Raw genomic sequence first — 229,791 nt, 5'->3', positions numbered from 1 at the left:
AAAAGCCTCGCTGGGGCCGTTCATGGTGCTGCCCGGGCGCCCTGCTTATCAGCATGGCTTTTATTGGACAAACAGTCAGGAAATGGATTCCAGAATATCTGCGACTTATGTTCGAACAGCCGCCAAAGTTATTGAACGGTATCGACGAAAGTATGGGGTAATCCCTGTAAAGCCCGCCCTAGACGTGCCGCACGTCGGTTTTGGTTGCAGGCTTTTAACGGCGGACTAATATGAAAACGGAGGCTGCTTATTACAAGAAAAACGGGGAGTCAAACGTATGAATAACAATGCCGAACAACAAGTAGTTGCACTTGAACTGTGTCGTTTCCTGGCCCATTGCGTCGCTGCGATCGTTGTCGTGGGGATGCTTTTCGTGGGTCTGATCGGATCCTGGCACGCTGCCCTCAGTGTTGGCGTCGTTCCACTGCTGGCCATTCTGGCCTGCGATTACATGGCAAGACGCAAGGAAACTGCTGTGCAAACAGCGGACGCCTGATACGCCCAGGCGCTAACCAGCCGAAGAACCTACCTATGCCCATCGAGCGATCGACACCCTGACGGTGACCACTGTCGGGGTGTCCTGCGTTGAGCGCCCGATGCGGAGCTGCAGCTGTTACTGGAAACCTGTCCGAAGGTGTTACTCCTTTCGTACGGCGTAACGGTCTCCTGGAGTGGGCGGTAACGAAAGGGCTGGCGCGGCAGCCTCCCGTGACAGGTGAAGAAGGCTAACTCATTGAAAATAAAGGAATCTCAAAAGCTGGCACGGCGAATGCTTTCTAATGGGCACAACAAGAACAAGAAAGCACACCCAATAACAAGAACAACACGTAGCGACTCCGACACAATAAAAACAAGCAGGTGGGAGACGTAGCAAACTGATTCTTTTGGAGAGGAATTGCCCGACAGGTTCCTGTCGACCGGACCGAGAACAATAAAACTGCCTTGAGGCAGCTCCAGAACCGGTTGAACCCGCGAGGGCAGTGGCAACTTCAGCGACCAAAATAATCCGTTTGTTCTTTCTGTCCCGAATGGGACTGCTATGCGGACGATGGTCCGATCGGGCTGCGAACAAAAACAACAAGCCCGTCAGCAGAAGAAGAACAAAGCAACACGCCCTGAAGGGGAGCCTAGCGGCTCCCCTTTTTATTTGGCTGTGGTTATGGGCTTCGAGCGGGTGGTGGGCTGAAGCCCAGCCTGCAGACCATCGGGCAGTCAGGTGGAGCGGGGACGTCACATCCCGTGAGGTATTTGCCCTAGGATGGGCGTTGGCCCGCCAATGAAAGCTGAAAATTCAGCCCCGGCTGTCCGGATTTGCCATCAGGAAGCACTGCGGCATCGGCGGCGCCTTTTCCAAGGGTTCATCGCTAAAGCGGATAGTTCGCCAGCTCCCGCGCGATCAGCAGGCGCTGGATTTCGCTGGAACCCTCGTAGATCTGCGTGATACGCGCATCGCGGTAGTAGCGCTCCACCGGGTAGTCCTCGAGATAGCCGTAGCCACCGTGGATCTGCACTGCCTGCGAACAGACCTTCTCCGCCATTTCCGAGGCGAACAGCTTGGCCTGGGAGGCTTCGGACAGGCACGGCAGGCCGGCGCTCTTCAGCCGCGCGGCATGCAGAATCAGCAGACGCGCCGCATTCAGTTGGGTCTGCATGTCGGCAAGCATGTTGGCGATGCTCTGGTGCTCTGCAATCGGTTTGCCGAACTGCACGCGCTCGCGTGCGTAGAGCAGGGCGGCCTCGAAGGCCGCACGGGCGATGCCCAGCGCTTGCGCGCCGATGCCGATGCGTCCGCCTTCGAGGTTCGACAGCGCAATCGCCAGGCCCTTGCCACGCTCGCCAAGCAGGTTGGCCTGCGGGATTCGGCAGTCGCTGAGCGAGACCGCGCAGGTGTCCGAGGCACGGATGCCCATCTTGTGTTCGCTGCGCTCCACCGCAAAACCAGGGGTGTCGGTGGGCACCAGAAACGCGGAAAGACCCTTCTTGCCGAGGTCCGGATCGGTCACCGCGAAGACGATGGCCAACTTCGCCCGCTTGGCATTGCTGCAGAACTGCTTGCTGCCGTTGAGCACCCACTGGCTGTCCACCAGTTCGGCGCGGGTGCGCAGGTTGTGCGCCTCGGAGCCGGCCTGCGGTTCGGTGAGGGCGAAGCAGCCGATGGCGCGGCCGCTGGCCAGTTCAGCCAGCCACTCGTCCTTCTGCGCCTGCGAGCCGTAATTCAGCACCGGGCCGCAGCCCACCGAATTGTGGATGCTCATCAGCGCGCCGGTGGCGCCGTCGCCGGCGGAGATTTCCTCCACGGCCAGGGCGTAGGCTACGTAGTCGATATAGCTGCCGCCCCATTCTTCCGGGACGACCATGCCGAGCAGGCCAAGCTCGCCCATCTGGGCGACCAGGGCGTCGTCGATCCAGCCGGCCTTTTCCCAGGCCTGTGCATGGGGGGCGATCTCGCGGCGGGCGAAGTCGCGCGCCATGTCGCGGATCATGCGTTGGTCTTCGCTGAGTTCGAGGTCATGCATTGCGCGGTCTCTTCTTGTTGTTGTGCTGCAAAGAGGTTCAGGCCGTGGCGCTGCGGCGTGTCTTGCCGGTGGTGGCCTTGAAGCCGTCGAAGAACGCCTGGACGCGCTCCGGCGTGACCTCTGCCAGCGTCGGCGGATTCCAGCGCGGTGACTTGTCCTTGTCGATGATCAGCGCGCGCACGCCTTCCATGATGTCGCCCTTGGCGAACCATTGACGGTCCAGATGCAGCTCCAGGGCGAAGCAGTCGGCCAGCGGCAAATTGCGGCCGCGCCGCAGCATCTCCAGGGTGACGCACATCGCCAGGGGTGAGCGGCTGTCGAGCACCTTGAGGGTCTCGGCGGCCCAGTCGCTGAATTCGGGACGGTTCTCGGCTGCCAGCGAGGCACGAACCGATGCCACGTCCTGCTTGGCGAAATGCTCGTCGATGGCTTGGTGCAGCGCTTTGAGTTCGGAACCGGGCAGCCTGTTGGTGCCTAGTGTGGCCACCAGGGTGCGCAGCGCCTCCTGGGGATGGACCGACCAGCTCATGCGGTCCAGGCAGCGATCCAGCTCGGCAATCTGGTCGTGGCTGACGCACCAGTCCGCCAGGCCCACGTGTAGCGCATCGGCGGCGCGGATCTGCAGGCCGGTGACGCCCATGTAGGTGCCAAGCTCACCCGGCAGGCGCGAGAGGAAATAGCTGCCGCCCACATCCGGGAAATAGCCGATGCCGACTTCCGGCATACCCATGCGCACGCGCTCGGTAACCACCCGCAGCGACGCGCCCTGGACCAGGCCCATGCCGCCGCCGAGGACGAAACCGTCCATCAGTGCCAGCAGTGGTTTCGGGTAGGCATGGATGTACTGGTCGAGGGCGTATTCCTCCTCGAAGAAGGTTTCGTGCTCGGTGTCGCCGCGCTGGAAGCTGTCGTACAGCGAACGGATGTCACCGCCGGCGCAGAAGGCTTTTTCGCCATTGGCACGCAGTACCACGGCATGAATCTGCGGATCGGCAGCCCAGGCGCTGAGCTGCTGGTGCAGCAGGCGGACCATTTCCAGGGTCACCGCATTCAGCCCGGCCGGGCGGTTGAGGGTGAGGTGGCCGACGTGGTTGCGTACGGCGGCCAGCACGGGGCGTTCGGTTGCAGTCATGGTCAGGTGTCCTTGCGGTACTGATTGATGATCGCCGAGAAGTCCAGGCCGCCATGACCCTGGGCGCTGAAGCTCTGGTAGAGCTGCTGGGCGAGGGCGCCGAGGATCACCGGCTGGCGCACCTGCTTGGCGGCCTCGGTGGCCAGGCCCAGGTCCTTGAGCATCAGGTCGCTGCCGAAGCCGCCGCTGTAGCCGCGGGAGGCCGGTACGTTGTCCAGCACGCCCGGGAAGGGGTTGTAGGTATCCGAGCTCCAGCAGCGACCGCTGGAGGTGTTGATCACGCCAGCCAGGGTCTTGGCATCCATGCCCAGCGCGACGCCCAGGGCCATCGCCTCGGCTACGCCGATCATGGAGATGCCCAGCAGCATGTTGTTGGCGACCTTGGCCACCTGGCCGTTACCGGCTGCACCGCAGCGCACGATGTTCTTGCCCATGGCCGCGAGAATCGGCTGTGCGCGATCAAAGTCCGCATCGCTGCCACCTACCATGAAGGTCAGGGTGCCGGCCGCGGCGCCGCCGGTGCCGCCGGAAACCGGTGCATCGAGCATCGGGTTGCCATGCTCGGCGGCAGCCTTGGCCACTTCACGGGCACTGTGCGGATCGATGGTCGAACAGTCGATCAGCATCACACCGGCACGGGCGCTGGCGATCAGGCCGTTCTCGCCCAGGTACACGCTCTTCACGTGAGGCGCCGCTGGCAGCATGGTGATGATCAGCTCGGCATTGCCCTGGGCGATGGCGGTCGGGGAGTCGACCGGCAGCGCGCCGGCGCCGACCAGGTTTTCAACGGCCGCGGCGTTGAGGTCGAATACGCTGAGCTGGTGGCCTGCCTTGAGCAGGTTGTGGGCCATGGGTGCGCCCATGTTGCCCAGGCCGATGAATCCGATATGCATGGCGTGTTTCCTCTTGTTGTTATGGCCAGATGCGGCTTAGCGATTGGTGAACTCAGGCTTGCGCTTCTCGCTGAACGCGGCCATGCCTTCCTTCTGATCCGCGGTCGCGAACACCGCATGGAACACGCGACGCTCGAAGCGGATGCCTTCGGCCAGCGTGGTCTCGAAGGCGCGGTTGACGCTTTCCTTGATCATCATGGTGGCCGGCAGGGATTTCTCGGCGATCACCCGGGCGGCCTTGAGGGTTTCCTCCAGCAGGCTTTCGGCCGGGAATACGCGCGCGACGAGGCCGGCGCGCTCGGCTTCGGCGGCGTCCATCTGGCGACCGGTCAGGCACATGTCCATCGCCTTGGCCTTGCCCACTGCGCGGGTCAGGCGCTGGGTGCCGCCAATGCCCGGCAGCACGCCGAGGTTGACTTCCGGCTGGCCGAAGCGCGCATTGTCGGCGGCGAAGATCATGTCGCAGAGCAATGCCAGCTCGCAGCCGCCACCCAGCGCGTAACCGGCGACGGCGGCAATCAGCGGCTTGCGGCGCGTGGCGATGCGGTCAGCTTCGGCAAAGAGGTCATCGAGATAGACCTGCGGGTAGGACAGCTCGGCCATTTCCTTGATGTCGGCGCCGGCGGCGAACGCCTTGGCCGAGCCGGTGAGCACGATGCAGCCGATCCGCGGATCGGCCTCGAGCTGGCCCAGGGCCTGGTTCAGCTCGCTGATCAGCTGCGCATTGAGCGCATTGAGCGCCTGCGGCCGGTTGAGGGTGATCAGCGCGACGCGCTCCTGGATGTCGACGAGCAGGGTTTCGAATGTCATTTCAGCGTCCTTGAGGGCCGGCGCGTCCGCCGGCCCGGTGGGTGATGTCACTTCAGGTTGATGGTGGTGTTGACCGGGCCGCCGACCTCGTTTTCGTCGAACCAGCGCTCGGTGATGGTCTTGGTCTGGGTGTAGAACTGCACCACCTGCTTGCCGTAGGGGCCGAGGTCGCCGAGCTTGGAAGCGCGGGAGCCGGTGAAGGAGAACATCGGCACCGGCACCGGGATCGGTACGTTGATGCCGACCTGGCCCACGTCGATCTCTTCCTGGAAGTGCCGCGCCGCCGCGCCGGAGCGGGTAAAGATGGCGGTGCCGTTGCCATTCGGGTTGGCGTTGATCAGCTCGATGGCTTCGTCCATGGTCGCTGCCGCCATGACACAGAGGACCGGGCCGAAGATTTCTTCGCGGTAGATGCTCATCGAGGGGGTGACGCCGGAAAACAGGGTCGGGCCGACGAAGTTGCCGTTCTCGTAACCGCTGACGCTCGGGTTACGGCCATCCAGTTCGAGCCTGGCTCCTTCCTGCACACCACGTTCGATCAGCCCGCTGACGCGATCCAGCGCCGCGCAGGAAACCAGCGGGCCGACATCGGTGCCAGCCTCGACACCGGCGTTGACCTTGAGGGTCTGCGCCTTGGCTACCAGATCGGGAATCCAGGCCTGCGCCTCACCCACCAGCACCACCACCGACAGCGCCATGCAGCGCTGGCCGGCCGCGCCGAAGGCGGCACCGGCGATGGCGTTGAGGGTCTGCTCCTTGTGCGCATCGGGCAGCACGATGGCGTGGTTCTTCGCGCCCATCATGCACTGCACGCGCTTGCCGGCCTGGCTGGCACGGTTGTAGACGTGGGTGCCGACCCTGGTCGAACCTACGAAGGACACCGCCTTGATATCCGGGTGGTCGCAGATCGCATTCACCGCATCGGCGCCGCCATGCACCACGTTGAGCACGCCCGGCGGCACGCCGGCTTCCAACGCCAGTTCGCACAGGCGCATGGTGACCATCGGGTCCTGTTCGGACGGTTTGAGGACGAAGGTATTGCCGGTGGCGATGGCCATCGGGAACATCCACAGCGGAATCATCGCCGGGAAGTTGAATGGGGTAATACCAGCGCAGACGCCCAGCGGCTGCAGCAGGGTATAGGTATCGACGCCGGCGGCGACGTTGTTCGCCAGCTCGCCGAGCTGCAGGTTGCCAATACCGGCGGCGTGCTCGACCACTTCCAGGCCGCGGAACACGTCGCCCTCGGCATCGGCCAGGGTCTTGCCCTGTTCGGCAGTGAGGATCGCCGCCAGCTCCTTCATATTCTCGCGGATCAGCTGCTGGTACTTGAGGAAGATGCGCGCACGCGCACCGATCGGCGTCTTGCGCCAGGTCTTGAAGGCTTTCTGGCCGCTGGCGACGGCGCGGTCGATTTCCTCGGCGGTCGCAAACGGCACGCGCGCCAGGACTTCCTGGGTCGCCGGGTTGACGACGTCGCGCCAGTCCTGGGTGGTCGATTCGATAAATTCACCGTCGATCAGCAGTTTGACGGTAGGAATGGCGTTGGACGTTGTCATATGGCTCTCCGCCTGAAAAGGCACTGTTGTTGTTATTGGCTCGCGGACGGCTGCGAGGGCTGCATTGAATGTAGCAATGCAAAAAATCACATTACAATGCGATCGACTGCAGAGTCGCTCTGCATAAATGCACAGGAACCTGCTGGAGGCGGCAACCATGGACTGGGACAATCTGCGCTATTTCCTCGAAGTCGCCCGAGCGGGGCGGCTGACCACTGCGGCGCGTCGGCTCGCGGTCGACCACACCACGGTCTCGCGCCGGCTGCAGGCGCTGGAAAAAAGCATCGGCCTGCAGCTATTCCTGCGCGAGCCGGGTGGCTACAAGCTCACCGAAGCCGGGCGCAACCTGTTGCCGCGGGTCGAGGCCATGGAAAGTGCCAGCGTGGCCATCGAACATTCACTGCCCAGCATGGGCGATGGCCTTTCCGGGCAAGTGCGCATCGGCGCCACCGAGGGTTACGGCACGGTGATGCTCGCCGGCCAGCTCACCGGGCTCAGCCGGCGCTATCCGCACCTGAACATCGACCTGCTGGCGCTGCCGCGCGCGGTGCGCCTGTCGCGTCACGAGGCGGACATCGTCATCACCCTGGAACGCCCGGAGCGCGGGCCGTTCATCATCACCCGGCTGACCGACTACGTGCTGCGGCTGTATGCGTCGCCGGCGTATCTCGACGAACACCCGCCGATCCGCAGCCGCGAGGATCTGGCAGAGCACCGCTTCGTCAGCTACGTGGATGACCTGCTGTTCAGCAAGGAGCTGCTGTTTCTCGATGGGATCGCCGATCCCCGCTCGGTCGGGCTGCGCAGCACCAGCCTGCTGGCGCAGCAGGAAGCGGTAGCGATGGGGGCGGGGATCGCGATCCTGCCGGCGTTTTCCGCCGATGCCGATCCACGGTTGCGACTGCTGCTGCCAGAGAAGGTCAGCTTTACCCGCACCTTCTGGATGCTGATGCCCATCGAGTTCAAGGACCTGGCGCGCATGCGCACCACTTGGGACTACCTCAAGGAGATGGCACAGCAGAATCAGGGGCGGTTGCTGGGGCAGGCTTGATCGGGCGTCGGTACGGCGAGGCAGGCGCCGACTCCCGGCGCGCAAAGGGTGGGCTTCAGCCCACCTTGCAGTGGTTCAGACCTGCGGCGTGCCGCGCGTCTCGTGACCCATCGGCGTGCTGTCGGGCAATGTCACGTTGTCACCCTTGAAGTCCGGGCTGTGGACTTCCGAATCCAGCGGCATATGACTGTAGCGCTGGCTCGGCAGGGCTGGCTTGCTCTCCATTTCAGTCAACATGCGCTTGGCTTCGCAGCGCCCGCTGATGCCGCGCGCCAGCGCCATACCGCCCATGGCGAGCTCCGCCAGCCCGATCAGCCCGCCCCGACGCAGCCCCTTGCCCATCATCACCAGCCCACCCGCCAGCGAGGCGGCGCGTTCCCAGCCGTGGACGTTCTGCGGGGCGGATTTGTCGAACAGTTGCTTCATCATCTGCGTCTTCCTCAAAAGGCAAGTGGTTAATAGAGGACTGCGCCGCTGCGCTGGCGTTCCAACAGCCGCGGACAAGCGGAGCGTTCAAAAAATACGGTTTCTTTACGCGGCCCGCGCCTCGCTGCAATCGAATCTTTACGCCGCCAGCCCGGACACTTCCGGTACACGCATCGACGCGTTACAGGGAGTACACCATTCATGACCATTCTTGACGGGCTCGCGCTGGGCCTGGCCATCGTTCTGTTCTTCTACCTGTTGGTCGCGCTGATGCGCGCCGACCGCGGTTAGGAGGTCGCATGCAGACCCATGACTACTGGCTGATCGCGGCCTTTTTCGTACTCGTACTGGTTCCTGCCCCATGGCTCGGCCGCTATCTGTACCGAGCCATGGAAGGCGAGCGTACCTGGCTGACTCCACTGCTCGGGCCGCTGGAACGATTGTGCTATCGCGCGGCCGGTGTCGATCCGGAAGGCGAGCAGACGTGGAAGGGCTACAGCCTGGCGCTGCTCAGCCTGACTGCGATCAGCCTGGCGGCGCTGTTCGCGATCCTCGTGCTGCAGGGCCAGTTGCCATTGAATCCGCAGCAGCTGCCGGGGCTCGAGTGGCATCTGGCGCTCAACACCGCGGTCAGTTTCGTCACCAACACCAACTGGCAGGCCTACAGCGGTGAGGCCCAGCTCAGCTACTTCAGCCAGATGCTCGGGCTAGGCGTGCAGAATTTCGTCAGCCCCGCCGTCGGCCTGGCGGTGCTGGTGGTTTTCTGCCGTGCTTTGGCGCGTCGCTGTGCCAGCGGCATCGGCAATTTCTGGGTCGATATGACCCGTGCCGTCCTCTACTGTTTGCTGCCGCTCAGCCTGGTACTGGCATTGTTGCTGGTGTGGCAGGGCGTTCCGCAGAGCCTGACCGACTATGTTCAGGCATCGACGCTACAGGGCGCCGAACAGACGATCCCGCTCGGGCCGGCGGCCAGCCAGATCGCAATCAAGCAGCTGGGGACCAACGGCGGCGGGTTCTTCGGCGTCAATTCGGCTCACCCCTTCGAGAACCCGACGGCCTGGAGCAATCTGCTGGAAGTTGCTGCGATCCTGCTGATCCCGGCTGCGTTGGTGTTCATGTTCGGTCACTACGTGCGGGACCTGCGTCAGAGCCGGGCGATCCTGGCCTGCATGCTGTTGCTGTTCGTGCTCGGGCTGGGGACCGTTCTCGTGGCCGAGCATCAGCCCAATCCTGCGTTTGCGGGCCTGGCGGTGGAACAGCAAGGCTCGCTCGAGGGCAAGGAAAGTCGTCTTGGCATCGCTGCCTCTGCGCTATGGGCGGTGACCACGACGGCGGCATCGAACGGCTCGGTCAACGCGATGCACGACAGCTTCAGCCCGCTCGGCGGCATGGTGGCGATGTTCAACATGATGCTTGGCGAAATCGTCTTTGGCGGTGTCGGTGCGGGCTTGTATGGAATGTTGTTGTTCGTGCTGGTCACGGTCTTTCTGGCCGGGCTAATGATCGGCCGAACGCCTGAATACCTGGGCAAGAAGCTCGACGCGCGGGAGGTCCGTCTGCTGGTCGCGACGCTGCTGGTGATGCCAGTTGGCGTGCTCGTGCTGGCGGCGCTGGGCGTTAGCCTGCCAGGCCCCGCCGCGTCGATCAGCAACCCCGGACCGCACGGTCTGAGCCAGATCCTCTATGCGTATACGTCCGGCACTGGCAACAACGGTTCGGCATTCGCGGGCTTCGGGGGCGGCACCCTCTACCACAACCTGATGATCGCGTTCGCCATGCTGCTGGGCCGCTTCGGTTTCATCCTGCCCGTGCTGGCCATCGCCGGCAGCCTCGCGGCCAAGAATCGTGCGGTGACAGACCTCAACAGCTTTCCCACCCACGGCCCTCTGTTCGTGACGCTGTTGACCCTGGTGATCCTGATGGTCGGCGGGCTGACGTTCCTGCCGGCTCTTGCCCTCGGCCCTATCGCCGAACACTTCGCCCAACTGCAGGGCTACTGAGGAAGGTTTCGATGAACGTTCGTCAAACGGCATTTGGCGGTGCCGAGCCTCAATCCGCCTCCAACTCGTTCGCTACGCTCTGCAAGCCCGCCATGCGGCAGGCTTTGCTCAAACTCGATCCGCGTCAGCTGATTCGTTCGCCGGTCATGCTGGTGGTGGAAATAGCCGCCATCTTCACCACGCTGCTGTGCTTTGCACCGGATGCGGCGGTGAGCCGCTCGGTGGCGGCGCAGATTGCCATCTGGCTGTGGTTCACCGTGCTGTTCGCCAACTTTGCCGAAGCGCTGGCCGAAGGGCGCGGCAAGGCGAGGGCGGACAGCCTCAAGGCGGGCGCACAGGGGCTGGAAGCCCGCCTGCGGTCCGGCGACGGTTATCGGGTCGTACCGGCAAGCAGCTTGCGCCGCGGTGATGTGGTGAAGGTGGAGGCCGGCGAGCTCATACCGGGTGACGGTGAAGTCATCGAAGGAATCGCGGCGGTCAATGAAGCAGCCATCACCGGCGAGTCGGCTCCGGTCATCCGCGAGTCGGGTGGGGACCGTTCGGCGGTCACCGGCAATACGCGCGTGGTATCTGACTGGTTGCTGGTGCGTATCAGCAGCGACCCGGGGGAGTCGACACTGGACCGGATGATCGCCCTGGTCGAGGGCGCCAGACGGCAGAAAACGCCCAACGAGATCGCCCTGGATGTCCTGTTGATAGGGCTGACACTGATCTTTCTGGTGGTGGTCGCCACGCTGCAGCCATTGGCGCGCTTCGCCGGCGGCGATCTGCCGTTGGTGTACCTGGTCGCGTTGCTGGTGACACTGATTCCCACGACGATCGGCGGCTTGCTGTCCGCCATCGGAATTGCCGGCATGGATCGTCTGGTGCGACTCAACGTCATCGCCAAGTCCGGCCGTGCGGTCGAAGCGGCAGGGGATGTGCAGGTGCTGCTGCTGGACAAGACCGGCACCATCACCTTCGGCAATCGACGCTGCAGCGCGATGGTGAAGGCGCCCGGCGTTTCGGCGACCGAGCTGTCGCATGCTGCGCTGCTGGCATCGCTGGCCGACGATACGGCCGAGGGCAAATCCATCGTCGAGTACCTGCGCGCCCTTGCCCCGATGGCCGAGCCATCCGCGCAGGGCATTCAGCCGATCCCGTTCAGTGCGGAAACTCGCCTGTCCGGCGCCGACTATCAGGGGCGGCGGTATCGCAAGGGTGCCGTAGACGCCGTGCTCGGACATCTGGCCATGACGCCCGCGCAGGTGCCGCCAGTGCTGACGCGTGAAGTCGAGAAGATCGCTCAGAGCGGCGGCACGCCGCTGCTGGTGTGCGTCGATGATCGTCTGCTGGGCGCCATTCACCTGAAGGACGTGGTCAAGCCCGGCATACGTGAACGTTTCGCCGAACTGCGCCAGCTGGGCATCCGCACGGTGATGGTTACCGGCGACAACCCGTTGACCGCCGCCGCGATTGCAGCGGAAGCCGGCGTCGACGACGTGATCGCCGAGGCGACGCCGCAGAAGAAGCTGCAGCGCATACGCCAGGAGCAGGCTGAGGGAAAGATGGTCGCGATGTGCGGTGATGGGGCCAACGACGCACCCGCGCTGGCACAGGCCGATGTCGGCATGGCGATGAACGACGGCACCCAGGCGGCCCGCGAGGCGGCGAACCTGGTGGACCTGGATTCCGACCCGACCAAGCTGCTCGACGTGGTGCAGGTGGGCAAGCAGTTGCTGGTCACGCGAGGCGCGCTGACGACCTTCTCGGTGGCCAATGATGTGGCGAAGTATTTCGCCATCCTTCCGGCCTTGTTCATCGGCATCTATCCGCAGCTGGCCGCGTTGAACCTGATGCAGTTGCACAGCCCGCAGAGCGCCATCCTGTCGGCCATTGTCTTCAACGCGCTGATCATCGTCGGGTTGATCCCCCTGGCGTTGCGGGGCGTGCAGATAAAGGCGGTCGATGCGGCCGGCCTGCTGCGGCGCAACCTGCTGATCTACGGTCTGGGCGGTCTGATCGCGCCCTTCGTCGGCATCAAACTGATCGACCTGTTACTCACGGCGATCGGCCTGGTTTGAGAACTGTCGCGCCATCGTGGCGCTGTTAGGGAGATGACAAGCATGTTCGAACACATTCGCCCCGCCATTGCCTCACTGGCCCTGATGACACTGGTCACGGGGGCAGCCTATCCGCTGACCGTCACGGCCGTTGCGCAGCTGGCCATGGCCGAGGCGGCTAACGGCAGCCTGCTGCGCGATGGCAGTGGCCAGGTTCGCGGCAGCGCCTTGCTGGCTCAGCCGTTCCAGGGCGCCGAGTGGTTCCTGCCGCGGCCTTCGGCTGCGGACTACGCCACCGTCGCCAGTGGTGCAAGCAACCTGGCGCCAAGCAACCCCGAGCTGCTTGCGCAGGTTCGCCAGCGAATACAGGCCTGGAATGGCGGCACCGGGCAGCCGGTGCCCATGGAGCTGGTGACGACCTCTGCCAGTGGACTGGACCCCCACCTGACGTTGGCCGCGGCGCGCTACCAGATCGCCCGCGTCGCCCAGGCGCGAGGCATGCCGGCCGAGTCGTTGGAGCGTCTGCTACAGGCACACCTGAGCTCGCCGATGGTGGGCCCCGCCGTGGTGAACGTACTGGCCCTGAACCTTGCATTGGCTGACAATCGCTCGCCTGATTCCAGCGAGTGATGTGAATGAGCGATGCCATGCGCGCGGATGCGCTGCTCGACGAGGCTCCCAGGGAGGGGCGCGGGCAACTCAAGGTGTTTCTCGGTGCGGCGCCTGGTGTAGGCAAGACATACGCCATGCTCCAGGCCGCGCAACGCCAGCGCCGTCTTGGCCGCGACGTACGCGTGGGGGTGGTGGAGACTCATGGTCGGGCGGAAACCGCAGCCATGCTGGTCGGGCTTGCCGACCAGCCGCTGCGCCGCAGCGAGTACCGTGGCATAACCCTGTTCGAGCTGGACCTGGACGGCCTGCTCGCGGTGCGCCCCGACATCGCACTGGTCGATGAGCTGGCGCATAGCAACGCCCCCGGCAGCCGACATAGCAAGCGTTGGCAGGACGTCCTGGAGCTGCTCGAAGCCGGGATCGATGTCTACACGACGGTGAACGTCCAGCATCTCGAGAGCCTCAATGACCAGGTTCGCGCCATCACCGGCGTCCAGGTCCGGGAAACGGTGCCGGATTGGATCCTGCATGAGGCCGACGACATCCTGCTGGTGGACCTGCCGCCCCGCGAGCTGCTCGAGCGCCTGCGTGAGGGCAAGGTGTATGTGCCCGAACAGGCGCGGGCGGCCATCGACGCCTTTTTCACCCAGACCAACCTCACGGCCCTGCGTGAACTGGCGATGCAAACCGCCGCCGCACGAGTCGACGCCGATCTGCATCGCCGTTACCGGTTACAGGGGCAGCGAGCGCCGGCGGTACGTGGCCGCCTTTTGGTCGGCATCGACGCTGACGAGTCAGCCGAGGGGCTGGTGCGCCATGCCGCTCGGGTGGCCGAGCGCCGCCACCTGCCTTGGTCGGTAGTCCACGTGACCCTTGGTGCGGCGCGCGAGGAAACCGAGCTGGGTTATCTGCAGGCGGCCCAGCAACTGGCTGAACGCTTGGGCGGAGAGGTAGTGGAGCTGAGTGGGGCGCGGGTGTCCCGGACACTGATCGATCATGCCCGTGAGCGCCGCGCCTCGCTGTTGCTGGTCGGCCGGAGCAAACGACCACGGCGACGCTGGCCCGGGCGGTTCGGGCAGTCCATCGCCGAGCAGCTGATCGCGGCGGGCGATGGGCTCGAGGTCAGCGTGCTCGATCAGACGAAACCCACGCAGCGCAAAGCGGCGCGCCAGCGAACTGGACGATGGGACTGGCGCAACTACTTGCTCGCCGGGCTCGCCACCCTCAGTGCCACTGCGATCGCGCTGGTGCTGGCGCGCTACCTGGCACTGCCGAACATATCCCTGGTATTCCTCGCGGCCGTGCTGGTGGTTGCGGTCCGCAGCAGCCTCGGGCCGGCGTTGGCGTGTGCGGGGCTGTCGTTCCTGTTTTACGACTTCCTGTTCATCCCGCCCACGTTCACTTTTATCGTGGCTCGTCAGGAAGACGTCCTGACATTGCTTTTCTTCCTGTTGATGGCAATCCTGGCCGGCAACCTTGCCAGTCGCCAGAAGCGGCAGCTGGAAGCGTTGCGTCAGACCCAGGCGCAAACCACGGCTTTGCTCGAGCTCTCGCGCCGGTTGGGTGCTGCCACCGATGTGCAGGCGGTCTGCAGCGTCGCGGTCCACCAGTTGCAACTGCTGGCTGACATCGAGGCGCTGGTGGCCATGCGTGACAAACAGGCCGCGTGGATATTCAAGGGAGACCTTTTGCCGTCACTCACCGAGCAGGAGCAGGCTGCTGCGCAGTGGGCCTGGAAGCATGGTCAGCAGGCAGGGCAGGGCACGGATACCCTGCCGGAGGGGCACTGGTGGTGGCTGCCCTTGAGCGGTGACGGACAGCCTCTCGGCCTGCTGGGTATTCGAACGTTCGCCCAGGGACGGTTGCCGCCGGACAGACGCCGTCTCGTCTGCGCCCTGGCCCAGCCGCTGGCCCAGGCATTGGGGCGCGCGATGCTCGCCGATGAACTCGAAGCGGCTCGTCTGCATGGGCAGACCGAAGAGCTGCGCAGCGCATTGCTGGCCTCTGTCTCGCATGACCTGCGCACGCCGCTGACGGCCATGCGCGGCTCCATCGACTGCCTGGCGAGCCTGGGACACAGCATGAGCGAGGACGACCAGCGGGAGCTGCTGGAGACTACGCGTGACGAGGCTGAACGCCTGGATCGCTACATCCAGAATCTGCTGGACATGACCCGTCTGGGGCATGGTGGTCTCAAGCTTATCCGCGACTGGGTCGCACCAGGCGATATCGTCGCCAGCGCGTTGCAACGCCTGCAGCGCGTGCTGGCCGAGCTTCGAGTCGAGGTCCTGCTGCCCGATCCGCTGCCGTTGCTGTATGTGCATCCGGCACTGATCGAACAGGCGCTGGTCAATGTGCTGGAAAATGCCGCGCGGTTCTCGCCCCCAGCTGGCCGGCTGCAGGTGGCTGTAGACGCCGGGTCGAACGCCCTGCGCTTCGTCGTCAGCGATGAAGGGCCCGGTATCCCCGAGGCGGAGCGGGAGAAGATCTTCGACATGTTCTATACAGCGGCGCGTGGCGATCGTGGCGGACCCGGGACTGGACTGGGGCTCGCCATCTGCCAGGGAATGATCGGTGCCCATGGGGGGCGCGTGGCCGTGGGCGAAGGGCTCGACGGGCGAGGTGCCAGCGTGACGCTGGAGCTGCCATTGCAGCCTCAGCCGGCAATGGACATGGAGAGCGACCTGACGTGAGTGGCGATTCGGCATCCGTACTGATCATCGACGATGAGCCGCAGATTCGGAAATTCCTGCGCATCAGCCTCGCTTCCCAGGGCTATCGGGTGCTGGAAAGCACGGACGGGCGCGATGGATTGGCGCGCGCCGCATTGGAGCAGCCCGACCTGGTGGTACTGGACCTCGGCTTGCCGGATATGGACGGCAAGGAGGTACTTGGCGAGCTGCGCAGCTGGACCCGGGTACCGGTGATCGTGCTTTCGGTTCGTTCCAGCGAGGCGGAAAAGGTCAGGGCGCTCGATGCCGGCGCCAATGACTACGTCACCAAGCCGTTCGGCATTCAGGAATTTCTTGCGCGGGTACGCGCGCTGTTGCGCCTGCCCCAGTCGACCACGAACAGCCCCGGTCAGGTGCTCTGCGGGGCACTGTGCATCGACCTGGCATTCAGGCGGGTCAGCCTGGGCGAGCGAGTGGTGAGCTTGACGAAGAAGGAGTACGCCTTGCTCGCCGAACTTGCCCGCCACGCCGGGCGGGTAGTCACCCAGCAGCATCTGCTGAAGATCGTCTGGGGCCCCAGCCATGCTGGAGACAGTCACTATCTGCGCGTCGTGATCGGCCACCTGCGCCAGAAGCTCGGCGATGATCCCGCCGCACCGCGTTTCATCGTCACAGAGGCCGGGGTCGGCTACCGGCTGATCAGCGATGCCTGAGCCACAGGCAGTCATCGCTGCCAGTGAATCAGCCCAAGCTCCAGCGGTACGGTCAGGCCCAGCGTGCTGCCGGGGATGATCCGCGCGGTGTAGTCCGTCTCCGGACGGTCGGCGGGGAAGTGGCCGCGGAAGGTGGCGAACGTAGCCTCATGCTGCGCAAGGTTGAGCGGATGGATCTCGGCGGGCGCTGCGTTCCGACCCTCCGCGTAGAGTTGCACGGCGATATGCTGCGGATCGATGTGGCCCAGGTTCAAACGTGCTTCGACCTGATACCGGCCGTTCTCGCGGGCCCATTGCACACCGGTGAAGGCCAGTTCATGCCAGTAGCTGCGCAGACGGCTGAGCTGGTGCGACAGTGTGCTGGCCATCGCCGAACCATCGGCGCAGCGCCGGCGGTAGGCCGTCGCCATGGGCAGGTAATACTGTTCGGTGTATTCGCGCACGGTTCGATCGGCGGAAAAGCGCTCGACCAGCGCGCTCATGCTGCGCCGCATGCGTTGCACCCAGGCGGTGGGCACCCCTTCATCGTCACGGGCGTAGAAAGTGGGGACTACCTGGGTTTCCAGCAGCTGATAGAGCTGCTCGGCATCCACTTCATCGTGCTCCGGGCCGTATTCGAGGCCATCGCCAACGGCCCAGCCGAGGTCGGTGGCGTAGGCTTCGGCCCACCAGCCGTCGAGTTGCGACAGGTTCAGGCCGCCATTGGCCAGCACCTTCATGCCGCTGGTGCCGCTGGCCTCCCAGGGCCGCCTCGGCGTGTTCAGCCAGACGTCCACGCCTTGCACCAGGTGTCTGGCGATTCGCATGTCGTAGTCCTCGAGAAAGACCACGCGGCCGGCGATGTCGGGCCTGGCGGCGAAACGTTGCCACTCGGTCAGCAACGCCTGCCCGGCGCGGTCGGCCGGATGCGCCTTGCCAGCCACCAGCAACTGCACCGGGCAGCTGCGGTGGTTGAGGATGCGCGCCAGCCGTTCGGGGTCCTGCAGCAGCAGGTTGGGGCGCTTGTAACTGGCGAAGCGACGGGCGAAGCCAAGCGTCAGCCGTTCCGGATGCAGGCGTGAACCGGCCACTTCGATGTCCGCTGGCGAGGCGCCATGCACGGCCAGGCTGCGGGCCAGATGGCTGCGCACGAAGCCGAGCAGTTCGTTACGCGCATGCTGGCGGATCTGCCACAGCCAGCGGTCGTCGACCTGGGCCAGCAGTTCGTCCACCGAAGCGTGGTCGATGCCGCGCCAAGGAATCTCGTCGCCGTGCAGCTCGTACCAGTGGGCTTCGGCATTCGGCGACACCCAGGTCGGCAGGTGGATGCCGTTGGTGACATGCCCGACCGGTACCGCCGCCAGCGGCCAGCGCGGATACAGTTCGCGGAAGATGTAGCGGCTGGTGTGCCCGTGCAGCTGGCTGACTGCATTGACTGCGCCCGCCCCGCGGGTGGCCAGGTAGGCCATGTTGAACGGCTCGTGGGAGTCCTGCGGCTGCTTGCGCCCCATGGCCAGCAGCGTCTGCATGGAAATGCCCAGCTCGTATTCGGCATAGCGCTCCAGATACTGGCTCACCAGCTCGGGCGGAAAGCGATCGAAGCCGGCTTCGACCGGTGTATGGGTGGTGAACAGATTGCCGGCGCGCGTCGCATTGAGGGCCACGGCGAAGGAGACCCGCTCCCGGGCCATATGGCTGCGCGCCCGCTCCAGCACGGCGAATGCGGCATGGCCATCGTTCAGGTGGAGCACATCGGGCTGCAGGCCGGCGGCTTCCAGCAAGCGCCAGCCGCCGATGCCCAGCACCAGTTCCTGGCGCAGGCGCATCTCGTTGTCGCCGCCATAGAGTTCGCTGGCGATCAGCCGCGCGATGGGTGGATTGGCGGGGTCATTGGTATCGAGCAGCAGCAGGCGATTGAGGCCGACCCGGGCCTGCCAGCCGCGCAGCCAGATCTGCAACCCCGGCAGCTGTATGGCCAGCCTCAGAGGCGCGCCGCTGGCGTCATGCAGCGGCTCGATGGGCATCTGCCGGGTGTCGTTGACCGGGTACAGCGCCTGCTGTCGGCCGTCCGGGCCGATGCTCTGGCGGAAGTAGCCGTGCTGCCAGAGCATGCCCACCGCGGTGACCGGCACGCCGAGGTCGCTGGCGGCCTTGAGCTGGTCCCCGGCGACGTTGCCGAGACCGCCGGAATAGATCGGCAAGGCTTCGCTGAGCATGTATTCCATGGAAAAGTAGGCGACTCGCGCGAGGCGTTCGCCGTACTGCTGGCTGGCGAACCAGGTCGGCTGCTCCAGCCGTGCCTGGCGCGCCTTGACGATGCCGTCCACCAGGCGGTGGCAGTCGACGCGGCGCAGCAGCGCCTCCAGCTTCTGCTCCGGCACGGTACTGAGGATCAGGCTGGGATTGCGGGTCAGCGCCCAGAGGTCGTTGTCGATCAGCTGCCAGAGGTCATCGTTCTGGCTGGTCCAGCGAATCGACTGGTCGAAAGCCAGTTCGCGCAGGGTGTCGGGTGTGAGGGCGGGGCGATCGGATGCAGGTGCCAAAGGAACCTCTCTTCTGAACCGGTGAGCGCTGTCTCGTCCAGTATAGGCCTTGCGCGTAGCGGGGATAACCCTCAGCGGCGCGGCCCGGCCTCGGGTTGTGGCACATCCTGCGATGTTGCCGGTTCTTCGGCTATGGTCTCGGCGGCCTGCCGCTGGTCATCACGATCAGCCTCGAGCCCTTGCTGCTCTTCAGTGTGCTTCGGGTCGTACTGCAGCTCGATGAACACCGGGAAATGATCGGAGCCGATGTCCGGCAGGCGCAGCAGGCGGACGAAACGGAAGTGCGCACTGTGAAAGAAGTGGTCCAGCGGCCAGCGCAGGAACCAGTGATGGGCATGGAAGGTGTTGTACATGCCGCGGCCCACGCGTGGGTCCAGCAGCCCGCTGATCTTGCGGAACAGCCGGGTGGTCGGCGACCAGGCCACATCGTTGAGGTCGCCGGTCACGATGATCGGGTCATCGCTGTGCTGGATGCTTCTGGCCACCACCAGCAGTTCCACGTCGCGCTCGGTGGACTCGTCGTTCTCCGTGGGGCTGGGAGGCGCCGGATGCAGGAAATGCATGCGCACCGAAAGGCTGTCATCGACACGCACCCGTGCATGCATGGAGGGTACGTCGTCTTCCACCAGGAACTTGAGTTCCGGCTCCTCCAGCGGCAGGCGCGAATACACGTGCATGCCGTAGAGGTTGTCCTGCGGGCAGTGAATACTGTGGGGATAGTCGTCGCTCAGCTGGTCCAGGTGTGCTTCCCACCAAGAGTCGGTTTCCAGCGTCACCAGCACGTCGGGTCGGTACTCGTGCACCAGCGCCAGCAGGCACTCGGCCTGGCGATTGGGCCCCAGCACGTTGGTGGCCATCACGCGGATGCGTGGCCCCAGGGCGTCTGGCTCGGCACGCAACACCTCGTTGCGCCACAGGCGGGTGTAGGGCGCGATCCACCAGAGCTGATAGATCAGGCAGGCGGCGCTGGTCAGCGAGGCGAGCAGATGCCAGGGCTGGCCATAGTCCAGCAGCGGCGCCTGCGCGACCAGCAGTACCGCCAGCAGTGTGGCGAGCTGCAGGCGTGGAAACTCCCATACGCGCACCCACCAGGCGCGATGCCGCCAGAGAGGCAGCAGTGTGACGAATGCGAAAAGGCCTGTGCTGGCCAGCAATATCCCTTCGAGCATGACGTTTCCCATTGTCGGCCGATCGTTACGGCGGCGGCCTTGCACATCGACGGGCAAGGGCCGAGGCATTCGACAGGCAAACAGGCGAAGCGTCGCAAGAAAAAACAGGCCCCGAGTGGACGGGGACTGTCTGGGCGGTCAGTTCTCCGCTGACAGCATGCCGCTGGTCAGTGCCGGCAGGTGCTCGGGCTGGCACAGGCTGTTCGCGCCTTGCAGGTACGGCTGCAGGATCGGCGCCATGCCCTTGAGGGTCTGTACCGGCAGCGCCGAGGTGAAGCGGAAGCTGTCGGCGGCCCGGCCCGGCACATAGGCCGTCAGCGTGCCGAAGTGATTCGGCCCCAGATAGAAGACGAAGGTGGCGGTGCGGTTCAGCGCCAGCGAACTGATCAGCCGGCCGCCGGCGCCGACGCTCTGGATGCGGTTGTCGCCGGTCCCGGTCTTGCCACCGATGCGCAGCGCGCTGCCATCCTCCTGCTTGAAGGCACCTTGCAAACGCCGCGCCGTGCCACCTTCGACCACATTGGCCAGCGCATCCTGCAGCGCCCGTGCGACTTCCACCGGCATCACGCGCTTGCCGGATCCGGCCACGAAGCCCAAGCGCGTCTCGTATGGCGTGCCCTCGGCGAAGTGCAGGTTGTCGATACGCACGCTGGGCAGGCGGACACCGTCGTTGAGGATGATGCCCATCAGCTCGGCCAGCGCGGCCGGCCGGTCTCCGGAACTGCCAAGCGCGGTAGCCAGCGACGGCACCAGGTTGTCGAACGGATAGCCCAGGCGCTGCCAGCGCCGATGGATATCGGTGAATGCTTCCACCTCCAGCATGATGCGGATGCGACTGTCGCGCGCGCTCTTGTGGCGGCTGCGGAACAGCCAGCCATAGACTTCCTGGCGCTCGGCGCGGCTGTCGGCGACCACTTCGGAGAGCGTTGCCTGCGGGTTGGCGATCAGATAGCCGAGCAGCCACAGGTCCAGCGGATGGGTGCGGGCGATATAGGCCTGATCGGGCAGGCTGTAGGCGCCCGGACCGTAACGGGTGTATAGCGAATCGAGTTCCTTCTCGCTTAGGGCCGCATCCGGCAGGTGCTGCTTGAGGAAGCGGTCGAACACTGCGCGTTCGGCATCCGGCATCAGGTAGCGATGCACGGCAGCCAGGCGTACGGGCGTCGGGCGCATGCCCTGAAGGAAGGTCTCGATACGCTCGTCGGCGCTCTTGTTGCGGTATTTCTTCCAGAACCGCTGCAGAAACACCGAGCCCTCGCGGTCGGCGAAGCGGGTCAGGTATTCCTGGCGGCGCGGGTCCTTGTCGTCTCTCAGCAACTCGGCGCTGTTGATGGTTTCGTAGGTGCTGTAGCTGACCAGGTCGCGCATCAGGCGCACGAAGGGCAGGTTGATCGACTCGCGCAGCGACTCGCGCACCGTGGGAATGCGCCCGTCGTCTTCGCGGCGGAAGTTGCCGAAGCGGTGCATGCCGGCGCCGGTGAAGAAGCGCTCGGCCGGGCTCGCCGAGTAGCGGCGCTCCAATGCGGCATCGAGCATGCGCTCCAGGCTGCGATCGTTATTGGTTGCCAGATAGTCGATGGCCCAGCGGCTGAGGTTGGCTCGCGCGTCGATCTTGCGCAGTTCGCTCGCGCTGAGTTCGGAATAGCGCTGGTGCAGCTCGGCGATGACTTCCAGGTAGGTAGTCAGCACCCGCAGCTTGGCCGTCGAGCCCAGTTCCAGCTTGCTGCCTTCGTTGATGTCGAACGGCTGGTTGGTGTTGTCGGTCTGCACCCGCACACGGAAGCCTTCTTCGCCGCGCTCGAACAACGTGAAGCTGTAGCGCACGTCGCCGGTCTTCTCCGGCGAGAGCATGCGGTCGCCGAACAGACCGACCGACTCGGCGAAGGCCGGATCGGCCAGGCGCACCAGGTATTCGCTGATCTGGCTCTGCAGATCACCCTGCAACGACGTACTGGCGGTGAGGTCCAGCCGGTCCAGGTCATACAGCGGCAGGCCGAGCAGACCGGCCAGGCGCATGCGCGCCACGGTGATGCCCTTGGTGGCTTCCACGGGCTGGATCGCCGCGTCGCGATTGGGGTTCTGCGCCACGACGCGCTGGCTCAGCGCGGCATCGCGCAGGGCCGTGTCGATGATGCCGCCGTTGGCCAGCAGGCGAATATGGCTGTCGGTCAGGGCCGCCATTTCCTCGCGGCCCGCGCCCAGGTAATAGGAGGGCCGGCGCTGAGCGATCAGCAGCGACAGCACCTGACGCAGCGCCAGGCCACGGGCCTGCTGGTCGACCGCTTCCGGGCTGCGCGGATCGAGCAGGCGGTTGACCTCGCGGAAGTCGGCACCGAACCAGAGCCGCAGGCCGTCGGCGATACCGTGCACTTCGCCGTGACCCGGTGCGGCGGAAAGCGGCACGCTGTTGAGGTAGTCACGCACGATGCGCTGGCGGGTGGCGAGCGTCTGCGGGCCTTCGCGGTAGGTCCGTACGCTGGCGGAGACCATCTGCCGGATCTTTTCCTGCGGATCACCGGTGCGCCCCTCGGGGGAGTGACGATACTTTTCCACCTGAGTGGCCAGGGTGCTGCCGCCAGCGGCCTGGCCGCCGAGGCCCAGACGCTTTTCCAATTGGCTGATGGCAGCCTTGGTGAACCGCGGCCAGTCCACCGCCGGGTTGGCGTTCGGCCGGCTGGCGTCGAGCAGGCCACGATCCTCGATGAACAGCAGGCTCATCACCACGAGCGGGGGGATGTCCTCGAAACGTTCGTAATACTGGCGTGGATAGCTGTTGGTATAGAGCGGCAGCCCACGGCAGTCGTTGATCGTCAGCCCGGCCTGAGACTCTTCCGGGAGTGCAGTGTTGCTGTATCTGGCCGTGTCGCAGCTCAGGAGCCGGATCGGTTCGTTGCAGCACGATCGGCAGGTCGCGTTGATGCGGATCGCGTTCGTTGTCGCAGGGGCGAGCGGGCTGATCCTGCTGCTCGGGCCGGTGTATTTCTGGGTCCCCGGCGTGCTGCTGGCGACCTGGCTGCTGGGCAGGCGTCGGTCATGAACGATGCAGCGCTGGTCGCCATGGCTGCCCTTTCGACCACCAGCGTGCTGGTGCGCATAGTGCCCGCATTCGTTCGCCTCTCGCTGGGCGAACGGGGGCTGCACCTGGTCGGACAGGTGATGCCGATGGCCGTGTTCGTCAATCTCGCCGTGTATGTCGTCTACAGCGAAATCGGCAGCTCACCCGTGGCCGGCGGGCTGGCGCTGATGGCTGTCGCGGTGCTGGCCGTGCAGGGGCGCATCGGGTTGATGGGCAGCACGCTGCTGGCGGCTGCCATCTACTATCTGCTGGCCAGCCATCTGGCCTGAGCGGCTCAGAACCAGCGATCGTTGCGTTTGCGGCCACGGGTCAACGACGGCAGGATCAGGCCCACCAGCAACCCGGCACCGGCAATGCTGCCGCCGTAGACCATGTACTGCATGAGGACCTGCTTGTTCTCGTCACCGAGGCGGGCCTGGGTGGCGCGCAGTTCCGACTGTGCTTCGGTCAGTGCCGTCTCGAGGGTCATGCGCCGGGCTTCGAGCTCGTCGATCAGCGCCTTGCGCGAATCCAGGGTTTCCTGCATGCCCTGCACGCGGACCTTCCAGCTGTCGTCGATGGTCTTGAGCTGCTCGCTGAGTTCGGCGACCTGCTGCTCCAGTTGCGGCAGACGCTCGGCCTGGCCGGGCACTTTCTGCAGCTCCCTGCTGGGAATCCACACGGTGCTGCCCGATTCGGAGCGTACCTGGCTGTAGTCACCCTGGGTGCTGATCAACTCGACCTTCTGGCCAGAGGTCAGGGTGCCGACGATGCGATAGCCATCGGTGGGACCACTGCGAACGAAAGTATTCAGACTGTCACTGACCCAGCGAGCGTTGCTGTCATTGTTTTCCTGGCCATGGATCGGCGTTGTGGCCAGCAGCGCGCCAAACAGGCCGGCGCCGATGAAATGGCGCGAAGTGAAGCGGGAAAGCAAGGCAGAAAGATGAAGAGATATGGACATGAAAGATTCGCGATATTGGAAGAAGAATAAGTCCCCGGGGCGGGGCAGTGGGGTTGGCTGCACCTGGCCCCGCTGGGGCGCTGTCGAATACCGGACGACAGGCGCATCGGAAACAGCCGGGCGGGTCGGTTGACCGCAGCCGGGCGCGCGAAGCACAGCGCGCCTTCAACGGAGCGCGCAGCTGCCGCTCCGTATGGTGCATCAGCTGAATGACAGCCCGCCGCGGGGAAAGTTCAGGCATGCGAGCGCAGCCGATAGGCGGCAGGACATGGAGGGCAGGCGAGGCAACAGGCGCACTGGCCGACTCGACGTCATGCCTCGTGGTTGCGACTGCCGGTGTGCAAAACCCGGTCGTTTCTGGTCTGATGCCGGCATTACATGACGGGTAGTGGTCCGCCCCTGGTCAAGGCTATGGAAGAGGGGGAGCAGCTCTGGAAAATCTTACCCGCGAGGAGCTCGTGGCCGAGGTGGTGCGCTTGCGCGCAGCGCTGGAGGAGCGCGCCATCGGCGACACCGAGGTGCGCTATCGCCTGGCGGCCAAGGCAACCAACGATGCCGTCTGGGATTGGGACCTGGACAGCGATCATGTGCTCTGGAACGACGCGCTGGAGCAGGCCTACGGCCATCCGCTGGCCAGCATCGAGTGCACCGGCGACTGGTGGCTGGCGCATATCCACCCGGACGACCGCGGCCGCATCGACGCTTCGATTCATGCCGTACTCGATGGCGGCCAGACTGCCTGGAACGACGAATATCGCTTCCGCCGTGTGGATGGCTCCTATGCGGAGATTCTCGATCGAGGCCATGTGATCCGTGACGAGCACGGGCGCGCCGTACGCATGATCGGTGCGATGCTCGACCTGACCCGCGTTCGCGCCGCCGAAGCGGCATTGCGCCAGAGCGAGGAGCGCTTCAGCGCTATCCTGCAGACCATCGAAGCCGCCTTCGCCATCGTCCAGGTCAAGTTCGACGCCGATGATCGGCCGGTGGACTACCAGTTCGTCGAGGTCAATCCGGCGTTCGAGCGGCAGACCGGCGTCGACCTGCACGGCAAATGGGTGACCGAATTCGCGCCGGAGCTGGAACGGTTCTGGTTCGATGCCTATGGCCACGTCGCCAAGACCGGCGAGCCGGCCAGCTTCGAAAGTTACGCGCAAGCGTTCGGTCGCTGGTTCGATGTGCGGGCGGTCCGGGTAGGTGCGCCGGCAGACCGCCGCATCGCCATTCTCTTCAACGACGTCACCCAGCGGCACGATGCCGAGGATCGCCTGCGCGTCAGCGAGTCCCTGGCGCGCGAGAACGTCCAGCGCGTCCAGTTGGCGCTGGCGGCCGGGGCCATCATCGGCACTTGGAACTGGGATCTGCGGACCGACCGGTTCACCGTCGACGAGGGTTTCGCCCGTGGGTTCGGCCTGGACCCGGCGCTGGGGCGCGAGAGGCTGAGCCTGGAGCAGATCATCACTAGCGTGCACCCGGAGGATCGCCCCGGACTGATCGCTGCCATCGACGAAGTCATTGCCCGTGGCGGAGCCTACGCCCATCAGTATCGGGTCCGCCGTGCCGACGGTCGTTACTACTGGATCGAAGCCAACGGCCGCGTCGACCACTCGCCGGAAGGCATCGCGCTGAGCTTTCCGGGCGTGCTGATCGATGTGGAAGACCGACGCTCCATCGAGGCCGAACGCGACCGTGCCACCGCGGCGCTGCGCGCTCTGAACGATACCCTGGAGCTGCGCGTCGCCGAGCGCACGGCCGAGCTGATCCATGCCGAGGAAAAACTGCGTCAGTCGCAGAAAATGGAGGCGGTCGGTCAGCTCACCGGCGGGCTGGCACATGACTTCAACAACCTGCTGGCCGGCATCAGCGGTGCGCTGGATCTGATGGGCATGCGGATCGCCCAGGGGCGGCTCAACGATATCGACAAGTACATGCTGGCTGCACAGAGCGCGGCCAAGCGCGCCGCCGCGCTGACCCATCGGCTGCTGGCGTTTTCACGCCGGCAGACGCTCGATCCGCGGCCGTTGGACGTGAACCTGCTGGTCGAAGGCATGACCGAGCTGATCCAGCGCACGGTAGGGCCGAGTATTCTGGTCGAGACCGTCAGTGCTCCCGACCTCTGGTCGGCATCGGTGGATGCCAGCCAGCTGGAGAACGCCATCCTCAATCTGTGCATCAATTCGCGCGATGCCATGCCGGACGGCGGTCGTATCATCATCGAGACGGCAAACCAGTGGCTGGACGCGGAGGCGGCGCTGGCCAACGACTTGCCGGCCGGTGAATACCTGTCGTTGACGGTGACCGACACCGGTACCGGGATGGCGCCTGGCGTGATCGCCAAGGCGTTCGACCCCTTCTTCACCACCAAGCCGATCGGCGAGGGCACCGGCCTCGGCCTTTCGATGATCTACGGGTTCGCCAAGCAGTCCGGCGGGCAGGTGCGTATCAGTTCGGAACTCGGCAAAGGCACGTCGATGTGTATTCATCTACCGCGCTATCACGGCGAGGCGGGTGCCAGCACTGCGGCCCCGGCGCAGTCGGCCGCAGCGCTCACCGGCTCCTGCGGGACGATCCTCATCGTCGATGATGAGCCGACGGTACGCCTGCTGCTGACCGACGTGCTGGGTGATCTGGGCTACACCCTGATCGAGGCGGCTGACAGCCTCACCGGGTTGAAGCTGCTGCAGTCGGATGTCGGTATCGACCTGCTGATCACCGATGTCGGCCTGCCAGGGGGCATGAACGGGCGGCAGATGGCCGATGCCGGGCGGGAGGTGCGCCCCGGCCTGAAGACCCTGTTCATCACCGGCTATGCGGAAAGCGCGGCGCTGGGCAACAGCTCTCTCGGTGCCGGAATGCAGGTGCTGACCAAGCCGTTCTCCATCGACATCCTTGCCACCCGGGTGCTCGAGCTTTTACGCGGCTAGCGCTTGCTGCCTTGCCACTGCCAGTTGAACAAACGGATCAATGGGCATAGCCTCTCGCTCTGCTCACGGGCCGCCGGTCGGACGGCCCGTTCTCCTTTCCCGGATCTGTTGGCGCGGGTCGAATGAAATCATTGCTGCACCCAGGCAGGACCGTTGCTCTCGTTTTTCTGTTCGCCATCCTCTGCGGCACAGCGCTGCTCTCGTTACCCATAGCCCATGCCAGCGGCGAGACCGGCCCGTTGCTCACGGCCTTCTTCACCGCTGTCTCGGCGGTCTGCGTCACCGGTCTGGTGGTGGTCGATACGGGCACCTACTGGTCGACCTTCGGCCAGGTCGTGATCATGGCGCTGTTCCAGCTCGGTGGCTTCGGCATGATGACCCTGGCGACCCTGCTGGGCTTGCTGGTCAACCGATCGTTCCGCTTGCGCGCTAAGCTGATCGCACAGGCCGAGTCCCATGTACTGGGGCTGGGCGACATCAGCAGCGTGGCGAAACTGGTGCTGGTCGTCACGCTGGTGATGGAGCTGGCGGTCATGCTGCTGCTGACCCTGCGCCTGCATCTGTCGTACGGGCTTGGCTGGGGCGAGGCCGCCTGGAGCGGTCTGTTCCATGCCGTATCGGCGTTCAACAATGCCGGCTTCTCCATCCACGTCGACGGCCTTGTGCGCTACGCCACCGATGGATTCATCCTGCTGCCGGTGATGAGCGCGATCATCATTGGCGGTATCGGCTTCCCCGTTCTCAACGACCTGCGCCGCAGGTGGTCGGACCCGCGGCACTGGTCGTTGCACACCAAGCTGACGCTGTCGGGGACCGTAGTGCTGCTGGTGGGCGGTTTCATGGCAGTGCTGCTGTTCGAGTGGTCCAATCCGGGTACGCTCGGTCCAATGGCCTGGGCCGACAAGCTTCTTTCGGCAGCCTTCGTTTCAGTCTCGGCGCGTACGGCCGGTTTCAATGCGCTCGATATCGGCGCGCTGACCCATGAGAGCTGGGCGCTGCACTATTTCCTGATGTTCATCGGTGGCGGCAGTGCCGGTACTGCCGGTGGGGTGAAGGTCGGAACCGTGGCCATCCTGGCGCTGCTGGTGATCGCCGAGATCCGCGGCAGGGCCGACACCGAAGCGTTCGGCCGCCGGGTCGGCAGTTCGGCCCAGCGCCAGGCGATCACCGTGCTGGTGCTGGGGAGCGCCATGGTCGTGCTCGGTACGCTGGTCATCCTGCGTGACACCGACATTCCCACCGATCAGGTGATCTTCGAAGTCATTTCCGCATTCGGCACCGTCGGCCTGTCCACCGGTATCACCGCCGATCTGCCGGAGACCAGCCAGCTGATGCTGACGCTGCTCATGTACGTCGGCCGGGTCGGCACCATCACCCTGGCCGCCTCGCTCGCGCTGGGCGAGCACCGCATGCCTTACCGCTATCCGGAGGAACACCCAATTGTTGGCTAAATTGTTGTTTTCAGAGCAATTTTCGTTCTCCAAAGGCGACAGTGTGGTGGTCATCGGGCTTGGGCGCTTTGGCAGCTCGGTGGCGCGCTCGCTGACACGCCTTGGCCATGACGTGATGGGTATCGATCAGGCCGCCGAGCCCGTTCATGCATGGGCCGATCTGCTGACCCATGCGGTACAGGCCGACTCCACCAATGTCATGGCCTTGCGTCAGCTTGGCGTTGCCGATTTCCCCCACGCCATTGTCGGCATCGGCAGTGACCTGGCGGCGAGCCTGATGACCATCATGGCGCTGACCGAACTGGGCATCAAAGACATCTGGGTCAAGGCGCTGACCACCGAGCATGGGCAGATCGCAACGCGGATCGGCGCGCATCATGTGGTCTACCCCGAGGCGGACATGGGCGAGCGGGTTGCCCACCTGATCTCCGGACGGATGATGGACTTCATCGAGTTCGACGACGGCTTCGCCATCGCCAAGATCCATGCACCCGAGCGCATCCACAACAGCACCCTGGCCGCAGCGGCGGTGCGCGAGAAATTCGGCGTGACCGTCGTCGGCCTCAAGCGGGCCAACCAGGATTTCCAGCACGCGACGCCCAGCACTCAGGTGCTGCCGGGCGATCTGCTGATCGTCTCGGGGCCGACCCATGACATCCAGCGTTTCGCTGGCCAGGGGCGCAAGGGAAGCTGAAGCTGGTCTTCGTTAGTGCGGTGGTCCAGAGGCGACTACGCTTCTCGGGCGGCCGAGCCACGACCGTGCGCCCGCGACCCCTGGCGCGGCGCTCTCGGCACTGACGGAGGAGACACAAAGTGAATTCATTAAGCGGTGGCTGCCTGTGCGGCGACGTGCGCATCGTGACGGCGGGGCAGCCCTATCGAGTCGGCATCTGTCATTGCCTGGACTGCCGTAAGCATCACGGCGCGCTGTTCTACGCCGCTGCGGTGTTCCCGCAGGATGCGGTGACCGTCGAGGGCGAGACGGCCGAATACGCCGGACGGTATTTCTGCCCCCGCTGTGGCTCATCGGTTTTTTCCCGCTTCGCCGATGAGATCGAGGTGCACCTTGGCGCACTGGATGCGCCCGACCAGCTGACGCCGACCTACGAATGCTGGACCGTGCGCCGTGAAGCCTGGCTGCCAGCGTTTCCGCTCAGCCGGCGCTACCCCCACGACCGCGACGATTCCAGTCGCTTCGAATGAGTGTCATTGCCCGCTGGCGATCAGCTGCTGCTCGGTCGTCCGCGTGTCCGGCAGCACGCGGATCGCGATGAACTTGGAGGTGGGCGTATGGCTGCGCGCGCCAAAGCTTTCCAGCGGCACCAGCGGGTTGGTTTCCGGGTAGTAGGCGGCAGCCTGACCCTGCGGGGTGTCGTAGGCGAGCAGGGTGAAGCCGCTAACGCGCCGTTCGATACCGTCGTCCCATAGCGAAACCAGATCGACCTGCTGGCCGGCTTCAAGGCCCAGGCGCTGGATGTCGGCGGGGTTGACGAACACCACCTCGCGCATCCCCCTGACGCCGCGGTAGCGGTCGTCCAGGCCGTACAGCGTGGTGTTGTACTGGTCGTGGGAGCGCAGCGTCTGCAGGATCAGATCGGCACCGATGCCCGCCTGGCGCGCCTGCTCTGGCAACAGGTCGGCCGGCAGCGCATGCGCCTTGAACTCGGCGCGGCCGCTGGCGGTGCTCCATTCCCGACGCGCGGCCGCGTTGCCCAGATAGAAACCGCCAGGGCGATGCAGGCGGTGGTCGAAGCCGGCGAAACCCGGGATGGTCGCCGCGATCAGCTCGCGGATTCGTGCGTAGTCCTCCACCAGCCAGAGCCAGTCCACCGGGCGCTTGCCCAGCGTGGCGGCGGCGATACCGGCGACGATGGCGGGTTCCGAACGCATCTGCGTCGACAGGGGCTCCAGCTGGCCCCGGGAGGCGTGGATCATGCTGAACGAATCTTCCACGGTCACCGCCTGCGGGCCGCAGGCCTGGCGGTCGATGTCGGTGCGGCCGAGGCAGGGCAGGATCAGCGCATCGCGACCCATGGTCAGGTGGCTGCGGTTGAGCTTGGTGCTGATTTGCACGGTCAGCGCGCAGTTGCGCAACGCCTGGCGGGTGCGCGGGCTGTCCGGCGTGGCCTGGGCGAAGTTGCCGCCCAGGCCGATGAATACCTGCACCTCGCCGGCCAGCATGGCCTGGATGCATTCCACGGTGTTGTGCCCGGGCTGGCGGGGCATCGGCAGGGCGAAATGGCGCTCCAGCGCATCCAGTAGTGCGGCCGGCGGGCGTTCGTTGATGCCCATGGTGCGATCACCCTGCACGTTGCTGTGGCCGCGCACCGGGCAGGCACCGGCCCCAGGCTTGCCGAGGTTGCCGCGCAGCATCAGCAGGTTGGCGATCTCCTGGATGGTCGCCACCGAATGATGGTGCTGGGTGATACCCATGGCCCAGCAGACGATGGTCCGCCCGGCGTCGCGGTAGATCGCGGCGGCCTGGCCGATCGCGTCGCGTTCGAGCCCGGACTGCTGCTCGATCTGCGCCCACGGCGTGGCATCGATCGCCTCCAGATAGGCATCGACGGCATGGGTGTGCTCGGCGATGAAGTCGCGATCGAACACCGCCGGTCCGCCGCTCCCCAGCGCTTCGCGTTCCCATTGCAGCAGGTACTTGGCGATGCCGCGCAGTACGGCCAGATCGCCGCCAAGGTTGGGGCGCAGGTAAAGGCTGTGGGTTGGCGCGTCCTGGTTGGCGAGCATCTCGATGGGCTTCTGCGGATGCTGGAATCGTTCCAGGCCGCGTTCGCGCAGTGGATTGAAACAGACCACCTGGGCACCGCGCTCCAGCGCCTGGCGCAGCGGTTCGAGCATGCGCGGGTGGTTGGTGCCGGGGTTCTGGCCAAGTACGAAGATCGCATCGGCGTGGTCGAAATCTTCCAGCGTTACCGTGCCCTTGCCGACACCGATGGATTCGGTGAGGGCGACGCCGCTGGCCTCGTGGCACATGTTCGAGCAGTCGGGAAAGTTGTTGGTGCCGAAGCTGCGGCCGAACAGCTGGTAGAGGTAGGCCGCTTCGTTGCTGGCCCGGCCGGATGTGTAGAAGGCTGCCTGGTGCGGGCTGGCCAGGCCGTTCAGGTGTCGCGCGATCAGCGCGAACGCATCATCCCAGGTGATCGGCCGATAGCGGTCGCTGGCCGCGTCATAACGCACCGGTTCGGTGAGGCGCCCTTGGTATTCGAGCCAGTAATCGCTCTGCTCACGCAGCTGGCTGACGCTGTGGCGGGCGAAGAAGGCGGCATCCACGCGGCGGCGCGTGGCTTCCCAGTTCACCGCCTTGGCGCCGTTCTCGCAGAACTTCACCGCACCGGCCTCCGGCGAATCGCCCCAGGCGCAACCGGGGCAGTCGAAGCCGCCGTTCTGGTTGGTCTTGAGCATGGCGCGGATGTTCTTCAGCGCATTGCCGCTGCCGAGCCAGGCGCTGGCCACGCTGCGCAGGGCGCCCCAGCCGCCAGCCGGGCCGGCGTAGGGCTGGAAGCGGGTGGCGGGATGGAAGCGGGACATGCGGCTCATGGGTGACATCCGTTCTGGTCGGGCAGCGCAGGCGCAGGGCTGTAGACCCGCGGAGCGCTATGGTGGGGCAGATGAATGAGGTTGAGGTGGTGCTGACGCGCCCACTGCACGGTGAGCTGAGTCGGTGCCGAGAGGCTGACCAGCGTGCCGATGCCGGCGCGCACGGCCTTGTGGATCAATTCCAGGCTGCAGCGGCTGGTGACCACGACGAAGCCTTCGCTCGGCTTGCGGCGTTGCAGCGTCAGCGCGCCGATCAGCTTGTCCAGCGCGTTATGCCGGCCGATGTCCTCACGGCAGAGGGCGATCTTTCCGTTGCCGTCGACATACAGCGCCGCGTGCAGCGCACCGCTGTCGCGAGCCATCAGCTGGGCGCTCGCAATGCGCTGGCGCAGCTCATGGAAATGCCCTTCGGGTGGCAGTGCTGTCGGCTGCAGCGGCACCAGCTGAGGCAGTGCCTGATCCAGCGCATCCACCCCGCAGAGTCCGCAGCCGCTGGTGCCGGCGAGCTGGCGACGCTGCTGCTTGAGTGTCCAGAACGCCCGCGGGCTGACCTGCACGTCCGCGCGGCGAGCGCTGCCGTCGCCGAGCAGGCGCAGGTCACGCAGGTCATCGAGTCGCTCGATCAGCCCGCCAGCGAGGCTGAAGCCGATGACGAACTCCTCCAGATCCTGCGGCGTCACCATCATCACGGCATGGTTCAGACCGTTGTAGCTGATGGCCAGCGCGCATTCCTCGGCCAACAGCGCAGCGCGTGCATCGTGCGGTTCGGCGGAGTTCAGAGTGGCGTAGAGCATGGCGGCTGCCTGCGACAGGTCGACGCAGGCAGCCTAGGAGCGACGGTGCCGGCCGTCCAATCGCTATGTCCGATGGTGTGATCGATGGCGTCGATCACCAGCCCCTTTCATCGCTGTTGTAGCAGTTCGCTGGCCTCGTTGAAACAGGCCTCGCCCAGTGCGGATCGCGGAGAGTCGCGCCGCAGGATCAGCCCCAGCGGCGCCAGAGTGCTGGCATTGTCGATAGGCGTCAGCGTCAGCCGGCTGTCCAGGGCCTCGAGTCCGCTATCGAGCGGCATGATGGCGCAGCACAGACCGGCGCCCACGGCCTGCAGCAGGTGATGTACGGCATCGGTCTGCAGCCGCGGCGCAAGGCTCAGGCCACGGCTGCGCAGCGCGTGGTCGATGGACTGGCGAAAGTGCATGCCGCCGGTCAGCAGGCCCAGGGGCAGGCCAGCCAGGGCCTCCCAGCTCAGCGAAGGGGCATCGAAGCGGAAATGGCGCTCGTCATGCAGCAGGCCCATGCGCGTTTCGCCCAGGGGCAGGCTGGCGAAGTGCGCGTCGTCGAGGCGCTCCAGATAGGACAGGCCGAGATCCAGCAGATTACGGCTGAGTCGCTCGAGAATCTGCTCGCTGCTGAGTGCGAACAGCTCGAAACGCAGGCTCGGATGGCGTTCGCCGAACGCCCGTACCAGCTGCATCGGGTCGAACCCGGCCAGCGGCACTACACCCAGGCGCAGCGTGCCGACCAGCTGGCCGCGGCAGGAGGCGGCCTCGGCCAGCAGTCCGTCCTGAGCGGCCAGCAGGCTACGCGCCCAGGCCAGGATGCGCTCACCTTCGGGCGTGAAGCCTTCGAAGCGCTGGCCGCGAATCACCAGCTGCAGACCGAGCTCGTCTTCCAGTGTGCGCAGGCGCATCGACAGCGTCGGCTGGGTGACGTGACAGCGCGCCGCCGCCTGGCTGAAATGCCGCGTTTCGTCGAGCGCCACGAGAAACTTCAGCTGCTTGATGTCCATGCCCGGTCCGTTTGCATCGAAGGTAGTGCGGGCCGAACCTTAGCATTTCCTCAGGGCGCGTCGAACAGTGGCTGCAGCCCGCTGGGCACCACGCCTGTCCAGCGCTTGAAAGCGCGGCGGAAATTGGTGGTGTCGTTGAAGCCCAGGTGCCGCGCCACAGCCTCGTTACCCAAGCCACAGGCCTGGTAGAGGTAGAGCGCGACGTGCTTGCGAACCAGGTCCAGTTGTTCCTGGAAATGCGTACCGTGCTTGGCCAGCTTGCGCTTGAGCGTCGCCGGGCTCATGGCGAACGCGACGGCGACGCGCTCGAGATTCAGCGGCTCGCGGATGTGCGCCTCCAGGTACTGGTAGAACGCATCGAGAAAGGCGCACGGCCCGTCCAGCGCATCGATCTGTTGCTGGCTGGCCTGCACCGCGACCTGGCCCACGGTGGTCGACGCCTCCGGCCAGGGCTGATGCAGGTATTCGCGCGGCAGGCTGAGCAGGGTCAGCTGGCGGTCGAACTGCAGCGCATCGCCCAGATGCACCCAGTACTGCTCGATGTGCCGCGGCTGCGCATAGGCGAACTGGAAGCGCCAGGGCAACCGCAGACCGGAGCCGCGTTTGCACAGCGCGACGATGGCGGTCAGGTGCGCCTCCGCGAGGAACCGCTGGTGCCGCCCACTGGCGCCGCCATCCAGCCAGTACAGGTGAATCTGGCGTTCATCCAGCAGCAGCCTTGGAGCCAGCAACGGGCAGAGCAGGGCGCGGAACTGACAGAGGCGCTCCAGCGCCTGCTCGAGATTGCCGGCATTGGCCAGCGCCAGGCTGACTTCGCCGTAATGGCCGGGCAGCAGGCGCTGGCCGAAGAGGAAGCTGCTGTCCGCTGCGCCGAGCAGGCGTTCCGCGTTGCCGATCAGGGTCAGCAACTGCGCCGGGCTGACCCGCGCCCGGCCACTGGCGATGTCTTCGTAGAACAGCCCGCTGCCGCGCAGCAGCGCGTGGCTGTCGATGCCGCGCGACAACGCCAGGTCCAGCAGGACCGCCGGCTGGTGATGCGCGGCGATGAAGCGGCTGTCCCACTCGTACCAGCGTAAGGGGCTGCTCATGGTCGTCTCAGGCGCAGCGCGGCAGTGACTGCTTGGCCTTGGCCAGCGCGAGGTTGAGGCGCTGGAGCAGCTGCTCGGCATCGTCGTCGAAGGCCATCACCACCGCGGTACTGGCGCTCAGATGCAGGCGTTCGCCATGCTGGCGCGTCTTGTGGGCGAGGCTGGCCACGGCGGTCTGCAACTCCTCGGCAAGCTGCCGCGCCTGCTGTTCGGCAGTATCCGGCAGGAGCACGACGAAGCGATCGCCGGCCAGGCGGCAGAGCAGGTCCTGATGACGAAGGTTGAGCACCAGCAGCTGCGCCACGGCCTGCAGCACCAGATCGCCCTCGGCCTGGCCGTAGCGCTGATTGACCCGGCTGAAGTCGTCCAGGTCGATCGCCAGCAGAGACAGCGGGCGCTGCTCCTCGTCGGCCTGGCGCAGGGTCTGATCGAGCTGCCGCCGCAGGTATTCGGCGGTGCTCAGCGGGGTGAGGTTGTCGAACAGCCGATGTTCGCGGAACAGCCGCTCGCGCTTGTGCATCTGCGCGTTGATGGCGCGTTGTTCCTGGTTCAGGTGGTAGATGCCGAAGGTCAGCAGCAACAGACCCACAGGCATTGGCGCGGTTTCCAGCCAGTTGTCCCAGGCGATGCTGGCGGGGATCTGGATGAATTCGTCGAGCAGGTCCATCCACCAGGAAAAGCAGATGCAGGCCAGGCCCAGTGCGAGCAACCGCGTCACCCGGCCGGCCGGGCGGCTGTGCAGCAACATGACCAGCCAGGCGAGGGCGAGGGCGGCGCAACCTCCTTCGCCGACGACGTCCATCCAGTCGATCTCGCCCCAGGATTTGACCGTGCCGACTGCGAGCAGCAGCTGCAGGCCGACGTTGGCGGCCAGGGCGAGGCCGAGGAGGGTGAGGGTGTGGAGTTTGAGGAGGGATTTCATCGAGTCTCCGTGGCGAGGGTTCGCGCCAGTGCGTGAGGGCACGGAAACAGATGGATGTGACGGTTGGATGAATGGGGTGGGGGTTGAATTGGCTCAGGGTTTTTTGGTTTGGTTGATTTGCTGGGTGGGATTGGGGACGTGGTTTGCCCTGATGGATTTGGATCAGTTCTGGACGAGGGGCTTGCTGGCATCGAGTCGATGCCGATTGCCGAGTTGCCTGGCGATTCAGGTTTCGCCCTGCTGGGCGAGTCACTTTTTCCAGACGCGGAAAAAGTAACCAAAAACGCTTTGCCCCTGCATCCGGCCCCGCGCTCCGCGCGGGGTTCGTTCGCTCCATCGCCGCTTCAGGGGTCGGCTTACAAGGGCCTTCCATGGCCCTTTAAGCCTTTCGCCGCATCCATGCGGCTCACCCCCTTACGCAACGATTCCGCTCTCCCTACTGAAGGGGCGAGGCTGGGGCCTGCGACGATTTTCAACAGACGGATGATGACGATCAGCCGACCCGTGTCGTTCGTTGGAAACGTCCTTTACGGTTTTCCCTCATATTGGATCCTAGCAATCACGGACTTACAGGCGACATCGATCGCCCCTTTCAGGAGGCCGAATGTAGTCGCTACGTAGCGGGGCGAGCGGCATGGATGCCGCGAGAGAACTAGGCGTCCCCCCGTAAAGGGCCATGGATGGCCCTTGCACGGTGACCCTCGGAGAAGCGATGGAATGAGGGAAGTCTCGCGCAGCGAGACCCGGATGTAGGGGCAAGACTTTTTGGTTCCTTTTGGCGGGGCCGGCCATCCGGCGACTGCCAAAAGGAACTCGCGCAGCAGCGCGAAACAGAAGTACCGGAACACCCGGAAATGGGTTGCTCCCCCAACTTGATCCCAGCGTGTCTGCGATAGGCATTTCCATATCCATACCGCTAAAAACAGGTCATATCAGCTCAACCCCACCCCCAAAACCCCGCAAAACCCTCTCTTCCAAACCCTCCCCAAAGTTCCTGTCACAGAACCGCCATATCCCCCACCTACCGTCCGCTGCAGTTCCGGGATGGACCCGGCAAACACCATTCGGGGGAATCGTTCATGAACACATACCGCAGCGGCATCCGCCATGCAGGATTCCGCATCAGCCTGCTGGCCCTGGCTGTCAGCGCCGGTTCGGCCTGGGCTGAGGAGCCGCTGGTCATGGAGCACGTCGAGGTCATCGGCCAGGCCGTCAGCATCCACGAGGCACTGAAGGACCAGCGCAGTTCCGACAGCGTCAAGAGCGTGGTCCATGCCGATGGCATCGGCCAGCTGCCGGATGACAACGCCGCCGAAGCGCTGCAGCGCATTCCGGGGATCTCGGTGGAGCGCGACCAGGGTGAAGGGCGCTTCGTCAGCGTGCGTGGCATCGCGCCCGACCTGAACAGCGTCACCATCAACGGCACCCTGGTGCCCTCACCGGAAAGCAAGCGCCGCGCGGTGGCGCTGGATGTACTGCCATCCGAGCTGGTGCAGTCGCTGTCGGTGGTCAAGACGCTCACCCCGGACATGGACGCCAACTCCCTGGGGGGCACCATCGAGGTGGAAAGCCTCTCGGCGTTCGATCATGACGGCCTGTTCTACAGCATCAGCGGCGAGGGCAGCTACGACGAGAATGTCGAGAAGACCAGCCCGAAGTTCTCCGGTGCGATCAGCAACCGCTTCAGCCTTGGCGATGGCGTCGACAACTTCGGTGTGGCCGCAGCCCTCAGCTGGCAGGAGCGCAAGTTCGGTTCGGACAACGTCGAAACCGGCGGCAAGTGGGACTTTGCCGACGATGGCGCACGCCTGGAAGAGTTCGAGCAGCGCGACTACGAGATCACCCGCGAGCGCACCGGTTTCGGGCTGAACTTCGACTACAAGCCGGATGACGTCAGCAGCTATTACCTGCGTACGCTGTACAGCCGCTTCAAGGACACCGAAACGCGCAACGCCGCCGGCGTGGAGTTCGAGGACGCCCAGTTGCCCGGCGAAACCGGCGATGCCGAAGGCTGGCGCGAGCTGAAATCGCGCGAGGAAACCCAGACCATCCAGTCCTACGTGTTCGGCGGCGAACGCATGATGGGCCTCTGGACCCTGAGCGGACAGGTCGGCTACAGCCAGTCCCGCGAGCGCAATCCGGGTGGCATCTCCGGCGCGACCTTCGAAGGCGACTTCGCCGACGCCGGTTTCTCCAGCAGCCGCAAGCCGCGACTGACAGTGGATTCGGCCTTCTACGATCCGGCTTCCTTCGAACTGGATGAAGTGGAGTGGGAGAAGAGCGATACCCGCGACCGGGAGAAGAACATCCGCCTGGACCTGGCCCGCGACTACGACATCCAGGGCTACGCGGCGCAGGCCAAGTTCGGCGGCAAGCTCAGCCGCCGGCACAAGGACAACGACAGCGAGGTCTGGGTCTATGACGACTTCGACGACCTGACTCTGGCCGATTTCCAGGGTGGCAACGTCGACTACGCGCTCGGCCGCTTCGGCCGCGGCATCAGCGCCTCGGCGATCAAGGGCGCCATCGCCGGGCTGGACGCCAGCGAGTTCTACGACGAGGAGGAGTCGCGCATCAATGACTTCGACATGCACGAGGACATCAATGCCGCGTACCTGATGAACACGGTGGACGTTGACCGCTGGCGTGTCATCGCCGGCCTGCGCTACGAAGGCACGCGCTTTCGCGCCAAGGGCACCGGCATGCGCGACGACCAGTTCGAGTCCATTTCCAGCAGCAACGACTACCACCACTGGCTGCCCGGCCTGCACGTGCGCTACCAGCTGACCGATGACACGTTGATCCGCGCCGCATGGACCAACAGCGTGGTACGCCCGACCTTCGGCCAGCTGGCGCCCGGTTTCGTCATCGATGGCGACGACGCCGAGTTCGGTAACCCCGATCTCAAGCCGCTGGAGTCCGTCAACTACGACCTCGGCATCGAGCACTACATGGGCCGCGCCGGCGTGGTGTCCGCCTACCTGTTCTACAAGGACATCGACAACTTCATCTACAACACCGACCTGGCCGGCACCGGCCAGTGGGCGGCGTTCGACGAAGCACTCAGCTTCCAGAACGGCAGCAGCGCCAAGCTCTACGGGCTTGAGCTGGCCTACTCGCAGAAGCTCGACTGGCTGCCGGCGCCGTGGAACGGTTTGTTGCTGGGCGCCAATGCCACCTTCAGCAAGTCCGACGCGGACATCGAGGGTCAGGGCATGCGCCGCAGCATCGACCTGCCGAACCATTCCGATACGGTCGGCAACCTGATGGTCGGTTGGGAAAACGACCGGCTCAATCTGCGCCTGGCCGCCAACTACAAGTCCGACTACCTGTACGAGGTGGCCGGTATCGACGACAAGGCCCACGACCTCTACGTCGACGACCAGCTGTTCGTCGACTTCAAGGCCGGCTACTTCATCACGCCGAGCCTGCAGCTGACCTTCGAGGCGCTGAACCTGACGGACGAGTCCTATTACGTCTACACCGGCCGCGGTTCCTACAACGCCCAGTACGAAGAGTACGGGCCGACCTACAAGCTCGGCCTGACCCTGACTCACTTCTGACCCCTTGCCGCTCCGGTGCCCGCCGTTCCCCTTTACGGCCGGGCACCGGCCTGCGGCACCTGAATGGATATCGCATGAACGCATTACCCAAAACCCTGCTGCTCGGCCTGTGCATCACCCTGGCCGCCTGCCAGTCCGCCGGTCAGGACGAGGCGCCACAGAGTACGCAGCTGAGCATCACCACGCCGGCGCAGACCGGCCTCGAATACGCGCAGCTGCTGGCCGGCAATGGCCCCTGGGCGCATGCCGAGCGCGTCCAGCTGGACAAGCAGGGCCTGCACCTGCTGGACAAGGCCGGCAACACACTGGCCGAGCACAGCGGGCGGTTCGAGGGCCTCGACCATCGCCTCGACCGTCGGGGGCTGCTGCTGGCCACCGTGGAGCGCAAGCGCCAGCAGGCGATGCTGATCGGCCTGGATGACAACCGGACCTGGAGCCAGCCGCTGTATCTGCCGCGCACCGCGTTTGCCATCGAGGGGCTGTGCCTGTACCGCGACAGCGCGCGCAACGACTTCGTATTCCTGCTCGGCGAGGAAGGTGTCGGCGAGCAATGGCTGGTGGGCAGCCAGGGCCGCCTGCTCGGTGAAGCACGGCGCGTGCGCGGGCTCAGCCTGCCGCCGCAGAGCACCTTCTGCCAGACCGATGACATGGCCGGGCAGCTCTACGTCAACGAGGAGAACGTCGGCTTCTGGCGCTACCCGGCGGATGCCGAGGCGCCGCTGCAGCGTGAGCCGGTCGATCTGGTCAAGCCGTTCGGCGCGCTGACAAAGGTGGCGGCTGGCATGGCGTTGGTGCCGGGTGGTCTGTTGGCCCTGGATGCCGAGGCGCCGGCGCTGCACCTCTATCGTCAGAGCGAATCGGGTTGGCAGGCGGACGGCGTGCTGCCGCTGGACGGCCTCGATGAGCCGGAACGCATCAGCGCGCGTCGCACCTCCGAAGGAGTCGAACTGCTGCTGGCGGACGAGCACGGCCTGCATCGCGCCCAGCTGGCGTGGCAGCCACAGGCACTGCCGCATCCCGAACCCATCGTCAGTCTGGCGGCAGCGGTGGAGACCGGCCCGGTGCCCAGTCTGGGGGACGCCGCCGATGACCCGGCGATCTGGGTCAATCCGCGCGATCCTGCGCAGAGTCGCGTGCTCGGCACCGACAAGAAGGGCGGGCTGGTGGTGTACGACCTGGAAGGCCGCCAGCTGCAAAGCCTGACCGTCGGCCGGCTGAACAACGTCGATGTGCGCAGCGGTTTCCGCCTCGGCAGCAAGCGCGTGGACCTGGCCGTGGCCAGCAACCGGGATCACAACAGCCTGCACCTGTTCGCCATCGACCGCGCGAGCGGGGTGCTCCGCGATATCGGCCAGATCGCCACGCCGCTGAGCGATATCTACGGCCTGTGCATGTTCCAGAACCGCCAAGGTGTCACCTACGCGATCGCCAACGACAAGGACGGCACCTTCGTCCAGTACCGCCTCGATGGCCAGTCCGGCCAGCCGCACGGTGAACTGGTGCGGCGTTTCAAGCTGGACAGCCAGCCCGAGGGCTGCGTCGCCGATGACCGTGGCGAGCGGCTGTTCGTCGGCGAGGAGGACGTCGCGGTCTGGGTGGTCGATGCCCGTGCTGAGGTGCCGGCAGCGCCCCAGAAGGTGATCGGCGTCGGCGGGCCGGTGTACGACGACATCGAAGGCCTGGCGCTCTACCACGGCGAGGGTGGCGATTACTTGGTGATCTCCAGCCAGGGCAACGACAGCTACGTCGTGCTCGATGCCCAGGCGCCGTATGCCGTGCGCGGCGCGTTCCGCATCGGCCTGAATGCCGAGCGCGGTATCGACGGCGCTTCGGAAACCGACGGGCTGGAGGTCACCTCGGCGAATCTCGGCGGCATCTGGAGCCGCGGCATGCTGGTGGTGCAGGACGGCCGCAAGCGCATGCCCGAAGGCACGCAGAACTACAAATACCTGCCCTGGTCAGCCATCGCCGATGCGCTGGGTCTGGATTGATGTCATCGCCCGGTAACCGACCCGCCATCCAATAGCAGCTGCCCATGCGGGCAGGAGGAAAGATTCATGCAAACGACTCTCGAGCACATGTCCGTCTGGGGGCTGATCAGCGAGGCCAGCCTGGTGGTGCAGGCGGTGATGGTGATCCTGGTGCTGGCCTCGGTATCGAGCTGGTATCTGATCATCCGCCGCAGTGCCGTGCTGCGGCGCAGCGAGCGGCTGCTGCGCAGCTTCCAGCAGCGCTTTCGCCAGGGCGGTGATCTCGCCCAGCTCTACCGCGAGGGGCAACAGCAGCCGCTTCCGGAGGAGGCCGCGCTGCAGCGAATTTTCCTGGCCGGTTACGGTGAATTCGCCCAACTCCAGCGTGAAGCGGGCATTGCTCCAGATGCCGTGGCCGAGGGTGTGGAACGTAGCTTGTACGTTGCCATTGCCGAGCAGGAAGAACGCCTTGAGAAGGGCCTGCAATTCCTCGCCACGGTGGGCTCGGTCAGCCCCTACATCGGCCTGTTCGGCACCGTGTGGGGGATCATGAACTCCTTCCTCGGCCTGTCGCAGGTCCAGCAGGCGACCCTTTCCACCGTCGCCCCGGGCATCGCCGAAGCGCTGATCGCCACGGCCATCGGCCTGTTCGCGGCGATTCCCGCGGTGATGGCCTACAACCGCTTCGCCGCCCACGGGCAGACGCTGGTCGGCCGTTACTACGCCTTCGGCAACGAGCTGCAGGCGCGCCTGCATCGGCGCCTGCACGCTGCTTCGCCCAGCGTCGCCGCAGCCGCCTGAGGAGGTCAGCGATGCTAGTCAGGCCACAGCGCAAACACGGGCCCAAGGCGGAAATGAATGTGGTGCCCTATATCGACGTGATGCTGGTGCTGCTGGTGATCTTCATGGTCACCGCGCCGATGCTGGTGCAGGGCGTCAAGATCGAGCTGCCGAAGGTGGCGGCCGAGGCGCTGCCGGTGGAGAACGAGCGGCAGATCCTGACGCTTTCGGTGAAGGCCGACGGCGGCTTCTACTGGAACCTCGGCAGCGAGCTGGACGTCGAGAACCAGACCGACAGCGCCGTCGACCTGGCCGAGCTGCAGGCCAAGGTCGGCGCGGTCATTGCCGCGCGGGGCGACACCCAGGTCTATATCCGTGCCGACGAGGCGGCGGACTACGGTCGTGTGGTCGCCGGTATCGCCGAGCTGCAGCGCGGCGGGGTGGTCAACCTGGGCCTGATCACCGAGGCGCCGGCCGCTGCGGAGCAGGAGCGATGATGGCGCTCGGCTTGTCGGCGCCGCCCGCGCCCGTGCTCACACAGCGGCGATGGACCGGTGCCGCTGGCGCGGCGCTAACCACGCTGGGCTTGCATGCCGGGCTGTTCGTCCTGCTACTGACCAGCTGGACGCCGACGATGGACGCACCGGTTGCCACCCAGGTGATGCAGACCCAGCTGATCAGCCTGCCGCCGCCGGTGCCAGTACTGCCCGAACCGCCGGTTGCGAAACCGGTCGAAGCGCCGCCGCCCCCCGTTCAGGTCGAAGCGCCACCACAGGTGGAGCAGGCCGACCTGGCCTTCAAGCGCGCCGAACGGGAGCGCGAAGCCGAGCAGCAGCGCAAGCAGCAGCTGGAACGTCGCCGCGAGGAGCAACGCCGCCGTGACGAACAGCAGCGTCGGGAGCAAGAGCGTCTGGCCGAGCAGGCACGGCTGGACGCGCAGCGCCGCCAGGCCGAGGCAACGGCCCGTGCCGAAGCGGCCGAGCGTGCCCGGCAGGCGGCTGTCGCGGAGGCAGCCAGCCGCCAGTACCAGCCGATCGCCAAGAAGCCGCCGGTCTATCCGCAGCGGGCGCTGGACGCCGGGCTGCAGGGCGCCTGCACGGTGAGCTACACGGTGGACGTCCAGGGACGGGTGCGTTCGCCCAAGGTGGTTGGTGACTGCCATCCGCTGTTCATCCGTCCATCGCTGATCGCGGCCCAGAGCTTCCGCTACCAGCCGCGCATCGTCGATGGGCGGGCGGTGGAGGTGCCCAACGTGCAGAACACCTTTCATTACCGCATCGAGTGATGCGGTTCAGCCATTCAGGATTCGTTTCGATGAAACAGGATTTCAGCGATTTTCACGCCAGCATCGCCGCCCATGATGACCAGGCGATCAACCCCAGCCGCAACTCGCCGCTGCGGGATGTCATCGACCGGCGCCGCCGCGGCCTGCTCAAGGGCGGCCTGGGCCTGGCCGGCATCGCCTTTCTCGGCGGCGCAATGGCCGGCGCCCGGGCTGCTGCCGGACCTGCGCGACTGATCGGTTTCCAGGGCATTCCGGCGCAGCTCGACCCGCAGTTCGACCGGGTCGAGGTGGCCTCGGGGTACAGCGCGCGGGTGTTCTTTTCCTGGGGCGACCCGGTACTGGCCGATGCGCCTCAGTGGCAAGCCGATGCCAGCGACGACTGGCAGGCGCAGCTCAAGCAGGCCGGCGACAACCACGACGGCATGCATTTTTTCCCGTTCCCCGATGCGCCGGACAGCCACGGCCTGCTGGTGATCAATCACGAGTACGTCAACCCGACGCTGCACACCGACGGCATGCGTCTGGAGGAAGGCCGGCGCCCGCTGGAACAGGTGCGCAAGGAGCAGGCGGCCCACGGACTGAGCGTCATTGAAGTGCGCAAGGATGCCCGTGGCCAGTGGCAGCGGGTGTTGCCGTCGCGCTACAACCGGCGCCTCAGCGCGTTGACGGAGATGGCCATTTCCGGGCCGCTGGCCGGCCATCCGAGCATGAAGACCGTCACCGACCCGGATGGCAGGACCGTTCTGGGCACGCTGAACAATTGCTCCAGCGGCTTCACCCCCTGGGGCACCTATCTGATCTGCGAGGAGAACTGGCACAACTACTTCGTCAACCACGATCCGCAGGACCTGGCGGCGCGGGTTTCGCACCAGCGTTACGGCATCGCCTGCAGCGGCTTGAGCAAGCTCTACGGCTGGGAAACCGCCGATCCGCGCTTCGATGCCACGCCGCAGGCCGACCAGCCCCACGGTGGCTACGTCAACGAGCCGCACCGCTTCGGCTGGGTGGTGGAAGTCGATCCGTTCGCCCCTGACAGCGTACCGGTCAAGCGCACCGCGTTCGGCCGTTATTGCCGCGAATGCTCGGTGCTGTCGCTGGGCGAGGATGGGCGCATGGCCTTCTACTCGGGCGACGACACCAAGGGCGAATACGTCTACAAGTTCGTCCCCAACGGCCGCTTCGTGGCCGGGGCGGACGCCGACAACCGCCGCCTGCTGGATGAGGGCACGCTGTACGTTGCCCGCTTCGACGCCGACGGCGGCGGTGAGTGGCTGGCGCTGGTGCATGGCGAGCACGGGCTGACCGCAGAGAACGGCTTTCCCGCTCAGGCCGAGGTGCTGCTCAATGCCCGCGCTGCCGCTGACCGCGCCGGGGCGACGCCGATGGACCGACCCGAATGGGTGGCGGTGCACCCGCACAGTCGCGAGGTCTACGTGACCCTGACCAACAACGACGGCCGCGGTGCGAAACAACCGCTGGACCGGGCCAACCCGCGCCCCAACAACCTGCACGGGCAAATCCTGCGCTGGCAGGAAGAGGGCGGTGATCCGACCGCCACGCGCTTTGAGTGGGAGGTCTTTCTGCTCGCCGGCGAGCGCAGCGGGGCGCGGGACGCCCAGGGCAACCCGGTGGCGGCCAATCTGGTCGGTACCATCGACGGCGACTGCTTCTCTTCGCCGGATGGTCTGGCATTCGATGCTGCTGGCCGGCTGTGGATCGAGACCGATTTCGACGACGACCAGCCAGCCATGCAGACCATGGGCACCAACCAGCTGCTCTGTGCCGATCCGGTCACCCGGGAGGTTCGGCGCTTTCTGGTGGGCCCGCGTGGTTGCGAGATCACCGGCATCACCTGGAGCCCGGACTACCGCGCCATGTGGGTGAACGTGCAGCACCCGGGGCTGAGCTTTCCGGCCAGCGACGGCCAATCACGCCCGCGCTCGTCCACCGTGCTGATCACCAAGGACGATGGCGGCGTGATCGGCAGCTGAGGCGCTCGTCAGCACAGCTGCTCGATGGCATCGAGCAGCTCGTCCTGACTGAACGGCTTGGCCAGCCGGTGCAGCGGAAGCGCCGGCGCGGTGGAGGGCAGTTCGGCGTAACCGGAAACCAGCAGGATCGGCAATTGCGGGCGGGTCTCCCGCACCACGGCTGCCAGCTGCGCACCGCTCATCAGCGGCATGGCGTGGTCGGTGATCAGGATGTCGACCTGGTTGACCTGCAGCAGATCCAGCGCTTCCCCGGCCGACCGCGCGGTGAGCACTCGATGTCCGGCCGCTTCCAGGATGCCGGCGGTGCTGAACAGCACCAGCTCGTCGTCGTCCACCGCCAGCAGGGTCAGCGGCTTTGTCGTGCGCCGGGGGCTTTCATCGGGTGCCGGCGTGGAGACAGGCGCCGATGCAGGCGCGTTTTCCGCCGCCAGGGCCGGTAGCCAGATCTCGGCGGTGGTGCCCGCACCCGGCGAGCTGCGCAGCACCAGCCGACCGCCGGATTGCTCGGCCAGCCCATGGACCATGGACAACCCGAGCCCGGTGCCCTTGCCGACCCCCTTGGTGGTGAAGAAGGGCTCGGCCGCGCGCTTGAGGGTCGCTTCATCCATGCCACTGCCGTTGTCGCTGAGATCCAGGCGCACATAGCGGCCGGCGGGCAGGCCGTTCTGCTCCTCGGGTAGCGTCAGCTCTTCGGCGGCGATGCGGATACGGCCGACGCCGGACATGGCGTCACGCGCATTGGCGGCGAGGTTGAGCAGAGCGGTTTCCAGCTGGTTGGGATCGGTCTTCACCTGCGCCAGCCGGGCCGGCAGCTCGACCTGCAGCTGGATGGTCGGGCCAAGCGAGCTGAGCAGCAGCTCCTTCATGCCCGCGATCAGCTGCGGCAGGTCGATCGGTTTCTTGTGCAGTTCCTGCTTGCGGGCGAAGGTGAGCATGCGCGCGGTGAGCGAAGCGCCGCGTTCGGCACCGGCTCTGGCATTGTCCACCAGGCGCAGCAGCGCGGGGTCGGCGGGCATGCGCCGACGCAACAGGTCGAGGCTGCCGAGCACGGCCATCAGCAGGTTGTTGAAGTCGTGGGCGATACCGCCGGTGAGGTTGCCCAGCGCCTCCATCTTGTGCAGCTGCTGCAGCGCCTGTTCGGCGTTCACCCGTTCGCTGATGTCCAGCGCCTCGGGTACCAGGGCCACGATGCTGCCGTCCTCGCCCGGTACCGGGCGCATGGAGAAATCGAAGACGCGCACGCCCTGCGGCATGTTCAGGGTCATGGTCACATGCTCGGTGGCGCCGGCCGCTACCCGCCGTGTCATCTCTCGCATCACCTCGGGCATACCCGGTGTCGCGGCGAACCAGGGCGATTCCCAGAACGGCATATAGGCCAGTTCGTTGAAGCGGGCGCCGATGCCGGCCAGGGCCGTGGCGTTCACGTAGAGAATCGCGCCATCCGGCGCGAGCATCGCCATGTACAGGTGCGAGGTCTCCAGCACCGCGCGGATGTTGGCCTCGCTGCGGGCCAGCGCCGCGGTGCGCTCGAGCACCTTGGCTTCCAGCTGTTCGAGGAAGCTCTGCTCGCGCTGGCGCACCGCAGCGGCGGAACGCACCCGTTCGATGTGGGCCCAGGAACGGTCGGTGACCTCGGTGAGCAGAGCCAGCTCGCAGGCTCTCCAGGCCCGCGGTACGCGGCTGTGAATGGCCATCAGTGCGGTCAGCCGACCCTCCTTGACCAGCGGCATGCAGATGGTGGCGGCGATGTCGAGTTGCTGGAAGGTCGCCGCGTCGGCGGAGGGCAGGCGGGCGAGGTGATCGTCGACGATGAAGGGTTCGCCGGCGCGCAGCTTCTGGACCGCCAGACTGCCGAACGCGGCGAGGCGGTAGTGGCCGACGATGCTCATGCAGCCCGGCGCCGACCAGTCGCCACGGATGGTGAAGCTGTCCTGGTCGGGCTCCATGTCGGCGTAGGCGCAACTGGACAGTCCCAGGTGTTCGCCGAGCATGCGCGTGGTGGTGGCCAGGATGGCATCGGCATCGACACTGCGCGCCGTCTCCTTGGACAACGCATCGAGGAAGCGCAGGCGCTGCTCGTTTTCACGCAGCGCCAGGTCGGCCCGGGCACGCTCGGTGACATCGTGGCCCTCGACGAAGATGCCGCCGACGTTGCCATCGATATCGGTGACCGGCTGGAAGACGAAATCCAGCACGCGGTCTTCTTCCGCGGCGCCGCGGGTGCGCTGCAGACCGATGTGAATGCCGGAACCGACGAAGGCCTCGCCGCTGCGGTAGACCCGGTCGAGGATTTCGATGAAGCCCTGGCGCTCCACTTCCGGCAACGCATCGCGCACCGGCTTGCCGATGATCTCGCGCTCGCCGACGAGCCGGCAGTAGGCCGGGTTGACCATTTCGAATACGTGCTCGGGGCCGCGCAGCATCGCCATCATTCCCGGCGCCTGCTCGAACATCTGCTGCAGTCGGGCCTGCTGGCCCTGCAGTTCACGCTCGGCCAGCACGCGTTCGGTGGTTTCCACGACCATGGCAATCACGCCGGCCGGCTGCGCCTGCTCGTCGAACACCGGCGAATAGTCCAGGTTCATCCAGGCGCGGGCCGGGCGGCCGTTGCGGTACAACGCCAGCTCCTGATCCTTGTAGGAGAGCGTGCCGCCGGCCAGGCCGACCTTCATCACGTGGTCGTTGAAGTCGGCCACTTCCGGCCAGCCCAGGCGCACTTCCGAGCCCAGCAGCTGCGGATGACGGCTGCCGGCGAATCCGGAATAGGCGTCGTTGTAGATCATGATGCCGCGCTCGCCCCAGAGCAGGACGATGGGTGTTGGCGAGAGCAGCAGCATCGCCGTGACGGTCTTCAGGCTCTGCGGCCAGTCCCGCAATGGCCCCAGCGGAGTGCTGGACCAATCGAAGCGTCGGATCAACATGCCCAGTTCGCCACCGTCCGGGAGGAAGCTGTGGCTCGCATCATCAGGCGTGGGGTTGGCTGCTGGTTCCATCAGAAGCGTTCCGTCATCCGGTAGAGGGGCATTCGGCTCGGCCGAAAGATAGGCTGTTCAGCTCGGACAGCCATTTGCGCGCGAAATCCTGCAGGCGAAGCTGCCCGGCGCCTCATCTCAGCGAGTTTGCCTGCCGTTCGTTCCCGCGGCAGCCAGAGTACAGGGAAAAACCCTTACCATATCAATGATATGTGAATGGTCACGGTGAATTTCCGATGCTTTCTGCCGTCAAGCGCTACAGGTCCCTGGTCGCCGGGGTGCTGAAGCGCTGCTTTCCACGCACCTCGGCCCATCTGCGCGACGAGGACGAGCTGCTGTTCCGTCGCTGGGGGCATGGGCCGGACAAGGCGCAACCGCAGTCCACGGGCAAGCGCAGTGGCAAGGCCCAGGGCAAGCCCAGGGGCGCCAAGGGCAAGGCCAAGCCGAAGTCGGCAGCCAAGGCGGACGCCAAGGAAGGCGGCCCCGCCAAACCCCGGCGAGCGGCTGCGCAGGGCATCTACCCGGCGGCCGCGCTGAAGGTGGACGAGGGCCAGGTTCGTGCCATGCGCGAGCGTGTCGAGCAGGCGGTGGCAGCCGGTATCGTCAGCGCGCCGTCGGAGGAACAGTGGGCGATGATCCTGGGGCGCAGCCCGCTGACGCGCATCTTTGCCGGCGCCGGTTCAGGCAAGTCGACCACCTTGCTGCTGCGCGTGGTATTCATGCTCTGCCACCTGGGCATCGAGCCGGGACGGCTGACGGTGATCTCCTTCACCAATGCCTCCTGTGGGCAGCTGCGCGAGCAGCTGCTGCGGGTCCTGGCGTTCTGGCAGTTCCCGTTCGACGAGCGCCAGGCGCGCCAGTGCGTGCGCACCTTCCACTCGGCCATGGCACAGCTGGCGCGCGAAGTGCTCGGCACGGCGCGGTGGTTCGAGCAGCTGGACGACAAGGCTGCCGCGGGCGACGAGCCGGACAACCCGCTGGCGAATGCACGGTTGCGTCCGGCACAACAGCGCCTGCTCAAGCAGGCCTACCAGCGTTGCTATGCCGAGCAGCCGGATTTTCGCGAGCAGGTGCACCGGCTGCTCGATCTGCCCGGGCCGGCGGTCGAGCCTGCCAAGGGCAGGCGTGCCGCGCCAAAGGCGCCGGAGAAGCCCTTCAGCCTGGCCGGCGAGTTCGCGGCATTGCCGTTGTACGAGGCGTTTCACGTGCAGGCCGGATTCATCGAGAGCATCGGCCTGCGCATCGATCGCCTGCAGCCGTCCGGACTCGAATGCACATCCCGCGAGCGCCAGTTCATCGAGGCACTGATCGCGTTCCACGGCTGTTTCCAGGCGGTGCTGCGCGAGCAAGGTCTGCAGACCTTCAACGCCGCGTTCCAGCAGCTCGGCGAGCGCCTGACCGCCGCTGACGGCGTACCGCCGGCGAGCCTCGCACCGTTCCAGCACCTGCTGATCGACGAGTTTCAGGACATCTCGCCGCAGATCGTCAAGTGGTTGCAGGCGCTGCATCGGCAGCTGGCCCGCCAGGGTTCGAGCCCGAGCCTGATGGCCATCGGTGACGACTGGCAGTCGATCTACGGCTGGCGCGGCAGTTCGCCGGAGCTGTTCATGGAGTTCGACCGGCACTTCCCGCGGCGTGGCGCCAAGGGCAGCGAAACGCTGCTGCTGGAAACCAACTACCGTTCCATCGAACCGGTGATTCGCGATGGCGAGGCGGTGCTGGCTGGTGTGCGCTTCAAACAGGCCAAGACCAGTCGGCCGAACCGGCCCATGCAACCGGGTGACCACGGCGTCCGGCTGGTCACCGGTTTCGAGCTGAACGGTGGGCTGGCACAACTGGTCGCCGAGATAAAGGCGCAATGCGCCCACGTCGTCGAGCGTGGCAGCCGCGAGCGCACCGCGGTGCTGCTGCTTGGCCGACGCAACGACACGCTGCGCGCCATCCAGGCCGAGCTGGATCGCAAGCTGCCGGTCAAGGCCTATACCATCCATCGCGCCAAGGGCCTGCAGGCGGAGGTCGCCATCGTCGTCGACGACTGCCTGCCACCGCAGCCGCACCCGCTGCGCAATGCGCTGTATGCGTACTGCGGGTTCTTTCGCAACAGCTATGACCAGGCGATGGCCGACGAGAGTCTGCGCCTGGCCTATGTGGCGATCACCCGCGGCGTCAGTCGGGTGCTCTGGTACACGCGCAAGGCGCAGGGCGCGACGGCACTGTTGCGACCGCGCGGCTAGCGCAGCAGCAGGGCAACGACCGTCAACCCCAGCAGCAGCGACAGGCCTTTCCAGAACAGCAGCGGGTTGCGTTCCAGCAAGGGTGGGCGAGTGCGGTTGAGCAGCGCCGGGTTGGGCTGGCGCAACTCGAAGACGAACTCGGACAGATCGGCGTAGCGCCGCCGTGGATCGGGATGCAGCGCCTTGGCCAGTACCTCGTCGACCCAAGCCGGGATCTCGCGCTGGGCGTCGCGTACCGAGCGGTAGTGCAGGCGCTTCTGCGCGGCCAGGGTGCGTGCCTTGCAGACATCGGTGCCATAGGGCAGGCGACCGCTGAGCAGCTGGTAGGCGATCACCGCGAGGGAGAACTGATCCGAACGCGGCGAGCCCGCCTCCCCAAGGAAATACTCCGGCGCGGTGTAGGCGGCGGTGCCGAGCAGCGCCTCCTGCGGATCCGGGGCCTGTTGGTCGGCGAGCCCGGCAACCCGTGTCGAGCCGAAGTCGATGATCTTCAGCGTGCCGGTGGCATCGATCAGCAGGTTCTGCGGGCGCAGGTCCTGATGCAGCATTTCCAGGCGGTGAAAGGCGCGCAGGCCGCGGGCGATCTGTTCGACGAAGCCGCGTACGGTGGTCAGGTCCGGCGTCGGGTGGTCGAGCATCCACTGCGCGAGCGTCTGCCCTTCGATGAATTCGCTGACCGTGTACAGGTAGTGCCGCCGGCGTGGCGGCGGGCAGGCCTTGACCACGTGAGGGTTGTCGATGCGCCGGGCGATCCATTCCTCGAGAAGGAAGCGCTCGAGATAGGCCGGGTCGCCACGCAGATCGAGCGACGGCGTCTTCAGCACCACCTGCGCGCCGCTCTTTTCGTCGACAGCCAGATGCACATGGCTGCGGCTGCTGGCATGCAGCTGGCGAACGATGCGGTAGCCGTCGAACTGCATGCGCGGCTCCAGCAGCGGCGGCAGGGCCAGTTCGCCGAGCTGGCGCTGCACGTCGTCGGCCGCTTGCTCGGGCAGGCTGTCGATGCGCACCAGCTGCACGGTGAGGTTGTCATCGCTGCCGTTGACCAGCGCCTGCTCGACCAGCTGCCTCGCTGCAGCGTCCAGGTCGTCGGCATGGGTCGCGATGATATCGGCCATCGCGCGCGGATCGAGGTGCTCGTACACGCCGTCGGTGGCGAGCAGGAACAGGTCGCCCAGTGCCAGCGGGAGGTTGCGGTAGTCGATTTCCAGATGCGGGTTGATGCCCAGGGCGCGGCCGAGATAGCTGGTTTCGGCGCTGACACGCACGCGGTGATCCTCGCTCAGCTGTTCGAGGGCGCCTTCACGCAAGCGATGGATGCGCGCATCGCCGATGTGGAACAGGTGCGCGCTGCCGCCCTTGAGCACCAGCGCACTGAAGGTGCAGACATAGCCGCGGTCGCGGTCATAGCGGTAAGGGCCTTGGCGGGTCTGCGCATGCAACCAGGAGTTGACTGCCACCAGCACGCGCTGCGCCGACTGTTTCACCGACCAGGCGTCGGAGGTGCAGAAGTAGTCGGAGAGAAAGCTCGCCACCGCGGTTTCGCTGGCGATATGGCTGACCTCGCTGCTGCTGATGCCATCGGCCAGTGCGATGGCGATGCCCTTGCTGGCGAGCTGCGCGTCGGTGGGAATGCAGGCGCCGTGAAAGTCCTGATTGAGCGGCTTGCGTCCGGCATCCGAATGCTGGCCGAGGGAGATGACGAGTTGGCTGGGCATCTTCGATCTGCACGAAAGCCCCGGACGCCAATGCGCAACCGGGGCTCTCGGCCGCACTCCCGATCAGTAGACGCTGCGCTTGGGCGCGGTGCGTACGTGGGTGGTGTAGAGCGTGAGGCCGGTGAAGGCCAGGCCGCCCACCAGGTTACCCAGCGCGGTGGGGATCTCGTTCCAGACCATGTAGTCCATGACCGAGAAGTCGCCGCCCATGATCATCGCCGAGGGGAACAGGAACATGTTCACCACCGAATGCTCGAAGCCCATGAAGAAGAACAGCATGATCGGCATCCACATGGCGATGACCTTGCCGCTGACCGAGGTGGAGATCATCGCGCCGACCACGCCCATCGAAACCATCCAGTTGCACAGCATGCCGCGCAGGAAGATGGTCGCCCAGCCCGCCGCGCCGAACTCGGCGTAGCCCAGCGTGCGATCCTCTCCGATGTGCGAGATCTTCTCGCCGATAGGTCCGGGTTCGGTGGAAAAGCCCATGGTGAAGACGAAGGCCATCATGAAGGCCACCACCAGCGCGCCGCCGAAGTTGCCGAGAAACACCCAGCCCCAGTTGCGCAGGATGCCGCCCACGGTCACGCCCGGGCGGCGGTCCAGCAGCGCCAGCGGCGTCAGCATGAAGACCCCGGTGAGCAGGTCGAAACCCATCAGGTAGAGCATTACGAAGCCCACCGGAAACAGCATGGCACCCACCAGCGGCGAGCCGGTCTGCACGGTCACCGCGACCGCGAACACCGCGGCAAGAGCCAGGATCGCGCCGGCCATGAAGCCGCGGATCAGGGTGTCGCGGGTGGACATGAAGATCTTCGATTCGCCGGCGTCCACCATCTTGGTGACGAACTCGGAAGGGATGATGTAGGACATGTCGGTCTCTCTGAATGGCAGTAGGGGGCCAGGCCCGCGACGGCGGCCGCGGGGCGCTGGCTGAGCGATGTGGGTGGCTGGCGAGTCGGGTCAGCTTCGCGGTCAAGGCCGCTCCCGCAGGATCGCTGCGGTGTGCAAGGGACGTTGCCCGGGCAACGGGCGGCGATCAGCCCGCGGCGATCTGTACCTCGTCGCCGATCAGGCGCACCGGCCAGACCTGCAGGCGCTGCTCCGGGTACTCCAGGCAGCTGCCATCGGCCAGGCGGAAGTGCTGCTTGTACAGCGGCGAGGCGATCACCAGTTCGCCCTTGAGACTGCCGACGATGCCGCGGCCGATGACGTTGGCGCCAGACTTGGGGTCGCGGTTCTCGATGGCGAACAGCTGCTCGCCGTCGGCGTTGTCAGGCAGGTGGAACAGCGCCACCTGGGCGCCATCGTGCCAGGCCACCACACCGGAATTGGCGACCAGATCGGCACGGCTGCACAGCGTCTGCCAGGCCGCCTGCGCGTTGGAGCGGGAGTCAAGACGAACGATGTTGGACTGGCTCATCAGAGCACCTCCTGGGTAAGTGGGATCAGGTGAAGTTCGCTGGCGCGCACCGGCCGACGCTGGCCACGCTCCTTGACGAAGTGGATGTCCGGGTCGGCGCGCCCGTCGTTGACGAAGGTGCGGAAGCGCTTGAGCTTCTCCGGATCGGAGATGGCGTTGGCCCATTCGCACTGGTAGCTGTCGACCACGTGCTGCATCTGGCTCTCCAGCTCGGCGGCGAGGTTCAGGCTGTCGTCGAGGATGACGTCCTTCAGGTAGTCCAGGCCGCCTTCCAGGCTTTCGCGCCAGACCGAGGTACGCTGCAGCTTGTCGGCGGTGCGCACGTAGAACATCAAGACGCGGTCGATGATGCGGATCAGCGTTTCGTCATCGAGATCGGTGGCGAACAATTCGGCATGCCGCGGGCGCATGCCGCCGTTGCCGCAGATGTAGAGGTTCCAGCCTTTGTCGGTGGCGATCACACCGATGTCCTTGCTCTGCGCCTCGGCGCATTCGCGGGTACAACCCGATACGGCGAACTTGATCTTGTGCGGCGCACGCAGGCCCTTGTAGCGGTCCTCCAGGCGCAGCGCCATGCCGACGCTGTCCTGCACACCGTAGCGGCACCAGGTGCTGCCGACGCAGGACTTCACTGTGCGCAGGCTCTTGCCGTAGGCGTGGCCGGTTTCGAAGCCGGCGGCGATCAGCTCGCCCCAGATGTCCGGCAGTTCGTGCAACTGAGCGCCGAACAGGTCGATGCGCTGGCCGCCAGTGATCTTGGTGTAGAGGTCGTATTTCTTCGCCACCTGGCCGATGGCGATCAGCCCCTCGGGGGTGATCTCACCACCCGGGATGCGCGGCACCACCGAGTAGGTGCCGTTCTTCTGCATGTTGGCCATGAAGGTGTCGTTGGTGTCCTGCAGCGGAATCAGCGCCGGATCGGTGATCGGCTGGTTCCAGCACGAGGCCAGGATCGAACCCACCGTCGGCTTGCAGATGTCGCAACCGACATGGCCGCGGCCGTGCTTGGCCAGCAGTTCGGCGAAGCTCTGGATGCCCTCGACGCGGACGATGCCGTAGAGCTCCTGGCGGGTGTAGGCGAAGTGTTCGCAGAGGCTCTTGTCCACCGCCACGCCGCGCGCCGCCAGTTCGGCGTCGAACACCAGCTTGAGCAGGGCATTGCAACCGCCGCAGCCGGTGGCCGCCTTGGTTGCGGCCTTGAGCTCGCCGAGGTCGGTGACGCCAGCGTCGACCTGGCAGCACACCGCGCCCTTGCTGACGTTGTGGCAGGAACAGATGGTCGCGCTGGCCGGCAGGGCGTCCGGACCAAGCGTCGGCGCGCCCTCGGTCTGCGGCAGGATCAGGCCGGACGGATCGGCCGGCAGCTTGATGCCGTTCTGCGCGTACTGCAGCAGGGTGTCGTAGTAGCTGTTGTCGCCTACCAGCACGGCGCCCAGCACGCGCTTGCCATCGGCGGAGACGATCAGGCGACGGTAGCTGGCGCTGGCCTCGTCGATGAAACGGTAGCTCCGGCTGCCCGGGGTCGCGCCATGGGCGTCACCGATGGAGCCGACATCCACGCCGAGCAGCTTGAGCTTGGTCGACATGTCGGCACCGAGGAAGGGCGTGTGCGCTGCGTCGGCCAGTTGCGCGGCAACGCAGCGGGCCATGCTGTAGCCCGGGGCGACCAGGCCGAACACGCTGCCGTTCCAGCTGGCGCATTCGCCGATGGCGAAGATCACCGGGTCCGAGGTACGGCATTCACTGTCGACTACCACGCCGCCGCGTGCCGCCAGTTCCAGGTCGCAGTCACGGGCCAGGGCGTCCTGCGGGCGAATGCCCGCGGAGAAGACGATCAGGTCGGTTTCAAGAAATTCGCCGTCCTGGAAGACCATGCGGTAGGCGTATTGCTCGCCGACGATGATTTCCTGGGTGGCACGCGACAGGTGCACGCCGACACCCAGCGCCTCGATGCGCGCCTTCAGCGCTGCGCCGCCGGCATCGTCCAGCTGCACCGGCATCAGCCGCGGGGCGAATTCCACCACATGGGCTTCCAGCCCCAGCGACTTCAGCGCATTGGCTGCTTCCAGGCCGAGCAGGCCTCCGCCGACCACCACACCGCGGCGTGCGCCGGTTGCGGCCGCGCGAATGCCGTCGAGATCCTCGAGGGTGCGGTAGACCAGCCGCGAGTTGCCTTCGGCACCGGGAATCGGCGGCACGAAGGGGTAGGAGCCGGTGGCCAGGATCAGCTTGTCGTAGGGCTGGCGGCCGTTGCCGGTGACCACTTCCTTGCGCTCGCGGTCGATCTCCAGCACCTGCTCGCCCAGGTGGGCCTGTACGCCGTGGCGGCTGTAGTAGTCGGCTTCGCACATCGCCAACGACTCGGCATCGCGGCCGCCGAAGTACTCGGACAGGTGTACGCGATCGTAGGCGCGCTGGCGCTCCTCGCCGAACACGTGCACGTCGTAGCGGGCGAGGGCGTCCTGTTCGATCAGCTGTTCGATGCAGTGATGCCCGACCATGCCGTTGCCGACGATGACCAATGTCTCGTGCTTGAGCGGGGTGACGGTTGAACTCATAGCCTTTCCTCTCGAGCGGCTGCGGCACGCGGCCGGCAAAACGCAAAAAGGCGCCTGGAGCTGGGGTCAGCTCCAGGCGCCTTTGCCTGGTTTCAAAAATGTTGTGGGGGTGATTGGCCTGGCGTCGTTGCCTGGTTCACCCGGTCCCGTGCCTGCTGGCGGGCGGTCGTCGCTGACCGCCTGGGACGTGCTGCCGTGCTGGCAGCTGTTGCAAGGGAATTAGCAGGTTGCGTGCCAGCTATGCCGGGGCACCGCTGCAGCCCCCGGCCGGCGGGCCTGCGCGGGCTTGTCCGCCGCCGGCCGCGCGAGGCGGTTGAACCACTTCGGTGCGAAAAGGGCTGTGCGCTCACTGCTTTGGGGCGATTCGCGCGACGGTCAGCCGCCGAAAGCCTCGCGAACCAGCTGCGGCAAGGCCTGGCCGGCGGGCAGCGCGAGCAGGTGTTCGTGCGCACTCTGCGGCGCCTCGCCCTGTGGGTTGATATGCACCAGCGTGGCGCCGGCGGCCCGCGCCAGATGTGGCACTTCAGCGGCGGGATAGACAACCCCTGAGGTACCGACCGACAGCAGCAGGTCGCACGCCTGGGCAGCGGCGAACGCGGCGCGCAACGCATCGCCCGGCAGGCTCTCGCCGAACCAGACCACGCCGGGCCGCAGGCGTCCGCCGCAGTGGTGGCAGCGCGGCGGTTCGAGACGACGTCCGGCTTCGGGTTCGTCCGGTGCGGGCAGCGGCTCGGCCGGCTCACGGGCGCAGGCGAAGCAGCGTGGCCGGTGCAGGCTGCCGTGCAGATGGATCACCTCGCGGCTGCCGGCACGTTCGTGCAGGTCGTCGACGTTCTGCGTGATCAGCGTCAGCTGCGGCACATGGCCGGCGAGCTCGGCGATGGCCATGTGCGCGGGGTTCGGCCGGGCCTGGAGAACCTTCATCCGGCGCCACTCGTACCAGCCCCAGACCAGAGCCGGGTCGTGACGAAAGGCGTCGGCAGTGGCCAGTTCGCCCGGATCGAAACGCTCCCACAAGCCGGTGAGCGCATCGCGAAAGGTCGGGATGCCGCTCTCGGCGGAGACACCGGCACCGGTGAACACCACGACATGGCGCGCCGAACGCAGGGCGCTGAGCAGGGAAGAGGGGATCACGGGCGGCTCCGGTGGCTGGCTGGTCGGACATCAATAGCACCGTGTGACGGGCTTGCCAAAGGTTGCGCTGCACCGATTGCGGGGCGGGTGGCTACCGTCCGGCTGCTCGCTGGGCCCATCTGTCACCTACTTGACGGGCGTCAAAGCCGCCTGGCTCCGCTCCCGGATGATGCCGAGTACGCGAGATTCGGGGGTGGGAGGCGCTTATGCTTGGCTCAGTGACCTGGGACGAGGCCTTGGTACAACGTTACGGACAGTTCGGGCAGCTGCACTGCAGCTATCCGGCTGCGGTCGATTTCAGCGACCGTGTCGCACCGCTGGACCTGTTGCGCGCCCTGCGCGAAAGTCGCCGCGGCGGACGGCCGCTCTCCCTCTCCATTCATCAGCCGGACGGCGCCGGCCTGCAGCCCGACGCCGCGGCGGCTTACCTGCAGCGGCTCGAACGCGAGATCGAGCAGCTCGGCTGTCACGCCGGGCCACTGCAGGCGGTCGAACAGCTGCGCCTGAGCGTCGGCACCCTCGGTATCGAGGCGCTGCGCCGCCTGCTCAGCCAGCTCAAGCGCCGCTTCGCCTTCGTCGAACCCCATGCCGGCAGTTTCCTGGCCGAGGTGGAGCTGGCCCATGTCGACTGGCCGCTGATCGGTGCGCTGCACGAGCTGGGCTTCAATCAGCTCAGCGTCGCGGTACCGGACCTGCGCGCCGACGATGGCGGCACGGTGGAGTACTTCCGCAGCTCGGCCCGCATCCGCGCGGTGATCGAGGCGGCACATGCGCTGCACTATCGCTCGGTGAACCTGGACCTCGGCTACGGTCGCTCCTGGCAGACCCCGTCGAGCTTCGCCCGGAAGCTGGCTTCGATCATCGAGCTCGCGCCCGATCAGGTCACCATGTTCGATTACCGTGACGCCGTGCCGGCCGGTGTCGGCCGCCCCGGCCTCGCGTCGCCGACCGACACCCTGGCGATGTACCGGCACGGGGTGGAGCAGTTGAGCGCTGCGGGCTACCGCTACATCGGCCTGGGCAAGTTCGTGCTGCCGCATGACGACCTGGCCATGGCCCAGGAGATCGGCGCGCTGCACCATGACTTCTGCGGCTACAGCCTGCATGGCGACTGCGACCACCTGGGCTTCGGCGTCGGCGCCGTCAGCCGGGTGGGCGGCCTGTTCTGCCAGAACGCCGATCGCGTGCCGGCCTACCAGCGGGCGCTCGATCAGGGCCAGCTGCCCTGCGTTCGCGGCCTGCATGCCAATCACATCGATCCGTTGCACCGCCTGCTGCTCGAGCGCCTGCTCTGCACCTTCGCGCTGGATTTCGACGTCCTGAGCCTGCAAAGCGGCGTCGATGTGCGTCAGCGCTATGCGCAGCACTGGCCGGCGCTGCGCCAGCTGCACGCCGATGGTGTGATCGTGCTGGACGACAGCGGGCTGCGGGTTCCAGCGCAGGCGCGGTTGCTGGTCGCGGCAGTCTGCGCGGCCTTCGAGCAGCCTGGCGCGGTGACCATCGGCCACTCGGCCGGTAACACCGCGCGGCGCTGAGGGCCGTTACAGGGCGAAGCGACCACCCAGGCTGCCGAGGCGGCCGGCCAGCTCGTGCAGCTGGCGACCGCCGCTGTCCAGCGCGCTGGCATCCCCGGCGTTGCGCTCGGCCACTTGCTGCACGCTCTGCAGGTGACGGCCCATGTCCGCCGAAACGGCAGTCTGCTCGTGAGTGGCCGCGGCGATCATCTCGTTCATCTGACTGATGGCTTCGATCTCATTGGCGATGGCGTCGAGCAGGGCGGTGGTGTCCTGGCTGCTGCTGACGCAACGGGCAACGCTGGCGCGGCTGTCGTGCATCGCTTCGGTGGCCTGGCGACTGCCCTGCTGCAGTCGGCTGATGATGCCCTGGATTTCGCTGGTGGAGGCGGCAGTCTTGCGCGCCAGGCTGCGCACCTCGTCGGCCACCACGGCGAACCCGCGCCCCTGTTCGCCGGCGCGCGCCGCCTCGATGGCAGCGTTGAGGGCCAGCAGGTTGGTCTGTTCGGCGATGTTGCGGATCACTTCCAGCACGCGATCGATCTGCTCCGCTTGTGCCGCCAGATCCTGCACCACGCGGTCGGTACCCTCGACATGTTCGGCCAGGGTGCCGATCTCGTTGCGCACGCCGCTGACCGCCAGGCGACCGTCACCGGCCTTGCGACTCGCACCCTGTGCGGCCTGGGCGGCGCGATCGGCATGGCCGGCGACGTCGTCGATGGCCACCGTCATCTGTTGCATCGCCTCGACCATATAGGCGGTTTCGTCCAGTTGGCGGCTGGCGCCCTCGCGCAGCTGGCGTGTCGCCGTGCTCAGGTTGGCCGCGGTGCCGTCCAGGCCTGCAGTGTCGCGCACCACCGCGCCGACCAGTTCGCCGAGCTGGTCCAGCATATGATTGAAGCGCTGGGTGACCGGGCCACTGGCGCGGCTGCGGCAGCTCAGGTCGATGCGCTCGGGATGCGCGGTGATGGCGGCAGCGGCGCCGAGCAGGGCTTCGCCTTCGCGGGCTTCGGCATTGGCGCGGATCGCCAGGTAGATGAGGATGGCGCTTTCCAGTACCACGTAGAAGGCATGCAGGAACACCACGCCCCAGGTTCCGTCCGGCACCAGATAGACGCCCGCGCCCTGTTGCTGCAGGGCGAAGAAGCTCAGGTGATGCACCGCGATGGTGGCGGCCGCGACGACGATCGGTAGCCAGTCGCGGTAGTACACCAGGAATGCCAGCAGGGCGAAGATGCCGAAATGCATTTCCAGCAGACCATGGGCCTGGTTGATCTGCAGTGCGGCCAGCACCATGAACGCGGCACCGATCAGGCAGCGCAACAGACGCTGGCCAGGAATCAGCAGGTACAGCGCGGTCATCGAGATGGCGGTCAGCCCGCCGATGACCAGCGCCTGTGCCCAGTTGCCATAGAACGCCGCGATCCCGCAGGAATAGGCCAGCAGAAACCAGATCACGCCGAGCATGATGCGGTCGGCCTTGAGGTAGTGCGCTTGCAGCGTGACGCTATCGGTGCTCATGGGTGACTCCGGATGATGTGCAGTCTGGTTATCGGCAGCCGAGGCGCCGAATTACCCGACATAGAGGGGTTTCCGACGAGTGCCCGGTTTACCCAGCAGCAGCTGTGCGGTGCCGATGGCGCGCTCGAGAAAGCCGCCTTCGCAGTAGCACAGGTAGAACTCCCACAGGCGGTAGAACTGCTCGTCGTAACCGTGGCGCTCCAGCTCGCCGCGCGCCTGGCGGAAGTTCTCGTGCCACAGGCGCAGGGTGCGCGCGTAGTGCTCGCCGAAGTCCTCCATGTGCAGCAGGTTCAGATCGGTGTGCTGCGTGGCGACATCGAGCATGCGCTGCAGCGAGGGCAGGGCGCCGCCGGGAAAGATGTAGCGCTGGATAAAATCGACATTGCGCCGCGCCTGCTCGTAACGCTGGTCGCGGATGGTGATCGCCTGCAGCAGCATCAGGCCGTCGTCCTTGAGCAGCCGCGCGCACTGGCGGAAGTAGCCTGGCAGAAAGTCATGCCCCACGGCCTCGACCATCTCGATGGAAACCAGCTTGTCGAATCGTCCTTCGAGATCGCGGTAGTCCTTGAGCAGCAGCGTGATGCGGTCCTGCAGACCCTCTTCCTCGATGCGCCTTTGGGTATAGGCGAACTGCTCGTGCGACAGCGTCGAGGTGGTCACCCGGCAGCCATGGTGGATCGCGGCATACAGCGCCATGCTGCCCCAGCCGGTACCGATCTCCAGCAAATGATCGTCGGCTTGCAGATCGAGCTGCGCGCAGATGCGCTCCAGCTTGTGCAGCTGGGCCTGCTCCAGGCTCTGCTCGGGCGTGGCGAACATGGCCGCCGAGTACATCATGGTCGGATCGAGGAAGCGCTCGAACAGCTCGTTGCCCAGGTCGTAATGCGCGGCGATATTGCGCTGCGAACTGGCGCGGGTGTTGCGGTTGAGCCAGTGCAGCGCCTTGATCACCGGCTGGCCGAACAGCGCCAGCGCGCCGCGCTCGATGCTGTCCAGCACATCCAGGTTGGCAACGAACAGGCGGATCACGGCGGTCAGGTCAGGGCTGGTCCAGTAACCATGGATGTACGCCTCGCCCGCGCCGATGGAGCCGCGTGCGGCCACCAATCCCCAGAGACCGGCGTCGAGCACATGGATCTCGGCCTTCAGCGGGCTTGCCAGGTCACCGAACAGCTGCTGCTGATCCCCGTGGTGCAGCGTCAGTTGACCGTGACGCAGCTTGTACAGCTGATGCAGCACGGTGCGGCGCAGCAGGCCGGCGGCCAGTCCCATCCCGGCCAGCGGGTGGGCTTTGACGGTCAGGCTAGGGCTCTTCATGGCGGCCTCCTGTGGAGTGGGTAACGGCCAACCCGAACGGCTTCGTCGGGGGCCGATGGTTGAAGATCGGCGTGCGCTTGAGCAGCAGGCGCAGCGCCTGCCAATAGATGGCGAGCAGGGTCTTGGCGGTCATCCAGGGGAAACCGAACAGATAGCGATGCACGGCGCCGCGGCCAAGCGGCTGGCGTTCCAGGCCGAGGGTGGCGTCGAACAGCTTCTGTTCGCCCTGCCAGTCCTCCATGTGCACGCCGATGCGCCGGCCCGGCGGGTTGAAGCGCATGCGGTACTCCAGGGCCTCCGGCAGGAACGGCGAGACGTGGAAGGTCTTGGCCACGCTGCAGCGCAGACTGCGGTTGCCGTTGGCCGGCAGTACGTAGTGATAACGCTCTCGCCAGGGCGTGTTGCTCACCTCGCAGAGCACCGCGGCGAGCTGCTCCTGTTCATCGAAGCAATAGAAGAAACTGACCGGGTTGAAGCACAAGCCCCAGCTGCGCGGCTGGGTCAGCAGGCGCACCGCGCCGGTGACCGGTCGACCCAGCGCTTCGCTCACGCGTTTGCGCACGGCATCGGCCAGTGCGATGCCCTGTCCGGTGTACTCCGGCAGGTAGTCGCGCTCGCGGAAGGAGAAGGGGGCGAAGCGCCCACGGCCACTTAGCGGTGAAAGGCCGAGCACCGCATCCTGCTCGGCCAGGTCCAGATAGAGCAGCCCCATGCGGTAGCTGAACGCATGGGCGCGCGGCGCGAAACGCCGGTGCTGCACCCAGCCGCGGTACAGCGCGCTGTGTACGATGGCGCCGTTCACAGCGCGGCTCCGAAGGCTGCGGCGACGCGCAGGGCACTGACCACGCCGTCCTCATGGAAGCCGTTGCCCCAGTAGGCGCCGCAGAAGTAGCTGTGGTTGGCACCCTGCAGCTCTTCGGCGCGGGCCTGGGCGGCGACGCCGGCAAGGCTGTACTGCGGATGGGCGTAGGTGAAGCGCGCGAGAATCTGCTCCGGATCGATGGCGTCGGTCTGGTTGAGGCTGACGCAGAAAGTCTGTGGCGCGTCGATACCCTGCAGGATGTTCATGTTGTAGGTGACGGCTGCCGGCTGCTGGCTCGGTCCGCCGAGACGGTAGTTCCAGCTGGCCCAGGCACGCGGGCGCCTGGGCAGCAGGCGGATATCGGTGTGCAGCACCACGTCGTTACCGGCGTAGCCGATGGCGCCGAGGATGTCGCGTTCCGCCTGGCTCGGCTGTGCCAGCAGGCGCAGCGCCTGGTCGCTGTGGCAGGCGAAGATCACCTTGTCGAAACGCTCGGCACCGGCCGGGCTCTGGATCGTCACGCCATGCTCGTCGCGCAGCACCTCGAACACCGGACAGTTGAGGCGGATATGCTGGCTGAAGCCCTTGGTCAGCGGTGACACGTATGCGCTCGATCCGCCCTCGACCACGTACCACTGCGGGCGGTCGTTCACCGACAGCAGCCCGTGGTTCTTGCAGAAGCGGATGAAGAACTCCAGCGGAAACTCCAGCATGTCGGCCGGCGACATCGACCAGATCGCCGCACCCATGGGCACGATGTAGTGATCGATGAAGCGCTGGTTGTAGCGACCGAGTCGGAGGTAGCTGCCAAGGGTGACCTGAGGGGTGATGCGACCGTTGTGGTAGTCGTCCAGCGCCTCGCGATTGAAGCGCAGGATGTCGCGCAGCATGCCCCAGAAGGGGGGCGAGAGCAGGTTGCTGCGCTGAGCGAACAGGGTGTTGAGGCTGTGCCCGTTGTATTCCAGGTCCCGCTGGGGGTCGCAGACCGAGAAGCTCATCTCGGTGGGCTTGTAGCGGACTCCGAGCTGGCCCAGCAGCTTGATGAAGTTGGGGTAGGTCCAGTCGTTGAAGACGATGAAGCCGGTGTCCACCGCGTAGTCGCGTCCGTGCAGGCGCACGTCCACCGTATGAGTGTGGCCGCCGATCCAGCTGGCCGACTCGAACACGGTGACGGCGTGCTGGCGGGCCAGCAGATGCGCACAGGTGAGACCGGCAATACCGCTGCCGATGATGGCGATCTTCATGGTTATCCTTCCTTGAGAGGCGTGCGCGCCAGTCGCCGACCGAGGGCGAACTGCAGGCGCGCGGGCAGGTGCGAGAACAGGCGCAGCACGGCGATGAACGGTGCGGGAAAGGCGATGTGCAGCGGGCGGCGTTCCAGGCGCCGGGCGATCTGTCGTGCAGCCTTGTCCACCGGCCAGCGCATGGGCATGGGAAAGTCGTTGCGACGGGTCAGCGGTGTATCTACGACCCCTGGGCTGACCAGCGTGACGTCGATGCCTTCGCCAGCCAGGTCCAGACGCAGCGATTCGAGCAGGTAGCGCAGCGCGGCCTTCGAGGCGCCGTAGGCTCCGGCGCGCGGCAGCGGCAGCCAGGTCACCGAGCTGCCGATGCCGACCAGATGCGGGCGCACCCCCTGCCGCAGCAGGGGCAGTGCAGCCTCGATGCAATGGCCGGCGGACAACAGGTTGGTCTGCACGACCCGCTGCAGCAGGGCCGCCTCGAAATGCCGGGCGTCGATGTACTCGCAGCTGCCGGCATTGAGGATCACGCTGTCCAGCGCGCCCCAGTGCGACTCGATCGCCGCGCCGATGGCACGTACCTGTTCGCTGTCGGTGAGGTCGCCAGGCAGTGCCAGTACCCGCCCCGGATAGCGTCGGGCAAACGCCAGCAGCGGCTCGGCGCGACGTGCCGATAGCGCCAGACAATGCCCCTCGGCCAGCAGCAGACGTGTCAGTTCGAGGCCGATGCCGCTGCTGGCACCGGTCAGCCAGATCCGTCGCGAGAGATTCATGCCAGTCTCCGCTGCAGCCAGCGGATCGCCGAGCCGAGCAGCGGCACGTGCTGGTAGAGCAGCGCGCCGGCATCGAAATAGTCGCGATGTCGCTCCACCTTGCCGTCGGCGTTCCAGCGCAACAGCGAGCACCCTTCCAGGCTGATCAGCTGGCCGCGATTGAGGCGCGGGTGGCGAAAGCTCATCAGCCAGCGCAGGTAGCCCTGTCCCTCGCACACCTGGTCGTGGCTGATGAACTCGAAATTCAGCTGCTCGACGTTGGCGTACAGTTCGGCGAAATAACGCTGCAGTTCAATCAGGCCGACCACCTCGTGCAGCGGGTCGGTGAAATGCACGTCATCGCTGTAGAGCTCGCCCAGGCGCTCCAGCTTGTCGGCATCCAGACTGGCGAACTCGGCCGCGAAGCGATGCAGAAAGCTGCTCATGGCCGGACGTCCGGCAGGTTGCGGAAGGCGTCCAGGGCTCGCGCGCGGCTTTCCCCGAGGTCGATGATCGGTGCCGGGTAATCGGCCTTGCCGAACAGGCTGCGCTGCGCGGACGGGTTGTGTATCTCGCGCTTGCCCAGTCCCTGCAGTTCCGGCAGCCAGCGGCGCAGGAACTGGCCGTCCGGGTCGAAGCGCTGTGACTGACTGATGGGGTTGAACAGGCGGAAGTAGGGCACCGAGTCGGTTCCGGTGGACGCGCTCCACTGCCAGCCGCCGTTGTTGGCGGCCAGATCGCCGTCGATCAGGTGGCGCATGAACCAGCGCTCGCCCTCGCGCCAGTCGATCAGCAGGTTCTTGCTGAGGAACATGGCCGTGACCATGCGCAGGCGGTTGTGCATCCAGCCGGTTTCCCGCAGCTGCCGCATCGCCGCATCGATGATCGGAAAACCGGTGCGGCCCTCTTGCCAGGCCTGCAGCTCGTCGGTCGCGCGGCGCCACGGCAGCGCTTCGGTCTCGGCGCGGAAGGCGCGGTGCATCGAGACCCGCGGATAGCCGACCAGGATGTGCTTGTAGAACTCACGCCAGAGCAGCTCGTTGATCCAGGTGGTGGCGCCGGCGCTCCCGCTGTCCAGCTCGCCGCGGTTGCTTGCCACGGCCGCGTGCAGACACTGGCGGATGGAGATGACACCAGCCGCGAGATAAGCCGACAGCTGACTGGTGCCGGGTTCGGCCGGCAGATCGCGGCGTTGGTGGTACTGCTGCAGATCGTCTTCGATGAATGCCGCCAGGCGGTGCTGGGCGAAGGTTTCGCCGGCGGGCCACAGCGTGCGCAGGTAGTTGCTCGGCCGATCGAAGCCGCGCACCTCGTCCGGCGGCACGTCGCTGGCGACGGTCATGGGTTGCTGCGGGGCCGGTGGCGCGACGCACGCCGGCAGCGACATCGCCAGGCGTGCAAGGCAGGCGCGGCGGAACTGACCGAACACCTTGAAGTAGCCACCCGACTGGGTGAGCACGCTACCCGGCGCGAACAGCAGCTGGTCGAGATAGCCGCGCACGTCGATGCCGGCGGCCCGCAGCCGGGCGGCAACGGCATGGTCACGGCGCTGCTCGTTGACGCCGTATTCGTCGTTGTAGTGCAGGCGCTGCACGGCCAGCTCCTGGCAGAGCTTGAGCAAAGCGTCGGGTGCGGCCTGCCATTCCTCTACGTCGCGAATCAGCAGCGGCACATTGAGCGCCTGCAGCCGGCCCGCCAGCTCGACGAGGTTGCGTAGCCAGAAGTCCACCTTGCAGGCGGCATCGTCATGGGCGAGCCACTGGCCGGGCGTGATCAGGTAGACCGCGACGGTAGGGCCGGCGGCCATGGCAGACGCCAGGGCGGTGTTGTCGCTCGTGCGCAGATCGCTGCGCAGCCAGATCAGCTGCGTCATGCGGCACCTCCCTCGCTGCCGGGCAACAGGCCGGCGTGCTGCAGGCACTGCAGGGCGCTCAGCGGATCGTGGGCCAGTGTCAGGCCACGCTGGCCCTGCAGCACCGGCGCGTGGATGTGCACGGCCGGGCCGGTCATGAACAGCGGTGCGCCGCTCTGTTCGAGCAGGCGCGGCAGGTCTCGCTGCAGGCAAAGGCCCGGCAGGCTGTTGCTGGCATACAGCAGGACGGCGCGCGGCCGAATGCGTTCGCCGGCCAGACTCAGCTCGTTGAGCGGTACCGGCCATTCGATGACTTCCACCGGGCAGTCGGTGCTGGAGACCAGCCAGGCGCTCAGCCAGAGGCCGGGCGTGAAGCTGTCCTGGTCGAGATTGACCAGCAGCAACGGGCGGCCTGCCTGCTGGCGATTGTTGAAATAGATGCGGCTGCCCAGCTTGCTGCGCAGCCAGGAGTGGAACAGCACGCGCTCCAGCGATGCGCCGTACTGGCCCTGCCAGCGACGCTCCAGGGCTTCGAGCAGCGGCTGCAGCAGGTGCTGGAAAAGCGTGCGCGGCGGGTAAAGGGCGACCGCGCGGTTGAAGGTGTCATCCAGCTGCCGTTCGCTGAAGCGATCGATCGCCTGCAAGAGCTCGTCGAGCAGTGCAGACCACTGATTCTGCTGCGGCAGCTCCGGCGGCGTGCTGGTGCCGAGCAGTGTCCTGATCTGGCTGACCGCCACGCCGCGATTGAGCCAGGTGACGATGTCACGGATGCGCTCGATGTGGGTGTCGTCGTACAGCCGGTGCCCCTTGGCCGTGCGCAGCGGCACGATAAGCCCGTAGCGGCGCTCCCAGGCGCGCAGGGTCACGGCGTTTACGCCGGTGATGCGGGCCACTTCGCGGATGGGCAGCAGGCCGTCGGCGGTCAGCTGCGCCAGGTCCGTTGGTTCGATCATGGTCAGATTCCGTTACGCAGACTGAGTGTTTCGGGGTGCGGCTGCAGGTAGGCCTGGCGCGCGATGTAGTGGTCCGGGTGACGGCGGAAGTGGTGCTTGAGCAAGGTCAGCGGCACTACCAGCGGAATCACGCCTTCGCGGTACTGGTCGATCAGCCGGCGCAGTTCACGGCGGTCGTCCGATCCGAGGGCATCCTTCAGGTAGCCGCTCAGGTGCAGCAGCACGTTGCAATGCGTGCCGCGAGTGGCGGGCTTCTTCAGCGCCCGCATCAGCTGGCTGAAGTAGCCTGGGGCGAAATCTTCCAGCGCGTGCTCGGCCAGGGCCGCGACCCGTCGGCCGAGCGCCTTGTATTCCAGCGGATTGCTGGCCATGAGCTGGTACTTGTAGCGCGAGTGGAAATCGACGATGGCGCGACGGCTCAGACCGGTCTGCAGCAGGCGCTGCCAGTCGGCGTAGGCGTAGACGCGGGTGAGGAAGTTCTCGCGCAGCACGGCATCGTTCAGTCGTCCATCCTCCTCGATCGGCAGATCGGGGCGTGCCTGCATCAAGGCCTGGGCGAACACGCCGGTGCCACCGCCGGGCAGGGTGTGGCCGTTGGCGGCATAGACCTTGACCCGCTCCATGCCGCAGGACGGCGACTTCTGCATCAGGATGTAGCCGCTGATGTCGTGCAGCTGCTCGGCGATCTGCCGACCGTAGGCGGACAGCGCGTCAGTCACGTCCAGCTCCGGGCGCACCGTACCGACCGCACGCGGCGCATCGGCATCGCCCACCAGGCGGATCGGTTCACGCGGCGTGCCGAGACCGATGGCCACTTCCGGGCAGACCGGCACGAATTCGAAATGCTGTGCCAGTGTCTCGCTGCACAGGCGCGATTCCTTGTGGCCGCCATTGAACCGCACCGGGTTGCCGAGCAGGCAGGCGCTGATTCCGATTCGGGGGGTGGGGAGCGTGGTGTGCATGATGACAACCTCTTGTACAAGATGAATTTCTGTACAACTTGATGCCATCATATTCTTCGGCTTGTACAAGTCAATATGTGGTGTACAAGATCTTGCGACTTTTCTTGTACAAGAAGGCGGCTGCCGGCAGAATAACGCTCAGCAACGCGGTGTCGCATCCTTGGCGGGCCGTCAATACGCGCTTCAGGCTCCCTGCGGTACCGACGGTGGCGGCTCTTTCTGCAACGAACGGGGCGCCATCAGCTGTACATTCGAATCATCGTGTATAGGTGTATGCTGTAGTTGAGGCGGGTCGACCAGCACAGCGCGCAGCGCAACAGGAGCTCACCATGAACATCTTGCTCACCGGCGGTACCGGGTTGATCGGGCGGGCGCTGTGTCGTCGCTGGCAGGCCGACGGGCATCGACTCTGGGTCTGGAGCCGCTCACCGCAGCGTGTGGCGCAGCTGTGCGGCGCCGAGGTAAAGGGCGTCGGCAGCCTGCAGCAGCTCGATGCGGTAGCGCTGGATGCCGTGGTGAACCTGGCCGGTGCGCCCATAGCCGACCGACCTTGGACTAAGGCACGCAAGAGCCTGCTCTGGGACAGCCGAGTGAGGCTGACCGAGGAACTGGTGGAGTGGTTGGGCCGGCGCGAGCAGAAGCCGGCGCTGCTGATCTCTGGCTCGGCAGTCGGCTGGTACGGCGACGGCGGCGAGCACCGCCTGACCGAAGCTGATCAGCCGGTCACCGCCGACTTCGCCAGCCAGCTGTGCAACGCCTGGGAAGAGCGCGCCAGCGAGGCCGCGGTGTTGGGTATTCGCGTGGTGCTGATACGCACCGGGCTGGTGCTGGCGCGTGATGGCGGCTTCCTGCAGCGCTTGCTGCCACCGTTTCGCCTGGGGCTGGGTGGCCGGCTGGGCAATGGCCGGCAGTGGATGCCCTGGATTCATATCGAAGACCAAATCGGTCTGATTGATTTTCTTCTGCGGCAGCCGGCGGCCAGCGGCCCGTACAATGCCTGCGCACCGACGCCGGTACGCAACCTGGAGTTCACTCGCAGCCTTTCCCGCTGCCTGCATCGACCGGCGTTGCTGCCGGTTCCGGCAGCGCTGCTCAAGCCTTTGCTCGGCGAACTTGCCGGGTTGCTGCTCGGTGGCCAGCACGCCCAGCCGCAGCGGCTGCAGGAGGAGGGCTACAGCTTTCGCTTCACCGATCTGGACTCGGCGCTGGCCGACTTATTGACGCACCCCTGAGCGGTGCACCCTGTGTGAAAATAGCGCGCCTGCCTGGAGCAAGGCGCCATCCTTTAACGTAGTCAGGAAGTTTGCATGACAGAGCAGGCGTTGTTGTTGGTCAATCTGGGTTCGCCAGCCTCCACGGACGTCGCCGATGTGCGCCGCTACCTCAACCAGTTCCTGATGGACCCGTACGTGGTCGATCTGCCGTGGCCGCTGCGCCGCCTGCTGGTCTCGATGATCCTGATCAAGCGGCCCGAGCAGTCCGCACATGCCTATGCCTCGATCTGGTGGCCGGAAGGGTCGCCGCTGGTGGTGCTCAGCCGCCGACTCCAGGAGGCGGTGAAACCGCATTGGACAAAGGGCCCGGTGGAACTGGCGATGCGCTATGGCGAGCCGTCGATCGAAGGGGCGCTGAAGCGCCTGGCCGGACAGGGCATCACCCAGGTGGCCCTCGCACCGCTCTATCCGCAGTTTGCCGACAGCACCACGACGACCGTCATCCAGGAAGCGCGCCGGGTCATCCGCGAGCACGGGCTGGATCTCAAGCTGTCGATCCTGCAGCCCTTCTACGATCAGCCGGAATACCTCGACGCGCTGGTGGCCAGCGCCATGCCGCACCTGCAGCAGGGCTTCGATCATCTGCTGCTGAGCTTCCATGGGCTGCCGGAGCGGCACCTGCACAAGTCCGATCCTACCGGTGCGCATTGCCTGAAGGGTGACGACTGCTGCCAGCGTGCCGAAGGTGCCGTGCTCGCCACTTGCTACCGCGCCCAGTGCATCCGCACTGCCGAGGGCTTCGCTACGCGTGCCGGGCTGCGCAGGGATCAGTGGTCGGTGTCGTTCCAGTCGCGACTGGGGCGTGCCAAGTGGATCGAACCCTACACCGAGACGCGCCTGGACGAACTGGCCGAGCAGGGCGTGAAGAAGCTGCTGGTGATGTGCCCGGCGTTCGTCTCCGACTGTATCGAGACGCTGGAGGAGATCGGTGATCGCGGACGCGAGCAGTTCATCGAGGCGGGTGGCCAGGAGCTGGTGTTGGTGCCGTGCCTGAATACCCACGAGGATTGGGTGCAGGCGCTGGTCCAGCTCTGCAGCCGAGCGCCGCAGGCGCTGTAAGCCTCGCCTGCGGTGATGTCGCCACGGGCGACGCCCTGGCCGTCATGCGCGGCCGTGGGCGACGCCGTGCGCTGTGGCTGAAACCATCTCCTCCAGTTCCATCGCCGGCATCGGCTTGCCGAACAGATAGCCCTGGAACCGATGGCAGCCATTGCCGAGCAGCACGCTTCGTTGGGCTCCGCTCTCGACGCCTTCTGCAATCACCTCCAGCCCGAGCCCACTGGCCAGCGCACAGATGGCCCGCACGATGGTCAGGCTGCTGGCGTCGTCCGGCAGACGGCGGATGAAGGTCTGGTCGATCTTCAGCTCATCCAGCGGCAGCTGCTGCAGGTAGCTCATGGACGAATAGCCGGTACCGAAGTCATCGATGGAGAAACGGATACCGTGCTGCTTCAGGCGCGTCATGCGGGCGATGGCTTCGGGCATGTTGTCCAGCAGCAGGGTTTCGGTCAGTTCCAGCTTGAGCCTGGCCGGATTGGCGCCGCTGCGCTCCAGCAGGTCGAGCAGTTTCTCGACGAAATGATCCTGATACAACAGATGAGCGCTGAGGTTGACCGAGAGCGTCAGGTCGGCGAATGCCGGTGTCGCCGCCCAGCGCGCCAGCTGGCCGCAGGCCTGCTGCAGCACCTGCAGGTCGAGGGCATGGATCAATCCGGCGTGTTCCGCCTGGGCGATGAAGGCGGCCGGGCTCAGCAGCCCGCGTTGCGGATGCTGCCAGCGCACCAGGGCTTCGGCCCCGATGACCCCTGCGTTCTGTTCCAGCTGCGGCTGGAAGCTGAGCACGAACTCGCCATTCTTCAGGCCTTGGCGAATCTCCGCTTCCAGGCGCAGACGTTCCTGTACCGCCAGTTGCATGCGCGGGTCGAAGAAGCGCAGGGCGTTCTTGCCGGAAATCTTGGCCTCGTACATCGACATGTCGGCGCGCTTCATCAGCTCGTCGCTGCTGCAGGCCTCGCCGCCGAACAGCACCACGCCGATGCTGGCGCTGCTGTACAGGCCGAGTTCGTTGAGGCGGTACGAACGATCCAGCGAGTTCAGCAGCTTCATGCCGATGTGTTCGGCCTGGGCCGCGGCGCGTAGTGGGTCGTCGCCGAGGTTCTCCAGCATCACCACGAATTCGTCACCGCCGAGGCGCGCGACCGTGTCGCTGGCGCGCACCTCGGCATGCAGTCGCTCGGCGGCGACGCGCAGGACCTGGTCGCCGGTTTGGTGGCCATGCAGATCGTTGATGTTCTTGAAGTTGTCCAGATCGATGAACATCAGCGCGCCCAACTGGTTGCTGCGCCGGCTGGCGGCCATGGCCTGGTGCAGGCGATCGAGCAGCAGCCGGCGATTGGGCAGACCGGTCAGAGGATCGTAGAAGGCCAGGTTGTGGATCCGCTCCTCGGCCGCCTTGCGATCGGTGATGTCGGTAAAGGCGGCGACATAATGGGTGACCTCGCCGTGGACGTTGCGTACGGCACTGATGGTCAGCCACTCGGGAAATATCTCGCCGCTCTTGCGCCGGTTCCAGATCTCGCCTTCCCACACGCCGGTGGCTTCGATGCTCGACCACATGGAACGGTAGAAGTCCGGCCCGTGTCTCCCCGACGCGAGCAGCGCGGTGGTCTGGCCGATGGCTTCGGCGGCACTGTACCCACTGATGCGGCTGAAGGCGCCGTTGACGCGCAGGATGCGGTTCTGCGCGTCGGTGATCAGCATGCCTTGCTGGGATTCGAAGGCGATGGCCGCGATGCGGCGCTCCAGTTCGGTATTGACGCGATCGGTGATGTCGCGGCTCAGCCAGACCACGGCGCGCTTCTGCCCCGGAGGCTGTTCCAGAGGCAACGCACGGCCTTCGAAGACCTTCGGGCCGCCGAGCGTCGGCAGGCTGTATTCGATCAGCTGCGGTGAGTCGCTGTTGAGGGTCTGCTGGATGAAACCGAGAAATCGCCGCTCCTCGGCCTCGGGCATGACGTCATGCAGGCGGCGGCCGAGCAGCTTGGACGGCTCGTCGTACAGCAGGCTGCGCTCGGCGCAGAGGATTTCCAGGTAGCGGCCATCCTCGTCGAGCACCAAGAGCAGGTCGGGAATGGCCTGGGTTATGGCGCGCAACCGTGCCTCGCTGAAGCGCAGCGCCTGTTCGATCCGATCCCGCTCCAGCAGATCGTTGAGCAACACGCCGAGGGTGGCGGTGGCCAGAGGAAGGATCAGCAGCGTCGGCAAGGCGATTTCCCGCACCGCCTCCGCGCCCAGCGGGCTTGGCAACAACAGGGCGATCAAGCCGAGCACGCCCAGGTGCAGAAGCACGCCGAACCCGAGCAGCTGCCAGAAGGCGATGCCGATCAGCCGCCTGCGCGAAGCGCAGCGGTAGGCCAGGCCGAGCGCGATGGGCAGCAGTACATTGGCCAGCCCCGGCACCACGCCGGGCCCGCCCATCCACAGGCGAAAACCACCCGCCAGCGCGCCCGCTATGCCCGCCACCAGTGGTCCGCCGAACAGCCCGGCCATGCTCAGTACCGCGGTACGTGCATCGAGGATGATGCCGGTCTGGCCGATGCTGGTGTTGAGCATGCCGAAAATGCAGGCGCTGCCGAACCAGAGGCCGGCGAGCAGTTTCGCGGAGCGTTGTCCGCTGCGGTTCCAGCTGCGGGTGGTAAAGGCCAGCAGCCAGCACAACGCGAGCAGCATGACCGCGTTTTCTACGACGGCATCGAGGGTCAAGACAGCATCCTAGGGCAAGAATGCCCACTGCAGGATTGTGGAAAATAGCAAATCGCCATTATTCCACGTCGAATGCGCTCGGCGGAACGAAACTTAGGTAGGGGTTCGCGGGAGGAGGTGCATGGCTGGCAGGCGGACCTCGTTCCGGCCCGCCGTCTGGCAGCGTGACTGGGCTTTCAGTGCTCGGCGAGCTTCGCCTTGAGTTCGCGGATTTCCGCTTCCAGCGCTTCGACTCGCTGCAAGGCGTCGACCTCGGCGGTGACGTTCTTCTGGATACCGATGAAGTAGGTCAGCTGGTCCGCTTCGTTGAATACCGGGGTGATGGACAGTTCGTTCCAGAACGGCGTGCCGTCCTTGCGATAGTTGCGGATGATCTGCCGGCAGGGCTTGTTGTTCTTCACCGCATCGCGGATGGCCTGTAGGCCTGGCTGGTCGCGGTCCTCCCCCTGCAGGAAGCGGCAGTCGCGATAGAGGATGTCGTCGACCGCGTAACCGGTCAGCCGCTCGAATGCCGGGTTGGCGTAGATCAGAATGTTGTCGTCGCCTTCCTGCTCGGCGACCACGATTCCGTCGTTGGAGGCTTCGATAACCAGTTGCAACAGCTTGGCATTGATCATGTCACGACATCCTGAAAGGGCATGCGGCGCATTCTAGAACAACTTGCCCCGATCGGTGCCTGGCCATGATGGTCCTCGCACAGCTCAATCGGCTCGTTTGCGGAAGAAGAGGGTGACCTGTCCCAGTTCGATGCCGAGCTTGCTCATGAAAGAGCGGTTCGCCAGGGTCTGTTCGTCGATGAGGTACATCCAGTCGTCGAAGTCGACACGGTAGACCTCGTCATCCACCGGCAGGCTGAGCACATAGCGCCAGCGCAGCGCATTGCCGGACACTTCGCCGCGCGCCTCGCCGATCACGTCGGCGGCAGTACCGCGCCAGCGACCCGGTGTGTCTTCGGTCAGCGTCCAGACCCGTCGCTGGGTGGTTCCGTCGCTGTAGCGGAAGTGCTCGTCCAGGATCAGCTTGTCGCCATCGAGGCTGCCGTCGATTTCCACCCGAAAGCGCTTCACCACTTCGCCGGAGCGCTTCTGGAACATGCCCCAGGCGTCGACCTTGCCAACGAAATAGTCCCTCAGGTCCAGACGGGGTTCCTCATTGCGGTAATGCTCGACATCGACTGCAGTGCAGCTCATCAGCAGCAGGCATAGCGTCAGGGTCATCATTTTCTTCACGGCGTGGGTTCTCCGCTTGGCGTGGATGTGAGCAGCCGCGCCGCCAGCAGTTTCAGCAGGCAGGGCAGGCCGGCATAGATCAGCGCGAGGTTCCAGCCGGCGGGTGTGCCGGGCTGGTAGCCGGTGAGCGCCAGCAGCGGCAAGGCCAGGCCGGCGATGGCCAGGGCCAGCTTGGCAAGCAGGCTCCACAGGCCGAAGTAGCCGGCGGTGGCGTCGCGTTCGGCTGCCGGGATGACGTCCGCCAGCAGCGCCGGCGGCAGTGCGAGGTCTGCGCCCAGAGCAAGCCCCGAAAGCACGCATACCGCGGCATAGGCCCACGCCGAACCGGGGTCCAGCAGCAGGGCCCAGACGAAGGCGGCACAAGCGCTGAGCATGCCGATCCGCCAGCTGCGGCGCTTGCCGAGCCGGTCCGCCAGCCGTGTCCAGAGCGGCAGGCCGGCCGCCCCGCTCAGGAAGTAGAGCGCCAGAAACAAGCCGGTCAGCTGCGCCAGCTGCAGGCGATCGGCGATGAAGAACAGCGCCAGTGTGGCTGGAATCGCCACCGCCACGGCGTTGATGAAGAAGATTCCCGCCAGCCGGCGGAATGCGCCATTGCGCAGCGGCTGGCGCCAGCTGGCGGGCACGCGTTGTGCGCTGCGCCGCGGCTGCGGCGCAGCGCACAGCAGGATGACCATCGCGGCGCAGAGCAGCACGGCGAAGGTGGCGGCAAAGACACTCAGCGCCGCAGCCATGCCGTACCGTGTCGCCAGCGCGCTGGGCAGGACGCTGGCGAGGACAACGCCGAACAAACCGGCACCTTCGCGCCAAGCCGCCACCCGGGTGCGTACATCAAGCTGATCGGAGAGCCGCGCGCCCCAGGCCAGGTAGGTGATGTTGACCAGGCTGTGCAGGGTGTAGGCGAGGGCCAGCGATGCCCCCAGCCAGACTGCGAGGGCGAGGCTGTCGAGGGCAGGGGGCGCCAGCAGCGCCGCCATCGCCAGGCTCAAAAGGAGGGCGGAGCTCGCCAGCAGACGCGTCCAGCCGCGCGGCGAGCGACGGTCTATCAGCCGGCCGAGCCAGGGGTCCTGCACGGTGTCCAGCAGGCGCGCCAGGAACAGCACGCTGCCGGTCAGGGCCAGACCGAGGCCGAGGTCGGCAGCATAGAAGTTCGGTACCAGCACATAGATCGGCAGCATGGCCATTGCCAGCGGCAGGCCGAGCACGCCGTAGGCGGCAAGGGCGGATTGCTTCATCGCTCACCCAGCAGACTGCGTCGCAGGCCTGGGTCGCGGCTGCGCGGGTCGAACCAGATGGCGAAGAAGGCCTCGGCAAACTGCGGGTCGGTCACCTCGTGGTGCAGCCGCTCGTTGACATAGAAGCGGCAGCCGCGCTCAGGCAGGTACACGCCGGTGATGCGCTCGCCGGGCCGAACATCGACGAAGGCCTGCTGCATGTGCTCACGCCAGCGTGCCGGCACAGATGCATCGAGGTCCGGACCGGAGAGCCGCTTCATCTCGTCGAGGCTAGTGCGCACGAAGTCGTCGCGACTGATGGAGCGGTGATAGGTCAGCTCCAGCGCGAAGGGCGTCCGGGCCTGTAGCGGCGCCGTCGGGCTCCACAATCGGGCGTCATAGATGCGAAAGCCGAATATCCGCAGCGTGCCCTCGCCAACCAGGCGCGCGGCCGGCATGGCCTCGCGCCAGCTGCCGCTGGCGAGGCCCGGCAGCAGGCAAAGCAGGCTGACCAGCGCGACGACACCCCGAGCGTTCATGGAGTCGCCTCAACGCTGGCCCGCAAGCGTGATGGACACCGAGTCGGCGAAGCGCAATGCGTGAGGCTTGTCGACTTCCACTTCGGCGTAGCGCACCGCCGGATGGGCCATGACCAGATCGAGCAGTTCCTGGGTCAGGCGCTCGAGCAGGGCGAAGCGATTCTGCTCGACGTGGCGGATGATCGCCTTGGTGATGGTGCGATAGTTGAGGGCCTGCTCGATGTCGTTGTCGCGAACCGCGTCGAGCGCCGGGTAGAGGATGAGCAGATTGATCAGCACATCCTGGCGGTTGAGAATTTCGTCCTCATTGATGCCGATGTAGGTGCGCAGGCGCAGGTCCTTCACGCGGATGCGCGCCATCCCAGGTTCCAGGCGCGGCATCACTGGCCCCTGCCGATCAGCTGGAGAAACTCCATGCGCGTGTTGCAGGAGTTGCGGAAGGCGCCGAGCATCACCGACGTGTTCATCACCGAGTTCTGCTTCTCCACGCCGCGCATCATCATGCACATGTGCTTGGCCTCGATGACCACCGCGACTCCGGCGGCGCCGGTCACTTCCTGGATCGCTTCGGCGATCTGACGGGTGAGGTTTTCCTGGATCTGCAGGCGCCGCGCATACATGTCGACGATGCGCGCCACCTTGGACAGACCCAGCACACGCCCGGTGGGGATGTAGGCGACATGCGCCTTGCCGATGAAGGGCAGCAGGTGGTGTTCGCACAGCGAGTACAGCTCGATGTCCTTGACGATCACCATTTCATCGTTGTCGGAGGCGAACAGGGCGCCGTTGACGATTTCCTCCAGGCTGCGCTGGTAACCGCCGCACAGGTACTGCATGGTCTTGGCGGCGCGCGTTGGCGTATCCCGCAGCCCCTCGCGCTCGGGGTCTTCGCCGAGGCCGGTGAGTATGTCGCGATAATGACCGGGCAGATCGTTCATGGTGGAGTCCCTTTCATGAAGGAAGTGAGCGGTCCTGTGCCCCAGTCCCGCAGCAAAAAACTATACTTGTACATGTTATGTACAAGTATATGTACAGCTTTTTGCCCGCTGCAACTGCAATGATTCGTCATCACGCTGCTTCGAGCGAAAAACGCCAATCACTCGCCAGCGCTACGGTTGGCGCGCTCGTTGCGTTGGCGGCAGGCCGGGGGAGGTGCCGGTGGGAGCGGTCTGGTCCGCGAACGCCACTGCGGGATACTCGTTAGGGACGAGACCTGATGCTTCGGATAGCCATTGCCGCTCAGCGCTCGTCCCTAGCCCCCGCTCTGGGCTTGGACGACGGAGCAGCACATCTTTCCGCACAACGCTGTGCGCCGTCTGGGTGAGGCAGCCAGTCCAGATGCGGGCGCAGCAGGCTGAAGGCCTGGTAGGCGAGCCGCAGCATCGGGCGCAGCGGCCGCCAGCCCAGCGGTGCTGCCCAGCGGCCATGGCCGGCCAGGCGCCAACTCCAGTAGGTGGCGTCGACCCCGGTCAGCCAGATGCCGCTGGCACTGCGAGCATGCAGACGGCGGCGCAGCTGCGGCAGATCGACGCCCAGGCCGGCGGGGTCGAAGCCCGCCGCGCTGATGTCGACCAGCCGCAGCCGCGTCGGATCGGCTTGCCGTTCCAGCCAGCGCACCTCGCGCGCGCAGAGCGGGCAGGAGCGGTCCACATAGAGCGTCAGCGGCAGGTCCGGCGTCATTTCATCGCATCTCGCCTTTGTACAACGTTTGTAGAGGGTATGCGGCGAAACGCTGGGTTACAATCTCGGCATTTCCATCAGCGAGCCGCCCCATGACCGAGCCTTCCGGCGCTTCGACCCTCGCCTCGAATGCCTTCGAGCAGCAGGAGCTGTTTCCCATCCGCGAAGTTTCCCGCCTGACCGGTGTCAACCCGGTCACCCTGCGTGCGTGGGAGCGCCGTTACGGCCTGATCCGGCCGACGCGCACGGACAGCGGGCACCGCCTGTACTCCATGGCCGACGTTGAGGCTGTTCGCAGCATCCTCGCCTGGACTGAACGTGGCGTCGCGGTCAGCAAGGTCGGCAGCATTCTGGCGCGCAGCGCGGCTACTCGCGAGGCGGAGGAGCCGACGGTCACCGCTACCGGCGAATGGAGCGAATGGCAGGCGCAGCTTCGCGAAGCAGTGCGCAGCTTCGACGAGGTGCGCCTGGAGCAGCTCTACGGGCAGGTGTTTTCCACCTATCCGCTGGCCGTGGTGTTCCAGGACGTGCTGCTACCGGTCTGGCAGGCGTTGTTGCTGCGCCAGGACGAATTCGGTGGAAGCAGCGAGTGGTTGTTTCTCGACGCTTTCCTGCGCGCGCGGGCGCTGCAGCGCTTGCAACTGGCCCGTGTGCCGGGCGCCCAGCGTGTCCTGCTGAGCGCGCTGCCGGGGCAGTGCCGTGAACTGGAATTGCTGGTGGCCGGCCTCTTGCTCAGCGGTGACAGCCTGGCCGTCACGGTATTGCCGCTCGGTCAGCCACTCGAGGAGCTGGCGCTGGTGTGCGACAAGATGCGTCCTCAGGGGCTGGTAATGTTCTCCAACGTACCGCCGAACGAGGTTCAGCTGCGCCAGTTGAACAAGCTGTCGCTGAGCCTGGATTGCCCATTGGCGCTGGCCGGCGAGGCCGCCGAGCTCGGGCGCGAGGCCCTTGCGGGCTCGCCGATCGCCTGCCTCGGCAGTTCCGGCAAGCTGATGCAACGCCGCCTGCGGCAGTTTCTCGCCGGCCAGCTGGACACCTGAGCGAATCCCTGCGCGGCGTAAAGGAGTACCAGCCATGAAACCCAGCGTTCCATCTGCCGTGCCGCCATCGCGCCATCGATTGCCCGGCGGCATGCGGCTGGGCTTCATCGCGTTGCCGCCTGGCAGCCAGGCCGCGGCGCTGGTGCGTGTGCATGCCGGTGCGCACGATGCTCCGCTCGATTATCCCGGCCTGGCGCACTTTCTCGAACACCTTCTGTTTCTTGGCAGTCACGGCTATCCCCAGGCGCAGTCGCTGATGCCCTTCGTGCAGGGCTGTGGCGGTCAGCTCAACGCGTCGACCCGCGAACGCCACACTGATTTTTTCTTCCAGGTACCGAGCGACGCGTTCGACGATGCGCTCAAGCGTCTGCTCGACATGCTGGCCCGACCACTGCTCGACCCAGCGGCGCAATTGCGCGAGCGGGAAGTGCTGCAGGCAGAATTCCTGGCGCGCGGCCGCGACCGCGAAACCCTCTGCGATGCCGCCATCGGCACAGCGCTTGGCGAAGCGCATCCGTTCGCGGCGTTTCACGCCGGCAACCGCGAGACGCTGCCGGTGGAAGACGAGGCATTTCAGCGGGCGCTGCACGGCTATCACCGGCGCTTCTACCAGACGGGCCAGCTCGAACTGCTGATCGCGGCGCCCTTTGCCCTTCAGCAGGTTCTGCAGACGCTCGATTGCCCGGAATGTCAGTTGCCGGGCGGTGAGCCCGTCACCCGTTCGATCCCACCGCTGCGAATGGCCGAAGGTCCCGCGTTGCGCCTGCAGGTCGCCGGCGCGCGGCCCTGTCTGAATCTGGCATTTGCCCTGGATGGTCTGCCGGGCGAAGCCGCAGTAGCGCTCGATCTGCTCGGGGCATGGTTGGCTTCCCAGGCGCCGGACAGTCTGCTGGCCCGGCTGCGCGAGCCGGACTGGTGCGATCGGGTCACGTTGCGCGTGCCGTATTGGCATCGCAGACAGGGTGTGGCGGTCGTCGAGCTGCAGCTGACCGACCAGGGCATCGCCGCGCGTACCCAGGTCGTCGCCGCCGTGCAGCAGTGGCTGCGCTTCATGACATCCGAGGCTCCGTGGGCGGCTGCCTGGGACGAATACGTGCAGATCCGCCAGCGCGGGCTGTTGGGCCGCGAGCCGCTTTCCCTGCTGCGCTACTGGGTGGACCCGGCGGCCTGGACGCCGACCCTCGATGCGCAACGCGTGCGTCAAGGGCTCGAGGCGCTGGGCGAGCAGCTGCACCGCAATCAGCCGCTGATCCTAACTGTCGATGACGAGGGCGGAGATCTGTCTGAGCCTATCGAGCCGTCGCCGCAGGGTTTCGCTTTGCGGCTGTCCATGGAACGCCTGGTGGCGCATGCAGCACCGGATTGGCAGTGGCGCCTGCCTTCACATAATCGCTGGTTGAGCGAACGGCTGTCGCCTCGCCGGGTGACTGCGGAGAAAGCCGGGCTGCGCTGGCTTGCACATGGCGACGGCGAGGCCTCCGGAGGGCTGGGCGCGCTCTACCTGCGCTGGCGTTTCGCTGCGCAGCAGCCGGCACCGGGACTCTGGTACGTGCTCCAGGCTGCCCTGCAGCCTTATACCCTGGCGGCCGAGCAGGCCGGCGTCGAGCTGCGCTTCGAGAACTACGGACGCAGCTGGTGCCTCGCGCTGTTCGGTTATGCCGAAGCGCTTCCCGTGATTCTGCGCGACCTGGTGGGGATCCTGGAGCAGCCGCCGGCGGCCGTGTTCGACCAGGGCCGCCGTTTGCAGGCCGACGCCGTGCGGCCCGGTGCGGACGAAATCCTCATTCGCCAGCTACTACGTCGCTTGCCCGTTCTGCTCGAGCCACCGGTGGCCGATGGGGGCGGGGAGCTGGATCAGTCGACCCTCGCGCAGGCATGGCTTCTGTCACAGTGGGACGCACTGGCAGTCGGGTTGCCGATGCACCTGAGCGGCCCGCTGCATGATGTGCTGGATGAGCTGCCCGGCGTTGCCACGCCGCTCGTGCAGCGAGATGAGGCCAGTCCCGCTCGCTATCGCTGGTGCCGCTTCGGCGACCCCGGAACGGAGACTGCACTGGTGCTGTTTTGCCCGCTGCCGTCTCGCACCCCTGCGGTCGAAGCCGCCTGGCGTCAGCTGGCGCGGCTAATGGAGGGCGCGTTCTTCCGCCGCCTGCGCAGCGAATTGCAGCTCGGTTATGCGGTGTTCTGCGGCTTCCGCCAGTTCGGCGGGCAGGGCGGGCTGGTCTTTGCGGTGCAATCACCCAGCGCGACGGCTGGCGAGCTCCTTGGCCATATCGAAGCCTTCCTCGAGTCCTTTGCCGGTCAGCTGGACGACCAGCCCACCCGCGCTTCCCAAGCCAGCGGTGCGCCGCCAGGTGGCAGCGATATGCGCCGTCATGCCGAGGCCAACTGGCAGGCGCTACTGGCAGGCTGCGATGCCGGCCATCCGGTTGCGGTCGCCGCGGCGATGGCGCAACTCGACTCCGAGGCGCTACGCCTGCAACTGCGGGCTCTAAGGGCGGCCGATGGCGGCTGGATCGTGGTCGCCAATGCCGACGCTGCGGATACGCGCTGGCACAGTCGCTGACCTCGTAACCGTCGCCCACTCCTTTCCGCTGCATTCACCCCAGTCATCGCAGGCGCGACGGCTGGGCTGTGCGCTGCTTTGGGTGTACGACCTAAGCCTGGTCGATCAGCCGCAGGGAGGAGATGCTTTGCGGGCAAGACGGTCTGCGTGCCGAAAGTAGTAGCGTTTCGCCGCTATCGCAGCGTATGTGCGCCAGGAGGGCCTTTCGATAATCGCTCCCGACACGACTGCGAGTCGTCAATACAGCGGAGAGCGCCATGCACAACAACAAGAAAGCCGTATCAACCCTGCTGCCACTGGCCTTGGCCAGTGCTGTTGCCATGACCGTGAGCCAGTCGGCTATGGCTGAGATCGTGCTCTATGACGAGAACGACACCACTTTCTCCACCGATGGTTATTTCAACACCTTCTACGTTCACAGCGACGTGGAGCGGGACGGCGAGCAGTTCGATCGCAAGCAGTCTCGGGTGAAGATGGGCTTCCTGCCCAACTGGATCGGCTTCAACTTCGGCAAGCAGGTCGGCGACCTCAAGCTGGGCGGCCGCTCCTCGTTCTGGGTGACCATCAACGACAGCGATACCAACGGTACCGAAACCGGCATCGACGTACGTCAGTTCTACGCCACCGCGGCCAACGAGCAATGGGGTGAAGTGCTGTTCGGTAAGGACTTCGGTCTGTTCGGTCGTTCCAACATCCTGCTCGACGAGATGCTCAGCGGCTACGGCCAGGTCAGCGACACTCTGGGGCTGGTCGATGGCGGCGGCGTCTCCTTCGGCAACATCGGTACCGGCTACCCGTACCCGTTCCCGACTTCGCAGATCACCTATCGCTCGCCGAAGATGAATGGTCTGCGTATCGCCGCGGGCATCATGGACCCGGTGGACACCACCGAGGACACCGATTCCGATCTGGACAAGGCCTACCAGGAAGCGCCACGTTTCGAAGCCGAGGTGACCTACGAGTTCGAACTGGGCGGTACCCAGTTCTACACCTGGATCAACGGCATGCAGCAGAGCTCGGACAATACCGACAGCAGCATCGACAAGGTTGACTCCAAGGGCCTGGGTTACGGTGTGCAGGCCAAGATGGGCAACCTGTCGCTGACCGCTTCGGGCTTCCAGGCCGAGGGCATCAACCCGTTCTTCACCAACAATGCCGGCGAGGCGCTGCTGCGTGAAGTGGACAGCGACGGCTACCTGCTGCAGGGCTCCTACCGTTTCGGCAAGAACCGCGTGGCGCTGTCCTACGGCAAGACCAAGGACGACGGCAACGGTCTGGGCAGTGCAGCCGACTACGAAACCCGCGGCATCGCGCTGTTCCACAGCATCAACGACAACCTGACCCTGGTCGCCGAGCTGAACCAGTTCGAGATCGAAGGGCGCGACACTGCAGCGCTGGATGAAGAAACCCGTACCTTCGCAGTGGGTGCGGCACTCAGCTTCTAAGCCGAATACAGGGCGCGGATGGCAGCCGAACCGTAGGTCGCGCCATCCGTTGCGATGCAGTGGTGCGTACGTCGAGCGTCCCCACGCCCTGAACACAGCGCTCTGCGCTGTAACCGCAAAGGCCGGCCCCTCAGGGGCCGGCCTTTTCGCCATCAGCGCCGCCGGCGTCGGTTCCGCACGCTAGGCACCGCCTGCGTTGTTTCGTCGCGATGCTACCTAGGCAGGCCTTTTCCGGTACTCAAGTAGCATTTTCGTGCCATATGCCCTGCCCAAGAATGGGGTCATCCGATTCAGGCTGTGCGGGGTGCGTGCGTGACCGAACATCAAGGCGAAGTGATCCGCACGGCGATGTCCGATGCACGGCTGGCCGAAACGGTGGCCCAGGATCTGGCCCGACAGCTGATGCATCCGCATCTGGGTTTCGTGCTGTTCTTCTGCTCGGCCGAATACGACCTGCCCGCGCTGGGTGATGCGCTGCGCCAGTACTTCGGCGGCGTGCGCCTGGTGGGCTGCACCTCGGCTGGCGAGATCACGTCCCAGGGTTACGGACGCAGCTGCGTGACAGCGGTCGGCTTCGACCACCGCAGTTTTTCCATCGCCTGCGAGCTGATCGACGAGATGGACCGCTTCAGCCTGATCGAAGCGCAGCAGCTGGTCGAGCGCCTGGGCAGTGACTGTCGCAGCAACTCGCTGGCGCCGATCAAGGATCACAGCTTCGCGCTGACACTGCTCGACGGCTTATCCAGCCGCGAGGAGCTGGTGCTGTCGGCCCTCAGCGCCGCCTTCGGCAGCATCCCGCACTTCGGCGGGTCGGCCGGTGACGACAATCATCTGAGCGACACCTACGTCTATTACGACGGTCGCTTCTACAGCGGCGCGGCAATCGTGGTGCTGATCAACACCTGGCTGGATTTCGAGGTGTTCACCACTCATCACATCCTGCCGCGCGAGGAGAAGCTGGTGGTAACCCGCGCCGACAGTACCAGCCGTCGGGTCTACGAACTGAACGCCGAGCCGGCCGCCGAGGAGTATGCGCGGCTGATCGGTGTGCCTGTCAGTGACCTCGACCATCGACTGTTCGCCGCCCACCCCCTGGCGGTGCGTATCAACGAACACTACTACGTGCGCTCGATCCAGAAGGTCAACGACGACCTGAGCCTGACCTTCTATTGCGCGGTGGAGAACGGCATCGTCCTCACCGCCATGCAGCCCGGTCCCTTGATGCCCAACCTGGAGGCGCTGTTCCAGCGACTGGAGCAGCGCCTCGGCCCGCCGCTGCTGACCATCGGCTGCGACTGCTTCCTGCGCCGGCTGGAAATCGAGGCCGATGGCAGCAGCGAGCAGACATCGGCCTTTCTCCGACGCCAGCAGGTGATCGGCTTCAACACCTACGGAGAGCAGTTCAATGGCATGCACATCAACCAGACCTTCACCGGTGTCGCCATTGGCCGACCGGGAGGACGGGCGAGTCGCTGAGCTGCTGGCGCGGCAGGCCGAACTCGAACGGGAGAACCACAAGCTCAAGCGCATCAATGCGGCACTGATCGAGCGCGTGGAATCCAGCGGTGCCGGCCGCGATGCCTCCTACGCGGCCTTCCAGCACTCGGTGGAACTGGCCGAGCAGGTGCGCGAGCGCACCGATGCCCTGAATCAGGCGATGGCTGAACTCAAGGGCAGCAACCAGCTGCTCAGCGATGCCCGCTTGCGCGCGGAAACCGCTCACCAGCATCTGGTGGACGCCATCGAGAGCATCTCCGACGCCTTCGTGCTGTTCGACCGCGATCAGCGCATCGTGCTGTTCAACCGCCGCTTCAAATCGCTCTGGACACGCACCCGCGCGCGCATCAATGCCGGCACGCGCCTGGCCGAGGTGCGGCGCATGGCCGAAAGCACCGGCCTAATCGTGGAGGAGCACCGTGGCAAGGGCGACGAACCCACGGTGTACCGGCTGAACAACGGTCGCTGGGTGCAGGTCAGCGAGCGGCCAACCCGCGAAGGCGGGCTGGTGATTCTCTACACCGATATCACCGAGGTGAAGGTCAGCGAGACCATGCGCCGCGAGCAAGCGCTGGCGCAGAAGTCGCGGCTGCTGCAGCGGGCGGTGGACAACCTGTCCCAAGGCGTGGCGATGGTCAGCGCCGAAGGCGCGCTGGAGCTGTGGAACCGACGCTTCCTCGAGCTCTGCGGGCTGGCGCCTATCGAGGCGCATCGACCGTTCGAGGAAGTCATGGCCGACAGCGAGCTGACCCTGCTCACGCCCAACAGCCGTGACGCCCGCGGCCGGCCGATTCGCGAACTGGAACAGCGGCTGTTCGACGGTCGGGTGCTGGAGATTCGTACGCACCCACTGCCCACCGGCGGTTTCGTCAATACCTTTACCGATATCACCGAGCGCTACCGTCATGCCGAGGCGCTGCGCGATAGCGAGCGCTGGATCCGCCTGATCACCGACCATGTGCCGGCGCTGATCGCCTACGTGTCGGCCGATCTCACCTACGAGTTCACCAACAAGGTCTACGAGGAGTGGTACCGCTGGCCCAGCGACGGCATGCTCGGCCAGTCCCTGCGCGAGGTGCACAGCGGCGAGCACTGGCGGCAACTGGAGCCCTACATCGATCGCGCGCTGTCCGGCGAAAGCGTCAGCTTCGAGATGGCCGAGCGCAACCATGCCGGCCAGCAGCGCTACATGCTGCGATCCTACGTGCCGAACCGGCAGGCCAACGGCGAAGTGGCCGGCATCTTCGTGCTGATCCAGGACATCACCGACCGCCGGCGCACCGCCGAGGCGCTGCATCAGGCCTACCAGAACCTTGAACAGCGGGTTCGCGAGCGCACCGCCGAACTCACCAGCCTCAACGACCAGCTATTGCGCGAGATCGACGAACGCAGCCATGCCGAGGCGCGGTTGCGCGAAGCCAAGCGCGAAGCTGAATTGGCCAACCTGTCGAAGACCAAGTTCCTCGCGGCGGTCAGCCACGACCTGCTGCAGCCGCTCAATGCCGCGCGGCTGTTCACCAGCGCTCTGCTGGAGCAGCCGGGCGCCTCCAGCGGCGGGCTGATCCGCAATATCAGCAATTCACTGGAGGACGTGGAAAATCTGCTCGGCACTCTGGTCGACATTTCCAAGCTGGATGCCGGCGTGATCAAGCCGGATATCGCCCCATTCGCCGTCAGCGAACTGCTGGAAAACCTGGCCATGGAGTTTCGCCAGATCGCCGGGGCTGAGCAGTTGCAGCTGGACTTCATTCCCTGTTCGGCGCTGGTGCGCAGTGATATCCAGTTGCTGGCGCGCATCCTGCGTAACCTGCTGACCAACGCCATTCGCTACACGCCCAAGGGACGCGTGCTTCTGGGGTGCCGCCGGCGTCGGCAGAGCCTTTCCATCGAGGTCTGGGATACCGGCGTGGGCATCCCCGCGGACAAGCTCGAGGAAATCTTTCAGGAGTTCAAGCGCGGCGAGGGCGTGCGACCGAATCAGGATCGCGGCCTCGGTCTGGGTCTGGCCATCGTCGACAAGATCGCCCGCATGCTCGGCCATCGCATCCGGGTCAGCTCGCATCCGGGCCGCGGTTCCTGCTTCGCCATCGACGTGCCGCTGGCCAAACGCGCGCCCAAGGCGCGGCCGGAGCCGAGCACCACCGAACTGGTGCTGCAGCGACTACAGGGCGCTCGGGTGTGGGTGCTGGACAACGACACGGCGATCTGCGCCGGCATGCGTACGTTGCTCGAAGGCTGGGGCTGCAAGGTGATCACGGCACTGTCCGAAGAAGACCTGGCGCGGCAGGTGGACAACTTCCACGCCGAGGCCGATCTGATGATCGCCGACTACCACCTGGACAACGGCCACACCGGCATCGATGTGGTGGCCACCGTCAATGCGCGGCGCGCCAGCCCGCTCCCGGCCCTGATGATCACCGCCAACTACAGCAACGAGCTTAAGCAGCAGGTCCGCGAGCTCGGCCATATGCTGATGCACAAGCCGGTGCGGCCGATGAAACTGAAGACTGCCATGTGCCATATGCTCGAGCACGGCAGCGCGGGCTAGAGGCCTGCGCTGCCTTCGCGGCTGGAGTGGTCAGCGCTGCGGCCGCGTCCAGATTCCACGCCCCGGCAGCCGCTCGCGGTCATGCGTGCGCTCCAGGCCCAGCGCGGGGCCCTTGGGGACGATTCCAGTGCCGTTGATCTGCCGATGGCTGGCGTAGTAGTGGTGCTTGATGTGGGTGAAGTCCACGGTCTCGGCGATTCCCGGCCACTGGTACAGCTCGCGCAGCCAGTTCGACAGGTTCGGATAGTCCTCGATGCGGCGCAGGTTGCACTTGAAATGCCCGTGATACACCGCATCGAAGCGAATGGCAGTGGTGAACAGGCGCCAGTCGGCCTCGGTCAGGTACTCGCCGGTCAGGTAGCGCTGCTTGCCCAGTCGCCGCTCCACCCAGTCGAGTTCGCGAAACAGCTCGTCGAAGGCTTCCTCGTAGGCGTCCTGGGTGGTGGCGAACCCGGCGCGGTAGACCCCGTTGTTGATCGCCGGATAGATCCGTGCGTTGAGCGCATCGATCTCGCCGCGTAGCGGCTCCGGATAGAAATCCAGCCGCGAGCCGGTGATGACATCGAAGGCGGTATTGAGGATGCGGATGATCTCGGCGGACTCGTTGTTGACGATGCACTGGCGCTCGCGGTCCCACAGCACCGGCACGGTGACGCGGCCGGAATAGTCCGGATCGTCGCGGGTGTAGCGCTGGTGCAGAAATTCCAGATCGTCCAGCGCGTCGCCGCTGGAGCCGGTGGCCTTGTCGAAGGTCCAGCCGTTCTCGGCCATCAGCCAGCTGACCACCGAAACGTCGATGAGCGATTCCAGCTCCTTGAGCTTGCGGTAGATCAGCGTGCGGTGAGCCCAGGGGCAGGCAAGTGACACGTATAGGTGATAACGACCGGCTTCGGCCGGATAGCCGGTCTTGCCCTTGGGGCCCGGTGAACCGTCCGGCGTGATCCAGTCATGGCGCTTGGATTGTTCGCGCTCGAATCTTCCGTCGCGGTTTGCATACCAGCGGTCATGCCACTGGCCATCGATCAGTAATCCCATGATGCCCTCCTGTTACGGAATAGGAGGGCAGTCTAGGAAGCATCGTTCGATCGATGTGACCGAACGGCCGCTTAATCCTATCGCTTAAATCGATGAGTGCCGGCTCTGCCAGTAGTCATGCGCCTGCCCGAAAGCCGCGTCCCGCGTGGCGCCAAGGCCGCGCAGGGCCAGGGCCATGGTGGCGATCACGGCGAGTTCGCCGTAGGCATCTTCTTCCCGACCTTCCCAGACCGCCAGCAGATGCCGAGGGTCTAGCTGGGCCGGTTTCACATGGCGGCGCTCGGACAATGCCGGCCATTCTTCATCCCAGGGCAGCCCGCCAGTGGTGCCGTAGAGGTGGGAAATATTGTCCGGATTCATCTCGACCTCGCCGCCTTCGCCCTTGATGACGATGGCGTGGTCGCCGAGCAGGGTGCTGGCCTGGCGATGGGTGTCCTGATAGCCGGGATGGAAGATGCTCTGCAGCCCGCAACGCGCACCCAGCGGGTTGAGCAGGCGCGCCAGCGAGTGGATTGGCGAGCGCAGGCCGAGCAGGTTGCGCATGTCGATCATGCGTTGCAGCACCGGCATCCAGGCACCCAGTGGAATGAAGGCAAGGCGGTTCTCATCCAGCGCAGCACCGACCTCGGCCCAGTCGTCGCAGCGGCGGATACCGAGCAATTGCAGCTGCTGTTCGGTATAGATGCGCCCGGCGGTGTGGGCGCCGCCGCCGTGCATGACGATGCGCACGCCGTTGGCTGCCAGGCACTTGGCTGCGAGCAGGTACCAGGGCAGGTGGCGTTTCTTGCCTGCGTAGCTTGGCCAGTCCAGGTCGACAGCCGTCTTCGGCGCTTGCACCCGCTCGCGTACCGCTTCGGTGAATCCGGCCAGCTCTGCGGCGCTTTCTTCCTTGTGCCGCAACAGCATGAGGAAGGCGCCGAGCTGGGCCTCCTCGACCTTGCCGTCGAGCAGCATGCCCATGGCTTCGCGGGCTTCTTCACGCGTCAGGTCGCGGGCGCCACGTTTGCCCTTGCCGAGGATGCGCACATACACGGCGAAGGGGTGTTCGGCAGGAGTCTCGAGGATCATAGGCAATTGCTCGGTTTCGGCAGCCCCGCCAGCTTGGCGGCCAGTTTGGCTGGGGTGCCCTTGAACAGACGGTTGAGGTGCAGGCTGTTGCCTTTTTCCGCGCCGAGTTTGAGCGCGGCATACTTGATCAGCGGTCGCGTCGCCGGGGAGAGCTGGAACTCGGCATAGAAGGCGCGCAGCAGATGAATGATCTCCCAGTGCTCGGCTTCGAGGGCCAGCTCCTCCCGCGCCGCCAGGGCCTCGGCCACGGCTTCGCTCCAGTCCGCCAGATCGACGAGAAAACCGTCCTGGTCCAGCGCGATCTCGCGCCCTTCGACGATCAGGCTCATAGCCAGCTGTTGACCCGCGGATAGCGACAGGTCAGCTCGACGAAGCCGGGATAGTCCAGCAGCTGGACGCGCGGCGGCACGACGGTGATCGAGCGTGCCTGAACGTCCTCTTGCAGGGCGAACAGCGCGACCTGCTCGGGAAGCTGTTGCAGCGCCAGGCACGGTTGGCTGCCGGGCTGTAGCGCGTAGGTGGCGTCACCGGTCAACAGCAGGGCGTCGGCGTCGCCCAGCAGCGGCAGGCAACTGGCGAAGCGGCTGTCGCTGAACGGCGAATGAGAAAGCAGGTGCAGAGTGGCCATCAGAGGGTGATCACGTGGTCGTAGCGGTTGATCAGGGCGCGCAGGTCTGCATCGTCGAGGACCTCGACCGGCAGCGCCAGCGTCGATTCGGCGAGCTGGCGCTCGCTGAGGCTGCGTCGCGCAGCGAACAGGGCATCGATACCGAACAGCGGCAGTGCCTGCAGATTCGCGGTCAGATCCTTCTGTTCGACGGATGCCGCCAGCTGCGTGGGGGCGAGCTGGAATACGCCATCGTCGAGGAACAGCAGCCCCAGCGGTAGCTCGAAGGCGCCGCCAGCCAGCACGATGTCCAGCGCTTCGCGGGCGGATGGGCCGGACCAGGGCGCCTGGCGGCTGATGATGAGCAGGGAGCGCGCCATCAGTGACCTCCGAAGCAGACGAGGCGATCGGCTTGCTGTGCCGCCTCGTGCAGTTGGCCCAGCCCGGATAGCTCCCAGCCGGCGGCGAGGTTTGCCGCGGGTCGCCGATAGCGCTGCGCCTCGCCGGCATCCAGCACACCGCGACGCAAGCCGGCCGCGATGCAGACCACGCCATCCAGTTGGTTGGCGGTGACGAAGCGGCTCCATTGCGCCGCGACATCCAGTTCGTCCTGGGCCGCGACGATGTTCGCCGAGGCGCTGTGTACGCCGTCCTGGTAGAAAAACAGGCGACTGATCTCGTGGCCGCCAGCCAGCGTGGCTTCGGCGAAGCGCAGCGCGCGACGCGTGGCCGGTGAGTGGGGCGGGGCGAACAGGGCGATTACGAATTTCATCGGGGCACCATTGCGAAACAGCCGACATGATACGCCAGCCGGGCGTATGAAGAATCCGTCGTCGGCCATTCCGGTGCTCGTCCGTCGACGACGGTGCCGCGAGAATGCCCGAGTCTGCGAGCGGGCGGGGAGGGGCGGTCGGGCGGGCCAGCATTGCTCGGGTCTTCGCCCCTCCGGTAGATTGGCCGGCTTTCTGCCCGGTACCGGGCCTGGCTGTCTGGATATCCCATGTCTGTTGCCGACGCTTCCGCTTTGCCTGATTCCGTTTACCGTCAGCCTGGCTTTGTGCCATTTCTGATCAGTCGCGTGCTGGCCATGTTCGCCGTGCAGATCCTCGCCGTCGTGGTGGCCTGGCAGGTGTACGGCATGACTCGCGATCCGCTGTCGCTGGCCTATGTCGGCCTGGCGCAGTTCGTCCCGATGTTCCTGCTGCTGATGCCTGCCGGCGACCTGATCGATCGCTACGATCGCAAGCGCATCCTCGCCCTGAGCTGGGCGCTCGAGGCAATCTGCGCGGCGGCTCTGCTGTGGCTCTCGCTGAGCGGCGGGGCGGTGCTCAGCTTCTATATCGTGTTGGTGTTCTACGGCTGTGCCCGTGCTTTCACCGGACCGGCGTTGTCCAGCCTGTTGCCGCAGATCGTGCCGCGCGAGCGCCTGGCTGCAGCCATCGCCGCCAACAGCATGATCGTGCGCGGCTCCACTATCGCCGGCCCGGTGTTCGGCGGAGGCCTCTACGCAATGGGTGGCGGTGGGCTGACCTATGCGGCTTGCCTGCTGTTCTTCCTCGCGGCAATCGTGCTGTTGCAACGGGTACCGGTGCGCTACGGCGAGGCCATGCGGGCGCTGGAGGCTACCGCATGGCAGCGCTTCACCGCAGGCATCCGCTTCATTCGCTCGCGGCCGATCATCCTCGGCACCATCTCGCTGGACCTGTTTGCCGTGCTGCTCGGCGGCGTGGTCGCGCTGTTGCCGATCTACGCCCAGGAGGTGCTGGAAGTCGGCCCGACCGGCCTTGGTGCACTGCGCAGCGCCATGGCGGCGGGCGAGGTGATGGTGGGCTTCTACCTGAGCACGCGGCCGTTCAACCGCCATGTCGGCATGACCATGTTCATTGCCGTGGCGGTGTTCGGTCTCGCCAACATGGTCTTCGCGCTGTCCAGCCTGTTCTGGCTGTCGTTCGCCGCGTTGTTCGTCGCCGGAGGTGCGGACATGGTGAGCATGTACATCCGCTCGTCGCTGATCCAGTTCTCCACGCCGGACGCCATGCGTGGACGCGTCAATGCCGTGAACATGCTGTTCATCGGTTCGTCCAACGAGCTCGGTGAGTTCCGCGCCGGCACCAGTGCCGCCTGGCTCGGTGCGGTACCGGCGGCGCTGCTGGGCAGCTTCTGCACGCTGGCGGTGACCGGCGGCTGGATGCTCGGCTTCAGGAGTCTGCGCCAGGTGAACCGCTTCGAGGATGCCTCGCCCGAGGCTCAGGCCTCGCGCGCCGGCTGAAACGCGACGTATTGACCGCCCAAACGAAAACACCCTGCGAAAGCGCGGGCCTTCGCAGGGTGTCGGATTGCTCGCCGAGGCGGGCGGGTTCAGCCGTGAATCAGTCGTCGCCGCCGAAGATGCCCAGCAGCTGCAGGAGGCTGATGAACAGGTTGTACAGCGAGACGAACAGGCCGATGGTGGCCATGATGTAGTTGCGCTCGCCACCGTGGATGATCGCGCTGGTCTGGAACAGGATGCAGGCCGAGGAGAACAGCACGAAACCTGCGCTGATCGCCAGCTGCAGCCCGGTGATCTGGAAGAAGAAGCCCGCCAGCATCGCACCGATCAACACGAAGAAGCCCGCGGTGATGAAGCCGCTGAGGAAGCTCATGTCCTTGCGGGTGATCAGCACGTAGGCAGACAGTCCGAAGAACACCAGAGCGGTCATCGACAGCGCCGAGCTGATCAGCTCACCACCGTTGGCCAACCCCAGGTACATGTTGAGGATCGGACCCAGCGTGTAGCCCATGAAACCTGTCAGGGCGAAGGTGGAGACCAGGCCCCATGCCGAGTTGCGCAGCTTGGCGGTGAGGAAGAACAGGCCATAAAAGCCGATCAGTACCACGAAGATGTTCGGGTAGGCCGCGTTGGCCTGCATGGCCAGGTAAGCCACCAGGCCGCTGAACGCGAGGGTCATGGCCAGTAGCCCGTAGGTGTTGCGCAGGACCTTGCTGACCTCACGCTGTTCGACCTGCGTGTGGCTAAGCGCGTATTCGTGTTCGTGCATGGCGACACTCCTTGGATGAAATCAAGCCTGGGACGATTTGTCCCGGATCATAACAGAGGCAGTCCAGCTGCCTAGCATCAGTGTTTGACAGTGTATTTCTATCCGGTACTATTGCGCCCGCTTTATCCGGAAGTGTGGCCGAGTGGTTGAAGGCAGCGGTCTTGAAAACCGCCGAAGGGGAGACCCTTCCCAGAGTTCGAATCTCTGCGCTTCCGCCATCTGCAATCCTGAAGGCCCCGTACTCCGGGGCCTTCAGCGTTTATGAGGTGCGGAAAATTGGGTGAGAATGTTCCCATATTGTTCCCATCCGCATCTGACTTTTCCTGGCCCCCAGCGTCGAGCCCGACGTTCCGTTTGGTGCCTGTCCCACCGCGTACCCGTGATATCTCCATCCGGCTTGTGGTGCTGTTGGCAATCGGGCCGCCTGCGAGGCGGCCGCTGCTGCTAGAATCCGCGCCCCGACAAAAGGAGTTGTCGCCATGAAACGATTCAGACAGCCGGAGGCCTTCGCTCTGGTCCAGCAACACTACGAACCGCTGGTGTTCAACGCACGGATGGACTCGCCAACCACGGTGCGCGTAATGTTGCTCGATGAGGCCACCGGCGAATCCCTGCTGCTGACCGGACTGCCGTGCCGCATCTCGCTGTCGCGCGCTGAAATCGCTGGCTTGATCGCCTCCATCGATGCCGATGCCGCCGCGCTTCGGCCCGCTCTGCTGAACAAGCTCAAGCGTCCACGGCTACTCGGCTGATCGACCCGTTCCGCTTGTCCCGCCTGCCATCTCCAAGCCCGGCGCCAGCGAGCTCAACAGACGTCTGGTGAGAAACGGTGCCTGTTCCCTCAGCGAAAAGAGCTTGGGCGACAGCAGCCAGGTATGGGTGATGCCCATCAGGCTCGAATAGAGCAGCAAGGCCAGTGATCGCGCCGATCCTTCATCCGCGTGCGCCTTGGCAATCAGCTCTTCCAGCAGCTGCACCATGGCACGGGTGAGCTTGCGTTCGCGCTTGAGCGTGCTCGCCATCTGCGCGGTGAGTTCGGTCTTGTTCAGCAGGATCTCGAAGGACTGCCGATACCAGCGCTCGTCCAGCAGCAGGCGAAACCATTCGCCGACGAAGTGCTCCAGCGCAGCCTGCGGGCTGCCGGCCAGCTGGCGACTCTGCTCGATCAGCTGCTCCAGCGGCTCCTGGGAATAGGCCAGCACCGCTTCGTACAGCTCATCCTTGCTCTTGAAGTGCCAGTAGATCGGGCCACGGCTGAAGCCGGCGGCCTCGGCGATCATCGCCAGGGTGGTGTTCGAATAGCCGTTGCGGCTGAACAGCTCCAGCGCCGCAGCGATGATCTTGAGGCGGGTCTGTTCGGCGTCTTCTTTGGTACGGCGCATGAGGCTCCTCGAAATGCGCGGCGGCCACGCAGCGTGCCGGCAAGGCCCGCTGCGTGGCAAGCCCTCACAGGGCGCCGTCGGCGGCCATCTGCATGTAGGTGGTGTCGAAGCGCAGCTTGAGATTGCCCTGATCACCGAGCGCGCCGGCCGGCATGGCGATACCGACAAAGTCCGCCGAATCGGCACCGTCGCCCAGCAGGCCGTGGTCGAAGGAGAACTTGCGCACGCTGTCCATCGCTTCGTGGGCCGGTTCGCCGGAGATGAAGGCGACCGCTTCGGCTGGCTGATAGAACATGTGGGTGCCCTTGAGTTGCGCCTCGTAGCCGGCCTGGTCGGTGCCGGAAGCTGCGCCCAGTTGGGCGCGTAGCTCGGCGCCTTGCGGCGTGTCGCTGGCCATGATTGCCATCACCTCGTACCAGGCGCCGGTGACTGCCTTGCCGAACGCGGGGTTGTCGGCCAGCGTCTCGCTGTTGACGATCAGCAGGTCCTTGACGTGGCCCGGCACGCTGGCAGAGTCGAAGACCTGATGTGCATCCGGTGTGGCGGCGACTTCCTGCAGCAGCGGACTCCAGGTCGCCACGTTGCGTACATCGGCCGTGCTGAAGGCAGCGACGATGTCGGCGTCCGAGGTGTTGACCACCTGCACGTCCTTCTCCGACAGGCCTACGCTGTCCAGCGCCTTGGCCAGGATGTAATGCGACACCGACAGTTCCACTAGGTGCACCTGCTGGCCCTTGATCTGTTTGAGATCGCTGGTGCCCTTCATCACCAGGCCGTCGTTGCCGTTGGAGTAGCTGCCGACGATCAGCGCGGTGGTGTCGACGCCACCGGCCGCCGGAATCGACAGCGCATCCATGCTGGTGGCGACCACGCCGTCGAACTGGCCGGCGCTGTACTGGTTGATGGACTCGACGTAGTCGTTGATCTGGCTGATGTTCACCTCGATCCCGTACTTGTCGGCCCACTTCTTCATGATTCCTGACTCGTCGGCGTACTTCCAGGGCATCCAGCCGACGTAAATGGTCCAGGCCAGGTTGAAGGTCTTTTTCTCCTCCGCCTGGGCCAGCGGGGAGAGGGCGGCGAGGGCAATGACCCCGGCGCAGAGCAGCTTTTTCATCATGGTGCCGTGCATGGCGGTACTCCCGGTTCAGAAGAACTTCAGATAGCGCTGGATTTCCCAGTCGGAAACATGGGTGTGGTAGGCATTCCATTCGTCGCGCTTGAACTCGACAAAGGCCTGGTACATGGCATCGCCGAACACCTGGCGCGACAGCGGGTCGGCCTCGAAGGCGTCGATGGCTTCGCTGAGGGTGCGCGGCAGGGTCTCGATGCCCATCTGCGCGACCTCCCGTTCGCTGTAGTGATACATGTTCTCGCGGTGCGGCTGGCCGGGATCGAGCTTGTCGCGGATGCCCTCCAGGCCGGCGGCGAGGATCATCGCGGCACCGAGGTAGGGGTTGCAGCCGATGTCGGCGGCGCGGCATTCGACCCGCGCGCCCTGGGATGGAATGCGCAGCATGTTGGTGCGGTTGTTGTTGCCGTAGCAGCAGAACACCGGCGCCCAGGTCGAGCCGGACATGGCGCCCTTGCGGATCAGCCGCTTGTAGCTGTTGACCGTAGGCGCGATGACCGCGCAGATGGCCTTGGCGTGTTTCAGCACCCCGGCGATGAAGTGATAGGCCAGCGGGGTCACGCCGCAGCCGTAGGGGTCTTCGCCATCGACTTCGAACAGGTTCTTGCCGGTCTCGATGTCGGCGAGCGACATGTTGTAGTGCGCGCCGCTGCCGGTGCGGTTGGCCGAGGGCTTGGGCATGAAGGTGGCGAAGGCGCCGTGCTTGCGGGCGATCTCGTTGGCCATCATGCGGAAGAACACGAAGCGGTCGGCCATGCCGAGGGCGTCGGTGTACTTGAAATCGGTTTCGAACTGGCCGTTGGCGTCCTCGTGGTCGAAGGAGTAGACGCCCCAGCCCATCTCGTTCATCGCCTGCACCAGTTCGTCGACGATGGGCAGGTTGTCCATCAGCAGGCGCGGGTCGTAGCAGGGCTTGGCCATGTCGTCGCGCTCGGAAATGGGCGCGAAGCCGCCATCCGGGGTGTCCTTGAACAGGAAGAACTCGGTCTCGATGCCGAGGTTGAAGGTATAGCCCAGCGCTGCAGCGGCTTCGGTCTGGCGCTTGAGGATGCCGCGCGAGCAGGCGTCGAAGGGCTTGCCGTCCAGGTAGAGGTCGCTGGCGAACCAGGCGAGATCGCGGTTCCAGCTGCACTGGGTGGCGGTCGCCGGGTCTGGCATCGCGGCCACCTCGTTGTCGCTGATCTCCTGCGGGACGCCGTCCAGCGCCGCACCGGTGTAGAGCTCGGAGCCGCGGAGCATCTGGCCGAGATGGGCGATGGGGACGAACTTGCCCTTGATCACGCCGTGGATGTCGACGTAGCTGGCCATCGCGTACTTCACACCCTTGTCCTGCAACTGCTGTTTCAACTCCTCGACGGAGGAGAGGGGAAAGCTGGTCATCGGCTTGCGCTCCTTGGAGTCATGAATGGCGGCCGGGGCCGCTGGCACGATTCCTTCATCCAATATACATGCCAGCGTGTATAGAAACGGGCCGACGCTGGTGCCGCCTGGCGCCCTCCGCGCCACTGCAGGAGTCACGCAGATGATTGAAATAAAAAGGGAAAAGAAATTTTTCGCGCTGGGCGAAATGCGCCTCGAAAACGGCGAACGCCTGCGCAATGCGCGGCTCTGCTATCAGGTAGTGGGCACGCCGAACCGCGCGCGGGACAACCTGGTGCTGATTCCTAGCTACTACGGCGGCACACATTGGGGCAGCCTGCCCCTGCTTGGTGCGGATGGCCCGCTGGCAGGTGGCGATTACTGCGTGGTGCTGACCAACCTGTTCGGCGCAGGCTGGTCGACTTCGCCGAGCAACGCTGCGCCCGGTCAGAGCGCAGCGGACTTCCCGCGGGTCGGCCTGCTGGACAACGTGAGGGCGCAGAAGGCGTTGCTCGATCGGTTGTATGGCGACGACTGGCAGCTCGCCCTGGTCAGCGGCTGGTCCATGGGCGGCATGCAGACGCTGTTCTGGGCAATGGCCTATCCGGAACGGATGCGTGCCATCCTGCCGTTCTGCTGTACGGCACGCTGCTGGCCGCACAATCGGGTGTTTCTCGAAGGGGTGAAGGCGGCGCTGTGCGCCGACGCCGCCTGGCTGGGTGGGCGCTACAGCGTGCCGCCGGAACGAGGTCTGCGGGCTTTCGGCCGTGCCTATGCCGGCTGGGCCTATTCGCAGGCGTTCTATCGTCATGAGCTGTGGCGCGAGCTGGGTTTCGAGAGCCTCGAGGCGCTGCTCGACTACTGGGAACAGGATCATCTGGAGCAGGACGCCAACGACCTGCTCTGCGTGCTGCATACCTGGCAATCGGCCGACCCGGCCCGCAGTTTCGCTGCGGGCTCGCTGGCCGAAGCGCTGGGTCGCATCCGTGCGCGGTCCATCCTGATGCCCGGCAGCAGCGATCTGTATTTCACCGTCGAGGATGCCCGCCACGAGGCCGCGCTGATTCCGGGTGCCGAGCTACGGGTGCTCGAATCGGACTGGGGCCATTGTGCCGGTGGGCCGGGCCGTAGCGCGGCGGCCATGCGCCAGGTGTTCGCGGCAATGGCCGAACTGCTTGGCCGCTAGCCTTCAGCCGGCCACGGCGCTGAGTTTGGCCAGTTGCTCGAGGTCGGTCTGCATGCCCGAGGTTTCGCGGATCCGCGCGAGGATCTCGCGCTTGAGCTCAGTGAATTCCGGCGCGAGCTTCATATCCTGGTGGCGCTGGGCCGGCAGCGGCACCTCGTAGATGGAATCGATGCGCCCGGGGCGTGGCGCCATCAGCACGATGCGGCTGCCCAGATAGATGGCTTCTTCGACATCGTGGGTGACGAACAGGATGGTGCTCTTCTCCAGCCGGTGCACGTGACGGATCAGGTCGTGCATGACTTCGCGGGTTTGCGCATCCAGCGCGCCGAAGGGCTCGTCCATCAGCAGTGTCGCGGGTTTGGGCAGCAGGGCGCGGGCAATGGCAACGCGTTGCTGCATGCCGCCGGAGAGCTGGCTGGGGTAGGCATCGGCGAAGCGCGTCAGACCCATCAGGTTGAGCAGGGCATCGGCGCGGCCGGCGGCGGACTCCACGTCTCCATCGTGGCGCACGGTATCGCCGATCACCTTGAGCTGGCGGCAGAACTTGATGTTCTGCATCACCGTCAGCCAGGGGTAGAGGCTGTAGTGCTGGAAGACCATGGCGCGGTCGACGCCGGGGCCGTCGATGGGCCTGCCGTCGAGCAGGATCTCGCCGCGACTCAGCGTCTCCAGGCCGGCGATGATGCGTAGCAGGGTGGACTTGCCGCAGCCCGAGGCGCCGACGAAGGTGACGAACTCGTTGGGCTGGATGTCCAGGTCGATCGACTGCAGCGCCTGCACCTCACGGCGCTCGCTGACGAAGGTCTTGCCGACCTGGCGTACACGAATCTTGGCATCGGACATGGTCATTTCCTCATCCAGGGAAAGGCGCGGCGGTGCAACCAGCGGAAGGCCTGATCGGTGATCAGGCCGATGAGACCGATGAGCAGGATGCCGGCGAAGATCTTGTCGGTGTGCATGTAACGCTGCGCCTTGAGGATGGCGTAGCCCAGGCCGGAGTTGGCCGCGACCAGTTCGGCCACCACCAGGTAGGTCCAGGCCCAGCCGCAGGTGATGCGCAGGGTGTCGAGCAGCGCAGGCTTGGCCGACGGCAGGATCACCAGCTTGACGATCTCGCTGCGGTTGGCGCCCATGGTCTGCGCCGCCTCGATCTGCGCCATGGGTACGCGGCGCACATCCTCGGCGACCATCAGCACCATCTGGAAAAAGGTGCCGATGAAGATGATCAGCACCTTGGAGCCTTCGTCGATGCCGACCCAGAGCATCACCAGCGGAATGAAGGCCACGGCCGGCATATAGCGGATGAAGTCGGTGAGCGGTTCGAGAAAGGCCTGCACCGGCCGGTACGTGCCGATGTACAGCCCCAGCGGCAGGGCGATCAGTGCCGAGGCGCCGAAGCCGGCCATGACCCGCCAGACGCTGATGCCGATGTCTCCCAGCAGACCCTCGCTGGTCCACCAGCGGCCGATGCGCTCGAGCACCGCGCCGGGGCTGGGCATGAACATCGGGTCGGCCAGACCGAGGGCGGTCCACAGCCACCAGACGACGAAGGGCAGGCTCAGCCCGGCGCCGGTGAGCAGCCAGGCGCTGCGCCGCGAGAGTTCGCCGCGAATGCGCCAGAAACTGCCTCTGCGCACCACCGGTTCGGCCCGCGCGACGGGTGCTGTGGTGTGTCGTTGTTGAGCGGCGGGGGCAGCGGAGGGAATGCTGATCTGTGCGGTCATGCGGGGACCTCCTCTGTAGCGGTAGGCACATCCAGTTCGACGCGTTGCCAGCCGCCGGCCGCCGGATAACGGCCGAGCGCGGCGAGGTCCGCGGCGGGCAGACTGGCGGGGTCGGCGAAGTTCCAGTAGCTCGACAGCAGCGCGTCGCCGACGCGGCCGGGCAGCGTCGAATGGGTGATCTGCCAGGGTGTGGCGCCGTTGCGGTGGCGGCCGAAGGACAGCTCGCAGGCCAGCAGCTGCGGCCGCAACGCGGGGCCGATGGCGGCCAGCTGGTAACGCAGATGCCCCGAGCTGGCCGGCAGCAGAATTGGCCGCTCGGCGGCGAACAGGAAGTAGTCGCCCGCTACCAGCAGGCAGGCCTGGCGGGCTGGCTGCTCCGACGCGCGCAGCCAGATCCCCCAGTTGCGCCCCTGCGATTCCGGCAGGCGCTGCCAGATTTCGTGATAGCTGCCGTCCAGCCCGTCTTCCAGCAGCCGTTCCGGGGTCTCGAAGCGCATCAGGCCGATATCCGCAGGCCCGCCCGGCGGCTGGAAGTCGATCAGCCGATGCCACTGGCAGATATCGCCGTTGACCTCGGTGATGCCGGCAAAGCCGGCCTGTTCACTCAGCGCCAACTGCTGGGCATGGCTGCAGGTTTCAAGCGAAGCTGCCGGTGCCACGGGTTGACCCCCCGGCAGACGCAGGTCGGCGTGCAGGCTGGCGGTCTGCAGCCAGTAGACTTCGCTGGTTTCGTCGCGCAGGCCGGCCGTGGTGGTCAGCAGGCGGCGGCGCCAGACGCCGAGATAGGCATCGGGAACGGTTTTCATGGGTAATGCTCCGCAAATGACGTGCTTCGGACGCGATCAGGCAGGGGGGTCATGGCGATCCCTCCAGCTGGCTCAGCAGCCGATGGCTGTCGATCACGCTGCCGAACAGGCCGCCTTCCACCTCGATCATCGCCAGCGCAGCCGCATGCAGTTGCGGGTCGGCCGAGGCGCAGGCGTCACGGACGGTCAGGCAGTCGAAGCCAAGGTCGATGGCCTGGCGCAGCGTCGAGGCCACGAAGACCTCGGTGGTCACGCCGGTCAGGATCAGCCGCTCGATACCGCGGCGGCGCAGGATCAGTTCGAGATCGGTATGGGCGAAGGCGCTGTAGCCCGGCTTGTCGATCACCGGCTCGCCGGCGCGCGGTTGCAGCTCGTCGATCAGGTCATGACCGAATTCGCCGCGCACCAGCAGGCGGCCGAGGGGGCCGGGGCTGCTGCCGATGGCAGCGCCGGTGGCCTGGGCGCGGCGGCGTTTGGGCTCGGGCAGGTCGGAAAGATCCGGTCGATGGCCTTCACGGGTGTGCACCACCAGCATGCCCACGCCGCGGGCGCGATCCAGCAGCGCCTGGATCGCCGGGATCGGTGCGCGCAGGCGGCTGACGTCCATGCCGGCCTGGTCGGCGTATCCGCCCAGCGCGCAGAAGTCGCGCTGCATGTCGATCACCAGCAGCGCCGTATGCTCGGGGACCAGCGGGTTCGTCGTCAGGCTCACAGGGCGAACTCCTTACACACCGCGGCGGCGATGCCTTCGACGATGTCGTGGGCCAGCCGCTGGCCTTTCGCCGCGCTGGAGCCTCTGGCCGAGGACAGCACCCCGGAGGGCGGCACCCATTCGGTACGGGTGGGGTACATGTCGTAGGGCGGAAAGTCGGCCGGGGCGTCGTCGGGAATCTTCTCCAGCGCGACCAGTTGCGGATGGAAATGCAGCATCAGCGAGGTCTCGATCACCGCGGCATGCTCCAGGGCGAAACCGGGGAAGCCGTCGGGGAAGACGTCAGTGAGAGTCTGCTCGCGGCAGAAGTCCCAGTGCTCCAGGCGCATCACCTCCAGCCCGGCGTCCGGCCCGAGGTCGCGCAGCGCCAGCTGGATGCCCTCGGCGACGAACCACTGGTTCTCGTAATGGCCGAGCACCAGCACCAGGCGGCGCACACCGTGGCGATGGAACTCACGCACGGCGTCGCGCACCAGGGCGCTCAAGGTTGCGCCATCCAGGCTGGTGGTACCGCAGAAGTGCTGGCCGCCGCCGCATTTCGGCTGTGACTTGTAGCCGTATGACAGCGCCGGTGCCACCAGCCCACCAACTCGTGCCGCCACGTCCGCGCTGATGGCACTGGCCAGCAACGCGTCGGTGCCCAGCGGCAGGTGCGGGCCATGTTGCTCGGTGGCGCCGCAGGGCAGAAAGACCACGGCGCCTTCGCGCACGCGGCGTTCGTAATCGACCCAGCTCAGTTGATCCATGTGCACGGTCATGCGCAGGTGCTCCTTGTCGCGATTGAAAGGGGACGTTCCGGCCAGCCGGCGATCAGCGCGGCGGTGGTGATCAGGGCGGCGCCGAGCCATTCGTTCGGGCCGATGGCGTGGGCGCCGAACCAGGCGGACGACAGCACCGCGGCGATCAGCTCGAACACCACCAGCACCGCGGCGCGGCCGGCTTCCAGATGAGTCAGGCCGTACTGCACGGCGGCCATGCTGACCAGCCAGCCGAGGGCGAGCAGGGCGATCTGCCAGCTCAGGGTCAGATCCAGGGGCGGAAGTGGCTGGCGCAGCAGCAGGCAGAACAGCCCACCGAGCAGCGCGCTGCCGGCGAAACTGACCAGCGCCTTGCTCGCCAGCGGCACCCGGTCGGCGGCGCGAGTGGCGAGGTTGTTGAGGCTGAAGGCGAGGCCGGCGGAAAGCGCCAGCCAGTCGTTCGCGCCGGGCGCGGCCAGCGCTTCGCTCGTGACGCCGAGGGTCAGGCCGATGCCGAGCATCGCCAGCCCCAGGGCGAACAGCCGTGTGCCGCTGAGGCGTTCGCCCAGCAGCAGCCAGCCGCCGACCATCGCCCAGACTGGCGCCAGGTAGAACAGCAGCATCACCCGTACCACGTTGCCCTCGGCCAGGGCGGTAACCAGGGCGGCGGTGGCCCAGCCACCGCACAGGCCCATGGTGAGCACCTGGCGATACTGGCTCGCCCACTGGCGGCGCTGCTGCCAGAGCACCGGCAACGCCAACAGGCTGAGCAGCGAATAGGTCAGCAGCACCAGCGGCATCCCTGCCAGGCCGCGGGCCGCGAAGAACTGCAGCGGCAGCCAGCCCAGCCCCCACATGATGGCGCCGCCGATCAGCATGCCCTGTGGCATCAGGCTGTTCATGCGCCCATCCAGGAGCCGCCGTTGGGCCCGAGCAGCTGTCCGGTGAAATAGCTCGCCTGCGGCGAAAGCAGGAAGACGATGGCCGCCGCGACTTCCTCCGGCGTGCCCAGGCGCGCCATGGGGATCGCCAGCTCCTTGGCCATCCACTCGTCGCTCATGTGCTCCGGGCTGACCATCGCCGTGGCGATGGGGCCGGGTGCGACGCCATTGATGCGGATGCCGTCTGCAGCGAACTCGCGGGCCAGTGAGCGGGTCAGGCCGATCACCCCGGCCTTGGCCGTGCAGTAGGCGGCGTACTGTTCGCGGCCGAGAAATCCGAGGTCCGAGGCGATATTGACGATGGCGCCGCTGCGCCGCGGCTGCATCTGTGCCAGTGCATGGCGGCAGCAGCGGTAGACGCCGGCGAGATCGACGCCCAGCACCCTTGCCCAGTCCGCCTCGCTGGTTTCGAGAAAGGGCTTTTCCAGGATCACCCCGGCGTTATTGACCAGCAGATCCAGCGGTCCCTGTGCCTCGATGGTCTCGAACATTGCCGCGACCGCAGCCGGATCGCTGACATCGGCCTCGATGGCCCAGGCGCAGCCGCCGCTGGCGATGATCTGCTCGACCACTCGTTCCGCCAGGTCGTGTTGATCGCGATGATTGATCCAGACCCGCGCGCCTTCGGCGGCCAGCGCGAGTGCGGTGGCACGGCCGATGCCGGTCGCTGCGCCGGTGACCAGAGCGGTCAGCCCGGTAAGGATGGCAGCCATCAGTGCATCACCTCGCCGTGGCTGACCGACAGCGCCTGGCCGGTCAGGGCGGCGGCCAGCGGTGAGCCGAGGAACAGGAAGGTGCCACCCAGATCGGCCGGTGTCAGCAGCTCCGGAATGGCCTGGTTGGCGAGTATCGCCGCGAGCTCGGCGCTGTCGCTGCGGCCGTTGGCGTCCGCCATCACCTGCAGCGAGCGCATGGCCGCATCGGTGCCGATCCAGCCGGGGCACACCGCGTTCACCCGGATGCGCCGCGGGCCCAGCTCCCAGGCCAGCGAACGGGTCAGGCCGACCACCGCGTGCTTGCTGGCGACATAGGCGGAAAAGCCCGGCACGCCTTTCAGACCCCAGATGGAGGCCTGGTTGATCACGCTGGCGCCGGCGCGCAGGCGTGGCAGCAATGCGCGGGTCAGGCGCTGCATGGAACCGACGTTGTTCTCCAGTAGGGCCGACCAGCGCTGATCGGCCTCGAAGCTGCACTCGCCCAGCGGCGTGGCGTACTCGACACCGGCGTTGTTGATCAGCACATCGGTGTTGAGGCCGCGGCAGGCGAGGTCATCGGCGTACTGCTGCACCGCCTGGCGATCACCCAGGTCCAGTGCGGTGCAGTGCAGCGGCGTCTCGCCAGCGAGTTCGTCGGCGAGCCGGGCGAGGGCGTCGGCGTCACGGTCCAGCAGCTCCAGGGTGGCGCCGGCAGCGGCGAAGCTCTGCGCCAGGCCCCGGCCGATGCCCCCGGCGGCGCCGGTGATGACCACGCAACGGCCTCGGTAATCCAGTGCCTTGTGCATGTCACACCGCCGTCAGGAACGAGACGCCCACGGCGCCGTAGAAGTTGTCGGCCTTGTTCGGCCCTTCGCTGACCACCCCGTAGTCATCGTCCAGCACGCGGCGTACGCGGTAGCGGTGGAAGCTGCCGAGCAGCTTGCGCATCGGGATGACCTGGTTGTAGGTGCTGCCGTACAGCTCGGCGTGCAGCTTGGGCAGGCGATACCAGGGCGCCACCGGCTTCTCGTGGTGGGCGTTGTGGAAGGAAAAGTTGAGCAGCAGCAGGTTCAGCGCCGGCCAGCGCTCGGAAACCACGTTGCTGTAGGTGTTCTGCTGCTCGTAGCTGCGGTCGCGGCGCTTGTCCTCCGGCAGCTTGCCACCGTCCTCCAGCACGGCGAAGGCCTCGTAGGTGTGCTGATAGGCATCGGCGAAACGCAGCACGCTGAGCATGATCATCCAGGCCACGGCGTAGAGCAGCACGACCTTCGGCGAGAGCACCGCGAGCCCGGCAAAGAGCAGTGCGCGAATGGCCAGCACCGCGGCGACCTTGCCGCGCCGGGCGTGGTGCTTGTCGTTGTCGGTGATGAAGGGCAGGGCGATCACATAGAAATGCATGATCAGCTCCACCGCCGGCACATAGGCCCATTCCAGCGCCAGCACCAGCTTCTGGAACCACAGCGGGCGTGCCTTGAGGAAGGCCTTGCTGTCGAAGGTGATCACGTCGGCGCGGTCGACGTGGTGGCGCATGTGCTTCTTGCGCAGGTCCTGGAACTCGGCGTAGCAGCTGCCGCACAGCCAGCTGCAAACATTGCCGGCCCATTCGTTGTGCTTGGGCACGCTGAAGATGGCGCCGTGGGCAAATTCGTGGATCAGGTAGGCGGCGATGATCATGCCATGGGCCAGCAGCAGCGTGCCCAGCGCGTTCAGCCAGCCGTTACCGGCGAACAGCAGAGCCAGGCCGCCGCCGTAGGCGAGCGCGGTATAGAGGATCGCCAGCGTGTTGGGCAGGCGGCCATCGGCGTAACGGTACAGAGGTTTGGCAGTCATGGTTTTTCTCCAGCACAGGCGGGCGACGGCCCGCCCGGCGTCGGCTTACTGGGCGAGCGCTTCGGTGAATTGGGCGTCGTAGGTCTGGCTGAAATCCGGGACGGTCGGGATCTGCCCGTTGTCCTTGAGCAGCTTGGCGATGATCGCGCCGCTGCCATGGAAGGAATGGGTGTCGTCGCCTGGAGTGAAGCTCTTGCCCATCTCCGCAAGGGGGATGTTGTAGGCGCCGGCCATCTGCTCGACGGCTTCTTCGGCGCTGACGCCGAGTACCTCGCCGATGATCTTCGCCGACTCCTCGGGGTGCGCTTGCATGTAGGTCAGGCCGTCGAGATAGCCCTGGATCATCGCCTTGATGGCGGCGGGCTTCTTGGCGATCACCGCCTCGTCGAAGACCAGCACGTCGGTGATCAGCCCTGGTGCGTCCTTGGACGAATAGACCACCTTGAATTTGTCGCCGCCGCCCATGGAGAGGATCTGCGAGACGTTGGGCTCGTAGGTCACGCCGACCGGCAGGTTGCCCGAGGCCATGGCGCCGGGGATGCCTTCCGGAGTCATGTTGACGGCGTCGATGTCCTTGTCGCTCATGCCGTTCTGCTGCAGCGCGTAGGCCAGCAGGAAGTCGGAGGGTGACAGCGGGTTGAAGCCGACCTTCTTGCCCTTGAAGTCGGCGATGGACTGGATCGACGCGTCGGCGACGATGGCGTCACCGCCGTTGGAGAAGTCGATGGGCATCACCACCCGGTGCTTCAAGCCCTTGGCGACCGAGGCCACTACCTGGTCGTAGGTGAGCATGCCACCGTCCAGCGCGCGGCTCACCATGGCGGTGGGAATCAGCGCCGGGTCGTTGAAGAACTGCAGGTCCACGTCCAGGCCGTGGGGCTTGAACAGGTCGAGCTTGTCGGCGACATAGAAGGGGCCATAGCCGGCCCAGACCACGGTGCCGATCTTCAGCTTCTCGGCAGCCTGGCTGGCCAGCGGTGAAAACAACGTCGCGACGGCCAGGCCGGCGGCGAGGAGGGTCTTGTTCAGCGAGCGCAGTGTGGACATGGCGTGATTTCCCTACACATTGGAATGACAGGCACGGGATGACATCGCGTCTCCCGGGCTTTTATCCCTCCGTGTAGTCCCGTCCCTGGGACCGGAGAACTCTCGGACCAGCGCCCACTCCCTGTGAGCCGGAACCCTAGTTCTCCTTGAAGTTGCTCCTGATTGTGCCAAGCGTCATGAGTGCCGGAGGCGACTCATCCCGTGCAAGGCTGATAGAGCAGGTTGCGTGCCAGATGCGGTGGCTGGCAGCGAACCCGTGGAGTTTCAATGAGTTGCAGCCAGCGTCGGAGCCACCACAGGCGGCGCGCCGGCACGGCGCTGCTCACTAATGGGGAGGCTTGCTCCGCGATAGTGCGGATGGCGCAGCTGACGACACCGTTCCGGCCCGACCGCCGCCACGGGCCAGGCGGCGCATGGGGGCGGTCAGCCCGTTACGGCTTGGCAGAAGTCAGATCGGCACCGGCGCATCCTCGCGCAGCAGGCCGTCGCGCTTGAGGGTCTGCCAGAACTCGCGGGGCACCTGGGTGTTGAAGTATTCCATGTACTGCCGGGGACGCTCGGGATTGGCCGTGCCCGGGATGACCGAGGCGACCACCGGGTTGGCCAGGCAGAAATGCAGGGCGGCGGCCCGCAGATCGACGCGGCAGCGCTCGGCAGCGGCCTTGAGCTGCTCCCTGCGCTGGGCGACCTGTGGTGGGATCTGGTCGTACTCATAGTGATCGCCACCGGCCAGGACGCCGGAGTTGAACGGCCCGCCAACGACGACGCCAACGTCGCGTGCCAGGCAGGTCGGGAACAGGGTGTCCAGCGCCTCGTCGTGCTCCAGCAGCGAGTAGCGGCCGGCCAGCAGGAACACGTTCGGGTCGCTCTGCTCCAGAGCCAGGCGGCATGGCTCGACCAGGTTGACCCCCAGGCCCCAGCCGCGAATCACGGCTTCATCGCGCAGCTGGGTCAGCGCCTTCGCCGCGCCGTTCATGGCCTGCTGGAAGTACTCGCGCCATTGCGGGCCCCATTGGTCTTCGGAAACGTCGTGGATGAACACCACATCGAGGCGATCGACGCCCATGCGCTCCAGGCTGTCCTCGATGGAGCGGCGTGCGCCGTCGGCCGAATAATCCGGCACACGCTTGTTGGGCAGCTCGTCGACGAAGGGCTTGGCGTTCTCCGGTTGGCCGGCCGGCTGCAGCAGGCGTCCGACCTTGGTGCTCAGGACGTACTCGTCACGCGGCTTGCCACTCAGCAGGCGCCCGAAGCGCTGCTCGGCCAGGCCTGCGCCGTAGTGCGGCGACACGTCGTAATAGCGAAAGCCGGCGTCCCAGGCGGCATTGAGGGTGGCGTCGGCGGTTTCTTCGCTGAGCGGATGGAACATGTTGCCCAGCGGTGCGCCGCCGAGACCGATGCGTGGCAGGGTGATACGCATGGAGTCCTCCTTCGGATGCAGATGGTGCCGACCGGAGTCGGCGTGGCTCTGCATCGGAGGTCGGCCCGGCGCTGGATGTTCCGACAATGCGACGGGATGGCCGCAGTGCAATCCCGTCGCCCCTCGTCTGCCTCAGCAGCGACGCTTCAGATAGGTGCGCCAGCCGCCAAGTTCGGTGATGTCCCGGGCGGCGTCCAGGCCGTAGGGCTCGCAGATGAAGCCTGTTTCCCTGCGGCCGTCGGCGAGCTGCACCTTGCCCAGGCCGAGCGGTGCCGGAATGCCGGTGAGAAAGGAGCCGAGTTCCTGGCTCGGCAGCTCCCAGACTTCAACCTCGACGGCCGCTCCGCCTTCGGCGACGCGAACCATGCCCGGGCGCAGCGGTGGCCCGCCGGCCAGCGCGTAGAGCTTGTAGTCCGGCGAGCTGCGGGTGGTTTCCAGCAGCCGTCCGCCACGCTGCCTGAGTTGCCAGTTCAGCGGCAGGCCGTCCAGGTGCGCTCCGCAGACCACCAGGCGGGCGCGGTCGTTGCGGGCCGGATTCCGGGGCGGCGGGGTAATGAGCGCGTTGCCGCCGATCAACTTCAGCCCTGTCTGATGCTGCAGCGCATCGGCCAGGCTCAGCAGGTACTGGTCGGTGAACACCCGGCCGAACAGCGTCACGCCCCAGGGCAGGCCGTTGTGCATGGTGGCGGCCGGCACCGCGACAGCGGCGTAGTCGAGCATGTTCATGAAGTTGGTGTAGTAGCCCAGGTCCGAATTGCGCTTGACCGGCTCGGCGTGAAGTTCGGCGAGCGTCACTGGGCGCGGGTAGGCGGGCGTCAGCACACAATCGACCTCGGCCATGGTGCGGTCGCAGACGGCCTTGAGTTGCTGCAGGCGGTATTGCGCCTGGAACAGCTGCACGGCGGTTGTACCGGGGGCTTTCTCCAGAACGGCTTTTATTACCGGCAGCACGGCGTCGGGCTGCTGCTCGATCAGCGCTCCCGCCACGCTGTAGCGTTCGGCCACCCAGGGGCCTTCGTAGAGCAGGCGTGCAGCTTCGAGGAAGGGGGCGAAGTCCACTTCCACCGGCTCGCCGCCGAGGGCTTTCAGATGCTCGATTGTGGCGGCGAACAACGCCGGGCTTTCCGCGCAGCCGAGAAATTCCAGGTGCTGGGGTATGCCGAAGCGGAAGGTCTTGATCTGGCCGAAGGCTGAGCCGTCATTCCACAGCGGGTTGCTGCGGCTGTACTCGTCGCGCGGATCGAGCCTGGCGGTGAGCGCCAGCAGCTGACTGGCTTCGGCCGCAGTCGCGGTAAAGAAGGTCACGCAGTCCAGCGTACGGCAGGCCGGGACAACGCCGGAGGTGGAGATCAGCCCCTTGCTGGCTTTCAGGCCCACCAGGTTGTTCAGTGCCGCCGGCACCCGACCGGAACCGGCGGTGTCGGTGCCCAGCGCAAAGGAACAGAGCCCGAGCGCCACGGCCAGCGAGGAGCCGGCGCTGGAGCCGCCGGAGGGGTAGTCCGGGTGCACCGAGTTGCGGCATTCGCCATAGGGCGAGCGGGTGCCGTTGAGGCCGGTGGCGAACTGGTCGAGGTTGGTCTTGCCCAGCGGCACCGCGCCGAGGGCGAGCAGCTGCTCGACGATCGTCGCGCTGGTTTCGGGCGTGTAGGCGAACGCCGGGCAGGCGGAGGTGGTGGGCACGCCTGCGAGATCGATGTTGTCCTTGATGGCGAAGGGCACGCCGTAGAGCGGCAGCTCGGCGGGCGTCTTGCTCTCCAGCGTGGCCAGGTAGGGCTCAAGTTCCTCGGCGCTCAGCAGGTGGATAAAGGCGTTGAACTCGCCGTTGAGCGCGGCGGCCTTGTCACGCAGGCCGAGGATCAGCTGGCGCGGGGTGGTGGTGCCTTCGGCATAGGCGGTGCGCAGGGTGGCCAGGCGCAGGTCGAATGTTGTGGTCATCTCATGTCCCTCGTAGGGTGGAAAACGGCGAAGCCTTTTCCACCGCGATGTTCGTTGCCGGCCCGCTGGGCCGGTGGGTGGACAGGCAAGGCGCTGTCCACCCTACGGTTGCTCGGCCTCAGGCCTCCTCGATCACCACCACCCGCTGGCCTGCGCGCACCGGCGAGCCGGGCTGGGCGCGTACTTCCTTGACCACGCCGGCGACCGGCGCGGTGAGCGGAATTTCCATCTTCATGCTCTCGAGGATCACCAGCACGTCGCCGGCCTCGACCCGCGTGCCCTCGGCCACCGACACCTGCCAGAGGTTGCCGGCAATGTGGCTCTCGATGCCGTGCTGGCCGGCGCCGAGCGGGGCGTCCTCGCCGAGGTCGGCGGCGACTTCCTCGCTCTCGAAGTGGGCCTGGCCCGATTCGATCCAGCGCTGGCGCTCGGCATCGAAGGCGCCGCGCTGCTGGCGACGGAAGGCGTCGATGCTGTCGGCCTCGGCGGCAAGAAAGTCCTGGTAGTCGGACAGGCGCAGCTCGGTGTGCTGGATCTTCAGCGGGTAGCGGCCCAGCGGGAAGTCGCGGCGGATCTTCAGCAGTTCCTCGGCCGAGACCGGGTAGAAGCGGATCTGGTCGAAGAAGCGCAATAGCCACGGCTGGCCGCCGAAGGCCTCGACCGCGCGGTAGCGGTTCCACATCTGCAGGGTGCGGCCGACGAACTGGTAGCCGCCCGGGCCTTCCATGCCGTAGACGCACATGTAGGCGCCGCCGATGCCGACCGAGTTCTCGGCGGTCCAGGTGCGCGCCGGGTTGTACTTGGTGGTGACCAGGCGGTGACGCGGGTCCAGCGGGGTGGCCACCGGCGCGCCGAGGTACACGTCACCCAGGCCCATCACCAGGTAGCTGGCCTCGAACACCGTGCGGTAGACGGCGTCGAGGTTTTCCAGGTCGTTGATGCGGCGGATGAACTCCAGGTTGCTCGGGCACCAGGGCGCGTCCTTGCGCACCGTGGTCATGTATTTCTCGATGGCCAGCTGGCAGGCCGGGTCGTCCCAGGACAGCGGCAGGTGGACGATGCGCGAGGGCACCTTCAGGTCCTGCGCGGCGCACACGGCATCCCACAGGCCGGCGACGATCTCCAAGAGGTCCTCCAGCGCCAGGGTCTCGGGCTGGTAGTGGACCTGCAGGGAGCGGATACCGGGCGTGAGGTCGATGACACCATCGAGTCTCTTGGCTTCCAGCGCCTGCATCAGCGCATGGCCGCGGAAGCGCAGCACCAAGTCCAGCTCTGGTTGGCCGATCTCCAGCAACAGGTGGGTGTCGCCGGAGAGGCGGGCGACCAGGCGGCTGTCCGCTTCACCGATATCGAGCACGATGGGCGACTGCAGCGCCACCGGCGTGGCGACCACTGCCGCCGGCGCGAGGCTGGCGCACTCGGCATCGGCGGCCTTGGCCAGCTGGCGTGCGGTCAGCACGTCCACCGGGACGAAGCGCACCTTGTCGCCGGCCTTGAGCTGGCCGAGCTGCCAAAGATCCGCCTCGATGATGGTCACCGGGCAGACGAAGCCGCCCAGGCTCGGGCCGTCCGGGCCGAGGATCACCGGCATGTCGCCGGTGAAGTCCACCGCGCCGATGGCGTAGGGGTTGTCGTGGATGTTCGATGGGTGCAGGCCGGCCTCGCCGCCGCTCTCGCGCACCCACTCGGGTTTCGGGCCGATCAGGCGCACCCCGGTGCGGCTGGAGTTGAAGTGCACTTCCCAGTCGGTGGCGAAGAACTTGTCGATATAGCCTTCGGTGAAGTATTCCGGCGCGCCGTGCGGGCCGTAGATCACCCGCAGCTCGCGCACCGCCGGCAGGGCGCTGCACAGCTCGGCGGCGAGCCTGGCGCCGGCCGACGAGTCGCTCAGCGGTGCCAGGTGCAGCACGTCGCCGGCGCGCAGGGCGCGGCCACCGTGGCCGCCGAACTGGCCGAGGGTGAAGGTGCTCTTGCTGCCCAGATACTCCGGCACCTGCACCCCGCCGCGCACGGCCAGGTAGGAGCGCGCACCGGCGCCGGCAATAGTGCCGATGGTCAGGGTGCGGCCGGCCGGGACGAAAATGGCGGTGCACATCGGCTGTTCGACGTCATCGAGCTTCACGGGGATCGCGGCGCCGGTCAGCGCCACCACCGCGTCGGTGTTGAAGCGCAGGATCGGCCCGCTCATGGTGATTTCCAGCCCGGCAGCGTCCTCGGGGTTGCCGAGCAGGGCGTTGCCCAGGCGCAGCGCGCGGCTGTCCATCGGGCCGGACGGCGGCACGCCCACCGCCCAGTAGCCGAGGCGGCCGGGGAAGTCCTGCACGGTGGTCTGGGTGCCGGCGCTGATGACCTCGAAGGTGTTGGCTTTGTAGCTGAGGCCCTCCAGACAGCGGGTCCAGGGGTTGCCGCTGGCGAATGGGGTGAAGGCAAGAATCTGGCGCAGGTAGTCGCGGTTGGTTTCCACGCCGTAGAGCAGGGTGTCGCCGAGGGCGGCGTCCAGCGCGGCGCGGGCATCCTCGCGGCTCGGGGACCAGGTGATGACCTTGGCGATCATCGGGTCGAAATATGGCGGGATCTCGCAGCCAGCCTCGACCCAGGTGTCGATACGCAGGGCTTTGCCGTTGGCTGAAGGGAAGCTCGCGGCGGTGAGCAAACCGGGGCTCGGCTGGAAATCCCGGCCCGGGTCTTCGGCGTAGACGCGCGCCTGGATCGAGTGGCCGCTGGGCTTGAGACTCTTCACCAGCTCGGCCAACGGCGGCAGGTCGCCGGCGGCCAGCTCGATCATCCAGCGCACCAGATCGACGCCCCAGACCTGCTCGGTGACGCCGTGCTCGACCTGCAGGCGGGTGTTCACCTCGAGGAAGTAGAAGCGCTGGGCTTCGGCGTCGTAGACGAACTCCACGGTGCCGGCGCTGCGATAGCTGACCGCCTTGGCCAGGGTGATTGCCGCCTCGCACAGGGCCTCGGCCATGCCGGTCGGCAGGTTCGGCGCCGGGGTTTCCTCCAGCACCTTCTGGTTGCGCCGCTGTACCGAGCAGTCGCGCACGCCCAAGGCGATGACTTCGCCGGCGCCGTCGCCGAACACCTGCACCTCCAGGTGGCGGGCGCGCTCGATGTATTTCTCGATGAACACGCCCGAATCGCTGAAGTTGTTCTGCCCCAGACGCTTGACCGCGTCGAAGGCATCAGTGAGCTCCGCCGCCGAGCGGCACACGCGCATCCCGATACCACCACCACCGGCGGTGCTTTTCAGCATCACCGGGTAGCCGACCTGCTCGGCTGCGCCGAGGGCATCGGCGAGGCTGTCGAGCAGCTCGGTGCCCTCCAGCATTGGTACGCCGCGTTGTTTGGCCAAGGCGCGGGCGGTGTGCTTGAGGCCAAACACCCGCAGCTGTTCCGGCGTCGGGCCGACGAAGGCGATCCCGGCGGCCTCGCAGGCTTCGGCAAACGCCGCGTTCTCGGAGAGGAATCCGTAGCCGGGGTGGATGGCTTTCGCGCCGGTTTCACGGGCGATGCGGAGAATCTTCTCCACGTCCAGATAAGTCTGTGTGGCCGGGCCTTCGCCCAGGCTGTGGGCCTCGTCGGCCTGCTGCAGATGCAGGCTGGCGGCGTCGGCCTCGGAGTAGACGGCCACGCCGTTCACATTCAGGTTGCGCAGCGTACGCAGGATGCGGCAGGCAATGGCGCCGCGGTTGGCGATCAGCAGTTTGTCGAACATGGTCAGTAACCCTCGAAGGGCTGGCGGGCCGTCCCGCCTTTATTCATCAGTGCCACGGCCGTCCGTGGTTGGGGAGGGTTTCTTCGTTGCCGGCCGCTGGGGTCGCTGCCCGGCGCGTGCCTGCAGCAGCGGCAGCAGGTAGCGACGCAACAGCGGCATCAGTTCCACACCAACACCTCGGCGGGCGTCGGGTTCCAGCCGTTGCAGGGGTTGTTCAGCTGCGGGCAGTTGGAGATCAGCACGATCACGTCCTGCTCGGCCTTCAGCTCCACATACTTGCCTGGCGCGGAGATGCCGTCGGCGAACGTCAGGCCGCCTTCGGGGCTCACCGGCACGTTCATGAAGAAGTTGATGTTGGCGCCAATGTCGCGCTTGGTCAGGCGACCGTCGTTGAGGCTCGCGCGCAGGAAGTTGTCACGGCAGCTGTGCATGTAGCGCTTGTCTAGCGCGTAGCGCACCACGTTGCTCTCCTGGGCGCAGGCCCCGCCGAGGGTGTCATGGCGGCCGCAGGTGTCGGCGGTGATGGTCAGAAGCGGATTGCCGAGGTTCGAATAGAGCACCGTGCCGATGGTGAGGTAGACGCGGTTCTGCCGGCGCAGGGTGCGCTGCGGGTCGTAGCGCTCGCGCGGGTTTTTCGCGCTGAAGAACAGCGTGTCCACCGCCTGGTTGCCTTCGAGATCGAGCAGGCGCAGGGTCTGTCCGGCCTTGACTTCGAACAGGTACGGTTCGCCGGCCGGGATCACATGGCGGAAGGCGGCGGTTTCGGGGTGCAGGCTGCTTTCGGTAAGGCTCATCGCGGCCACCTCCTCAGATGTACAGACGTTCGGTGTTGTGAAAGGCACGGCCGTTTTCCGGGCGCGAGGTGCGGCAGAGCACGCTGATGCCATCGCTCTCGACCTTGTGCCAGCTCAGCTGCACCGGTTTGGGTGCGTACAGCGGATTGGGGTCCAGCGGATGCTGCAGGGCGGTAAGGATCACCAGGGTGTCCATCGGTGCGTACAGTTCTATGTAATCGCCGGCCTTGGAGTGGCCCTGGTGGAAGGCGAAGGCACCGTCGGCGGTGACGTCCACGCGACTGAACAGATTGAGCACCATGAGCAGGTCCTGCAGGTTCAGGTTCCACTTGCCCATTTCCACCAGCAGGTTGTCGGTGCCATTGCGGAAGAAGCCGTTACGCAGTTCCTGATAGCGGCCCTGGCCGTACTTCTCGGCGACTTCATCAGCGTTCAGCACGCCGCCGAAGCTGTCGTGCCAGCCGCAGGTGTCGGCCGTGATGGCGGCGAGTACGCGCCCCATGTCCGAGTACAGGCAATGCCCGGCGGTGAGCTTGGCGGTGTGCTGGCCCTTGAGGGTATCCGGCAGGTTCAGCCGCTCGCTCTTCTCTTGGGCGTTGAGCAGCATCAGGCTGACGTTGGCGCCGCCTTCGAGATCGCTCAGACGCAGCAGTTGGCCCCGCTTGAGGACGAAGGAGGTGTGGCCGCCGCCAGGAACGGTTTCCTCGTACAGCGTGGGACGGATCGCGAGTGAAGCACTCATGTCAGGCTCCTTGATAGGCAGTGCGAAAAGAGTCGGCGAGGGCGGTCGGCAGGCCTGCGGACGCGCCGGGAGCATGGCGGCCCTCGTGCAATGGAATGTCGTAGGTCACCCGTGCGCCATAGGCACCCGGGGCGTGGGGATCGATGCGCGGTTTGTCGAAGACCAGGATGCGGCTGCCGAGGGTGAAGCCTTCCGAGAGGTCATGGGTGACCATGAACACCGTCAGCCGGGTTTCCCGCCACAGCTCCAGCAGCAGCTCATGCATGTCCTTGCGAATGCCGGGGTCGAGGGCGCCGAAGGGCTCGTCGAGCAGCAGCACGCGGGGCTTCATCACCAGCGCCTGGGCGATGGCAAGGCGCTGCTGCATGCCGCCGGAGAGCTGCGCCGGGTACTTGTCCAGCGCATGGCCGAGGCCGACCTTGTGCAGCATCTGCGCAGCCTGCTCACGGGCATCGCGCTTGCGGCGTCCGAGCAGACGACCCAGCAGCGGGGCGCGCGGCAGTTCCAGGCCGAGGGCGACGTTGTCCAGCACCGTCAGGTGCGGAAATACCGAGTAGCGCTGAAAAACCACGCCGCGGCTGGCGTCCGGTTCGTCTGCCAATGGCTGGCCATCCAGCAGGATCTCGCCACGGCTGGGCGCTTCCTGGCCGAGCAGCAGCCGCAGGAAGGTCGACTTGCCGCAACCGGAGGCACCGACCAGGGTGCAGAACTCACCTTCGGCAATCTTCAGGTTCAGGCGCTCCAGCACCACCTGGTCGCCATACTGCTGCCAGACATTCCTGACCTGGATGAACGGTCTGGCATCGCCTGCGCTGCGGCTTATAGGTGCGTCGTGCTCCAGGTGGGCGACGGATCCGCCCGCAACGGCTGCGCTCTTTCTGTCGCTCATGCCTTGGCTCCTTCATACCAGGGGAACAGCAGCTGGGTCAGGCGCCGCAGCGAGAAATCCATGGCCCACGCCAGCAGGGTGATCCAGGCGACGTAGGGCAGGATCACGTCCATGGCCATGTAGCGGCGTACGAGGAAGATGCGGTAGCCGAGCCCGTCCGTGGAGGCGATGGCTTCGGCGGCGATGAGGAACAGCCAGGCCGAGCCGAGCACCAGGCGCAGGCTGATGAGCAGGCGCGGCAGCAGCTGCGGCAACACCAGGCGCAGGATCAGCGTCCAGGTGTTGGCGCCGAGGGTCTGCGCCTTGATCAGCAGTTCGCGGGGTATCTCGCGAGCACGCTGCTCGAGGTCGCGGGCGAGGATCGGGGTGATGCCGATGACGATCAGCATCACCTTGGACAGCTCGCCCAGCCCGAACACGATGAACAGGATCGGCAGGATCGCCAGCGGTGGCACCATCGACAGCACGGTAAGCAGGGGCGACAGCGGCGCACCGAACAGCGGCAGGGTGCCGGCGGCGACGCCCAGGCAGAGGCCGGCCACGGCGGCGATGGCCAGTCCGCTACCGAGGCGCTTGAGACTCGAGGCGGTGTCCTGCCAGAACAGGTAGTCGCCCGAGCGCTTGTCCGGGGTGAAGGCGAGGCGTTCGACAGCCGCGCTCATCTGGCCGAAGCTGGGCAGCAGCTTGTCGTTGGGATTGATCTCCAGGCGCTGGGTAGAGCTGGTCAGGTACAGCGCCAGCAACAGGGCGAAGGGCAGTATGGCCAGAGCAAGCCAGCCGCTGCGGCTCGGCGTTCGATTGATCAGGCGCATGGGCAGGTGCCCCGGTTTGCGACAGCTGCTAGAACGGGCAGGGCGGTGAACGGCAGAGCCGATACGAGCGGGCACATGGCAAACCCTCCAGTGTTTGGGGATGGCGCAGGAGCTGCGTGCGGATCACGCTGTTCTCCCGGGCTTTTATCCCGCCGTGTAACCTCACTGGAGGTCGCCAACTCTCGGACCAGCCACTCGCGAGCGAGTCGGAACCCTAGTCGGCTATTTCGAATTGTCGCAGCAGCTTCGCCTGCAGGATCGACAAAGCAAGAGCGGTGCCAAGGCGCGATGGACAGGTGTCAGCGGCTTTTGCGCTGAACCAAGGCTGGCGAGACGCCCCTTCATGGGGCATGAGACGGGGTGCTGCCTGTTTATCGGGCAGGCCGCGCCGCGTTGTGGTGCACGCGGCGCGAAGCGTACCTCAGAGCCTGAGCTGGCCGATGGCACGACTGAGGTCGGTGGAGAGCGCGGCGAGTTCGGCGCTGGTGCTGGCGGAGCTGACGGTTTGCTCCACGGTGCGCTCGGTGACGTCGCGAATGCCGGTAACCGAGCGGTTGAGCTCCTCGGCGACCTGGCTCTGCTGCTCGGCGGCCACGGCGATCTGCGTGTTGCTTTCGCGCATCTGCGCCACGGCTTCGGCGATGGCTTCCAGGGCCTGGGCGGCCTCGTGGGCCTCACGCACGCAATCGTCGGCCTTGAGCGAGCTCTCCTGCATGAATTCCACGGCATCGCGGGTCATCGATTGCAGTCCGGTGATCATCTGGGTGATCTCGTCGGTGGAGTCCTGAACGCGTTTGGCCAGGTTGCGTACCTCGTCGGCCACCACGGCGAAACCGCGACCCTGCTCACCGGCGCGGGCGGCTTCGATCGCAGCGTTGAGCGCCAGCAGGTTGGTCTGCTCGGCGATGCTGTGAATCACGCTGACCACACCGTTGATCTTCTGGCTGTCGGCAGCGAGCTGCTCGATCATCTCGCCGGTCTGCTGCACACCCTGGGACAGGCTGGAAATGGACTTCTCCACCCGCCCGACCACCCGATGGCCGTCGCCTGCGAGGCGATCGGCATTCTGCGACAGGTCGCGGGTTTCGCGGGCATGTTCGGCAATCTGATGCACCGTGGCGCTCATCTCGTTGATCGCCGTGGCTGCCTGGTCGGTTTCGCCTTGCTGGCCGCGCATGCCGCTATGCACATCGTTCATGCTCGAGGCCAGCCGGCTTGCGCCCTGATCCAGGCGCGCGGCGGCCTGGGCGACGGTGCTGACGACGCGCTGATAGCCGCCCTGCATCGCATTGAATGCGCCGGCCATCTGACCGACTTCGTCACGGCTGTCCAGCGGCACGCGGGCCTGCAGGTCGCCGCTGCGCTCGACGTGCAGCATGACGTCCTTGAGCGTGTTCAGGTGGCTGAGCAGGAAACGGATCAGCATCTGCGAGGCGGCGAGCAGACCGAGCATCAGCACGGCGACGGCGGCGGCATAGCTGAAAAAATGTTGCCCCAGTACCTGGATCACGCTGGGAGCGCGAGCCATAACCGCGAGCTTCTGACCGTCGGGCCGGGACAGCATTTCCACACCGATCAGCGGATGGGTGGAAAACAGGCGGTCGTGGTCCAGTGCTGTCCAGCCGGAGTCGGCCAGTGACTGACGTCCGATCACGGCGCGCTGCCCCGCGGGATAGAGGGTCAGATCAGCGGCCTGCGGCAATGCCGCGTCATTCGGCCAGGCTGCCAGCACGCTTGCGCGCGCCTGGGCGGCACTGCGTGCATCGGCACTGCGTGCGCTCTGCTCCAACTGCACGGCGTAAAGCACCAGCAACAGGGCGATGACGAAGCTCACCATGTTGAGCGCCCAGAACTTGTACTTGAGCGACAGATCGCGAATCCAAACGGCCATGGCTGCTCTTCTTCTATTTGAGGGTTCCCGGAGCGCGGCTTGGCGCTTTCGGCACGACGGGATAATTAACGGCCGCCAGGCGCGGAGCTTGAGTGCAATCTGCGAATCAATCGATGTCCGGCAGGCCGAAGAACTGGCGCGCCGTCAGGGTTGTATGCGCGGCCAGCTGAGCTTCGCTTTCGCCACGATGGCGGGCCACCTCGCGCAGCACTTCCGGCAGGTACGCCGGTTCGTTATGTCCGCTTTTCGGCTTTGGTCGCAGGCTGCGAGGCAGCAGGTAGGGGGCGTCGCTTTCCAGCATCAGCCGGTCCGCACGGATGTCCCGCACCAGAGGATGCAGATGGGTGCCTCGCCGCTCATCGCAGATCCAGCCGGTGATACCGATGTGCAGATCGAGGTCGAGATAGGCATACAGCGCCCGCTTGTCGCCGGTGAAGCAATGCACGACCGCTGCACTGAGCCGATCACGGAATGGTTTCAGGATCGCCACCAATCGTTCGCTGGCGTCCCGTTCGTGGAGGAACACCGGCATTGCGCTTTCCACTGCGAGTTGCAGCTGCTCTTCCAGGGCGCGTTCCTGTTGCGGTCGGGGCGAGAAGTCGCGGTTGAAGTCCAGCCCGCACTCACCGACGGCACGCACCTCGGGCTCGGCCAGCAGGGCGCGCAGCTGGCTGGCGCTGTCTCCGGTCCACTGGCTGGCGTCATGCGGGTGCACGCCGGCGGTGCTGAACAGGTGCTGGCGGGATTCATCGAGTTCACGGCACAAGGACAGGGCGGCTTCGCTTTCCGCGAGGCTCGTGCCAGTCAGCACCATCTGCGTCACACCGGCGGCTCTGGCGCGCTCCACCACCGCGGAGGGGGCGGAGGCGAACGAGCGGTGAGTCAGGTTGACCCCGATATCCACGAGTTGCATGAGAACCTCTAAAAATTAAATGTTATTTAAATCATATAGATAGGAAATATAGCTAAACCAGTTTTTTAGGCGAAACTGGCGCATTCGTTCGAGCTGTGCGAATCTTTGCCACCTTTTGCGGGCAGGGAGCACCGCATCAGCGTTCTTCGTGTCCCAAACCGGTACATCTTCGATGTCACGATTGCTGCCACTTCTGCTCTGTCTGTTGCTGGGTTCGCTGCCGCTCACGGCAAGCGCCCGCATGGCCGGACCGGAGGCCTGGCAATCGAGCGACAAGGTACGTGATCTCGCCGAAATCCGCCGCAGCGGCGTGTTGCGGGTGTTGGTCAACCAGAGCCGCAACAGCTCCGGTGAGATCAAGGGCGAGGCGATCGGCGTGGAGTACGCCCGCTTGCGCGCCTTCGAACAGTACCTGAACCGCAACGCCGCATCCGGAAAGGCCATCACCCTCAAGATCGTTCCCAAGGCTAAGGACCAGTTGCTCGGAGCGCTGCAGCGCGGCGAAGGGGATCTGGTTGCACCCGGGGAGCTGCTTCCACTGACCGGTATGAAGGGCATCAGCCGCAGCCGACCGGTGGTCAGCGACGTTGCCCTGGTGCTGGTCAGCCGCCAGGGTGGGCCGCGCTACCAGCGCCTCGAACAGCTCTCCGGCCGCAGCCTGGCGCTGCCGCCGGGCAGCGCGGCCGGGCCCGCACTGACGCAGCTGAACAAGCAGCTGATGGAGCGCAAGCTGGCCCCCATTGTCGCCGAGTGGGTCGACCCGACGCTGGCGGTGGAGGATGTGCTGGAGATGGTGCAGGCCGGGGTCTACCCGGCGACAGTCGTCGAGCAGACCATCGCCCAGCGCTGGGCCAAGGTCATGCCGAAGCTGCGCATCGAGCAGCACCTGAGTCTTGGCGAGAAGACCAGCATGCACTGGTTCGTGCGCAAGGAGGCCAGCATGCTCCGGGCCAGTGCCGATCGGTTCCTGAAGGACTATGACCTCCCCGACAATCAGGATGCAGCCTTCGAACGGGTCTACCGGCGACTGTACAAGGTGCAGTATCCGCTGGATCGGGTTGGCCGCCAGCGCCTGGAAAAGGTCCGCCCGACCCTGCAGCGCTACGCCGAGCAGATCGAGCTGGACTGGCTGAATCTGGCCGCGCTGGCGTTCAAGGAGTCGACGCTCAACCCCGCCGCACGAGGCGCAGGCGGTGCCACCGGCCTGATGCAGGTGACGCCGGCGACCGCGCGCGCAATGGGCGTGAGCAACGTCCAGCAGCTGGACAACAATGTGCAGGCCAGCGCCAGGTACCTGGCCAATATCCGTCGCAACCATTTCGCCAGCCCGCGGTTGAACGAGCGCGAGCGCATGGCGTTCATCCTCGCTGCCTACAACCTGGGGCCGCAGCGCGTGCAGAGCATGCGCGCCGAAGCCAGGCGGCGCGGCCTCAACCCGGACCAGTGGTTCTTCCAGGTCGAGCGCATCGCCATGGAAACGGTCGGCATGGGAGTCGTGGCCTACGTCAACAGCGTCAACAAGTACTACCTGGCCTACCAGCGCGAACGCTATCTGCTGGAGGCGGACCGCAAGACCGCCGCCAACTGACTCGCTCAGCGAGTCCGATCCTCCTGCACAACCGCGAGCAGACGCAGGCGCTCACCGTCGCTGAAGCGCTGTGCTTCAAGCCGTTCGACGGCGGCACGGCGTTCGACCTCATCCAGCCCGCGGGCGGTTTCGATACGGGTACGCTCCTGCTGGTAGCTGGCGATGCGCTGCTGCCACTGCCGTCGTTGCAGATCCAGTGCCTCCAACCGATCCGCTGCCTCGCTGCCGACCGTTTGTTGGCGCAGCTGCCGCAGCTGCTGTGGACCCGCTCCGTTCGCCAGCAGGGCGGTGGTCTGCTCACGCAGTTCGGTCTGCAGCTGGGGCATCAGCAGGTCCTGCAGTTCAGCGGGCAGCCCGGCTCGCAGCTGGTCGATCGCGCGACCCTTGGCATCGCTGTCCAGCGCGGGATCGAAGCGAATGGCCAACCGCTCCAGACTGAAATGGTCATAGGCTTCTTCCAGGCCGAAGAACGCCTGGTGAGTCGCCGGATCGAGCGCGTGCGCGCGCAGCGCTCGTACGGCGCTCAACCGGCCCCGCATCGAGGCGAGGTCCGCAACCCGAGGATGCTGCGCTTCTAAATCAACGAGTTGGCGCTTGTAGTTGAGATATTGGTTGAGTACGGCAAGTGCCTGCGCCTGGGCAGGCTCCGGCAATTGCGCAGCGATATGGCGCCGCAGGCGCTCGATGCTCTGTTTGAGCGGCTCCTCGCCAATGGCGCTGAGGAAGTAGTCGAACAGCTGACGCAGCTCTGGACTGATGATCAGGTTGCCGGCGGCGTCCAGCTGGAACTGGCCGTCGACCTCGGTGCCCTTGAAGGAGGCGGGCAGCTTCGCCATGACCTGCGGTGCCGCGCCGGTCGCTGTGCGCTGGGCAGGACGAGCGGCAGTGAGGTTGGCGGCGGGAGACGATGCGGGTGCTTCTGCCACCGGCGTCACGGTGGATTCGGGCCGGGCGATAAAGAAGCCCAGGCCCAGCGCGATGGCCAGCGGCAACAGAAGGATGGATCTGCTCATGGACTCGCCTTTCGGTAGCGGCCGGGATCGATGATCCCGGCCTGGTTCAAGGAAACGGCTGCGTCAGAGCCCCGCGTTCTTCAATCGGTTCGCGTGCTGGCGGTAGACGCTGACCGGATCGGTCTCGAACAGGCTGGTCAGCCCCATGAACTGGTTGACCTCGTCCAGATGGTTCATGCGGTAGTTGTCGCGGATCACCATCCCCAGGTGCGAGCTGCAGCGTCCGACCAGCCCGTCATTGGGTCCGCTGAAGGCCAGCGAGCCGGCGCCCATCATGGCGTCGCTCACGTCCAGCGGATTGGTCAGCGGACTGGTGCCGCTCCAGGAGTAGTAGTGCACGCCATTGACCTTGTAAGCGCCTTCGCCGCATGCGGTGGTGGGTATGCCCTGGGGGAACTTGGCATTGAAGCGGGCCGCGCCCTCGCTGTTGAGCGATTCCAGCGAACCCAGGGAGTTCTGCGGAGCGGTGCTGGAACTGCCGGAGACGAAGTTGATGAACGCGCCCATGGCGTTCACCAAGCCGGCGATTATGGCCTCACCGGATGAACCCTCTGGAACCTTGCGGATCAGATCCGCCACGTCGGAGCCCTTGTGGGGTGCGCCGACACTGGTGACCGAGGCGATCAGGTCCGGCCGTACGCCTGCCACGTACCGGATGGTCGGTCCGCCGTGGCTGTGGCCGATCAGGTTGACCTTCGGCTTGCCGCTGATAGCAACGATTTCCTCGACCTGGGCCAGCAGTTCCTCGCCACGCAGTTCCGATGTGTTGAGCTGGCTGACTTCGGTGACATAGACCTGCGCGCCGTCTCGGCGCAGCGCACTGGGGATGCCATACCAATAGTCGATGCCCAGCAGACTGTCGAAACCCAGCATGCCGTGGGCGAGCACGATCGGGTACTTCGTGGCGGTGTAGCCGCTGCCGGTGGCAGCGAATGCCTGACCGGAAAGCGCCAGGGCGCTTCCGAGACAGAGGGCGAGCAAGGTTTTGTTCTTGTTCATGGACGCACTCTTCGAATGTGAATCGGGCTATGGGGCAGTCCCTTGCCGTTCACCGCGCATGGCGCGTACTGCGCCCTTGCCAGCGCAGCATTCGTGCCAGAGCCGACCCACTCGGCAGCGTCCGCTCTAACTGGCGGATCGCAGCGATGCGGCTAGCGTTGCGCTATCAGGCATGTTGGGTGTGCCTGTTACGAAGCGAAACGCCGGAGTGGGTGATTAGGTGATGATCAGGCTTTTTCGCAGAACATGAGCGTTTAAAGCCTGCATGATCGACGATTATCGTGACTAAATATTCTGTATCTGACTGCCTGGTCATGGGTAATCGATGGCGACGACGTACCAGAGCTTTGTTCCGGTTGGCGTCTGCACCTGCACCTCAGCGTCCAGCGCCTTGCCGACCAGTGCGCGGGCGAGGGGTGAATCGATGCTGATCATGCCCTGGCGCAGGTCCAGCTCATCGGGACCGACGATGCGGTAGCGCGCCTGCTCACCGTCTTCATCCTCGAGCGTCACCCAGGCACCGAAGTACACCTTTTTGGGGTCGCTGGGTCGTTCGCTGACGACTTTCAGCTTTTCCAGACGCTTGGTCAGAAAGCGAACACGGCTGTCGATCTCGCGCAGCATCTTCTTGCCGTAGGTGTACTCGGCGTTCTCCGAACGGTCGCCCTGGGCGGCGGCTTCGCTGACCGACTGGGTAACCTGTGGTCGCCTGACATGCCACAGTTCGTGCAATTCGGCGCGCAGCCGGGCCTCGCCTTCTGGTGTGATCAGCGGCGTGCCGGCCGGGCGGGGTGGGCGATAACGGCTCATTGAATTCCGACCTCGCTGCAAAAGCGCCGATTGTAGCGCTTCAGTTCTCGCGCAGTACGCTCAACGGGCTCGCGTTGAGGGCGCGACGCGTGCCGATCAGCCCGGCGCTGCCGATCAGCAGCGCGCCGATCAGCGGCAACAACAACAGCCAGGGATGCGGCTGCCAGCGCAGGTCGAACGCATAGTGATAGAGCAGGGCGCTCACCAGTTCGCAGCCAAGCGCGGCGAGCAGGCCGCTGGCAGCACCGAGCAATCCGAACTCGGCCCGGCGCGCCCTCAGCAGCAGACGCCGTTCGGCCCCTAGCGCGCGCAGTAGCGCACCCTGGCGGATGCGTTCGTCCAGTGTCGCTTGCAGACCGGCGAAGAGCACGGCCAGCCCCGCCGCCAGCACGAACAGCAGTACGTACTCCACCGCCAGCGAGACCTGCGCGAGGATGCTGCGCAGCTGGGCCAGCAGCGCCTCCACCTGGAGCAGGGTCACCGACGGGAACGCCCGCGCCAGCTCCACCAGTTCGCGCTCGTTGCCTGGTGGCAGGTGAAAGCTGGTCATGTAGGTGGCCGGCATGCCCTGCAGGGTGTCGGGCTCGAAGATCATGTAGAAGTTGGGCTGGAAGCTGTCCCAGTTGACCTCGCGCAGGCTGGTGACGCGAGCGTCACGCGTCAGCCCGCCTATGGTGAAACTCAGCTGGTCGCCCAGCTTCAGCTGCAGGCTTTCGGCCAGTTCGGCCTCGACGGACACGCCTGGCAGCTCCGCCTCGGCCCGCTCATGCCACCACTGGCCAGCCACCAGATGATTGTCCTTGGGCAGGTCGGCCGACCAGGTCAGGCTGAGATCGCGACGAATCGCGCGTTCGCCCTGGGACTCCTTGCTGACCAGCTGGCGGACCGGCTCGCCATTGATCGCCACGAGTCGGCCCGGCACCACCGGATACAGCGGCGCGGCATGGCTGGAGAGTGCGTCGATTCGCTCGGCGAAGGCATCCTTTTCTGCAGGCAAGACGTTGAGTACGAAATGGTTGGGTGCGTCGTCCGGCAACTGGTCCTGCCAGGTGTCGAGCAGCTCGCCGCGCAACAGGGCGATCAATGCCATGGCCAACAGGATCAGTCCGAAGGCAAGTGCCTGGCCGGCGGCTGCAAGCGGATGCCGCAGCAGCTGACCCAGACCCAGCCGCCAGCTCAGCGAGGCGCCGGCAAGCAGGCGACGCATACCCTTCAGGCCGAGCAGCAGCAGGCCTCCCAGCACCAGCGTGGCAAGCAGGCCGCCGCCCAGCAGAGCCAGGGTGATCTTCAGGTCCAGGCTCAGCCGCCACATGATCAGGCCGAGGGCCAGGATCGCCGTGCCGTACACCAGCCAGGCGCTGGGTGGCACCGGCAGCAGGTCGCGGCGCAGTACTCGCAATGGTGGTACGCGACCCAGTCCTGCCAATGGCGGGAGGGCAAAGCCCGCCAGCGCCACCAGACCCGTGGCCACACCGGCTGCGGCGGGCCAGATGCCGCCGGGGGGAATCTCCTGCGCCAGCAGATCGCGCAGGAGATAGAACAGCCCGTGCTGTGCGGCCCAGCCGAGCAGGGCGCCGACGAGGCTGGCCAGCAGGCCAAGCATGCCCAGTTGCAAGGCATAGAGCAGCAGCGCGTCATGGCGGGAAAGGCCCAGGCATCGGAGCAGCGCACTGGCATCGAAGCGGCGTGTGGCGAAGCGGGCAGCCGACAGTGCGACGGCAACGCCTGCCAACAGAATGGCGGCCAGGCTCGCGAGGTTCAGATAGCGTTCCGCACGGCCCAGTGCGCCCCCTATCTGCCGGTTGCTATCGCCGGCGGTTTCGATGCGTTGATGGGCTTGCAGACCGGGCTGCAGCGCCTGCTGGTAAGCCGCCAGTGCAGTGCTTTCGCCGCGCCAGAGCTCCCGGTAGCGAACTCGGCTGCCGGGCTGGACGACACCGGTCGCCGCAAGATCGTCCAGGTGCATCAGCACGCGTGGCGTCAGGCTGTAGAAATCACCGACCCGATCGGGCTCGTAGGTCAACACGCGAGTCAGGCGCAGCAGCTTGTTGCCGACTTCGATGTCGTCACCGATTGCCAGGTCCAGGGCGGCGAACAGCCTGGCCTCGGCCCAGGCTTCACCCGGGGCCGGACCGGCGCCGGCTTCTTCGGTGCCGTAGGGCTGCGCCGCACTGCGCAAGGCGCCGCGCAGGGGATAGCTGCTGCTGGCCGCTTTGACACTGGCGAGCTGCAAGTCCTGGTCGGTGGCGATGACGCTGGAGAATTCGACCAGCTGGGCATGTTCCAGCCCCTGTGCCTTGCCGGCGTCGATCTGTTGCGCCGAGGCGGGTGCGCTGCCGCCCAGCACCAGGTCGGCGCCAAGGAACTCGCTGGCCCGCAGCAGCATGGCGTCGTTCAGGCGTGCACCGAAATAGCCGATGGCGGTACTGGCAGCGACGGCGATCAACAGAGCGAAGAACAGCACGCGCAACTCGCCGGCGCGAGCGTCACGCAGCAACTGCCGGTAAGCCATAGCGAACAGGCGCGCCTTGGGTAGGCCCATCATTCGCTCGTCTCGCTGGCGATCTGGCGCCCGCCCTCGAGGCGAAGCACGCGATGGCAGCGTCTGGCCAGGCGCTCGTCGTGGGTGACCAGCACCAGGGTCGTGCCGCGCTCGCGGTTAAGCTCGAACAACAGTTCGGTGATATGCGCGCCAGTATGGGTGTCGAGGTTGCCGGTGGGTTCGTCGGCAAACAGCACCTCGGGCTCGGCGGCGAAGGCGCGGGCCAGTGCGACGCGTTGCTGCTCGCCACCGGATAGCTGGCGGGGATAATGCTGCAGGCGCTCGCCCAGGCCGACGCGGGAGAGCAGCTCGGTGGCGCGCTCGCGAGCATCGTGGCGCCCGTCCAGCTCCAGCGGCAACATGACGTTCTCCAGAGCATTGAGGCTGTCGAGCAGCTGGAACGATTGAAAGACGAAACCGACGTGTTCGGCACGCACCCGCGCCCGCTGGTCTTCGTCGAGCGCCGCCAGTGCATGGCCGGCCAGATGAACTTCGCCCGAACTTGGCAGATCGAGCCCGGCCAGCAGGCCGAGCAATGTCGACTTGCCCGACCCTGAGGTGCCGACGATGGCCAGGCTGTCGCCCTTGGCCAGTTGCAATGAGAGGTCGGCCAGGATGCTCAGCTCGCCTTCCGCGCTGGGTACCACTTTGTTAAGGTTCCGGGCGTCGAGAATGTTGCCGCTCATGAGGGGGATCCGATGCGAAGATGGCTGAAATGCGGGGCCCTGGCGCTGCTGTGCTGGGCTCAGGGAGCCCTGGCCGGAACCGTACTGGTGGTCGGCGATAGTATCAGCGCCGCTTTCGGGCTGGAAACCAGCCAGGGCTGGGTGCATCTGCTGCAGGAACGCCTCGTCGAGGGCGATGAATCCTGGCGTGTGGTGAACGCCTCTATCAGTGGCGACACCACGGCTGGCGGGCTCGCCAGGCTGGATCCGCTGCTCGAGGCGCACACCCCTGCGGTGGTCATTCTCGAGCTGGGCGGCAATGACGGATTGCGTGGGCAGTCGCCTGTGCAATTGAAACAGAATCTTGCCGAGATGATCGATCGCAGCCGCGAAGCGGGTGCCGAGGTTCTGTTGCTCGGGATGCGCATGCCGCCGAATCTGGGGCAGCGCTACACCCGCGCATTTGCCGATGCATTCGACTCGCTTGCAGCGGAGAAAAGCGTTGCTTACGTGCCGTTCTTGCTGGATGGCGTCGGCGGCGTCAGCGGCATGATGCAGGCCGATGGCATTCACCCGACGGCCGAGGCGCAGAGTCAGCTGCTGGAGACGGTCTGGCCGGCACTCGAACCCTTGCTTTGATGCGTGGGCGCAGCTACTGTCGCGCCCTCGATTGGAGCCTCAGATGTCGCGCTCAGCCAGGACCCTTTACGCTTATCGACTCATCGTGCCGGACGAGCAGTACGACATGTTCGCCTGCCGCGAGAATCGACTGCACCTGGCGTTGCGGCAGCTGGAACTGAACGGCAATGCCGACCGCACCCTGTGTGGCGGTTTGCTGCCGGCTCAGCCGCGCTGGAGGGAGCTCGAGCGGGCTACGCTGAAGGACCGCCAGTTGTGTCCCAGCTGCCGTCAGCTGCTCGAGGCGCGCCGCAAGGGCCTTCCGTCTGCCACTGCGGCCTGGTAGCTCACGTTTCGGTCGGTTCAAGTACAATCGCATCTATCCTTCTACTCTGGATTCTCAAGGACTCTTCAATGGTCTCGCGCGCGTTTGCGGTCGCCTCCTGTTTGTCATTCGCTGCTTTGCTTTCGGCGGGCCCCAGCGCGGCGCTCGAACTGCCGCTGCCGCCGGAAGGCGAAGACATCGTCGGCCAGATTCAGGTCATCAAGGCGAAGTACGAAGATACCTTCGCTGCCATCGGTGAAGCCCACGATCTTGGCTATCTGGAGTTGGTCGCGGCCAACCCGGGTGTCGACCCGTGGCTGCCGGGCGAGGGCACCGACATCATTCTGCCGACCCGTTTCATCCTCCCGCCGGGCCCGCGCGAGGGCATTGTGATCAACATTGCCGAGTACCGGATGTACTACTACCCGGAAGGCAAGAACGTAGTGCATACCTTCCCGTTGGGTATCGGCCGAGAGGGCTGGGGTTCTCCGGTTGGAACAGCCCGGATCACGGCCATGACCAGCAACCCGGCCTGGTATCCGCCGAAGTCGATTCGCGAAGAGCACGCCGCCGATGGCGATCCGTTGCCGACGGTGGTTCCGCCAGGCCCGGACAATCCTCTCGGCCCATACAAGATGAGCCTTTCGCTTCCGGGCTACCTGATTCATGGCTCGAACAAGAAGTTCGGTATAGGCATGCGGGTGAGCCACGGTTGCTTCCGTATGCTCAACCACAACGTGCTCGAACTGGCGAAGATGGTGAAAGTCGGAACGCCGGTGCGTATCGTCGACGAGCCCTACAAGTTCGGCGTCAGCGAGGGCAAGGTCTATCTAGAAGCCCATGCGCCGCTGGAAGACGGTGATCAAAAGACGCTGACACTGATGGACAAGCACGCCGTCGTCATCAATACCCTGCTCAAGCGTGACGAGGCCGCGGGCAAGTTGCACCTGGACTGGGAAATGGTGCGCGAGATCATTGCTGGCGAAGACGGCTTGCCGATCCAGATCGCCGAGCAGCGGACCGAAGTCGCCGTCCATGAAGAGCAGTTGTTCTGACTGCTTTTCCGCGGGCATAAAAAAGGGTTCATCGCGGAGTCTGGGGGAAGAGCGCGTTGACAGTCAGGGAAGTGGGTAAATTGGCAGTCGCCAAACGAACCAACCCCCCACGCCCTGCTGCCGCCATGCATCCTATTGATCTTGCTGCTTTCTGGCCAGGCTATGAAGCCGTTGCCTGTCGCTCATCCGCCAACAACTCCCTTCTGATTGAGCTTGAGCCTCAAGCTGGCTCGGTTCCCAAATGCGGGCGTTGTGGCCAGCTCAGCCCTTTGATTCATGAGCGCCGGATTCGTCTGGTGCGCGATCGTGATTTGTTCGATCAGCGCGTCCTGCTTCAACTACCAGTGCGCCGAGTCGACTGCCTGAACTGTGGTCGGGTGACCGAGCGGGTCGACTGGCTGGAGCCTGCATCTCGCCTGACGCGGCGCTTGCAGGCCTGGCTCGAGGCTTTGCTGCAACTGCTGCCGATCAGCCACGTCAGCCGCCTCACCGGCTTACACTGGCACACGCTCAAGCAACTCGACAAACGTCGGCTGGATGCCGCCGTCGGCACCTTCGAGCCGGGTGATGTGCGTCGCCTGGTGATGGACGAGTTCGCCCTGCACAAAGGCCATCGCTACGCCACGGTGATCATGGATGCCGAGCGCACGCGGGTGCTATGGGTCGGTCATGGCAACAGCCGCGAGGCGATCCGCCCATTCTTTGAGTTACTGGGCGAGCGCTGCCAACGGATCGAAGCGGTGGCGATGGACATGAACACCGCCTTCGATTTGGAGGTGAAGCGGCACTGCCCTCAAGCCGAAGTGGTGTACGACCTGTTCCATGTGGTGGCGCGCTACGGGCGTGAGGTGATCGACCGTATCCGCGTCGACCAGGCCAATCTCCTGCGCGATGACAAACCGGTACGCAAGGTGGTCAAGCAGAGCCGCTGGCTGTTGCTGCGCAATCGCGAAAACCTGAAGGACGGCCAAGCCGTGCAGTTGCAAGAGTTGCTCGCCGCCAACCAGCCATTGGCCACGGTCTACGTGCTCAAGGATGCGTTAAAGGACGTCTGGTACGCCCCCACTGTGCGGGAGGGCTGGCGGCGCTGGCGAAGTTGGCTGCGGCATGCTCGGGACAGCGGTCTGGCGCCGCTCCAACGCTTTGCCCGGAATCTGCGCAAATACGCCCGTGGCATCCTCGCAAGCGCCCGCTTCCCCCTGCACACCAGCGTCCTGGAAGGCGTGAACAACCGCATCAAGGTGATCAAGCGGATGGCCTATGGCTTCCGGGACTCTGACTACTTCTTCCTGAAAATCAAGGCCGCCTTCCCCGGGAAAGCGCGATGAACCTAAAAAAGCCGACCTTGAGGGTCGGCTTTTTTGCTTTTACAAGCTTACTTGCGGCTGGCGCGTTCCAGCATACGCAGAGCACGCTCGTTGGCTTCGTCAGCAGTCTGCTGAGCCTTCTGAGCGGCGGCCAGAGCTTCGTCGGCCTTGCTGTACGCTTCGTCAGCGCGAGCCTGGGCGCGAGCAGCGGCGTCTTCGGTCGCGGTCAGGCGAGCTTCGCTTTCTTTGGTCATGCTGTTGCTGCAACCGGTAGCCAGAACTGCGGCCAGAGCCAGAGCAGAGAATTTCAGAACGTTGTTCATCTTGTTCCCCTTAAGGTGGAAATCCATAAAGCAACTTCCGTTATGGAAAGTTTGCGCGCACATACTACCTATAACTTAGCTTAAGTAAACTGAGTGGGCGCAGGCGCTACAGGTTTTTTTTCAAACTGCCTTTGCTTTGTCTCTCATCCCGGCAAGTTGGATAAAAAACATCCAGCGCTGGTTCCCCAAAGACCCATCATAGTTGCCTGATTGCATCACGCATCGAAAGTTCCGGTGCAGGGCGTGCAAATAATGATCAACGCAAGGCTGGTCGAACGACTTCGAAAGAGGTAGAAAAGACGTCTGTGAATGTATGCGGCTGCCGACGACACGTCCCTGGTGCAGCCACCCGAAAACAAGAAGACAGGACAATCCTGCTGAAGGAGTCACGATGAGCGACACGGTGCGCGTCCATCACGACCAGGCTGGCCATCGCTTCGAGGCGATGATCGAAGGTCACTGCGCCTACCTTGCCTACATGGATCTTGGCAAGCAGACACTGGATATGTATCGCACCTTCGTTCCGGACGCATTGCGTGGGCGAGGCATCGCAGCGGCCCTGGCGCAGCATGCGCTCGATTACGCCGAGCGCGAGGGCTATCAGGTCATCCCTTCATGCTCATATGTGGAACGCTACATCGAACGCAATCGAACGGGCTCTGGCCAGGCCACGCCAGAGCCATAAAAAAACGCCGGGAGACCGGCGTTTTTTCTTCCTAGCCGCGCTGCCTTTTGGGCAGCACGTCCTTGAGCTTGTCATGCATGCTCAGCACGGCTTTCTCGGTGGTGTCCCAGTCGATACAGGCGTCGGTAATGGACACTCCGTACTTGAGATCGCACAGGTTCTTCGGAATGGCCTGATTGCCCCAGCCAAGGTGGCTTTCGACCATGAGGCCGACAATGGAATTGTTGCCTTCGAGGATCTGGTTGGCGACATTGTCCATCACCAGCGGCTGCAGGGCAGGGTCCTTGTTGGAGTTTGCATGGCTGCAGTCGATCATGATGTTCGGGCGAATGCCCGCCTTGTGCAGCTCCTGCTCGCAGAGCGCGACGCTGACCGAGTCGTAGTTGGGCTTGCCGTTACCACCGCGCAGCACCACATGGCCGTAGTTGTTGCCCTTGGTGGTGACGATGGACACGCCGCCAGACTGGTTGATGCCAAGGAAACGGTGCGGGCTGGAAACCGACTGCAGCGCGTTGATGGCCACGGTCAGGCTGCCGTCGGTGCCGTTCTTGAAGCCGACAGCCGAGGACAGCCCGGACGCCATCTCGCGGTGCGTCTGCGATTCGGTGGTGCGCGCGCCGATCGCCGACCAGCTGATCAGATCCTGCAGATACTGCGGAGAGATGGGGTCGAGTGCCTCGGTGGCGGTGGGCAGGCCCATCTCCGCCAGATCGAGCAGCAGCTTGCGGCCGATGTGCAGACCGTCCTGGATCTTGAACGAGTCGTCCATGTAGGGATCGTTGATCAGGCCTTTCCAGCCGACAGTGGTACGGGGCTTCTCGAAATACACGCGCATGACGAGGAACAGGCTGTCGGACACCTTTTCCGCCAGGACCTTGAGGCGCTCGGCGTACTCGTGGGCGGCTTTCAGGTCATGGATGGAGCAGGGGCCGATCACCAGGAACAGGCGGTGATCCTTGCCGTCGAGAATGTCGCGTACGACCTGACGACCATGGGAGACGGTCTGCAATGCCGAGGCGGTCAGCGGGATTTCACGCTTCAGTTGCTCCGGCGTGATCAGGGTCACGTTGGACGCAACGTTGAGGTCGTCGATTGGTAAATCAGCCATTTGTCACTCGTCAGGAATCACGGGAGCCGTCCGCCAGCGATCCCGGTGCGGCGGAACTGGACTTGAGGGCGCAGCGGGGAAACGGAACCTTAGCGCTAAAGGGCTTAATCGACAACGAGATTGATGGCGTATTGAGTCGATCCGCCTGTCGATCTTCGCAACGCCAAGCGGGACGCTGTGATGCGCATCGTCGGGCTGCTATCGTTCTGCTTTTTCAATCGGTTGGCGCAGGTATCCCGCCGGCCACATGACCTGGAGTGCTTATGTCTGCAGCCAATCCACGTATAGGCATCATCGGCACGGGTGCCATCGGAGGCTTCTACGGCTTGATGCTGGCGCGCGCCGGCTTCGATGTGCATTTCCTGTTGCGCAGCGAATACGACGCCGTCCTCGCCCGTGGCCTGCAGGTCAATAGCGCGGTGCATGGGCCATTATTGCTGGAGCAGCCGCAGATTTACCGCGCTGCGGCCCAGATGCCTCCCTGCGACTGGCTACTGGTGGGGGCTAAAAGCACCAGCAACCGGGAGCTGGCGCCGCTCATCGCTCAGGTCGCAGCACCCGATTGCAAGGTGGTGGTACTGCAGAACGGGCTGGGTGTGGAGGATGTGCTCAGGCCATTTCTGCCGGCCAGCGTGCACCTGCTGGGCGGCCTGTGTGCGATCTGTGCACATCGTTCCGCGCCCGGCGTGGTCGAGCATCAGGCCCTTGGCGGGGTCAACCTTGGCTACCATTCCGGGCCAGCCGGGCATGACCCGCAGGCACAACAGGTATTACTGGGCGAGATGGTCGAGATGTTCCGTCGGGCCGGGGTGGATTCTTCACCGATGCCCAGCCTGGCACAGGCGCGCTGGATGAAGCTGGTGTGGAACGTGCCGTTCAACGGCCTCTCGGCTCTGCTCGACGCTGGTACCGAGTCGCTGCTCGCCAGCGACGACACGCGGGCGCAGATCAAGGCCATCATGCAGGAGGTCTGCGCTGCGGCGCAGGCGCTGGGTTGTGCGCTGCCAGAGGATTTCCCGGAGAAGTTGCTGATGGGAACGGCACGCATGCCCGACTACCTGCCCAGCATGTATCACGACAGGTTACACAACCGGCCGATGGAGCTGGAGGCGATCTATGCCGCACCGCTTGCCGCAGCTGCGCAGCAGGGCATATCGATGCCCCGTACCGAAATGATCTATCGCCTGTTGCGCTTCCTGGAGCAGCGTAACGGCGCCTGACACAAACGCCGGCCCGGTTTTCGCCGCACTGCTAAGCTCAACGGCAGTCGCGGCGAGTCAGACCAAAGGTCGCACAGCAAAAGCCAGGCGGAACATCTATCATCCGTTGGCGCACCGTTCATAAGGTTATAAGTGTTGCGGCAGGCGCAGTGGTGCCTTTGCCTTGAGGGATTTCTATGAAGCTTCAACAACTGCGTTACATCTGGGAAGTGGCGCACCATGACCTCAACGTTTCGGCAACTGCCCAGAGTCTGTTCACCTCGCAACCCGGCATCAGCAAGCAGATTCGCCTGTTGGAGGATGAACTCGGCGTCGAAGTGTTCGCCCGCAGTGGCAAGCATCTGACGCGGGTGACACCTGCTGGAGAGCGCATCATCACCACGGCTGGCGAGATTCTGCGCAAGTGCGAGAGCATCAAGCAGATTGCCCAGGAGTTCTCCAACGAAAAGAAGGGCACCCTGAGCATCGCGACCACCCACACCCAGGCACGTTATGCGTTGCCTCAGGTGATCAGCAGCTTCATCAAGCAGTACCCGGACGTGTCGCTGCACATGCACCAGGGTACGCCGATGCAGATCGCCGAAATGGCCGCCGACGGGACGGTCGATTTCGCCATCGCAACCGAGGGGCTGGAACTGTTCGGCGACCTGGTGATGATGCCTTGCTATCGGTGGAACCGCTGCGTGATCGTGCCTCGCGGCCATCCGCTGGCGAAGCTGGACAAGCTCACCCTCGAGGCGCTGGCCGAGCACCCGATCGTGACTTACGTGTTCGGTTTCACCGGGCGCTCCAAGCTCGACGAAGCCTTCGGCCATCGTGGGCTTTCGCCGAAGGTGGTTTTCACCGCAGCCGACGCTGACGTGATCAAGACCTATGTCCGGCTCGGGTTGGGCGTTGGTATCGTGGCGCGCATGGCGGTGGACCCGAACCTGGATTCGGATCTGGTGGTGCTGGATGCCAGTGAGCTGTTCGAGTCCAGCGTGACCAAGATCGGCTTCCGCCGCGGCACTTTCCTGCGCGGCTTCATGTGCGACTTCATCCAGCAGTTCGCCCCGCATCTGAACCGGGACATGCTGGAAAAGGCCATCCAGTGCCGCAACAAGGCGGAACTGGATGAGCTGTTCGACGGCATGCAGCTGCCGACCTACTGATCATTCGAGACACGGGTTCGGCGCTGGCGCCAACCTGTCTACCGCATGAGTGTGCGGTCAGCTCTTGGCGATCAGATTGCCGGCGTGCAGCCCGCATTCCTTGTGGGTGGCTTCCTCCCACCACCAGCGACCTTCACGCTCGTGCTGGTTCGGTAGCACCGGCCGAGTGCAGGGCTCACAGCCGATACTGATGAACCCGCGCTCGTGCAGGCTGTTGTAGGGAATTTCCAGCATGCGGATGTAGCCCCAGACTTCCTCGCTGGTCATCTGTGCCAGCGGGTTGAACTTGTACAGCGGGTGGTCCGGTGTCGAGAACGCGGTATCCAGTTCCAGTACTGCAACCTGGCTACGGGTGCCAGGGCTCTGGTCACGCCGCTGGCCGGTGGCCCAGGCGCGCACTGTCGACAGTTTGCGGCGCAGCGGCTCGATCTTGCGGATACCGCAGCATTCGCCATGACCGTCGCGGTAGAAACTGAACAGGCCCTTTTCGTTGACCAGCGGCTGCAGCAACGCCGGGTCCGGGGTCATGATCTCGATGGCGATGCCGTAGTGATCACGGACCTGCTCGATGAAGCGATAGGTCTCGCTGTGCAGGCGTCCGGTATCGAGGGTGAACACCTTGACGCTCTTGTTCAGCTTCCAGGCCATATCCAGCAGTACCACGTCTTCGGCGCCACTGAATGAGATCCACAGGTCATCGCCGAACAGATCGAAGGCGAGCTTAAGAACGTCTTGCGGCGATTTCTCGGCGTAGGCTGTAGCCAACGCGGCGACGTCGATGGAGGTGCTCATCAGGCGGCTTCCTTATAAATGTCCACGGCGCTTCGGCGCTCTGAGGCGGCGGATGGTAGCAAAAGGGGTTTATGCCGCTAAATAACGTTTAGATACGTTTATCAGCCTTTTCGGGTATAAGCGCTGCGTTGCTTCGGCTGCGAGCTGCCGTTAGAGTGCCGCCTTCAATTTTCTGCATTGAGGAGTGGCCCGTGGAAATAGCCTGTCTCGACCTGGAAGGTGTGCTGGTTCCGGAAATCTGGATCGCCTTTGCCGAGGCCACCGGAATCGAATCGCTCCGGGCGACCACACGGGACATTCCCGACTATGACGTACTGATGAAGCAGCGCCTGCGCATCCTCGACGAGCACGGCCTGAAGCTCGCCGATATCCAGAAGGTCATCGCAACGCTGAAGCCGCTGGAAGGCGCGCCGGAGTTCATCGACTGGCTGCGCGAGCGTTTCCAGGTGGTGATCCTGTCCGACACCTTCTACGAGTTCTCCCAGCCGCTGATGCGCCAGTTGGGCTTCCCGACGCTGCTCTGCCATCGCCTGATCACCGACGAGACCGACCGCGTGGTGGACTATCAGCTGCGCCAGAAGGACCCCAAGCGCCAGTCGGTCATCGCGCTGAAGAGCCTGTACTACCGTGTCATCGCTGCGGGTGACTCTTACAACGACACCACCATGCTCAGCGAAGCCCATGCCGGCATCCTGTTCCATGCGCCGGACAATGTCATCGCCGAGTTCCCGCAATTCCCGGCAGTGCATACCTTCGATGCGCTCAAGCAGGAGTTCCTCAAGGCGTCGAACCGCAAGCTGACGCTCTGATCTGTCCGGATCGAGGCGGCCGTTCCGTTGATCGGTCGCCTCAGCCTGATAGCTGCTCCAGCGTTTCCAGCAGCACCTTCACTTTGTCGATCGACTCCTGGTATTCCGCCTGCCAGTCCGAGTCGGCGACGATGCCGCCACCGCCCCAGCAGCTGGCTTGTCCGCCACGGACGAGCAGGGTACGGATGGCGATGGAGCTGTCCATTTCCCCCCTGACATCGACATACAGCAGCGACCCGCAGTAAATCGAGCGGCGGGTAGGTTCCAGCTCGTCGATGATCTGCATGGCGCGGATCTTCGGCGCTCCGGTAATGGACCCGCCAGGAAAGCTGCCGGCCAGCAGATCGAATGCGTCCAGCCGGTCGGCGAGCTCGCCGGTGACACAGCTCACCAGGTGATGGACATTGGGGTAGCTTTCCAGCGCGAACAGCTGCGGGACGCGCACGCTGCCGATGCGACAGCTGCGGCCGAGATCGTTGCGCAGCAAATCGACAATCATCAGGTTCTCGGCACGATCCTTCTCGCTGGCCAGTAGTGCCTGCGCCTGTGCGGCATCGCTCTGCTCGTCATGCCCGCGGGGCCGCGTACCCTTGATCGGCCGCGTCTCCACCCGGCCGCCCTGCAGCCGCAGGAAGCGTTCCGGCGAAAGGCTGACGATGGCGCCATCGCCAAGCCCGACGAACCCGGCGAATGGTGTCGGGCAAGCCTTGCGCAGGGCGCTATAGGCACTCCATGCATCACCCGAACAGGCGGCGCGAAAACGCTGGGTGAAGTTCACCTGGTAGCAGTCGCCCGCCTGGATATAGGCCTGGATGCGCCCGATGCCGCGGCGATAATCATCCCGCGAGATATCCGGAGTGAACCGCCCATGCAGCCTGAATGGCGCGGCTGCGGCAGGGGATGCCGTTTCGAACAGACGGACCAGGCGCTCACGTTCGGGCCGGGCGGTGGCCGGATGGAACAGCAGCTGACTGGTCCGACGCTGGTGATCCGTGATCAACGCCCAGCCATACAGCCCCAGGCGCGCCAGCGGCAAACCACTGTCATCGCGTGCGCGCTGTGGAAGTCGTTCCAGCCGCGTGCCGAAGTCATAATTCAGCAGGCCGATCAGTCCGCCCGCGAAGGGCAGCTCGCAACCGTCGGGCAGCGTGGCCGGCCCCAGGTCGCGCAATGCCTGGCGCAAACGCTGGAAAAAATCACGCCCTGATTCGCTCTGGGCAGGCTCGAAGATCGCCGATGGCCAGGCGCTGAGGATGTCGAAGCGGCCGCGCTCGGCTACCGGCCGGCCGGAATCCAGCAGAACGGCGCCGGGCGCATGACGAATGCGTTCGAACCAGTGAGCAGGATCGGCCTTATAGGGCAGGGGGTGCAGCGTGCAGAGGGGCATGGTCGGATCGATATGGGCCGGCCCGCGAGATGCACGGGCCGGCCAATGGGTCAGTCGTGCGGCGGAACGTGGCCGAAGAGCTCCTGGGAGAACTTCACGCGTTCCTCGACGGTTTCCTGGATGCCCTTTGCCTTGAGCTCTTCCAGACGGTTCTCCACGGCATGGGCGCGGTGGGTCAGCCCGCAGTCGTTGGCGATCTGGATGTTCAGGCCCGGGCGTGCATTCAACTCCAGGATCAGCGGTCCCTTGTCCTGATCGAGCACCATGTCGACACCGATATAGCCGAGCCCGCAGAGCTCGTAACAGCCGGCGGCCAGCTTCATGAAGCCGTCCCAGTTCGGCAGCTGTACGCCGTCCACGGCGTTGGTGGTGTCGGGGTGCTTGGTGATCTTGTTGTTCAGCCAGGTGCCGCGAAGGGTGATACCGGTCGCCAGATCCACGCCGACGCCGATTGCACCCTGGTGCAGGTTGGCCTTGCCGCCGGACTGGCGGGTGGGCAGGCGCAGCATGGCCATGATCGGATAACCCATCAGCACGATGATGCGGATGTCCGGCACGCCTTCGTAACTGATGCTCTTGAAGATCGGATCAGGCGTGACGCGGTACTCGATCAGCGCACGGTCGCGGTGACCGCCGAGAGAATACAGACCAGTGAGGATGTTGGAGATCTGATGCTCGATCTCCTCATGGGTCATGATCTTTCCGGATACGGTCTTGTAGCGACCCTCGAAACGGTCCGCGATCACCAGAATGCCGTCGCCGCCAGCACCCTGGGCCGGTTTGACGACGAAGTCGGTGTGGTCCTTGACGATGTCCTTGAGCTTGTCGATGTCCTTCTCGGTCTCGATGATCCCGTACATCTCCGGCACATGAATGCCGGCCTCGATCGCGCGCTGCTTGGTGATGATCTTGTCATCGACGATCGGGTACAGGCTGCGCTTGTTGTACTTGAGCACGTAGTCCGCGTTGCGGCGGTTGATGCCCATGATGCCCTTGGCTTCCAGGGCCTTCCACGTCTTGATCAGACCGAACATGGCTCAATCCTTCAGAAAGGCTTTGAAGCGGAACAGCTCGGTCAGGCGGTAGCCGCGGTAGCGACCCATCGCCAGCATGAAGCCCACCATGATCAGCAGCACGGCCGGGAAGGTGAAGATGAAGTAAGTCAGCTCCCGGATGTTCATCAGCATGAAGGCCAGGCTTGCGGCGATCAGCGTGCCGACCGCGACCTTGAAGGCATGGCCGCCGCCGCGCTCTTCCCAGGTGATGGACAGGCGTTCGATGGTCATGGTCAGGATCACCATCGGGAACAGCGATACCGACAACCCGCGCTCGAGGCCGAGCTTGTGGCTGAGCAGGCTGATCACTGCAATCAGCACAACGACGAAGGTCAGCACGACCGACAGGCGCGGCAGCATCTGGAGTTTCAGATGTTCCAGGTACGAGCGCAGCGACAGGCCGAGCGCGGTGATCAGGGTGAACAGGATGATGCCGAAACCGATCTGGGTTTCGCGGAACGCCAGGGCGATCAGCACCGGGGTGAAGGTGCCGAGGGTCTGCAGGCCGCCGAGGTTACGCAGGATCAGGATCACCAGCACGCCGATCGGTATCATGATCATGATCTGGTAGGTCTGCTGAGTCTTCAGGGGCAGGCCGTACAGCGAATACTCCAGGAATCCGGCCTCGGTGTTCTCGTCTGTCAGCTTGGCGAGGCGGATGGCGTTCATCTCGCTGTTGTTCAGGGTAAAGGTCACCTGCGGGTTGCGGCCACCTTCCAGGTTGATCAGCGGCTCGTCACCGGTCCACCAGACCAGCCGGTCACCCGGCAGGCCCTGTTCGCCAGTGCCGGGGTTGAAGAACAGCCACTTGTCGCCATTGAAGCTGCGCAGCCAGAGTTCGGGCGTTTGCGGCTGATCGGCATTCAGGCGGATGGTATGCACACGCTCCATCGGCACGTGGGCGATGGACAGCAGCAGCTCGATGACGCGTGCCTTGTTCGGGATGGAGGTATCGCCCCCGAGCAGCAACTTGACATTGTCATCGTTGGGATTGTTGACGCGCTTGATCGCTTCGCTGATGAAGGTCTCGACGTCGGCCGAATGCTGGCGAATGGGAGAGAGCAGGGCCTCGGCGGCAATCTTCTCCGGGCCTTCGACCGGGATGCTGTCGCGGAAGATCGGGCCGGTGGGCTTGCTCTGCTCGCCGCTGTAGCGCTTGGTCAGCACCAGGCGGTAATAGAGTGTCTGGTTGCCGCTGGCGCGACGCGCGGACCAGGTGACGCGGCGGTTGCCATCGACGCGGTTGACGCTGACACCGTAGTTGTTGGAGATGAAGCTCTCGTTGAGGCTGACGAACTCCTGATTCAGTGGCGGCACGTACATCTGCAGCTTCACTGGCTCGCGCGGATTGGCCTGGAACTCGACCTTGGCGTCGATATTCCACAGGTCATCGGTTTCGTCTTCGGTAACCGGAATGCCGAGGATGAAGATCTGGTAGGCAGTAATCGAAATTCCCAGTGCGACGAGCAGGAAGATCAGGACTTTCAGATGCAGAGTGAGAGCGCGCATGGGTATTACTCGTCAGCGTCAGATTCGTTGAGGCAACCGGGCTTGCCGGCAATAAAGGTGCGACTTGGGTCCACCAGGGCACCGAAGCGGGTGAGCGCATCGGAACCGATCAAAAGTGGGTATTGGAAAGCCGTACGGTCGGTGAGGTTCACTTCGATGGTGCGTTTGACCTTGCCCATGCACAGATCGAGCTCGATGACCGGTCGTGCGGTATAGGTCTTTTCCTCTTCCGGATCGAAGTCGCCGGCGCGACGTTTGATCTTGCTGATCCGCGCCAGGGGGCGTTCGATGGGGTGCGCATGGGCGCTGTCGACGGCCAGGTAGAAGCGCACCCAGGATTCGCCCTTGCGCTTGAAGCGAGTGATGTCGCGCGCGCTGAGCGATGCCGTCTGCGCGCCGGTGTCGAGTTTCGCTTCCACTTCCAGATTGAAGTCGGGAATGCCGACGTGTTCGTTCAGACCGTAGATCGCCTTTTCGGCAGCCACGCCGATGGCGGGCAGGATCAGTACGCAGAGCAGCAGAAGGTGGGCTTTAACTCTCATGGAACCTGAAATCTAAGGGAAGGGAAGAATGGCCGGCTGGCCTGCGCCGAAAGGTCCGGCGAGCGGCCTGGACGCGAAAGGCTGGCATTCTAGCATGCTGATTTCTTGGCGCTACAACGGCCACCAGCGCTTTGACACCCCATGATACAGACCATGCCGAGCGTACGACTTTAGTAAAGGTGTCGACAATCGGCGGACTGCGTCAGTTGACTGTTAGGTTATGCAGGCGTAATTTCGCCGTACTGTCTTTCGGATTGTCGACAATCATGCTGGATACCGTTGAGCCACCCCCATCAGTACAGCAGCTTGATAGCGGCACACTTGCCGAGAACGTGTTCCGTCTGATCCAGGCTGCGATCGTCAAGGGTGAGATTGCGCCGGGCAGCAAGATCTCCGAGCCCGAACTGGCGCGTACCTACGGCATCAGCCGCGGGCCGCTGCGCGAGGCTATCCACCGGCTGGAGGGCCAGAAACTGCTTGTCCGCGTTCCCCATGTGGGCGCGCGCGTGGTTTCGCTGAGCCATGCCGAGCTGATCGAACTCTACGAAATCCGTGAGTCCCTGGAAGGCATGGCCTGTCGCCTGGCCGCCGAACGCATGAGCGAGGCGGAAATCGATGAACTGCGTCGGGTGCTCAGCACTCACGAACGCGATGAGGCGTTTCAGGCTGGCGTCGGTTACTACCAGCAGGAAGGCGACTTCGACTTCCACTACCGGATCATCCAGGGCAGCGGCAACCGCACGCTGGCCAAGCTGCTGTGCGACGAGCTCTACCAGCTGGTGCGCATGTACCGCATCCAGTTCTCCACCACGCCGAATCGGCCGCATCAGGCCTTCGCCGAACACCACCGAATCCTGGACGCCATCGCCGAGCGCGATGGCGAACTGGCGGAGCTGCTGATGCGCCGCCATATCGCCGCTTCCAAGCGCAATGTCGAGCGCCATTTCAAAGGTGCTCTTGAGCAAACACCACAACCAAGAGGTGAGGCATGACACTCCCAACCCCCGGTCAGCGTTTTCGCGACGCGGTCGCCAGCGAACATCCCCTGCAGGTGGTCGGTGCGATCAACGCCAATCATGCGCTGCTGGCCAAGCGCGCCGGCTTCAAGGCGATCTACCTGTCCGGCGGTGGTGTCGCCGCCGGTTCGCTGGGTCTGCCTGACCTGGGAATCACCGGGCTCGACGATGTGCTGACCGACGTCCGTCGCATCACCGACGTCTGCGACCTGCCGCTGCTGGTGGATGTCGACACCGGCTTCGGCTCCTCGGCGTTCAACGTGGCCCGCACCGTGAAGTCGATGATCAAGTTCGGCGCTGCCGCGATCCATATCGAGGACCAGGTCGGCGCCAAGCGTTGCGGCCATCGTCCAAACAAGGAAATCGTTTCCCAGCAGGAAATGGTCGATCGCATCAAGGCGGCGGTGGACGCGCGCACCGACGACAGTTTCGTGATCATGGCGCGTACCGATGCGCTGGCGGTGGAAGGTCTGAACTCCGCGCTGGATCGTGCTGCAGCGTGCATCGAGGCCGGTGCTGACATGATCTTCCCGGAGGCGATCACCGAGCTGGCCATGTACAAGACTTTCGCCGACCGCGTGAAGGCGCCGATCCTGGCCAACATCACCGAGTTCGGCGCCACGCCGCTGTACACCACCGAGGAGCTGGCCAGCGTCGACGTTTCCCTGGTGCTCTATCCGCTGTCGGCGTTCCGCGCCATGAACAAGGCTGCCGAGAACGTTTACACCGCGCTGCGCCGTGACGGCACCCAGGCGAACGTGATCGACACCATGCAGACCCGCATGGAGCTCTACGATCGCATCAACTACCACGCGTTCGAACAGCACCTCGACGCGCTGTTCGCCCAGAAGAAGAGCTGACGAGTAGCGCCCGACCAATTTGCCAGCGGGCGCTTTGCGATCCATTTTTCAACGTGATTTGCGGTATCCAGAACAAATCCAATAAGGAGATAGCAATGGCTGAAGCAAAAGTATTGAGCGGTGCGGGTCTGCGCGGACAGATCGCCGGGCAGACCGCCCTGTGCACCGTCGGCAAGACCGGCGCCGGGCTGACCTACCGTGGCTATGACGTACGCGACCTGGCGGCTGAGTGCGACTTCGAAGAAGTGGCCTATCTGCTGTTCTACGGCGAGCTGCCCACCGCTGCGCAACTGGCCGACTACAAGAAGCGCCTGAAGACCATGCGCGACCTGCCGCAGCCGCTGAAGGAAGTGCTCGAGCGCATCCCGGCCAGCGCGCATCCGATGGATGTGATGCGCACCGGTTCGTCAGTGCTCGGCACCCTTGAGCCCGAACTCAGCTTCGATCAGCAGCGCGACGTGGCCGAGCGCCTGATGGCGGCCTTCCCGGCCATCATGTGTTACTGGTACCGCTTCACCCATGACGGTGTGCGCATCGACTGCACCAGCGACGAAGACACCCTGGGTGGTCATTTCCTCGCGCTGCTGCACGGCAAGAAGCCGAGCGACCTGCACGTCAAGGTGATGAACGTCTCGCTGATCCTCTACGCCGAGCACGAGTTCAACGCCTCGACCTTCACCGCCCGTGTCTGCGCTTCGACGCTGTCCGACCTCTATTCCTGCGTGACCGGTGCCATCGGTTCGCTGCGCGGCCCGCTGCATGGCGGCGCCAACGAAGCGGCGATGGACATGATCGAGCAGTGGAAGAGTCCGGAAGAAGCCCGCGAAGCCATCCTCGGCATGCTCGAGCGCAAGGACAAGATCATGGGCTTCGGTCACGCGATCTACAGCGTCTCCGACCCGCGCAACGAGGTGATCAAGGTCTGGGCCAAGAAGCTCGCTGATGAAGTGGGCGATACCGTGCTCTACCCGGTCTCGGTGGCCGTCGACGAAACCATGTGGGAGCAGAAGAAGCTCTTCCCCAACGCCGACTTCTACCACGCATCCGCGTATCACTTCATGGGCATCCCCACCAAGCTGTTCACACCGATCTTCGTCTGCTCGCGTGTCACCGGCTGGGCATCCCATGTGTTCGAACAACGCAGCAACAACCGGATCATTCGGCCGAGTGCCGAGTACATCGGTCCGGAACAGCGCAAGGTAGTACCGATCGCTCAGCGCTGATCGGGATGGGGAGCCCGCCGTGCGGGTTCCTCCAGGCCTTGCCCCTCGGAACATTACTGGATTGAGTTCTTCCGGCATGAATACAGAACACCGCAAACCGCTGCCAGGCACCGGGCTTGACTACTTCGACACCCGCGAGGCGATTGAAGCCATTCAGCCGGGCGCCTATGACAAGCTGCCCTATACCTCCCGCGTGCTGGCCGAGCAGCTGGTGCGCCGCTGCGAACCGGCAGCGCTGACCGATTCGCTCAAGCAGATCATTGAGCGCAAGCGCGATCTGGACTTTCCCTGGTATCCGGCGCGCGTGGTCTGCCATGACATCCTCGGCCAGACCGCGCTGGTCGATCTCGCCGGCCTGCGTGACGCGATCGCGGAGCAGGGCGGCGACCCGGCCAAGGTCAACCCGGTGGTGCCGACCCAACTGATCGTCGACCATTCGCTGGCCGTCGAGTACGCCGGCTTCGATCAGGACGCCTTCGAGAAGAACCGTGCCGTCGAGGAGCGCCGCAACGAGGATCGTTTCCACTTCATCGAGTGGACCAAGACGGCGTTCAAGAACGTCGACGTGATCCCCGCCGGCAACGGCATCATGCACCAGATCAACCTGGAGAAGATGTCCCCGGTGATCCAGGCCCGCGGCGGCGTAGCCTTCCCGGACACCTGCGTGGGCACCGATTCACACACGCCGCACGTCGATGCACTGGGCGTCATCGCCATCGGCGTCGGCGGCCTGGAGGCAGAGACCGTGATGCTCGGCCTGCCTTCGATGATGCGCCTGCCCGACATCGTCGGGGTCAAGCTCACCGGCAAGCGTCAGCCAGGCATCACCGCCACCGATATCGTTCTCGCGCTGACCGAGTTCCTGCGCAAGGAACGTGTCGTCGGAGCCTGGGTGGAGTTCTTCGGCGAGGGCGCCGACAGTCTGTCCATCGGTGACCGCGCCACCATTTCCAACATGTGCCCGGAGTACGGCGCCACCGCGGCGATGTTCTACATCGACCAGCAGACCATCGAGTACCTCAAACTGACCGGCCGCGAACCGGAGCAGGTTGCCCTGGTCGAGCAGTACGCCAAGGAAACCGGCCTGTGGGCGACAGCTCTGGAAGGCGCCGAGTACGAGCGCGTGCTCGAATTCGACCTGTCCAGCGTGGTGCGCAACATGGCCGGCCCGAGCAACCCGCACAAGCGTCTGCCGACGTCGGCACTGCACGAGCGTGGCATCGCCGACGAGGCCAAGCTGGCCGCCGCACGTGCCGAGGAGGCCGAAGGCCTGTTGCCGGATGGCGCGGTGATCATCGCCGCCATCACCAGCTGCACCAATACCTCCAACCCGCGCAACGTGGTCGCGGCGGGCCTGCTGGCCAAAAAGGCCAACGAACTGGGGCTGGTACGCAAGCCCTGGGTGAAGACGTCTTTCGCCCCAGGCTCGAAGGTGGCCAAGCTGTACCTGGAAGAGGCGGGCCTGCTGCCGGAACTGGAGAAGCTTGGCTTCGGCATCGTCGCCTATGCATGCACGACCTGTAACGGCATGTCCGGTGCGCTGGACCCGAAGATCCAGCAGGAAATCATCGACCGTGACCTGTATGCCACTGCAGTGCTGTCCGGCAACCGCAACTTTGACGGACGCATCCACCCTTACGCCAAGCAGGCCTTCCTGGCCTCGCCGCCGTTGGTGGTGGCCTACGCCATCGCCGGCACCGTGCGCTTCGACATCGAACAGGACGTGCTGGGCACCGACAAGAACGGCCATCCGGTCACTCTGAAGGACCTCTGGCCATCCGACGAGGAGATCGACGCCATCGTCGCCGCCTCGGTCAAGCCGGAGCAGTTCAAGCAGGTCTACATCCCGATGTTCGACCTGGGCAGCATCGAGGAGGCCAAGAGTCCGTTGTACGACTGGCGCCCGATGTCTACCTACATTCGCCGGCCGCCGTACTGGGAAGGCGCGCTGGCTGGCGAGCGTACCCTCAAGGGCATGCGCCCGCTGGCGATCCTGCCGGACAACATCACCACCGATCACCTGTCGCCATCCAATGCCATCCTGCCGGATTCGGCGGCGGGCGAGTACCTGGCCAAAATGGGCCTGCCGGAGGAGGACTTCAATTCCTACGCAACCCATCGCGGCGATCACTTGACCGCACAGCGCGCCACCTTCGCCAACCCGCAGCTGGTCAACGAAATGGCCGTGGTCGATGGCAAGGTGCAGAAGGGCTCGCTGGCCCGTGTCGAGCCGGAAGGCCAGGTCATGCGCATGTGGGAAGCCATCGAAACCTACATGAATCGCAAGCAGAACCTGATCATCGTCGCCGGTGCCGACTATGGCCAGGGCAGCTCGCGTGACTGGGCGGCCAAGGGCGTGCGTCTGGCCGGCGTGGAAGTGATCGTCGCCGAAGGCTTCGAGCGCATCCACCGTACCAACCTGGTGGGTATGGGCGTGCTGCCGGTCGAGTTCAAGCCGGGCACCACCCGCCTGACCCTCGGCCTTGACGGCACCGAAACCTACGACATCGAAGGCGAACTGTCGCCGCGTTGCGATCTGACCTTGGTCGTGCATCGCAAGAATGGGGAAGAGACCCGCGTGCCGGTCACGTGCCGCCTCGACACCGCGGCCGAGGTCAGCGTCTACCAGGCCGGTGGCGTACTGCAGCGCTTCGCCAAGGATTTCCTCGGCCAGGCCTGAGGCACGCCAGTTCCGCACATGCTCTGTGGTTCGTTCGCAGAGCGTGTGCGCAGCGGCGACATTTCATTCCTGCGCGACCGTCCGGTGGCGCAGCTTCATGAGGACCAGATTCCCATGGCTCATTTTCCCCAGATCAGGATTCCTGCCACCTACATGCGTGGCGGCACCAGCAAGGGCGTGTTCTTCCGTCTGCAGGATCTCCCGCAGAGCTGCCAGGTGCCGGGTGCTGCGCGCGACAAGCTGTTCATGCGCGTGATCGGCAGCCCTGACCCGTACTCGGCGCACATCGATGGCATGGGCGGCGCCACATCGAGCACCAGCAAATGCGTCATTCTGTCGAAGAGCAGTCGCCCCGATCACGACGTCGAGTACCTCTATGGCCAGGTGTCGATCGACAAGCCCTTCGTCGACTGGAGCGGTAACTGCGGCAACCTCTCTACCGGCGCCGGTGCCTTCGCGCTGCACGCAGGGCTGGTGGACGCCTCGCGTATCCCGGACAACGGCACCTGCGTAGTGCGGATCTGGCAGGCCAATATCGGCAAGACCATCATTGCCCATGTGCCGGTAGCCAACGGGCAGGTACAGGAAACCGGCGACTTCGAGCTGGACGGTGTGACCTTTCCGGCTGCGGAAATCGTGCTGGAATTCCTCGATCCGTCCGATGATGGCGAGGAGGGCGGCTCGATGTTTCCTACCGGCAGCCTGGTCGACGACCTGGAGGTGCCCGGTATCGGCACGCTCAAGGCGACCATGATCAGTGCGGGCATCCCGACAGTATTCGTCAATGCCGAGGACATCGGCTATCAGGGCACGGAGTTGCGTGAGGACATCAACGGCAATCCGGAGGCGCTGGCTCGTCTGGAGTCGATTCGCGTAGCCGGAGCGCTGCGGATGGGCTTGATCAAGACCGCGGAGGAGGCGTTGACCCGCCAGCACACGCCGAAGGTTGCGTTCGTTTCCCGGCCTAAAAGCTATCGTGCGTCGTCCGGCAAGAACATCGAGGCGGGCGAGGTCGATCTGCTCGTCCGCGCACTGTCCATGGGCAAGCTGCACCACGCCATGATGGGTACCTGTGCGGTGGCCATCGGCACGGCGGCGGCGGTGCCCGGTACGCTGGTCAATCTCGCCGCGGGTGGTGGTGAGCGTCAGGCCGTGCGCTTCGGGCATCCGTCCGGCACGTTGCGCGTCGGTGCCGAGGCGAAGCAGATAGACGGCCAGTGGACCGTGACCAAAGCCATCATGAGCCGCAGCGCGCGGGTGCTGATGGAAGGCTGGGTGCGGGTCCCCGGTGATGCCTTCTAAGGCTGGTACACGACCAGGTCGAGTGGGTCCTGCGCAGATTTTTCTTGCGCCTTGAACGCAAAAAGTCCGCACCAAGCGGACTTTTTGTTGTCTAGCGAAGCGGCGGTTATTTGAGTCGACGCTCGACGCCTTTCTCCACCAGGATCTTGGCCGAGATTTCCTCGACCGAAAAATGCGTGGAGTTGATGAAGTTGATGTTCTCGCGGCGGAACAGGTTTTCCACTTCGCGCACTTCGAATTCGCATTGGGCGAAACTGGCGTAGCGGCTGTTGGGCTTGCGTTCGTTGCGGATGGCAGCCAGGCGGTCCGGGTCGATGGTGAGACCGAACAGCTTGTCCTTGTACTCCTTGAGGGCACTGGGCAGCTGCAGGCGCTCCATGTCGTCCTCGGTGAGCGGGTAGTTGGCGGCGCGGATGCCGTACTGCATCGCCATGTACAGGCAGGTTGGCGTCTTGCCGCAGCGGGAAACGCCAACCAGGATCAGGTCCGCCTTGTCGTAGTAGCGGGTGCGCGCACCATCGTCGTTGTCGAGGGCGAAATTGACTGCCTCGATACGCTCCATGTAGTTGGTGTTGTGGCTGATCGAGTGGGATTTGCCCACGGAATAGGAGGAACGTGACATCAGCTCATGTTCCAACGGAGCAAGGAACGAAGAGAAGATATCGATCATGAAGCCATTGGATTCGGCCAGAATGTCACGGATTTCCTGGTTAACCAGCGTGTCGAAGATGATCGGCCGGCCACCGTCCTTTTCCGCGGCATTATTGATTTGCTGTACCATGGCCCGCGCTTTTTCCGCGGTGTCGATGTACGGGCGCGTCAGTTTCGTGAAAGTGATGTTCTCGAACTGTGCCAGAAGACTCTGGCCCAGGGTTTCCGCGGTGATGCCTGTGCCGTCCGAAATGAAGAAAGCAGTTCGTTTCATGTGCCTTGGGCCTTAAGTCGAGAACGGTTCCCAGCTATAGTAGGCCCTTCGCCGAGCCCGGTTGGCGGGCATTGTTACTTATTTTGCAGGGTCGGGCCACAGTCGTGCGGCCCGGCTCCGGTTGAGTTTCCAACACTAATGTGGAGAGATCACCTTGGTAGAGTACGTAGTTTCCCTCGATAAGCTCGGCAATCATGACGTTGAGCGTGTAGGGGGCAAGAACGCCTCCCTGGGCGAGATGATCAGCAACCTCGCCGGTGCCGGCGTTTCCGTACCGGGCGGTTTCGCCACGACGGCTCAGGCCTATCGCGACTTCCTCGAACTCAGCGGTCTGAACGATCAGATCCACGCTCTGCTCGATGCCCTCGACGTGGATGACGTCAACGCCCTGGCCAAGGCCGGCGCGCAAATCCGCCAGTGGGTCATGGACGCCGAGTTCCCGCCGCAGCTCGACGCCGACATTCGCACGGCCTTCGCCGAAATGTCCGGCGGCAACGACAACATGGCCGTCGCGGTCCGCTCCTCGGCCACCGCCGAAGACCTGCCGGATGCGTCCTTCGCCGGCCAGCAGGAAACCTTCCTCAACATCCGTGGCGTGGACAACGTGATCCGCGCGGCCAAGGAAGTGTTCGCCTCGCTGTTCAACGACCGTGCCATTGCCTACCGCGTGCACCAGGGTTTCGATCACAAGCTGGTCGCCCTGTCTGCCGGTGTGCAGCGCATGGTCCGCTCGGAAACCGGCACCGCCGGTGTCATGTTCACCCTCGACACCGAATCGGGCTTCCGTGATGTGGTCTTTATCACCGGCGCCTACGGCCTTGGCGAAACCGTCGTGCAGGGCGCGGTCAACCCGGACGAGTTCTACGTTCACAAGCAGACGCTGGAAGCCGGTCGCCCGGCTATCCTGCGCCGCAACCTGGGCAGCAAGGCGATCAAAATGGTCTATGGCGACGAAGCCAAGGCCGGCAAGTCGGTCAAGACTGTCGACGTCGATGCGGCCGACCGTGCGCGCTTCTGCCTGACCGATGAAGAGGTCACCAACCTCGCCAAGCAGGCGATGATCATCGAGAAGCACTACGGCCGCCCGATGGACATCGAATGGGCCAAGGACGGTGACGACGGCAAGCTGTACATCGTCCAGGCCCGTCCGGAAACCGTGAAGAGCCGCAGCAGCGCCAACGTGATGGAGCGTTACCTGCTGAAGGAGAAGGGCACCGTACTGGTCGAGGGTCGTGCCATCGGCCAGCGCATCGGCGCAGGCCCGGTCAAGGTCATCCACGACGTGAGCGAGATGGACAAGGTCCAGCCGGGCGACGTGCTGGTCTCCGACATGACCGATCCGGATTGGGAACCGGTGATGAAGCGCGCCAGCGCCATCGTCACCAACCGCGGCGGGCGTACCTGTCACGCAGCGATCATCGCCCGTGAGCTGGGTATTCCGGCAGTAGTTGGCTGCGGCAATGCCACCGAAGTCCTCAAGGATGGCCAGCGCGTTACTGTCTCCTGTGCGGAAGGCGATACCGGCCTGATCTTCGATGGCGAACTGGGCTTCGACATTCGCCAGAACTCCATCGACGCCATGCCGGAGCTGCCGTTCAAGATCATGATGAACGTCGGCAACCCGGATCGCGCCTTCGACTTCGCCCACCTGCCGAACGAAGGCGTCGGCCTGGCCCGCCTCGAGTTCATCATCAACCGCATGATCGGCGTGCACCCCAAGGCGCTGCTGAATTTCGAAGGCCTGCCGGCCGACGTGAAGAGCAGCGTCGAGAAGCGCATCGCTGGTTACGACGACCCGGTCAACTTCTATGTCGAGAAACTGGTCGAGGGCGTCAGCACCCTGGCAGCGGCGTTCTGGCCCAAGAAGGTCATCGTGCGCCTGTCGGACTTCAAGTCCAACGAGTACGCCAACCTGATCGGCGGCAAGCTGTACGAGCCGGAAGAAGAGAACCCGATGCTGGGCTTCCGCGGAGCCTCGCGCTATATCAGCGACTCGTTCCGCGACTGCTTCGAGCTTGAATGCCGCGCGATGAAGAAGGTCCGCGACGTCATGGGGCTGACCAACGTCGAGCTGATGGTGCCGTTCGTGCGCACACTGGGCGAAGCATCCCAGGTTGTCGATCTGCTGGCGAAGTACGGGCTCAAGCGTGGCGAGAATGGCCTGCGGGTCATCATGATGTGCGAGCTGCCGTCCAACGCTCTGCTGGCTGACGAGTTCCTCGAGTTCTTCGATGGTTTCTCCATCGGTTCCAACGACATGACTCAGCTGACTCTGGGCCTGGATCGCGACTCCGGCATCATTGCCCACCTGTTCGACGAGCGTAATCCGGCGGTGAAGAAGCTGCTCGCCAATGCCATCCAGGCGTGCAACAAGGCTGGCAAGTACATCGGTATCTGCGGTCAGGGCCCGTCGGATCATCCGGATCTGGCCAAGTGGCTGATGGAGCAGGGCATCGAGAGCGTGTCGCTGAACCCGGATTCCGTGCTGGACACCTGGTTCTTCCTGGCTGATCGCCAGATCTGACCGTTGCGGTAGATCGAAAACGGGGCGTCAGCCCCGTTTTCATTTGCGCCGAAAATCCCTGTCCGTTCCGCCATTGGCCGCTTGCGGCTAATATGTCGCGCCAGATGGTTCTAAGGTCGTTATTCCTAGCAGAAGGAGCTTTCCATGCAATACGTCACGCCTGATCTGTGCGACGCCTATCCTGACCTGGTGCAGGTCGTCGAACCGCTGTTCAGCAATTTCGGCGGTCGCGATTCCTTCGGCGGGGAGATCGTGACCATCAAGTGCTTCGAGGACAACTCGCTGGTCAAGGACCAGGTTGACGTCGATGGTACCGGCAAGGTGATGGTCGTCGACGGTGGTGGCTCGCTGCGCCGTGCGCTGCTGGGCGACATGCTTGCCGAGAAAGCGGCACGCAACGGTTGGGAAGGTCTGATCATTTACGGCTGCGTACGTGACGTCGACGTGCTCGCTCAGACCGAGCTGGGCGTACAGGCCCTGGCCAGCCACCCGATGAAGACCGACAAGCGTGGAATTGGCGATCTCAACGTCCCGGTGACCTTTTGCGGCGTGACGTTCCGTCCGGGCGAGTACGTGTATGCCGATAACAACGGCATCATTGTGTCGCCAGAGCCGCTGTCGATGCCCCAGTAATCCGCTGCACTGGCGGGCATGCCCGTCATCTGTTCCGAGCCCGGCTTCGCCGGGCTTTTCATGAGTGACGACGGTACATCGATGCGGGAATCTCATAGCGAGCAAAACGGTCTGATCCACGCGTTTGTTCTGGATGGCAGCGGCGGTGCCCGACAGATCGGCTATCAGGCCCTGCCGACCTTGCAACTGCAGGCGCATGAAAGCCTCTGGTTGCACTGGGATCGCAGCCAACCCCAGGCGCAGCAATGGTTGCGCAGGCAGAGCGGACTCAGTGCGTTTGCCTGCGATGTGCTGCTGGAAGAGAACACGCGGCCCCGCATGCTGGCCTTGCCTCAGGAGGAGCTGCTGCTTTTCCTGCGCGGCGTCAATCTGAACCCCGATGCGGAACCGGAAGACATGGTGTCCGTGCGGGTGTTCGCCGATCGGCAACGCGTCATTTCCCTTCGGCTGCGGCCATTGCGATCTACGGAAGTGGTCATACAGCTGCTGTCGGAGGGAAGAGGGCCGAAGACCGCGTCTGAGCTGCTGATCTATCTCGCCGAGGCGATGACCGACCGCGTCGATGACCTCGTCATGCAGCTTTCCGAGCGGATCGATAAGGAAGAAGAAGCGCTTGAGGCGAACGAGCGCTACACCCCCGAGCACGATTCGATGCTCTCCTTGCGTCGGCAGGCGGCTGGCCTGCGCCGGTTCCTGCTGCCCCAGCGGGAGCTCTACGGGCAGCTGACGCGCAACGGACTGAGCTGGTTCGTCGATGACGATACCGAGTATTGGAACGAGCTCAGCAACCGCCTGACCCGTTACCTCGAAGAGCTCGAAATGGTCCGGGAGCGGATCAATCTCGTGCTGGAGTCTGAACACCGCAGGCTGAGCGAGCGGATGAACCGGACCATGTATCTGCTTGCTATCATTACGGGCTTTTTTCTGCCGCTCAGCTTTCTCACCGGGTTGCTCGGAATCAACGTCGGGGGTATCCCAGGTGCCGACTTCCCGTACGGGTTCGCCGTAGCCTGCGTACTGATCGGCAGTATCGCCTTGCTGCAGTGGTGGATGCTTCGCCGTTTGCGTTGGCTATGAATGTGACTCCCACCCGGTCGTAGGCCGTCTAGGCGACATACTTTTGCGAGGTTTGCATGCGCGATCCCTTCGAAGAATCCCTGCGAGACCTCCTCAACAAGCCATCGGGGCATGATGATGATGCTTGTCTGGGGCGCGTTCTCAAAACGGCCAACCGCCAGGTCGGTGCCGGAGATCTGTTCGCCCTGATGGGCCAGTGGCTGCCGGCGCTGATGATGGCGTTCAACAGCGGCTCGCGGCACCTGTCCCCGGTTTCACGCCGAGAAACATCCAACCCTTCGTTCGATAAGGCTGATTGATCATGGAATTCGATCCCTGGACCCAAAGTCTGCTGTCGGCGATGAGCTCGCTCTGGGCGTCCATCGCGGCCTTCATTCCTCGCCTGTTCGGCGCCCTGGTCGTGGTACTGCTCGGCTTCGTGGTTGCCAAGCTGCTCGATACGCTGCTCTCCAAGGTGCTCGCCAAGATCGGCCTCGATCGGCTGATGGCCGGTACGGGACTCACCAAGCTGCTGGGCCGGGCAGGTATCCGCATCCCGGTTTCGGCGCTGATCGGCAAGGTCGTCTACTGGTTCGTGCTGCTGATCTTCCTGGTCTCGGCTGCCGAATCGCTGGGGCTGGAACGCGTGTCCGCGACGCTCGACATGCTGACTCTCTACGTGCCCAAGGTATTCGGCGCGGCATTGATCCTGCTGGCGGGGGTGTTGCTCGCACAACTGCTCAGCGGGCTGGTGCGGGGTGCCGCGGAAGGGGTCGGGCTGGACTACGCCAACGGCCTGGCCCGGATGGCGCAGGGGCTGGTGATCATCATCAGTATTTCGGTGGCCATCGGGCAGCTCGAGGTCAAGACCGAACTGCTCAATTACGTCATCGCCATCGTGCTGATCACCTTTGGCCTTGCGGTGGCGCTGGCGTTCGGTCTCGGTAGCCGCGAACTGGTCGGCCAGATCCTCGCAGGTATATATGTTCGCGAGCTGTACGAAGTGGGCCAGCGGGTGCGCCTGGCAGACATCGAAGGGCAGATCGAGGAGATCGGGACGGTCAAGACATTGCTGCTGACCGATGACGGCGAGCTGGCTTCGGTTGCCAACAAAGTGCTGCTCGAGCAGCGCGTCGGCAGCCGCTAGCCATCCGATTCTGGTAAAGTACGTCGCCTTTTTTCCGGTTTCCATGAATGGCGGCCGTGACTTTGATTGCCGGCTCGAAGCGTCTTGACTAAAACCCCATCGTCCATATCGCGCTACGACCCTCGCCAGCTCACCGATGAAGAGCTGGTGCAGCATGCGCATGTCGAGCTGTTTCATATTACGCGGGCCTACGAAGAACTCATGCGCCGATATCAGCGCACACTGTTCAATGTATGTGCCCGCTATTTGGGAAACGAGCGAGACGCCGACGATGTCTGTCAGGAAGTAATGCTCAAGGTTCTATATGGCCTGAAGAACTTTGAAGGCAAGTCCAAGTTCAAGACCTGGCTATATAGCATCACTTATAATGAGTGCATTACCCAATATCGCAAAGAGCGCCGCAAGCGACGCCTGCTCGATGCGCTGAGCCTGGATCCGCTCGAGGAAGCCTCAGACGAAAAGGCGCCAAAGATCGAAGAGAAGACCGGTCTCGACCGGTGGCTCGTGCATGTGAATCCGATCGATCGGGAGATATTGGTGTTGCGTTTTGTTGCTGAACTAGAGTTTCAGGAAATTGCCGATATCATGCACATGGGTCTCAGTGCGACGAAGATGCGTTACAAGCGTGCTCTCGATAAGCTTCGAGAAAAATTTTCCGAAAACAATGAAACTTAGTCGAGGAAATTTGTCTCATGTCAAGCGAACAGCTTGGGCATACAGACAGCCGGTTTCCTTAGATTGTTCTGATTCCAACCACCAGATGGGGATTTACGGATGAAACTTAAAAATACCTTAGGCGTCGTGATCGGTTCGATGGTTGCCGCCACTTCCGTCAATGCACTGGCACAGGGCCAGGGCGCTGTCGAAGTGGAAGCGTTCGGCAAGCACTACTTCACCGACAGCTCGCGTGACATCAAGAACGGCGAGCTCTACGGCGCTGGCGTTAGTTACTTCCTTACCGACGATGTTTCTCTGGGTCTTTCCTATGGCGAATACCACGACATCACGTCCGAGGATCGGGTTCAGGACGGTAGCCACAAGAAGATCAAGGGCAGCCTGACTTCCCTCGACGCTGCTTACCATTTCGGTAATCCAGGCGTAGGCCTGCGTCCATACGTCTCCGCTGGTGTTGCTCACCAGAGCATCGGTCAGGCCGACCGTGGCGGCCGCGATCGCAGCACTTTTGCCAATGTTGGTACCGGTCTGAAGTACTACTTCACCGAAAACTTCTTCGCTAAAGCCAGCGTCGACGGCATGTACAACATCGATGCAGACGAAGGCGAGTGGATGGCTGGCGTTGGCGTCGGTCTGAACTTTGGCGGCGGTGCACGTCAGGTTGCAGCGGTCGAGCCGACTCCAGAGCCGGCTCCTGCTCCGATCGTCGACAACGAGCCGGAGCCAGCTCCGGAGGTCGTGCGCGTTGAGCTGGACGTCAAGTTCGACTTCGACAAGTCGCGTGTTCGTGAAGAGAGCTACAGCGACATCAAGAACCTCGCTGACTTCATGCAGCAGTACCCGCAGACCACCACCGTGGTTGAAGGTCACACCGACTCCGTTGGTACCGACCAGTACAACCAGCGTCTGTCCGAGCGTCGCGCCGAAGCTGTGCGCAACGTTCTGGTCAACGAGTACGGTGTCCAGGGTAATCGTGTGAACTCCGTTGGCTACGGCGAGTCCCGCCCGGTCGCTGACAACTCCACCGAGGAAGGTCGTCAGATCAACCGTCGTGTAGAGGCCGAGGTAGAAGCCCAGGTTCAGTAATGCTGAACTGAAGCCTTCAAGCTCGAAAAGCCCGGCATAGTCCGGGCTTTTCTTTGCCTGCAGCAAACGTCGCCACAGCGGTGGCGCTAGTGATTCCCCGATGGGTTAGGCGGCGCACAACGACTGCGCCGGGATCAGCGTCAATCGGATTTCGATGAATTCATTGAGCATAAAAAACCCCGCCGGAGCGGGGTTTTTTATTGCCTTACGCAGTCATCAGACTTCGACGACCTTGATCTTGGCCTTCTCCGCAGCGTCACGGAACTCGGCGATCTGGTCGAAGGACAGGTAGCGATAGATGTCGGCAGCCATGCTGTCGATGTTCTTCGCGTATTCCATGTACTCCGCGACAGTCGGCAGCTTGCCGATGATGGATGCGACTGCAGCCAGCTCGGCCGATGCCAGGTAGACGTTGGTTGCGTCGCCCAGACGGTTCGGGAAGTTACGGGTCGAAGTGGAGACCACGGTCGAACCGGTCTGTACGCGCGCCTGGTTACCCATGCACAGCGAGCAGCCCGGCATTTCCATGCGCGCACCGGCCTTGCCGTAGATGCCGTAGTAGCCTTCCTCGGTCAGCTGGTGAGCGTCCATCTTGGTCGGCGGAGCCAGCCACAGACGGGTCGGGATGCCGCCCTTGACCTTGTCCAGTAGCTTACCGGCAGCGCGGAAGTGACCGATGTTGGTCATGCAGGAACCGATGAAGACTTCGTCGATCTTCTCGCCGGCAACGGTGGACAGCAGGCGGGCATCGTCCGGGTCGTTCGGTGCGCAAAGCACGGGCTCTTTCACTTCGGACAGGTCGATCTCGATCACGGCCGCGTATTCGGCGTCCTTGTCGGCTTCCAGCAGCTGCGGGTTGGCCAGCCAGGCTTCCATCGCGCGAGCGCGACGCTCCAGAGTGCGGGCATCGCCGTAGCCTTCGCTGATCATCCAGCGCAGCATGGTGATGTTCGACTTCAGGTACTCGGCGATCGACTCTTCCGGCAGCTTGATGGTGCAACCGGCAGCCGAACGCTCGGCGGAGGCGTCGGACAGCTCGAACGCCTGCTCGACGGTCAGCTGGTTCAGACCTTCGATCTCGAGGATGCGGCCGGAGAAGATGTTCTTCTTGCCTTTCTTCTCGACGGTCAGCAGGCCTTGCTGAATGGCGTAGTAGGGAATCGCATGAACCAGGTCGCGCAGGGTGATGCCAGGCTGCATCTGACCCTTGAAGCGCACCAGTACCGACTCCGGCATGTCCAGCGGCATGACGCCAGTGGCGGCGGCGAAGGCGACTAGGCCAGAACCCGCCGGGAAGGAGATACCGATCGGGAAGCGGGTGTGCGAGTCGCCGCCAGTGCCGACGGTGTCCGGCAGCAGCATGCGGTTCAGCCAGCTGTGGATGATGCCGTCGCCTGGACGCAGGGACACACCGCCGCGGGTCATGATGAAGTCCGGCAGGGTGTGGTGGGTGTTGACGTCGATCGGCTTCGGATAGGCCGCGGTGTGGCAGAACGACTGCATGACCAGGTCAGCGGAGAAGCCCAGGCAAGCCAGGTCCTTCAGCTCGTCGCGGGTCATCGGGCCAGTGGTGTCCTGGGAGCCCACGGTAGTCATCTTCGGCTCGCAGTAGGTGCCCGGGCGCACGCCCTGGCCTTCCGGCAGACCGCAGGCGCGACCGACCATCTTCTGTGCCAGGGTGAAGCCTTTGCCGCTGTCCGCCGGAGCTTCCGGCTTCTTGAACAGGGTGGACGGCGCCAGGCCCAGCTCGGCACGCGCTTTCTCGGTGAGGCCGCGGCCAATGATCAGCGGAATGCGGCCGCCGGCACGGACTTCGTCCAGCAGGACTTCGGTCTTCAGCTCGAAGGTGGTGATGACTTCATCGGTACCGTGCTTGCAGACCTTGCCAGCGTAGGGATAGACGTCGATCACGTCGCCCATGGCCAGGTTGGTGCAGTCGAACTCGATCGGCAGGGCGCCGGCGTCTTCCATGGTGTTGTAGAAGATCGGGGCGATCTTGGTGCCGAAGCAGAAGCCACCAGCGCGCTTGTTCGGAACGAAGGGGATGTCGTCGCCGAAGAACCACAGCACCGAGTTGGTGGCGGACTTGCGCGAAGAACCGGTGCCGACCACGTCACCGACGTAGGCAACCGGGAAGCCCTTGGCTTTCAGCTCTTCCATCTGCTTGATCGGACCGACGGAGCCGGGTACGTCCGGGTTGATGCCGTCGCGAGCCATTTTCAGCATGGCCAGAGCGTGCAGCGGGATATCCGGGCGCGACCAGGCATCCGGAGCCGGCGACAGGTCGTCGGTGTTGGTTTCGCCAGTGACCTTGAAGACGGACAGGGTGATCTTTTCGGCAACCGCCGGGCGGTTGGTGAACCACTCGCCTTCGGCCCAGGACTGCATGACGGCCTTGGCGTGCTGGTTGCCGGCCTTGGCCTTCTCGGCGACGTCATGGAAGGCGTCGAACATCAGCAGGGTGTGCTTCAGTTGCTCGGCGGCGACTGCGCCCAATTCCGCGCTGTCCAGCAGCTCGACCAGGGTGGCGATGTTGTAGCCGCCCTGCATGGTGCCCAGCAGTTCGACGGCACGCTGCTTGCTCAGCAGCGGAGAGGAGGTTTCGCCCTTGGCCAGGGCGGACAGGAAGCCGGCCTTGACGTAGGCAGCCTCGTCGACGCCAGCAGGGACGCGGTTGGTGATCAGATCAACGAGGAATTCTTCTTCGCCGGCCGGCGGGTTCTTCAGCAGTTCGATCAGGCCGGCGGTCTGTTCGGCGTTCAGCGGCTGGGGCACAACGCCCTGGGCGGCACGCTCTTCTACGTGTTTGCGATAGGCTTCAAGCACAGTTTTTACCCTCATCATTGGTCCCTTGGGTGTTTCGGGACGCGCATCCGGAAGCTGTTTTCAAAGTTTTACGCTGGCGGACGAGGCCGGATGAGCAGGGAACAGGCAGCTCTGCGCATCCGGCACGTTGCCGGGTCAAACTGTGCTCGTGACGCTTTGAAAACAGCTTCGTGCGGACTATGGCGCCAAAAACGGCGGGCTGAGTCTAGCGGAAATGGCTCACGAAGTTAAGTCGAGCGCGGCTGGCCGCTGGGGTGCGAGTCGTGTCTGGCGCGCTTCTCCGGACAAGCTCGGGGCCGCCAATCACAGGGCTCGCGGAGGGATTCGGCCGATCCGCATGCAAAGCCGGGTGACCCCGGTTGGACAAAAGTCTAAGATGCGCGGCCGGCCATCAAACCTGTTCTGCCATGTCCAGCCAGCGCATCAAAACCCCATGCATAGGTCTCTGCTCGACTGTCTACGGTGACGTCGTATGCCGCGGCTGCAAGCGCTTTCACCACGAGGTGGTGAACTGGAACGCCTATGACGACATGGAAAAGCGTGCGGTATGGCGGCGGCTGGAAACCCTATTGGCGCAGGTCATGGCGGCCAAACTCGAGGTGTTCGACCCGCAGTTGCTTCGCCAGCAGTTGGAGGCCCGACAGATCCGTTTCGTCCCGGAGCAATCGCCCTATTGCTGGGCATATCAATTGATAGCTCGCGGCGCTCGAGTCATTCAGCAGCTCGAGGCCTATGGCGTCGTCCTGCTTCCGGAATTTCGCGAGTGGCCGCTACCGGAGCTGCGCGACGCGGTCGACCGGGAATTCTTTCTGCTGTCCGAAGCCCACTACGAGCGTTACATCGCGCCGCGCTTCCTGAGTGAAGGCGTGGATCTGCGCATCTGAGAACGAAAGCCCGCTGCAGGGCTTTCGTTTCTACGGTATCAATGGCGGACCAGATCCTCGAGGTGGTCGATGACATCGTCCGGCTTGAGTACCAGCACATCGCTTTCCAGCGTATCCAGCACCACTTCGGCGGTATTGCCCATCAGCGCGCCGGAGAAGCCCGTGCGTGCCACTGTGCCGATGACCGTGACGACGGCCTTGAGCTGATGACAGACCCTGGGGATCAGCGCATCGGCCGGACCCTCCTCGACGTGCAGCTGTGCGTCCGGAATATCGAACTCCTCCTGGAAGCGCTTGCAGGCCTCGCGATAACGCGCCTCGATGGTTTCCTTCAACTGGAACGCCGGGTCGGCCGCCGACAGCATGGCGGAAGGGTGCGCGCTGATCACGTGCAGCTTGCCGTCAGCCAGGTTGGCGATCTCGTAGCCGTGGTTGACGATGGTGGCGTGGAGCGTACGGTGCTCGAGATCGGCATTGCCCACATCCACCGCAGCGAGGATGTTGCCACCGGTCCATGGGTTGTCGGTTTTCACCATTAGCACCGGGCAGGGGCAGTAGCGCAGCAGCTTCCAGTCTTCCGGCGTAAGCAGGGCGCGCTTGAGCGGGTTGTCCGGCACGTGTTGCTTGACGACCAGACCACAGCCCTCGGCCTGCTGGGCAGCGATGATGGTTTGGTGCAGACTTTCGTGCCATGCCTGTTGTGTGGTGACCTGATGCCCCTCGCTTTCCAGCTGCGCACGCAGATTCGCTAGATGCCCGCTGTGATCGTGCTTGGCATCGCAGGCCAGCAGGTGCAGGCGCGACTGGCTGACGGTCGAGATCAGGCGTGCTCGTTTCAAGGCCAGCTCTTGTGGCTGGTTCGGATCAATTACCACGAGGATGCAGCGAATGGCTTGCATGATCGGCTCCATTTCCTGATGCGGGTTGGTCAACTATAGACAAGCCTGCGACGCCAGTTGTGATGCATATCAAGGAAGACTGGCTGCCCCGCGCGGCATTCGTATAATGCCCGCCCGTTGCGGCGCGGTACCACGCGGCGAGACACTATTTTGTTCCTGAATATGCAAGGTTCGACATGCTGCCTGATCTGAACGACTTCCTCGCCTGCGCCACTCCCGCTGCCTGGGTGGAGGCTGCCTTGCAGAACCAGGACGTGATGCTGATCGACCACGGCAACTGCGAGAAAAAGGCGGCGGGGTCGGCGTTTCAGTTGATGTTCCGCTATGTCGACAAACCCGACCTGCAGAACAAGATGTCGCGTCTGGCGCGGGAGGAGCTGCGTCATTTCGAGCAGGTGCTGGCGATCATCCGTCGCCGCGAGATCGAGTTGCGCAATGTTGGCTCGTCTCGCTATGCCGCAGGATTGCGCGAGCTCGTGCGCAACCACGAACCCTATCGGTTAACCGACACGCTGGTGATCGGCGCCTTTATCGAGGCGCGCTCCTGTGAGCGCTTCGCCATGCTCGTGCCGCACTTGGACGAGGAGCTGGGCAAGTTCTATCACGGGCTGCTCAAGTCGGAAGCGCGGCACTTCCAGGATTACCTCAGGCTGGCTTATCTGTATGGCGACGCCGCCGATGTGGACGCCACCATCGTTCGGGTGCGCGAGCGGGAAAGGGAACTGATCGAAAGCCCGGACAGCGAGTTCCGGTTTCACAGCGGCGTGCCGGCGGCAGCCTAGCTCAGGGCGAATGGCGCCTGGTGGTAGCCGTTTTCATCCACCTGCAATGCCCACCCCTGTCGATCCCAGTCGCCCAGCACGATCCGCTTGGCGGGTTGGCCATCTACCTCGAGGTCATGTGTCGCCGGTCGATGGGTATGGCCGTGGATCAGCGTGCGCACGCGATGCTCGGCCAGCACGCCGGGTATCAGCTCCGGGGTGACGTCGATGATGTCGCTGGCTTTCATGCGCGTCTGGGTACGGCTTTCGTTGCGTAGCTTACGGGCCAGTTTCCGGCGAGTGGCGAGTGGGAGGTTGCGCAGAACGAACAGGCTGAGGGGGTTGCGCAGCAACCGGCGTAGCCGCATGTAGCCCTCATCGCGGGTGCACAGGCTGTCGCCGTGCATCAGCAGTACCGGCTCGCCGCAGAGCTGGACCACGCTCGGATCAGCCAGCAGCTTGCAGCCGGCCTTGTAGCAGAAGGTCTGGCCGATCATGAAGTCGCGGTTGCCGTGCATCAGATAGATTCTGACGCCGCGCTCGCTCAGCGCATGCAGGGCGCGGGCAATCGACTCCTGGAACGGCGTCATGGCGTCGTCGCCAATCCAGACCTCGAAGAAGTCACCGAGAATGTACAGGGCTTCGGCCTGGGTAGCGCGCGTCGCGAGAAAATGCAGGAACGCCCGGGTGATATCCGGGCGTTCCTCTTCCAGATGCAGATCTGAGATCAGCAGGATCACTCGCGATTACTCGACGATCTCGGCCTTCTCGATCACCACGTCCTCCACCGGGACGTCCTGATGGCCGGACTTCATGGTTGTTGCCACAGCTTTGATCTTCTCGACCACATCCATGCCTTCGGTCACCTCGCCGAACACGGCATAGCCCCAGCCCTGAACGGTTGGCGCGCTGTGATCGAGGAAGTCGTTGTCCTTCACGTTGATGAAGAACTGCGCGGATGCCGAATGCGGCTCCATGGTGCGCGCCATCGCCAGAGTGCCGGTTTTGTTCGACAGGCCGTTATTGGCCTCGTTCTTGATCGGCGCGCGGGTAGCCTTCTGCTTCATGCCCGGCTCGAAACCGCCGCCCTGGATCATGAAATTGCTGATCACGCGGTGGAAGATGGTGCCGTCGTAGTGGCCGCTCTTCACGTATTCCTTGAAGTTGGCAGTGGTTTCCGGAGCCTTGTCTTCGAACAGATTGACGGTGATGACGCCGTAGTTGGTGTGCAGTTTGATCATCGTGAGGGGTTCCGTTTCGTTGGTGCGGGCGTGCCGCTGCAAGGGTCGTCGTACCGAGTGCCGCCAGTCGCTGATCGTAGCGCCGCCTGAGCGCATTGCTCTGTCAGGGGGTTGACGGGTCCGCTATGATAGGCGCTTTGAATTGGTCGGCCTACCCTGAGAGGGTACTTGCAAACTACTGCACTCGGCATGCGGCGTTAAAACCTGCCTCGCCATCGCTCACTACTTTGTAAACCTCTCTAAGCCGCATACTCGCTGATCGTTAAGGACACCATGAGCAAGCCCGAGACTCCCGCCGCTAGCAACTTTCTCCGTCCGATCGTCCAGGCTGACCTGGACTCCGGCAAGCATGCCAAGATCATCACCCGTTTCCCCCCGGAGCCCAACGGTTATCTGCACATCGGGCACGCCAAGTCGATTTGCCTGAACTTTGGCCTGGCGAAGGAGTTCGGTGGTGAGTGCAACCTGCGTTTCGATGACACCAACCCGGCCAAGGAGGACCAGGAGTACATCGACGCGATCAAGAGCGACGTGCAGTGGCTTGGCTTCCAGTGGGCTGGCGAAGAGCGCTATGCCTCCGATTACTTCGATCAGCTGCATGACTGGGCCGTACACCTGATCAAGGCCGGCAAGGCGTATGTCTGCGATCTGACACCCGAGCAGGCTCGAGAGTACCGCGGCAGCCTGACCGAACCGGGCACGAACAGCCCGTTCCGCGAGCGCTCGGTGGAAGAGAATCTCGACCTGTTCGCCCGCATGAAGGCCGGCGAGTTCCCGGATGGCGCCCGTGCGCTGCGGGCGAAGATCGATATGGCGTCGCCGAATATGAACCTGCGCGACCCGATTCTCTACCGCATTCGCCATGCGCACCATCACCAGACCGGCGACAAGTGGTGCATCTATCCGAGCTACGACTTCACTCACGGTCAGTCGGATGCCATCGAGGGCATCACGCATTCCATCTGCACGTTGGAATTCGAGGACCATCGTCCGTTGTACGAGTGGTTTCTGGCCAACCTGCCTGTACCGGCCCAGCCTCGCCAGTACGAGTTCGCCCGTCTAAATCTGAACTACACCATCACCAGCAAGCGCAAGCTCAAGCAGCTGGTCGATGAGAAGCATGTGAGCGGTTGGGACGACCCGCGCATGTCGACGCTCTCTGGCTTCCGGCGCCGCGGCTATACCCCAGCCTCGATCCGCAACTTCTGCGACATGATCGGCGTGAACCGCGCGGGCGGTGTTGTCGACATCGGCATGCTGGAGTTCGCGATTCGCGAAGACCTGGACGCCAACGCCGCGCGTGCCATGTGCGTGCTCAAGCCGCTCAAGGTGGTCATCACCAACTACCCGCAGGATCAGGTCGAGAACCTCGAGCTGCCGCGCCATCCCAAGCAGGACATGGGAGTGCGGGTGCTACCGTTCAGCCGCGAGATCTATATCGATGCGGGCGACTTCGAGGAAGTCCCGCCAGCGGGCTTCAAACGGCTGGTTCCCGGCGGGGAGGTGCGCCTGCGCGGCAGCTACGTGATCCGTGCGGATGAGGCCGTCAAGGACGATCAGGGCAATATCGTCGAGCTGCGCTGCTCGTATGACGAAAACACCTTGGGCACGAATCCCGAGGGCCGCAAAGTCAAAGGCGTGATCCACTGGGTGCCAGCTGCCGAAAGCGTCGAATGCGAGGTGCGCCTGTACGATCGTCTGTTCCGTTCCGCCAACCCGGAGAAGGACGAGGAGGGCGGCAGCTTCCTGGACAATATCAATCCCGAGTCGCTCGTCGTGCTCAAGGGGTGCCGCGCTGAGCCGTCGCTGGCCAATGCGGCTCCTGAAGAGCGCTTCCAGTTCGAGCGTGAAGGGTATTTCTGTGCCGACATGAAGGACAGCAAGCCCGGCGCTCCCGTGTTCAATCGCACCGTCACGCTGCGTGACTCCTGGGGTCAATGATGGCGCTGGCGATCTACAACACCCTGAGCAAGGCCAAGGAGCCGTTCCGCCCCCTGGAAGGCAACAAGGTGCGCATGTACGTCTGCGGGATGACGGTCTATGACTTCTGCCATATCGGTCATGCGCGGGTGATGGTGGCGTTCGACGTGGTCACCCGCTGGCTGCGCCACCGAGGCTACGATGTCACCTACGTGCGCAACATCACTGACATCGACGACAAGATCATTCGCCGAGCCAGCGAGAACGGCGAGCCGTTCCAGGCGCTAGTCGAACGCATGATTGCGGCCATGCATGAAGATGAGACGCGCCTCAACGTGTTGCGTCCGGACGTCGAGCCTCGCGCCACCGACCATATCGCCGGCATGCATACGATGATCCAGACACTCATCGACAAGGGCTTCGCCTATGCGCCGGGCAACGGGGACGTCTACTACCGGGTCGGCAAGTTCGTCGGTTATGGCAAATTGTCGCGTCGCAAGATCGAAGACCTGAAGATCGGCGCTCGTATCGAAGTGGACGAAGCCAAGGAAGATCCGCTGGACTTCGTATTGTGGAAGGGCGCCAAGCCGGGCGAGCCGAGCTGGGATTCGCCGTGGGGCCCTGGGCGTCCCGGTTGGCATATCGAGTGTTCGGTGATGTCCACCTGCTGCCTGGGCGAGACGTTCGACATCCATGGTGGCGGCCCGGACCTGGTGTTTCCGCACCACGAGAACGAGATCGCACAGAGCGAGGCGGCCACCGGCAAGCTTTACGCGAACGCCTGGATGCACGCCGGTGCGGTGCGTGTCGATGGCGAGAAGATGTCCAAGAGCCTGGGCAATTTCTTCACCATCCGCGAAGTGCTGGAGAAGTACCACCCGGAGGTGGTGCGCTACCTGCTGGTATCCAGCCACTACCGCAGCCCGATCAACTACTCCGAAGACAGTTTGCGTGAAGCCAAGAGCGCTCTGGAGCGTTTCTACAACGGCCTCAAAGGCTTGCCGGAGGCCCAGCCTGCTGGCGGCGATGAGTTTGTTGCGCGCTTCGCTGCGGCGATGGATGACGACTTCAACTCGCCGGAAGCCTGCGCGGTGCTGTTCGAGATGATTCGTGAGGTGAACCGCCTGCGCGAATCGGATTTAGCTGCTGCCGCCGCGCTGGCGGCTCGGCTCAAGGTGCTTGCCGGCGTGCTCGGCGTACTGCAACTGGAGCCCGATGCCTTCCTTCAGGCAGGAGCGGCTGGCAAGGTCGATGCTGCGGAAGTGGAGGCTTTGATCGCTGCACGTCTGGCTGCCAGGGCGGAAAAGAACTGGGGCGAATCCGATCGCATCCGAGATCAGCTCACCGCGATGGGGGTGGTGCTGGAGGACGGGAAGGGCGGGACGACCTGGCGCTTAGCCGAATAGTCGAATACAAACAAGAACGGCGCCCAAGGGCGCCGTTCTTGTTTGCGTCGTTCTCGATCAGTCGTGCAAATGTTCTGCAGCGTACAGGGTATTCTCCAGCAGGCAGGCGCGGGTCATCGGGCCCACGCCGCCCGGGACCGGAGTGATCCAGGCAGCGCGTTCGCTGGCAGGCTCGAACTCCACATCACCCAGCAAACGCCCGTCGGTCTGGCGGTTGATGCCCACGTCGATAACGATTGCACCGGGCTTGATCCACTCACCCTTGACCAGCCCAGTGATGCCGGTGGCGACCACTACCAGGTCGGCACGCTGTACATGCTCGGCCAGATTGCGGGTGAAGCGGTGAGTTACGGTAGTGGTGCAGCCGGCGAGCAGCAGCTCCAGCGCCATTGGCCGGCCGACGATATTGGAGGCGCCAACGACTACGGCGTCCAGACCGTGCAGGTCGACCCCTGTGCTTTCCAGCAGCGTCATGATCCCTTTTGGGGTGCAAGGGCGCAGCAGCGGCATACGTTGGGCCAGCCGACCAACGTTGTAGGGGTGGAATCCATCCACGTCCTTGTCCGGACGAATACGCTCGAGCAGTTGCGACGCATCGAGGTGCTTGGGCAGCGGCAGCTGCACCAGGATGCCGTCAATGGAGGCGTCGTCGTTCAGCTGATCGATCAGAGCCAGCAGGTCCTCCTGGCGGGTATCGCTCGGCAGGTCATGGGCAACGGAGTTGAAACCGACTTCCTCGCAATCCTTGCGCTTGTGCGCCACATATACCTGGGAGGCCGGGTCGCTGCCCACGAGAATCACGGCGAGGCCGGGCGCGCGGAGCCCTTGGGCGCGGCGCTCGGCAACACGACCAGAAATCTGTTGGCGAATATTGGCAGCAATCGTTTTACCGTCGATCAGTTTTGCGGTCATGACGCTTGATTAACCATTGGAGAGGACGAGGAAAGGGCGCGTATTCTCGCATGCCATGGTCACACGGCAAAGGCGAACCGGCTAACGGCGGTTGTAACTCCTTTATCTAACTGAAATTTTTTTGAATTTGCTGTTGACGACTGTTTGGAGCCTCTATAACATTCGCCCCGCTTGTCGAGCACAGCCTGCTGCTGGGTAAGATGGCTTAGAAGAAACAGCTTCTTCAACGGCCGGAGCTTCAAGTCTGCGCTCCGAACAGAATGCAGATAAAAGCGCCCGTAGCTCAGCTGGATAGAGCATCCGCCTTCTAAGCGGATGGTCGCAGGTTCGAGTCCTGCCGGGTGCGCCATTTCGGGCTTCTGGCACAAGCAAAGCGTAATATGGTGGGCGTAGCTCAGTTGGTAGAGCACAGGATTGTGGCTCCTGGTGTCGAGGGTTCGATCCCCTTCGTCCACCCCATATTCCAGAGAACGCCAGGCGCTGCCTGGCGTTTTCGTTTAAGCCCGCTTGGCGGACGTGGTGAAATTGGTAGACACACCAGATTTAGGTTCTGGCGCCGCAAGGTGTGAGAGTTCGAGTCTCTCCGTCCGCACCATGTAACAAGCCGAAAGCCCCGGATTCCGGGGCTTTCGCGTTTCTGGCGATGTGATTCCTGCCACCCGATGAAGCCGTTGACTGAAACGGCAAAACGTCCTGCTGGATTTTGCGCTCGGCCTGGAGCGACTCTCCGGCTCTCTCCTCAATGACCGCAGCTTCATCCCTCTGAACGATCCGATGTGTGGCGCTCGACGTTGTTCAGCACCGAAATTCATCCTATGATCCATACGTAGGATGAATTTGAGGTGGCGAATGACGTTGCAGCATGCGGAACGCTTATCGCTGGTGGAGCACGTTATCGACCAGTTGCGCACGCAGATCACTGCCGGCTCATGGGAGTGCGGTGAGCGTATTCCTACCGAGCCCCAGCTCAGCGACATGCTTGGCGTGGGCAGAAATACCGTTCGTGAGGCGGTGCGCGCGCTGGTGCACACAGGGCTGCTGGAGGTTCGCCAGGGTGCCGGCACGTTCGTTCGGTCAAACCGCGACCCTTCGGAGTTGCTCGAAAGCCTGGACCACGCCGCGCTGCACGATCAGCTGGAAGTCCGTCGGGCTCTGGAGGTCGAAGCGGCGCGACTCGCCGCGTCACGTCGTACCGATGACGACCTGAAAGCGATCAGCGATGCGCTTGGCGCCAGAGGAAGCTGGACTGACGCGGCTTCGCTTGAGGCATTCGTCCACCGCGATGCGCAGTTTCATTTGAGCATTGTCCGGGCCAGTCACAACGCGGCACTGGTTGAGATGTACCGGTTCTTCTGGGCTGGCCTACAGAACACCATCGCCAGGACGGAAGCGGAGAAGCATCTCCCTGAGCCTACCTACCAGGCCCACGCGGCCGTCTATGAGGCCATTGTGCGTGGCTGCCCGGAGCAGGCCGCCATCGCAGCCAGCGAGCTGCTGACTCCAGCGCTACAGGCCCTTTCTTCGACAACAAAAAAAGCAACGAACAAACCGGAGTAGCCATAGACATGGATCATTCGATCGCCACTTGGGCAATCCTGCTCGCCGCTGCTTTCCTGGGTGGTGGGCTGAATGCCATCGCCGGAGGCGGTAGCTTTTTCACGTTCCCGGCCCTGGTTTATGCAGGCGTGCCGCCTGTTGCAGCGAATGCTTCGGGGACCTTTGCGCTGTTGCCGGGATACTTCGCAAGCACCTGGGGTTATCGGGAGGATCTCAAGGCTCCGGCCACGCTGAGCATGCGTTCACTTCTCGCCATCAGCCTGGGTGGGGGTGCATTTGGCGCGGCACTTCTGCTAACGACGCCGGATGACGTGTTTCGCGCCATCGTGCCCTGGCTGCTTCTGGTTGCTACTTTGCTTTTCGCGTTCGGGCCATGGTTGCTGCGCACGTTCAAGCGCACCGCCGGCTCCGGCGAGGCCGGCGCTTGGGTGCAGGCCTGCGCGATCGCTGCGGTGAGTGTTTATGGTGGCTACTTCAACGGCGGACTGGGCATTGTCCTGCTGGCTGCTTTCAGCCTGCTCGGCCATAGCAACATCAACGCGATGCAGGGACTCAAGAACCTTGTGTCATCGGTATTGACCGCAATCGCAGTGTCGGTTTACGCCTTCGGAGGCGCCATATTCTGGCGCGAAGCGCTGGTAATGATGCTTGCTGCGACAGTCGGAGGGTATGTCATGGCTCGTGTCGGACGACGCCTGCCGGCAACGCTGGTGCGCGCGGTGGTAATCGTGACCGGGTCGATCATGACGATACTGTTCTTCCGGAGCTGACGAGCGATGCCGCCCGTAAGGCTCGAACGGGCCGGCAGGTGCGATTCGCAAGCGCCCTGCGGCTTGCAGGTTGTGTGAGAGGCAGGGTGACTTATGCTGGTCGAGCCACTAGAATGCTTGCCCATTCTGGGGCCGGAACGCCCGGCTTATGTCTGTGCAACGAGGAAAATCCATGCAAGTTTCTGTTGAAAGCACCTCCGCTCTTGAGCGCCGCATGACCATCGGCGTGCCGGTCGAGCGCATCGAGACCGAAGTCAACAAGCGTCTGCAACAGACCGCCAGCCGTGCCAAGATCCCCGGTTTCCGCCCCGGCAAGGTGCCGATGAGCGTGATCCGTCAGCGTTATGAGGAAGCCGCTCGTCAGGAAGCGCTGGGCGACCTGATCCAGTCCACCTTCTACGAAGCCATCGTGGCCGAGAAGCTGAACCCGGCTGGCGCTCCGTCCGTCGAGCCGAAGGTATTCGAGAAGGGCAAGGATCTCGAGTACGTCGCCACCTTCGAAGTATTCCCCGAGTTTGAAGTGGCTGGTTTCGAGGCCATCGAGATCGAGCGTCTGCAGGCTGAAGTGACTGATGCCGACGTCGACAACATGCTGGAAATCCTGCGCAAGCAGAACACTCGCTTCGAGAGCGTCGAGCGTGCTGCCGAGAACGGCGACCAGGTGAACATCGACTTCGTCGGCAAGATCGACGGTGAAGCTTTTGCCGGCGGTTCGGCCAAGGGCACTCAGCTGGTGCTGGGTTCCGGCCGCATGATCCCGGGCTTCGAAGACGCCCTGGTCGGCGCCAAGGCCGGCGAAGAGCGCGTGATCACCCCGACTTTCCCCGAGGATTACCAGAACCTCGATCTGGCCGGCAAAACTGCCGAGTTCACCGTCACCGTAAATAGCGTCGCGGCTCCTCAGCTACCGGAACTCAACGAGGAGTTCTTTGCCCAGTTCGGCGTTCAGGAAGGTGGCGTGGAAGGTTTCCGCGCGGAAGTGAAAAAGAACATGGAGCGCGAACTGCGTCAGGCCATCAAGACCAAGGTGAAGAACCAGGTCATGGAAGGGCTGGTTGCGGGTAACCCGATCGAAGTGCCCAAAGCACTGGTAGACAATGAAGTGAACCGCCTCCGCGTACAGGCGGTGCAGCAGTTCGGCGGCAACATCAAGCCAGACCAGCTGCCGGCAGAGCTGTTCCAGGAGCAGGCCAAGCGTCGTGTCGTGCTGGGTCTGATCGTGGCTGAAGTGGTCAAGCAGAAAGAGCTCAAGCCGGACGAAGCGCGCGTTCGTGAGCTGATCGAAGAAATGGCTTCCGCCTATCAGGAGCCGGAGCAGGTTGTGGCCTGGTACTACAAGAATGCTGAGCAGTTGAACGAAGTTCGCTCGGTTGTGCTCGAAGAGCAAGTTGTAGATACTGTTCTGCAGCAGGCCAAGGTGACCGACAAGTCGGTCTCCTACGAAGAAGCCGTCAAGCCTGCGGAAGCCCCGCAAGCAGCCTGATTTCTTCATATATTCGAGTGCACAAACATAAGCCAGCCTCGTGCTGGCTTATGTCTTTTGAGGCATGACATAGGGAGTATCGTTGGAACATGTCCCGCAATCCTTTTATGCAAGCTCCGGACATTCAGGCCGCCGGCGGCCTGGTCCCGATGGTGATCGAGCAATCCGCACGCGGTGAGCGCGCCTACGACATCTATTCACGCCTCCTGAAGGAGCGGGTGATTTTCATGGTTGGCCAGGTCGAGGACTACATGGCCAACCTGATCGTGGCGCAGCTGCTGTTCCTCGAGGCGGAAAACCCCGAGAAAGACATTCACCTCTATATCAATTCCCCGGGTGGCTCGGTGACCGCTGGCATGTCGATCTACGACACCATGCAGTTCATCAAGCCTAACGTCTCGACCATCTGTATCGGTCAGGCTTGCTCCATGGGAGCCCTGTTGCTGGCGGGCGGGGCGGCGGGCAAGCGTTACTGCCTGCCGCATTCGCGCATGATGATTCACCAGCCTCTGGGTGGCTTCCAGGGTCAGGCTTCGGACATCGAAATTCACGCCCGGGAAATCCTGACCATTCGCGAGCGCTTGAACAAGGTGCTTGCCCATCACACTGGCCAGCCCATGGACGTCATTGCCCGTGATACCGATCGCGACAATTTCATGAGCGGTGAAGAAGCCGTCAAATACGGCCTCATCGACCAGGTTCTGACCCAGCGCCAACTGGCCGTCTGATCGCCCCAGCCTGCGATATGTGGCTGTTCCGTGGGCTTGAAAAAGCCCACGATTGCCTTCATCTTGTGTTTCAAGCCTTCCCGATTGGATCGATCGAATGACTGACACCCGCAACGGCGAGGACTCCGGCAAACTGCTCTATTGCTCTTTTTGCGGCAAAAGCCAGCATGAAGTTCGCAAGTTGATCGCCGGGCCCTCCGTTTTCATCTGCGACGAGTGCGTCGACCTGTGCAATGACATCATCCGTGAGGAGGTGCAGGAAGCCCAGGCCGAGAGCAACGCGCATAAGCTGCCTGCGCCAAAGGAGATCAGCGGCATTCTCGACCAGTACGTCATTGGTCAGGAGCGCGCGAAAAAGATCCTCGCGGTGGCCGTGTACAACCATTACAAGCGCCTCAACCAGCGCGACAAGAAAGAAGAAGTCGAGCTGGGCAAGAGCAACATCCTGCTGATCGGTCCCACTGGCTCCGGCAAGACGCTGCTCGCCGAGACGCTGGCGCGCCTGCTCAATGTTCCGTTCACCATTGCCGATGCAACCACGCTCACCGAGGCGGGTTACGTGGGTGAAGACGTCGAGAACATCATCCAGAAGCTGCTGCAGAAGTGCGATTACGATGTGGAGAAGGCCCAGATGGGCATTGTCTATATCGATGAGATCGACAAGATCTCCCGCAAATCGGATAACCCGTCCATAACCCGAGACGTTTCCGGTGAGGGCGTGCAGCAGGCGCTGCTGAAGCTCATCGAAGGCACCGTTGCTTCCGTCCCGCCACAGGGTGGCCGTAAGCATCCGCAGCAGGAGTTCCTGCAGGTCGACACGCGCAACATACTGTTCATCTGCGGCGGCGCGTTCGCCGGCCTGGAAAAGGTTATCCAGGGTCGCTCCACCCAGGGTGGTATCGGCTTCAACGCGGAAGTGCGCAGTAAGGACCCGGGCAAGAAGATCGGTGAAGCGCTGCGTGCGGTCGAGCCGGATGATCTGGTCAAGTTCGGCTTGATCCCCGAGTTCGTCGGTCGTCTGCCGGTGATCGCAACCCTCGACGAGCTCGACGAAGCTGCGTTGATCCAGATCCTGACCGAGCCGAAGAACGCGTTGACCAAGCAGTACGCCAAACTGTTCGAACTCGAGGGTGTGGATCTCGAATTCCGCCCGGACGCGCTGAAAGCTGTCGCTCATCGTGCACTCGAACGCAAGACGGGTGCCCGCGGTTTGCGCTCGATTCTCGAAGGCGTTCTGCTGGACACCATGTATGAAATTCCGTCGCAGAAGGACGTCAGCAAGGTGGTCATCGATGAAAGCGTGATCGAAGGCACATCCCAGCCTTTGCTGATCTACGAGAACACCGAGCCGCCAGCCAAGGCTGCGCCTGAGGCGTGATCGAACAAAGGGGCCTTCGGGCCCCTTTGTATTTGGCTCGCCGCCTTGTTTTTTGCCGAGGGTGCCCTCATCTTTGCTGCAAGGGTATAGCCCATCCGTTTACCGCCGTATGGCCGTCGTAGAGCTGAATTTATGAAAACAACCATCGAATTGCCCCTCTTGCCGCTGCGCGATGTGGTGGTTTACCCGCATATGGTGATCCCGCTTTTCGTTGGCCGTGAAAAATCCATCGAGGCGCTCGAATCCGCCATGTCCGGCGACAAGCAGATTCTCCTGCTGGCGCAGAAGAATCCGGCCGACGACGACCCGGGCGAAGATGCGCTATATCGCGTCGGCACCGTTGCTACCGTGCTGCAGCTGCTCAAGCTTCCGGACGGCACCGTCAAGGTGCTGGTCGAAGGTGAGCAGCGGGGCGTGATCGAGCGATTCGTCAAAGTCGACGATCACTGTCGAGCCGAGGTTTCGCTGATCGAGGAAGCCGATGTCGATGCACGCGAATCGGAAGTTTTCACGCGCAGCCTGCTCAGTCAGTTCGAGCAGTACGTGCAGCTTGGCAAGAAGGTCCCGGCAGAGGTGCTGTCCTCACTGAGCAGCATCGACGAGCCGGCCCGCCTAGTCGACACCATGGCGGCGCACATGGCGCTGAAGATCGAGCAGAAACAGCAGATCCTGGAGATCACCGACCTACCTGCCCGTGTCGAGCACGTCCTGGCGTTGTTGGACGCCGAGATCGATCTGCTTCAGGTCGAGAAGCGCATTCGCGGCCGCGTGAAGAAGCAGATGGAGCGCAGCCAGCGCGAGTACTACCTGAACGAGCAGATGAAGGCCATTCAGAAGGAGCTCGGCGATATCGATGAAGGCCATAACGAAGTCGATGAACTGAAGAAGCGTGTCGAGAACGCCGGACTCAGCAAGGATGCCTATGCCAAGGCCCAGGCGGAGCTGAACAAGCTCAAGCAGATGTCACCGATGTCGGCCGAGGCGACGGTAGTGAGGACCTATATCGACTGGCTGGTGAACGTGCCTTGGAAAGCCGCCAGCAAGGTCCGGCTGGACCTCGCCAAGGCAGAAGAGGTGCTCGACGCCGACCACTATGGTCTGGAAGAGGTCAAGGACCGCATCCTTGAGTATCTCGCCGTGCAGAAGCGTGTGAAGAAGCTCAAGGGGCCGGTGCTCTGCCTGGTAGGGCCGCCCGGTGTCGGCAAGACGTCCCTCGCCGAATCCATTGCGCGTTCGACCAATCGCAAGTTTGTTCGCATGGCGCTGGGCGGTGTGCGTGACGAAGCCGAGATTCGCGGCCATCGCCGCACCTACATCGGTTCCATGCCGGGCCGTCTGATCCAGAAGATGACCAAGGTGGGCGTGCGCAACCCGCTGTTCCTGCTCGACGAGATCGACAAGATGGGCAGCGACATGCGCGGCGATCCTGCCTCGGCACTGCTCGAGGTGCTGGACCCGGAGCAGAACCACAACTTCAACGATCACTATCTGGAGGTCGACTATGACCTCTCGGACGTGATGTTCCTCTGTACCGCCAACTCGATGAACATTCCGGCGCCGTTGCTCGACCGCATGGAAGTCATCCGCCTGCCTGGCTATACCGAGGACGAGAAGGTCAACATTGCCACACGGTATCTGGCGCCCAAGCAGATCGAGGCCAATGGCCTGAAGAAGGGCGAGCTGGAGTTCCAGGAAGCCGCTATCAGGGACATCATTCGCTACTACACCCGGGAGGCCGGTGTTCGCAGCCTTGAGCGCCAGCTGGCCAAGGTGTGCCGCAAGGTGGTCAAGGAGCATGCGGCCGAGAAACGCTTCCATGTGATTGTGGATGCCGATTCTCTCGAGCATTTCCTGGGTGTTCGCAAGTTCCGTTACGGGCTCGCCGAACAGCAGGATCAGGTAGGGCAGGTCACCGGGCTGGCCTGGACTCAGGTCGGTGGCGAGCTGCTGACGATCGAGGCGGCCGTGGTACCGGGCAAAGGGCGGCTTACCAAGACCGGCTCGCTGGGCGAGGTGATGGGCGAGTCGATTACCGCGGCGCTGACGGTGGTTCGCAGCCGGGCGGTCAGCCTGGGCATTGCTGCCGATTTTCATGAAAAGCAGGACATCCATATCCACGTGCCAGAGGGCGCCACCCCCAAGGATGGCCCGAGCGCTGGTATCGGGATGTGTACGGCGCTGGTTTCTGCCCTGACGCAGATCCCGGTGCGCGCAGATGTCGCAATGACCGGCGAGATCACATTGCGTGGACAAGTGCTGGCCATTGGCGGACTGAAGGAGAAACTTCTGGCTGCGCATCGCGGTGGAATCAAGACGGTGATCATTCCGGAAGAAAATCAGCGTGATCTGAAAGAGATTCCTGAAAATATTAAGCAGGACCTGCAGATTAAACCGGTGAAGTGGATTGACGAGGTCCTGCAAATTGCGCTGCAATACGCGCCGGAGCCCTTGCCCGATGCGGCTCCCGAGATTGTTGCAAAGGACGACAAGCGCGAGCCTGATTCCAAGGAGCGAATCAGCACGCATTAGTCTGGAAGGCCACGTTGACACACTTCAGGTGCCCTTGTTTAATCGGCCTCTTGTGTCAGAGCCATCTAGCACCGCTTTGCTTACACCCGAAAATTAAAGATACGACTCAACAGAAATAAGGGGACTTAGAGTGAACAAGTCGGAACTGATCGATGCCATCGCTGCATCTGCTGATATCCCAAAAGCTGTTGCTGGCCGCGCGCTGGATGCAGTGATCGAATCCGTCACCGGCGCCCTGAAGGCTGGTGACTCCGTGGTACTGGTTGGTTTCGGTACTTTCGCTGTCAAGGAGCGCGCTGCGCGCACTGGTCGCAACCCGCAGACTGGCAAGCCGATCAACATCGCTGCCGCCAAGATCCCGGGCTTCAAAGCTGGCAAGGCTCTGAAAGACGCTGTCAACTAAGCGTTTTGTTACCCGGCCAGTCAGCGTGCGCTGCGCTGGCACGGGGCGGTTGTCGAGCAGGCCTGGCCTGCCGAGATCTGGCTTGGGGGAATAAGCCCAACCGCTCCAAAGGCTCCGAGAAGGCGCATCCCTGGATGCGCCTTTCTTTTATTCGGTTTCCACCCGCGGTGCGCAGTCTTGCGGGCCGCAGACTCCTGGGGGTCGCATGCTTCAGAACATCAGGGACAATTCACAAGGCTGGATTGCCAAAACCATCATCGGCGTCATCGTCGTGCTGCTGGCCTTGACTGGCTTCGATGCCATCTTCAATGCCGCCAGCAACGCCCAGAACGCTGCAGAAGTCAACGGCGAGGAAATTTCCCGCTACGACCTCGACCAGGCCATGAACATGCAGCGCCGGCAGCTTGCCCAGCAGCTCGGGCAGGATTTCGATCCGTCCCTGCTCGACGACCGCCTGCTGCGCGATGCGGCTCTCGGCTCGCTGATCGATCGCATGCTGCTGTTGCAGGCCGCCAAGGGCGCCAACTTCGCATTCTCGCGCGAAGCGCTCGATCAGCTGATCCTGCAGACCCCCGAGTTCCAGGTTGACGGTGCTTTCAACCCTGCCCGGTTTGATCAGGTGATCCAGCAGATGGGCTATTCCCGTCTCCAGTTCCGCCAACTGCTCGAACAGGAAATGCTGATTGGCCAGCTGCGTGCCGGCATTTCCGGTACCGGTTTCGTTACCGATCAGCAGGTGCAAAACTTTGCCCGCCTGGAGATGCAGACCCGGGATTTCGCTACGCTGACCGTGCCGGCGCAGCACGAAGCCATCGAGGTCAGCGACGACCAGATCAACGAGTTCTACGAGGCCAATGCCGACCGTTTTCGTACCCCTGAACAGGTCGTCGTCGAATACGTCGAGCTGAAGAAGGAGTCGTTCTTCGATCAGGTCGAGGCGTCCGACGAGGAGTTGCAGGAGCTGTATCAGAAGCAGATCGCCAATCTGGCAGAACAGCGCCGCGCCGCGCATATCCTGATCGAGACCGGCGGTGAACTGAGCGACGACGAGGCCAAGGCCAAGATCGACGAGATCGCCGCGCGCGTGAAGAATGGTGAGGATTTCGCCGCGGTCGCCAAGGAGGTTTCCCAGGATCCGGGCTCGGCCAACGAAGGTGGCGACTTGGGCTTTGCTGGTCCAGGGGTCTACGACCCAGCATTCGAAGATGCGCTTTATGCATTGAACGAAGGCGAGGTCTCGGCACCGGTCAAGTCGGAGTTCGGCTGGCACATCATCAAGCTGCTCGGCGTCCAGTCACCGGAGGTTCCCTCTTTCGAAAGCATGAAGCCGGAGCTGGTACGCGAGCTGAAGGCCCAGCAGGTCGAGCAACGCTTCGTGGAGACCAGCAAACAGCTGGAAGACGCTGCCTTCGAGGCATCCGACCTGGCGCAGCCTGCGCAGGAACTGGGTTTGATGGTGCAGACCACCGAAGCGTTCGGGCGTGAGGGCGGCGAAGGCATCACGGCCAATCGGCAGGTCATCCAGGCCGCGTTCAGCGAGGAAGTGCTGGTGGACGGCGCCAACAGCAGCGTGATCGAACTGGACCCTGATACGGCGGTGGTGATTCGCGTCAAGGAGCACCTGAAGCCTGCGCCGATTCCGCTTGCCGACGTTCGTGACGATATCGTGCAGCAACTCCAGCGCACGCTGGCGGCCGAAACCGCTCGTACTCAGGGTGAGCAGCTGTTGGCCGAGCTGCGCGAAGGCAAGCAACCTGAAGGGCAGTGGCAGGCGGTCGAAGCGGCCACTCGCAGCCAGGAGGGCGTCGCACCGGCGCTGCTGCAGGCAGTGTTCCGCATGCCGCGTCCGGAGCAGCAGGACAAGCCCAGCTACTCGGGCGTGGCGCTGAACAACGGCGATTACGTGGTTGTGCGACTGAACGGCGTCAATGAGGCTGACGCCGCTTTGTCCGACGAAGAGAAGCTGAACATTCGCCGCTTCCTGGCTTCGCGGATGGGGCAGCAGGACTTCGCGGCGTTCCGTCAGAAGCTGCAGGCCGAAGCGAAGATCGAGCGTTTCTGATCGAATGAATGGCTGGCAAGCTGCGAAGCCTTGCCAGCACCCACGACAACGCCCCGACTGGTTCGGGGCGTTGTCGTTTCTGCCGGGGAAGAAGCGCTACCGCAACAGCCGGCGTGCGAGCCAGGGGCTCTGGTGCATGAAGGCGGTGTGGACACGGGTCCTGCAGCAGCAGCGCGTCGACCAGCCAGCCGCGCTGCCAGAGCATCACCAGGCCCGACAGCCAGACCACGCGCGAGGCATAGCGGAAGACACCGTGCTCGCGCTTCATCCGCGCCTCCAGATCGCGGTTGAGGACGGCAACGTCAACGCCGTTCTGCAGCGGCACGAAGCGCGGGTTCTGGATGAAGTTCGCGTAGTTGTGGCCGACCCAAACCAGCGCGAACAGAAGATGCGCGTAGCGCGCCAGCAGGTCGAGAACGGGCAGTTGCATGTCAGCTCACCAGCCAGTAGCGCAGCAGCAGGTAACAGCCGAGTGTCAGCGCAACCCCGGCGCCTCAGCGCACGTAGACGTAAGCGGTGACTTCGAAGCCCAGACGCAGATCGCAGAAGTTCGGATCGATCCACTGCATGGTGTATCTCCTTTCATGTTGTCGTTGGGAAATGCGGTACCGCAGCTCGAAGCTAAGGCGCTTTGCAGGGGCGCCTAATAAGACTTTGGGGTCGGTTTTGCAGGCTTTTGGTCGTGCTTTTCTTGCGCTGGAGAATATTTGCGCTGTGGTTCTGCGCCCTTGTCCGGGATCATTTTTGCCGCGTGGACCAGGGGCTAGCCTGTGCGGCTTTTTGGCCGAGAAACGCGCGTCGGAGATAGGCTAGAAGCCGCGATACAGCGGGCTGTGCGCCTTGGCATCTACTACCAAATGAGGAGTCCTCCGCTGCCATGGGTGCATACCGGAGCCTGGAGCGGGCTGCCTAAGATCGGTCCATGCCCTGCGCACTTCCCGGCGCAGGCTCTGACAAGCAGAAGAAGAGAGGCCCATCATGATCTACGCCCAGCCCGGTACCCCAGGCGCCGTCGTTTCCTTCAAGCCCCGTTACGGCAACTACATCGGTGGCGAGTTCGTCCCGCCGGTCAAAGGCGAGTACTTCGTCAACACCTCGCCCGTCAATGGTGAAGTGATCGCCGAATTCCCGCGTTCGGGCGCTGAAGACATCGAGAGGGCGCTGGATGCCGCGCATGCAGCCGCCGACGCCTGGGGTCGTACCTCGGTGCAGGACCGCGCCAATATCCTGCTGAAGATCGCCGATCGCATCGAAGCCAACCTGGAAAAACTCGCCGTCGCCGAAACCTGGGACAACGGCAAGGCCGTTCGTGAAACCCTGAACGCCGACGTACCGCTGGCCGCCGACCACTTCCGCTACTTCGCCGGTTGCATCCGCGCCCAGGAAGGCAGCGCCGCAGAGATCAACGAGCACACTGCGGCCTATCACTTCCATGAGCCGCTGGGCGTGGTCGGGCAGATCATCCCATGGAACTTCCCGCTGCTGATGGCGGCCTGGAAACTGGCTCCGGCCCTGGCTGCCGGTAACTGCATCGTGCTCAAGCCGGCCGAACAGACTCCGCTGTCGATCATGGTCCTGATCGAGATCATCGGTGACCTGCTGCCGGCGGGCGTGCTGAACATCGTTCAGGGCTTCGGCCGCGAAGCTGGTCAGGCGTTGGCGACCAGCACCCGCATTGCCAAGATCGCCTTTACCGGCTCGACCCCGGTTGGCTCGCACATCATGCGTTGCGCGGCCGAGAACATCATCCCCAGCACCGTGGAACTGGGCGGCAAGAGCCCGAACATCTTCTTCGAAGACATCATGAATGCGGCGCCTGCGTTCATCGAGAAAGCCGCTGAAGGTCTGGTACTGGCCTTCTTCAACCAGGGCGAGGTCTGCACCTGCCCGTCGCGTGCGCTGATTCAGGAATCGATCTTCGAGCCCTTCATGGAAGTGGTGATGAAGAAGGTCAAGGCGATCAAGCGCGGCAACCCGCTGGATACCGACACCATGGTCGGCGCCCAGGCGTCCGAGCAGCAGTTCGACAAGATCCTTTCCTACATGGAAATCGCCCAGCAGGAAGGCGCGCAGATCCTCACCGGCGGCGCAGCCGAGAAGCTCGAAGGCGGCCTGGCCTCCGGTTACTACGTGCAGCCGACCCTGATCAAGGGTCACAACAAGATGCGTGTGTTCCAGGAAGAAATCTTCGGCCCGGTGGTCGGCGTCGCTACCTTCAAGGACGAAGCCGAAGCCCTGGCCATTGCCAACGACACCGAGTTCGGCCTGGGCGCTGGCGTCTGGACCCGCGACATCAACCGCGCCTACCGCATGGGTCGCGGCATCAAGGCCGGCCGTGTCTGGACCAACTGCTACCACCTGTATCCGGCACATGCCGCGTTCGGCGGCTACAAGAAGTCCGGTGTCGGTCGCGAAACGCACAAGATGATGCTCGACCACTATCAGCAGACCAAGAACCTGCTGGTCAGCTACGACATCAATCCGCTCGGCTTCTTCTGATGAGGGCCCCGGCGCGTGTGCTCCAGCGCGCCGGTTTATTTTGCTACGCACGTCAAGTGCAGGAACCTGCGCCGCTTCTGAAGTACCCCCTCGAACCGAGCGTATGGTTCCTATCGCAACGCGGCCCCGGCCGCGTTTTTTTTGCTCCGGACTCGACCAGCCATCGCGGCTATCGAACTCCCGCCAGCTGAAGCGCCTCACATCTGCATAGGCCAACATCGAAAGCAGAGGAGGTCACCCATGCCGCAATTGCTCGAGCCCTGCTCGCTGAAGCACCTGCGCTTGCGCAATAGAGCCGTCGTCGCACCCATGACGCGGGTCAGCGCCGAGCCCGAGGGCGCTGCCAACGAACTGATGCGCGACTACTACGCATCCTTTGCCAAAGGCGGCTTCGGGATGATCGTAAGCGAGGGTGTCTATACCGATACCGCTTATAGCCAGGGCTACTTCAACCAGCCCGGGCTCGCCACCGACGCGCACCGGGACAGCTGGAAACCCATCGTGCAGGCGGTTCACGAAGCCGGTGCGGCGTTCATCGCCCAGCTCATGCATGGCGGTGCCCAGACCCAAGGCAACATCCATCACGCCCGCCATGTGGCTCCATCGGCAGTACAACCGAGCGGATCTCAGCTGAAGTTCTATGGCGGAGAGGGTCCTTACGCGACGCCGGCTGAAATGAGCGAAGAGGATATCCAGGAGGCCATCGCCGGTTTCGCGCTGGCGGCCCGGCACGCGCGGGAGGCCGGCTTCGATGGAGTCGAGCTGCATGGCGCCAACGGCTACCTGCTGCACGAATTCATGAGCGCCGAGTTCAACCAGCGCAGCGATCAATGGGGTGGGACGTTTCTCGAACGCCTGCGCATGCCACTGGCGGTGATCGCTGCCGTGCGGGCGGCGGTGGGCGAGGAATTCGTGGTGGGGATGCGACTGTCGCAGAGCATGGTCTGCGACGGCCGACTCAAATGGGAGGGCGGCGAGGAACAGGCCCGGCAGCGCTTCCGTGTACTGGCTGATGCAGGGCTCGACTATCTGCACATCACTGAGCCCGATGCCCGTGCACCGGCCTTCGGAGAAGGCCCGAGCCTTGCCGCCATCGCCAAGGGCAGCGTAGCGATCCCGGTGATCGGCAACGGTGCCATCGTCACCGGCGAGCAGGCCGAGGCCTTGCTTGGTCGAGGCGAGATGGATCTGGTGGCGGTTGGCAAGGCGGCGCTGGCCAACAACGATTGGCCGCAACGCATTCAGCAAGGCATCGAGCTGAGCGATTTCGACGGTTCGATGTTTGTTCCCATGGCGACCATCACCAACGAACTGGCGTGGCGCAATGCCAATGATCGGCCAGCGCTGCGTTCGAGTTGACATGCCCGGCAACGAGGCGTTAGCTGAATCGCGAAACCTGGTAACAGATGGCTGCCGTTCGTCGGGCACTACCAAGGCACGGCGCTGTCTCCTTCCAAAGTACCATTCTGCTTGAAGCAGAACAGGGGGCTTAATTGGGCTGTCGGAATCTTCCGGCACCATAAAAAGAGGACCGACCTATGTGGACTACACCCGCCTTCACCGACCTGCGTATTGGTTTCGAAGTCACCATGTACTTCGCAAACCGTTGATCGATCAGCCCCGGCTCCGGCCGGGGCTTTGCTTTTGGGGGCTGTCCATGTTCATCCAAATTCTCGGTTCCGCCGCGGGTGGGGGTTTTCCGCAGTGGAACTGCAACTGCGCCAACTGTGCGGGCCTGCGCGCCGGCACGCTCAACGCCAAGGCGCGTACCCAGTCGTCCATCGCCATCAGCGACAACGGTGTCGACTGGATCCTGTGCAATGCGTCGCCGGACATCCGCGCCCAGCTCGAGTCCTTTCCGACGCTGCAGCCGGCCCGTGCGCCCCGCGACACCGCCATCGGTGCGATCGTCCTGCTGGACAGTCAGATCGATCACACCACCGGCCTGCTGACGCTGCGCGAAGGCTGCCCGCATGAAGTCTGGTGCACCGAGATGGTTCATCAGGACCTCACCACCGGCTTCCCGCTGTTCAACATGCTGGAGCACTGGAACGGCGGCCTGAAATGGAACCCGATCACCCTGCGCGGCAACTTCAGCATTCCCTGCTGCCCGAACCTGCATATCACGCCGATCCCGCTGCGCAGCTCGGCGCCACCCTATTCGCCGCACCGCAACGACCCGCACCCCGGCGACAACATTGGTCTGCTCATCGAAGACCGCAACACCGGCGGCACACTGTTCTACGCGCCGGGGCTGGGCCAGGTCAGCGAAGAGCTGCTGGCCACCATGCGCCGGGCCGACTGCCTGCTGGTCGACGGCACGCTGTGGCGCGATGACGAGATGCTCGTGCGCGAGGTCGGCACCAAGCTCGGCAGCGAAATGGGCCATCTGCAGCAGAGCGGCCCGGGCGGCATGATCGAGGTGCTCGACGGCATGCCGGCGGTGCGCAAGATCCTCATTCATATCAACAACACCAACCCGATCCTCGACGAGGATTCCGTCGAGCGCGAGATCCTTGGCGAGCACGGGATCGAGGTCGCCTACGACGGCATGAACATCGAGCTCTGAAGCCAAGACATTGCCGCAGCCGGCCACAGGCCGAACGAGCGCAGAACGACAAGAAAGGAACTGAAACCGTTATGAACCTGCCAGCCATGAGTCCCGCCGAATTCGAACAGGCGCTGCGCGCCAAGGGCGAGTACTACCATATCCATCACCCGTTCCACCGGGCCATGTATGCCGGGCAGGCGACGCGCGAACAGATTCAGGGTTGGGTCGCCAACCGCTTCTACTATCAGGTCTGCATCCCGGTGAAGGATGCAGCGATCATGGCCAACTGTCCGGACCGCGACACCCGCCGCGAGTGGATTCAGCGCATCATCGACCACGATGGCGCGCCGGGTGAGGAGGGTGGCATCGAAGCCTGGCTGCGGCTGGCCGAGGCCGTGGGTCTGGACCGTGAGCAGGTGCTGTCGCAGGAGCTGGTGCTTCCCGGCGTGCGCTTCGCAGTGGATGCCTACGTGAACTTTGCCCGTCGGGCCTGCTGGCAGGAAGCAGCCAGCAGCTCGCTGACCGAACTGTTCGCACCGACCATCCACCAGTCGCGGCTGGATAGCTGGCCGCAGCACTATCCCTGGATCGACGCGTCGGGCTATGACTACTTCCGCAAGCGCCTGAAGGAAGCCCGCCGCGATGTCGAGCACGGCCTGCGCATCACCCTGGACCACTATCGCACCCGCGAGGCGCAGGAGCGCATGCTGGAGATCCTTCAGTTCAAGCTCGATGTGTTGTGGAGCATGCTGGACGCCATGAGCATGGCCTATGAGCTGGACCGACCGCCGTACCATACCGTCACCCGCGACCGGGTCTGGCACAAGGGCATCAGCTTCTGACGGGGCGCACGTCGTGCAGGGTTGGGCTTCGGCCCGCTACTGCCACGGCTGATCGACGCCCGCCCGGCCATTGACGAGAAAAGAGATGAGCGAAATTCAACTGACCCAGGTTCCATCCTTTCGCCGCGGCTTCCGCTTCCAGTGGGAGCCGGCGCAGAACTGCCACGTGCTGCTCTATCCGGAAGGTATGATCAAACTCAACGAGAGCGCCGCAGCAGTGCTGACCGAGGTGGACGGGACAAGGACCGTGGGCGCCATCGTCGCCGACCTGCAGGCTCGCTACCCGGAGGCCGAAGGCATTCAAGAGGATATCGTCGCGTTCCTGGAGGTCGCCGTTGAACGGTTCTGGATCGAGCTTCGCTAAACCCGGCTACGAGCCGGGTCCGCCGCTCTGGTTGCTGGCGGAGCTGACCTATCGTTGCCCGCTGCAGTGCCCGTACTGCTCCAATCCGCTGGACTTCGCCCGCAGCCACGATGAGCTGAGTACGGCTGAGTGGATCGAGGTATTTCGCCAGGCGCGGGAGATGGGAGCCGCCCAGCTGGGCTTTTCGGGAGGCGAGCCGCTGGTCCGTCAGGACCTTGTCGAGCTGATCGCCGCCGCTCGCGGGCTCGGCTACTACACCAACCTGATCACCTCAGGCATCGGCCTTACCGAAGAGAAGATCGCCAGCTTCGCCGATGCCGGCCTCGACCATATCCAGATCAGCTTCCAGGCCGCAGACGAGGAGGTGAACAACCTGCTCGCCGGGTCGCAGAAGGCTTTCGCCCACAAGCTGGAAATGGCCCGTGCGGTGAAAAAACACGGCTATCCGATGGTGCTCAACTTCGTCACACATCGGCACAACATCGACAACATCGACCAGATCATTCGTCTGTGCATCGAGCTCGAGGCCGATTTTGTCGAGCTCGCCACCTGCCAGTTCTACGGCTGGGCCGAACTTAACCGCGCCGGGCTGCTACCGAGCAAGGAGCAGCTGGTACGTGCCGAGCGGATCACCAACGAGTGGCGCGACAAGCTCGCCGCCGAGAACCATCCGTGCAAACTGATCTTCGTCACGCCCGATTATTACGAGGAACGGCCGAAGGCCTGCATGAACGGCTGGGGCAACCTGTTCCTGGACATCACCCCGGACGGCACGGCCTTGCCCTGTCATAGCGCGCGACAGTTACCGGTGACTTTCCCGAACGTGCGCGAGCACAGCATCGAATACATCTGGCGAGACTCGTTCGGCTTCAACAGGTTTCGCGGTTACGACTGGATGCCTGAACCCTGTCGCAGCTGCGACGAGAAGGAGCGCGACTTCGGCGGCTGCCGCTGCCAGGCCTTTATGCTCACCGGCGATGCCGCCAATGCCGACCCCGTGTGCAGCAAGTCGGCACACCACGGCAAGATCCTTGCGGCTCGCGATCAGGCCGACCACGGCGCGCTGGGCCTCGATCAGCTGCAGCATCGTAACGAGAAGGCTTCCAAGCTCATCCTCAAGGTATGAAATCGCCCCGCAACGATTCGTCCATGCTTCATCCATCCGCCGAGGTGCTGCCCTATGGCTTCTGGCCCAGCGACTGGAGTGCCGAAGCCGCTGCGGCCGCCAGCCGGGACTTCGCCGAGTTGCGGGCCGGGCAGGGTGGGTTGTTCTGGATCGAGTACGACCCCGCCGAGGGTCGCTGCAGCCTGTGGTTCTGGCAGGCCGGCCAGGCGTGCTGCGTGACGCCAGCCGGCTACTCGGTACGCAGTCGCGTCTATGAATACGGCGGCGGCGCGTTCTGCCTAACCGGGCAGGGGCTCGCCTTCGTCAACGAGGCGGACCAGCAGATCTACCTGCAAACGCAGGCTGACCCGGAAGCCACATCCCTGCCTGCAGCGCTGACCGAGCGTCCCGGCTGCCGTTACGGTGATCTGCAGTACGACCCCAAGGGCGCGGCCGTCATCGCCCTGGAAGAGTCCAGCGAAGACAACGGTATCCTGCACCGGCTGGTGGCCTTCACGCTGTCCGACGGCGCTCGCCGTATCGTCGTCGAAGGGGCCGACTTCTACTCGTCGCCCATGTTGACTCCGGATGGTCGAAAGTTGGCCTGGATCGAGTGGGATCGCCCGGAGCAGCCCTGGACCTCGACCCGTCTGTGCGTCGCCGAGCGTCAGGCAGACGGGGGCTGGGGCGCGGTGAGGTGCGTGGCTGGCGGCGCGGGCGGGGAGTCGCTGCAGCAACCGCGCTTCACCGAACACGGTCAGCTGATCTGTCTCAGTGACCGGTTGGGCTACTGGCAGCCCTGGGCCGAGGTCGACGGTGCGTGGGCATTGCACCCACTGATCGCAGCGGAGTCGGAGGCGACACGGAATTTCGACTGCGCACCTGCGCCCTGGCAGCTGGGGACCAGCAGCTATGTGCCGCTGGCGGACGGCGGCCTGCTGATGACCCATATGGTCGACGGCTACGGTTGGCTGTTCGAACACGGCGCCGGAGGCGGGCAGCAGCTGGCCAGTGCGTTCAGCCGCTGCCGCCAGCTCACTGCGGACGCCACCCACCTGTTCTGCATCGCAGGTGCAACGCAGCGCGCGCCGGCGGTGCTGGCCATTGACCGGACCAACGGCTCGGTGCGGGTTCTGGCCGGCGGAGCGACTCCGCTTGCCGCGCCACAGGTTTCGTGCCCGCAGCCCATGCGATTCCCGACCGGCAATGGTGAAACCGCCCATGCGTTCTTCTATGCGCCGCGCAATACGAACTGCCGCGGCGAGCACGGCACATTGCCACCGCTGGTGGTGTTCATCCATGGCGGACCGACGTCGGCGTGCTACCCGGTGTTCGACCCGCGCATCCAGTTCTGGACGCAGCGCGGCTTCGCCGTGGTGGACGTCAACTACCGCGGCAGCAGCGGGTTCGGCCGGGCCTACCGACAACGCCTGCGCGAGCAATGGGGTGTGGTGGATGTGGAAGACGCATGCCAGGCAGCCCGCGCACTGGCGCAGCAGGGCGCTATCGATCCGCAGCGGGTGTTCATCCGTGGCTCCAGCGCCGGCGGCTACACCGCCCTCAGCGCACTGGTGGCGACCGATCTGTTTCGCGGCGGCGCCAGTCTGTATGGCGTCAGCGACCCCCTGGCGCTGCGCCGGGTCACCCACAAGTTCGAAGGCGACTATCTGGATTGGCTGATAGGAGATCCGCAGCGGGTGCCGGAGCGCTTTCGCGAGCGCGCGCCGCTGCATAACGCCGAGCGCATCGCCGCACCGGTGCTCTTCCTGCAGGGCGGGCAGGACGCCGTGGTGCTACCCGAGCAGACCGAATCCATGGTGGCAGCACTGCAGAGCCGCGGCGTCGAGGTGCAGTACCGTCTCTACCCGGACGAACGCCACGGCTTTCGTCAGGCTGCCAACCTGGCGGATGCGCTCGAGCGCGAGCTGCGCTTCTACCAGGGGCTGCTGTAGCTCTTTCCGCCGGACGGATGGCGCCGCCAGCCGTTAGGCGCATTGCTTTAACTGAGCAATGCAGTAGGCTTGCGCCCGTTGTTACAAAAAATAAAAAAGGCCGCAGTCATGAGCCCGAATATCAGCCTCCAGCGCAAGTTCGTCTCCCCTGAAATCATCTTTGGTGCCGGCTGCCGCCATAGCGTGGGCACCTGCGCGGGCAATTTCGGCGCGCGCAAGGTGCTGGTGGTTTCCGATCCGGGCGTAGTCAAGGCCGGCTGGGTGGCCGATGTGCAGGCCAGCCTCGCTCGACAGGGCATCGAGCACTGCCTGTTCACTGACGTTTCGCCCAATCCGCGCTGCGAAGAGGTGATGCTCGGTGCCGAGCTGTATCGCAGCGAGGGCTGCAACGTGATCGTTGCAGTCGGCGGCGGCAGCCCGATGGATTGCGCCAAGGGCATCGGCATCGTGGCCGCGCATGGGCGGCATATCTATGAATTCGAGGGCGTCGACACCCTGCGCGTGCCCAGCCCGCCGTTGATCCTGATTCCCACCACTGCCGGCACCTCGGCGGATGTGTCGCAGTTCGTGATCATTTCCAATCAGGAAGAGCGGATGAAGTTCTCGATCGTCAGCAAGGCCGCCGTGCCGGATGTTTCGCTGATCGATCCGGAAACCACGCTCAGCATGGACCCGTTTCTCTCCGCCTGCACCGGTATCGATGCGTTGGTGCATGCCATCGAGGCCTTCGTTTCCACCGGCCACGGCCCGCTGACCGACCCCCACGCGCTGGAGGCCATGCGGCTGATCAACGGCAATCTGGTGCAGATGATCGCCAATCCGGCGGACATCGCGCTGCGTGAGCAGATCATGCTCGGCAGCATGCAGGCCGGGCTGGCCTTCTCCAATGCCATCCTCGGCGCCGTGCATGCCATGTCCCACAGCCTCGGCGGCTATCTGGACCTGCCCCACGGCGTATGCAATGCCGTGCTGGTCGAGCATGTGGTGGCCTTCAACTACGACGCTGCACCTGATCGCTACCGGATAGTCGCCGAGACCCTTGGCATCGATTCACGCGGGCTGAGCCACCGACAGGTGCGCGAGCGCCTGGTGCAGCATCTGATCGATCTCAAGCAGCGCATCGGCTTCCGCGAAACCCTGAGCCTGCACGGCGTGAACCTCTCCGATATCCCGTTCCTCTCGCAACACGCCATGCAGGACCCCTGCATCCTGACCAATCCACGCTCGTCGACGCAGCGGGACGTCGAGGTGGTCTATGCCGAAGCCCTCTGATGATCAGCATCAGGCACTGACGCAACTGCTCGGCTTCGGCAGTCATTCGGCGCGCAAGAGCCACTACCCCGAGCTGCTGGCACGCCTGGAAGAGCTGGAAGCCGAACGCAATCGCTACAAATGGCTGTTCGAGCATGCGGTGCATGGCATCTTCCAGGCCAGCCTGCAGGAAGGCATCCGCGCAGCCAATCCGGCACTGGCGCGAATGCTTGGCTATGAAGGTCCGGAAGAGGCGCTCTGGGCGCTGACCGACCTGTCACACCATCTGTTCATCGGCGGCGAGGACGAGCTGCGCCAGATCCGCCACACCCTGAGCCAGCAGCACGGGCTGTTCGGTTACGAGACACGCCTGCGCCGCAAGGATGGCAGCGCCATCTACGTGGTGATGAACCTGCTGCTCAAACCGGACGAGGACGGCCTGGTGGAAGGCTTCGTCGCCGACGTCACCGAGCGCAAGCTCGCCCAGCTGCGCCTGTTGCAGCTCAATGAGGAACTGGAGCGTCGCGTCGCCGAGCGCACCTGCGAATTGCGCGAGGCGCGAGATGCGGCGGAGGCCGCCAACCTCAGCAAGGACAAGTATCTCGCTGCTGCCAGCCACGACCTGCTGCAGCCGCTCAACGCTGCGCGGTTGCTCATCTCGACGCTGCGCGAGCGTGCCCTGCCGCAGGGTGAACGCCATCTGGTCGAGCGTGCGCACCAGGCGCTGGAGGGCGCCGAGGATCTGCTGACCGACCTGCTCGATATCTCCAAGCTCGACCAGGCGGCCATCAAACCGGACATCGACATCTACACGCTGGACGATGTCCTGTTGCCGCTGGTTTCCGAATTCCAACCGGTGGCCGCTGCCGCCGGGCTTCGCTTGAAGCACCACGTCCCGCGCTTCGCCGTCAGAACGGACTTCCGCCTGCTGACACGGATTCTGCGCAATTTCCTCAGCAACGCCTGCCGCTATACCGACAGCGGCGGCGTGCTGATCGGCGCGCGCAAACATGCCGGCGCGCTGCGCATCGAGGTCTGGGACACCGGAAGGGGAATCCCCCCCGAAGAGTTGCAGGCGATCTTCCTCGAGTTCAATCAGCTGGGCATCGGCAGATCGACCAAACGCAGCGGGGTGGGGCTGGGGCTGGCGATCGTCGATCGTATTGCCAACATGCTCGACTACCCTGTGCTGGTGCGTTCACGACCGGGCCGTGGCTCGGTGTTCAGCATCGACGTCCCGCTGGCCGACGCCTCGCCGCGCGAGCGCATCGCCACGCCAGTGAGCCTGCCGCAGTTGGGCGATCCGCTGCCAGGGCGACGGCTGCTGGTGATCGACAACGAGGAGAGCATTCTATTGAGCATGACCGCGCTGCTGGAGCAGTGGGGTTGCGAAGTGCTCACGGCTACCGACACGCAGAGCGCCCTGCTTGCGCTGGACGGACGGGCACCAGATGCGGTCCTCGCCGATTACCACCTGGACGGCGGCCTTACCGGCTGGGATGTGGTGTTGACGGTGCGCGAACGGTTCGGCCAGGCGCTGCCGGTGGTGATGATCACCGCTGATCGCAGCGACGAGTGCCGTCAGCAGTTGCAGGGCTGTGGTGTGCCGGTGCTGAACAAGCCGGTCAAGCCCGGCAAGATGCGCTCGGTACTCAGCCATCTGCTCGCAGGCAATTCATCCGCGGTGGGGCTGGAAGCGAGCTGAACCCGATCTTGGTCAAGTTTTTCCCTCTGGGCTGCCGGCTAGACTGCGGTCCATGAAAGCCTACCTGCGTCTCTTGCTCGTCCTGCTGCTCAGCCTCGCGCTTCCCCTGAACGGGATGGCGGCGTCGCCGCTGAGCGCGCTGCCGTGTCAGATGCAGAAAGATGCCCAGGCGGCCGAGCACTCCGGCCATATGGCGGTCGCGCCGGATGAAGACGGCCACGCGCACCAGAGCAATCCGCTGTGCGACGGCGGGCACCAGTGCAAGACCGGCAGCCCGCTTGTGACGATGCTCGCCAGGCCGGTATTGAACGCTGCACCTCCGCTGCTCGGCGCCGCCTATCTCGAGTTCCTTCCCGCCCGTTCCGGCGCCGACGTCTGGCGTCCGCCGCGTCACTGATTCCTTCGCCACCCTGACTCGCTCTGCGCCCGCGCGCTGAGCGCCGGATGCATGCCGCCTGCGGCGTGCAGGACACCGAGGAATCTCTCCATGATGATCCGATTCTTTCGCATGGGCCGAGCGCTGCCGGCCGTGCTTCCCTTGTTCGTCTTCTGGCTGCCCGGCACGGCTGCCGGGCTGACCTTCGACGAGGCGCTACGTCTGGCCGGCCAGCACGCGCCGTCGCTGAGTGCCGAGGCGGCCCGCGTGCAGGCCGTGCGCAGCGAAGCCATTGCCGCCGGCGAACTGCCCGACCCAAAACTGCTGCTTGGCGTACAGAGCCTGCCCATCGAGGGCTCCGAGCGCTGGAGCCTCAACGACGATGGCATGACCATGCGCATGGTCGGCCTGATGCAGGAGATGCCCAACCACGAAAAGCGTCGGGCACGCGCCGACGTCGCCCATGCCGCCATCGGCCGCGCCGAGGCCGCACGCGAGATCGAGGCGCTGAAGGTGCGCCTGGTCACGGCGCAGGCGTGGATCGCCAGCCACGCGGTGGAACGCAAGCTGCACCTGTTTGGCGAGCTGCGGGCTGAGAATCGCCTGCTCGCCGACGCGGTTCGCGCGCGCCTCGCCGGTGGACGTGGTCAGCTGACCGACCAGGTCGCGGCGCGTCAGGAGGCGGCCCAGCTCGCCGAACGCGAGGACGAGCTGGAGCAGCAGCGCCGCCTGGCCCGCGCCGCACTGCTGCGCTGGGTTGGCGCCGAGGGCAATCAGCCGCTGAGCGGCGAGTTGCCCAGCTGGCCCATCGAGCGCCAGACGCTGCTCCATCAGTTCGAGCGGCATCCGCAACTCAGCGCCTTTGCCCCGATGGCCCGCGAAGCCCAGGCGCGCATCCGCGAGGCCACCGCTGAGAAGAGGGGTGACTGGACCTGGGAGGTCGCCTACCTCAAGCGTGGTCGCGAATTCGGCGACATGCTCAACCTGGAATTCAGCTTCGACCTGCCGGTATTCCAGCGCAGCCGGCAGAACCCGCGGATCGCCGCACGCCACGCCGAGCTCAACCGGTTGGAGGCCGAGCGCGAGGCCGTGGCGCGCGAGATTGCCGAGCAACTGGAGGCCGAGCTCGCCGAGCTGGCGCGGCTGCAGCGCGCGCTGGCGCGCAGTGGCGAGCTGCAACTGCCGCTGGCTCGCGAGAAGGTCGAGTTGGCGATGAGCAGCTACCGCGCCGGCCGCGGCGAGCTGGATGCGCTGCTCGCCGCACGCAACGAGCTGATTGAGGCCCGTCTGAAGCACATCGACCTGCAAGGGCTGGAGGCCATCGCCCGGACCCGTCTGCACGTCGCCTACGGAGAAGCCAAATGAGCCGTACTGTTCTTGCAAGCATCACGCTGCTAGGCGTGGCGATCGCGGTCGGGGCGGGAGGGGGTTACTGGTTCGCCCGCCAATACGGCGACATGGCAGCGCACGGGTCGACATCCGAAGCCGGCAGCCATGCCCAGGTGCTCTATTGGTACGACCCGATGGTTCCTCAGCATCGCTTCGACAGGCCCGGCAAATCACCCTTCATGGACATGGATCTGGTGCCGCGCTACGCCAACCAGGACGGTGACGCGGCGGCCATCAGCATCGACGTCGGCGTCACCCAGAATCTCGGCGTGCGCCTGGCCACGGTCAGGCGTGGTCCGCTCGCAAGCCGCATCGATGCAGTGGGCGTGCTCGAATACAACGCCCGCGACGTGGCGCTGGTGCAGACGCGCGCCGACGGCTTCGTCGAGCGCGTCTACCGCCATGCACCGGGCGACCTGATCGAAAAGGGTGCGCCACTGGCGGATCTGTTGATCCCCGAGTGGGCCGCCGCGCAGGAGGAATACCTGGCGCTGCGGCGTGCCGGCGACGCTGCGCTGCTGGACGCCGCCCGCCAGCGCCTGCGCCTGGCCGGGATGCCGGCCTCGACGATCAGCCGGCTCGAGCGTAGCGGCAAGATCGACGCGACCATCAGCGTGATCGCACCGCTGGCCGGGGTGCTGCAGGAGCTCGAGGTGCGCGAGGGCATGACACTGGCAGCCGGAGCGCCCCTGGCGCGAATCAACGGGCTGGACAGCGTCTGGCTCGAGGTCGCGGTGCCGGAGGCGCAGAGTGCAGGCATCCAGGTTGGACAGCAGGCCGCAGCACGCCTGCCGGCGCTGCCGGGCCAGGTCATCGAAGGCGAGGTGAGCGCGGTGCTGCCGGAGGCCAGCGCGGCCAGCCGCACCCTGCGCGTGCGGGTGCAATTGCCCAATCCGGAGGGGCACCTGCGCCCCGGGCTGACCGCACAGGTGACGTTGGCCGGCAGCGAGACTGCCGCGGTGCTGCTGGTGCCCAGCGAGGCGGTGATCCGCACCGGCCGCCGGGCGCTGGTGATGCTCGCCGAAGCCGGCGGACGCTACCGCCCGGTGGAGGTCGAGACGGGCCGCGAGAGCGGCAACCACACGGCGATCCTGCGCGGCCTCGAGGAAGGCCAGCAGGTGGTCGCCTCAGGGCAGTTCCTGCTCGATTCCGAAGCCAGCCTGCGCGGTATCGTTGCGGCGCCGGTCGTCGATGCTGCCGCGCACGGCCACGTGCACGGTGCTGTCCAGCCGGCGCCCGCGCTGCATGAGGCCGAGGGAAGAGTGCTGAGTTTGGACGGCGAGCAGCTGAGGATCGCCCACGGGCCGTTCAACACCCTGGGTATGCCCGGCATGACCATGCGCTTCTCGGTTGCCGACGTCGCGCTGCTGCAGGGGGTACAGCCGCAGGCCCACATCCGTTTCGCGGTGCGCGAGACCGACCAGGGGCTTCTGATCGAGCGCCTGCAGCTATTGGAGCAGCAGCCATGATCGCCGCGCTGATTCGCTGGTCCGTGCTCAATCGCTTCCTGGTGTTGCTGACCACGCTGTTGATGAGCGCGGTGGGCATCTGGGCGGTGCGTACCACGCCGATCGACGCCCTGCCGGACCTTTCCGACGTGCAGGTGATCATCCGCACGGCGTATCCGGGGCAGGCGCCGCAGATTGTCGAGAACCAGGTGACCTATCCGCTGACCACCACCATGCTCTCGGTACCGGGAGCGAAGACCGTGCGCGGCTATTCCTTCTTCGGTGACAGCTTCGTCTATGTGCTGTTCGAGGACGGTACCGATCTCTACTGGGCGCGCTCGCGGGTACTGGAATACCTCAGCCAGGTGCAAAGTCGGCTGCCGGCCGCAGCCAAGCCATCGCTGGGCCCGGACGCCACTGGCGTCGGCTGGATCTACCAGTACGCGCTGATCGACCGCAGTGGCGCACATGACCTGGCGCAACTGCGCAGCCTGCAGGACTGGTTCCTCAAGTACGAGCTGATCACCCTGCCCAACGTTGCCGAGGTGGCCACCATCGGTGGCATGGTCAAGCAGTACCAGGTGGTGCTCGACCCGCTGAAGATGGCCAGCCTGGGTGTGACCCAGGCGCAGGTGATCCAGGCGATCGAGATGGCCAATCAGGAGACAGGCGGCGCCGTGCTTGAGCTGGCCGAGACCGAGTACATGGTGCGTGCCTCGGGCTATCTGCAAACGCTCGAGGATTTTCGCAGCATCCCGCTGCAGCTCAGCGCTGCCGGCGTGCCGACGAGCCTGGGCGATGTTGCGCACGTGCAGCTCGGCCCGGAGATGCGCCGAGGCATCGCTGAGCTGGACGGGGAGGGCGAGACCGTCGGCGGCGTGGTGATCCTGCGCAGCGGCAAGAACGCGCGGGAAACGCTGGCCGCCGTGCACGCCAGGCTCGACGAGCTGAAGGGGAGCCTGCCTGCGGGCGTCGAAATCGTCACCACCTACGACCGCAGCCAGCTGATCGACCGAGCCGTGAAGAACCTCAGCTTCAAGCTGCTGGAGGAGTTCATCGTCGTCGCGCTGGTCTGCGGACTGTTCCTCTGGCACCTGCGCTCGTCGCTGGTGGCCATCGTCTCGCTGCCGATCGGCGTGCTGATCGCCTTTGCGGTCATGCGCTATCAGGGCATCAACGCGAACATCATGTCGCTGGGCGGCATCGCCATCGCCATCGGCGCAATGGTCGATGCCGCGGTGGTGATGATCGAGAACGCCCACAAGAAGGCCGAGGCCTGGCGGCATGCCAATCCCGGCCAGGTGCTGGAGGGCGACGAGCACTGGCAGGTGATGACCCGCGCCGCGCAGGAGGTCGGGCCGGCACTGTTCTTCTGCCTGCTGATCATCACCCTGTCGTTCATCCCGGTGTTTACCCTCGAGGCCCAGGAAGGCCGGTTGTTCGGCCCGCTGGCCTTCACCAAGACCTACGCGATGGCCGCCGCCGCGGGGCTATCGGTGACCCTGGTGCCCGTGCTGATGGGCTACTGGATCCGCGGCCGGCTGCCGGACGAGACGCGCAATCCGCTCAACCGCGGGCTGATCCAGCTGTATCGTCCGGCGCTGGAAGCGGTTCTGGCGCACCCGAAGTCGACCATCGTGGTGGCGCTGCTGGTGCTGGCCACCACGCTGTGGCCTGTCTCCCGGTTGGGCGGCGAGTTCCTGCCACCGATGGACGAGGGCGACCTGCTCTACATGCCTTCTGCGCTGCCGGGGCTGTCCGCGCAGACGGCCGTGCAGCTGCTACAGCAGACCGACCGGATGATCCGCACGGTGCCGGAGGTCGAGACGGTGTTCGGCAAGGCCGGGCGCGCCGAGTCGGCCACCGATCCGGCGCCGCTGGAGATGTTCGAGACCACCATCCGTTTCAAACCGCGCGAGCAGTGGCGTGCCGGGATGACCCCGGAGAAACTGGTCGAGGAGCTGGACCGCGCCGTGCAAGTGCCGGGGCTGACCAACATCTGGATTCCGCCGATCCGCAACCGCATCGACATGCTCGCCACCGGCATCAAGAGTCCCATCGGCGTGAAGATCGCCGGTGCCAACCTGGAGGAGGTCGACCGTGTCAGCCAGCAGGTGGAAGCCGTGGCCAAGCAGGTGCCGGGGGTAAGCTCGGCGCTGGCCGAACGGCTTGTCGGCGGGCGCTACATCGATATCGACATCGACCGACGCGACGCGGCGCGCTACGGGCTGAACATTGCCGACGTGCAGTCCATCGTGGCCAGCGCCATCGGCGGCGAGACCGTCGGCGAAACCGTGGAAGGGCTGGCGCGCTACCCGCTCAGCGTGCGTTACCCGCGTGAATGGCGCGACACCCCGCAGGCGCTCGAGCAACTGCCGATCCTCACCCCGTTGGGCAGCCAGGTTACCCTCGGCAGTGTGGCACGGGTGCGCGTCAGCGACGGCCCGCCGATGCTGCGCAGCGAGAACGCGCGGCTGGCCGGCTGGGTGTACGTGGATGTGCGTGGCCGCGACATCGCCTCGGTGGTTGCCGACCTGCGCCGGGCCGTCGCCGCCGAGGTCAGCCTGCTGCCGGGCATGAGCCTGAGCTACTCGGGGCAATTCGAATTCCTCGAACGCGCCAACGAGCGGCTCAAGCTGGTGGTGCCGGCCACGCTGCTCATCATCTTCGTGCTGCTCTACCTGACGTTCGGCCGTCTGGACGAGGCGCTGCTGATCATGCTCACGCTGCCGTTCGCGCTGACCGGAGGTGTCTGGTTCCTCTACCTGATGGGCTACAACCTGTCGGTGGCCACGGGCGTTGGCTTCATCGCGCTGGCTGGCGTCGCCGCGGAGTTCGGCGTGATCATGCTGCTCTATCTGAAGAACGCCTGGACCGAGCAGCAGCAAAAGGGGCTTCTCGACGAGGCGGCGCTGTGCGAGGCCATCCGTGAGGGCGCGGTGCAGCGTGTGCGGCCCAAGGCAATGACCGTGGCGGTGATCGTCGCCGGGCTGCTGCCGATCCTGCTCGGCGCCGGTACCGGCAGCGAGGTGATGAGCCGTATCGCCGCGCCGATGGTCGGCGGCATGCTCAGCGCGCCGTTGCTGTCGCTGTTCGTGATTCCGGCCATCTATCGGCTGATGCGCAAGCCCGGTGGGAGCCGCGCAGCCGGGCTACAGCAGCAATAGCAGCCCCGAATAGCCCAGCGACCCGAGGAGGAACGCGCCGAAACGGCTGTTGCGCTCGGAAGGCAGTTCTTCCTTGAGCACATTGAGGATGATCGCCCCTGCAATAAAGGCGGTCACGGCCGATACGCCCAACTCGGACAGCTCTGTGGTTGCGCCGACCGCCCAGCCGACCAGCGTGGCGGCCGCCAGGACCCAGCGGCCGCTGCGGGCGAACAGCTGCTGATGGTCGTGCTGAAGGGCGACATCGTTGACCATGAAATGCAACGCCATGGCGACGCTGTACCAGATCAGCTCCAGTGTCTGCGCCGGATCGCGGTTGGCGAGGATGTAGCCAATCAGTGCGTTGTATCCGCCGAAGGCGGCGATATGCAGCCAGAACACGCCGGCATGAGTTGGCTCGTCGTCGGAACGCTCGCTACGGTGAGACTTGATCAGCCGCTCCAGCCCGTAGAAGCCGGCCAGGCCGATCAATGCCAGCAGGTAGGCATGATGTTCGAGGTAGCGCAGCGGGTGAAAACCGCTATCCTCCATGACCTGCTGGCCCTGTGCCAGCTCAGGTAACAGGTGAACGAATACGTAGGCCACTGCCACGCCACCGGCCATCGATAACCAGCGGCTGCGGGGCAGGCTGTGCAGCTTGCTCAGCCTGCCTGCCGCCAAGTGGGTCAGCGTCAGCACCAGAGCGGCGATGAATGTGAGCATGGGAGTCCTGAGCGAAAGCCTCAGGGGTTGAGACTTTGACCGTCCATCGGCGTTCAGCATGCAGTTCGTCGGCTGCTGCGGCCGACTACTGATCTCGATCAGTTAGCGGCGTCTTGATCGGTCCGGTCGATGATTTTTTTGGTAGAGTTCGCTCCTGAAAAAGCGAGCAGCCAAGCCAGCTTTCAATACGGTCAATGAGGTGTCTGCTTGATTAGGGTGCTGGTGGTCGATGACCACGATCTGGTTCGTACGGGCATCAGTCGCATGCTGGCGGACATCTCCGGCCTTCAGGTGATAGGTCAGGCGGATTCCGGTGAAGACGCGATCCGCAAGGCTCGGGAACTCAAGCCCGATGTGGTGCTGATGGACGTCAAGATGCCGGGCATCGGTGGCCTGGAGGCGACCCGAAAGCTGCTGCGCAGCTACCCTGACCTCAAGGTCATTGCCGTCACCATCTGCGAAGAAGATCCGTTCCCTACGCGGCTGCTGCAGGCCGGGGCGGCGGGTTATCTGACCAAGGGCGCGGCCCTGGAAGAAATGGTGCAGGCCATTCGCATGGTGTTCGGCGGCCAACGCTACATCAGCCCGCAGATTGCCCAACAGCTGGCGCTCAAGTCGTTCCAGCCCCAGCTCAGCGAATCGCCGTTCGATCTGCTTTCCGAACGGGAAATCCAGATCGCGCTGATGATCGCCAATTGTCAGAAGGTGCAGAGCATCTCCGACAAGCTCTGCCTGTCGCCGAAAACGGTGAACACCTACCGCTATCGCATCTTCGAAAAGCTGTCGATCACCAGTGATGTCGAGCTGGCCCTGCTGGCGGTCCGCCACGGGATGGTCGACACCGTCAACTGATGACAGAAGCCTTCGATTCCTCGGCGTTCCTGGCCGCCTGCAGCGGCCGGCCGGGCGTCTATCGCATGTTCGACGCGCAGGCCAAGCTGCTCTATGTCGGCAAGGCGAAGAACCTGAAAAAGCGCCTGGCCAGCTATTTCCGCAAGACCGGGCAGGCACCCAAGACCGCTGCGCTGGTGGCCAAGATCGCACAGGTCGAGACCACCATCACCGCCAACGAAACCGAGGCGCTGCTGCTTGAGCAGACGCTGATCAAGCAGTGGCGGCCGCCGTATAACATCCTGCTGCGCGACGACAAGTCCTATCCCTATGTCTTCCTCTCGGCCGGCGAGTTTCCCCGGTTGAGCATCCATCGCGGTGCCAAGAAGGAACCCGGGCGCTATTTCGGCCCCTATCCGAGCGCCGGAGCTATTCGCGAAAGCCTGAGCCTGCTGCAGAAGGCCTTCTTCGTGCGGCAATGCGAGGACAGCTATTTCCGCAACCGCACCCGACCCTGCCTGCAGTACCAGATCAAGCGCTGCAAGGCGCCTTGCGTGAAGCTGGTCGATCCGCAGGAGTACGCCGAAGATGTGCGTCACTCGGTGATGTTCCTCGAGGGCCGCAGCAACGCCCTGGCCGAGGAACTGTCGCGCAACATGGAAAAGGCGGCGATGAACCTGGACTTCGAGCGCGCCGCCGAGATTCGCGACCAGATCGGCATCCTGCGCCGAGTGCAGGACCAGCAGAGTATGGAAGGTGGTTCGGGCAACGTGGATATCGTCGCCGCAGTGGTCAGCCCAGGCGGCGCTTGCGTGCACCTGATCACCGTACGTGGCGGCCGCGTGCTGGGCAGCAAGAACTTCTTTCCGCAGGTGGCCATCGAGGAAAGTGTCAGCGAGGTGCTGCAGGCCTTTCTGGAGCAGTACTACCTGGGTGCTACGGAACGCGACCTGCCGAGCGAGCTGATCGTCAATGCCGTGCACGAGGATTTCGCCACGCTGATCGACGCCATTTCCGAGCTGCGCGGCGTGGAGCTCACCATCACTCATCGCGTACGCGCGACGCGGGCGCGCTGGCAGCAACTGGCGCTGACCAACGCCGAGCAGGCCCTGGGCGCGCGGCTGGCCAATCGTCAGCATCTGTCGGCGCGCTTCGAGGCGCTGGCCGAAGCGCTGGAACTCGATGAGCCGCCGATGCGGCTGGAGTGTTTCGACATCAGTCATTCCAGCGGTGAAGCGACCGTCGCCTCCTGCGTGGTGTTCGGCCCCGAAGGCCCGCTGAAATCCGATTATCGGCGCTACAACATCGAGGGCGTGACCGCTGGCGACGACTATGCAGCGATGCATCAGGCGCTTTCCCGGCGTTTTCGCAAGGCGGCAGAGGGCGAGGGCAAGCTACCGGACATCCTGCTGGTCGACGGTGGCAAGGGTCAGCTCAATATGGCCCGCGAGTTGCTGGAGGAACTGGCCGTGCCGGAACTCATCCTGCTTGGCGTGGCCAAGGGGGTCACCCGCAAGCCGGGCCTGGAGACTCTCTATCTGAACGACGCCGCGCATGAGTTCACGCTGCCGGCCGACTCGCCTGCGCTGCACCTCATCCAGCAGGTGCGCGACGAAGCGCATCGTTTCGCCATCACCGGCCATCGCGCTCGCCGCGGAAAAGCCCGGCGCACTTCGACGCTGGAGGACGTTCCGGGCATCGGACCCAAACGCCGCCGCGAACTGCTCACGCATTTCGGCGGTCTTCAGGAACTGTGCAGGGCCAGCCTCGACGAGATCGCCAAGGCGCCCGGCATCAGTAAAAAGCTGGCCGAGTCGATTTATGCGGCTCTGCACAGTGAGTAAACTGTCCCCCGAATTCCGCCGATCAGTGGTACCGATGAATATCCCGAACCTGCTCACCGTTCTGCGCGTGCTGCTGATACCCATCTTCATCCTGCTTTTCTATCTCCCGTTCTACTGGAGCTACCTGGCCGCCAGTGCCGTGTTCACCATCGCGGCGCTTACCGATTGGCTCGATGGCTATCTGGCGCGCCGACTGGAGCAGAGCACGCCGTTCGGCGCCTTTCTCGACCCTGTCGCCGACAAGCTGATGGTGGCGGTCGCCCTGGTGCTGCTGGTGGAAGAGCATTCCAACCTCTGGCTGACACTGCCAGCCGCCATCATCATCGGCCGCGAGATCGTCGTCTCGGCACTGCGCGAGTGGATGGCCGAGCTCGGTGCCCGCGCACAGGTCGCGGTGTCGAATCTCGGCAAATGGAAGACCGCGGCGCAGATGGTGGCGCTGGTGATCCTGCTGGCCAATCCGCCGCAGCCGACAATATGGGTCGGCATGGGGTACGCATTGCTCATCGTCGCGGCAGGGCTGACGCTGTGGTCGATGATCAATTACCTGATGGCTGCCTGGCCGCACCTGAGCACTACGGAAAAGAAATAAAAACTTTTTTAATCAAAGGGTTGACGGCAGCTTTCGATCGTATAGAATGGCGCCCGTCACCAAGACAATGCGGGAATAGCTCAGTTGGTAGAGCACGACCTTGCCAAGGTCGGGGTCGCGAGTTCGAGTCTCGTTTCCCGCTCCAGTTTGTAAGATCGCGCCGCAGAAATCATGCGGCGCCTTCGTTTTGAGGCCGGTTGGCAGAGTGGTTATGCAGCGGATTGCAAATCCGTGTACGCCGGTTCGATTCCGACATCGGCCTCCATATTGAAGAGCCCCAAGCAATTCGTTGCTTGGGGCTTTTTCTTTTGCGTCCCAGAGCTCGCGGCCACCGGTACTGCCAGTGAGTGGCGGCAAGCGATTCCGCCGCTGCTATCTATACTCCATGGGCGCCTCTCGCTCAGGAGAATAGCCATGCGACGCCTCTCAGCCTTTGCCTTCGCAATTCTGTTCAGCTCGCCGCTGCTGGCGATGCATTGCCCCATGGACATGGCCAAGATCGACGAATTGCTCAAAACCAACCCACCGAAGGATGCGGCTACCCTGCAGCAGGTGCGCGAACTGCGTGCCGAAGGTGAGCAGTTGCATCAGGCCGGCAAGCACGCCGATTCGGTGCGGGTATTGGGACGAGCGCTGTACCTGCTGGGTCAGAAACCCTGATCAGCGGACGCGGCGAAAGCCAACCAGCAGCCAGAACAGCAGGCCCAGCACTGGGAAGAAGGCGATACCGATCGCCCATAGCGCCTTTGCGCCCACGCTTCGCTCGCTTTTGAACACGCTGATGATCGCCAGCAAGTTCAGCGCGATGAGCGCCACCGCGGCTGCGATGGCCAGGTAAGTCATCGAATCGGACACTTCACATCTCTCCTGACGGCTCAGATTATGAGGCCGCGAACCGTGCAGGAGGGTTCCGTGCCGTTAAATGCATCAAATGATGCGATGAGCCAGGCCCGGTTCTAGGTTCAGCCCAGCAGCTGCTGGAGTTCGTCGCTGCTGGGCACCTTGCCCTCGATGAGAATATCGTCATCGACCGCCAGCGCCGGCGTGCGCATGATCCCGGCATCGATGATCGCGTTGACGTCGGTGACTTTCTCGAGCTGATATTCCAGACCGAGGCGACGTGCCGCCGCTTCGGTATTGGCAATGAGTTGCTGACACTTGGCGCAGCCGGAACCGTAGACGGTCAGTTTCATCGTCGTCCTCACATCAGTTGGCCATAGAGATAGCCGCTGAGCGTGGCCATGACCACAACCAGCGTGCAGTACACCAGCGTCTTCTGGGTGCCCAGCACCGTGCGAATCACCAGCATGTTCGGCAGGGACAACGCAGGGCCGGCGAGCAATATCGCCAGTGCCGGGCCCTTGCCCATGCCGGCGCCAAGAAGGCCTTCGACGATAGGCACTTCCGTCAGCGTGGAAAAGTACATGAAAGCGCCCAGCAGTGAAGCGAGGAGGGTAGAGGCGAAGCTGTTGTCACCCACTGCCCAGACCACCCATTGACTGGGGATCAGCCCTTCATGACCGGGACGGCCGAGCAGCATGCCGGCGACCATCACGCCGCCCAGCAGCAGCGGCATGATCTGTTTGGTGAAGTCCCAGCTCTGGCCCACCCATTCCTGGCCTGCGGCATTCTCGCGACTGGCCTGCAGCATCAGGCCGGCAATGCCGATGACCATGGCGAGTTCCGGCCACTGAGGTTTGAGCAAGGCACTTGCCGCTACCAACGCCCCGGTAACCAGCAGCGGCCGCACCGACCATCGCCAGCGGTGTACCAGCAGCGTCGCGAGCAATATGGCGAGTACCGCGGTAATCGGCCATTTCCAACTGAACACAGCCATCCATGCGGCGCTGTCAGCTCTTGCCCAGTTGGCGAAGACCAGGATGCCAATCATCAAGCCGAACAGCGCCACGATTTCAGCGATCGGGTGGCCGTTGTCGTCATCGGTGAAACCGCGCGCGCCTTTGGCTGCACGTGCCGCCTCCTCATGGCGGTAGAGCAGATGCATGATGGCGCCAATTACCAGGGCAAAAACGATAGCGCCGACGGCTCGGGCAATTCCTAGCTCGGCTCCGAGCACCTTGGCGGTCACCACGATGGCCATCACGTTGATCGCCGGCCCCGAGTAGAGAAAGGCGATGGCGGCGCCGAGCCCGGCACCGCGCCGGTAGATGCCGCCGAATAGCGGCAGTACGGTACAGGAGCACACCGCCAGCAGCGTGCCGGCAACCGAGGCAACGCCGAAGGCGATCGGCTTGGGCGAGGCCGGGCCGAGGTGCTTCATCACCGCGCCCTGGCTGATATAGACAGCCATCGCACCAGCGATGACGAATGCCGGCAACAGGCAGAGGATCACGTGCTCGCGGGCGTACCACTGGGTCAGGCGAAGGCCTTCGAGTACGGCATTCTCGAAGCGAGGCTGCCCCAGCGGCAGGAAGAAGATCAGCAGAAATGCGGCAGACATGCCAAGCAGCACCTTGGCCTCGCCAGGGCGGTCGCGCCAGAAACGCGCCAGGTGTTTCCACAGCGAAGGGGAGGCGTCAGCCGAAGGAGCCGATCGCTCGGGCGCGGAGCTGTCCATGACCATGGTCCTGCTGGGTAGTCACGACCATGGTAGTTGGCTGGCGTGAAGCGAGGCTGATCCGCGTCAAGCGCAGGGCTATGTTCGGTTAGCCGTCAGCGCGCGGTTGTACCAGTCGCGGCTGCGATTGACGCTGCGCACCAGCCAGAGCATCACCGGCACCTCGATCAGCACGCCGACCACCGTGGCCAGTGCCGCACCTGAGTTGAAGCCGTAGAGCACGATGGCGACGGCCACCGCCAGCTCGAAGAAATTCGAGGCGCCGATCATGGCCGACGGCCCGGCCACATCGTGGCGCACCTGGAAGCGGCGATTGAGCCAATAGCCCAGCCCGGCGATCAGCAGCGTCTGCAGCAGGATGGGCACGGCCAGCATGGCGATGATCAGCGGCTGGGCGACGATGGCCTCTCCCTGGAAGGAGAACAACAGCACCAGGGTGGCCAGCAGCGCAACGATGGAGAATGGTTGCACTCTTGCAAGGGCGGCGTGGAATGCCTCTTCGCCGCGCTTGAGCAGGCGTGCGCGAATTATCTGGGCGATCGCCAGCGGGATGACGATGTACATCACCACTGAGAGCAGTAGCGTGTCCCAAGGCACTGGAATCGAAGACACACCGAGCAGCAGCGCGACGATCGGGGCGAAGGCGAACACCATCACCACATCGTTCAGTGCGACCTGGGTCAGGGTGAAGTTGGCGTTGCCGTTACAGAGGTTGCTCCATACGAAGACCATTGCGGTGCAGGGCGCCGCGCCCAGTAGGATCAAGCCGGCCATGTAACTGTCCAGTTCGGCGGCCGGCAGCCAGGGCGCGAATACCTGTTTGATGAACAGCCAGCCCAGCAGCGCCATGGTGAACGGCTTGATGGCCCAGTTGACGAAGAGCGTGATGCCCATGCTCGCCCGCTGCGCGTAGACCTCCCGCAGGGCGGAGAAGTCGATCTTCATCAGCATGGGGATGATCATCACCCAGATCAGCAGGCCGACCGGGATGTTCACGTGGGCTACTTCCAGGGCGCCCACGGCCTGTGCCGCAGCGGGCATGCCAAGCCCGAGCAGCGTGCCGGCAATGATGCAGAGGAATACCCAGAGGGTGAGGTAACGCTCGAAGAAGCCCAGTGGCGCCCCGGCCTGCTTGCTGGTCACTTCGCATTGAGTGGACATCTGGAACCGTACCTTTTCTTTCTGTAGGTGGTGGGTTGTGTCGCCGCGCTAGCGGGATTGTGCGGACAGCGCTTCGACCACTTCGTCGACCGTACTTCGGGCGCTGCGCGTGACGCCGATCAGCGTGGCAGATGCCGTGCCGGTCCACTCGCCGTAGCCGACCAGCCAGAGATTGGGCTGTTTCACGGCTCGGGTCCCTGCTACCTGCACCTTGCCGTCGGCCTCCACCAGCCCGCACAGGTGAAGATGATCGAGCGCCGGGCGAAAGCCGGTGCACCAGACCACCGCATCGAGGCGAGTCTGACGGCCGTCCGCCCATTCGACGGCAGTTTCGTGCAAGCGCACAAACGGCGGTTGCGCTACCAGCACGCCACGTTCCCGCGCGTCGAGCACCGAGGGCACCATGACGATATCGCCGAAGCCGCCGGGCAGGTCATCGACGCTGCGGCCCTCCTGCTGAGCCTTCCAGCGCGCGGTTGCACGCTCGAACAGCACGCGACCATCGACCTCATCGGGAAGGAATGCCGGCGGGTCCTGAGTGACCCATATGGTTTCGCCGACCTTCGAGAGTTCCGCCAGGATCTGCGCGGCTGAATTGCCGCCGCCGACCACCATCACGCGCTTGCCGGAGAAGGGCGCAGGGTCCCGGTAGTACGCTGAATGCAATTGCAGCCCCTGGAACGCCTCGCGCCCCGGATAGTCCGGAATGAAAGGCTTGCTCCAGGTGCCGGTCGCACTGATTACTGCCCGGGCCAGCCAGCGCCGATCGCTGGCCTGAACCTGCCATAGATCGTCTACGCGCCTGATCGCATCGACATGCACCGGGCGCTGAATGGGAAAGCTGTAGCGGGTCTCGTAGCGTTGCAGGTAGTCGATCACATCGTCGCGCGACGGATTGCCCGGTTCGACGGGGGTGGGCATCGGCCAGCCGGCGATCGAACTCCAGGCCGCCGGTGAGAACAGCCTCAACGAATTCCAGGCGTGGAGCCAGGCGCCACCCGGGGCGGGTTGATCGTCCAGCAGCAGGTAGGAAAGCGCCGTACGCCGCATGAAGTACGCGGTCGCCAGGGCCGACTGCCCGGCGCCGATGATGATCACATCGAGCACATGGGGGGCTGACATCAGCAGACTCTCATCCAAGACATTCGTTTCGCCTTATATACGAACTTGAGAATATACGCGGATTGCATTACGCCGGGCAAATTCGCCACGCCCAGGGGCTGCCTTCAGTACCTGACCGCGTAACCTGCGCTTTACTCGCATATGCGTTAAGCAATATATTCGCCAACGCATACGTTTCGCGATCATCAACCGATCGGCAAGCGTCAGAAGGGTATTTTCGTGATCGAGCACCTGACACCTACCACCGTATTCAAATGCCTGGCGGACGAGACTCGCGTGCGCATCGCCTTGCTCATCGCCCGCGAAGGCGAGTTGTGCGTGTGCGAGCTGACCTGCGCGCTGGATGAAAGCCAGCCGAAAATTTCCCGTCACCTGGCGATGCTGCGCAGCTGCGGCATGCTGGAAGATCGCCGTCAGGGACAGTGGGTCTATTACCGTCTCCATCCGCATCTGCCTGACTGGGTCACGGACATGCTGCAACCGATTCTGGCTGCCAACAAGAACTGGCTGAGCGACAACGTGCAGCGTCTGGAGCGCATGCGCAATCGTCCCGAGCGGGCGACGGTGTGTGGCTGAATCGCATCGTTCACTCGCCCCAACTTTCAGGATTACCCCATGCACGACCACCTACCCAACATCGATCCAGCGCTGCTCGATCTGCCGGATCTCGCCAAGCTGGGCCTCCCAGACGGGCCTGCGCACAAGCCGCGCATCCTGCTGCTCTATGGCTCCAACCGGGAGCGCTCCTACAGTCGCTTGCTGGTTCAGGAAGCGGCGCGGCTGCTCGAGCGTTTCGGTGCCGAGACGCGCATCTTTCATCCGGCAGGGCTGCCACTGCCGGACGATGCGCCTGACAGCCATCCGAAGGTCCAGGAACTGCGCGATCTGATGCAGTGGTCGGAGGGGCAGGTGTGGTGCTCGCCGGAACGGCATGGCTCGATGAGCGCAGTGTTCAAGGCCCAGATCGACTGGGTGCCGCTGGCCATGGGCGCGCTGCGCCCGACTCAGGGCAAGACGCTGGCGATCATGCAGGTCAGCGGCGGCTCGCAGTCATTCAATGCGCTCAATCAGATGCGCGTGCTGGGTCGCTGGATGCGCATGCTCACCATCCCCAACCAGTCCTCAGTGGCCAAGGCCTATCTCGAGTTCGACGAGGCAGGGCGGATGAAGCCCTCGGCCTATTACGACCGCGTGGTGGATGTGATGGAGGAGCTGATCAAGTTCACCCTGCTGGTACGCGGTCGCGCCGATTACCTGGTTGACCGTTATTCGGAACGCAAGGAGTCGGCCGAAGCGCTGTCCCGTCGCGTCAATCAACGCTCAATCTGACTTCCAGGAATCGCCCGCGTGTCCCATCCCTACGACATCCTCGATGTACCCGGCTGTGCCGGTCAGCTGATCTTCACGCCGTGTCCCGGCAGCAAGGGCAGCAGCCTCGACGAGGCGCTGGCCACGCTGCAGGCGGCTGGTGCCGAAGCAGTGATCACCTTGATGCCCGCCGAAGAGCTGGCCCGTAACGACGCGAGCCAGCTGCCGCAACTCTGTGCCGAACGCGACCTCGAGTGGTTTCACCTGCCCGTGGCCGACGAACAGGTGCCACTGGCGGACTTCGATCGAGCCTGGGAAGGGGCGGCAGCTCGGATCCATGAGTTGCTGGATGCCGGCAAGCGCGTCGCCATTCACTGCAAGGGTGGTTCAGGTCGTACCGGACTGATCGCAGCACGCATCCTGATCGACCGCGAAGTGCCGCGCGCGACCGCCATCGCCCGCGTCCAGGCGCTTCGACCCAAGGCTATCCAGCATCCGGCGCATGTCGGCTGGATCGAACGCTTCGGCGCATGACGGGCCTCTCATGCTGAATACGCTCGGCTTGTTCGTCATTACCGCGATAGCCGAGATCGTCGGCTGTTATCTGCCGTACCTCTGGCTGAAACAAGGCAAGAGTATCTGGTTGCTGGTTCCGGCGGCGCTTTCCCTGGCGCTGTTCGCCTGGCTGCTGTCACTGCACCCCACCGCCGCCGGGCGGGTCTACGCCGCCTACGGTGGCGTTTACGTCGCTGTCGCACTGGTCTGGCTGTGGCTGGTCGACGGGGTTCGCCCCACCGGGTGGGACCTGCTCGGCTGCGCCGTGGCGTTGCTGGGCATGGCGATCATCATGTTCGCGCCGCGCAATCTCTGATCCATCATTTCAGGAGCGAGTCATCCATGAGCATAAAAGTAGGCATCAACGGTTTCGGCCGCATCGGTCGCCTGGCCCTGCGTGCGGCCTGGGATTGGCCGGAGCTGGATTTCGTGCAGATCAACGATCCGGCCGGCGATGCGGCCGCCCATGCGCACCTGCTCAATTTCGACTCTGTGCATGGCCGCTGGCAGCACGAGGCGAGCGCCGACGGCGACTGCCTGGTCATCAACGGCCAGCGGGTGAAGGTCAGCGCCAACAAGGCGATCGCAGACACCGATTGGTCGGGCTGCGATCTTGTCATCGAGGCGAGCGGCAAGATGAAGACCGTTGCGGTGCTGCAGCAGTATCTGGAGCAGGGGGTCAAGCGCGTGGTGGTCAGCGCGCCGGTGAAGGAGGCGGGCGCGCTGAACGTCGTCATGGGCGTCAATGACGGCCTGTACGATCCGGCGCAGCACCGCATCGTCACCGCGGCGTCCTGCACCACCAACTGCCTGGCACCGGTGGTCAAGGTGATCCATGAGCAGCTGGGCATCCGCCACGGTTCGATCACCACCATCCATGATCTGACCAATACGCAGAGCATTCTGGACCAGCCGCACAAGGATCTGCGCCGCGCCCGCGCCTCGGGCATGAGCCTGATTCCCACCACCACCGGCTCGGCCACGGCGATCGCCGAGATATTTCCCGAGCTGCGCGGCAAGCTGAACGGCCATGCCGTGCGCGTGCCGCTGGCCAATGCCTCGCTCACCGACTGCGTGTTCGAAGTGGAGCGCGCTACCGATGCCGCCGAGGTGAACCGGCTGCTCAAGGCCGCCGCAGAGGGCGAGCTGAAAGGCATCCTCGGGTATGAGGAGCGGCCGCTGGTTTCCATCGATTACCGCACCGACCCGCGCTCGTCGATCATCGATGCGCTGTCGACCATGGTGATCAACGGCACGCAGGTGAAGATCTACGCGTGGTACGACAACGAGTGGGGCTACGCCAACCGGACCGTTGAACTGGCGCGCAAGGTCGGGCTCGTCGACGTCCGGTAGGGCAGGTTACATCCCCTTAGGGAGGGTTGCAGCCCGCCCTGAGGGTTCGCGCCTGTATCAGTGATCCGTACACATCTTCGAGCCGCCGCCATGCACGCTCTCCAACGTCTCGCGCCGGAAATCCGCCAGTACCTGGTGGTGACCGGTAACTACTGGGCCTTCACACTCACCGACGGCGCATTGCGCATGTTGGTAGTGCTGCACTTCCATGCACTGGGCTACTCGCCATTGCAGATCGCCGCGCTGTTCCTGTTCTACGAAATATTCGGCGTCGTCACCAACCTGATTGGCGGGTACCTCGGCGCGCGGCTTGGTCTGAACCGGACGATGAACCTCGGCTTGGCGCTGCAGGTCGCGGCCCTGCTGATGCTCACCGTACCGGCCTCATGGCTGACCGTGCCTTGGGTAATGGGCGCGCAGGCGCTTTCCGGCATCGCCAAAGACCTGAACAAGATGTCCGCCAAGAGCTCGATCAAGCTGTTGGTACCCGACAGCCAGCAGGGCACGCTCTATAAGTGGGTCGCGATTCTCACCGGCTCGAAGAATGCCCTCAAGGGCGTAGGTTTCTTCCTTGGCGGCGCGCTTCTTACGCTGCTGGGGTTCGCCGGTGCGGTTCTCTCGATGGCTGCCGTGCTGGCGCTGGTCTGGCTGGCCAGTCTGGTGCTGCTGAAAAAGGATCTCGGCAAGGCCAAGGCCAAGCCCAAGTTTCGCGACATCCTGTCCAAGAGTCGCGCGATCAATGTGTTGTCCGCGGCGCGCCTGTTCCTGTTCGGCGCGCGAGACGTGTGGTTCGTGGTGGCCTTGCCGGTGTATCTGAGCGCGGTTTTCGGCTGGAATTTCTGGATGGTCGGCGGCTTTCTGGCCTGCTGGATCATCGGCTACGGCATCGTCCAGTCGATGGCGCCGGCCATTACCGGCAAACGCAGTGGCAAGGTCCCGGATGGTCGGGCGGCATGCCTATGGGCAGCTTCGCTGGCGGCATTGCCTGCGGCAATTGCGATCGGGCTGGCGACGGCTGCGTCGCCACAGTGGGTGCTGATCGGAGGATTGATGCTGTTTGGCGTGCTGTTTGCGGTGAATTCATCGCTACACAGCTATCTGATCGTCAGCTACGCCAAGGAGGACGGTGTCTCGCTGGACGTGGGTTTCTACTACATGTCCAACGCCCTGGGGCGGCTGGTGGGCACGCTGCTCTCGGGTTGGGTGTTCCAGGCCTACGGCCTGCAGGCTTGCCTGTGGGTGTCGTCCCTTTTCGTAGTGCTCGCCGCGCTTATCTCTCTGTGGTTGCCGCGACACGACGGCTAGGGCAGGGCGGGCGCCGAGCACCCGCCTGACATGATCAATAGCTGTACTGCAGCTGCGCCCAGAGCTTCTCGGTATCCACCGAGTAATCATCGGCGTCGTAGCCGGCGTACTTGACGGTGGCCACCAGTCCTTTGACCAGCGGGATGGCATGGCTGTAGGCGACGTTGATCTCCTCGCCGTATTGCTGGCTGCCGCGTTCGGCGCGGAAATCGTGGTACCAGGCCTGCAGCGTTCCACCGAACAAAGGCAGAGTGCCGCCGAGATAGACATCCTGCACACCGTCCGCAGGCGTCAGCAGGAAGGCATCGGCCCAGCCCTGAAAGGCGTGCTTGGTAGCCAATGGCGTCTGGAAGGCCCGATTGCCCGGCCCCGAGTCGCCACCCAGGACTTCCACGCCCGCTTTCAGAGTCGCACCCTTGAGGGCATAGCCCAGTTCGGCCAGGTAGTACTCACTGCTCAGCTCCTGAGGATTGCCGGCGTAGTCCTGCTGGCGTGCATATTCAAGCGCATAGCTGATGCCGTGGAGGGCACCATTCAGACGCAGGCCGGTGGTCTTGCTGGACAGGGTGCCGAGCGCGGCGGTGGGTGCGCTAGCGATGTTGTCCAGTCCCAGCAGATAGCTGTAGGCGGTGGCCGTCAGCTCCGGTGAGTGCGCGTAGCGGGCGTTGAACAGATGGCTGTGGCCTTCGATATTGGCCGGGTTGGCGCGATTGTCGAAACGGTTGTCGCCCGGGCCGAAGATCGTGTTGACGTTGCCTATGTAGGCATAGGTCAGCGTCAGCTCATCGACAGGCTGTAGCTGGCCCAGCACGCCGTCGTAGGTCTGCTCGTTCTGGCGCCAGGCGACACCACCAACGAAGCGTTGATTGTCCAGATTGATCCGCTGCCGCCCGACCACAGCATTGCCGAGTGCATGGTCGTACCGCAGCAGCGCCTGATTGATCTCGCTGCCGTCGGGGTCCGGAACGGTCGAATAGTCGGTCTGGCCGTTGCGTGTGCTGTTGTACGCCGCGTCGCCCAGGCGGCTGACGTTGTCGGCCTCGACCAGCGCGGACAGGCCATACCACTGACCGGTCTGGAAGCCGATGCGGGTGCGCAGCGTCTGCGCATTGGCATGTTTCAGCGCGTTGTCCTGGTCGATGTGCTCGTAGCGATAGCGCAGATCCAGAATCGGCTTGGCATCGGTGAACAGATCGCTGAAGTTCTCGCCGGCGAGGATCGCCGGACTGCAGAACAGCCCGACGCTAAGCAGGCAGGGTGTCAGATGATGTGGACGCAGCTTTCTCATGTGTTGCTCCCTTGGTTGGCATCGGAGCGAACGATAGGCTGCTTACTATTTTTGCCATTGACAGCAGTCAAGGCTGAAAAAATGCTCTGCCACGGGCATTGCAGCCCGCTTCGGGCTGCATGTGGCTCAGAAGTCAGCGTTTCGCTTAATGCGCAATGGCAGCTTTCAACATGCCGATATCGGTTGCGGCACGCTGGATCAGCGCCGCAGCGTTCGGCCCCGTTTTTTCCTGCCCGCTGCGACGACCACGACGCCAGTGCGCCATCGGCTGCAGTGCGCTGATATCCGAACGGGTTACCAGTTCTTCGAGTGATCGCTTGCTCATCGTCGCGTCCTCACATCGTCTGTTCGGGGGAGCGTCCGTGCGCCGTGGGGGAGTCCTTGAGCAAAGGATGCGCGGCGTTTGTTACAGCTGGTTGGCAGTGCCGCACGTGCGGACGAGCGGCGCCGGGGTGGGCCTACGGCGAAACCTCGCCGATGGCGCTGACACTGGTAATGCCGGCGTTCCAGATCATCTCGTAATGGGCGGTCTGGACAATGGAGAGCACATTGCGCGGCGTCATGAGCGCCCAGCAATGCTGGCCAGGCTTGCGCACCGAGCGGTAGCGCAGACCTGCAAAGCCGTCCTGCCGGAGCTGACGACCGAACTGGCGCGCCGCGGAATAGTCGTTCGGATCGTAGATCGGGTCGGTCAGCGCGACGGTCGTGGCATCCAGCAGGCCTGCCTCGTCAAACTGGCACGACAATCCACGAAAGACGAAACGCTCGAAGTTCAGACCCGCCACGCCGGACCAGTACAGCTCCTGGTGATGGCGCACTTCGGCCAGGGCCGTTTCCATGCTGTCGGCCAGGTACAGCACGCCGTAGCTGCCATCGCTGAAACGCGAGCCTGAGGGATTCACATGGGTGAACGGAGCGGTGGCATAGGAGCAGCCGGGAATGCCGAACGGGATCTCGCCGCGGGGAATCAGCTCGAGTCGGCCGGTCTCGTTGTGCAGGCGCGGGTTCGTCAGGGCCTGGAGCTGATAAAGCATGTCGAACTCATCGGCGTCGGCCACGTCATCGAACAGCTCGATGGGCGGAAACTTCGAGTTGACCAACCGATATGCCTGCAGCTTCGCCGACGGCCGAACCGGCAGCCGCTTCGGCACTACCACTGCGCGCCCCGCAGACTGTCGATCCGCCGGAATGTCTCGTACAGCGAAATCATGTCGCCCTGCGCCATGACCTCCAGCGGTGAACGGCCGTTGAAAAACTCGTTGTGATTGGGCATTCCAGGGAAACCGTAGGTGTTCTCCGGATTATCGAAAATCAGTCGCAGAGCGGCGTGGATATTGAGGATGAAACTGATGCGCTGCATCTGATCCGGATCCAGGCTCACCGACCAGTCGGCATTACGCAACTTGGCGCGCGCATGAGTGCTGCGGGAAATACGCAGAATCCGACAGGCCTGTTCAGTCGTGGCCTGCCATTTGTCCAGAATATTCACCGCAGCGCGCAATCCGGTTGTGCATTGATCCTTGGAAAAAGCGGCTACTTGAAGGGTGGCTGACATGGCAATGGTTCCGACAGTTTGTTTCTGTAGATACAGATTAGCACAAAGTTACCCTGCAGAAATGTAGAGCTGTCGATATTCTCAACTTAATCGCCAGCAAACGTGAAGGGCTTGAACCACGCGCAATCGAGCGCAACCGATCTTTGAGCGGCTGATGGGGGTATATAAGAGGGATATTCAAATGGGTTGCGCCAGCGCCAGTTGCTGGAACCACCGGAAGTTTGGTGCCCGGAGCGGGGGTCGAACCCGCATACCCTTTCGGATGAGGGATTTTAAGTCCCTTGCGTATACCAATTTCGCCATCCGGGCGGAGGCTGCGTCGCAGCGTGCCGATGGGGAATCGGCGGCGCAGGACTATAACCAGCCTCCGAGGCCCACGCAACCCGAACGACCGACGTTCAGCCAGCAGAACTGCCAGACAAGGCCCACCACCCGGGCAACAGGCGACGCACCTGCGGACGGCCAAAACGATCGTCGATCAGATGCACGACGCCTTCGTCCTGCTGTGTGCGGATCACTCGGCCGGCGGCCTGCACGACTTTCTGCAAGCCTGGGTAGAGATAGGTGTAGTCATAACCGTGGCCGCGCCCGAACAGCTCGTCGAGCCGTATCTTGAATTGTTCGTTCACCGGGTTGACCTGCGGCAGGCCAAGGGTCGCGACGAAGGCGCCGATCAGGCGCTGGCCGGGCAGGTCGATGCCTTCGGCGAAGGCGCCGCCAAGCACGGCGAAACCGATTCCTTCGCTGTGTTCGGTAAAGCGATCGAGAAAGGCATTGCGCGCCGCTTCCTGCATGCCGCGGGTCTGCTCCCAGAAGGGTACGTCCGGGCATTGCTCGCGCAGCAGCACGGTGACCTGTTGCAGGTAATCGAAGCTGCTGAAGAAGGCCAGGTAGTTGCCGGGCCGCTCACGGTACTGACGGGCAATCAGTTCGACCACGGCGCCCAGCGAGGCCTGCCGGTGCTGATAACGGGTCGAGACATGCTCGGCCAGGCAGACGCGCAGTTGCCGGCTCTGGAACGGCGACTCGACATCGATCCAGGCGCTGCCGGCGGGCAGGCCCAGCATGTCGGCGTGGAACCTGCGCGGGCTCAGCGTGGCGGAGAACAGCACACTGGAACGCGCCTGTGCCAGGCGGGGAGCCAGAAAGGGGGCGGGAACCACATTGCGCAGGCAAAGGATCGAACGACGGGCCTTGCTGCGAGCAATCGCCGGCAACAGGCTGATGTCGAACAGCGAGTGTTCACCGAACAGCTCGGCGACACGGCAGAAATGCATGGCGTCGAAATAGGCTCGTTGCAGTTCCGCATCCAGCCCTGCGGGTTGCTCGCCCAGATAGTCGGTGATGGCGCTGACCGCCTGCTGCAGCGCGCCCAGCAGCTTGAGCGGCAACTCCGGTTGCACCTGGTAGTCCGCCAGCTGCTCGCGATGCAGCTCGTTCCAGCAGCGCTGCACGCGCCCCAGCGGCCGCTTCAAGGGTGCTGGCGCCTGGCTGGCGAGGCCGGCGAAGGCGCGCTGATCGAGCTCGGCGCTGTACATGCCACGTGCCCGGTCAATCAGGTTGTGCGCCTCGTCCACCAGCAGGCAGATGCGCCAGTCGTTGGCCAGCGCCAGGCCGTGGAGGAGGGCGCTGCTATCGAAGTAATAGTTGTAGTCACCGACCACCACGTCCGCCCAGCGTGCAAGCTCCTGACTGAGGTAATAGGGACAGACCTGATGGGCAAGCGCCACTTCGCGCAGGGCAGCCTGGTCGAGCAGGGGCTGCCCCAGCGCGGCGGCCCGCGCCGCGGGCAGGCGGTCGTAGAAGCCGCGGGCGAGGGGGCAGGATTCGCCATGACAGGCCTTGTCCGGGTGTTCGCAGGTCTTTTCGCGCGCCACCAGCTCCAGTACCCGCAGTCCATGGTTGGCGTTGCGTTGCAGCGTCTGCAGCGCATCCAGTGCCAGGCGTCGACCGGACGTCTTGGCGGCGAGAAAGAACAGCTTGTCCAGCCGCTGCCCCGGGAATGCCTTGAGCTGCGGGAACAGGGTGCCAAGCGTCTTGCCGATGCCGGTAGGCGCCTGCGCCATGAGCGTGGTGCTCGTGCAGGCAGCCTTGTACACCGCCTCGGCCAGTTGCCGCTGGCCGGTACGAAATTCGTCGTGGGGAAAGCGCAGGGCGGAAAGTGCCTGGTCGCGCGCAGCGCGGTGGGCCATTTCCTGTGCGGCCCAGTCGATGAACGCCTGACACTGGGTCTCGAAGAACACGCGCAGCTGTGCTGCGGTGTGACGCTCGACGAACAGCGTTTCCTTGTGGCTGGTGACGTCGAAATAGACCAGTGCCAGTTCGAGTTCATCGAGCCCGCGTGTCTGACACAGCAGCCAGCCATAGATCTTCGCCTGCGCCCAGTGCAACTGGCGATGATTGGCGGGCTGGCGTTCCAGGTCGCCGCGAAAGGTCTTGATCTCTTCCAGGCGATTGCGCGCCGGGTCGTAGCCATCGGCACGGCCGCGCACGCTCAGTTGCCCGTATTGCCCCTCCAGGGCGATCTCGCGCTCGTAGCCATCGCCACGCCTGGCGGTGACCTGGGCGTGCCCGGCGATGCCTTCCAGCGCGGTGGGCGAGGGCGTGAAGCGCAAATCCAGATCGCCGACCTTGGCGGTGAATTCGCAGAGCGCGCGCACCGCGACCCGATAGCTCACGCCATGGCCTCGGCCCACTGGACATGGCAGACGGCAATGGGCAGGCCGTGCTGATGGGCGTAGTCGATCCAGCGCTTCTGGTTGTCCTGCAGGCGATCGCCCGGACCCTTCACTTCGATCATGCGATAGCGGCGCGCTTCCGGCCACAGCTGGATCAGATCCGGCAGGCCGGTGCGATTGCCAGTGACGTCCGCCAGGATGCGCTGGAACAGCAGCTTCAGGTGCGCGGCGGGAATGCAGTCCAGCGCCTGCGCCAACAGTTGTTCGTCGAGCAGGCCCCAGGCGACGAATGCGTTATGGATGCCGAGCTTCGCCTGGAAGGTGCGCCAGATGCAGTCACGGTAGTCGTCGCTGTCGAGGCAGGCCAGGCAGGCGGCGAACAGATCGGCGCGGCGCTGGTGGAAGTCCGCGCGGTTCAGGTCGGCCGGCGCCCAGTGGAACGGGTGAAAGAACGCGCCCGGCAACGGCGCGAAGATCGCGTCCCAGCAGAGTAGGCCGAACAGCGAGCCGACCAGGGCGTTCTCCACGTAATACACCGGCGCATCCGGCCTCGTCAGATGCTCGCGCACCGCCTGCTCGACGCTGCAGGTAGGCCTCGGCAGGACCAGATCGAGCTGTTCCGGCTTGCGGCTGCGTGCACGTTCGGTCGGAATGCCCAGGCTGCGCTGCAGACGCGGCAGGATGCGCTGCAACTGCTGCACTTCATGTTCGCTTTCCGGCGCGGCCCGGGCCTGAAGCAACAGATCCAGCGCCGCCGCTGGCTGGCCGCCGCGCTCCAATACACGAATTGCCCGCTCACGCGCACCGGGATAACCGTTGGACGCGTGCACGCGCAAGGCCTCGTCGAGCTGGCCGAGCCGTTCGAACTGCTGACCGATGCGCAGCAGCAGTTTGCCGCGGCGGCTTTCCAGCCAGGCATTGCCGAACGGCGCGGCTGGTACAGCCGCCAGTATCTCCGCCAGCGGCTCGCCGGCATCGAAGCGCTCGCGACAGCGATGCAGATGCAGGTAGGCGTCCAGCTCGGCACGCGAACTGAACGCTCGTGAGGCGGGGGAAAAGGACACCTGCTCGTAGCGATAAACGCCCAGATCAGCCAGCACGAACTCCGACCAGTCCTGATGGATATTGCCGAAGAACAGCAGGCGCAGCCGCTCGCAGAGTTCGTCGATGCACAGGCTGTACACCGCGTCCTCGGAGCCCGCCCACCATTGCCCGAAGGGCTTGGCCAGGTCATGGTCGGCACGCAGCCTTTCGAACAGCTCGGCCTTGCGCAGGCCGGCCGAGTTCGTGGCGCCGAACAGCTGCAGCAGTTCGCCCTTGGTCAGCAGGCCGAACAGCTGTTCCAGCGTCAGCTCACGCTCGGCATCGATCCAGCCCTGCTCGATCAATGGCGCTGCCGCCCGACGTGGACAGCCGATCTCCCCGTAGTGCAGTTTGCTGGCGCGGAACAGCGCGCCCTTGCGCATCACCATGCGCACCAGCAATGCCTGAGACGCCTGCGGCAACAGAGCGAAACGCCCGATGAAGGCGCGTTCGGCGTCGTCCAGCAGGTCGCCATGATGCTGGTCCACCCAGGCCAGAACCTGCTGAAAGTTGTCGAGATAGTAGAAGGGGTTTTCCAGGGCCTGACGCATCGCACATCCGGTAAAACTGGGGCGCGGGCGGCCCGCTCGAAAGCTGGCTATTTATACAGTTCGAGCGGTATTTGGCAATGGCCGGTGATCAGCGGAAGGGGCGGCGTGGGTGCCGCCCCGGACGCGATGGAAGGATCAGACGGTGCGCGAGAAGCGCCCGCGCTGCTCGCCGCCGAGATAGGCATCGAAAGCCATGGCGACGTTGCGCATCATCAGCTGCCCCTGCGGCAGCAGAATCAGCGCATCGTCGCGCAGCTCCACCAGACCATCGGCGACCGGCTCGGCCAGTTTGGCCAGCGAGTCGGCAAAATAGCTGCGGAAGTCGATGCCGTGCTTTTGTTCGATCTGCCGGTAATCGATACGCCCATGGCACATCAACGAGACGATCACATCGCGGCGCAGCCGATCGTCGTCGCTCAGCTTGTAACCACGGTGCACCGGCAGCATGCCGTCGTTCAGTCGCGCGTAGTACTGCGAGAGCTCCTTGACGTTCTGGCTGTAGCTGTCGGCGACCTTGCCGATGGAGGAAATGCCCAGTCCGATCAGGTCGCAGTCGGCATGGGTGGAGTAGCCCTGGAAGTTGCGCTGCAGAGTGCCGTTGGCGCGGGCCAGGGTCAGCTCGTCCTCGGGTAGCGAGAAGTGGTCCATGCCGATGTAGACGTAGCCAGCCGCGGTCAGGCGCTGAATGGTCAGCTCCAGCAGTTCCAGTTTGCGCTCGGGCGGCGGCATGTCCTCGGGGCGAATCAGCTTCTGCGCGCGCACCAGATCCGGCAGGTGCGCGTAGCTGTACGCGGCGATGCGGTCCGGGCGGATGTCGATGATCTTGCTCAGCGTGGCATCGAAGCTGGCGACGGTCTGCAGGGGCAGGCCGTAGATCAGGTCGACGCTGACCGACTTGAAGCGCGCATCACGGGCGGCCTGGACCAGTTCGCGGGTCTGCTCCTCGGTCTGGATGCGGTTGACGGCGATCTGCACCTGCTCGTCGAAGTCCTGCACACCGAAGCTCAGGCGGTTGAAGCCGAGCTTGCGCAAGCCGTGGATCTGCTCCGGGGTGACGGTGCGCGGGTCCACCTCAAGGGAGAACTCGTGACTGTCGCTGTCATCCATGTTGAACGCCTGATGCAGGCTCGCCATCAGGTCGGCCAGCTGTTCGCTGGTGAAATAGGTCGGTGTGCCACCGCCCAGGTGCAGCTGGGTCAGCTTGCGCGAGCGGTCGAACAGCGCACCCTGCATGGCGATCTCGCGCTTGAGGTACTCGAGGTACTCGACGGCGCGCTCGGTCTTGTGGGTGATGATCTTGTTGCAGGCGCAGTAGTAGCACAGGCTCTTGCAGAACGGGATGTGGATGTACACCGACAGCGGCTTGGGCGGCTGCGCCTGATTGCTGCGCGCAGCGGCGGCGCGGTAGTCGTCCTCGGCGAAGGCCTGATGGAACTGCGGGGCAGTAGGGTAGGACGTGTAGCGTGGACCGGGACGGTCGTATTTCTCGACCAGGGCCCGGTTGAAGCTCGGCAGTTGGTCCATTGTTCGTTTCACCTAAGGGTTGAATTCGGAGTCGGAAGCGGAACGCGGTGTCACCCTCGGGTGTTTCCGGCTCAGGCAGGTCATGGGCGCGAATTATGGACGATCAGGCCTCATGCGCCGACTGTCTCAGATCAAGAATAGTGCCCCGCGCCGCACCGCTGGGCGGGATGCAGGGCGCAGGAGACGCGAGACCGCGGCTGGCCTCGCGTGCGTGCTCAGAGCTTGAACTGGCCGACCAGACGGTTCAGTTCGGTAGCCAGGCGCACCAGTTCATCGCTGATCTGCGAGGTTTGTGCCGCGTCGGCCGAGGTGGTGTCGGCAATGCGGCTGATGGTGGTGATGTTGCGGTTGATCTCCTCGGCCACCGCACTCTGCTGTTCGGCAGCCGTGGCGATCTGGGTGTTCATCTCGTTGATGGTGCCCACTTCGTTGGCAATCACGCTCAGGCTCTGTGCGGCTTTCTCGACGCACTGCGAGCCGGAACGCGCACGCAGCTGCGCCTCCTTCATCGCCTGTACCGCGTTGCGCACGCCGCTTTGCAGCTGCTCGATCATGGCCTGAATTTCTTCGGTGGACTTCTGCGTGCGCGAGGCGAGGGTACGCACCTCGTCAGCCACCACCGCGAAGCCGCGGCCCTGTTCGCCGGCGCGGGCTGCTTCGATCGCGGCGTTCAGCGCCAGCAGGTTGGTCTGCTCGGCGATGCCGTTGATCACCCCGAGCACCATGTCGATGCTGGCGCTGTCGCTCTCGACCCGCTGGATCACCTCGGCGGCCTTTTCGATTTCGGCGATCAGCACTTCGATACCATCCAGCGCTTCGCTGGCGACCTTCACGCCGGCCTTCGATTCATTGTCCGCTCCGGTGGAAGCAGTTGCCGTATGGCTGGCGTTGCGCGCCACTTCCTGCACGGTGGCACTCATCTCGTTCATCGCCGAGGCGACCAGATCGGTCTCGCTGCGCTGGTCGTTGACCGCGGCCAGGGTCTTTTCCGCGACATGGGAGACGCGTTCGGACACATCGGTGAGCTGGTGCGTGACCCCGGCGACCGCTTCCAGGCTATGGCGGAACTTGCCGATCATGCGGTTGAAGGCATCGCCCATGGCGCCGATTTCATCCTTTGCACCGACCGCGACACTGCGGCTGAGGTCCTCGTCTTCGGCCATGCTGTCCATGGTGTGGCGCATGGCGTTGATACGACGCAGGATCACATGGCGGACGGTCATGCACATCACCACCACGCCGACGATCAGCAACAACAACTGGATCGCGCCGCTGACGAGGATATTGCGGTCGACCTCCTGATCCAGCGCCTTGAGGTCGTAGCTGATGCGCACGGCGCCCATGACAGCGTTCTCGGCGACCTGGTGGCAGGTCAGGCAGTTGGTTCCGCGGTAGTCGGCATGGGCAAGGATCGGGTTGATCACGGTCAGCACCCGGCCGCCATCCTTCTTGTCGACCTGAATGATCGACTCGCCCGTCAACGCCTGACGATCGAGCGCGTCGGCAGGCGCCTGATGCGCGTAACCGGGACCGAACACCTTGGTCACTTCATCGCCTCGGATGATGCGCGCATCGATGACGCCGGGGCGTGCCAGGATCTTGTTTCGCAGCACCTCGCGCTGCGCCATGGTACCGGTCAGCATCATGGTGTTGATGCTGTCGAAGTACGAGTCGGCGGCATCCTTGGTCTGCTGCTCGACCACCTGCAGAACCAGCCGCTTCTCCGTGCTGGCAGCGATGAACAGCGAGGCCGACATGATCGCCACCAGCACCAGCACCAGCGCCAGGTTGATCTTCGTCTGCACGGACATTTGTCGAGGGGCGGAGTTGTTCATGGTTTTCCTTAGTACTACTGCCACGCGGAAGGTAGCTGTCACTGCACTCTTGTTTTATTGGTTTCCCATGACGACGCAGCAACGAGCTGGGCGATCTGAAGCTCGTATCGGCTAGTAGCGTGGATTCTTGAAACTTCGAAGCCGGTGGTAGCCTTGCGCCATTATGGCGCGCGCTATGGTATTGCTTTCCGAGGAATGTGAACCACGTCGCTCGACCAATGACGGAGCAAATGCAGCTTTCACTGACTCAGGTCATGAGTTCGAGGGCAGCGGCGGCGGTCCTGGTTGGCATCTTGCTGTAACCGCGCACTGCTAAAGAACAGAAGCGGCGTCATGCATCACGCCGGTGCGAATGGGCATGAGACATAGCGCCGCTTTACAGAATGGCAAAGCGATATTAGCGTTGCCGACCCGTCTGGCAGGCGATTGGAAAGGACGTCAGTGAACGGGCATCTTTTCTGCATTCCTCCGTTGCGTTCGCTGCGAACCCCTTATGAAAACGATGGTCGTAGGCTCTACGCCGGCAAGACCGGGCAACACCGCAAGGCAGCTGCTGTTCCTCCAAGCAGTGCATCGATTGGAACCTTCATTTCAAGGACTCACATGATCAAGAAATGCCTTTTTCCCGCTGCCGGATATGGCACCCGTTTTCTCCCCGCAACCAAGGCCATGCCCAAGGAAATGCTGCCGGTGGTGAACAAGCCGCTGATCCAGTACGGGGTAGAGGAGGCGCTGGCGGCAGGGCTCACGCAGATCGCCATGGTCACCGGGCGTGGCAAGCGCTCGCTCGAAGACCACTTCGATATCAGCTATGAGCTCGAGCATCAGATTCGCAACACCGACAAGGAAAAGTACCTCGTCGGTATTCGTCGCCTGATCGACGAGTGCAGCTTTTCTTACACCCGTCAGGTGGAAATGAAGGGGCTGGGCCACGCGATTCTCAGCGGCCGTCCGCTGATCGGTGACGAGCCGTTCGCCGTGGTGCTGGCAGACGACCTGTGCATCAACCTCGATGGCGACCCGGTGCTGGCGCAGATGGTCAAGCTGTACAACCAGTTCCGCTGCTCGATCGTGGCGATCCAGGAAGTACCGCCGGAAGAAACCAGCAAGTACGGCGTGATTGCCGGCGAGATGATTCGCGACGACATCTTCCGCGTCAGCCACATGGTCGAAAAGCCCAAGCCGGAAGACGCCCCGTCGAACCTGGCGATCATCGGCCGTTATATCCTCACCCCGGACATCTTCGAGCTGATCGAGCAGACCGAGCCGGGCAAGGGCGGTGAAATCCAGATCACCGACGCGCTGATGAAGCAGGCAAAGGACGGTTGCGTGCTGGCCTACAAATTCAAGGGACAGCGTTTCGACTGCGGTAGCGCCGAGGGTTACATCGAGGCGACCAACTTCTGCTACGAGAACTTCTACCTCACCGGTAAGGCGTTCTGATCCAGTCGGGCCACCTCAGGGTGGCTCGATCGTTTTATGGCGCGGGCAATTCCTCGGCGCCCGGCCCGAGCGGCTGGCCATAGCTGAACTCCACATAGTTGCCCGCCGGGTCGCGTACCCCACAGTAGTAGCCCACCGGATAGGGCTCGTCGCGCGGCTCCCAGATCAAGCAGCCATCCGCGCGCGCCAATTCGGCTACCGCATCCACTTCCTCCCGACTGGCCATGGCGAAACCGAAATGGCTGTAGTCGTTCTCCGCCAGCGAGCGATCCATGCCGCCCGGCATGATCACGAAGATGAATTCCCGCTCCTTGCCGGGCTCGGCCATCCAGACGATGCGTGAGCCTTTGCCCGGGCGTTCGTGGAACACCCGCATTCCGCAAAACCGCGTGTAGAAGGCGATACAGGCGTCCAGGTCTGGCACATGCAGCGCCAGGTGGGTGAGGGTGGGGCGCATGGGGCACTCCTTCGGTGAATCAGGCGCAAAGCCTGGGTTATGCTGTTCGCTACAGAAGGAGACAACTCTACATGGCTTACGACTTCGATCTATTCGTCATCGGTGCGGGTTCCGGTGGCGTACGTGCGGCGCGCTTCGCTGCAGGCTTTGGCGCGAAAGTGGCCGTCGCCGAGAGCCGCTACCTGGGCGGCACCTGCGTCAACGTCGGCTGTGTGCCGAAGAAGCTGCTGGTCTACGGTGCGCACTACGCTGAGGACATCGGCCAGGCGCAGGGCTACGGCTGGACCATCGACGGCGCGACCTTCGACTGGAAGACCCTGATCGCCAACAAGGATCGCGAGATTCAGCGCCTGAACGGCATCTATCGCAGCATCCTGGTGGACAGCGGCGTGACCCTGCTGCAGGCGCATGCGCAACTGGTCGATGCACATACCGTCGAAGTCGAAGGCAAGCGCTACAGCGCCGAACATATCCTGATCGCTACCGGCGGCTGGCCGCACGTGCCGGAAATCCCGGGCCGCGAGCACGCCATCACCTCCAACGAAGCCTTCTATCTGGACGCCTTGCCGCGGCGGGTCCTGGTGGTTGGCGGCGGTTATATCGCGGTGGAGTTCGCCTCGATCTTCCATGGTTGCGGCGCCGACACCAAGCTGCTCTACCGTGGCGAGCTGTTCCTGCGTGGTTTCGATGGCTCGCTGCGCGACCATCTGAAGGACGAGATGATCAAGAAGGGCGTGGACCTGCAATTCAACGCCGACATCGTCCATATCGACAAGCTTGCCGACGGCAGCCTGCTTGCCACCCTGGAAGACGGCCGCACCCTGGAAGCGGACTGCATCTTCTATGCAACCGGCCGCCGGCCGATGATCGACGGCCTGGGGCTCGAAGCGGCCGGCGTGGCGCTGGATGCCCGTGGCTTCATTGCGGTGGATGACGAGTACCGCACCTCGGTGCCTTCGATTCTGGCGATCGGAGACGTGATCGGTCGCGTCCAGCTGACGCCCGTTGCGCTGGCCGAAGGTATGGCGGTGGCGCGGCGCCTGTTCAAACCGGAGCAGTATCGCAAGGTCGACTACTCGACCATCCCTACAGCGGTGTTCAGCCTGCCTAACATGGCAACCGTCGGGCTGACCGAGGAGCAGGCGCGGGAGCAGGGCTACAAGGTCACGCTCTTCGAAAGCCGCTTCCGTCCCATGAAGTTGACCATGACCGACAGCCTCGAACGAAGCCTGATGAAGCTGGTAGTGGATGCGCATACCGACCGCGTGCTGGGCTGCCATATGGCCGGGCCGGACGCCGGCGAAATCATGCAGGGGCTGGCCGTGGCGCTGAAGGCCGGGGCGACCAAGCAGGTCTTCGACGAAACCCTGGGCATCCACCCGACGGCAGCCGAAGAGTTCGTCACCATGCGCACACCCGCCGCCATCTGAGGGCAGACAGGCGTGCCGCCCTGCGCGGCACGCCGCTCAGCTCAGTGATGATGGCCGGTTGCGGTATTCCCGGATGCCGGGGCATCGACCTCGATGCTCACTTCGGTGGTGATCTCGCTACCGCTTTCGAACTGCAGGGTTACCGGAAAACTTTCTCCGGCCACCAGTGGCTGCTTGAGGCCGAAAAGCATCACGTGATTGCCTCCCGGTTTGAATTCCACCTTGCCCGCCGCCGGCACCTCCACCGAATCGATCCGCTGCATCTTCATCATGTCGCCCTGATGCACATGGGTATGCAGCTCGGTCTTTTCCGCGCGTGGCGTCTGCGCACCGATCAGTCGCTGCGAATGCTCGCCACGATTTTCCAGAACGAAATACACCGCACCGGTGGGCGCGCTCGGCGGCATCGCGCGCGACCAGGCCTGGCTGATAGCCAGTTCCCCGGCGACTGCGGGTGCTGCAGCGTGATGATCGTGGTGGTCCTGCGCGAAGGCAGGCATGCAAAGCATGGTGAAAGCGCCTGCGGCCAGTAAGCGAAGCAGCATGGAAAACTCCGATTATCGTGTGAAGAATGGCGCCATCTTACGCCGCTTGGCGCCAGGCGCTACGTTCGGTTGCATGACGGCCTCCGGGACGTTGATTCCGATCAAACACAAGCCGTCGATGCCGGACAAATCGGCTGGGGGCTGCACGCAAGGATGCACGTCATGAACCTCACGAAGCCGCTGTTCCTGGTGCCGCGCGCGAGAGGGTATTGCACGGCGCCAATCGACTTGCCGAAACGAACCGCAACACCCACGGCTCCGAGTGCACTGCCAGCGCGATTGTAGTCAAGAAATGCATGCAGACCGGGCAAGCGACCAATCAACCGTACTCGCTCTTCAGCGCGGCGGCGACCATAGCGCTTGAGTCGAGCACCGTCAGGCGCCGGCTGACCAGCTCAGAGGGAATACGGAACGGCGGAACGGTGTCGGTGATCACCAACTGGTCGAATACCGGGCTCTCCAGGATTTCCGGCCCGCCGGTGAACAGGCCGTGGGCCGCCGCTGCGTGGACCTGCCGCGCGCCGGCCTTGCGGCAGGCCTCGCCGGCGCGTAACAGAGTGCCGCCGGTGCTGATCAGATCATCGACGATGATCGCGATCCGCTCGTGAATGTCGCCGACCAGCATCGTTCCGGTCACGATGTCGTTGCTGCGGTACTTCTCCATGTAGGCGCTGCCAACCGCGCGCCCGATATGCCGCTCCAGCGCCCGGCGAAAGGATTCCGCGCGCTTGGCGCCGCCGGCATCGGGGGAGACCGCTACCAGCTCGACGTCACCAGGCAGCTGCGTGAAGTGCGCAGCGAACAGCTCGGCGCTCTCGATATGCCGCGTGGGGATGCGGAACGCGTTGTCGAACGCAGCCAGGTTGCGTACCTCGAAGGTCGTCAGGCGATCCACCCGACAGGCCTCGAACAGCGCCGCCACGTAGCGGGTGATGATCGGGTCCTGGAACTGGGTACGACGCTCCTTGCGTGCATAGCAGAGATAGGGTGCGACCACCTGAACGTGGCGGGCACCGGCGTCCTTCAGGGCGCCGCAGAAGAACAACAGGCGGCAGAGCTTGTCGTTCACGCTGCGCTCGTCATCGCCGTACAACGCATGGAAGACGACGACGTTGCGGCTTTCCACAGACGTCAGGGCGCGGGTCTTGTGCTCGCCGTCTTCGAAGGCGCGCTCTTCGAGCTCGGCCAGCTCGAGCGCCATGTGCCGGGCGACACGAGCGGCATATTCCTGGGTGCCATGCAGCGCGAACAACAGAGGAGGGCGGGTGTTCATGGATGACTCCTGCTTGGACGGGGACGAGCGGACACGAGCTGCGGGTAGCCCAGGCCCAGTGCCTGGTGATCGAGCAGATAGAGGCGTGACTGTCGCAGCAACGCACGTGCCTGTTCAGCCTTGGCCTGGGCAGCTTCGCCTGTGGCCTGGCGCTGGGCGCTGCCGGCCAGGGTGAAGCTGCGAGTCGCCGCGCGAACCGATAGGAACAGCGGCAACGGTGCACACTTCTCGGCCTCGCCACTCTCATCCAGATAGGCTCGCAAAACAGTCGGCGCCAGATCAGCCAACTGGTGGTGCTGCAGGTCCATCAGCACGAAGGCGAGGTCATGCAGGACATCGATACAGGCAATCTCGTCACTGAACTCGATGCCGTCGAACAGGGTAGGCCGCCCTTCGAACAGGCAGATGTTCGCCAATCGCATATCGCCATGGCAGCGCCGCACGCATCCATCGCGGCGCCGTCGGTCCAGCTCTGCCGACAGCTGATCGAGCAGGGCCAACTGGTCCCGGTAGAGTGCCTGCACCGCGTTTCCATCGAGCAATGCGCACTGGCGGCGCAGCTCCTGATGATTGGTCTCGATGGATCGGCGTATGCCAGCGCTGCCACCAAAGGCCGGCGTTCGCTCGGCACCGGCATGAAAACGAGCGACCTCGACGCCCAAGGTCTGCATCAGCGAGGGCGTCAGCTCGCCGGCCAGGGCCATGCGATCGAACAATGCGGACTGCGGAAAGCGCCGCATCACCACGACCCAATCCAGCACCTCGCCGTCCGCGTCGAAGGCCAGCACGCCAGCGCGATCCCGGGTGATCGCGCTCACCCTGAGGTAAAGGCCAGGTGCCGTGCGCCGGTTCAGCCGCAGCTCGGCGTGGCAGGCGCGCTCGCGCTTTTCCAGCGTGAGGAAATCCAGCGACGCATAGGCGATCTCGCGCTTGAGCTTGTAGACACGTTCGCCACACAGAAAGATCAGCGAGCCATGGGTCTCGATACGCTCGACCGTACCGCCCGGGCAGCCGTAGCTGTCAGCGCGGGAAAGAAAGCCGATGACCTCGTGCTGACCGCTCATCTGTCCCTCAGGATCCTTCGGCACGGTAGGCCCCTTGGGCGCCGTCGGCGCGAAACAAGGGGCAGCTGTCTGCGAGTCTAGCTGCGCGACGGCAGGCTGCTCGACGCATCGCTGAATGAAACGCGGGACCGCCTCGCGGTTAGTACAGAACGAGAGCGAAGTGAGGGTGGTGGCAATCAGGAAAGTGGAGAAAGCAAGCGCCGAGGATACGGAGCTGGCAGACGCAACTCACATCCAATTTAACATAATATAGATTATGCGAACTCACATGATATTCCTGCAGGTGCTCGGCCAGCCACTTTTATCGCTCGTCGACCCTGCAGTTGACGCGCCGATCACGCTCGCTTCGATTGCATTCACGCTCGTCCACGGAATGCTGCGCGAAATTCGCTGGGTTTGAGGCCAGCCTGCTTTCTGAAGAATCGGCTGAAATACGCAGCGTCGGCGTAGCCCAGGTCATGGGCGATCTGCTGGATGTCCAATGCGGTATATGCAAGCTGTCGTTGTGCTTCGCGCACGATGCGTTCGTTGATGACGGCTGTCGGTGATTCGCCGAGTTCTTCGCGGCAGGCTCTGCCCAGCGTGGCCGGCGTGATGCCCAGCGCTTCGGCATACAGCGCGAGCGGCCAATGCTGTTTGAAGTGCTGATCGATCAGTTCGCGGAATTGACCGAGCAATGCCGAGCGTCTGCCGTTGGCCGGCCTTGCGGTCAGGGTCGGCTGATTGAGCCGTGTGATCTGTACCAGCAAGGCGATCAGCAAGGCATGGCCGGCCGCCACGTTGTCGCGTTCCTGGCCTTGCGCTTCGTTCTGAATCAGCTGAATCAGTGGCCAGATGGGTTCCGTGCCATCCGCAATCCAAGGCAAGGGAATCACCACCGGACGCTGCATCATTGCCAGCAGATCGCTGGAGAGAATACGTGCCATGGACTCCAGCGGCCGTTGCGCTGCCGTGATAACCGGACCATCGGTCTCCGCGCTATAGCGAAACGCATGCACGGTGCGTTGCGGCAGCAGGATCAGGCACGGCGCATGGAACGCCATGCGACTGTTCTCCAGCGATACCTCGCCCTGGCCGTTGCGCACGTAGACGACCTGCAGCAACGCATCGTGCTGATGGGGCCGGATTTCGCGCTGATGCATGTCGCCGCGGTCACTGATCCACTCCAGATGCAGCAAATCCTGCCACGCCGGCAACGCGGCCTGGCCGTACAGCGCGTAATTGGGAATGCGTCTGCTCATGGGCGGCCCAGAAGTCGAAACAACGAAAGTGCGCTGATTGTCCTGTTGCTTGTTCAATTTGTCACATGTGGATGTCGTTAAATGTCACATCAATGCGTGCCGGCCGCCCTCTCCCGCCCTTGGCCCACGCGTCTCGAACAATACGCCTATGACCATGCCAACCTGGCGCGAATGGCTGTTCTCGGCCAAGGCGCTGATTGCCGCCCTGACGGCGCTGTACATCGCACTGGCGATACCACTGGACAACCCGTACTGGGCGATGGCCTCCGTATATGTCGTGTCGCACCCGTTGTCCGGCGCGACACGCTCGAAGGGGATCTACCGAGCCCTGGGCACGCTGCTCGGCGCCGCCGCGTCGGTCGTGCTGCTGCCAGCCTTTGCCCAGCAGCCGATCATGCTGAGCCTGACGATGTCGCTGTGGATCGGCGCCCTGCTCTACCTCTCGCTGCTGGATCGCTCGCCGCGCAGCTACATCTTTCTGCTGGCGGCCTACACGGTGCCGCTGATCAGCCTGGCCGAGGTCAATCATCCCGCGACCATCTTCGATGTCGCGCTCGCGCGCTCCGAGGAAATCCTGCTCGGCATCGTTTGCGCCAGTGTCGTCAATTCGGTGCTGTTTCCCAGCCGTATCGCGCCGACGCTGAGTGCAAAGATGGACGCGCTGCTGCGCGACGGCCGAGCCGCGGCCAGCCGCATGCTCAACGCGCGGCATCTGGGCGAAGCCGACCAGCGGGCGCTGAACGCGCTGCTGGTAGACGTCATGGGTCTGGACGGCATGCTCATGCACCTCGACTACGACAGTCGCAGCTATAGCTCGACCGTCCAGGCGCGTGAATTCCGTGCACGCATGGCCATGCTGATGCCGCAGCTGATTTCCACCGCGGACTCGCTGCACCGGTTGCAGCGGGAGCCGCACGGCCTGCTGCCGGAACTGGAGGAATACCTGCAGGCGGTGGATCGCTGGATTCAGGGCGATGCGCCATCCAGCGACGCCGACCAGTTGCGTGAGCGCAGCCTGCAGCTAGGCACGTGGCTGAGTGCGGCCCAACCGACACAGGCGCTGGCCATCGACAGCGCCTTGCGCCAACTGCGCGCGCTGCTCGACCTCTGGCAGGACTGCCTGGCGCTGCGGCAGCAGTTTGCCGACGAGCGTGCCGACAGGCTCCCGGCGCTGCGCTATCACGCCCAGCAGCTGGCCGGCGGCCGGCGCCATCATGATTACGGCCTGCAGGGGTTCACCGCTGCTTCCGTGGCGCTGTCGGTGTTCTGCCTGAGCATGCTGTGGTTCGCTTCCGGCTGGCAGCAAGGCTACAGCGGCGTGTTCATCGCTGCCGTGGCGGGCTGCTTCTTCGCCAGTCAGGACAACCCGGCGCCATTCATCAGGTCGTTTCTGGCCGCCACACTGGTCTCAATCAGCGCCGCCGCCATCTACCTGTTCGCGCTGATGCCCAACGTGCACGACTTCGGCAGCCTGGCCACGCTGCTCGCCGGGCCGTTGCTGCTGCTCGGTACGCTCGCCGGTCGTCCGCAGCATGCCGGAACGGTGATCCTGGTGGCGGTCCAGACGATCTCCAGCATCACCATCCAGAGTGCCTACCAGGCGGATTTTCAACTGTTCGCCGATATTGCCCTGTCCACTGCCTTGGGCGTGGTGTTCGCCCTGGTCTGGGCGCGGTTGACCCGCCCGTTCGGCACGCTCTGGGCCGCGCGTCGGCTGGTACGCCACGGCTGGCAGAATCTGGCGCAGCTCGCGGACCTGAGCCGCGGCGCCAATACGGTCGCCAGCGCATCGGCGTTCGTCGATCGTATCGCTCAGCTGCT

General features: G+C 64.4%; 197 protein-coding genes, 7 tRNA genes, 1 pseudogene and 2 riboswitches (1 of these 207 only partly in view). Of the genes and pseudogenes, 98 read left to right on the top strand and 107 right to left on the bottom strand.

Features of this window, described 5'->3' with window-relative positions:
• Window positions 1–277 precede the first annotated feature (277 nt).
• Window positions 278–496: a hypothetical protein gene (locus VF716_RS05970; RefSeq protein ID WP_014596553.1), complete on the top strand. Its 219-nt coding sequence runs from the start codon at window positions 278–280 to the stop codon at window positions 494–496.
• 868 nt (window positions 497–1,364) lie between these two features.
• Here the strand turns inward: VF716_RS05970 and VF716_RS05965 are convergent.
• From VF716_RS05965 to VF716_RS05945, 5 genes are read right to left on the bottom strand one after another with little or no spacing between them, the layout of a single operon-like run.
• Window positions 1,365–2,516 carry an acyl-CoA dehydrogenase family protein gene (locus tag VF716_RS05965; protein WP_020306200.1) on the bottom strand — a complete coding sequence of 384 codons (1,152 nt, stop codon included), beginning with the start codon at window positions 2,514–2,516 and terminating at the stop codon, window positions 1,365–1,367.
• Between the two features lie 37 nt (window positions 2,517–2,553).
• Window positions 2,554–3,648 (bottom strand): enoyl-CoA hydratase/isomerase family protein, encoded by a 1,095-nt coding sequence (locus VF716_RS05960; protein WP_011913067.1) that lies wholly within the window; start codon window positions 3,646–3,648, stop codon window positions 2,554–2,556.
• Window positions 3,649–3,650: 2 nt separating this feature from the next.
• The gene (mmsB, locus tag VF716_RS05955) at window positions 3,651–4,541 is read right to left on the bottom strand and encodes a 3-hydroxyisobutyrate dehydrogenase (RefSeq protein WP_440552221.1); all 891 of its coding nucleotides are present in this window, start codon (window positions 4,539–4,541) and stop codon (window positions 3,651–3,653) included.
• Window positions 4,542–4,577: 36 nt separating this feature from the next.
• Window positions 4,578–5,351 (bottom strand): enoyl-CoA hydratase, encoded by a 774-nt coding sequence (locus tag VF716_RS05950; protein ID WP_011913069.1) that lies wholly within the window; start codon window positions 5,349–5,351, stop codon window positions 4,578–4,580.
• A 47-nt stretch (window positions 5,352–5,398) separates the two neighbouring features.
• On the bottom strand, window positions 5,399–6,910 hold the full coding sequence (locus tag VF716_RS05945; protein ID WP_084903323.1) for a CoA-acylating methylmalonate-semialdehyde dehydrogenase: 1,512 nt from the start codon (window positions 6,908–6,910) through the stop codon (window positions 5,399–5,401).
• A 157-nt stretch (window positions 6,911–7,067) separates the two neighbouring features.
• Here VF716_RS05945 and VF716_RS05940 point away from each other — a divergent pair, with 157 nt between their 5' ends.
• On the top strand, window positions 7,068–7,961 hold the full coding sequence (locus VF716_RS05940) for a LysR family transcriptional regulator (RefSeq protein ID WP_020306210.1): 894 nt from the start codon (window positions 7,068–7,070) through the stop codon (window positions 7,959–7,961).
• A gap of 75 nt (window positions 7,962–8,036) precedes the next feature.
• On the opposite strand, the gene VF716_RS05935 is transcribed toward VF716_RS05940, so the two are convergent.
• The gene (locus VF716_RS05935) at window positions 8,037–8,390 is read right to left on the bottom strand and encodes a YgaP family membrane protein (RefSeq protein ID WP_014596560.1); all 354 of its coding nucleotides are present in this window, start codon (window positions 8,388–8,390) and stop codon (window positions 8,037–8,039) included.
• 198 nt (window positions 8,391–8,588) lie between these two features.
• Here VF716_RS05935 and VF716_RS05930 point away from each other — a divergent pair, with 198 nt between their 5' ends.
• From VF716_RS05930 to VF716_RS05905, 6 genes are read left to right on the top strand one after another with little or no spacing between them, the layout of a single operon-like run.
• Window positions 8,589–8,678, top strand: coding sequence for a hypothetical protein (locus VF716_RS05930; RefSeq protein ID WP_017244973.1), 90 nt, complete (start codon window positions 8,589–8,591; stop codon window positions 8,676–8,678).
• Between the two features lie 8 nt (window positions 8,679–8,686).
• Window positions 8,687–10,387 carry a potassium-transporting ATPase subunit KdpA gene (gene kdpA, locus VF716_RS05925; protein WP_125872651.1) on the top strand — a complete coding sequence of 567 codons (1,701 nt, stop codon included), beginning with the start codon at window positions 8,687–8,689 and terminating at the stop codon, window positions 10,385–10,387.
• An 11-nt stretch (window positions 10,388–10,398) separates the two neighbouring features.
• On the top strand, window positions 10,399–12,450 hold the full coding sequence (gene kdpB / locus VF716_RS05920; RefSeq protein ID WP_285531252.1) for a potassium-transporting ATPase subunit KdpB: 2,052 nt from the start codon (window positions 10,399–10,401) through the stop codon (window positions 12,448–12,450).
• A 42-nt stretch (window positions 12,451–12,492) separates the two neighbouring features.
• Window positions 12,493–13,059, top strand: a complete 567-nt coding sequence (gene kdpC, locus VF716_RS05915; protein ID WP_053527072.1) for a potassium-transporting ATPase subunit KdpC — start codon at window positions 12,493–12,495, stop codon at window positions 13,057–13,059.
• A gap of 5 nt (window positions 13,060–13,064) precedes the next feature.
• Window positions 13,065–15,734 (top strand): DUF4118 domain-containing protein, encoded by a 2,670-nt coding sequence (locus VF716_RS05910; RefSeq protein WP_440552214.1) that lies wholly within the window; start codon window positions 13,065–13,067, stop codon window positions 15,732–15,734.
• Complete coding sequence (locus VF716_RS05905) at window positions 15,731–16,426, top strand: response regulator (protein ID WP_049325644.1); 696 nt, start codon at window positions 15,731–15,733, stop codon at window positions 16,424–16,426. Before VF716_RS05910 ends, VF716_RS05905 begins: the two co-directional genes overlap by 4 nt.
• An 11-nt stretch (window positions 16,427–16,437) precedes the next feature.
• On the opposite strand, the gene glgP is transcribed toward VF716_RS05905, so the two are convergent.
• The 3 genes from glgP to VF716_RS05890 form a co-directional block, all read right to left on the bottom strand.
• Complete coding sequence (glgP, locus tag VF716_RS05900; protein WP_440552211.1) at window positions 16,438–18,948, bottom strand: alpha-glucan family phosphorylase; 2,511 nt, start codon at window positions 18,946–18,948, stop codon at window positions 16,438–16,440.
• A 71-nt stretch (window positions 18,949–19,019) separates the two neighbouring features.
• A complete protein-coding gene (locus VF716_RS05895) occupies window positions 19,020–20,117 on the bottom strand; it encodes an endonuclease/exonuclease/phosphatase family protein (protein WP_213918203.1) in 1,098 nt (365 codons plus the stop codon).
• 138 nt (window positions 20,118–20,255) lie between these two features.
• Window positions 20,256–22,835 (bottom strand): transglycosylase domain-containing protein, encoded by a 2,580-nt coding sequence (locus VF716_RS05890; RefSeq protein WP_440552208.1) that lies wholly within the window; start codon window positions 22,833–22,835, stop codon window positions 20,256–20,258.
• A gap of 127 nt (window positions 22,836–22,962) precedes the next feature.
• On the opposite strand from VF716_RS05890, the gene VF716_RS05885 reads away from it, so the two are divergent.
• Together VF716_RS05885 and VF716_RS05880 are read left to right on the top strand one after the other, a co-directional pair.
• Window positions 22,963–23,154: a hypothetical protein gene (locus VF716_RS05885; protein ID WP_440552205.1), complete on the top strand. Its 192-nt coding sequence runs from the start codon at window positions 22,963–22,965 to the stop codon at window positions 23,152–23,154.
• Entirely contained in the window at window positions 23,151–23,462 is a 312-nt protein-coding gene (locus VF716_RS05880) for a hypothetical protein (protein ID WP_013982642.1), read from the top strand. Before VF716_RS05885 ends, VF716_RS05880 begins: the two co-directional genes overlap by 4 nt.
• Window positions 23,463–23,467: 5 nt before the next feature.
• Here VF716_RS05880 and VF716_RS05875 read toward each other — a convergent pair whose 3' ends face one another.
• The gene (locus VF716_RS05875; protein ID WP_125851328.1) at window positions 23,468–24,136 is read right to left on the bottom strand and encodes a TIGR04211 family SH3 domain-containing protein; all 669 of its coding nucleotides are present in this window, start codon (window positions 24,134–24,136) and stop codon (window positions 23,468–23,470) included.
• 470 nt (window positions 24,137–24,606) lie between these two features.
• On the opposite strand from VF716_RS05875, the gene VF716_RS05870 reads away from it, so the two are divergent.
• The 4 genes from VF716_RS05870 (at window position 24,607) to VF716_RS05855 (ending at window position 29,714) form a co-directional block, all read left to right on the top strand.
• On the top strand, window positions 24,607–27,060 hold the full coding sequence (locus VF716_RS05870; protein WP_419186706.1) for a PAS domain-containing protein: 2,454 nt from the start codon (window positions 24,607–24,609) through the stop codon (window positions 27,058–27,060).
• A gap of 122 nt (window positions 27,061–27,182) precedes the next feature.
• Window positions 27,183–28,511 carry a TrkH family potassium uptake protein gene (locus VF716_RS05865; RefSeq protein ID WP_192475811.1) on the top strand — a complete coding sequence of 443 codons (1,329 nt, stop codon included), beginning with the start codon at window positions 27,183–27,185 and terminating at the stop codon, window positions 28,509–28,511.
• Complete coding sequence (locus VF716_RS05860; RefSeq protein ID WP_013982646.1) at window positions 28,501–29,205, top strand: potassium channel family protein; 705 nt, start codon at window positions 28,501–28,503, stop codon at window positions 29,203–29,205. The genes VF716_RS05865 and VF716_RS05860 overlap by 11 nt, the downstream gene beginning before the upstream one ends.
• A 119-nt stretch (window positions 29,206–29,324) precedes the next feature.
• Window positions 29,325–29,714 (top strand): GFA family protein, encoded by a 390-nt coding sequence (locus VF716_RS05855; RefSeq protein WP_013982647.1) that lies wholly within the window; start codon window positions 29,325–29,327, stop codon window positions 29,712–29,714.
• A 3-nt stretch (window positions 29,715–29,717) separates the two neighbouring features.
• Here the strand turns inward: VF716_RS05855 and VF716_RS05850 are convergent, their stop codons facing one another.
• The 5 genes from VF716_RS05850 to VF716_RS05830 all read right to left on the bottom strand — a co-directional run bounded on the left by VF716_RS05850 (window position 29,718) and on the right by VF716_RS05830 (window position 35,865).
• Window positions 29,718–32,066 carry an FdhF/YdeP family oxidoreductase gene (locus tag VF716_RS05850; protein ID WP_020306225.1) on the bottom strand — a complete coding sequence of 783 codons (2,349 nt, stop codon included), beginning with the start codon at window positions 32,064–32,066 and terminating at the stop codon, window positions 29,718–29,720.
• Window positions 32,063–32,860 carry a formate dehydrogenase accessory sulfurtransferase FdhD gene (gene fdhD, locus VF716_RS05845; RefSeq protein WP_020306226.1) on the bottom strand — a complete coding sequence of 266 codons (798 nt, stop codon included), beginning with the start codon at window positions 32,858–32,860 and terminating at the stop codon, window positions 32,063–32,065. Before fdhD ends, VF716_RS05850 begins: the two co-directional genes overlap by 4 nt.
• 107 nt (window positions 32,861–32,967) lie before the next feature.
• Window positions 32,968–33,855 (bottom strand): LysR family transcriptional regulator, encoded by an 888-nt coding sequence (locus VF716_RS05840; RefSeq protein ID WP_020306227.1) that lies wholly within the window; start codon window positions 33,853–33,855, stop codon window positions 32,968–32,970.
• 50 nt (window positions 33,856–33,905) lie between these two features.
• Window positions 33,906–34,943 (bottom strand): AraC family transcriptional regulator, encoded by a 1,038-nt coding sequence (locus tag VF716_RS05835; protein ID WP_108241794.1) that lies wholly within the window; start codon window positions 34,941–34,943, stop codon window positions 33,906–33,908.
• Between the two features lie 7 nt (window positions 34,944–34,950).
• Window positions 34,951–35,865: a GGDEF domain-containing protein gene (locus VF716_RS05830; RefSeq protein WP_014596579.1), complete on the bottom strand. Its 915-nt coding sequence runs from the start codon at window positions 35,863–35,865 to the stop codon at window positions 34,951–34,953.
• Between the two features lie 1,079 nt (window positions 35,866–36,944).
• On the opposite strand from VF716_RS05830, the gene VF716_RS05825 reads away from it, so the two are divergent.
• The 6 genes from VF716_RS05825 (at window position 36,945) to VF716_RS05800 (ending at window position 45,454) form a co-directional block, all read left to right on the top strand.
• Window positions 36,945–39,428, top strand: a complete 2,484-nt coding sequence (locus tag VF716_RS05825) for a TonB-dependent receptor (protein WP_125872663.1) — start codon at window positions 36,945–36,947, stop codon at window positions 39,426–39,428.
• 74 nt (window positions 39,429–39,502) lie between these two features.
• On the top strand, window positions 39,503–41,419 hold the full coding sequence (locus VF716_RS05820; protein WP_125866121.1) for a phytase: 1,917 nt from the start codon (window positions 39,503–39,505) through the stop codon (window positions 41,417–41,419).
• A 66-nt stretch (window positions 41,420–41,485) separates the two neighbouring features.
• Complete coding sequence (gene tolQ, locus VF716_RS05815; protein WP_125856387.1) at window positions 41,486–42,199, top strand: protein TolQ; 714 nt, start codon at window positions 41,486–41,488, stop codon at window positions 42,197–42,199.
• An 11-nt stretch (window positions 42,200–42,210) separates the two neighbouring features.
• The gene (tolR, locus tag VF716_RS05810; RefSeq protein WP_011913091.1) at window positions 42,211–42,675 is read left to right on the top strand and encodes a protein TolR; all 465 of its coding nucleotides are present in this window, start codon (window positions 42,211–42,213) and stop codon (window positions 42,673–42,675) included.
• The gene (locus VF716_RS05805; RefSeq protein WP_265660283.1) at window positions 42,675–43,463 is read left to right on the top strand and encodes an energy transducer TonB; all 789 of its coding nucleotides are present in this window, start codon (window positions 42,675–42,677) and stop codon (window positions 43,461–43,463) included. The genes tolR and VF716_RS05805 overlap by 1 nt, the downstream gene beginning before the upstream one ends.
• A gap of 29 nt (window positions 43,464–43,492) precedes the next feature.
• Entirely contained in the window at window positions 43,493–45,454 is a 1,962-nt protein-coding gene (locus VF716_RS05800; RefSeq protein WP_279646379.1) for a PhoX family protein, read from the top strand.
• Window positions 45,455–45,462: 8 nt separating this feature from the next.
• Here the strand turns inward: VF716_RS05800 and VF716_RS05795 are convergent, their stop codons facing one another.
• Window positions 45,463–48,447 carry a PAS domain-containing protein gene (locus VF716_RS05795; protein WP_440552194.1) on the bottom strand — a complete coding sequence of 995 codons (2,985 nt, stop codon included), beginning with the start codon at window positions 48,445–48,447 and terminating at the stop codon, window positions 45,463–45,465.
• Between the two features lie 215 nt (window positions 48,448–48,662).
• On the opposite strand from VF716_RS05795, the gene VF716_RS05790 reads away from it, so the two are divergent.
• Window positions 48,663–50,660, top strand: coding sequence for an ATP-dependent helicase (locus tag VF716_RS05790; RefSeq protein ID WP_020306302.1), 1,998 nt, complete (start codon window positions 48,663–48,665; stop codon window positions 50,658–50,660).
• On the opposite strand, the gene VF716_RS05785 is transcribed toward VF716_RS05790, so the two are convergent.
• From VF716_RS05785 to VF716_RS05765, 5 genes are all read right to left on the bottom strand, one after another.
• On the bottom strand, window positions 50,657–52,378 hold the full coding sequence (locus tag VF716_RS05785; RefSeq protein WP_020306303.1) for a bifunctional protein-serine/threonine kinase/phosphatase: 1,722 nt from the start codon (window positions 52,376–52,378) through the stop codon (window positions 50,657–50,659). The two genes, VF716_RS05790 and VF716_RS05785, sit on opposite strands and share 4 nt — an antisense overlap.
• 63 nt (window positions 52,379–52,441) lie before the next feature.
• Window positions 52,442–53,254, bottom strand: coding sequence for a formate/nitrite transporter family protein (locus VF716_RS05780; protein ID WP_011913097.1), 813 nt, complete (start codon window positions 53,252–53,254; stop codon window positions 52,442–52,444).
• Window positions 53,255–53,420: 166 nt separating this feature from the next.
• A complete protein-coding gene (gene nirD, locus VF716_RS05775) occupies window positions 53,421–53,804 on the bottom strand; it encodes a nitrite reductase small subunit NirD (protein WP_440552190.1) in 384 nt (127 codons plus the stop codon).
• Window positions 53,804–56,362, bottom strand: coding sequence for a nitrite reductase large subunit NirB (gene nirB / locus VF716_RS05770; protein ID WP_440552187.1), 2,559 nt, complete (start codon window positions 56,360–56,362; stop codon window positions 53,804–53,806). Before nirB ends, nirD begins: the two co-directional genes overlap by 1 nt.
• Before the next feature lie 375 nt (window positions 56,363–56,737).
• Complete coding sequence (locus tag VF716_RS05765) at window positions 56,738–57,496, bottom strand: SIR2 family NAD-dependent protein deacylase (protein WP_440552184.1); 759 nt, start codon at window positions 57,494–57,496, stop codon at window positions 56,738–56,740.
• Window positions 57,497–57,702: 206 nt separating this feature from the next.
• Between VF716_RS05765 and VF716_RS05760 the strand changes: the two genes are divergently transcribed.
• Complete coding sequence (locus VF716_RS05760) at window positions 57,703–59,031, top strand: coproporphyrinogen III oxidase (protein WP_234493289.1); 1,329 nt, start codon at window positions 57,703–57,705, stop codon at window positions 59,029–59,031.
• A gap of 6 nt (window positions 59,032–59,037) precedes the next feature.
• On the opposite strand, the gene VF716_RS05755 is transcribed toward VF716_RS05760, so the two are convergent.
• Genes VF716_RS05755 through VF716_RS05715 form a run of 9 tightly spaced genes read right to left on the bottom strand, consistent with a single transcriptional unit; the run spans window position 59,038 to window position 68,410 of the window.
• Window positions 59,038–60,531: a methyl-accepting chemotaxis protein gene (locus tag VF716_RS05755; protein ID WP_440552180.1), complete on the bottom strand. Its 1,494-nt coding sequence runs from the start codon at window positions 60,529–60,531 to the stop codon at window positions 59,038–59,040.
• A gap of 51 nt (window positions 60,532–60,582) precedes the next feature.
• On the bottom strand, window positions 60,583–61,848 hold the full coding sequence (locus VF716_RS05750; protein WP_440552177.1) for a class I SAM-dependent methyltransferase: 1,266 nt from the start codon (window positions 61,846–61,848) through the stop codon (window positions 60,583–60,585).
• A complete protein-coding gene (locus VF716_RS05745) occupies window positions 61,835–62,650 on the bottom strand; it encodes a DUF1365 domain-containing protein (RefSeq protein WP_234493292.1) in 816 nt (271 codons plus the stop codon). Before VF716_RS05745 ends, VF716_RS05750 begins: the two co-directional genes overlap by 14 nt.
• Entirely contained in the window at window positions 62,647–63,894 is a 1,248-nt protein-coding gene (locus VF716_RS05740; RefSeq protein WP_234493293.1) for an NAD(P)/FAD-dependent oxidoreductase, read from the bottom strand. Before VF716_RS05740 ends, VF716_RS05745 begins: the two co-directional genes overlap by 4 nt.
• Window positions 63,895–63,896: 2 nt before the next feature.
• The gene (locus tag VF716_RS05735) at window positions 63,897–64,664 is read right to left on the bottom strand and encodes an SDR family NAD(P)-dependent oxidoreductase (protein WP_279643573.1); all 768 of its coding nucleotides are present in this window, start codon (window positions 64,662–64,664) and stop codon (window positions 63,897–63,899) included.
• The gene (locus VF716_RS05730) at window positions 64,661–65,089 is read right to left on the bottom strand and encodes a nuclear transport factor 2 family protein (RefSeq protein WP_125842598.1); all 429 of its coding nucleotides are present in this window, start codon (window positions 65,087–65,089) and stop codon (window positions 64,661–64,663) included. Before VF716_RS05730 ends, VF716_RS05735 begins: the two co-directional genes overlap by 4 nt.
• Entirely contained in the window at window positions 65,086–66,516 is a 1,431-nt protein-coding gene (phrB, locus tag VF716_RS05725) for a deoxyribodipyrimidine photo-lyase (protein WP_125851338.1), read from the bottom strand. Before phrB ends, VF716_RS05730 begins: the two co-directional genes overlap by 4 nt.
• Window positions 66,513–67,448: a MerR family transcriptional regulator gene (locus tag VF716_RS05720; RefSeq protein ID WP_181090891.1), complete on the bottom strand. Its 936-nt coding sequence runs from the start codon at window positions 67,446–67,448 to the stop codon at window positions 66,513–66,515. Before VF716_RS05720 ends, phrB begins: the two co-directional genes overlap by 4 nt.
• Before the next feature lie 2 nt (window positions 67,449–67,450).
• The gene (locus tag VF716_RS05715) at window positions 67,451–68,410 is read right to left on the bottom strand and encodes a YbgA family protein (RefSeq protein WP_013982673.1); all 960 of its coding nucleotides are present in this window, start codon (window positions 68,408–68,410) and stop codon (window positions 67,451–67,453) included.
• A 329-nt stretch (window positions 68,411–68,739) separates the two neighbouring features.
• Between VF716_RS05715 and VF716_RS05710 the strand changes: the two genes are divergently transcribed.
• Window positions 68,740–69,642, top strand: a complete 903-nt coding sequence (locus tag VF716_RS05710; RefSeq protein ID WP_011913111.1) for a TIGR01777 family oxidoreductase — start codon at window positions 68,740–68,742, stop codon at window positions 69,640–69,642.
• Window positions 69,643–69,717: 75 nt separating this feature from the next.
• Window positions 69,718–70,743, top strand: a complete 1,026-nt coding sequence (gene hemH / locus VF716_RS05705) for a ferrochelatase (protein WP_440552169.1) — start codon at window positions 69,718–69,720, stop codon at window positions 70,741–70,743.
• Window positions 70,744–70,785: 42 nt separating this feature from the next.
• Here the strand turns inward: hemH and VF716_RS05700 are convergent, their stop codons facing one another.
• The 8 genes from VF716_RS05700 to VF716_RS05665 all read right to left on the bottom strand — a co-directional run bounded on the left by VF716_RS05700 (window position 70,786) and on the right by VF716_RS05665 (window position 78,105).
• Window positions 70,786–73,446, bottom strand: a complete 2,661-nt coding sequence (locus VF716_RS05700; protein WP_440552166.1) for an EAL domain-containing protein — start codon at window positions 73,444–73,446, stop codon at window positions 70,786–70,788.
• A gap of 176 nt (window positions 73,447–73,622) precedes the next feature.
• Window positions 73,623–74,063: a PAS domain-containing protein gene (locus tag VF716_RS05695; protein ID WP_095460065.1), complete on the bottom strand. Its 441-nt coding sequence runs from the start codon at window positions 74,061–74,063 to the stop codon at window positions 73,623–73,625.
• Between the two features lie 84 nt (window positions 74,064–74,147).
• Window positions 74,148–74,666 carry a DUF3833 domain-containing protein gene (locus VF716_RS05690; protein ID WP_414717642.1) on the bottom strand — a complete coding sequence of 173 codons (519 nt, stop codon included), beginning with the start codon at window positions 74,664–74,666 and terminating at the stop codon, window positions 74,148–74,150.
• A gap of 5 nt (window positions 74,667–74,671) precedes the next feature.
• Window positions 74,672–75,907, bottom strand: a complete 1,236-nt coding sequence (locus VF716_RS05685) for an MFS transporter (protein WP_011913116.1) — start codon at window positions 75,905–75,907, stop codon at window positions 74,672–74,674.
• Window positions 75,904–76,425: a chalcone isomerase family protein gene (locus VF716_RS05680; protein WP_125842586.1), complete on the bottom strand. Its 522-nt coding sequence runs from the start codon at window positions 76,423–76,425 to the stop codon at window positions 75,904–75,906. The genes VF716_RS05685 and VF716_RS05680 overlap by 4 nt, the downstream gene beginning before the upstream one ends.
• Before the next feature lie 9 nt (window positions 76,426–76,434).
• Complete coding sequence (gene folX, locus VF716_RS05675) at window positions 76,435–76,806, bottom strand: dihydroneopterin triphosphate 2'-epimerase (protein ID WP_053527043.1); 372 nt, start codon at window positions 76,804–76,806, stop codon at window positions 76,435–76,437.
• On the bottom strand, window positions 76,806–77,363 hold the full coding sequence (gene folE, locus VF716_RS05670; RefSeq protein ID WP_068506989.1) for a GTP cyclohydrolase I FolE: 558 nt from the start codon (window positions 77,361–77,363) through the stop codon (window positions 76,806–76,808). Before folE ends, folX begins: the two co-directional genes overlap by 1 nt.
• Before the next feature lie 301 nt (window positions 77,364–77,664).
• Window positions 77,665–78,105: a thiol-disulfide oxidoreductase DCC family protein gene (locus VF716_RS05665; protein ID WP_014596606.1), complete on the bottom strand. Its 441-nt coding sequence runs from the start codon at window positions 78,103–78,105 to the stop codon at window positions 77,665–77,667.
• A gap of 92 nt (window positions 78,106–78,197) precedes the next feature.
• Here VF716_RS05665 and VF716_RS05660 point away from each other — a divergent pair, with 92 nt between their 5' ends.
• The 5 genes from VF716_RS05660 (at window position 78,198) to nahK (ending at window position 87,201) form a co-directional block, all read left to right on the top strand.
• Window positions 78,198–79,145, top strand: a complete 948-nt coding sequence (locus tag VF716_RS05660; protein WP_437198341.1) for a MerR family transcriptional regulator — start codon at window positions 78,198–78,200, stop codon at window positions 79,143–79,145.
• Between the two features lie 34 nt (window positions 79,146–79,179).
• On the top strand, window positions 79,180–81,711 hold the full coding sequence (gene pqqF / locus VF716_RS05655) for a pyrroloquinoline quinone biosynthesis protein PqqF (protein ID WP_440552159.1): 2,532 nt from the start codon (window positions 79,180–79,182) through the stop codon (window positions 81,709–81,711).
• Window positions 81,712–81,968: 257 nt separating this feature from the next.
• On the top strand, window positions 81,969–83,156 hold the full coding sequence (locus tag VF716_RS05650; RefSeq protein ID WP_013982685.1) for a porin: 1,188 nt from the start codon (window positions 81,969–81,971) through the stop codon (window positions 83,154–83,156).
• Between the two features lie 312 nt (window positions 83,157–83,468).
• Window positions 83,469–84,632, top strand: coding sequence for a nitric oxide-sensing protein NosP (gene nosP, locus VF716_RS05645; protein WP_013982686.1), 1,164 nt, complete (start codon window positions 83,469–83,471; stop codon window positions 84,630–84,632).
• Window positions 84,562–87,201: a hybrid sensor histidine kinase/response regulator NahK/ErcS' gene (gene nahK / locus VF716_RS05640; protein ID WP_440552155.1), complete on the top strand. Its 2,640-nt coding sequence runs from the start codon at window positions 84,562–84,564 to the stop codon at window positions 87,199–87,201. Before nosP ends, nahK begins: the two co-directional genes overlap by 71 nt.
• Before the next feature lie 30 nt (window positions 87,202–87,231).
• Here nahK and VF716_RS05635 read toward each other — a convergent pair whose 3' ends face one another.
• From VF716_RS05635 to tusD, 6 genes are all read right to left on the bottom strand, one after another.
• A complete protein-coding gene (locus VF716_RS05635) occupies window positions 87,232–88,236 on the bottom strand; it encodes a glutathione S-transferase family protein (RefSeq protein ID WP_440552152.1) in 1,005 nt (334 codons plus the stop codon).
• An 84-nt stretch (window positions 88,237–88,320) separates the two neighbouring features.
• Window positions 88,321–89,304 (bottom strand): glycosyl transferase family protein, encoded by a 984-nt coding sequence (locus tag VF716_RS05630; RefSeq protein ID WP_170800974.1) that lies wholly within the window; start codon window positions 89,302–89,304, stop codon window positions 88,321–88,323.
• Window positions 89,301–89,633: a TusE/DsrC/DsvC family sulfur relay protein gene (locus tag VF716_RS05625; RefSeq protein ID WP_014596613.1), complete on the bottom strand. Its 333-nt coding sequence runs from the start codon at window positions 89,631–89,633 to the stop codon at window positions 89,301–89,303. Before VF716_RS05625 ends, VF716_RS05630 begins: the two co-directional genes overlap by 4 nt.
• Window positions 89,630–89,932, bottom strand: coding sequence for a sulfurtransferase complex subunit TusB (gene tusB / locus VF716_RS05620; RefSeq protein ID WP_019406273.1), 303 nt, complete (start codon window positions 89,930–89,932; stop codon window positions 89,630–89,632). Before tusB ends, VF716_RS05625 begins: the two co-directional genes overlap by 4 nt.
• Window positions 89,932–90,291: a sulfurtransferase complex subunit TusC gene (gene tusC, locus VF716_RS05615; RefSeq protein WP_013982692.1), complete on the bottom strand. Its 360-nt coding sequence runs from the start codon at window positions 90,289–90,291 to the stop codon at window positions 89,932–89,934. Before tusC ends, tusB begins: the two co-directional genes overlap by 1 nt.
• Window positions 90,291–90,683: a sulfurtransferase complex subunit TusD gene (gene tusD / locus VF716_RS05610; protein WP_125851409.1), complete on the bottom strand. Its 393-nt coding sequence runs from the start codon at window positions 90,681–90,683 to the stop codon at window positions 90,291–90,293. Before tusD ends, tusC begins: the two co-directional genes overlap by 1 nt.
• 228 nt (window positions 90,684–90,911) lie before the next feature.
• Here tusD and VF716_RS05605 point away from each other — a divergent pair, with 228 nt between their 5' ends.
• Window positions 90,912–92,180: an MFS transporter gene (locus tag VF716_RS05605; RefSeq protein ID WP_279645311.1), complete on the top strand. Its 1,269-nt coding sequence runs from the start codon at window positions 90,912–90,914 to the stop codon at window positions 92,178–92,180.
• A 100-nt stretch (window positions 92,181–92,280) separates the two neighbouring features.
• On the opposite strand, the gene VF716_RS05600 is transcribed toward VF716_RS05605, so the two are convergent.
• Window positions 92,281–92,949 (bottom strand): Bax inhibitor-1/YccA family protein, encoded by a 669-nt coding sequence (locus tag VF716_RS05600; protein WP_003284506.1) that lies wholly within the window; start codon window positions 92,947–92,949, stop codon window positions 92,281–92,283.
• Window positions 92,950–93,077: 128 nt separating this feature from the next.
• Here VF716_RS05600 and VF716_RS05595 point away from each other — a divergent pair.
• Both VF716_RS05595 and VF716_RS05590 read left to right on the top strand, forming a co-directional pair.
• Window positions 93,078–93,167: transfer RNA gene (locus tag VF716_RS05595), tRNA-Ser, on the top strand.
• Window positions 93,168–93,428: 261 nt separating this feature from the next.
• Window positions 93,429–93,701, top strand: coding sequence for a DUF1652 domain-containing protein (locus VF716_RS05590; protein ID WP_011913133.1), 273 nt, complete (start codon window positions 93,429–93,431; stop codon window positions 93,699–93,701).
• On the opposite strand, the gene VF716_RS05585 is transcribed toward VF716_RS05590, so the two are convergent.
• The 3 genes from VF716_RS05585 to glnT form a co-directional block, all read right to left on the bottom strand.
• The gene (locus VF716_RS05585; protein WP_023082656.1) at window positions 93,690–94,331 is read right to left on the bottom strand and encodes a TetR family transcriptional regulator; all 642 of its coding nucleotides are present in this window, start codon (window positions 94,329–94,331) and stop codon (window positions 93,690–93,692) included. The genes VF716_RS05590 and VF716_RS05585 overlap by 12 nt on opposite strands.
• 64 nt (window positions 94,332–94,395) lie before the next feature.
• Window positions 94,396–95,463, bottom strand: a complete 1,068-nt coding sequence (locus VF716_RS05580; RefSeq protein WP_279645310.1) for a putative urea ABC transporter substrate-binding protein — start codon at window positions 95,461–95,463, stop codon at window positions 94,396–94,398.
• A 15-nt stretch (window positions 95,464–95,478) separates the two neighbouring features.
• Window positions 95,479–96,843: a type III glutamate--ammonia ligase gene (gene glnT / locus VF716_RS05575; RefSeq protein ID WP_011913136.1), complete on the bottom strand. Its 1,365-nt coding sequence runs from the start codon at window positions 96,841–96,843 to the stop codon at window positions 95,479–95,481.
• Window positions 96,844–96,985: 142 nt separating this feature from the next.
• On the opposite strand from glnT, the gene VF716_RS05570 reads away from it, so the two are divergent.
• Window positions 96,986–98,008: an alpha/beta fold hydrolase gene (locus VF716_RS05570; RefSeq protein WP_053527032.1), complete on the top strand. Its 1,023-nt coding sequence runs from the start codon at window positions 96,986–96,988 to the stop codon at window positions 98,006–98,008.
• Between the two features lie 3 nt (window positions 98,009–98,011).
• On the opposite strand, the gene VF716_RS05565 is transcribed toward VF716_RS05570, so the two are convergent.
• From VF716_RS05565 to VF716_RS05475, 19 genes are all read right to left on the bottom strand, one after another.
• Window positions 98,012–98,851 carry an ABC transporter ATP-binding protein gene (locus VF716_RS05565; RefSeq protein ID WP_014820355.1) on the bottom strand — a complete coding sequence of 280 codons (840 nt, stop codon included), beginning with the start codon at window positions 98,849–98,851 and terminating at the stop codon, window positions 98,012–98,014.
• A gap of 2 nt (window positions 98,852–98,853) precedes the next feature.
• A complete protein-coding gene (locus VF716_RS05560; protein WP_011913138.1) occupies window positions 98,854–99,732 on the bottom strand; it encodes an ABC transporter permease in 879 nt (292 codons plus the stop codon).
• On the bottom strand, window positions 99,729–100,538 hold the full coding sequence (locus VF716_RS05555) for a hypothetical protein (protein ID WP_053527031.1): 810 nt from the start codon (window positions 100,536–100,538) through the stop codon (window positions 99,729–99,731). Before VF716_RS05555 ends, VF716_RS05560 begins: the two co-directional genes overlap by 4 nt.
• 49 nt (window positions 100,539–100,587) lie before the next feature.
• The gene (locus VF716_RS05550; RefSeq protein WP_053527030.1) at window positions 100,588–101,250 is read right to left on the bottom strand and encodes a cysteine hydrolase family protein; all 663 of its coding nucleotides are present in this window, start codon (window positions 101,248–101,250) and stop codon (window positions 100,588–100,590) included.
• Entirely contained in the window at window positions 101,247–102,008 is a 762-nt protein-coding gene (locus tag VF716_RS05545) for a creatininase (RefSeq protein WP_019406262.1), read from the bottom strand. Before VF716_RS05545 ends, VF716_RS05550 begins: the two co-directional genes overlap by 4 nt.
• Complete coding sequence (locus VF716_RS05540; protein ID WP_053527029.1) at window positions 102,005–102,889, bottom strand: DMT family transporter; 885 nt, start codon at window positions 102,887–102,889, stop codon at window positions 102,005–102,007. The genes VF716_RS05545 and VF716_RS05540 overlap by 4 nt, the downstream gene beginning before the upstream one ends.
• Window positions 102,886–103,641, bottom strand: a complete 756-nt coding sequence (locus tag VF716_RS05535; protein ID WP_061373560.1) for an SDR family NAD(P)-dependent oxidoreductase — start codon at window positions 103,639–103,641, stop codon at window positions 102,886–102,888. The genes VF716_RS05540 and VF716_RS05535 overlap by 4 nt, the downstream gene beginning before the upstream one ends.
• Window positions 103,641–104,429: an SDR family NAD(P)-dependent oxidoreductase gene (locus VF716_RS05530; RefSeq protein WP_125886146.1), complete on the bottom strand. Its 789-nt coding sequence runs from the start codon at window positions 104,427–104,429 to the stop codon at window positions 103,641–103,643. Before VF716_RS05530 ends, VF716_RS05535 begins: the two co-directional genes overlap by 1 nt.
• A 1-nt stretch (window position 104,430) precedes the next feature.
• Window positions 104,431–105,453 (bottom strand): fatty acid desaturase family protein, encoded by a 1,023-nt coding sequence (locus VF716_RS05525; protein WP_125856403.1) that lies wholly within the window; start codon window positions 105,451–105,453, stop codon window positions 104,431–104,433.
• A gap of 45 nt (window positions 105,454–105,498) precedes the next feature.
• Entirely contained in the window at window positions 105,499–106,500 is a 1,002-nt protein-coding gene (locus tag VF716_RS05520) for an ABC transporter substrate-binding protein (RefSeq protein WP_125856404.1), read from the bottom strand.
• A gap of 48 nt (window positions 106,501–106,548) precedes the next feature.
• A riboswitch (guanidine-I (ykkC/yxkD leader) is annotated at window positions 106,549–106,651 on the bottom strand.
• Window positions 106,652–106,948: 297 nt separating this feature from the next.
• Window positions 106,949–107,920 carry an aldo/keto reductase gene (locus VF716_RS05515; protein ID WP_125870824.1) on the bottom strand — a complete coding sequence of 324 codons (972 nt, stop codon included), beginning with the start codon at window positions 107,918–107,920 and terminating at the stop codon, window positions 106,949–106,951.
• A 132-nt stretch (window positions 107,921–108,052) separates the two neighbouring features.
• Entirely contained in the window at window positions 108,053–109,855 is a 1,803-nt protein-coding gene (atzF, locus tag VF716_RS05510) for an allophanate hydrolase (protein WP_239330674.1), read from the bottom strand.
• A gap of 118 nt (window positions 109,856–109,973) precedes the next feature.
• On the bottom strand, window positions 109,974–113,573 hold the full coding sequence (uca, locus tag VF716_RS05505; protein ID WP_239330676.1) for an urea carboxylase: 3,600 nt from the start codon (window positions 113,571–113,573) through the stop codon (window positions 109,974–109,976).
• A 158-nt stretch (window positions 113,574–113,731) separates the two neighbouring features.
• Window positions 113,732–114,367, bottom strand: a complete 636-nt coding sequence (locus VF716_RS05500; protein WP_218651155.1) for an urea amidolyase associated protein UAAP2 — start codon at window positions 114,365–114,367, stop codon at window positions 113,732–113,734.
• Between the two features lie 13 nt (window positions 114,368–114,380).
• Entirely contained in the window at window positions 114,381–115,109 is a 729-nt protein-coding gene (locus VF716_RS05495) for an urea amidolyase associated protein UAAP1 (protein ID WP_011913150.1), read from the bottom strand.
• Window position 115,110: 1 nt separating this feature from the next.
• The gene (locus VF716_RS05490) at window positions 115,111–115,998 is read right to left on the bottom strand and encodes an ABC transporter ATP-binding protein (RefSeq protein ID WP_078451645.1); all 888 of its coding nucleotides are present in this window, start codon (window positions 115,996–115,998) and stop codon (window positions 115,111–115,113) included.
• Complete coding sequence (locus tag VF716_RS05485; protein WP_013982717.1) at window positions 115,995–116,810, bottom strand: ABC transporter permease; 816 nt, start codon at window positions 116,808–116,810, stop codon at window positions 115,995–115,997. The genes VF716_RS05490 and VF716_RS05485 overlap by 4 nt, the downstream gene beginning before the upstream one ends.
• A 131-nt stretch (window positions 116,811–116,941) precedes the next feature.
• Window positions 116,942–117,039: riboswitch (guanidine-I (ykkC/yxkD leader) on the bottom strand.
• A gap of 192 nt (window positions 117,040–117,231) precedes the next feature.
• Window positions 117,232–118,701 carry a methyl-accepting chemotaxis protein gene (locus VF716_RS05480; RefSeq protein WP_017245047.1) on the bottom strand — a complete coding sequence of 490 codons (1,470 nt, stop codon included), beginning with the start codon at window positions 118,699–118,701 and terminating at the stop codon, window positions 117,232–117,234.
• A gap of 106 nt (window positions 118,702–118,807) precedes the next feature.
• Window positions 118,808–119,614, bottom strand: a complete 807-nt coding sequence (locus tag VF716_RS05475; protein WP_011913154.1) for a TatD family hydrolase — start codon at window positions 119,612–119,614, stop codon at window positions 118,808–118,810.
• A 172-nt stretch (window positions 119,615–119,786) separates the two neighbouring features.
• On the opposite strand from VF716_RS05475, the gene VF716_RS05470 reads away from it, so the two are divergent.
• Complete coding sequence (locus tag VF716_RS05470; protein ID WP_011913155.1) at window positions 119,787–121,202, top strand: transglycosylase SLT domain-containing protein; 1,416 nt, start codon at window positions 119,787–119,789, stop codon at window positions 121,200–121,202.
• 5 nt (window positions 121,203–121,207) lie between these two features.
• Here the strand turns inward: VF716_RS05470 and VF716_RS05465 are convergent, their stop codons facing one another.
• The 5 genes from VF716_RS05465 to VF716_RS05445 all read right to left on the bottom strand — a co-directional run bounded on the left by VF716_RS05465 (window position 121,208) and on the right by VF716_RS05445 (window position 127,252).
• Window positions 121,208–122,215 carry a lipase secretion chaperone gene (locus VF716_RS05465; RefSeq protein WP_084899267.1) on the bottom strand — a complete coding sequence of 336 codons (1,008 nt, stop codon included), beginning with the start codon at window positions 122,213–122,215 and terminating at the stop codon, window positions 121,208–121,210.
• A gap of 63 nt (window positions 122,216–122,278) precedes the next feature.
• On the bottom strand, window positions 122,279–123,214 hold the full coding sequence (locus VF716_RS05460; RefSeq protein WP_011913157.1) for a triacylglycerol lipase: 936 nt from the start codon (window positions 123,212–123,214) through the stop codon (window positions 122,279–122,281).
• 312 nt (window positions 123,215–123,526) lie between these two features.
• Window positions 123,527–124,024 (bottom strand): transcription elongation factor GreB, encoded by a 498-nt coding sequence (gene greB / locus VF716_RS05455; protein ID WP_265660209.1) that lies wholly within the window; start codon window positions 124,022–124,024, stop codon window positions 123,527–123,529.
• Between the two features lie 40 nt (window positions 124,025–124,064).
• Complete coding sequence (locus VF716_RS05450) at window positions 124,065–126,566, bottom strand: ABC transporter permease (RefSeq protein WP_440552127.1); 2,502 nt, start codon at window positions 126,564–126,566, stop codon at window positions 124,065–124,067.
• Window positions 126,566–127,252 (bottom strand): ABC transporter ATP-binding protein, encoded by a 687-nt coding sequence (locus VF716_RS05445; RefSeq protein WP_079328388.1) that lies wholly within the window; start codon window positions 127,250–127,252, stop codon window positions 126,566–126,568. Before VF716_RS05445 ends, VF716_RS05450 begins: the two co-directional genes overlap by 1 nt.
• A 12-nt stretch (window positions 127,253–127,264) precedes the next feature.
• On the opposite strand from VF716_RS05445, the gene VF716_RS05440 reads away from it, so the two are divergent.
• The 4 genes from VF716_RS05440 (at window position 127,265) to VF716_RS05425 (ending at window position 130,557) form a co-directional block, all read left to right on the top strand.
• The gene (locus tag VF716_RS05440; RefSeq protein WP_063543106.1) at window positions 127,265–127,870 is read left to right on the top strand and encodes an arylesterase; all 606 of its coding nucleotides are present in this window, start codon (window positions 127,265–127,267) and stop codon (window positions 127,868–127,870) included.
• Between the two features lie 43 nt (window positions 127,871–127,913).
• Window positions 127,914–128,195 (top strand): hypothetical protein, encoded by a 282-nt coding sequence (locus tag VF716_RS05435; protein ID WP_061373571.1) that lies wholly within the window; start codon window positions 127,914–127,916, stop codon window positions 128,193–128,195.
• Window positions 128,196–128,263: 68 nt separating this feature from the next.
• Window positions 128,264–129,229 (top strand): L,D-transpeptidase family protein, encoded by a 966-nt coding sequence (locus tag VF716_RS05430; protein ID WP_014596643.1) that lies wholly within the window; start codon window positions 128,264–128,266, stop codon window positions 129,227–129,229.
• 125 nt (window positions 129,230–129,354) lie between these two features.
• Window positions 129,355–130,557, top strand: coding sequence for an ISL3 family transposase (locus VF716_RS05425; RefSeq protein ID WP_125886168.1), 1,203 nt, complete (start codon window positions 129,355–129,357; stop codon window positions 130,555–130,557).
• 47 nt (window positions 130,558–130,604) lie between these two features.
• Here VF716_RS05425 and VF716_RS05420 read toward each other — a convergent pair whose 3' ends face one another.
• A complete protein-coding gene (locus VF716_RS05420) occupies window positions 130,605–130,859 on the bottom strand; it encodes an Lpp/OprI family alanine-zipper lipoprotein (RefSeq protein WP_003294452.1) in 255 nt (84 codons plus the stop codon).
• A gap of 391 nt (window positions 130,860–131,250) precedes the next feature.
• Between VF716_RS05420 and VF716_RS05415 the strand changes: the two genes are divergently transcribed.
• The gene (locus VF716_RS05415; RefSeq protein ID WP_048329227.1) at window positions 131,251–131,544 is read left to right on the top strand and encodes a GNAT family N-acetyltransferase; all 294 of its coding nucleotides are present in this window, start codon (window positions 131,251–131,253) and stop codon (window positions 131,542–131,544) included.
• Window positions 131,545–131,575: 31 nt separating this feature from the next.
• Here the strand turns inward: VF716_RS05415 and VF716_RS05410 are convergent, their stop codons facing one another.
• Window positions 131,576–132,652 (bottom strand): 3-deoxy-7-phosphoheptulonate synthase, encoded by a 1,077-nt coding sequence (locus VF716_RS05410; protein WP_013982729.1) that lies wholly within the window; start codon window positions 132,650–132,652, stop codon window positions 131,576–131,578.
• Between the two features lie 263 nt (window positions 132,653–132,915).
• Here VF716_RS05410 and VF716_RS05405 point away from each other — a divergent pair, with 263 nt between their 5' ends.
• Window positions 132,916–133,872: a putative 2-dehydropantoate 2-reductase gene (locus VF716_RS05405; RefSeq protein ID WP_014596644.1), complete on the top strand. Its 957-nt coding sequence runs from the start codon at window positions 132,916–132,918 to the stop codon at window positions 133,870–133,872.
• A gap of 176 nt (window positions 133,873–134,048) precedes the next feature.
• Complete coding sequence (gene cysB / locus VF716_RS05400) at window positions 134,049–135,023, top strand: HTH-type transcriptional regulator CysB (protein WP_011913166.1); 975 nt, start codon at window positions 134,049–134,051, stop codon at window positions 135,021–135,023.
• Window positions 135,024–135,080: 57 nt separating this feature from the next.
• Here cysB and VF716_RS05395 read toward each other — a convergent pair whose 3' ends face one another.
• Complete coding sequence (locus tag VF716_RS05395; RefSeq protein ID WP_011913167.1) at window positions 135,081–135,815, bottom strand: phosphoadenylyl-sulfate reductase; 735 nt, start codon at window positions 135,813–135,815, stop codon at window positions 135,081–135,083.
• A 191-nt stretch (window positions 135,816–136,006) separates the two neighbouring features.
• On the opposite strand from VF716_RS05395, the gene thrH reads away from it, so the two are divergent.
• Window positions 136,007–136,624, top strand: a complete 618-nt coding sequence (gene thrH / locus VF716_RS05390) for a bifunctional phosphoserine phosphatase/homoserine phosphotransferase ThrH (RefSeq protein ID WP_011913168.1) — start codon at window positions 136,007–136,009, stop codon at window positions 136,622–136,624.
• 40 nt (window positions 136,625–136,664) lie between these two features.
• On the opposite strand, the gene pabB is transcribed toward thrH, so the two are convergent.
• Genes pabB through rloA form a run of 4 tightly spaced genes read right to left on the bottom strand, consistent with a single transcriptional unit; the run spans window position 136,665 to window position 141,117 of the window.
• Window positions 136,665–138,011, bottom strand: coding sequence for an aminodeoxychorismate synthase component I (gene pabB / locus VF716_RS05385; protein ID WP_017245055.1), 1,347 nt, complete (start codon window positions 138,009–138,011; stop codon window positions 136,665–136,667).
• Window positions 138,012–138,061: 50 nt separating this feature from the next.
• Window positions 138,062–139,045 carry an alpha-L-glutamate ligase-like protein gene (locus VF716_RS05380; RefSeq protein WP_011913170.1) on the bottom strand — a complete coding sequence of 328 codons (984 nt, stop codon included), beginning with the start codon at window positions 139,043–139,045 and terminating at the stop codon, window positions 138,062–138,064.
• A 3-nt stretch (window positions 139,046–139,048) separates the two neighbouring features.
• Entirely contained in the window at window positions 139,049–140,575 is a 1,527-nt protein-coding gene (gene rloB, locus VF716_RS05375; protein WP_095460084.1) for an osmotic stress tolerance membrane protein RloB, read from the bottom strand.
• 5 nt (window positions 140,576–140,580) lie between these two features.
• Complete coding sequence (rloA, locus tag VF716_RS05370; RefSeq protein WP_014596645.1) at window positions 140,581–141,117, bottom strand: retropepsin-like aspartic peptidase RloA; 537 nt, start codon at window positions 141,115–141,117, stop codon at window positions 140,581–140,583.
• A gap of 266 nt (window positions 141,118–141,383) precedes the next feature.
• On the opposite strand from rloA, the gene VF716_RS05365 reads away from it, so the two are divergent.
• The 5 genes from VF716_RS05365 (at window position 141,384) to prpF (ending at window position 148,198) form a co-directional block, all read left to right on the top strand.
• Entirely contained in the window at window positions 141,384–142,109 is a 726-nt protein-coding gene (locus tag VF716_RS05365) for a GntR family transcriptional regulator (RefSeq protein ID WP_108241758.1), read from the top strand.
• Window positions 142,106–142,993, top strand: coding sequence for a methylisocitrate lyase (gene prpB / locus VF716_RS05360; RefSeq protein ID WP_283258719.1), 888 nt, complete (start codon window positions 142,106–142,108; stop codon window positions 142,991–142,993). The genes VF716_RS05365 and prpB overlap by 4 nt, the downstream gene beginning before the upstream one ends.
• Before the next feature lie 95 nt (window positions 142,994–143,088).
• The gene (gene prpC, locus VF716_RS05355; RefSeq protein WP_049324419.1) at window positions 143,089–144,216 is read left to right on the top strand and encodes a bifunctional 2-methylcitrate synthase/citrate synthase; all 1,128 of its coding nucleotides are present in this window, start codon (window positions 143,089–143,091) and stop codon (window positions 144,214–144,216) included.
• Window positions 144,217–144,292: 76 nt separating this feature from the next.
• Window positions 144,293–146,896, top strand: coding sequence for a Fe/S-dependent 2-methylisocitrate dehydratase AcnD (acnD, locus tag VF716_RS05350; RefSeq protein ID WP_213918179.1), 2,604 nt, complete (start codon window positions 144,293–144,295; stop codon window positions 146,894–146,896).
• A 114-nt stretch (window positions 146,897–147,010) separates the two neighbouring features.
• Window positions 147,011–148,198 carry a 2-methylaconitate cis-trans isomerase PrpF gene (gene prpF, locus VF716_RS05345; protein WP_151320645.1) on the top strand — a complete coding sequence of 396 codons (1,188 nt, stop codon included), beginning with the start codon at window positions 147,011–147,013 and terminating at the stop codon, window positions 148,196–148,198.
• A gap of 106 nt (window positions 148,199–148,304) precedes the next feature.
• Here prpF and ppsR read toward each other — a convergent pair whose 3' ends face one another.
• Entirely contained in the window at window positions 148,305–149,123 is an 819-nt protein-coding gene (gene ppsR, locus VF716_RS05340; RefSeq protein WP_011913178.1) for a posphoenolpyruvate synthetase regulatory kinase/phosphorylase PpsR, read from the bottom strand.
• A gap of 154 nt (window positions 149,124–149,277) precedes the next feature.
• Between ppsR and ppsA the strand changes: the two genes are divergently transcribed.
• The 7 genes from ppsA (at window position 149,278) to VF716_RS05305 (ending at window position 156,244) form a co-directional block, all read left to right on the top strand.
• Entirely contained in the window at window positions 149,278–151,647 is a 2,370-nt protein-coding gene (gene ppsA, locus VF716_RS05335; protein WP_017245060.1) for a phosphoenolpyruvate synthase, read from the top strand.
• Between the two features lie 144 nt (window positions 151,648–151,791).
• Complete coding sequence (gene rraA, locus VF716_RS05330; protein ID WP_011913180.1) at window positions 151,792–152,280, top strand: ribonuclease E activity regulator RraA; 489 nt, start codon at window positions 151,792–151,794, stop codon at window positions 152,278–152,280.
• Window positions 152,281–152,361: 81 nt separating this feature from the next.
• Window positions 152,362–153,357 (top strand): zinc transporter ZntB, encoded by a 996-nt coding sequence (locus VF716_RS05325; RefSeq protein WP_020306356.1) that lies wholly within the window; start codon window positions 152,362–152,364, stop codon window positions 153,355–153,357.
• A 56-nt stretch (window positions 153,358–153,413) separates the two neighbouring features.
• Entirely contained in the window at window positions 153,414–153,656 is a 243-nt protein-coding gene (locus VF716_RS05320) for a hypothetical protein (RefSeq protein WP_011913182.1), read from the top strand.
• A gap of 2 nt (window positions 153,657–153,658) precedes the next feature.
• The gene (locus VF716_RS05315; RefSeq protein WP_041755483.1) at window positions 153,659–154,483 is read left to right on the top strand and encodes a mechanosensitive ion channel family protein; all 825 of its coding nucleotides are present in this window, start codon (window positions 153,659–153,661) and stop codon (window positions 154,481–154,483) included.
• Between the two features lie 84 nt (window positions 154,484–154,567).
• Window positions 154,568–155,158, top strand: coding sequence for an RNA polymerase sigma factor SigX (gene sigX, locus VF716_RS05310; protein WP_020306358.1), 591 nt, complete (start codon window positions 154,568–154,570; stop codon window positions 155,156–155,158).
• A 99-nt stretch (window positions 155,159–155,257) separates the two neighbouring features.
• Complete coding sequence (locus tag VF716_RS05305; RefSeq protein ID WP_037004441.1) at window positions 155,258–156,244, top strand: OmpA family protein; 987 nt, start codon at window positions 155,258–155,260, stop codon at window positions 156,242–156,244.
• A gap of 216 nt (window positions 156,245–156,460) precedes the next feature.
• Here the strand turns inward: VF716_RS05305 and acnB are convergent, their stop codons facing one another.
• Complete coding sequence (gene acnB / locus VF716_RS05300; protein ID WP_011913186.1) at window positions 156,461–159,070, bottom strand: bifunctional aconitate hydratase 2/2-methylisocitrate dehydratase; 2,610 nt, start codon at window positions 159,068–159,070, stop codon at window positions 156,461–156,463.
• A gap of 407 nt (window positions 159,071–159,477) precedes the next feature.
• Here acnB and VF716_RS05295 point away from each other — a divergent pair, with 407 nt between their 5' ends.
• Complete coding sequence (locus VF716_RS05295) at window positions 159,478–159,954, top strand: DUF1289 domain-containing protein (protein ID WP_014596654.1); 477 nt, start codon at window positions 159,478–159,480, stop codon at window positions 159,952–159,954.
• 38 nt (window positions 159,955–159,992) lie between these two features.
• Here VF716_RS05295 and VF716_RS05290 read toward each other — a convergent pair whose 3' ends face one another.
• On the bottom strand, window positions 159,993–160,853 hold the full coding sequence (locus VF716_RS05290) for a universal stress protein (RefSeq protein WP_011913188.1): 861 nt from the start codon (window positions 160,851–160,853) through the stop codon (window positions 159,993–159,995).
• A gap of 176 nt (window positions 160,854–161,029) precedes the next feature.
• Here VF716_RS05290 and VF716_RS05285 point away from each other — a divergent pair, with 176 nt between their 5' ends.
• Window positions 161,030–161,635, top strand: coding sequence for a tRNA-(ms[2]io[6]A)-hydroxylase (locus tag VF716_RS05285; protein WP_011913189.1), 606 nt, complete (start codon window positions 161,030–161,032; stop codon window positions 161,633–161,635).
• On the opposite strand, the gene lpxH is transcribed toward VF716_RS05285, so the two are convergent.
• Together lpxH and VF716_RS05275 are read right to left on the bottom strand one after the other, a co-directional pair.
• On the bottom strand, window positions 161,632–162,354 hold the full coding sequence (gene lpxH, locus VF716_RS05280) for a UDP-2,3-diacylglucosamine diphosphatase (protein ID WP_013982746.1): 723 nt from the start codon (window positions 162,352–162,354) through the stop codon (window positions 161,632–161,634). The two genes, VF716_RS05285 and lpxH, sit on opposite strands and share 4 nt — an antisense overlap.
• 6 nt (window positions 162,355–162,360) lie before the next feature.
• Window positions 162,361–162,855, bottom strand: coding sequence for a peptidylprolyl isomerase (locus VF716_RS05275; RefSeq protein WP_013982747.1), 495 nt, complete (start codon window positions 162,853–162,855; stop codon window positions 162,361–162,363).
• A gap of 273 nt (window positions 162,856–163,128) precedes the next feature.
• Between VF716_RS05275 and VF716_RS05270 the strand changes: the two genes are divergently transcribed.
• Together VF716_RS05270 and cysS are read left to right on the top strand one after the other, a co-directional pair.
• Complete coding sequence (locus VF716_RS05270; RefSeq protein WP_053527516.1) at window positions 163,129–164,796, top strand: glutamine--tRNA ligase/YqeY domain fusion protein; 1,668 nt, start codon at window positions 163,129–163,131, stop codon at window positions 164,794–164,796.
• Window positions 164,796–166,181 (top strand): cysteine--tRNA ligase, encoded by a 1,386-nt coding sequence (cysS, locus tag VF716_RS05265; protein ID WP_020699855.1) that lies wholly within the window; start codon window positions 164,796–164,798, stop codon window positions 166,179–166,181. The genes VF716_RS05270 and cysS overlap by 1 nt, the downstream gene beginning before the upstream one ends.
• A gap of 57 nt (window positions 166,182–166,238) precedes the next feature.
• Here cysS and folD read toward each other — a convergent pair whose 3' ends face one another.
• Window positions 166,239–167,093, bottom strand: coding sequence for a bifunctional methylenetetrahydrofolate dehydrogenase/methenyltetrahydrofolate cyclohydrolase FolD (gene folD, locus VF716_RS05260; protein WP_053527515.1), 855 nt, complete (start codon window positions 167,091–167,093; stop codon window positions 166,239–166,241).
• A 272-nt stretch (window positions 167,094–167,365) separates the two neighbouring features.
• Between folD and VF716_RS05255 the strand changes: the two genes are divergently transcribed.
• The 11 genes from VF716_RS05255 to VF716_RS05205 all read left to right on the top strand — a co-directional run bounded on the left by VF716_RS05255 (window position 167,366) and on the right by VF716_RS05205 (window position 178,003).
• Window positions 167,366–167,442, top strand: a tRNA-Arg gene (locus VF716_RS05255).
• Between the two features lie 34 nt (window positions 167,443–167,476).
• Window positions 167,477–167,552, top strand: a tRNA-His gene (locus VF716_RS05250).
• Between the two features lie 51 nt (window positions 167,553–167,603).
• Window positions 167,604–167,688, top strand: a tRNA-Leu gene (locus tag VF716_RS05245).
• A gap of 254 nt (window positions 167,689–167,942) precedes the next feature.
• Window positions 167,943–168,650 carry a FadR/GntR family transcriptional regulator gene (locus VF716_RS05240; RefSeq protein WP_045159017.1) on the top strand — a complete coding sequence of 236 codons (708 nt, stop codon included), beginning with the start codon at window positions 167,943–167,945 and terminating at the stop codon, window positions 168,648–168,650.
• 8 nt (window positions 168,651–168,658) lie between these two features.
• Window positions 168,659–169,420 (top strand): sulfite exporter TauE/SafE family protein, encoded by a 762-nt coding sequence (locus tag VF716_RS05235; protein WP_045159018.1) that lies wholly within the window; start codon window positions 168,659–168,661, stop codon window positions 169,418–169,420.
• Window positions 169,421–169,592: 172 nt separating this feature from the next.
• Entirely contained in the window at window positions 169,593–170,903 is a 1,311-nt protein-coding gene (gene tig, locus VF716_RS05230; protein ID WP_011913197.1) for a trigger factor, read from the top strand.
• 89 nt (window positions 170,904–170,992) lie between these two features.
• Window positions 170,993–171,631, top strand: a complete 639-nt coding sequence (clpP, locus tag VF716_RS05225) for an ATP-dependent Clp endopeptidase proteolytic subunit ClpP (RefSeq protein ID WP_013982753.1) — start codon at window positions 170,993–170,995, stop codon at window positions 171,629–171,631.
• A 97-nt stretch (window positions 171,632–171,728) separates the two neighbouring features.
• On the top strand, window positions 171,729–173,009 hold the full coding sequence (gene clpX, locus VF716_RS05220) for an ATP-dependent Clp protease ATP-binding subunit ClpX (RefSeq protein WP_049339836.1): 1,281 nt from the start codon (window positions 171,729–171,731) through the stop codon (window positions 173,007–173,009).
• 132 nt (window positions 173,010–173,141) lie between these two features.
• On the top strand, window positions 173,142–175,538 hold the full coding sequence (gene lon, locus VF716_RS05215) for an endopeptidase La (RefSeq protein WP_053527514.1): 2,397 nt from the start codon (window positions 173,142–173,144) through the stop codon (window positions 175,536–175,538).
• Window positions 175,539–175,668: 130 nt separating this feature from the next.
• Complete coding sequence (hupB, locus tag VF716_RS05210) at window positions 175,669–175,941, top strand: nucleoid-associated protein HU-beta (protein WP_003282502.1); 273 nt, start codon at window positions 175,669–175,671, stop codon at window positions 175,939–175,941.
• A 205-nt stretch (window positions 175,942–176,146) separates the two neighbouring features.
• A complete protein-coding gene (locus VF716_RS05205) occupies window positions 176,147–178,003 on the top strand; it encodes a SurA N-terminal domain-containing protein (RefSeq protein ID WP_440552097.1) in 1,857 nt (618 codons plus the stop codon).
• Window positions 178,004–178,157: 154 nt separating this feature from the next.
• On the opposite strand, the pseudogene VF716_RS05200 reads toward VF716_RS05205, so the two are convergent.
• Window positions 178,158–178,433: pseudogene (locus VF716_RS05200) on the bottom strand (hypothetical protein); the annotation flags it as partial.
• A gap of 64 nt (window positions 178,434–178,497) precedes the next feature.
• Window positions 178,498–178,572, bottom strand: coding sequence for a pyrroloquinoline quinone precursor peptide PqqA (gene pqqA / locus VF716_RS05195; RefSeq protein WP_430381548.1), 75 nt, complete (start codon window positions 178,570–178,572; stop codon window positions 178,498–178,500).
• A gap of 409 nt (window positions 178,573–178,981) precedes the next feature.
• On the opposite strand from pqqA (VF716_RS05195), the gene exaC reads away from it, so the two are divergent.
• From exaC to VF716_RS05125, 14 genes are all read left to right on the top strand, one after another.
• The gene (gene exaC, locus VF716_RS05190) at window positions 178,982–180,502 is read left to right on the top strand and encodes an acetaldehyde dehydrogenase ExaC (protein ID WP_440552095.1); all 1,521 of its coding nucleotides are present in this window, start codon (window positions 178,982–178,984) and stop codon (window positions 180,500–180,502) included.
• Between the two features lie 240 nt (window positions 180,503–180,742).
• Complete coding sequence (locus VF716_RS05185) at window positions 180,743–181,861, top strand: oxidoreductase (RefSeq protein ID WP_014596672.1); 1,119 nt, start codon at window positions 180,743–180,745, stop codon at window positions 181,859–181,861.
• 179 nt (window positions 181,862–182,040) lie between these two features.
• Entirely contained in the window at window positions 182,041–182,112 is a 72-nt protein-coding gene (pqqA, locus tag VF716_RS05180) for a pyrroloquinoline quinone precursor peptide PqqA (RefSeq protein ID WP_080977618.1), read from the top strand.
• A gap of 47 nt (window positions 182,113–182,159) precedes the next feature.
• Window positions 182,160–183,071, top strand: a complete 912-nt coding sequence (pqqB, locus tag VF716_RS05175) for a pyrroloquinoline quinone biosynthesis protein PqqB (RefSeq protein WP_049339063.1) — start codon at window positions 182,160–182,162, stop codon at window positions 183,069–183,071.
• Between the two features lie 71 nt (window positions 183,072–183,142).
• Window positions 183,143–183,895, top strand: a complete 753-nt coding sequence (gene pqqC / locus VF716_RS05170) for a pyrroloquinoline-quinone synthase PqqC (protein ID WP_013982760.1) — start codon at window positions 183,143–183,145, stop codon at window positions 183,893–183,895.
• 85 nt (window positions 183,896–183,980) lie between these two features.
• Window positions 183,981–184,259: a pyrroloquinoline quinone biosynthesis peptide chaperone PqqD gene (pqqD, locus tag VF716_RS05165; protein ID WP_011913210.1), complete on the top strand. Its 279-nt coding sequence runs from the start codon at window positions 183,981–183,983 to the stop codon at window positions 184,257–184,259.
• Window positions 184,231–185,385 carry a pyrroloquinoline quinone biosynthesis protein PqqE gene (gene pqqE, locus VF716_RS05160; protein ID WP_019406225.1) on the top strand — a complete coding sequence of 385 codons (1,155 nt, stop codon included), beginning with the start codon at window positions 184,231–184,233 and terminating at the stop codon, window positions 185,383–185,385. The genes pqqD and pqqE overlap by 29 nt, the downstream gene beginning before the upstream one ends.
• Window positions 185,382–187,316: an alpha/beta hydrolase family protein gene (locus VF716_RS05155; RefSeq protein WP_343427182.1), complete on the top strand. Its 1,935-nt coding sequence runs from the start codon at window positions 185,382–185,384 to the stop codon at window positions 187,314–187,316. The genes pqqE and VF716_RS05155 overlap by 4 nt, the downstream gene beginning before the upstream one ends.
• Window positions 187,317–187,424: 108 nt before the next feature.
• Window positions 187,425–188,588 (top strand): alcohol dehydrogenase-like regulatory protein ErcA, encoded by a 1,164-nt coding sequence (ercA, locus tag VF716_RS05150; RefSeq protein ID WP_017245086.1) that lies wholly within the window; start codon window positions 187,425–187,427, stop codon window positions 188,586–188,588.
• Window positions 188,572–190,272 (top strand): hybrid sensor histidine kinase/response regulator, encoded by a 1,701-nt coding sequence (locus tag VF716_RS05145; protein ID WP_013982764.1) that lies wholly within the window; start codon window positions 188,572–188,574, stop codon window positions 190,270–190,272. Before ercA ends, VF716_RS05145 begins: the two co-directional genes overlap by 17 nt.
• A 52-nt stretch (window positions 190,273–190,324) precedes the next feature.
• Window positions 190,325–190,669: a hypothetical protein gene (locus tag VF716_RS05140; protein WP_440552088.1), complete on the top strand. Its 345-nt coding sequence runs from the start codon at window positions 190,325–190,327 to the stop codon at window positions 190,667–190,669.
• A 90-nt stretch (window positions 190,670–190,759) separates the two neighbouring features.
• Window positions 190,760–192,013: a TolC family protein gene (locus VF716_RS05135; RefSeq protein WP_049324394.1), complete on the top strand. Its 1,254-nt coding sequence runs from the start codon at window positions 190,760–190,762 to the stop codon at window positions 192,011–192,013.
• A complete protein-coding gene (locus VF716_RS05130) occupies window positions 192,010–193,506 on the top strand; it encodes an efflux RND transporter periplasmic adaptor subunit (protein WP_279640601.1) in 1,497 nt (498 codons plus the stop codon). Before VF716_RS05135 ends, VF716_RS05130 begins: the two co-directional genes overlap by 4 nt.
• Complete coding sequence (locus VF716_RS05125) at window positions 193,503–196,652, top strand: efflux RND transporter permease subunit (RefSeq protein WP_053527503.1); 3,150 nt, start codon at window positions 193,503–193,505, stop codon at window positions 196,650–196,652. The genes VF716_RS05130 and VF716_RS05125 overlap by 4 nt, the downstream gene beginning before the upstream one ends.
• On the opposite strand, the gene VF716_RS05120 is transcribed toward VF716_RS05125, so the two are convergent.
• Window positions 196,638–197,354 (bottom strand): hypothetical protein, encoded by a 717-nt coding sequence (locus VF716_RS05120; RefSeq protein ID WP_053527502.1) that lies wholly within the window; start codon window positions 197,352–197,354, stop codon window positions 196,638–196,640. The genes VF716_RS05125 and VF716_RS05120 overlap by 15 nt on opposite strands.
• Window positions 197,355–197,561: 207 nt before the next feature.
• Here VF716_RS05120 and gacA point away from each other — a divergent pair, with 207 nt between their 5' ends.
• From gacA to VF716_RS05090, 6 genes are all read left to right on the top strand, one after another.
• Window positions 197,562–198,206 (top strand): response regulator transcription factor GacA, encoded by a 645-nt coding sequence (gacA, locus tag VF716_RS05115; RefSeq protein WP_003284948.1) that lies wholly within the window; start codon window positions 197,562–197,564, stop codon window positions 198,204–198,206.
• Window positions 198,206–200,029: an excinuclease ABC subunit UvrC gene (gene uvrC, locus VF716_RS05110; RefSeq protein WP_049338976.1), complete on the top strand. Its 1,824-nt coding sequence runs from the start codon at window positions 198,206–198,208 to the stop codon at window positions 200,027–200,029. Before gacA ends, uvrC begins: the two co-directional genes overlap by 1 nt.
• Before the next feature lie 34 nt (window positions 200,030–200,063).
• Window positions 200,064–200,621, top strand: coding sequence for a CDP-diacylglycerol--glycerol-3-phosphate 3-phosphatidyltransferase (pgsA, locus tag VF716_RS05105; RefSeq protein ID WP_013982772.1), 558 nt, complete (start codon window positions 200,064–200,066; stop codon window positions 200,619–200,621).
• A 69-nt stretch (window positions 200,622–200,690) separates the two neighbouring features.
• A tRNA-Gly gene (locus VF716_RS05100) sits at window positions 200,691–200,766 on the top strand.
• A 46-nt stretch (window positions 200,767–200,812) separates the two neighbouring features.
• Window positions 200,813–200,886, top strand: a tRNA-Cys gene (locus tag VF716_RS05095).
• A gap of 149 nt (window positions 200,887–201,035) precedes the next feature.
• Complete coding sequence (locus VF716_RS05090; RefSeq protein WP_011913223.1) at window positions 201,036–201,281, top strand: hypothetical protein; 246 nt, start codon at window positions 201,036–201,038, stop codon at window positions 201,279–201,281.
• Here VF716_RS05090 and VF716_RS05085 read toward each other — a convergent pair whose 3' ends face one another.
• The 5 genes from VF716_RS05085 to VF716_RS05065 form a co-directional block, all read right to left on the bottom strand.
• Complete coding sequence (locus tag VF716_RS05085) at window positions 201,282–201,464, bottom strand: PLDc N-terminal domain-containing protein (RefSeq protein WP_185744024.1); 183 nt, start codon at window positions 201,462–201,464, stop codon at window positions 201,282–201,284. It abuts the gene before it with no gap.
• 119 nt (window positions 201,465–201,583) lie between these two features.
• Complete coding sequence (locus VF716_RS05080) at window positions 201,584–201,814, bottom strand: thioredoxin family protein (protein WP_017245095.1); 231 nt, start codon at window positions 201,812–201,814, stop codon at window positions 201,584–201,586.
• Between the two features lie 8 nt (window positions 201,815–201,822).
• Window positions 201,823–203,199 carry a permease gene (locus tag VF716_RS05075; protein ID WP_125856214.1) on the bottom strand — a complete coding sequence of 459 codons (1,377 nt, stop codon included), beginning with the start codon at window positions 203,197–203,199 and terminating at the stop codon, window positions 201,823–201,825.
• Window positions 203,200–203,277: 78 nt separating this feature from the next.
• Window positions 203,278–204,360 (bottom strand): ACR3 family arsenite efflux transporter, encoded by a 1,083-nt coding sequence (gene arsB / locus VF716_RS05070; RefSeq protein ID WP_019406164.1) that lies wholly within the window; start codon window positions 204,358–204,360, stop codon window positions 203,278–203,280.
• 48 nt (window positions 204,361–204,408) lie between these two features.
• Complete coding sequence (locus tag VF716_RS05065) at window positions 204,409–205,482, bottom strand: ArsO family NAD(P)H-dependent flavin-containing monooxygenase (RefSeq protein WP_026006549.1); 1,074 nt, start codon at window positions 205,480–205,482, stop codon at window positions 204,409–204,411.
• 219 nt (window positions 205,483–205,701) lie between these two features.
• Between VF716_RS05065 and VF716_RS05060 the strand changes: the two genes are divergently transcribed.
• The 6 genes from VF716_RS05060 to arsJ all read left to right on the top strand — a co-directional run bounded on the left by VF716_RS05060 (window position 205,702) and on the right by arsJ (window position 210,003).
• On the top strand, window positions 205,702–206,058 hold the full coding sequence (locus tag VF716_RS05060; protein WP_011913229.1) for a metalloregulator ArsR/SmtB family transcription factor: 357 nt from the start codon (window positions 205,702–205,704) through the stop codon (window positions 206,056–206,058).
• 39 nt (window positions 206,059–206,097) lie between these two features.
• Entirely contained in the window at window positions 206,098–206,811 is a 714-nt protein-coding gene (gene arsH, locus VF716_RS05055) for an arsenical resistance protein ArsH (protein ID WP_108241748.1), read from the top strand.
• Between the two features lie 18 nt (window positions 206,812–206,829).
• Complete coding sequence (locus VF716_RS05050) at window positions 206,830–207,324, top strand: cyclin-dependent kinase inhibitor 3 family protein (RefSeq protein ID WP_106443220.1); 495 nt, start codon at window positions 206,830–206,832, stop codon at window positions 207,322–207,324.
• A 10-nt stretch (window positions 207,325–207,334) separates the two neighbouring features.
• Window positions 207,335–207,661 (top strand): YnfA family protein, encoded by a 327-nt coding sequence (locus VF716_RS05045; protein ID WP_013982778.1) that lies wholly within the window; start codon window positions 207,335–207,337, stop codon window positions 207,659–207,661.
• A gap of 26 nt (window positions 207,662–207,687) precedes the next feature.
• Window positions 207,688–208,698, top strand: coding sequence for an ArsJ-associated glyceraldehyde-3-phosphate dehydrogenase (locus VF716_RS05040; protein WP_320893354.1), 1,011 nt, complete (start codon window positions 207,688–207,690; stop codon window positions 208,696–208,698).
• Between the two features lie 90 nt (window positions 208,699–208,788).
• On the top strand, window positions 208,789–210,003 hold the full coding sequence (gene arsJ, locus VF716_RS05035; protein ID WP_440552075.1) for an organoarsenical effux MFS transporter ArsJ: 1,215 nt from the start codon (window positions 208,789–208,791) through the stop codon (window positions 210,001–210,003).
• Window positions 210,004–210,037: 34 nt separating this feature from the next.
• Here the strand turns inward: arsJ and VF716_RS05030 are convergent, their stop codons facing one another.
• The 9 genes from VF716_RS05030 to VF716_RS04990 all read right to left on the bottom strand — a co-directional run bounded on the left by VF716_RS05030 (window position 210,038) and on the right by VF716_RS04990 (window position 220,517).
• Complete coding sequence (locus VF716_RS05030) at window positions 210,038–211,291, bottom strand: alginate export family protein (protein ID WP_440552072.1); 1,254 nt, start codon at window positions 211,289–211,291, stop codon at window positions 210,038–210,040.
• A gap of 145 nt (window positions 211,292–211,436) precedes the next feature.
• Window positions 211,437–211,616 (bottom strand): hypothetical protein, encoded by a 180-nt coding sequence (locus tag VF716_RS05025; RefSeq protein WP_013982782.1) that lies wholly within the window; start codon window positions 211,614–211,616, stop codon window positions 211,437–211,439.
• Window positions 211,617–211,749: 133 nt separating this feature from the next.
• Window positions 211,750–212,442 carry an RES family NAD+ phosphorylase gene (locus VF716_RS05020; protein WP_440552371.1) on the bottom strand — a complete coding sequence of 231 codons (693 nt, stop codon included), beginning with the start codon at window positions 212,440–212,442 and terminating at the stop codon, window positions 211,750–211,752.
• Window positions 212,442–212,846: an antitoxin Xre-like helix-turn-helix domain-containing protein gene (locus tag VF716_RS05015; protein WP_011913238.1), complete on the bottom strand. Its 405-nt coding sequence runs from the start codon at window positions 212,844–212,846 to the stop codon at window positions 212,442–212,444. The genes VF716_RS05020 and VF716_RS05015 overlap by 1 nt, the downstream gene beginning before the upstream one ends.
• A 222-nt stretch (window positions 212,847–213,068) precedes the next feature.
• A tRNA-Leu gene (locus VF716_RS05010) sits at window positions 213,069–213,155 on the bottom strand.
• Between the two features lie 89 nt (window positions 213,156–213,244).
• Window positions 213,245–215,524 (bottom strand): helicase C-terminal domain-containing protein, encoded by a 2,280-nt coding sequence (locus tag VF716_RS05005; RefSeq protein WP_440552068.1) that lies wholly within the window; start codon window positions 215,522–215,524, stop codon window positions 213,245–213,247.
• Window positions 215,521–217,158, bottom strand: coding sequence for a VRR-NUC domain-containing protein (locus VF716_RS05000; protein ID WP_125856209.1), 1,638 nt, complete (start codon window positions 217,156–217,158; stop codon window positions 215,521–215,523). The genes VF716_RS05005 and VF716_RS05000 overlap by 4 nt, the downstream gene beginning before the upstream one ends.
• Before the next feature lie 135 nt (window positions 217,159–217,293).
• Entirely contained in the window at window positions 217,294–218,682 is a 1,389-nt protein-coding gene (gene hemN, locus VF716_RS04995; protein WP_011913241.1) for an oxygen-independent coproporphyrinogen III oxidase, read from the bottom strand.
• Window positions 218,683–218,897: 215 nt separating this feature from the next.
• Window positions 218,898–220,517 carry a methyl-accepting chemotaxis protein gene (locus VF716_RS04990; protein ID WP_013982787.1) on the bottom strand — a complete coding sequence of 540 codons (1,620 nt, stop codon included), beginning with the start codon at window positions 220,515–220,517 and terminating at the stop codon, window positions 218,898–218,900.
• A 603-nt stretch (window positions 220,518–221,120) separates the two neighbouring features.
• Here VF716_RS04990 and galU point away from each other — a divergent pair.
• Window positions 221,121–221,960: a UTP--glucose-1-phosphate uridylyltransferase GalU gene (galU, locus tag VF716_RS04985; RefSeq protein WP_013982788.1), complete on the top strand. Its 840-nt coding sequence runs from the start codon at window positions 221,121–221,123 to the stop codon at window positions 221,958–221,960.
• 34 nt (window positions 221,961–221,994) lie between these two features.
• Here the strand turns inward: galU and VF716_RS04980 are convergent, their stop codons facing one another.
• Window positions 221,995–222,417, bottom strand: a complete 423-nt coding sequence (locus tag VF716_RS04980; protein ID WP_045632844.1) for a VOC family protein — start codon at window positions 222,415–222,417, stop codon at window positions 221,995–221,997.
• A gap of 71 nt (window positions 222,418–222,488) precedes the next feature.
• On the opposite strand from VF716_RS04980, the gene gorA reads away from it, so the two are divergent.
• The gene (gene gorA / locus VF716_RS04975) at window positions 222,489–223,847 is read left to right on the top strand and encodes a glutathione-disulfide reductase (RefSeq protein ID WP_020306413.1); all 1,359 of its coding nucleotides are present in this window, start codon (window positions 222,489–222,491) and stop codon (window positions 223,845–223,847) included.
• Window positions 223,848–223,888: 41 nt separating this feature from the next.
• Here the strand turns inward: gorA and VF716_RS04970 are convergent, their stop codons facing one another.
• The 4 genes from VF716_RS04970 to VF716_RS04955 all read right to left on the bottom strand — a co-directional run bounded on the left by VF716_RS04970 (window position 223,889) and on the right by VF716_RS04955 (window position 227,970).
• Window positions 223,889–224,392: a copper chaperone PCu(A)C gene (locus VF716_RS04970; RefSeq protein WP_020306414.1), complete on the bottom strand. Its 504-nt coding sequence runs from the start codon at window positions 224,390–224,392 to the stop codon at window positions 223,889–223,891.
• Between the two features lie 319 nt (window positions 224,393–224,711).
• A complete protein-coding gene (locus tag VF716_RS04965) occupies window positions 224,712–225,665 on the bottom strand; it encodes a ribose-phosphate diphosphokinase (protein ID WP_020306415.1) in 954 nt (317 codons plus the stop codon).
• Window positions 225,662–226,729 carry a phosphotransferase gene (locus VF716_RS04960; protein ID WP_440552369.1) on the bottom strand — a complete coding sequence of 356 codons (1,068 nt, stop codon included), beginning with the start codon at window positions 226,727–226,729 and terminating at the stop codon, window positions 225,662–225,664. The genes VF716_RS04965 and VF716_RS04960 overlap by 4 nt, the downstream gene beginning before the upstream one ends.
• Before the next feature lie 356 nt (window positions 226,730–227,085).
• Window positions 227,086–227,970 (bottom strand): helix-turn-helix domain-containing protein, encoded by an 885-nt coding sequence (locus VF716_RS04955; RefSeq protein WP_013982794.1) that lies wholly within the window; start codon window positions 227,968–227,970, stop codon window positions 227,086–227,088.
• 148 nt (window positions 227,971–228,118) lie between these two features.
• On the opposite strand from VF716_RS04955, the gene VF716_RS04950 reads away from it, so the two are divergent.
• Window positions 228,119–229,791: the 5' portion of an FUSC family protein gene (locus VF716_RS04950; protein WP_049324797.1), read on the top strand. Its footprint extends 367 nt past the window's final position; only the first 1,673 of its 2,040 coding nucleotides appear in the window; its start codon is at window positions 228,119–228,121; its stop codon lies beyond the right edge, outside the window.

Source organism: Stutzerimonas sp. Brlt_14 (genome assembly GCF_051948915.1).
Classification (GTDB): domain Bacteria; phylum Pseudomonadota; class Gammaproteobacteria; order Pseudomonadales; family Pseudomonadaceae; genus Stutzerimonas; species Stutzerimonas stutzeri.
This window is presented reverse-complemented; position numbering and strand designations above follow the sequence as displayed.

Bases quoted from the DNA above. Each gene is read 5' to 3' on its own strand.
- VF716_RS05970 (WP_014596553.1), top strand. From the start codon at position 278: ATGAATAACAATGCCGAACAACAAGTAGTTGCACTTGAACTGTGTCGT.
- VF716_RS05965 (WP_020306200.1), bottom strand. From the start codon at position 2,516: ATGCATGACCTCGAACTCAGCGAAGACCAACGCATGATCCGCGACATG.
- VF716_RS05960 (WP_011913067.1), bottom strand. From the start codon at position 3,648: ATGACTGCAACCGAACGCCCCGTGCTGGCCGCCGTACGCAACCACGTC.
- mmsB (WP_440552221.1), bottom strand. From the start codon at position 4,541: ATGCATATCGGATTCATCGGCCTGGGCAACATGGGCGCACCCATGGCC.
- VF716_RS05950 (WP_011913069.1), bottom strand. From the start codon at position 5,351: ATGACATTCGAAACCCTGCTCGTCGACATCCAGGAGCGCGTCGCGCTG.
- VF716_RS05945 (WP_084903323.1), bottom strand. From the start codon at position 6,910: ATGACAACGTCCAACGCCATTCCTACCGTCAAACTGCTGATCGACGGT.
- VF716_RS05940 (WP_020306210.1), top strand. From the start codon at position 7,068: ATGGACTGGGACAATCTGCGCTATTTCCTCGAAGTCGCCCGAGCGGGG.
- VF716_RS05935 (WP_014596560.1), bottom strand. From the start codon at position 8,390: ATGATGAAGCAACTGTTCGACAAATCCGCCCCGCAGAACGTCCACGGC.
- VF716_RS05930 (WP_017244973.1), top strand. From the start codon at position 8,589: ATGACCATTCTTGACGGGCTCGCGCTGGGCCTGGCCATCGTTCTGTTC.
- kdpA (WP_125872651.1), top strand. From the start codon at position 8,687: ATGCAGACCCATGACTACTGGCTGATCGCGGCCTTTTTCGTACTCGTA.
- kdpB (WP_285531252.1), top strand. From the start codon at position 10,399: ATGAACGTTCGTCAAACGGCATTTGGCGGTGCCGAGCCTCAATCCGCC.
- kdpC (WP_053527072.1), top strand. From the start codon at position 12,493: ATGTTCGAACACATTCGCCCCGCCATTGCCTCACTGGCCCTGATGACA.
- VF716_RS05910 (WP_440552214.1), top strand. From the start codon at position 13,065: ATGAGCGATGCCATGCGCGCGGATGCGCTGCTCGACGAGGCTCCCAGG.
- VF716_RS05895 (WP_213918203.1), bottom strand. From the start codon at position 20,117: ATGCTCGAAGGGATATTGCTGGCCAGCACAGGCCTTTTCGCATTCGTC.
- VF716_RS05890 (WP_440552208.1), bottom strand. From the start codon at position 22,835: ATGAGCCTGCTGTTCATCGAGGATCGTGGCCTGCTCGACGCCAGCCGG.
- VF716_RS05880 (WP_013982642.1), top strand. From the start codon at position 23,151: ATGAACGATGCAGCGCTGGTCGCCATGGCTGCCCTTTCGACCACCAGC.
- VF716_RS05875 (WP_125851328.1), bottom strand. From the start codon at position 24,136: ATGTCCATATCTCTTCATCTTTCTGCCTTGCTTTCCCGCTTCACTTCG.
- VF716_RS05865 (WP_192475811.1), top strand. From the start codon at position 27,183: ATGAAATCATTGCTGCACCCAGGCAGGACCGTTGCTCTCGTTTTTCTG.
- VF716_RS05850 (WP_020306225.1), bottom strand. From the start codon at position 32,066: ATGAGCCGCATGTCCCGCTTCCATCCCGCCACCCGCTTCCAGCCCTAC.
- fdhD (WP_020306226.1), bottom strand. From the start codon at position 32,860: ATGCTCTACGCCACTCTGAACTCCGCCGAACCGCACGATGCACGCGCT.
- VF716_RS05840 (WP_020306227.1), bottom strand. From the start codon at position 33,855: ATGGACATCAAGCAGCTGAAGTTTCTCGTGGCGCTCGACGAAACGCGG.
- VF716_RS05835 (WP_108241794.1), bottom strand. From the start codon at position 34,943: ATGAGCAGCCCCTTACGCTGGTACGAGTGGGACAGCCGCTTCATCGCC.
- VF716_RS05830 (WP_014596579.1), bottom strand. From the start codon at position 35,865: ATGAAATCCCTCCTCAAACTCCACACCCTCACCCTCCTCGGCCTCGCC.
- VF716_RS05825 (WP_125872663.1), top strand. From the start codon at position 36,945: ATGAACACATACCGCAGCGGCATCCGCCATGCAGGATTCCGCATCAGC.
- VF716_RS05820 (WP_125866121.1), top strand. From the start codon at position 39,503: ATGAACGCATTACCCAAAACCCTGCTGCTCGGCCTGTGCATCACCCTG.
- tolQ (WP_125856387.1), top strand. From the start codon at position 41,486: ATGCAAACGACTCTCGAGCACATGTCCGTCTGGGGGCTGATCAGCGAG.
- tolR (WP_011913091.1), top strand. From the start codon at position 42,211: ATGCTAGTCAGGCCACAGCGCAAACACGGGCCCAAGGCGGAAATGAAT.
- VF716_RS05805 (WP_265660283.1), top strand. From the start codon at position 42,675: ATGGCGCTCGGCTTGTCGGCGCCGCCCGCGCCCGTGCTCACACAGCGG.
- VF716_RS05800 (WP_279646379.1), top strand. From the start codon at position 43,493: ATGAAACAGGATTTCAGCGATTTTCACGCCAGCATCGCCGCCCATGAT.
- VF716_RS05795 (WP_440552194.1), bottom strand. From the start codon at position 48,447: ATGGAACCAGCAGCCAACCCCACGCCTGATGATGCGAGCCACAGCTTC.
- VF716_RS05790 (WP_020306302.1), top strand. From the start codon at position 48,663: ATGCTTTCTGCCGTCAAGCGCTACAGGTCCCTGGTCGCCGGGGTGCTG.
- VF716_RS05785 (WP_020306303.1), bottom strand. From the start codon at position 52,378: ATGCCCAGCCAACTCGTCATCTCCCTCGGCCAGCATTCGGATGCCGGA.
- VF716_RS05780 (WP_011913097.1), bottom strand. From the start codon at position 53,254: ATGTCCTACATCATCCCTTCCGAGTTCGTCACCAAGATGGTGGACGCC.
- nirD (WP_440552190.1), bottom strand. From the start codon at position 53,804: ATGAGCCAGTCCAACATCGTTCGTCTTGACTCCCGCTCCAACGCGCAG.
- nirB (WP_440552187.1), bottom strand. From the start codon at position 56,362: ATGAGTTCAACCGTCACCCCGCTCAAGCACGAGACATTGGTCATCGTC.
- VF716_RS05760 (WP_234493289.1), top strand. From the start codon at position 57,703: ATGCTTGGCTCAGTGACCTGGGACGAGGCCTTGGTACAACGTTACGGA.
- VF716_RS05755 (WP_440552180.1), bottom strand. From the start codon at position 60,531: ATGAGCACCGATAGCGTCACGCTGCAAGCGCACTACCTCAAGGCCGAC.
- VF716_RS05750 (WP_440552177.1), bottom strand. From the start codon at position 61,848: ATGAAGAGCCCTAGCCTGACCGTCAAAGCCCACCCGCTGGCCGGGATG.
- VF716_RS05740 (WP_234493293.1), bottom strand. From the start codon at position 63,894: ATGAAGATCGCCATCATCGGCAGCGGTATTGCCGGTCTCACCTGTGCG.
- VF716_RS05735 (WP_279643573.1), bottom strand. From the start codon at position 64,664: ATGAATCTCTCGCGACGGATCTGGCTGACCGGTGCCAGCAGCGGCATC.
- VF716_RS05730 (WP_125842598.1), bottom strand. From the start codon at position 65,089: ATGAGCAGCTTTCTGCATCGCTTCGCGGCCGAGTTCGCCAGTCTGGAT.
- phrB (WP_125851338.1), bottom strand. From the start codon at position 66,516: ATGACGCAGCTGATCTGGCTGCGCAGCGATCTGCGCACGAGCGACAAC.
- VF716_RS05720 (WP_181090891.1), bottom strand. From the start codon at position 67,448: ATGATCGAACCAACGGACCTGGCGCAGCTGACCGCCGACGGCCTGCTG.
- VF716_RS05715 (WP_013982673.1), bottom strand. From the start codon at position 68,410: ATGCACACCACGCTCCCCACCCCCCGAATCGGAATCAGCGCCTGCCTG.
- VF716_RS05710 (WP_011913111.1), top strand. From the start codon at position 68,740: ATGAACATCTTGCTCACCGGCGGTACCGGGTTGATCGGGCGGGCGCTG.
- hemH (WP_440552169.1), top strand. From the start codon at position 69,718: ATGACAGAGCAGGCGTTGTTGTTGGTCAATCTGGGTTCGCCAGCCTCC.
- VF716_RS05695 (WP_095460065.1), bottom strand. From the start codon at position 74,063: ATGATCAATGCCAAGCTGTTGCAACTGGTTATCGAAGCCTCCAACGAC.
- VF716_RS05690 (WP_414717642.1), bottom strand. From the start codon at position 74,666: ATGATGACCCTGACGCTATGCCTGCTGCTGATGAGCTGCACTGCAGTC.
- VF716_RS05685 (WP_011913116.1), bottom strand. From the start codon at position 75,907: ATGAAGCAATCCGCCCTTGCCGCCTACGGCGTGCTCGGCCTGCCGCTG.
- VF716_RS05680 (WP_125842586.1), bottom strand. From the start codon at position 76,425: ATGAACGCTCGGGGTGTCGTCGCGCTGGTCAGCCTGCTTTGCCTGCTG.
- folX (WP_053527043.1), bottom strand. From the start codon at position 76,806: ATGCCGCGCCTGGAACCTGGGATGGCGCGCATCCGCGTGAAGGACCTG.
- folE (WP_068506989.1), bottom strand. From the start codon at position 77,363: ATGAACGATCTGCCCGGTCATTATCGCGACATACTCACCGGCCTCGGC.
- VF716_RS05665 (WP_014596606.1), bottom strand. From the start codon at position 78,105: ATGACGCCGGACCTGCCGCTGACGCTCTATGTGGACCGCTCCTGCCCG.
- VF716_RS05660 (WP_437198341.1), top strand. From the start codon at position 78,198: ATGACCGAGCCTTCCGGCGCTTCGACCCTCGCCTCGAATGCCTTCGAG.
- pqqF (WP_440552159.1), top strand. From the start codon at position 79,180: ATGAAACCCAGCGTTCCATCTGCCGTGCCGCCATCGCGCCATCGATTG.
- VF716_RS05650 (WP_013982685.1), top strand. From the start codon at position 81,969: ATGCACAACAACAAGAAAGCCGTATCAACCCTGCTGCCACTGGCCTTG.
- nahK (WP_440552155.1), top strand. From the start codon at position 84,562: ATGGCATGCACATCAACCAGACCTTCACCGGTGTCGCCATTGGCCGAC.
- VF716_RS05635 (WP_440552152.1), bottom strand. From the start codon at position 88,236: ATGGGATTACTGATCGATGGCCAGTGGCATGACCGCTGGTATGCAAAC.
- VF716_RS05630 (WP_170800974.1), bottom strand. From the start codon at position 89,304: ATGATCCTCGAGACTCCTGCCGAACACCCCTTCGCCGTGTATGTGCGC.
- VF716_RS05625 (WP_014596613.1), bottom strand. From the start codon at position 89,633: ATGAGCCTGATCGTCGAAGGGCGCGAGATCGCGCTGGACCAGGACGGT.
- tusB (WP_019406273.1), bottom strand. From the start codon at position 89,932: ATGGCCACTCTGCACCTGCTTTCTCATTCGCCGTTCAGCGACAGCCGC.
- tusC (WP_013982692.1), bottom strand. From the start codon at position 90,291: ATGGCGCGCTCCCTGCTCATCATCAGCCGCCAGGCGCCCTGGTCCGGC.
- tusD (WP_125851409.1), bottom strand. From the start codon at position 90,683: ATGAAATTCGTAATCGCCCTGTTCGCCCCGCCCCACTCACCGGCCACG.
- VF716_RS05605 (WP_279645311.1), top strand. From the start codon at position 90,912: ATGTCTGTTGCCGACGCTTCCGCTTTGCCTGATTCCGTTTACCGTCAG.
- VF716_RS05600 (WP_003284506.1), bottom strand. From the start codon at position 92,949: ATGCACGAACACGAATACGCGCTTAGCCACACGCAGGTCGAACAGCGT.
- VF716_RS05590 (WP_011913133.1), top strand. From the start codon at position 93,429: ATGAAACGATTCAGACAGCCGGAGGCCTTCGCTCTGGTCCAGCAACAC.
- VF716_RS05585 (WP_023082656.1), bottom strand. From the start codon at position 94,331: ATGCGCCGTACCAAAGAAGACGCCGAACAGACCCGCCTCAAGATCATC.
- VF716_RS05580 (WP_279645310.1), bottom strand. From the start codon at position 95,463: ATGCACGGCACCATGATGAAAAAGCTGCTCTGCGCCGGGGTCATTGCC.
- glnT (WP_011913136.1), bottom strand. From the start codon at position 96,843: ATGACCAGCTTTCCCCTCTCCTCCGTCGAGGAGTTGAAACAGCAGTTG.
- VF716_RS05570 (WP_053527032.1), top strand. From the start codon at position 96,986: ATGATTGAAATAAAAAGGGAAAAGAAATTTTTCGCGCTGGGCGAAATG.
- VF716_RS05565 (WP_014820355.1), bottom strand. From the start codon at position 98,851: ATGTCCGATGCCAAGATTCGTGTACGCCAGGTCGGCAAGACCTTCGTC.
- VF716_RS05560 (WP_011913138.1), bottom strand. From the start codon at position 99,732: ATGACCGCACAGATCAGCATTCCCTCCGCTGCCCCCGCCGCTCAACAA.
- VF716_RS05555 (WP_053527031.1), bottom strand. From the start codon at position 100,538: ATGAAAACCGTTCCCGATGCCTATCTCGGCGTCTGGCGCCGCCGCCTG.
- VF716_RS05545 (WP_019406262.1), bottom strand. From the start codon at position 102,008: ATGACCGTGCACATGGATCAACTGAGCTGGGTCGATTACGAACGCCGC.
- VF716_RS05540 (WP_053527029.1), bottom strand. From the start codon at position 102,889: ATGAACAGCCTGATGCCACAGGGCATGCTGATCGGCGGCGCCATCATG.
- VF716_RS05535 (WP_061373560.1), bottom strand. From the start codon at position 103,641: ATGGCTGCCATCCTTACCGGGCTGACCGCTCTGGTCACCGGCGCAGCG.
- VF716_RS05530 (WP_125886146.1), bottom strand. From the start codon at position 104,429: ATGCACAAGGCACTGGATTACCGAGGCCGTTGCGTGGTCATCACCGGC.
- VF716_RS05525 (WP_125856403.1), bottom strand. From the start codon at position 105,453: ATGACTGCCAAACCTCTGTACCGTTACGCCGATGGCCGCCTGCCCAAC.
- VF716_RS05520 (WP_125856404.1), bottom strand. From the start codon at position 106,500: ATGTCCACACTGCGCTCGCTGAACAAGACCCTCCTCGCCGCCGGCCTG.
- VF716_RS05515 (WP_125870824.1), bottom strand. From the start codon at position 107,920: ATGCGTATCACCCTGCCACGCATCGGTCTCGGCGGCGCACCGCTGGGC.
- atzF (WP_239330674.1), bottom strand. From the start codon at position 109,855: ATGACCACAACATTCGACCTGCGCCTGGCCACCCTGCGCACCGCCTAT.
- uca (WP_239330676.1), bottom strand. From the start codon at position 113,573: ATGTTCGACAAACTGCTGATCGCCAACCGCGGCGCCATTGCCTGCCGC.
- VF716_RS05500 (WP_218651155.1), bottom strand. From the start codon at position 114,367: ATGAGCCTTACCGAAAGCAGCCTGCACCCCGAAACCGCCGCCTTCCGC.
- VF716_RS05495 (WP_011913150.1), bottom strand. From the start codon at position 115,109: ATGAGTGCTTCACTCGCGATCCGTCCCACGCTGTACGAGGAAACCGTT.
- VF716_RS05490 (WP_078451645.1), bottom strand. From the start codon at position 115,998: ATGAGCGACAGAAAGAGCGCAGCCGTTGCGGGCGGATCCGTCGCCCAC.
- VF716_RS05485 (WP_013982717.1), bottom strand. From the start codon at position 116,810: ATGCGCCTGATCAATCGAACGCCGAGCCGCAGCGGCTGGCTTGCTCTG.
- VF716_RS05480 (WP_017245047.1), bottom strand. From the start codon at position 118,701: ATGGCCGTTTGGATTCGCGATCTGTCGCTCAAGTACAAGTTCTGGGCG.
- VF716_RS05475 (WP_011913154.1), bottom strand. From the start codon at position 119,614: ATGCAACTCGTGGATATCGGGGTCAACCTGACTCACCGCTCGTTCGCC.
- VF716_RS05470 (WP_011913155.1), top strand. From the start codon at position 119,787: ATGTCACGATTGCTGCCACTTCTGCTCTGTCTGTTGCTGGGTTCGCTG.
- VF716_RS05465 (WP_084899267.1), bottom strand. From the start codon at position 122,215: ATGAGCAGATCCATCCTTCTGTTGCCGCTGGCCATCGCGCTGGGCCTG.
- VF716_RS05460 (WP_011913157.1), bottom strand. From the start codon at position 123,214: ATGAACAAGAACAAAACCTTGCTCGCCCTCTGTCTCGGAAGCGCCCTG.
- greB (WP_265660209.1), bottom strand. From the start codon at position 124,024: ATGAGCCGTTATCGCCCACCCCGCCCGGCCGGCACGCCGCTGATCACA.
- VF716_RS05450 (WP_440552127.1), bottom strand. From the start codon at position 126,566: ATGGGCCTACCCAAGGCGCGCCTGTTCGCTATGGCTTACCGGCAGTTG.
- VF716_RS05445 (WP_079328388.1), bottom strand. From the start codon at position 127,252: ATGAGCGGCAACATTCTCGACGCCCGGAACCTTAACAAAGTGGTACCC.
- VF716_RS05440 (WP_063543106.1), top strand. From the start codon at position 127,265: ATGCGAAGATGGCTGAAATGCGGGGCCCTGGCGCTGCTGTGCTGGGCT.
- VF716_RS05435 (WP_061373571.1), top strand. From the start codon at position 127,914: ATGTCGCGCTCAGCCAGGACCCTTTACGCTTATCGACTCATCGTGCCG.
- VF716_RS05430 (WP_014596643.1), top strand. From the start codon at position 128,264: ATGGTCTCGCGCGCGTTTGCGGTCGCCTCCTGTTTGTCATTCGCTGCT.
- VF716_RS05425 (WP_125886168.1), top strand. From the start codon at position 129,355: ATGCATCCTATTGATCTTGCTGCTTTCTGGCCAGGCTATGAAGCCGTT.
- VF716_RS05420 (WP_003294452.1), bottom strand. From the start codon at position 130,859: ATGAACAACGTTCTGAAATTCTCTGCTCTGGCTCTGGCCGCAGTTCTG.
- VF716_RS05415 (WP_048329227.1), top strand. From the start codon at position 131,251: ATGAGCGACACGGTGCGCGTCCATCACGACCAGGCTGGCCATCGCTTC.
- VF716_RS05410 (WP_013982729.1), bottom strand. From the start codon at position 132,652: ATGGCTGATTTACCAATCGACGACCTCAACGTTGCGTCCAACGTGACC.
- VF716_RS05405 (WP_014596644.1), top strand. From the start codon at position 132,916: ATGTCTGCAGCCAATCCACGTATAGGCATCATCGGCACGGGTGCCATC.
- cysB (WP_011913166.1), top strand. From the start codon at position 134,049: ATGAAGCTTCAACAACTGCGTTACATCTGGGAAGTGGCGCACCATGAC.
- VF716_RS05395 (WP_011913167.1), bottom strand. From the start codon at position 135,815: ATGAGCACCTCCATCGACGTCGCCGCGTTGGCTACAGCCTACGCCGAG.
- pabB (WP_017245055.1), bottom strand. From the start codon at position 138,011: ATGCCCCTCTGCACGCTGCACCCCCTGCCCTATAAGGCCGATCCTGCT.
- VF716_RS05380 (WP_011913170.1), bottom strand. From the start codon at position 139,045: ATGTTCGGTCTGATCAAGACGTGGAAGGCCCTGGAAGCCAAGGGCATC.
- rloB (WP_095460084.1), bottom strand. From the start codon at position 140,575: ATGCGCGCTCTCACTCTGCATCTGAAAGTCCTGATCTTCCTGCTCGTC.
- rloA (WP_014596645.1), bottom strand. From the start codon at position 141,117: ATGAGAGTTAAAGCCCACCTTCTGCTGCTCTGCGTACTGATCCTGCCC.
- VF716_RS05365 (WP_108241758.1), top strand. From the start codon at position 141,384: ATGCTGGATACCGTTGAGCCACCCCCATCAGTACAGCAGCTTGATAGC.
- prpB (WP_283258719.1), top strand. From the start codon at position 142,106: ATGACACTCCCAACCCCCGGTCAGCGTTTTCGCGACGCGGTCGCCAGC.
- prpC (WP_049324419.1), top strand. From the start codon at position 143,089: ATGGCTGAAGCAAAAGTATTGAGCGGTGCGGGTCTGCGCGGACAGATC.
- acnD (WP_213918179.1), top strand. From the start codon at position 144,293: ATGAATACAGAACACCGCAAACCGCTGCCAGGCACCGGGCTTGACTAC.
- prpF (WP_151320645.1), top strand. From the start codon at position 147,011: ATGGCTCATTTTCCCCAGATCAGGATTCCTGCCACCTACATGCGTGGC.
- ppsR (WP_011913178.1), bottom strand. From the start codon at position 149,123: ATGAAACGAACTGCTTTCTTCATTTCGGACGGCACAGGCATCACCGCG.
- rraA (WP_011913180.1), top strand. From the start codon at position 151,792: ATGCAATACGTCACGCCTGATCTGTGCGACGCCTATCCTGACCTGGTG.
- VF716_RS05325 (WP_020306356.1), top strand. From the start codon at position 152,362: ATGCGGGAATCTCATAGCGAGCAAAACGGTCTGATCCACGCGTTTGTT.
- VF716_RS05320 (WP_011913182.1), top strand. From the start codon at position 153,414: ATGCGCGATCCCTTCGAAGAATCCCTGCGAGACCTCCTCAACAAGCCA.
- VF716_RS05315 (WP_041755483.1), top strand. From the start codon at position 153,659: ATGGAATTCGATCCCTGGACCCAAAGTCTGCTGTCGGCGATGAGCTCG.
- VF716_RS05305 (WP_037004441.1), top strand. From the start codon at position 155,258: ATGAAACTTAAAAATACCTTAGGCGTCGTGATCGGTTCGATGGTTGCC.
- VF716_RS05295 (WP_014596654.1), top strand. From the start codon at position 159,478: ATGTCCAGCCAGCGCATCAAAACCCCATGCATAGGTCTCTGCTCGACT.
- VF716_RS05290 (WP_011913188.1), bottom strand. From the start codon at position 160,853: ATGCAAGCCATTCGCTGCATCCTCGTGGTAATTGATCCGAACCAGCCA.
- VF716_RS05285 (WP_011913189.1), top strand. From the start codon at position 161,030: ATGCTGCCTGATCTGAACGACTTCCTCGCCTGCGCCACTCCCGCTGCC.
- VF716_RS05275 (WP_013982747.1), bottom strand. From the start codon at position 162,855: ATGATCAAACTGCACACCAACTACGGCGTCATCACCGTCAATCTGTTC.
- VF716_RS05270 (WP_053527516.1), top strand. From the start codon at position 163,129: ATGAGCAAGCCCGAGACTCCCGCCGCTAGCAACTTTCTCCGTCCGATC.
- cysS (WP_020699855.1), top strand. From the start codon at position 164,796: ATGGCGCTGGCGATCTACAACACCCTGAGCAAGGCCAAGGAGCCGTTC.
- folD (WP_053527515.1), bottom strand. From the start codon at position 167,093: ATGACCGCAAAACTGATCGACGGTAAAACGATTGCTGCCAATATTCGC.
- VF716_RS05240 (WP_045159017.1), top strand. From the start codon at position 167,943: ATGACGTTGCAGCATGCGGAACGCTTATCGCTGGTGGAGCACGTTATC.
- VF716_RS05235 (WP_045159018.1), top strand. From the start codon at position 168,659: ATGGATCATTCGATCGCCACTTGGGCAATCCTGCTCGCCGCTGCTTTC.
- tig (WP_011913197.1), top strand. From the start codon at position 169,593: ATGCAAGTTTCTGTTGAAAGCACCTCCGCTCTTGAGCGCCGCATGACC.
- clpP (WP_013982753.1), top strand. From the start codon at position 170,993: ATGTCCCGCAATCCTTTTATGCAAGCTCCGGACATTCAGGCCGCCGGC.
- clpX (WP_049339836.1), top strand. From the start codon at position 171,729: ATGACTGACACCCGCAACGGCGAGGACTCCGGCAAACTGCTCTATTGC.
- lon (WP_053527514.1), top strand. From the start codon at position 173,142: ATGAAAACAACCATCGAATTGCCCCTCTTGCCGCTGCGCGATGTGGTG.
- VF716_RS05205 (WP_440552097.1), top strand. From the start codon at position 176,147: ATGCTTCAGAACATCAGGGACAATTCACAAGGCTGGATTGCCAAAACC.
- exaC (WP_440552095.1), top strand. From the start codon at position 178,982: ATGATCTACGCCCAGCCCGGTACCCCAGGCGCCGTCGTTTCCTTCAAG.
- VF716_RS05185 (WP_014596672.1), top strand. From the start codon at position 180,743: ATGCCGCAATTGCTCGAGCCCTGCTCGCTGAAGCACCTGCGCTTGCGC.
- pqqB (WP_049339063.1), top strand. From the start codon at position 182,160: ATGTTCATCCAAATTCTCGGTTCCGCCGCGGGTGGGGGTTTTCCGCAG.
- pqqC (WP_013982760.1), top strand. From the start codon at position 183,143: ATGAACCTGCCAGCCATGAGTCCCGCCGAATTCGAACAGGCGCTGCGC.
- pqqD (WP_011913210.1), top strand. From the start codon at position 183,981: ATGAGCGAAATTCAACTGACCCAGGTTCCATCCTTTCGCCGCGGCTTC.
- VF716_RS05155 (WP_343427182.1), top strand. From the start codon at position 185,382: ATGAAATCGCCCCGCAACGATTCGTCCATGCTTCATCCATCCGCCGAG.
- ercA (WP_017245086.1), top strand. From the start codon at position 187,425: ATGAGCCCGAATATCAGCCTCCAGCGCAAGTTCGTCTCCCCTGAAATC.
- VF716_RS05145 (WP_013982764.1), top strand. From the start codon at position 188,572: ATGCCGAAGCCCTCTGATGATCAGCATCAGGCACTGACGCAACTGCTC.
- VF716_RS05140 (WP_440552088.1), top strand. From the start codon at position 190,325: ATGAAAGCCTACCTGCGTCTCTTGCTCGTCCTGCTGCTCAGCCTCGCG.
- VF716_RS05135 (WP_049324394.1), top strand. From the start codon at position 190,760: ATGATGATCCGATTCTTTCGCATGGGCCGAGCGCTGCCGGCCGTGCTT.
- VF716_RS05130 (WP_279640601.1), top strand. From the start codon at position 192,010: ATGAGCCGTACTGTTCTTGCAAGCATCACGCTGCTAGGCGTGGCGATC.
- VF716_RS05125 (WP_053527503.1), top strand. From the start codon at position 193,503: ATGATCGCCGCGCTGATTCGCTGGTCCGTGCTCAATCGCTTCCTGGTG.
- VF716_RS05120 (WP_053527502.1), bottom strand. From the start codon at position 197,354: ATGCTCACATTCATCGCCGCTCTGGTGCTGACGCTGACCCACTTGGCG.
- uvrC (WP_049338976.1), top strand. From the start codon at position 198,206: ATGACAGAAGCCTTCGATTCCTCGGCGTTCCTGGCCGCCTGCAGCGGC.
- pgsA (WP_013982772.1), top strand. From the start codon at position 200,064: ATGAATATCCCGAACCTGCTCACCGTTCTGCGCGTGCTGCTGATACCC.
- VF716_RS05090 (WP_011913223.1), top strand. From the start codon at position 201,036: ATGCGACGCCTCTCAGCCTTTGCCTTCGCAATTCTGTTCAGCTCGCCG.
- VF716_RS05085 (WP_185744024.1), bottom strand. From the start codon at position 201,464: ATGACTTACCTGGCCATCGCAGCCGCGGTGGCGCTCATCGCGCTGAAC.
- VF716_RS05080 (WP_017245095.1), bottom strand. From the start codon at position 201,814: ATGAAACTGACCGTCTACGGTTCCGGCTGCGCCAAGTGTCAGCAACTC.
- VF716_RS05075 (WP_125856214.1), bottom strand. From the start codon at position 203,199: ATGGACAGCTCCGCGCCCGAGCGATCGGCTCCTTCGGCTGACGCCTCC.
- arsB (WP_019406164.1), bottom strand. From the start codon at position 204,360: ATGTCCACTCAATGCGAAGTGACCAGCAAGCAGGCCGGGGCGCCACTG.
- VF716_RS05065 (WP_026006549.1), bottom strand. From the start codon at position 205,482: ATGTCAGCCCCCCATGTGCTCGATGTGATCATCATCGGCGCCGGGCAG.
- arsH (WP_108241748.1), top strand. From the start codon at position 206,098: ATGCACGACCACCTACCCAACATCGATCCAGCGCTGCTCGATCTGCCG.
- VF716_RS05045 (WP_013982778.1), top strand. From the start codon at position 207,335: ATGCTGAATACGCTCGGCTTGTTCGTCATTACCGCGATAGCCGAGATC.
- VF716_RS05040 (WP_320893354.1), top strand. From the start codon at position 207,688: ATGAGCATAAAAGTAGGCATCAACGGTTTCGGCCGCATCGGTCGCCTG.
- arsJ (WP_440552075.1), top strand. From the start codon at position 208,789: ATGCACGCTCTCCAACGTCTCGCGCCGGAAATCCGCCAGTACCTGGTG.
- VF716_RS05030 (WP_440552072.1), bottom strand. From the start codon at position 211,291: ATGAGAAAGCTGCGTCCACATCATCTGACACCCTGCCTGCTTAGCGTC.
- VF716_RS05025 (WP_013982782.1), bottom strand. From the start codon at position 211,616: ATGAGCAAGCGATCACTCGAAGAACTGGTAACCCGTTCGGATATCAGC.
- VF716_RS05015 (WP_011913238.1), bottom strand. From the start codon at position 212,846: ATGTCAGCCACCCTTCAAGTAGCCGCTTTTTCCAAGGATCAATGCACA.
- VF716_RS05000 (WP_125856209.1), bottom strand. From the start codon at position 217,158: ATGCGTCAGGCCCTGGAAAACCCCTTCTACTATCTCGACAACTTTCAG.
- hemN (WP_011913241.1), bottom strand. From the start codon at position 218,682: ATGGACCAACTGCCGAGCTTCAACCGGGCCCTGGTCGAGAAATACGAC.
- VF716_RS04990 (WP_013982787.1), bottom strand. From the start codon at position 220,517: ATGAACAACTCCGCCCCTCGACAAATGTCCGTGCAGACGAAGATCAAC.
- galU (WP_013982788.1), top strand. From the start codon at position 221,121: ATGATCAAGAAATGCCTTTTTCCCGCTGCCGGATATGGCACCCGTTTT.
- VF716_RS04980 (WP_045632844.1), bottom strand. From the start codon at position 222,417: ATGCGCCCCACCCTCACCCACCTGGCGCTGCATGTGCCAGACCTGGAC.
- gorA (WP_020306413.1), top strand. From the start codon at position 222,489: ATGGCTTACGACTTCGATCTATTCGTCATCGGTGCGGGTTCCGGTGGC.
- VF716_RS04970 (WP_020306414.1), bottom strand. From the start codon at position 224,392: ATGCTGCTTCGCTTACTGGCCGCAGGCGCTTTCACCATGCTTTGCATG.
- VF716_RS04965 (WP_020306415.1), bottom strand. From the start codon at position 225,665: ATGAACACCCGCCCTCCTCTGTTGTTCGCGCTGCATGGCACCCAGGAA.
- VF716_RS04960 (WP_440552369.1), bottom strand. From the start codon at position 226,729: ATGAGCGGTCAGCACGAGGTCATCGGCTTTCTTTCCCGCGCTGACAGC.
- VF716_RS04955 (WP_013982794.1), bottom strand. From the start codon at position 227,970: ATGAGCAGACGCATTCCCAATTACGCGCTGTACGGCCAGGCCGCGTTG.